Source organism: Pseudomonas putida (assembly GCF_002906855.1).
Lineage (GTDB): Bacteria > Pseudomonadota > Gammaproteobacteria > Pseudomonadales > Pseudomonadaceae > Aquipseudomonas > Aquipseudomonas putida_N.
The window spans coordinates 1,187,793-1,415,816 of sequence record NZ_MINI01000038.1 but is presented as its reverse complement, the minus strand read 5'-3'; the positions used below and the strand labels follow the sequence as shown (position 1 = coordinate 1,415,816).

The window sequence follows — 228,024 nt, the reverse complement described above, 5'->3', positions numbered from 1 at the left end:
TCTGCACGTCGCGCACTTCATGCGCGCCGCGCCGCACCTCCAGCAGCGGGTTGTAGGCCGCCGACTTCGCATCCGTGGGGTTGAACAGCAGGCAATGCGAGAAGCGCGAGCGCCAGCCTGCGGTGATCTGCCAGTTCTCGCCCTTGATGTCGTGGATGACGGCGGACGCGGGCCAAGAAAGCAGCGTCGGCACCACCAGGCCGACGCCCTTGCCCGAGCGCGTGGGTGCGAACGTCAGGACATGCTCTGGCCCCTCATGGCGCAGGTACTGGCGGTCGTGCTGGCCGAGGAACACGCCCTCTGGCTGCGTGAGGCCCGCCTTGCGAATGTCATGCGCGTTCGCCCAGCGGGCCGATCCGTAGGTCGTGACAAGGCGTGCCTGCCGCGAGCGCCAGACCGACATGGCAATGGCGACGGCCACGGCGACCATGCCACTGCTGCCAGCGATGGCTCCGCCGGTGTCGAAGATTTCCGGGGTATAGGCGCCGTAAGAAAACCACCACTCAAACAGCTTCCACGGGTGATAGATCGGCGTGCCAAGAAGATCGAACCAGGGCGAGCCAAGGCGTACTTGATAGCCAAGGGCTGCTGCTGTCCATTGTGTGGCACCCCACACTCCGGCGATCACGATGCCGAATACCACGGCGATCTGACCGAACAGCACGTTCGTCCCTTGCATGACCTGGCCTCCGATTTCTCCTGCGCCGATTCCTCATGGAAAAAGCGGCACAAGGACGTGCCGGAGGCGTCAGGATCGGTGCCGCGTCAGTGCCGGTCAAAGACCGTTTTAAGCAGAAAGATCGAGCAAAAAGAAAGAATTAGCGCGGTGGCGAGCCAACGAAAAACGTCGCAAGCGCAGGCGCGTTGCGGCGTGTCGGTCAGGAAATCCAATATTCGTGGCGAAGCGGCCACGATCAAAACTTAGGCGGCTCCTTCGGCGGTGTGTAGGGCGTTTCCCCGTCGCCATAGAACCGCTTGCGCGTGGCCTCGGCCACCCGGTTGCACAACACGTCGCCCAGCTTGGGGCGGTCGGTCTTGCACTGCTGGCGCAGTTCCTTGAGCCGTTCGGGGTTGGCCGCCAGCTCTTCCACTGTCGGGATGTTGGCTGCGGAACCGGCGGACTTCTGTGGCCCATCGGACTGGCCGCAGGCAGTCAACACGGCAACCAGCAAGAATGGGATGATCTTCTTCATGGCGTCAGTTCCTCCGGGTGATCGGGATTACGGCCTCGTATGGGCCTGGGGGTTTCCGGCTGTTCGATGGCCTGTGCGCGCTCAATAAACCGCGCCAACTCGTCGGACGGATCTCCGTCCAGCCGCAACAGATAGGTCGTGAGGGGCGACACGCGCGAAGCTAGCGGCCGGGCCACTACACCCGGCTCACGGCTGGCGGCAATGTGTGCACTGCCTGCTAGGCCGAGCGCAAAACCGGCCGAGACTAGGGCCATCATCAGGTCGGTGGACGAAACCCTCTCTGCAATCAGTGGCTCCACATCCGCACGGCGCAACACCCGTTCAACTTGCTTGGCATGGCCCTCACATGCCTGTGGATCGCACAGAACCAGTGGATAGCGAAGCAACTCATCCAAGGGGATGCGCTTGTGGGCCAGAAGCGGATGCCGAGCTGGCACGGCCACCATCAGCGCATCGCTCCATGCGGGCGTGGCGACGATACCGTCGCCCACTTCGTCGGATTGAGCAAACCCTACGTCATACAGATCGCTATGCAGCCCCTTGATCTGTTGCGATAGGGGCACCTCGAAGAACCGGATTTCGACCTCGGGTTCTTCCTGGCGGCAAAGTACGAGCAACGCAGAAAGGCGCGACGGCGTGATGCCGTCGGACAATGCCACGCGCAACTGGCCATGAAAACCGTTTGCTGCCGCTTTCACGCTATCGCGTGCCTGCTCCAAGGCGGAGAGCACGCGGCGCACGTGCTCCAGAAACAGCTCGCCCGCACGGGTCAGCCGAGTGCTGCGCGTGGTGCGGGCAAACAGCATCACGCCCAGTTCTTCTTCCAGTTCCTTGATGGCCCGTGACAGTGGAGACTGCTCGATGTGCAGCCGCTCGGCAGCGCGGGCGAAATGGAGTTCCTCAGCAACCGCAATGAAGCAGCGCAAGTGACGAAGTTCCATAGTCTTGTCCTTCCATGATCCATGTTGATTCGGGGGACGAGATGCACGCCTGCTGTAGCACCAGTCGAGCTGAGGCCAAATATTGAATAAACAATTATACATGTGTTCATATATTAGTCAAAGAAGCCTGCACCGTGCCGTGGTGATGTTCGATTGTGAGGAGATGAATGGTGCAAGCTGCACGAGGGCCAATGGGCATCGTGGAGGCCGCTTGCCAAAATAGTGCGAGCCCCACCGGGGCTCGCGAGATGCGGAAGGTGCTATGCCTTCAGGGGGAAAGCCCGAATCAGGCTGGGTTGATTTCCAGCGCGCCGCGGTTGATCTGGTCGCGCTCCATCGACTCGAACAAGGCACCGAAGTTACCTTCGCCGAAGCCCTCGCGGTAGTTGCCCTTGCGCTCGATGAACTCGAAGAACACCGGGCCGAGCAGCGGCTCGGAGAAGATCGGCCTCACGCTCACGGCCTACCTGAACGTGCGTCTCGAAAAGCACTCCGACTCGCACAAGCGCAATCCCATGGACGTGTTCCGCGCGTCGGTCCAGAAATGGCCGGAGGTCGTGGAATGCCATGCGCTGACCGGCGACATGGACTATCTGCTGCGGGTGGTCGTCAGGAACATGGCTCACTACTCTCGCTTCGTGCTCGACACGCTGCTCAAGCACCCCAGCGTGCAGGACTGCAAGACAAGCTTCGTGCTGGATCGGGTAAAGAGCACCACGGCCTTGCCCTATGAGCATTCGGCCGATTGGTGTAGCGGGGATGCAAATAGCGCTTGACCTTCCAACCGTGGCAAGGACCAGACTTCAAACACCCCAACCCGAAAGGAGTTTTCCATGCAATTCCATCTCGAAGACATGACCTGCGGCGGCTGCGCCCGCACCGTTACGAAAACGATCCAAACGATCGACCCCAACGCCAAGATCGTCACGGACCCGCCGACCCGCCGTGTCGAGGTCCAGACCTCGGCCTCGCAAGAGCAGATCGCCGCGGCCCTGAGCGAAGCTGGCTTCCCGCCGCGCGCGCAGTAACACCGCGTCGTGGCCGGCCTGCACACAGGACGGCCGATGCGAGCACGTGCGCTGCGCCGTACCTGGCGCGGCGCTCAGTGCATCCCAAGGTAGGCGACCTTGGCCCACATCCACAGGGCCATCGCCACCATCATCAGGTTCTCGGTCAGGGACACGAAGCCCAGCGGCACGTTGCTGTCCCCGCCCACACAGGCGCACTTGAGTTCCCGGCGATCGACATAGACCGCCTTGAAAACCGACACGGCCCCGACGGTCCCGATGAACAGCGCCAACGGAATCGACACCCACATCCCCACGCCCGCGACCATCAGGACGCCTGCGATGGCCTCCGCGAACGGGTAGAAATAGGCATACCGAACCCAGCGCTTGGCCAGCAGGTCGTAGTTGAGGAACATCGTCGCGAAGCCGTCCACGTCCTTGAGCTTCTGCAGCGCCAGGAGACACATGGCAAAGGCCACGAACCACTCTGCCGCCTGAATGCTCCAGAGCTGGCCGAAGGCCGCCCAGCTCGCCGCCAGCGCCATCGCGGCCGCCATGGCGAACAGCGCGATCACAGGGGTGTAGGTCACGGCGTTCTTGTCCTTCACGGACATGCCGAAGAATTTGCGCAGGTCGTCGTAGCCGCCCACGCGCCGCCCGTTTATGAAGACCTGGGGCGTGGTCTCGACGCCATGCTCCTTCTTGAACGCATCCGTCTGCTCGCGGCTCGCCAAGTGTTTGTCCTCGACCTCGTAGCCCTTGCGGTTGAGCAGATCGAGCGACTTCAGCCCGTAGGGGCAGGTATGGCCGGGCATGACCATCCGGTAGAGCGTGGCTTGTTTGGGCGCAGACATGCTGGACTTCTCCTGTGGGACTTTTCATGGGCCGGCCGCAGCGCCGACTATCACGGATTGAAGGACTTTGACGACATTTCCAGCCTAACCGGCGGTGGTGCAAGGGGGTGTAGGCATCTGGCTCCCGGGGCGGTCGTCAGGCTGCAACGCCGTCAGTCCTCCGTCTGCCAGAGCAACCCCGCCGCAGGCCGGCGCGCCCGCGGCGGCACGCTGGGTCCTAGTGGTTCTCCTTGGCATGGTTGATCGTGTACTTCGGGATCTCGACGGTCAGGTCCTCGTTCGCCACGATGGCCTGGCAGCTCAGGCGCGATTGCGCCTCTAGCCCCCAGGCCCGGTCAAGCAGGTCGTCCTCGCACTCCTCGACCTCGTTGAGGGAATCGAATCCCTTGCGCACGATGCAGTGGCAGGTCGTGCAGGCACAGCTCATGTCGCAGGCATGTTCGATCTCGATGCCGTTGTCTAGCAGCGCCTCGCAGATCGAGGTGCCGACCGGCACGTTCAGCTCGGCGCCCTCGGGCGCCAGTTCAGGATGGGGCAAGACGGTGATCTTGGGCATGGTCTCTCCCGGCTGCTCAGTGCGCACGCGGCTTCTTTGCCGCTGCGTTGCCACTTGCACGCCGTGGCACGGCGCCGGTGCGCGCTTCGGGCTCGTCGTCGCTGGTATCGAGTTGCAGCGTGTGCAGGATCGGGCAGTCGGGCCGTTCGTCGCCGGCGCAGCACCGGATCAGCGCCTTGAGCGTCTCGGCCATCTCCAACATGCTCGCGATGCGCCGGTCCAGCTCGGAGATGTGCTGCTGCGCCAGGCGCTTGACGTCGGCACTCCGGCGCGACTTGTCGTTCCACAGTCCCAGCAGGTCCGTGATCTCGGCCACCGAGAAGCCGAGGTCGCGCGCACGCCGGATGAAGTGCAGCCGGTGTACGTCGTCCTGGCTATAGGCGCGGTAGCCCGAATCGTTCCGGTCGGCCGGGGGAATCAAGCCGATCTGCTCGTAGTAGCGGATCATCTTGGCCGAGACCTTCGAGGCCTTGGATGCTTCACCGATGTTCATGGTGTTCCTCCTTTCTCAATGAGCGGTATCCGCCGCCAGCGGCGGCTGGAAGCGGCGCAGGCGCAGCGCGTTGCCGAGCACGAACACGCTGGACAGCGCCATCGCTCCGGCCGCGAAGATCGGCGACAGCAGCACACCGTATGCGGGGTATAGGACGCCAGCGGCCACCGGGATCAGGGCCGTGTTGTAGCCAAACGCCCAGAACAGGTTCTGGCGGATGTTGCCGATGGTGGCCTTGGACAGCGCGATGGCGTTGGGCACACCCTGCAGGTTGCCGGACATCAGCACCACGTCGGCCGACTCCACCGCCACGTCGGTGCCGGTGCCGATCGCCAGGCCCACGTCGGCCTCGGCCAGCGCCGGCGCATCGTTGATGCCGTCACCCACGTAGGCGATCTGGCCGTGGGTGGCCTTTAAGCGGCGCACGGCTTCGACCTTGCCCTCGGGCAGCACTTCGGCCACCACCTCGTCGATGCCCAGTTGCTTGGCGATGGCCTGCGCGGTACGCGCGTTGTCGCCAGTGATCATCGCCACCTTCAGGCCGAGCTGGTGCAGCGCGGCAATGGCCGCGGGCGTGCTGGACTTGATCGGATCGGCCACCGCGATGATGGCGGCCAGTCGGCCGTCGATCGCGGCGTACAGCGGCGACTTGCCCTCATTGCCCAGGCGCTCGGCCGTGCGAGCGAAGCCGCTCACGTCCAACCCCAGCTCACGCATGAAGCGATCGGCACCGACCTCGACACGCGCGCCGTCCACGGTGGCGCGCACGCCCATGCCCGTGACCGAATCGAAGTCTGTCATCGTCGGCAGCGCGATGCCACCTTCCACGGCCGACTCGACGATGGCGCGTGCGATCGGATGCTCCGAGCGCGATTCGACAGAGGCGACCTTCGCCAGCACCTGGTTGCGGTCAAAGCCGTCGGCAATCTCCAGGTCGGTCAGGACCGGGCGGCCCTCGGTCAGCGTGCCGGTCTTGTCCACGGCCACCACCTTGGCGTCCTTGAGCAGTTGCAGGGCTTCACCCTTGCGGAACAGTACGCCCATCTCGGCGCCCCGGCCCGTGCCGACCATGATGGAGGTCGGCGTCGCCAGACCCATGGCGCACGGGCAGGCAATGATCAGCACCGCCACGGCATTGACCAGCGCGAAGGACAGCGCGGGCGACGGGCCGAACACCAGCCAGACCAGGAAGGTCAGCACGGCGGCCAGCATGACGGCGGGCACGAACCACAGTGTCACCTTGTCCACCACGGCCTGGATCGGCAGCTTGGAACCTTGCGCCTGCTCGACCATGCGGATGATCTGCGCCAGCATGGTCTGACCGCCCACGGCGGTGGCACGCAGCGTCAGCGCACCCTTCTGGTTGACGGTGCCGCCGACCACGGTGCTGCCTTCCGCCTTTTCGACGGGAATCGGCTCGCCGGTGATCATCGACTCGTCCACGAAGCTGCGGCCCTCGGTCACTTCACCATCGACCGGCACGCGCTCGCCGGGGCGCACTTCCACGATGTCGCCCTGCGCCACGTCGTTGATCGGGATGTCCACGATGCGGCCGTCGCGCAGCACGTGCGCCTCCTTGGCCTGCAGGCCGACCAGGCGCTTGATGGCCTCGGAGGTGCGGCCCTTGGCCCGTGCCTCAAGAAAGCGGCCCAGCAGGATCAGCGCCACGATGACGGCGGCCGCCTCGTAGTACACGTTCACCGTGCCGGCCGGCAGCAGACTGGGCGCGAATGTGGCGACCATCGAATAGCCGAAGGCTGCGGCCGTGCCGACCGCGACCAGCGAGTTCATGTCGGGACCCAGGCGGAACAGCGCCGGGAAGCCCTTCTCGTAGAAGCGCCAGCCCGGAATGGCGAGCACCAGCAGGGTCAGCACGAACTGCAGATACCAACTCTGCTGGATGCCGATGGTGGAAGCCACCCACTCATGCATGCCGGGAATCATGTGCGAGCCCATTTCGAGCACGAACACAGGCAGCGCCAGCACGGCGGCCAGGGTCAGGTCGCGCTTGAGTTCGGCGCGCTCGGCGTCCTTCTTCTCGGCGGCTTCCTCGTCGGCCTGCGCGCCGGTATCCACCGGGTTGGCCTCGTAGCCGACCTTCTCGATGGCCGCGATCAGGTCCGCCACGGCGGCCACGCCGCGCACGGTGGCACGCTCGGTCGCGAGGTTGACCGTGGCCTCGGTGACGCCGGGCACGGCCTTGAGTGCCTTCTCGACGCGGCCCACGCAGGAGGCGCAGGTCATGCCCTCGACCGCCAGTTCGACGGTGCCAGCCGGCACGTCGTAGCCGACCTTCTCGACCGCCTGGATCAACGCGATGCGATCGACAGGACTGGCCAGGCGGATGTCCGCCCGCTCGGTGGCGAGATTGACGGACACGCTGTCCACGCCCGGCACCTTGGCCAGGGCGGCCTCGACTCGGCCGACGCAGCTCGCGCAGGTCATGCCCTCGATGGGTAGGCTGATCGCTGCTGCGGTGGCACGAGCATCACTCGTTATTGGCATGCTCATGGTTGTTTCCCATAGTTGATATTCGACATGGGGGAGCTTAGGGTTTACCATCGTGGGAAGGTCAAGCGCTTTTTTCGGGTACTGTCAGGTTTCAGAAATGGCCCGGCGCACGGGGGAAACGAGGGGCCTTGGTCGCCAGGCTCGCCCTGGTCCCGGGCTGTGCGCGCGCTCAAGCGGTCGCAGCCTCGTTGATCCTGAAGGGCACGAACAGCCGTTCGAGGGTAGGAATTTTTGAGAGATGACTCCACGCAAACCAGCCAGTGCCCCACCGAAGGGCCCAAGCACCGATCTGGCCTCCCTGTCACAGAATGACGTGACCATCCTGGCCGAGACTTTCCGGCTCCTGGGCGATCCGTCGCGGCTCAAGGTCATGCTGTGCTGCATGAAGGGGTCCACGTCGGTAAGCGACATCGCGGAAGCCGTCGAACTCTCGCAGTCGTTGGTCAGCCATCACCTTCGACTGTTGCGTGGAGCCCGTCTGGTCAAGGGCGCGCGCCAGTCCAAGCAGATCTTCTATGAGGTAGCGGACAAGCACGTGAGCCAGGTGCTGCTGGACATGGCCATCCACATCGTTGAGGACAACAGCGACGACTAGCCTTGGTGCGAAACAGCCCTTACCGCGTCCCGTGAGGCCTATCCTTTCGGCCAGATCCGGTGCAAGTCATCCACGACCAGCACGTGATGGTGCCCGCCTTGGTTCGCGTGCTGACGCAAGTGGGGGTGATCCGCCGACAGGTTCGGATGGTCATGGGCCAAGTCCGACGGGTCGCTGGCCGGCCACAGCCGAAGCGCCAGCGCCACGCCAGCTAGGCCGATCAAGGACATGACGACGAACGTCGATTGCAGCCCCATGGCCGCGCCGAAGCGTCCGGCCAGCGGGTAGCAGATGAGCCAGCAGGCGTGCGACAGCGCGAAGTGGGCCGCGAAGATCGCTGGACGGTCCTCGGCGTGGGCCGAGCGGCGCAGAAGACGGCCGGATGGCGTCTGCGCCACGCTGTAGCCAAAGCCGATCACCAGCCACAGCGGCAGCAACAGCGCATAGCTCGGCAGCAGTGCGCCGATCGCCGTGCCCACGACGAGGACAGCGGCGCCGGTGAGCATCGCGGGTCGGTCGGCTACTTTCTCCAGTAGGGACGGCAAGACGAAGGCGGCCACCATCGAGCCGCCTCCGAACGCCGCCAGTGCCCACGCCACCTCGACTTCGCCCAGGCCGAAACGCGCCTTCACGAGCACCACCGTGTTCACGATCACCATCGCGCCGGCCGCCGAGACGGCCAGGCTGATCGCCAGCAGGCCCCGCAGGCGAGGCGTGGCGAGGTAGATGCGCGTGCCGCGCGTCGTTCGCTCCCAGATGCCGCGGCGCGGGCCGGGGACGGACGTGGGCAACCGCACGCTGACCACGAGAGCGGCTGAAACGAGGAAACCGAGCACCGTTCCCGCGAACAGGTTGTGAAAGCTGATGACGGTCAGCAGCGCGGCGGCCAGCATCGGGGAAATCAGGCTTTCCAGGTCGTAGGCCAGCCGGGACAGCGACAGCGCCTTCGTGTAGTCCTCTTCGTCGGGAAGGATGTCCGGGATGGTGGCCTGGAAGGTCGGCGTGAAGCCGGCGGATGCCGCCTGCAGAACGAAGATCAGCAGGTAGATCTGCCAGACCTCGGTGACGAAGGGCAGGCACAGCGCGACGGCCGCTCGCACGAGGTCCAGCGCCACGAGCAGCGAGCGCCGCGGGAGCCGGTCGGCGAAGGCCTGCGCGACCGGCGCGACCCCCGCGTAGGCCAGCATCTTGATGGCCAGCGCCGTCCCGAGCACCGCGCCTGCATCCGCGCCGGCCAGCTCGTAGGCCAGCAGGCCGAGCGCCACCGTCATCAGGCCGGTGCCGACGAGCGCGATCACCTGGGCGGTGAACAGGTGGCGGTAGGTGCGGTTATTCAGGACGGAGAGCATCGGACGGCCTCAGAGCAGTTTGGTCAGCGCCTTCATTTCGGTCAGAACGGAGTCCTCGTCATGGGACAGGCAGTGGTCGATGTGGTCGTGGATCAGGACGCGCTTGGCCGCCGTCACCGCGCTTTCCACCGCCGCGAGCTGGCGGGCGATGTCGAGGCAGGTTTCTCCCCCTTCGATCATCCCGATGACGTGCCGCAGATGCCCCTCGGCGCGCTTGAGCCGCTTCACCAGGTCGGGATGGGTGGTGTGCTTATGCATGTCTTCCATGCTGAAATCATATCCCCCCAGGGGGGATACTGCCACTGGATGTTAGATCAACGGCTGCTTGCCAGGCGGGGGGAATGGTCGCCGAGCCAGGCTAAGGCAATTGCCCGGAGCGGCATCCCGGCCGTGGTGAGACGCGAACACAAATGTGTACAACAATTCACATGAAAACATGTTCATGTGTTATATTTTGAGCCACAGTCAAAGACCCAGTTTCCCGAGGCCCCATGTCCCAATCCCACGCACATGACCATGGTCACGATCACGACCATGATCATGACCACACCCCGACCGTGACCAGCGCCAACGAGCGCAAGGTCCTGCTGTCCTTTTTCCTGATCTTCGGCTTCATGGTCGTGGAGGCCGTCGGAGGCGTGCTGTCGGGCTCGCTGGCCTTGCTGGCCGACGCGGGCCACATGCTGACCGACGCCGCGGCGCTCGCACTGGCCTACGCAGCATTCCGGTTCGGCCGCCGCGCGGCCGACAGCAAGCGCACCTTCGGCTACCTGCGCTTCGAGGTCATCGCCGGTTTCCTGAACGCCGTGACCCTGTTCGCGATCGTCGCTTGGATCGCCTACGAGGCGTGGGAGCGGCTGCAGGCGCCGCCCGTGATCCTGGCCGGCCCGATGATGATCGTCGCCGTGCTCGGCCTGCTGGTGAACGTGCTCGTGCTGTGGATCATGACCCGCGGAGAGACCGATCACGTCAACGTGAAGGGGGCCATCCTGCACGTGATGGGCGACCTGCTCGGCTCGGTCGGCGCCATCGTCGCTGCGATCGTCATCTACCTCACGGGCTGGACGCCGATCGATCCCATCCTGTCGGTCCTGGTCGCGGCGCTGATCCTGCGCAGCGCATGGAAGCTGCTCGCCAAGTCGATCCACATCCTGCTGGAAGGCGCGCCGGAGGATGCTTCGCCGGAGAAGGTGGAGCAAGGCCTGATGGGCGCCGTGCCGGGCCTGGCGGCCGTCAGCCACGTTCACGTGTGGCAGCTCACCTCCGGGCGCACGATGGCCACGCTGCACGTTCGCCCCAACGTGGACGAGGAAGCACGCGCCGTGGTCAAGCGCGTCGAAGCGGTGCTTCGAGAGCAATTCAGCATCGAACACGCCACGGTCGGGATCGACTGGAACTCGGGCACCGACGAGAACGTCTGCAGCTTGCAGCCCACGTCGGAGCGTCAGGACCACAGCGGCCACGATCACAGCGGTCATGACCACAGCGGGCACGACCACAGCGGCCATGATCATGGCAATCACAAGCATGGCGGCGGGCACAGCCACGGCCATGACCACGACCATTCCGCTCCTGGTCACAGGCATTGAGGCCGCGCGAGCCGGCTCGCACTCCACTTGAGGATTTGCATCCATGACGTCCCGCAAAACCACCAGCGCCGACACCGCGCAATGCTCGACCACCAGCCACGACGCGGCGACCGATGCCCTCGCAATGTCGCAAAGTGACGTCGCTGTTCTGGCCGAGACCTTCCGCCTGCTGGGCGACCAATCGCGATTGAAGATCCTGCTGCAGTGCATGCATGGCTCGGTCGCCGTGGGGGACATCGCCGAAGCGCTCGACCTGTCGCAGTCTCTGGTCAGCCATCACCTGCGGCTGCTGCGCGGTGCGCGCCTCGTGCGCGGCGAACGCCAAGCCAAGCACATCTTCTACAGCATCGCGGACCAGCACGTCAGCCAGGTGCTGCAGGACATGGCGGTCCACATTTCCGAGGACAAAGCCGACGACTGACCAGGCCCAAGCACCCAGGCGAATGGCAGGTTGCGAGGCGCCGGTACCCACGCCGCCGGTTAGCCTCAAGGACGTCCTCGATGCGGCCTGGGCGCAACACCCTGAATCGCGGGCCCTGCCTGGGCGCCGGGATGCCGCGCAGGCACAGCAATGGGCGGCGGCAGCTTGGACGCCTGAGCCTCCCGCGCTCGCAATCACCCACAAGACCGACCGGTTCAACCGCACAACGGCACTCGTGAGCTGGATGTCGGAGTGGCCACAGCGACGACGCGGGGTTTTCCCACCACCTTGTCCATGCAGCCTGCCCGCTAGGGCAACCCAAAGGGCTTGACCTTGCCTTCGTTGTAACGCCTAGCCTCCACACAAATTTCTGCAGAGCGCTTCGGAAGGGCCGGAGTCCTGCATCCAAGAAAGGGGCACTTCCATGCGTAAAAAAATCAGAATCGTTGTGGTGGCAGGCGTCATCGCAGCCGTCGGGGGCATAGCGATTGCCGCCCGCGACGCCAAGGACGAGGGCAAGGCCGCGGCGCCCCCGGCGGGCGCGCCGATGGCGCCGCAGGTGCCCGTGGCCGAGGTCATCACCCGCACGGTCGCGCCATCGGCCGAGTACACCGGCTTCCTGGCCGCGCCCAAGACCGTCGAGCTGCGCTCGCGGGTCGGCGGCGCCGTCGATGCTGTGAGCGTCCCCGAGGGCAGCCTGGTGCGCAAGGGACAACTGCTGTTCCAGATCGACCCCCGACCGTTCCAGGTCACGCTCGACACGGCTGCGGCGCAACTGCAACAGGCCGAGGTGCTGGCCAGTCAGGCCCAGGCCGACTTCGACCGCGCCGAGCGCCTGGTGGCGACCGGCGCTGTCGCGCGCAAGACCTACGACGATGCCGTCTCCGCGCGCAGTGCGCGCCAGGCCCAGGTGCAAGCGGCCAAGGCCGCCGTCGCTGCGGCGCGGCTGGATCTGTCCTACGCCCGCGTCACGGCGCCCATCGCCGGGCGCGTTGACCGCGTGCTCGTGACCGAGGGCAACCTGGTCAGCGGCGGTGTCGCCGGCGCGGCCACGCTGCTGACCACGATCGTGTCCATCGACCCGCTGCACGTGTACTTCGACATCGACGAAGCCACGTACCTCAACGTCGTGAGCCGCTCGCGGCCCGCTGCGGGCGCCGGCGGCAAGGCCTCGCTGCCCGTGCAGGTCGGGCTGACCACGGACAAGGGTTTCCCGCACAGGGGCGCGCTCGACTTCGTGGGCAACACCATTGACCGAAGCACCGGCACGATCCGCGCGCGCGCCGTTGTGCCCAACCCGGATGGGCGCATGGCACCCGGCATGTTCGCCCGGGCCAAGCTGTCCACCGGCGCGGCGCGCGAGGCCGTCCTGATCGACGATCAGGCCGTGGGCACCGACCAAGGGCGCAACTACGTGCTGGTCGTGGGCGAGAACAACCAGGCCCAGTACCGGCCCATCGAACTGGGGCCGGTGGTGGACGGGCTGCGCGTCATCAACGGCAGCCTGCAGGCCGGTGAGAAGATCATCATCAAGGGCCTCGTGCGCCCCGGCATGGCGGTCACGCCGCGCATGGTGCCCATGCAGCCGCCCGCGGCACCGGCCGCCGGCGCGGACCCCGCCAAGGCTGACGGCGCGGCCGGCTCGGCGGAGGCCCGCAAATGAATTTCCCCCGCTTCTTCATCAACCGGCCCATCTTCGCCATCGTCCTGTCGGTGCTGATGCTGATCGCGGGCGCGATCAGCTACTTCCAGCTGCCGCTGAGCGAATACCCGCAGGTCACGCCTCCCACGGTGCAGGTCACCGCTAGCTATCCCGGTGCCAACCCGCAAGTGATCGCCGATACCGTGGCATCACCGCTGGAGCAGGCGATCAACGGCGTAGAAGGCATGATGTACATGCAGTCTCAGATGTCCACCGACGGGAAAATGGTGCTCACCGTCTCCTTCGAGCAGCATATCAACGCCGACATTGCGCAGATCCAGGTGCAAAACCGGGTCTCGCGGGCGTTGCCGCGCCTACCGCCTGAAGTTCAGCGCATCGGTGTTGTCACCGAGAAAACGTCGCCGGACGTTCTCATGGTGGTGCATTTGCTTTCGCCTGGAGGTCGATATGATCCGCTGTACGTCTCCAACTACGCCACACTTCATGTGAAGGATGAGCTGGCTCGTACGCCAGGCGTCGGCGATGTCCTAGTCTGGGGCGCCGGGGAGTATTCGATGCGGGTCTGGCTCGAACCCGCCAAGGTCGCTGCTCGTGGGCTGATCGCGAGCGACGTGGTTGCCGCCATCCGCGAGCAGAACATACAGGTTGCCGCTGGTTCGGTTGGTCAGCAGCCGGATGCCTCGGCGGCGTTCCAGGTCACGGTCAACACTCTGGGCCGACTGTCGAGCGAGGAGCAATTCGGCGAGATCGTCGTGAAGACGGGCGCCGACGGCCAGGTAACTCGCCTGCGGGATGTCGCCCGCATCTCGATGGGGGCCGATTCCTACTCTTTGCGCAGCCTGCTCAATGGCGAGCCGGCGGTGGGGATACAGATCATCCAGAGCCCGGGCGCGAACGCGCTGGATGTGTCTAGCGCGGTGCGCGCGGCAATGGACCGACTTCAAGCTAAGTTCCCCGACGGCATTGAGTATAGGATCGCCTACGACCCCACGGTCTTCGTGCGCGCCTCGCTCCAGTCCGTCGCCGTCACGCTGCTGGAGGCCATCTTCCTGGTGGTGATCGTGGTGGTGCTGTTCCTGCAATCCTGGCGCGCGTCGATCATCCCGCTGATCGCCGTGCCGGTCTCGCTGGTCGGCACGTTCGCGGTGATGCACATGTTCGGTTTCTCGCTGAACACACTGTCGCTGTTCGGACTGGTGCTGTCCATCGGCATCGTGGTGGATGACGCCATCGTGGTGGTGGAGAACGTGGAGCGCCACATAGCGCTGGGCGAATCACCCAAGGACGCGGCGCGCAAGGCGATGGATGAAGTGACTGGCCCGATCCTGGCCATCACCTCGGTGCTGGCAGCGGTCTTCATCCCCTCGGCGTTCCTGTCGGGGCTGCAGGGCGAGTTCTATCGCCAGTTCGCGCTAACCATCGCGTTCTCGACCATCCTGTCGGCGATCAACTCGCTTACGCTGTCGCCAGCGCTGGCCGCCATCCTGCTCAAGCCGCACCACGGCGCGGCCAAGCCCGATCGCGTCACGCGCATCATCGACGGCGTGTTCGGCGGCTTCTTCCGCCGCTTCAACCGCTTCTTCGACCGCGCCTCGAATTCCTACGTCGGGGGCGTGCGCCGCGCGGTGCGCGGCAGCGCCATCGTGCTGCTGCTCTACGTCGGCTTCCTGGGCCTGACCTGGCTGGGCTTCCACAAGGTGCCTGCGGGCTTCGTGCCCGCCCAGGACAAGTACTACCTCGTGGGCATCGCCCAGCTTCCGACCGGCGCCTCGCTGGATCGCACCGAGGCGGTCGTCAAGGAGATGACCAAGATCGCACTGGCTGAGCCGGGCGTCGAGAGCGTGGTGGCCTTCCCGGGCCTGTCGGTCAATGGACCGGTGAACCAGCCGAACACCGCGCTGATGTTCGCCATGCTCAAGCCCTTCGATGAGCGCAAGGACCCGTCGCTGTCGGCCTTCGCCATCCAGGGCAAGCTCATGGGCAAGTTCAGCCAGATCCCGGACGGCTTCGTCGGCATCTTCCCGCCGCCGCCGGTGCCGGGCCTGGGTTCTATGGGCGGCTTTAAGCTGCAGATCGAGGACCGGGCGGGCCTGGGTCCCGAGGCGCTTGCACAAGCACAGGGCCAGATCATGGGCAAGGCCATGCAGGCGCCCGAGCTGGCGAACATGCTCGCCAGCTTCCAGACCAATGCGCCGCAGTTGCAGGTGGACATCGACCGGGTGAAGGCCAAGTCGCAGGGCGTGTCGCTGACCGAGGTGTTCGACACCCTGCAGGTCAACCTTGGCTCGCTCTACGTCAACGACTTCAACCGCTTCGGTCGCACCTACCGGGTAATGGCCCAAGCCGATGCGCAGTTCCGCATGCAGGCTGAGGACATAGGCATGCTCAAGGTGCGCAATGCAGCGGGCGACATGATCCCGCTGAGCGCGTTCGCGACCATCGAGCGCAGTTCCGGCCCCGACCGGGTGATGCATTACAACGGCTTCCCCTCGGCGGACATCAGCGGCGGGCCAGCGCCGGGCTACTCATCCGGCCAGGCCACCGCCGCGATTGAGAAGATCGTGAGCGAATCGCTGCCTGACGGTATGACCTACGAATGGACGGACCTGACTTTCCAGGAAAAGCGAGTTGGCAATACTGCTATCTATATCTTCGCGCTGGCGGTGCTGCTCGCCTTCCTGTTCCTGGCGGCCCAGTACAACAGTTGGTCGCTGCCGTTCGCTGTGCTGCTGATTGCACCCATGGCGCTGCTCTCGGCGATCGCCGGCGTCTGGCTCTCTGGGGGGGACAACAACATCTTCACGCAGATCGGTTTCGTGGTGCTGATCGGCCTGGCCGCCAAGAACGCGATCCTGATCGTGGAGTTCGCCCGCGCGAAGGAAAGCGAAGGGGCCGATCCGCTGGCAGCCGTGCTCGAAGCCGCGCGCTTGCGGCTGCGCCCGATCCTGATGACGTCGTTCGCCTTCATCGCTGGCGTGGTGCCGCTGGTGCTGGCCAGCGGTGCGGGCGCCGAGATGCGCCACGCCATGGGCATCGCGGTGTTCGCCGGCATGCTGGGCGTGACGGTATTCGGCCTGGTGCTGACGCCGGTGTTCTACGTCGTGGTGCGCAAGCTGGCGCTGCGCCGCGAAGCGCGCCATGCCCGTGTCGGCATGACCGACCAGCACGCATGACGGCCAGGAGGACATACGACATGAAAACATCTTTCGCATTCACACGACCCGCCAGGACGCTGGCGCCGCTCGCCCTCGCGGCGGCGTTGACTGGCTGCTCCATGGCACCGAAGTATGACCGGCCCGCAGCGCCGATCGACACGGCTTATCCCTTGGGCGCGGCCTATGTGGAACCGGCGGCCGCGACGCCCGACGACGCGATCACGGCCGAGATCGGCTGGCGGGACTTCTTCCGCGACCCGCTGCTGCAGCAGTTGATCGGCATTTCACTGGAGAACAACCGCGACATGCGCAAGGCCGCGCTCAACGTGGAGGCGGCTCAGGCGCTGTACCGTATCCAGCGTGCCGAGATGCTGCCGAACCTGGGCGTTTCCGCCCGCGGCGCGTCAGAGCGCGTACCGGCCGACCTCAGCACCACGGGGCAAAGCGACGTGCTCCGGCGCTACGACGTGGCCGGGGTGACGGCCGCCTGGGAACTGGACCTGTGGGGCCGCATCCGCAGCCTCAGCGACCGGGCGCTGGCGTCCTACCTGGCCCTCGACGAGACCCGCATCGCCACGCAGATGAGCCTGGTGTCCGAGGTGGCCAGCGCCTACCTCACGCTGCGTGCCGACCAGGAACTGCTGCGCCTGACGAGCGACACCCTCGCCACGCAGAAGCGCTCCTACGGGCTGACCACCCAACTGGTGGAAGCGGGCAACTCCACGCAGCTCGACCTGCGCCGCGCAGAGATCGCGTTGCGCACCGCCGAGGCCAACCATGCCGCCTACACACGGCAGGCGGCCAAGGACCGCAACGCGCTGGTGCTGCTGTTGGGCCAGCCGCTGACGCCGGAGCTGTCCCGGCAGCTTGACGAGGCCATGGCGCTGCCGGACGACATCGTGCCGACCGGCCTGCCGAGCGGCCTGCCGTCCGAACTGCTCGCGCGCCGGCCGGACATCCGCGCCGCCGAGCAGATGCTGATCGGCGCCAACGCCAACATCGGCGCGGCGCGGGCCGCGTTCTTCCCGACGATCAGCCTTACGGGCTCGGCGGGCACGGCCAGCGCTTCGCTGGACGGCCTGTTCGATTCGGGCTCGCGGGCCTGGAGCTTCCTGCCGCAGATCACGCTGCCCATCTTCCGCGGCGGCGCGCTGCGCGCCAACCTGGACGTGGCGCACGTACAGAAGCGCATCGAGATCGCCAACTACGAGAAGTCCATCCAGGCGGCCTTCGCCGAGGTGGCCGACGGCCTGGCGGGCAAGCGCACGCTCGATGAGCAGATCCGCGCGGAGCAGCTCCTGGTGGCGGCCAGCCAGAAGGCCTACGAGCTGGCCGAGCAGCGCTTCCAGGAGGGCGTGGACGACAACCTCACTGTACTCGACGCGCAGCGCACGCATTACGGCACGCAGCAGACCCTGGTGCGCACGCGCCTGACGCGGCTGAACAACCTCATCCATCTGTACAAGGCGCTGGGCGGCGGCTGGACTGAGCACACGGTGCAATCGGGCGCCACGGCGCAGCAGTCCGCCCGGTCGCCGGGATGAGGGCCGGCGCGCAGCGGTGGCGTCCCCCATCGCTGCGCGCGGAGAGCTGGATGAGGATTGGTGAACTCGCGCGCTTGACCGGCACGCCCCCTGAGAACATCAGGTTCTACGAACGGGAGGGCCTGCTGCCCGCTCCCGAGCGGTCCCGCAACAACTACCGGCGCTATGGCCCGGCCCATGTCGAGCGGCTTTACCTGATTCGCAACTACCGCGCGTCGGGCATCGGCCTGGATGACATGCGCAACTTGCTGGGCTGGACGCATCGCGAGTCCCCGGAACCCGAGCTGCTGACGCAGGCTGTCCGGGACCATCTCGCCTATGTCGAGGAACGCATGGCGCAACTGACCCGGGTGAAAGAGCACCTGCTCGCATTGGAACGGCAGGCTGTTCCTTCTGCCGCTCGGGAGATTTGCGAGGAGCGACCAGGTTGCGGCGGTTCATGAGCATCGCATGGCCGAATCATGGTCGGATAACTGAACATATATTCATGCGTGTAATATTTCCGGCCAGACAAACGAACAAGAAAGACCGCCCATGACCGACCAGAGCATCACGCGCCGAAACATCGGCGTTCTCACCGCCGCGCAGGCGCTCGGTGGCGCCAGCGCGCCCATCGTGATGTCGCTGGGCGGGCTGGTCGGCCAGCAGCTTGCCAAGGACTCGGCCTGGATCACCTTGCCCGTGAGCCTGTTCGGCCTGGGTCTTGCCATCGGCACCTTGCCTGCGGCGTTCATCATGCGGCGCCATGGCCGCCGCAACGGATACGTGGTCGGGGTCGGCTTCGGCGTGGCCTCGGGCCTGATCGCCGCGCTGGGCATCATGCTGGCCTCGTTCTGGATCTTCTGCGCCGGCACCTTCCTGGCGGGCTTCTACGGCGCGTATGTGCAGAGCTACCGCTTCGCAGCCGCCGACACCGCCGAGGACGCGCTCAAGGCCAAGGCGATTTCCTGGGTAATGGTGGGGGGTCTCGCGGGTGCCATCATCGGGCCGCAGTTGGTGATCTTCACGCGCGACGCGGTAGCGGGCACGCCCTACGTCGGCAGCTTCCTCAGCCAGGCGCTGCTGCCGCTGATCGCCCTGCCGATCTTGCTGATGCTGCGCACGCCGCGCCAGACCCCGGCCGAAGCCGCCGCCGACAGCGGCCGCACGGTGCTGCAGCTCCTGGCGATGCCGCGCTACGCGCTGGCCGTGGCCGCGGGCGTGGTGTCCTATGGGGTGATGGCGTTCGTGATGACCGCCGCGCCGGTGGCGATGGTCAACCACGGGCATTCGGTGGACAACGCCGCCCTGGGCATCCAGTGGCACCTGCTGGCGATGTTCGGGCCGAGCTTCTTCACTGGGCGGCTGATGGTGCGCTACGGCAAGGAGCGCGTGACCGCCGTGGGCATGGTGCTGCTCGCCGCCTCCGGGGTGGTGGCCCTGGGCGGGCTCGGCCTGTCCCACTTCTGGGGCTCGCTGGCGCTGCTGGGCATCGGCTGGAACTTCAGCTTCATCGGCGCGACGGCGGTGGTCACCGATTGCCACACCCCGGCCGAGCGCAGCAAGGCGCAGGGCATGAACGATTTCTTCGTCTTCGCCGCCACGGCGGCCGTGTCGTTCCTCGCGGGATCGATCCTGCACAGCTCGGGCTGGCAGGCGGTCAACTGGATGATCTTCCCGGCCCTGGCGCTGATCTTGGTGCCGCTGCTGTGGCAGACCGCGCGAAAGCCGGTGCGGCTAGGTCCGGGCTGATCGGGCCGATGCGGGAGGTGTTCCATCTAGCGGTCGCCTCAGGCGCTACATCACCTGCTTCCACCGCTGCAGCTTCGACAGCGCGTTGTCGTAGGCGGCGGAAGTGAAGGACTGGATCTTGCGCCGAGGGTCTTCATCGGCATCAACGGCGAAATGAGGGGCTTGACCTTCCAACAATGGGAAGCCCTACAGTGACTCCATCAATCTCATTCAAGGAGTTTTTCATGAGAGTCAACAAGTTCAGCCTGTTGTTCATTGCGGGCGCCGTCGTGGTCGCCATCGGCCTGATGGCCGTTCAGAAGAAGGTGGTCCCGTCGGGTGAAGTGATGCAGGCCAATGCGAGCGGAGATCACCAAGGGCACGCGATGCCCTCCAGCGCCTCGGCCAATGACAGCCCTTCCACGACCGCGTATCGCGCCGTGAACGACCAGATGCACGCGGGGATGGGAGCGCAGTTCACTGGCAACGCCGACGTCGATTTCATGCGCGGCATGATCCCGCACCACCAGGGCGCGATCGACATGGCCAAGGTGGCGTTGCAGTACGGCAAGGACCCGGAGGTCCGCAAGTTGGCTGAGGAGGTTATCTCTGCGCAGGAAGGCGAGATCGCCATGATGAATAAGTGGCTTGGAGAACGCGGCCAACAGGCGGCGACCGGCAGCTCGGGCGACGCCTCGACGACCGCCTACCGTGCCGGCAATGACCGCATGCACGCCGACATGATGATTGACTTCAGCGGCGATGCCGATGTGGACTTTATGCGCGGCATGATCCCGCATCACCAGGGCGCGATCGACATGGCCAAGGTGGCGTTGCAGTACGGCAAGGACCCGGAGGTCCGCGAGTTGGCTCAGGAGGTTATCTCTGCGCAGGAAGGAGAGATCGCCATGATGAAGAGCTGGCTTGCCGCTCGGGGAAAGTGAAGGCACGACCATGAACCAAGCCAGCACCCCGCGCATCATCATCTATAGCACTCCAGCCTGCCCGGACTGTCGGGTGCTGAAGGAGTGGCTGTCCCAGCAGAGCATCGTGTTTGAAGAACGCGACCTGACCGACCCGAAGATTTCTGCGGAAGCCAAGTCACGAACCGGCGTGCGCGTGGCTCCGATCACGCTCATCGGTAATGAGGTCTTCTATGGCACCTTTGCGAGCCAGAAGCCGGGGCTGATGAAGGCGCTCGGCCGTTCGACAAGTAGATGAAGGGTCTCAAGAAATACTTGGCCCGCGCTGCCGTCCAAGCTCCCAAGATACGCCGCCACCGCGCACCACGGCGGCGATATGCTGCCCCAGCCGCTGCTCGATCACCGGCCGCCACGGCACCAAGCTGAATCCCATGCCGTCGTCCAGCATCGCGTAGCGCCCGCTGGCGAGCATGACGCTGCGCCGGTAGATGCCAGCCACGCGCTGCCCGTCGGCCACCGGGCGATGCTCCAGGCCGGTTTCAGCGGCAATGCCCTTCGCGGCCTGTGCCAGTTCCCGGTTGCGCAGTGTGCCCAGCAGGTTGCGCGCCAGGATCACGCGCTGCCCGCGCCGCTCGGCCAGCCCCTGTTCGGCCAGGAAGTCGGCGCGCTGTTGCATGGCCTGTTTGGCCTCGCCACCAAAGCCCAGGTCGCCCAGGCCCGAGCCGCCGCCGATCAACTGCTGGTCGAGCCACGTGGCCCCGATCACGCGGGCCTGCCGCTCGATGGGCAAGTGCGATTTCAGCTCCACGGCCACGCCGCCCAGGCGCTGCGCGTCGTACTGGCGGCCACGCTCGGCCAGGTCGTCCGGCACCTTCCATAGCCCTTCGGCAACGCGCTCCACAATGCCGGCCCGACGCAGGGCCTCCAGCCGGCGGATGTGGGCGGCGACGACTTCTTGCGGGTCGCGTCCGGCCTTGGCCCGGCCCTGCCCGATCGCCAGGTGATGGTCAGTGCGGTACAGGCCATCGCTCGCCAGCGCGGCGATGTTCTTGTCGGCTGCGCGCACGTCGGCCGAGCCTTTCACCTCCACCACGGCGCCGCTCGGGTAGTTCGCCAGCTCGTCGCGGGCGTTGAGCGCGACGTAATGGGCCTTGCCGTCCACCCCGTCGATGACCAGATAGCCCCGGTCGCGCAGCTCGTCGGCCAGCCCCTTCGCGGCCACACGGCCGAGGATGGTTCGGCCATCGTCCCCCGGCTCGAACACGGCCAGCTCGCGCGGCTCGCCGCGCATGGCCCGCTGCACGGTGCGGATGATGTCGCCGCGCTCGCCCAGCGCGCGCAATGTCTTTTCCGCATCGGCATGGATGGCCCAGGTGCCGGGCTGCGTCTCGTCGGCCAGGCCCAGGCGCTGCAAGTGTTGCAGGCGGCCGATTAGCATCAGGCGTTGGCGCTGCAAGCGGGGGGCGTTGAACCTTTCGACGCGCACCAGGCCATCGCCGCCGGCCTCGCCTATCTCACGCTTGAGGGTGCGATCCAGGCTCGTCCACCGCTCTTGCTCCACCTCACGCTGCAAGGTCTGCTGGATCTCCAGTTCGGTGCGCGGCCCCAGCCATTCGGTCGCCAGCTCGGCGGCGCGATAGCGGAAGCCATCGGCGATGTAGTCGCCCGCGATGATGAGGTCTTTGCCGGTGTCGTCGCGCCCGCGCACGACGATGTGCGTGTGCGGGTTGTCGGTGTTCCAGTGGTTCACGGCCACCCAATCGAGGCCCGTACCCAGGTCGGCCTCCATGCGGCCCATGAGGTGCCGCGTGTAGGTGCGCAGGTCTTCCAGCTCCGCGCCATCCTCGGGCGAGAGGATGAAGCGGAAATGGTGCCGGTCGTCGGCGCAGCGTTCCTTGAAGGCGTCGAGATCGGCCACGTCTGTCTGCGGCCCGTAGGCTTGGCCCGGCTCGCCGTCGCGGCCCACGCCGTCGCGCTCGATGTAGCGCAGGTGCTTGGCGAGCGACTGCGGGCTGGCCCGCTGGTGGTTCACCAGCAGCGTCTTGATGGTCGCGCGCCGCGACATAGGCGTCAGCTTCGCCCCGGCGAAGCGTGCTGCCGTGTGGCCGCGCCCCAGGCGCGAGCCGGGCCGCTGGCCGGTGCCACTCGCCGATGCCGGACGGCGCACCGTGGACTTGCCGCTGCTGGCTTTGCCCGCCTGTTTGAGCACCTTGGAAACGAAGCTCTGCCCCTGGCCCTTGCCCCGGTTCTTCGGGGCGCTGGGGCGCACGCGGAAATCGTCGTCGCGGCGGTCGGTCATGGCTGCGCTCCCTGCAAGCTCTGGCGTGTCCTGTCGTGCGAAGCACGCGGACATGCCTGCATTGGCGCGACCTTCGCGCCGAACGCGGCACGGCGGCAAAGCCGCTCCGTGCCGCGCCACCCCCATGTGCAGACTGGCTTTCGACGCGGCCCGGTGCCGCGTCCTTTTGTCTTGCCTTCCGCCTTTGCCCCTCGCTCCCGCTCCGGGCATCGGCGGCCCGGTGGCTCTGCTGCACCCGCAGCCAGCCCACCGGCGAACGCGCAGATGGACAAGCCTGGGGCCGCAGGCCAAGCGCGTTCGAGGCAAGACGCCTGCACATCGGACGGCTGCGCCGGAGACAGCGCGAAGTGCGATGCGAATGCATCCGCACTGCACGCGCGACGACACGGTAGCAACAGCCGGAACGACACGCCTGATGACACGATGAGAGGCACGGCAACGTGCAGCGAATCGGCGGCCATCATGGGCGTGTCTCCAGCCACACTGGATGCGCAACGCCGATCACGGCGGATGCGCTGACCGGGCCGAAATACCGGCTGTCGAATGATGCGGGATTGGTCACGCTCAACAGGAACAGTTCACCCGCCTCAAGGCGACGGCAAAGCTGCCAGGATGGCAACGGCCGGCCCAGCCGGTCGGCGGGCAGCGCAGCCGCCATCGGCACGCCGTCGATGCGTACCTGACCGGCGACGATGCAGACGTGTTGCGGCGCGACCGCGCCCACACGTTTGAGCAGCGGAATGTGTGCCGGCAGGTAGCCGCGCTGCGCAGCGAGCGCGGCTACCTCTGGCGGCAATGTGGTCAGGACGACGCTGCCCACGGACAAGGGACGTGACAGCGAGTCGGCGCCGTGGCGCTGCGGCTCGACGCGATACCAACCGACCGGAACGCTGTCGGACGGGTTGTAGATCAGACGCGGCAGCGGCTGCACGAATGCCGCCCAGGTCAGCGCAGCGAGGCCGACGGCGGCGAAGCCCGCCAGCACGAGGTGAGCGCGCAGGCGCGAGCGAGGAAGCGGCGCTGCTTTGGGTGTGTGTGCGGTGGTGGGATGGGTCGTCATGGCAGCGCCCTCCCGGCCAGCCAGGCGGCGTGCCGCTCGGCGGTGTATTCGGGCAGCGGCAAATGCACGGCGAGCCGGTTGGCGAGCATGCGCCAGTACGCGGGCGACACGTCGATGGCAGCGATACCCAGCGCCTCGATGCCGTCGATGCGTTCCAGCACGGCGCGCACATTGGCGTCACCTTCGGCATGCAGCAGCAGGCACGCGCCTGGCTGCACGCCTGGGATGCGCTGCACGGCATCAAGCGGTGTAGCAGCCTGCATCACCATGAGTTGCCAGCGGATCGTGCCGTAGTCGTTGGCCTGCCAACGAACGCGGCAGAACATTGCACCCGGCATAAACATGGCACAGCGCCGCCAGCGATCGAGCTGGAGCGTGCGGGCTGGTTCGCCGAAGCGCAGGTAGAGCTTGAAACGCGGTTCAATGTAGGCGAGCGATACGCGCGTCAACGGCGCGCTGGCGGGTTGGCTGGAAGGTGATGTGTGCGCAGCCGTGGCCGCGATGGCGGCAGGTGCGGCAGCAGACAATGCGGATGTGGTCATGGCGTGTTCTCCATGCGGTGTTCTGGAAACTCGCGCTCCAGCAAACCGCGCAGCAAGTCGGCCACGGTCACGCCTTGCGTGAAGGCCGACACCTTGATGCGCGCCCGCATGGCGGGCGTGATGTCCAGGGTCAGGCGAGCGGTGTAGAGGTCGCCCTTGTTGAGCGCATCCGCGTCGCCTTGGCGAATCCAAGCCTCGGCGTGCGGATTGGCGGGCGGACGCGCGCCTATGCCGACCCGCTTGGCCGGGCGTTTGCCGTTGGGTGGGTTGCTGTTGTCGCTCATGACGGCCACCGCAGCAGTTCATCGACCAGCGCGGTGATTTCCTGCGCTGCCGCACTATCGGGGGCCGTCTCCCGCGCCAATCGCCCCGCAGCCACGCTGTCGGCAAAGACGATGCGCTGGCGCACCTCGCTGCGCAGCGCTGGCAACGGCTGTTCGGCCAAGGCTTGCCGTGCTTCGCGCCCGATCACCGTGGTGCTGACGCGCCGGTTGATGACAAAGGCCGCGCGTAGCGCAGGCCGGAACACCTGAGCCTCACGAATCAGCGCCACCATCTCTGCGCTGGCCCACAGGTCGTAGGGGCTGGGTTGTACCGGGATCAGCACCCGTTCGGCCGCCAGCAGCGCAGAACGCGCCAAGGCGGCGATCCTGGGTGGCCCGTCGATGATGACGTGATCGGCTCGCCTGGCGAGTTCTGGGACTTCCTGGTGCAGTGTTTCGCGCGCCAGGCCCACGGCGCTGAACAGCCGAGGCAAGCCCTGCTGGCTTCTGCGCTGTGTCCAGTCCAGTGATGACCCCTGCGGGTCGGCATCCAGCAGGACGACGTGCAGGCCGCGCAAGGCCAGTTCCCCTGCGATGTGCGTGGCGAGCGTGGTCTTGCCGACGCCGCCTTTCTGGTTGAGCAAGGCGACGATCATGGCGCGCCCCTCCAGCTTGGAAGAGCAGACTGTTTTTGCCGTGCCGAACGGGGTGGTTTTTGGAGTTTTTGCTGGTTGGTTTTTCGGCCTGCGGCAGTTGTCCACCGCAATGCTGTTTCTCTATCAATAGTTAGAGAATTTAAGTTAGTAATGTTAGAGGGATCGCAAACCCGCGCCGTTACTGGCTTTCCGGCGTTTTCGTACTCCTGATAGCACGATAGGCGTACTCCTGATAGCACGACACCTCTTACTCCTGATAGCACGACCCCATCCACAGCTTGTCCCGCTGTTATCCCCGTGCCGTCTGCGGCACGGGCCGGAAGGTCAGCAATTCCATGTCGTCCTCGGGAATCCGTACGATGCCCAGCTCGTACCCCGGCAGCGATTGCCGGGCAACCAGCGCCCGCAGGTCGTAGGCGAAATCCGAGAACCGCGTGCTGCTGCCCGACTTGCGGTGCAGATGCCGGAAGTCGAACTGCCAGCCGTATTCCTGCCGGCCGCCATGTTTGCGCACCAAGCGGTACAGCCAGCGCTCGATGCCACCCGTGAGGCGGAAGTACGTCGGGTCGATGGTCAGCACCAGGGCGGCGTCCAGCACGCCCGCATAGAACCAGTCCGGCAGGATCAGCTCGATGCCCAGCGGTGTGCCGTTGGCATCGGCCAGCTCCTTCCACTCGTTGATCCACGAAAATCGGTGCAAGCGCCTTCCCGTGGTTTCGCGGATGGACGTTGCCACCGTGGTCGATTGCAGTCGGTCGAGCGCGGCCTTGAGGCGCTGGTAGTCGCGCAGCGATTTGCCGCGCCCGATGAAGCGCAGGATCTCGTAGGGCGTAGCCTGCATCCGCCGGGACGGCTGGATGCCAGCGTCCTTGGCTTCGACGATCTGGCTGGCGGCCCAGATCAGGATGTCGGCATCCCAGATGGTGGCGATGCCATGCTCCTGCGTGCCTTCCACGCGGATAGTGATATTGCCGCTGCGAAAGTCGATCGGCGCGGTGCGCCGCGATTTCGCTAGCGAGAAAAACGGATAGGCCATCAAGTCCTGGGCATCGCGCGGTGCCATGTCCTCGCCCGGCAGGGCGCGGAACAGGTCGAGCTGTTCGCGCTGCTGCAAGGCGTGCCCTGATGGGTGGGACATGGCGATGGCCACCCACGCGCCGCCGGTCAGCGACCATCACGGTAGTCGCCCGCGTGCCGTTCGGCATATTCCGGGTCGGAAGTCGCCTCGTAGCTGCGTGCATCGGCCCAGGCATCGAGGTCGGACACTGCGTACATGACGCGGCGACCGAACTTGCGAAACTTCGGGCCACCACCGATGACGCGCTGTTTCTCCAGCGTGCGCGGTGACAGGCGCAAGTAATCGGCAGCTTCATCGTTGGTGAGATAGCGCTGGGGTTGTGCGGGTGTGGCAACGGGAGCGGCGGCAGGCCGCAAGGGAGCGGGTCGCATGGGATGTACCTCCATCAAGCCCGGCCACACAGCGCAGCCGGATAGAGGCAGTCTCAAGAAACTTGGGGCTCTTGCTCAGGGACGTTCTGCTGCGGATGCGAAACGTCCCCCCTCATGCGAAGTGACAGCCGGAAGCTGTGCCAGACGGCGATAACCGCCGCGCATCAGCCCATCGCCCCGGCGCACCAGCCGCCGCACGCGGGCGCGCAAAGCACTGTCTGCGTGCCAGTCGGCGGCAACGGCTTCCACACCAAACAGCCCTTCGGCCACCTCCCGCAAGGACGCACCCGCCAGGGTCGCGTCCAGCGCCTGCAGCGTGTGCAGTTCCAGCAATGCGGACAGCGGCGGGCGTGGCCGGACGGTCGCCGCAGGTGCGGCACCGGCGGCTACAGCGATCTTGTTCAATTCGCTCGCCAGGGCTGCATAGCGTTCGCAGGGCGCGGTGCAGGCCCGGATGGCATAGGCGTACGCCATGCCATCGGCCAAGCCTGGGGCGAGCACGAAGCGCAGGCAGCAGCCGGGCCAGCGTGCCACCAGCACCAGGCGCTTGCCGTCATGGATCAGGTGTTTGTGGCCCGGTAGCTTCCAGAACTCAAAGCACAGGGCGTCGGGTGGAGGATCGGCATCCGGGTAGAGCTGCACCACGGCATCGTGATCGGGGAACCAGGCCGGGTGCGCGTCCCGCGCATCCAGGGCGGGATCTTCCAGCAGGCGCAGCCCCCAATGCCCGGCAACATCCGGTTGGCGACGAAAGCGCAGCCAGTCGCGCTGGTAGTCCGGGTGACGGCGCAGGTACTCCCAGGCCAGCGCCGGGCTATCCAGGTGCAGAACGTAGAGATAGGCCGCCGTGGCATACCACGGCTCGGCACTGCGATCAGCCATGAGGTAACCTCCCTGTGCTGGGGGTGCGTCGCCACGGCGAAACGGCGTGCTACGAGGCCATCGTCAAAACGTCATGGGTGAAGCGTAAACTGGCAGTGTCAAGACCGATGAACTCCGATGCGTTGCTGAAATCGTCCGAGTGCGACGGCGGCAACGCACTCCAATGGCATGCCGCGTCGGTCAGCTTGCCGCAGCCCGCGCCAGGCATCATGACCGTTTCGATCTGGCACGCACCGCTTCGGTGCAACACTGCCGATTCAGACCGAACGGGTCACAGACCAGACCGAAATAGACACAGTGCGCCTCGCTTTGCGGTGGCGCTCAATCGGTGATCGAGCCGTTGTCTTCGGCCAGTCGCAGGTATTCCGACAGCCGCCGCACCGGCTGGAAGTATCGATCCCGCATCACGGGCTGCTGGCGCGGCCCGACGATGGCGGCCAAGTCGGACAGCTTCACCGTTCCCAGTGCAGGCATGCCAACCCCCAAGTCGATCAGGCCGTGGGCGGTATCGCCATCGGCGGGGTCGAGCGAAGCCAGCAGCCAAGTGGCATGCGCATCTGGCGTGAACAGGCGCACCACAGGCAGCGGGTCAGTGTCCTGCCCGGCTGCGCGGGCCTGGCCGTTGGACAGCAGGCGCGTGCGCTCGTCCGCGGTGATGAGCAATGTCATGGCTGTACGTCCACGGACTTGCGGAACAGCAGGGGCGGTTTCACGCCTTCCAACGAAAGCACCAATGCGCAACCCCACGTATCCGCAGAGACGTAGAGGCACGAAGGCACATGCACGGAAGTCAGGAAAGACACGGATCAGGCTCTCCGCTTTTGAAGAAAGCCGCCAATGCGGATTTCAGTAAAGGCACAAAAATAGGTGAGATTGGATGAATGAGTTAAATATAACGTGGTTTTAATTGTGCTGCGAATCGACGCTTCTGTCTATGCAGAAGCGAACCGTCCAGCGCGGCCGACCGGCCGGCTCAACCACCTTCGACGCCGAGCTGGCCCAGGCCTTCGGCGCGGCGGTGCGTGCGCTGCGCACGGAACGCGGCATCGCCCAGGAAACGCTGGCCAACCTGGCCGGCGTCGAGCGTTCCCATATGGGCAAAGTCGAACGCGGCGAGCACCAACCCACGCTATCGCTCATCTTCAAGATCGCAGGCGCGCTCGGATGCAGCACGACAGTGCTGATGGCCGAGGCCGAAGACCGACTCGGCCAACCTGGCACCATCTTGACCAAGACCGAAGATCAATGACACTGCTCCACAACGACCCCATTACCCAGCTTGCGTTTTCCGTATATGAGAACAAAGGCGTCTTCGCTGTTCTACTGGGGTCGGGCCTGTCTCGCTCCGCAGAAATTCCTACAGGTTGGGAAATCACGCTGGACTTGGTGCGACGCGTAGCTGAGGCTCAAGGCACCCCAACGCAATCAGACTGGGCGAAGTGGTATCGCGAAAAGACAAGCCAGGAACCGAACTATTCCGTACTGTTGGAAGAAATCGCTAGTTCGCCGGACGAGCGCAGAGCGATCCTGCATCGCTACATCGAGCCGGATGAACAGGATCGCGAGGAAGGTCGGAAGACGCCAACCAAAGCGCACCACGCCATTGCGCAGTTGGTTCGAGCCGGGTATGTGCGGGTCATTGTCACCACCAATTTCGACCGGCTCATGGAGAACGCCCTCCGGGAACAAGGGATTGAACCAACGGTTGTTGCTTCTGAGGATGCGCTCGCTGGTGCCGAACCTTTGACCCACAGCCGCTGCTATTTGCTCAAACTGCACGGTGACTACAAGGATGCCCGTATCCTGAATACCGATCAGGAACTGAGTGCCTACCCCGATGGCTACAACCGATTGTTGGATCGCATCTTTGATGAGCATGGTTTGATCATCTGCGGCTGGTCAGGCGAGTGGGATCATGCCTTGCGTGAAGCCTTCCTTCGCGCCCCAAACAGGCGTTATCCGGTCTATTGGGCCGCACGCGGAACACTGGGATCGGGCGCACAAGAATTGGCGACACACAGAGCAGCAAGGGCCATTCCAATCAATGGTGCTGATGAGTTTTTCCAAAGTCTTCAGCAGCGAGTAGAAACCCTTGAACAGAGCCAGCGTCAGAACCCTCTGAGCGTAGAGTTGCTGGTCAACAGTGCCAAACGCTATCTAGCCAAGCCTGAGCATCGCATTCAGTTGGATGAGCTTTTCGCCCAGGAGACTGATCGACTGCTCGATCAATTGGATAGTGAGATATTTTCTGTGCAGGGGCAATGGAGTCACGAAGATTTTCGTACAAGAGTTCAGCAGTATGAGTCCGTAACCGAGCCGCTGGCCCGCATGGCCGGCGTCCTTGGGAGATGGGGCGACGGCAAGGACTTTGATGTGGTGATGGATGTGCTTCGCAGCATGTACCACCACGCTGGAAAGATCGGCAGCGGTCTGACTTACCTGCTGCATCTTCGTTCCTATCCCGCCGTTTTGATCTTCACGGCCTATGGGGTCGGGCTGACCAAAGCTGCGCGATGGGACACGCTACTCAAGCTGTTCTTATGCGTACTCGCCTCGGAAAATCGCGAACCACAACGAGTTGTCTCGACACTGTTCCTCTGGTCGTGGGCAGGCGGTGAGCAACAGATCTGGCAGCAAATCGAAGGCTTAGATCGACACAAGACGCCATTGAGCGATCACCTTTTGGAAGTGATGACCCACTGGCGAAAGAGCTTCACAGGGGCTGATGCAAATTTCGAACTGTTGTTCGAGCGCTTCGAATTGATGGGATCTCTGGCCGCCTTCCATGAGAATGATGAGGCACAGCTGGAGAAAACCATCGAGGCATCAGCGGCACGCAATGATGTGCTTGCATGGATGCCAGTTGGTCGATCCGGTTGGCATAACGCCGTCGCACGGAAACTGCTTCAAGAGCTTGAGGATGAATCTCAAGTTGCTGAGCTTTTGAAGGCAGGCTTCGCTAAGGGGAGCCGCCGTTTCCTTCAACTCTTCGTCGAGAATTTCAAGCTGTACACCAGACGCATGAACTGGTAACGCATTCGTAGTGCTGAAGCGCCCCGCCATAATGAGCGAGGCGCTGCAGTTTTTACGCCGCCTTGGGCTTGCTGCGCGACCAGATCAGGTCGTGTGCGCCGTCCTCGCCTTCGATCAGGCGGGCATAGACCGTTGCAGGGAACGATGGGTCGTCAAGGGTCACGGACACATAAGGGCGTCCGGCCTCACTGGTTTTTTTCCACGCTGCGCCGATGTCGTGGCCAGCCGCTTGCAGGCGGTAGCCGGGTGCGCTCTCGTTGTCACCCTTGTCGTTAGGAACCAGCTTGACCTTGACGTTGAGCGTCAGGGTGCGAAGCGTGCCGGTGAAGCCATCTTTCTCTGCGGTGAAGGTGCCGATGTTTGCCATGATGAATTTCCTTTCGGTTGAACAGGGTTCGCGCCCATCGCGTCCTGTTGTGATCCGATCGGTGGGGGACGGGCTGGCTGCACCGCTTGCGGGCGCAACGTAGTGGAGCGCCTGGAAGCGAAAAGAATTTGTCCCGCGAGGAATGCGCGCAGCGCAGGGGAAATTGTTTTCGCTGGAAGGTTGCAGCCATAGAAGCCCGGCCACCGCCAGGATTCACAAACAGACAGGACGCCTTGGGACGACCCACTCCGAAAGGAACATGGCCGACTCGGCTTCCCGCGTGACGGCTTCACCGGCTTGCGCCCTGGCACGGGCAAGGACAACGCCCAACGACAAGGTGAAAGCGTCCCTGACGTAGCAGGCGGCCTCTTGCTTGAGGCGTGGCGTGGAAGCTCCATTGCAAGGCCGGGTGGCGTGTCGGTGAACCGTCCTTCGTGACGTACAGGCGACGAACCGCCAGCGTCGAGGACGGCACGCTTTCGTGCAACCTGCGGCAGCAAGCCGGGGCGTAGGCCCACAAGCTCCGCCCCTTGCGGCGGGGCGCGGCCTTCACCGCAAGCGCAGCGCGCAGCGCCGCAGGCGCGAAGGCGAGAGGGATTGACGCCGAATGGCCGTGACGGCGAAGACGGCACGGGGCACAGCCCGAAAGCCCGGCGGCGCAGTGCGCCGACACGCCGTGCATTCCCCAATGTTGCCAGCGGCGCCATGCTCTACTTATGACTCGGATACCCACACCATGAACCACTTCATCGTCATTTCCGGCTGCTCAGGCGGCGGTAAATCAACACTGCTCACCGAACTCCAGCAACGCGGATATGCCGTGGTGGAAGAGCCGGGACGGCGCATCGTGCAGGAACAAACGCATACGGGCGGACGAGCCTTGCCGTGGCTCGACATGGCGGCCTTCTTGCGCCGAGCCATCGACCTGGCGCGGGAAGACCATGCCAATGCTGCACACGACAATTCGCAATGGGTGTTCTTCGACCGTGGCGTGATCGACTCTGTAGCAGCATTGCAGGCGCTGACCGGCGAGCCTGTGCTGGACAAACTTGGCCAGCAGTATCGCTACCATTCCCATGTTTTCCTGGCACCGCCGTGGCCGGACATTTATGTGCAGGACGCGGAGCGCCGCCATGACATGGCTGCCGCGCTGCTGGAATTCGAGCGGCTCCAGCGCACCTATCCGGCGCTGGGCTATACCGTCTCGCTGTTGCCCAAGGTCGGCGTAGCGCAGCGCGCCGACTTTGTACTGGAAGCCCTGGCAGGTCGCTGACCTGCCACGTGACCGCTGGGCCTTTCAACCGGGCGCGGCCACTGCCGCGACCGGATTTTTGACCACCGGCCCCAAGGCGGAACGGCTTGGGGCCGGTGCTGACCGGACAGCGAAACGCCTTGGCCGAAACCAAGGCGCTTGCTTCATCAGATGGGAAGGTCACGCGGCCAGTGGCTCGGCCTGCGGCTGCTCATTCGCCACGACAGCGGCTTCCTCCGGTGCTTCGGCTTCCTCGTCTGTCTTCACGTCCTGCGCGTCCTGCTGCGGGGCTTCGGTGCGGAAGATGGCGGGCATCCAGCCGGTGCCATCGGCCAGCCGTTCGGCTTCGCTGGCAATGTCGCCTTTCTTCAACTTCGCCAGCCGGGTGACGTGCTCCGGTGCGAACTCGTCCACGGATTCCAGAATCGCGGCCTTCGGCACATGCTGGAAATAGCCGTCTGCGGTCGGCTGCCACCATGCCGACATGTCCAGCCCCACTGCCTGCGCCAGTTCGGCACCCGGCTGGTGCTGCGTGGCGCGGGGCGTCACCACATCGACCGTGGATGCCACGCATACGGCCAGCAGGCGCACCAGTTCATCCTGCGGCTTCGCCAGCAGTGCGGCGAACAGTTCGGCGCTGTCCTCCGGCAAGGCTTCACCCGCTACCTGTTGCAGTTCGCGCAGTGCCACGGCGGCGGGCGATTCCGGCCAATCCGGGGCCATGCCTTCCAGCCGATCTTGCTGGGTCAGCTTCACGCCCAGCGGCAGGTCGTGGCTGTAGTGGCTGCCGTGCAGTACGGTCTGCACCATGCCATGCACCAGCGAGGCCAGCGCCACCTGCGGATGCCGGGCCACTTCGATTTGCAGCGCGGCGGTACGGTGGGCACTCAAGCGTTGCGCCAGCCGGTCGGACATGGCGGCGGGCTTGGGGGCGTCGTCGGTTTCCTCGCCGGTGTCGTCGTTCCCGGCTTCGCCCTCGCTGCCGAAACCTTGCCGCAGCCGTTCAAGCGTGCGCAGTGCCTTGGCCTCGGCTTCGCGCAGCAGGCCACGATGAATCACGGCCTCGCCGTTGCGGTCGATGGTGACGATGGTACCGGCGGCAGCTTTGACGGCTTCCCCGTAGTCCTGCAAGCCATCTTCCAGCGCCTGCAACTGTTCGCCCAGGTGTTCGCCTTCCTCCTGCAAAGCGTCGGCCTTTTCTTCATCGTCGGCGTCCAGGGCGGCATCCACGGCCTCGGCCAGCGCCTGCATCTTGGTTTGCAGCTTCTCGATGCGTTGGGCTTCGCGTTTGTTCGGGCTGCGGCGCTGTCTCGGGGCGCGCTGGAAGGCTTGCAGGTCGGCATGGGTCGTGCCGGGGGTGGCATCCACCCATGCCCAGCCTTCGGCCTTCACCTCGGCGGCAAGGCTGGCCAGCTTGTCCTGCGCCAGCCGTTCCAGCAGCGTGGCATCGGTCAGATACACGCCGCTATCGGCTTCCGCGAACAGATCGCGGCGGGTGCCACCGCCTGCGGCCTCGTAAGCATCCAGCCCAACGAAGCGCACCAGCGGATGCCGGTGGGCATCAATCTCGCGCTCGGTCAGGCGGTCGCGCAGGTTGTGCGGGCTGCGCTGCCATGTGGGCGCATCGTAGAACGCAGCTTCCTGCGCGGCGTGGTCGTCGGTGATGGCAAGGGCCATCAACTGGTCAAGGCTCACGGCTTCGGCCCGGTAGTCGGCCAGCAGGCGCGGCGACACGTTGGCGAGTTTCAGGCGACGTTGCACCACCAGCGGCGTGACGCTGAAATCTGCGGCAATGTCCTCGATGGGGCGGCCTTCGGCCACCAGCGCGGCAAATGCCTCGAACTGGTCGGCGGGGTGCATGGCTTCGCGCTGCACGTTCTCGGTCAGGCTGGCGGTGCGGGCGGTGCCATCGGCCACCAGCAGGCAAGGCACCTCCCATTCCTTGCTGATGCGGCGCTTCTTCGCCAGCAGCTTGAGGGCGGCAAGGCGACGGCCTCCGGCCACGACTTCGTAACGCTCGCCGTCAGCGGTCGCGGTCACGATCAGGTTTTGCAGCAGGCCGACACGCTGGATGCTGGCGGCGAGTTCGGGAATCGACATGCGCGGGGTCTTGCGCACGTTGCGGCCCGTAGGGCGCGATACCAACCGCGACAGCGGCACAAGAATCAGATTCTTGCTCGGGTCGGCGGCTTCCAGCAGCACGGCAGGCGCGGCGCTGGCCGTGGCGTGGATGGCTTGGGCTTCGGTGTGGTTGATGGCGTTCATGGTGAAAACTCCTTGCGATGATGAAATGCAACAGCGAATGACGCGACAAGGGTTGCTGCCTGCCCCTGCCGCGCAGGGAAATCAGGCTTTCAACTGGCGCAGGCCATCGGCCAGCAGCCACAGGGCGCGATTGAGACGAATATCGGAATCAATGCCCTGCACCGGGCGGGTCTGCTGACGGCGTCCGTTGGCGCTACGCCCATGCAAACCGCCTTTGGTCAGGTTCTCTTGGGTGCGGTTGAACACGCTCCACAAGTCCGGGCGGCGGTCGTCGAACCTGCGCGGCATCAGGATTTGCGATTCGGTGATGGGTGCGGGCTTGTCCGGGTCGTCGTACTTGAGCGACAGCGCGGCGCGGGCGAATACATCGGCCTCGCCTTCGTCCAGCGTGATGGCCTGCATGGATTCGCGGGATTCCAGCGCACGGTCAAACCCGTGCAGTACCTGATAGGCACCTTCGATCACTTGTCCGGCCACGTCGCCCTTATGCGGCACGCGCACATCGGCCACGGTGCCGCCGCAAACAAGGCCATTGCTGCAAACGAAACGGAACATGCCGGCCAGCATCTGGTAGCTGCTGGTGCCATCGTGCGAGTTCAGCAGGATGATTTCGTTGGCCTCGCCTCGGGCGCTGATCTGGCTGGCATGGCGCAGCCGGATCATGTGCTTGGTGTAGTCGCGCCGATCTTCGTGGCGGGTGCGGGTCTGCGTCACCATGAAGGGCTGAAATCCTTCCTTGCGCAGTTCGGTCAGCACCGTAGCGGTGGGGATATAGGCGTACCGCTGGGAGCGGCTTTCGTGGGGCGCTTCCGCAAAGATGGACGGGGCCACGCGGTGAATCTGGTCATCGGACAGCGGGGAATCGCTGCGCAGTACCGGGGAACGGGAAGCGAAACGGGATGCAAGCATGGTCTTTCTCCTGACGAAAAGGGTTTGCTGTTCAAACCGCACACCGGATTCCTAGATTCGGAGCCCAGCCTTTCGGCTGTTCGGTGCGGTTGGCACGAGGAACCCGGTTGGCCCTGTTGCCACCGTCTTTCCTGAGTTCATCGCCCGCGACGGTCAGGAGCCCACGGACGTGGGCCGTCAAGGAGAAAAGCGTCAGGTAGGTGCGGCCCGCAGGCGCAGCCGAGGACACGGCCTGACGCGCCTTGATGGCACGCGGCCACGGGCTACAGTCGCGAGCAAGGTGATGGGGTCAGGAGAGACGGCTGGACATGGCAACGGCCGCCGTGATGTGCAAACCGCACGCAAGCGAAGCGCGCAGGCCCGAAGCTGCAAGCCGGGCCGTAGGCGTCAGGGATGTGCAAGGCTGGCGAATGCCAGTCCCGTCAGGGATGAGCGAACAGCGAACCTGGAGCAGCGCGGTCCGCGAAGCGGAGACGCAAGGCTCTTCTTGGCTTATTATCTATTTGTAAGCACCTACAACCGAATCACTTTTTCCAAGTTCAGGAATCTCAAATATAAAAAGGATAGAGCTTTGTCTGATGTCAACTACGAAAAGCAAGCTCAGGACTATTACAGCAAGGCTCCCATCATTATTTTGGGTAGTGGAGCCTCGGCTGCCCATGGAATGTCTGGTATGTGGGGGCTTGCGCAGCATTTGATAAAGAATACTGACGTTTCAGGGCTCTCTGATGCTGAGATGGAGTCTTGGGGGATGTTCTGTAAGACACTGACAGAAGGCGTGGATTTAGAGGCAGCTCTCCACCGAGTAGCAGTATCTGAAGTGCTGACGTGCAGAATCATCAATTCCACTTGGTCACTTATAAATCATGAAGACTGCGGCATCTTCAAGAGTGGCTTGCAAAATAGCTCGATGTTCCCGTTGAGCCGCCTGCTTGAACATATGTTCAAAACAAGCCTAAAAAAAATAAATATCATCACTACAAATTATGATCGTTTGGCAGAGTACGCGTGCGAGCAAAGCAGGATTCATCACTACACTGGTTTCACACACGGTTTTTTCCGTCAACTGGCCACGCCCGATGAACTGACCTGCTCGCGCAGAGTGAATATTTGGAAAGTACATGGCTCTCTAGACTGGTTCCAGTCACCACTAGAGGACACTGTCGCAATTTCGGGCTCACAAGAAATACCTGAAAACTACAGCCCACAGATTGTCACGCCTGGCACGCAAAAGTATCAGAAGACGCATCTTGAGCCATTTCGCTCAATCATAAATAATGCAGACGTAGCCATTAACGAGGCCGGATCATATTTGTGCATCGGATATGGATTCAATGATGAACATATTCAGCCAAAACTTATGGCCAAATGTCAGCGGCATGGCGCACCAGTCACCATCATTACATACGCGCTTTCCGAGTCAGCTAAAAGACTTATCCTTGGCGGCAAAGCACAAAATTATTTAGCCATAGAGCGAGGAGAAACGGACAATCAGTCTATTGTCTACTCCTCCCTGAGCAGCTCTGCAATTACAGTAGAGAAAAACATCTGGAGCCTTGAGGGCTACTTATCACTCATCATGTAGAGAGGACATATGCCAATATTCAACTTTAGAGATGAAGAAGCACTCGGGAAAGTTGCCTCGGTTGACACCACGAATGTCATTGTGGACGTCGAGAATGTGTCTCATCTGAAGAGGCTTCAGGTTAATCATCTCGCTGTACTTCAGAGTAGCAGGCCAGGACAGCACCTGATTGGTCTTATTACGCAAGTGACAAGAAAGCGCGGCATTGAGAATCTTTCTGATGACGGAATCGTAGACCAGAATTCAGAGTTGAATTTGTGCCGCATTGCATTAATTGGAACCATGCTGGATCGCGATGGCTCCAAGGATAATGTTTTCCGCCGAACACTTGAAAGTGTTCCTGAAATAGATGCAAACTGCTTTGCTCTCGAAGGCGAGAACCTCACTGGATTTATGCGCACTCTCTCCAGTGTTTCAGCCGACGGCAATGCATTGACGCTCGGAAAATACACTCTGGATGACAATGCAGTAGCCTACCTTAATGGAAATAAATTCTTCCAGCGCCATGCCTTTATTGGAGGGAGCACAGGGTCTGGGAAGTCTTGGACAACTGCCAAAATTATTGAGCAGATGTCAGGACTTTCTACAGCGAACGCCATTGTCTTCGACCTCCACGGAGAATATGTGCCATTGACGGGGCCTGGCATTCAGCATTTCAAGGTTGCTGGGCCTGCAGATGTTGAGGCCCAACGCACTATTTCTGATGGTGTGCTTTACCTGCCTTATTGGCTACTTTCTTATGAGGCGCTAGTTTCCATGTTTGTGGATCGCAGCGACCAAAATGCCCCTAACCAAGCCATGATTATGGCTCGGGAGATTAATCAGGCAAAGAGAAAGTACCTTGAAGAAAACAATCAACAAGACTTGCTTAAGCATTTTACTGTAGACAGTCCAGTGCCGTTTGATCTTGACTTCCTGATGTCGAGATTGAATGAAATAAACATTGAAATGGTTCCGGGTTCGCGCGGAGACAAGCAAGGCGATTTCTTCGGAAAGCTCGCGCGAATGATTTCTAGGCTTGAAAACAAAATTTCCGATCGCCGACTAGGATTTATGTTCAATGGCGGTGGAGATGTTCTCGATTTCACTTGGCTTGAGAAATTTGCCAGTGCTGCTCTTGGAAGCACAGGGGAGAACGGAAAAGCAGGCATCAAGATCATTAACTTCGCCGAGGTTCCATCGGATGTTTTGCCTCTAATTGTCTCCCTTGTTGCACGAGTTACGTTCTCAGTGCAGCAGTGGACACCGTCAGAGCTCCGCCACCCCATTGCGCTTCTTTGTGATGAAGCTCACCTGTATATGCCTCAACGAAATATGGCAGATTCCGCCGACGACATTTCTTTGGATATATTCGAGCGCATCGCCAAAGAGGGGCGAAAATATGGCGTCAGTCTGGTTGTAATCAGTCAACGTCCATCCGAAGTAAACAAAACGCTGCTTAGTCAGTGCAGCAACTTTGTATCTATGCGCCTGACTAATGCCGAAGATCAAGGTGTTATCAAACGCCTGCTTCCCGACAGCCTTGGCGGATTCAGTGACATCCTTCCCACACTCGATACTGGCGAGGCGTTGGTTGTTGGGGATGCCAGCTTGTTGCCAAGTCGCATCAGAATCGACGAACCACAGAATAAGCCAAATAGCGGGACAGTGAATTTTTGGGATGAATGGCAGAATCCAGTCAAAGATAACCGGCTAGTGATTGCTGTCGATAACTGGCGAAAGCAGAATATTCAATAGCCTAAATTTGCCACATTGCATAGATGAAAACCTCAAGTGGTGGCCACTTATTTGGCAAGAAACCAGGAAGTTTCAATTCGGCTTAGCCGTTAATAAACCGGAGGGGGAATGATTAATCTTGCGAAGTGGTGCGTTGAATCTGAGGAGACATTTGCGAAGCACAAGTTACGCCGAATGGCCGTTAACGCAGCGACGCAGACGCAAGCGGTCAACGCAATCGCGAAGGCTATACCTGACTACTACACAGATCCGCAGCGCGTTGCGTCTTTGCTGAAGAAGCTAGGTAAACCGGCTGCTGCTGCCCATGTCGAGCAGAAGCTCCCGACGAAGATTTCCATTCGCTCTGGCGATCTCGGCGAAATTCTTTGCAACGCTTACGTTCTCGAAGCTACGTCTTTCAGCCTCGGCATCAAGCGCCTGCGCTGGAAGGATCATCGCAACATGTCGATGCGCGGCGAAGACGTGCTTGCCTTTGAGCTGGGGCCGAAGAACAACCGCTTGAAAATCCTCAAGGCTGAAGTGAAAAGCCGGGCCGCAATGAGCACCGCCGTTATCGGTGACGCCAGAGTAGCTCTTTCCGCAAATAGCGAACTTCCATCACCGCATGCACTCGCCTTCGTCGCTGATCGTTCGCACCAGACCGGCGACACAATCCTCGGCGATGCTCTGGACAAGGCTCAACTAGAGGACGGTATCCGACCGTCGCAGGTGTCTCACATGCTCTTCACGTTCTCGGGCAACAACCCGGTAAAGCTACTGAAAACGAATCTCCAAGCCTATTCGGGTTCAGTGCCGCAGCACTATGTGGGCCTTCATGTCCAAGGGCACCAGGACTTCATCAAGGCGGTCTTTGCGGCAGTGAGCAAATAATGGCCGCGACACTTGAAGAACTCAGGACGAGCATCGATGCAGCCACAGTGCCAGGATTCCGTGCCCGTCTGCTTGCACGGGGGCTGGCACGCGGGATGATCTGGCGCGAGGGCGTGCTGCCTGAGGAGGCGCCGAACTTCGGTCTAGAGTTGTCGGATGACCTGTTGTCCTACGGCTACTCACTGCTGCTGCATGGCCTCCGCTACACCGACTTAGGAGGTGATGCTGCGACAGCGCGCAAGGCATTCGAGGTGTCTGCTGAGGCGCTTGAAGCTGTGGTCGAACGGGGAGCGGCCTATGCCGAGCGTGACTTTCACCGCCTTGTCGCCGCAGCCGCCTACCACCTAGGTCGATTCTCGGCTCGGGCCTACTCGCTACTATTCAAAGGACTCGCCAAGACAAATCTTTCAACGATGGAGAAGGCGCTGGCCAAGCTCATGCTCCGTGACCTTGATGGCTTGGCTGAGGATATTGGTGCATGGTTCGCCGCTGGTCGAGGAAGTGAAGAGGCACTTGTCGCCGCGCTGAGCCAGTCGAACGTGCAAGACAACGGCGTGGGTGCAATAGAGGAAGAAGCACATGACGGGAGAATCGACGTTGTGCTCATTGCCCTCGAAGACAACTTCATGGCTGCACTGGCGACCGCGACGCTAGCGCTGGAGCGCGGCGATGAAGCGTTGCTGTCACGAGCACGCGAGCGGCTACAGAACGGCATCGAGGTTGCCGCTGACCTCGAACTCGTACCTGCGTGGTGGATTCATCGCCTGACTATCCACCTGCTGGGCGACCTCTGGGACACCAGCTTCCACAAGGTATTACCGCTGGGAGGACTCCCTGGTAGCGATGTCGGCGATTGGGCACGATTGCGCAAGCTCTTTATCGCTTCTCTCTATCGCAGAAGCAAAGCCGAGATAGAACTCTGGCCATCGCAACTTCAAGCAGCGCGGCGCGTGCTCGATACAGGCGTGAACCTAGTGCTATCGCTGCCGACCAGTGCCGGCAAGACGCGCATCGCTGAACTGTGCATACTGGCTAGCCTCGCACGCGGCAAGCGAATCGTCTTCGTCACTCCACTTCGGGCGCTATCGGCACAGACCGAGGCCGGGCTACGGCGCACGTTCGCCCCACTGGGCAAGACCGTTTCGAGCTTGTACGGCAGCATCGGCGTCAGTGGAGCCGACGTCGATGCGTTGCGCTCAACGGACATCGTAGTCGCCACACCCGAGAAGCTTGACTTCGCACTGCGCAGTGATTCAACACTGCTAGACGACGTAGGCCTCGTGGTGCTCGACGAAGGGCACATGATTGGTCTAGGCGAGCGGGAAGTACGCTATGAGGCTCAGATTCAGCGCTTGCTGCGACGTTCCGACGCGGCCGAGCGACGCATCGTGTGCCTATCGGCAATACTACCTGATGGGAACCAGTTGGAAGACTTCGCGGCTTGGTTGACATGCGACCAAGCTGACGGACTAATTAAGGACGACTGGCGCCCAACACGGCTACGCTTCGGCGAGGTTGAATGGAAGGGCCAGCATGCCCAGCTCAGCGTGAGTGTGGGTGACGAGAAGCCCTTCATCCCGAAGTTCATAGTCGCGAAGAAGCCAAGTCGCGGTCGTGCCAGAAAGCTGTTCCCATCCGACCAAGCGGAGTTGTGCATCGCGACAGCATGGCGACTAGTGGAGGAAGGCCAGACTGTCCTCGTGTTCTGTCCGATGCGTCGATCAGTGCTGCCGTTGGCCGCGACCATCATTGAGATGCACAAACGTGGACACATTGATTCGGTGCTTGAGCAACCTGTGTCTGCGCTTACTACGGCACTGGCGGTCGGCGCGGAGTGGTTCGGCCACGATCATGACCTTCTTGCATGCCTGAGGCTTGGCGTTGCGGTACATCATGGCGCGCTACCCACACCGTACCGCAAAGAGATCGAGCGATTGCTACGTGAGGGTGTACTACGGGTAACAGTATCGTCACCGACGCTGGCCCAAGGGCTCAACCTCGCTGCGACTTCACTCATCTTCCGCGGAGTGAGGCGAGGCCGGGATCTCCTCGACATTTCAGAGTTCCGTAACGTAGTCGGCAGAGCTGGCCGAGCCTATATTGACGTCGAAGGACTTGTGCTATATCCGATGTTCGATAGACACAGGCAACGGCGAACCGATTGGCAGGATTTGATCGCGAATCAGGGCGGTCGAGAAATGGAAAGCGGCTTACTCCGGCTGATAGTGGCTTTACTTTCCCGCATGGCGAAGCAAATAGGCACGAGCGATATGGGAAAACTTCTCGAATACGTCGCCGGACAGGCCGTGTGGGAATTCTCAGCAATTGCGTCGGAAACGGCTGAAGAGGCGACTGAAGAACGACAACGATGGGATCGGCATTTGGCGAGCCTGGATACCGCGATCTTTAGCTTGCTTGGCGAATCCGTTGTGTCCTATATGGAGGTGGGAGCCAAACTTGATGAGATGCTAGTAGCCTCACTTTTCCAGCGGCGCCTTGTCCGCTACAGTGAAGACGTTCGCAAGCTGTTACCTGCGGGTCTTCATTCTCGGGCCAAGTACATCTGGAACAACACCACTACTACGCAGCGACGTGGTTACTTCCTGGCTGGTGTTGGATTCACCGCAGGCCAAGCTCTTGATGAGCATGCATCGGAGTTGGAGCACCTGCTTCTCGCGGCCAACGTGAACGTCGATCTCAACGACGAAGACGAGGCAATAACGGCGATCACGGCTTTCGCCAAAATCGTATTCGACATCGCACCTTTCAAACCAGAAAGATTGGTCGCTAACTGGCAGTCCCTGCTCAGGCGATGGCTCCTTGGACAGTCAGTGGTTGATGCCTCGTCCAAGGACAACGACGAGGACATCCAGTTCATCGAACAGGCGTTCGTCTACAACCTACCCTGGGCAATGGAAGCGGTCCGAGTTCGGGCCGAGGCACATGAGGATATATCCTCTGACGAGGTGAAATTATCGGAGTACCCGCGAGCGAACGCAGTTGCCGCAGTTGAGACGGGTACTCTATCAGTTGCGGCTGCTACGCTGATCAAAGCTGGCTTTGGCTCGCGTCTTGGTGCGATTCAAGCTATCACGTCCACCGGGGCGAGTTTTGATTCAATGCGCGGTCTGATGGCTTGGCTTGCGTCGGAGGATGTAGTAAATCTTTCTGCTGCTTTGGATTGGCCGACACCGGAATCGCACGCACTATGGGCTGCGTTCAACGGCCCCGATGGGGTCGAGACCACGCAAACCTGGGATGCGACTGAGTACAGGAGCAACATTAAGTGGCACGGCGTTCCAATGCCGCCTGGTACCCCCTTGCGTATTGGCGGTGGGCCTGGGCGGGAGTGCAGCGTATTCACAGCCGATTTCCAAGAGATTGGTATGCTCAGATGGACACCCAGTAGCAAGGGCTTGATTGTTGCAACAGCGACTGCAAACGCTGCGAAGTTCGATCTTGAATACCTCGGCCCTGGCAAAGTGACAAGAAAATGAGTCCAGCCGCAACACCATTACCTTTGTCATCACCATGCGTGGTCAATAACTTCGGGAACTGGAGATAGAATTTTCGGTGCCTGGATTGCGCTGTGCGATCTGCAACTGCACCCGCGGCATTGCCGGTTGCAGCCGCGCCATCAATACACCCCTCGGTGGCAAGGCGATTAGGTACTCGGCAATATGGATGCTCGACCTGTCCAGTTCCAGCGATTCGATCTGCTCGCGCTTCTTGCTGGTGTAAAGGCTGATCCCCTGCGGCGAGGCTTCTTCCATTTCTCGGATTATGGAGGCATCCAAGTCGCTTTCCTACCAGCTATCCCGCAGCGCCACGAAGTCGATGATGCAAGGGGCACTCATCACTGAATCGCCCCTTTTGTCATAACAAGCCATCCTCAGCAAACGACACCGTGCTTACTCCGGCGACTATGACATGATCCAGCGTGCGCACCTCCATCAGCCCCAGCGCCTCCTTGAGTCGCTGCGTGAGCACCTTGTCGGCACTGCTCGGCTCGGGATTCCCGCTCGGGTGATTGTGCGAGAGGATGACCGCTGCCGCATTGAGCCGCAGCGCCTCCTTGACCACCTCGCGCGGATACACCGATGCACTGTCGATGGTGCCGTGGAACATCTCCCGGTACTCGATCAGCCGGTGGCGCGTATCCAGAAACAGCACCGCAAAGACTTCATGCTCAAAGCCTGCCAGCTTGTTGCGCAGGTATTCCTTGACCAGCGCCGGGGAAGTGAACTCAGCACCACGCTGCATCTTCTGCTCGATGGCCTGGCGTGCCGCTTCAAGAATTTGATCCACCGATGCCGGCGAGTAGCGCCCCTGGGCGTCACGCACCAGCAAAGCGTCATCGAACAAGGAAAAAGACAGTTGCGACATGACCGTGCTCCGGTTGCTCGGGCGGAATTGCCCGGAACCGTGGCCAGCACGGCGCAGCGCAAGCAGTCAGGGATCGAAGACGGCCGATAGGCCGCAAGCGTGCGAGCACGCGCAGTCATTGACGGCGAGAACGCCGTGATACGGTGAAGGGAACAGCAAGACCGCCTACACCCCACTCAGCCACACACCCGCCGTTGGCAAGTGCGCAGCATGCGCAGGCTCGGATCAACGATCCAGGCCGGAGGCGTCAGGGATCAGCGCCGAATGGCTGTGATTCGGCACGAAGCACAGGGCGCAGCCCGCGAGCCCGACGGCGGTACGCCGGGACACACGACTATGGCTTGTCGTCCTTGGGGGACAGCGCGCCGCGAGATTCGAGCAGACGCCGCGTGTTCTCAAGTTCTTTTTGCAGCAATTCGGCATCCGGCAACACCGTCCGGTAGTTCGCCGCCATCACCTTGGTCGGCAAGCCATCCAGCGCATACCGCGCCAAAGCATGGCCCTTGTCGGCACACAGGATCAGACCCACCGGCGGGTTCTCATCCGGGTAGGCCCAATGCTCCTTGGCATAGTTGCAGTACATATGCATCTGCCCCACATCGGCATGCGTCAGGCTGCCCAGCTTCAGGTCGATGATGACCAGGCAGCGCAGCTTCCGATGAAAGAACAGCAGATCGACCCGATACCAGGTCTGGTCGATACGCAAGCGCCGCTGCCGCCCGACAAAGGTAAAGCCTTCCCCCAGTTCCAGCAGGAAGTCCTCAAGACGCTGGATCAAGGCCGCTTCCAGATCGGATTCCGAATATTCGTCCTTGAGGTCGAGGAACTCCAGCACATACGGGTCTTTAATGGCGTCATTGGGCGTGACGGCATCCTCGGGTTTGGCCACCGACCCCTTGACCAGCATCGCCGCCTTGTCTTTGGACAAGGCCGTGCGCTCGTAGAACTGGCTTCCAATCTGTCGGTCGAGCTGACGCACGCTCCAGCCGCCTCGCAGCGCCTCGGCCTCGTAGAACTGGCGGGCATGGCCATCCTTGACCGACAACAGCCGGACATAGGCCGACCAGGGCAAGGTGAAAACCTGGGCCAGTTCGGAGAGGTCGAATTTCCGAGACACCGTCTCGGAATTCTCGATGGGCAGCCCTTCACCAGATTTCCGAGACAGTGTCTCGGAAATTGCCTCAAGGGGGTAAGCGGCGAAGAAGCGCCGCATGTTCTCCAGGTTGTCCGGGCTGAACCCGCGCCCGAATCGCGCCGTCAGATCGGCGGACAACCTCGCCATCAACTGCTCGCCGTAAACGGCCCGCCGTCTGCCTTTTTGCTCGGCTTCGACGATCCGGCGGCCAATCTCCCAATAGCTGGCCGTCATCAGCGCATTGACACTGCGCGCCGCTGCCTGGCGCGCCGCATCCAGCAGTTCCACGATGCCGCCGTGGATGCCGGCATAGCCAGCCGGTAAGGCGGCGCTTTTCCCCGCCGCTGTAGGCATCTTCCTTTTCATGCCGTTGCCTCCATAGAGCGGGATGCCCCGGTGATTGCCAGCCGCCTATTCGCCACCAGTTCGGCCGCATCCCGCACCGGCTTGTCCTCGGTATGAACATAGTGCATAAACATCGCCACGGTCTTGTGACCTGTGAGCTTCATGCCCACCTTGGTCGGCACGCCCGAGTTGGCAATGTCAGTCGTTGCCCGGTGGCGGATGCCATGCGTGCCAACGTGCGGCACACCAGCGGCCTTGAGCACGCGCGTCCAGCCGCCGTAGTGTTCACCGTGGGTCATGTGCCGAGTCGGATCGTTGGGCGACGGCAGGACGTAGGGGCAGCCGTCCCGGCGCGGTGCTGTGGACAGCAACCGATAGGCTTCCTCGCTCATGGGCTTGGAAATGCCGCCGGTCTTGCTGTCAGGCCAGACGACGCGGCGGTTTTCCAGATCAATCCAATCCCATTCGAGCGGGCAGATTTCAGAGCGGCGGGCGGCGAACTCGAATTGCAGGCGAATCGCCAGCGGGATGACGTAGTTCTCCAGTCCCTCGGCTTCCAGATGCTCCAGGTGACGGAAGATTCGCACCAGCTCGTCATCCACGATGAGCCGAGTTTCCTTGCCGGGCGGGTACATCGGGACGTGACGGCACGGATTCGTGCCGTCTGGGCGCAGCCCCCACACTTCGGCCAGGTTGAACATCTTGCGCAGCACGCCGAAGGTGCGATTCGCCTCGGCCTGCTTGTAGGCCAGCTTCTTCATCAGCGCCGCCACGTCGGGGCGCTTCACGTCCTGCACCTTCATCCTGCCCATGATCGGGATGATGCAGCGGTCAATGACGCCTTGGTAGCCGCGCTGCGTGCTGGGCTTGTTGCGCTGCTTTGAGTAGTCCTCCATGAAGGTGTGGCAAAACTCCTTCATGGTCGGTGCCTTGCGGGCGGCATTCTTGGCTGCACTGGGGTCGCCACCCTTGCGCACCTCGGCCAGCCACTCCTGCGCCATCGTGCGCGCTTGATCGACCGTCAGTTCTCCGTACTGGCCCAAGGCGGGCTTGCGGCGCTCGCCGGCATTCGTGCGGTACTGGAGCATGAACACCTTGCGGCCCACCGGGGTGATCTTGCACAGGAAGCCAGGCACTACGGTATCCCGTAGTTCGACGGCCTTGTCTTGGGGTTGTGCCGCATCGACTGCGGACTTGGTGAGCTTGATCTTCGCCATGATGACTCCTCGGAAAGCCCGGTTTCCAAGAGCCGCATGGGAGCCACGCGAGGGGAAGCCGGGTCAAGTTTCGGAAAGCACCGGCATATGTTGAACTCGCCTAAGTGATTGATAAACCTGCTGTATCTAGCCTTGGCGTAGTCCAGCGAAATGCCGAGCTAGAGTCATCGTGAAACAAAAAAACCGGCCACATGGGCCGGTTTTTTTGTGCGCGTGGCAATTACAGCTTGCCAGCGTTCTCGCTCAGGTAAGCAGCAACGCCTTCTGGCGAAGCGGTCATGCCCTGGTCGCCTTTCTTCCAGTTGGCAGGGCAGACTTCGCCGTGCTCTTCGTGGAATTGCAGGGCGTCAACCAGACGCAGCAGTTCGTCCATGTTACGGCCCAGTGGCAGGTCGTTGACGATCTGCGAACGAACTACACCGTTGGTGTCGATCAGGAAGGCGCCACGGAAGGCTACGCCGCCTTCGGACTCGACGTCGTAGGCCTTGCAGATTTCGTGGGTGATGTCGGCCGCCAGGGTGTACTTGACCTGGCCAATACCGCCGGCGTTGACCGGGGTGTTACGCCATGCGTTGTGGGTGAAGTGCGAGTCGATCGAAACGCCGATCACTTCAACGTTGCGCGCCTGGAAGTCAGGGATGCGGTTGTCCAGGGCGATCAGCTCGGACGGGCAGACGAAGGTAAAGTCCAGTGGGTAGAAGAACACCAGGCCGTACTTGCCCTTGATGGCCGAGGCCAGGTTGAAGCTGTCGACGATTTCGCCATTGCCCAGGACGGCTGGGACGGTGAAGTCGGGGGCTTGTTTGCCAACGAGTACGCTCATTGTAATCTCCTGATGAGGGTGAAGAACCGTTTGCCGGGCCAAGGCAGGCTTGCCCGACATCCAACAAAGGCTGACCATCATACACGGCTTGTGGTGACAGGCCGAATGCAACCGTCGGTCGCTCAAGCACGGGCCTTTCAGAAAGTCCTTTGACAAGCATTCTCATTAACATTAAGCTCCAACCCATCGACTCAACCCGCGATGGTCAGCCCTTATGTATGTGTGTCTTTGTGTCGGCGTTACCGACGGACAGATCCGCGATGCGATCTATGAAGGATGCTGCAGTTACAAGGAAGTCCGAGCTGCGACCAATGTCGCCAGCCAGTGTGGCAAATGTGCCTGCCTGGCCAAGCAGGTGGTCCGCGAAACCCTCACCGAATTGCAGGTGAGCCAGCACGCCGCCCTGCCCTATCCGGTGGAATTTACTGCTGCCTGATATTACAGAATTCGATGAACCGGACCTCGTGTCCGGTTTTTTTATGCCTGAATATCAATAAGTTAGCGTACCAACGCGGTTCACAAACATTCTTATTCCTATTAATTTTCACTTATTATTCAAACACTTAGGTTTGACACCCCACAGTTACAGGCTCAAACTTCCCTGCATTGGCACACTTCTACAGGGCAGGAACCCGACATGAAAGGCGACGTAAGCGTCATCCAGCATCTCAACAAGATCCTCGGAAACGAGCTGGTCGCGATCAACCAGTACTTCCTGCACGCGCGCATGTACGAAGATTGGGGCCTGAACAAGCTCGGCAAGCACGAGTACAAAGAATCCATCGACGAGATGAAGCACGCTGACAAGCTGATCAAGCGTATTCTCTTCCTCGAAGGCATTCCCAACGTTCAGGACCTGGGCAAGCTGCTGATTGGCGAGCACACCAAAGAGATGCTCGAGTGCGACCTGAAGATCGAACAGAAAGGCCTGGTCGACCTCAAAGCCGCCATCGCCCACTGCGAAACCGCCGGCGACTTCGGCTCGCGTGACATGCTCGAAGACATCCTCGAGTCCGAGGAAGAGCACATCGACTGGCTGGAGACCCAGCTGGGCCTGATCGACAAGATCGGCATCGAGAATTACCTGCAGTCGCAGATGGGCGAAGAATAAGATTCTCGCCCCATGAAAAAACCCGCCTTGAGCGGGTTTTTTCATGGCTGCCTGATAATCAGGCTTCGGAAGCCTTGGCCTTGGCGGCGGCGTCCTTGATCAGGGTCTGCAGCTCACCCTTCTCGAACATTTCCAGCATGATGTCGCTACCGCCAACCAGCTCGCCGGCTACCCACAGTTGCGGGAAGGTCGGCCAGTTGGCGTATTTTGGCAGGTTGGCGCGGATTTCCGGGTTCTGCAGGATGTCGACGTAGGCGAACTTCTCGCCGCAACCCATCACAGCTTGCGATGCCTTGGCCGAGAACCCGCACTGCGGGGCATTCGGCGAGCCTTTCATGTAAAGCAGAATGGTGTTGTTGGCAATCTGCTCTTTGATCGTATCGATGATATCCATGTAGCACCTCAGCTGAACTTTCCGACGCGGTCGTCGGCACGGTGACGCATTGTATCGGAAAGCCGAGCAGCATGCTCGGCCTTACCGTTGCTCATGCGGCCTCGACCTGCACAGGCACGCCATTGAGCGCAGCATTACCGGAAACCGCGTCGCGCAGGCGCTCATCCGTAAGGTCGTTGGCACTGACACCCGCCTGCGCCTGGGCAACCTGCAGCTGCACACCCTCGCGACCATGGCCGAAGCCATGGGGTAGGCTGACCACCCCAGGCATCATGTCTTCACAGGCCAGCACCTCGACCTCCAGCATGCCGGTACGCGAGCGGATACGCACCCGCTGCCCATCCTGCAACTGCCGTTGCTGCAGGTCCTGCGGGTGCATCAGCAGTTGGTGGCGCGGCTTGCCTTTGACCAGGCGATGGAAGTTGTGCATCCACGAATTGTTACTGCGCACGTGACGGCGACCGATCAGCAGCAACTCCCCCGGCACAGGAGGTTCCTGCAGGGCCAACCGCTGCAGGTCATCCAGCAGCACCTGCGGCGCCGCCTCGACGGTTTTGCTGGCGGTTGCCAGACGAGTCGCCAGGTTGGCACGCAGCGGCCCCAGGTCGAGTCCGTGAGGGTGCTCGTCCAGCGCCTGCAGCGAGAGCTTCCAGGCGCTGGCTTCGCCATAGCGCCCCTTGCGCAGAGCCAGGTCGATCATCTGTGCTGGCGGCCAGGTCGGTTTCAGTTCCAGCTCGGCACGCTTGGCGAGCGCCTGCGCGAGGCCGACGAAAATCTCCCAGTCGTGCAGGGCGCCCTCGGGCTTGGCCAGGATGGCACGATTGAAACGGGTCACATTGCGTACGGCCAGCAGGTTGAAAGTGCTGTCGTAATGGTCGTTCTCCAGCGCCGAAGTCGAAGGCAGGATCAGGTCGGCGTGGCGGGTGGTTTCATTGATATAGAGGTCGATGCTGAGCATGAACTCCAGCCCGTCCAGGGCCGCATCCAGCTGCCGACCATTGGGCGTGGACAGCACCGGATTGCCGGCAACCGTCACCAGGGCGCGCACCTGGCCCTCTCCCGGGGTCAGCATCTCCTCGGCCAGGGCCGCCACCGGCAGTTCGCCAGCGTACTCCGGCAAGCCCGAAACCCGGCTCTGCCAGGCATTGAAATGGCCACCTGACGTGGTCGCCACCAGATCGACCGCAGGCTCGGTACACAGCGCCCCACCCTCTCGATCAAGGTTGCCGGTCACCAGGTTGATCAGTTGCACCAGCCAGTGACACAGCGTGCCGAACGTCTGGGTCGAAACGCCCATGCGCCCATAGCAGACTGCCTTGTCTGCAGCAGCGAAATCCCGCGCCAGCTGGCGTATCTGGGTGGCGGCAACGCCGCAGTGTGCACTCATCGCCTCTGCGCTGAACGGCAGGATCGCTTCGCGAATGTGCTGCAGGCCGCTGACCGGCAAATGCGAACCTCGCGCGAGGTGTTCATCGAACAGGGTGTTGAGCAGGCCACACAACAACGCTGCATCGCCACCGGGCCGGATGAACAGATGGCCGTCGGCCATGGCGGCGGTTTCGCTGCGCCGGGGATCGACCACCACCAGGCGCCCTCCTCGCCCGCGCAGGGCTTTCAAGCGCTTTTCCACGTCGGGTACGGTCATGATGCTGCCATTGGAGGCCAGCGGATTGCCGCCGAGGATGAGCATGAAGTCGGTGTGGTCGATATCCGGAATCGGCAACAGCAGGCCGTGGCCGTACATCAAGTGGCTGGTCAGGTGCTGCGGCAACTGGTCGACCGAGGTGGCGGAGAAGCGGTTTCGGGTCTTGAGCAGGCCGAGGAAGTAATTGCTGTGGGTCATCAGCCCATAGTTGTGGACGCTGGGGTTGCCTTGATAGACCGCCACGGCATTGCGCCCGTAGGCCTGCTGAACTGCCCACAGCTTTTCGGCAGCCAAGGCAAAAGCCTCGTCCCAGCCGATCGGTTGCCACTCGCGCCCTACCCGACGGTGGGGCTGGCGCAGGCGGTCCGGGTCGTTCTGGATGTCCTGCAGGGCCACCGCCTTGGGGCAAATATGACCCCGACTGAAAGGGTCATCAGGGTCGCCCTTGATCGAGCTGATCAGCGCCCGCCCGTCGTCTTCGTGGCTGACTTCTATGTTCAAGCCGCAGATCGCTTCGCACAGGTGACAGGCACGGTGATGCAGGGTCTTGGTCATGGCTGCCTCTGCCTCGTTGTCGTAAGGAGTCGTCGAGCAATGACTATGCGCCGCAGCCCTAGCGGCTGCCAGCGCGCTTCGCGCCGTGAATCCCGCGACATCAGGCGCACGATTCGCGACAGCCATTTGCCAAATTGCCAGCAAGCCGTGTACAACCTTCTGTAGCAAATAAAAAACAGCACGGGCGCAAGGGATACGACACCCTTTGCAACATCTTAAGAACGAGCTGCTGTTTCCCCTCTTGGTTTCAGGCGACATTTAATTATAGTATTGCGCCTTCCCCCATTTCGTCCGCCCCGTGCGGCTTACGCCGCAGGTCACTCCCGTTGTCAAAAAAAACCATACGGTCGACCTGCATACCGTTGCAGATAAGGTAGTCAATCATGAGCGCTAGGCACTTTCTCTCCCTGCTGGATTTCACCACCGACGAATTGCTCGGTGTGATCCGCCGAGGCATCGAGCTGAAGGACCTGCGCAAGCGCGGCGTGCTGTTCGAGCCCCTGAAGAACCGCGTGCTGGGCATGATCTTCGAGAAGTCCTCGACCCGTACCCGTGTGTCGTTCGAAGCCGGCATGATCCAGCTCGGTGGCCAGGCAATCTTCCTCTCGCCTCGGGACACCCAGCTGGGCCGCGGCGAGCCGATCGGTGACAGCGCCATCGTGCTGTCGAGCATGCTCGACGTAGTGATGATCCGTACCCACGCCCATAGCACCCTGACCGAATTTGCCGCCAAATCCCGCGTGCCGGTGATCAACGCCCTGTCCGACGAATCGCACCCTTGCCAGTTGCTGGCAGACATGCAGACCTTCCTCGAGCACCGCGGCTCGATCCAGGGCAAGACCGTGGCCTGGATCGGCGACGGCTTCAACATGTGCAACTCGTACATCGAAGCGGCCAAGCAGTTCGACTTCCAACTGCGCATCGCCTGCCCGGAAGGCTATGAGCCCGATCCACGCTTCATGGCTCTGGGTGGCGATCACGTGCAGATCATCCGCGATCCGCAGGAAGCTGTGCGTGGCGCACACCTGGTGACCACGGATGTCTGGACTTCCATGGGTCAGGAAGAGGAAACTGCACGGCGCCTTGCGCATTTCGCGCCTTACCAGGTCACCCGCGCACTGCTCGACCTGGCGGCACCCGACGCCCTGTTCATGCACTGCCTGCCCGCCCACCGGGGCGAGGAAATCAGCCATGACCTGCTCGACGACCCTCGTTCGGTCGCTTGGGACCAGGCTGAAAACCGCTTGCATGCACAGAAGGCCCTTCTCGAATTCCTTGTTGAACCGGCTTACCACCACGCATGAGTCAACCCCTACTGCTCAACCTGCGCAACCTCGCCTGCGGCTACGGCGAGCAGCGCATCGTCCAGAACCTCAACCTGCACCTGAACGCAGGCGACATCGGTTGCCTGCTGGGCTCATCGGGTTGCGGCAAGACCACCACCCTGCGCGCCATCGCCGGTTTCGAGCCAGTGCACGAAGGTGAAATCCAGCTGGCCGGCGAGGTCATCTCCCGCGCCGGCTTCACCCTGGCCCCGGAGAAGCGCCGGATCGGCATGGTGTTTCAGGACTACGCCCTGTTCCCGCACCTGACCGTGGCGCAGAACATCGCCTTCGGCATCGCCAAGCACCCTAACCAGGCGCAGGTGATCGAAGAGATGCTCGAACTGGTCAAGCTTGGCGGCCTCGGTGGGCGCTACCCGCACGAGCTGTCGGGTGGCCAGCAACAGCGTGTCGCCCTGGCGCGCGCGCTGGCACCTGAGCCACAACTGCTGCTGCTCGACGAACCGTTCTCCAACCTCGACGTGGAACTGCGCCGGCGCCTCAGCCACGAAGTGCGCGACATCCTCAAGAGCCGCGGTACCAGTGCGATCCTGGTGACCCATGACCAGGAAGAGGCGTTTGCCGTCAGCGATCACGTCGGTGTGTTCAAGGAAGGCCGGCTGGAGCAGTGGGATACGCCCTATAACCTGTATCACGAACCGCAGACGCCGTTCGTGGCCAGTTTCGTCGGCCAGGGTTACTTCATCCGCGGCCAGATGAGCAGCCATGAGGCGGTCAATACCGAGTTGGGCGAGCTGCGTGGCAACCGTGCCTACACCATGGCGCCAGGCAGCTCGGTGGATGTGCTGTTGCGCCCCGATGACATCGTGTCAGCCCCGGGCAGCGCGCTGCAGGCGAACATCGTCGGCAAGAGCTTCCTCGGTGCATCGACGCTGTACCGTTTGCAGTTGCCCACTGGCAGCCAGCTCGAAGCGATCTTCCCGAGCCATATCGACCACCAGCTGGGTGAGGAGGTGGGGATTGCGGTGAAGGCCGACCACCTGGTGCTGTTCCCGGTGCCCGGCAGTGTCGCGACGCAGTCGGCGCGCCAGGAGAACGGGGTTCGCCGCTACAGCTCGGCGACCTGATTCAAGATTTTGGGGCTGCTTTGCAGCCCCGGCAATCTCAACCTCTACCAATCCCGGCAAATTTGCCCTGGGTATGCTCGGCCAGCACCGTCGCCGCCAACTCGACCTCCAGCCCCCGCCGTCCAGCGCTGACATGGATGGTTGCAAAATTCTGCGCAGAATCATCAATGAAGGTGCGCAGGCGCTTCTTCTGCCCCAAAGGGCTGATCCCACCCACCAGATAGCCCGTCGCCCGCTGAGCCGCTGCCGGGTCGGCCATTTCGCACTTCTTCACGCCTGCCGCATGGGCCAGCGCCTTGAGGTCCAGCGTCCCTACTACCGGCACCACCGCCACCAGCAACTCGCCCTTCTCGCTGCTCGCCAGCAAGGTCTTGAACACCTGCTGTGGCTCGAGGCCGAGTTTTTCCGCTGCCTCAAGCCCATATGACGCCGACTTGGGGTCATGTTCATAACTATGCACGCGATGTTCAGCGCGGGCTCTTTTCAACAGGTCGAGTGCGGGGGTCATGCAGTGCTCCGGTCTGGGACAGGTCGCGGCTACTTTAGGGCAATTCCTCCATCCCAGCCAGCCAATGGCTGACGCAGCCCTCTACGACGGGCATCAGCCTTTGAAACAGGCGACCAAAACGTGACTACCCGTTCACTTTCGACCTTTGACATCAGCGTTTCTTGTCTATATTTTTTCGTTTCTGAATAAATGGTGCCCTTTTTAGGTGCGCTTCTTAACACCCGCCTGGGGTCAATGGGGATAGACACCAGGCTTTGCTGTCGAGCGCTTCGCGCCTCACAACAAAAACAACGAGGTCATACATGACGACTGCTCTACGCGAACCCACACTGTCCAGCCAATGCCTGGCCGAGTTTCTCGGCACCGCCTTGCTGATTTTCTTCGGCACCGGTTGCGTTGCCGCGCTAAAGGTCGCTGGCGCCAGCTTCGGCCTCTGGGAAATCAGCATCATCTGGGGTGTCGGCGTCAGCATGGCGATCTACCTCACCGCTGGCATTTCCGGCGCGCACCTGAACCCGGCCGTGAGCATCGCGCTCACCCTGTTCGCCGGCTTCGACAAGCGCAAGCTGCCGTTCTATGCACTCGCCCAGGTCTGCGGTGCATTTTGTGGCGCCGCACTCGTTTACACGCTCTACAGCAACCTGTTCTTCGATTTCGAACAGGCCCACGCCATGCTGCGTGGCAGCACCGAAAGCCTGGAACTGGCCTCGGTATTCTCGACGTATCCGCACCCGTCGCTGTCCACTGGCCAGGCGTTCCTGGTCGAAGTGGTGATCACCGCGATCCTGATGGCCGTGATCATGGCCCTGACCGATGACAACAACGGCCTGCCGCGCGGCGCCATGGCCCCGCTGCTGATTGGCCTGTTGATCGCCGTGATTGGCAGTGCCATGGGCCCGCTGACCGGTTTTGCGATGAACCCGGCCCGCGATTTCGGCCCCAAATTGATGACCTTCCTGGCTGGCTGGGGCGAAATCGCCTTCACTGGCGGTCGGGATATTCCGTATTTCCTGGTTCCGATGTTCGCACCGATCCTCGGCGCTTGCCTGGGGGCTGCGACCTATCGCGGCCTGATCGGCCGCAACCTGCCGACGGCGCAAAACACAAGCGCCGAGAAAACCGACAATCGCCAGGGCGATACCCAAGCCAGCTGATGCTGACGCCCTGAACTCCTCTTTATGCAAGGCCTACGACCATGACAGACACCCAGGATAAGAACTACATCATCGCCCTGGACCAGGGCACCACCAGCTCGCGGGCGATCATCTTCGACCGCGATGCCAATGTGGTCGGCACCTCGCAGCGCGAGTTCGCCCAACACTACCCGCAAGCTGGCTGGGTCGAGCATGACCCGATGGAGATCTTCGCCACCCAGAGCGCGACCATGGTCGAGGCCCTGGCCCAGGCCGGTATCAGCCATGCCCAGGTTGCCGCACTGGGCATCACCAACCAGCGTGAAACCACCGTGGTGTGGGACAAGGAAACCGGCCGCCCGGTGTACAACGCCATCGTCTGGCAGTGCCGCCGCAGCACCGAGATCTGTGCCCAGCTCAAGCGTGATGGCCATGAAGACTACATCCGCGAAGCCACCGGCCTGGTCACCGACCCGTACTTCTCCGGCACCAAGCTGAAGTGGATCCTCGACAATGTCGAAGGTGCCCGCGAACGCGCCGAGCGCGGCGAGCTGCTGTTCGGCACCATCGATACCTGGCTGATCTGGAAGTTCTCCGGCGGCAAGGTGCATGTCACCGACTACACCAACGCCTCGCGCACGCTTATGTTCAACATCCACAGCCTGCAGTGGGACGACAAACTGCTGGAAATCCTCGGCATCCCGCGGCAGATGCTGCCTGAAGTGCGCTCGTCATCGGAAGTGTACGGCCATACCAAGAGCGGCATCGCCATCGCCGGTATCGCCGGCGACCAGCAGTCGGCGCTGTTCGGCCAGATGTGCGTGGAACCGGGCCAGGCCAAGAATACCTATGGCACCGGCTGCTTCCTGCTGATGAATACCGGCGACAAGGCAGTGAACTCCTCCCACGGCCTGCTCACCACCATTGCCTGCGGCCCGCGCGGCGAGGTGGCCTATGCCCTGGAAGGCGCGGTCTTCAACGGTGGCTCCACCGTGCAGTGGCTGCGTGACGAGCTGAAAATCGTCAACGATGCGCTGGATACGGAGTACTTCGCCAGCAAGGTCAAGGACAGCAACGGCGTGTACCTGGTGCCCGCCTTCACCGGCCTGGGGGCACCGTACTGGGACCCATATGCCCGTGGCGCGCTGTTCGGCCTGACCCGTGGCGTGAAGGTCGATCACATCATTCGCGCCGCGCTGGAATCGATCGCCTACCAGACCCGCGACGTGCTCGACGCCATGCAGCAGGACTGCGGCGAACGTCTGTCGGAGCTGCGCGTTGACGGCGGTGCGGTGGCCAACAACTTCCTCATGCAGTTCCAGGCCGACATCCTCGGCACCTGCGTTGAGCGCCCGAAAATGCGCGAGACCACCGCCCTCGGCGCCGCATACCTGGCAGGCCTGGCCTGTGGCTTCTGGAGCGGCCTGGAAGAGCTGCGCGACAAGGCAATCATCGAGCGCGAGTTCAGCCCACAGCTGGATGAGGCGCAAAAAGAGAAGCTCTATGCCGGCTGGAAGAAGGCCGTCGACCGCACCCGTGACTGGGAAGATCACGAGGCGTAACACACAAGGGGGCCGCGATGCGGCCCCCATCGTCTACTGGCCGTAGTGCCCATCCTACGGCATCATTGCAGAATTTGTCCGGCAGCCCCAAAGGACCGCCCATGAATCTGCCCCCACGCCAACAACAAATCCTCGAACTGGTGCGCGACCGCGGCTACGTCAGTATCGAAGAAATGGCGCAGCTGTTCGTCGTCACGCCACAAACCATCCGCCGCGACATCAACCAACTCGCCGAGCTCAATCTGCTGCGCCGCTACCACGGCGGTGCTGCCTATGACTCGAGCATCGAGAACACCGCCTACGCCATGCGCGCCGACCAGATGCGCGACGAGAAGCAGCGTATTGCCGAAGCCATTGCGCGGCAGATTCCCGACCATGCGTCGCTGTTCATCAACATCGGTACCACTACCGAATCGATAGCCCGGGCACTGCTCAACCACAATCACCTCAAAGTCATCACCAACAACCTTCACGTGGCCGCAATCCTCGCGGCCAAGGACGATTTCGAAGTGCTGGTAGCCGGTGGCACGGTACGCCGCGATGGCGGCGTGGTTGGCCAGGCCAGCGTCGACTTCATCAACCAGTTCAAGGTCGATTTCGCCCTGGTCGGCATCAGCGGCATCGATGAAGACGGCAGCCTGCTCGATTTCGATTATCAGGAAGTACGGGTTTCCCAGGCGATCATCGCCAATGCGCGCCAGGTGGTGCTTGCCGCCGACTCCAGCAAGTTCGGGCGCAACGCCATGGTACGCCTCGGCTCAATCAGCCTGGTCGATTGCCTGGTGACCGACCAGGCACCTACCCCTGCCCTCACCCAACTGCTGAACCAGTACAAGATCCGCCTCGAGGTGGTCTGACCCCGCGACGGGCCTTCAACAGGCCCGTGATTTTCGTAAATGTTCACTTTATTGTCATCTGATCAGTTTTTTCTATAAAGACTGACTGGCGACCGGCTTTCTGTTGCGCTAGTATTTTCGAAAACGAACATTAATGTTCATATTCGATGTGAACAGCCCCAGGAGGCCTTGCCCGTGTCCCAGCCCGTTTCGTCCCAGTCCCCAGTCGCCGACTGCTACGACCTCGCCGTGATCGGCGGTGGCATCAATGGTGTGGGCATCGCTGCAGACGCCGCCGGCCGTGGCCTCAAGGTATTCCTCTGTGAGAAGGACGACTTGGCCCGGCACACCTCGTCGGCCAGCAGCAAATTGATCCACGGTGGCCTGCGCTACCTGGAGCACTACGAATTCCGCCTGGTGCGTGAGGCGCTGGCCGAGCGTGAAGTGCTGCTGGCCAAGGCCCCGCACATCGTCAAGCCAATGCGCTTCGTGCTGCCTCACCGCCCGCACCTGCGTCCGACCTGGATGATCCGTGCCGGCCTGTTTCTTTACGATCACCTGGGCAAACGCAAGCGCCTGGGGGCCTCGCGCAGCCTGCGCTTCGGCCCGGGCTACCCGCTCAAGCCGGCGATCACCCGCGGTTTCGAATACGCTGACTGCGCGGTGGACGACGCCCGTCTGGTGGTGCTGAACGCCATGGCGGCACGTGAACACGGCGCGCACATCCGCACCCGTACCCGCTGCCTGCGCGCCGAGCGCGTAGATGGCCTGTGGCAAGTGGAGTTGCAGCACGCCGATGGCAGCCTGCAGAGCATTCGTGCCCGCGCCTTGGTCAATGCCGCCGGCCCATGGGTCGCCAGCTTCATCAAGGACGACCTCAAGCTTGATGCTCCTTACGGCATTCGCCTGATCCAGGGCAGCCATATCATCGTGCCGCGCCTGTACGAAGGCGAACACGCCTACATCTTGCAAAACGAAGACCAGCGCATCGTCTTCTGCATCCCGTATCTGGACCGCTTCACGCTGATCGGCACCACCGACCGCGAGTACAGCGGCGACCCGGCCATGGTGACGATCACCGAACAGGAAACCGACTATCTGCTGAAAGTCGTCAATGCCCACTTCAATCACCAGATCAGCCGCAGCGATATCCTTCATACTTACTCTGGCGTTCGCCCACTGTGCAACGACGAGTCGGACAACCCCTCGGCGGTCACCCGCGATTACACCTTGGCGCTGTCTGCCGGTGAAGGCCAGGCGCCATTGCTCTCGGTATTCGGTGGCAAGCTGACCACCTACCGCAAGCTGGCGGAATCGGCCATGGGCGAACTCAAGCCCTTCTTCACCCAGATGCGCGGAAGCTGGACCGCTGACGCTGCGTTGCCCGGGGGCGAGAACATGACCACAGCCCAGGCCCTGAGCGATGCCATTCTGGCGCGGTGCGGATGGTTGCCCGTGGATATTGCCAAACGCTGGGCGGTTACCTACGGCAGCCGCGTCTGGCGCTTGCTCGATGGCGTGCATGGCCCCGAAGATCTGGGCCAGCCGATTGGCGGCGGCTTGTTCGGTCGCGAAGTCGAATACCTGTGCAATGAAGAATGGGCGTGCGACGCCGAAGACATCCTGTGGCGCCGCACCAAGCTGGGGTTGTTCACCAGCGATAGCGAACAGCAGGTGCTGAGGGACTACCTCAAGCAGCGTGAGCACGATCAGGCTCGCACCCAGGCTGCCTGAACACTCAGACAGGCATCAAGTGTTCATGAGAGGCGTAGCGTGACCGTGCCCACGCCTCCGTGGTAAGGCTGCGCATCAGTGTCGATTCCTCCTGTGCAAGCTGGTGCATCAAGGTCCTCGCTTGCACATCATAATCGCTTTCCTGGCCGGCCCTGGCCTGCTCTTCCAGCACCTCGAGACGCTCGTGGTAGCTCGCCGCCAGCGCCTCGAAACGCTGCGCAAAGGTTTCGCGAAGGTAGCTCTGCCAAAATGGGCGCTCTGCCAAGGCATCCAGCATGGCGACGGCGGTATCGGCGCGCAACACCTCCAGTTCGGCACGACTGAGGTCGGCCAACGAAACCTGTGCGAACGAGGCAAAATGCATTGCATCGGGCACCACTGGCAAGTCGAGCGCGCCCGCCAAACGTGATCGGTAGTACAGTCGCACCTCGATTTCATCGACCCTGCGCAGGCCTTCGCGGAGCATGCGCCGCACGTGTGCGTTGGCGATGTCATCCAGCAGGTCCAGACGGTGCAATTGCCGCCCCAGGCGTAGCAAGCGGTTTTCCCTCAGCGCCACCGGCACCCCCTCGATGCCCTCGAAAGCAAGCATGCCCACCTCCATCTGATTGAGCATCAACAGCAGACGGTCTTCGCAGCTTCGCGGCCCGTCGGCTTCACGGAACAGCTGTTCACGGAGCGCTTCATTGTGCTCGCAAGCATCGAGAATGCGCCATATGCGATGCCTGAAGTAGGCGGGATGGGTCGCAAAATCCTCGGTGTCGACAAAGTCGGCGAGGAAGCGGAACAGACCAGCAGAGCCTGGCTCCTCCACCAGGCGATTCCAGCTTTGCTCGCGTTGGGCGCGCAGCAGGGGATCATCGGAGGCCACCCACGTCTGTCGAATGCCATCATCCAGTGCCTCATGGGTATAGGATGCACTACCCCGCCCCCCTGCCTCGGCAACGCCACGGGCTTCATCCAGGAACTGGGCGCTGCCTTCGCTCAACGGATTCTCGTGCAGGTTCAAGCGCTGCAGGCGCAGGCGCAAGCCACGCACTTCCCTGTGCAACTGGCTTATCCGGTTATCTCGAAGATCAATATGAGCCCGCAAGGCCACGTTCTGGTGAATCTGGCCGATGTCCACCTGCCCGGTCGACCGCAGACGGATGTCACGCACATGGGGCAGGACAGAGAGGTCTGGCATGCCATTGAGCGGGTTGTAACTGAGAATCAGCGTATCAAGACGCGTCAGTCGAGCCAAACGGCGGCTGCCCGAGTCATCCAGCTCGATCTGGTTGTTCCCCAGATTGACGCGCCGAAGTTGTCCCATGCCTTCGATCCCCTCAGGAATACCACTGAGACGGTTGCCACTGAGATCCAGGTCGACAACGTTGGGGAACAGCGCGAGAAACTGCGGATCGATAGCCTGTAGCCGCATGTTGCGCAGCGTCAGCCGGCGCACATGGGCGTAGTCGATACCCGCTGGCAAGCTTGGCAGCTGCCCCACCTGCTCGCCATCGATACACAACTCGTACTGCTCGTTATCATCCACCAGTTTGCGCCGCCAGCTACGCCGCAGTGTGTCGGCAACACGGCGACGGCGAATGGCATCGATCGGCGACTGCCAGTCGGCCTGCCATTGCCGCAGCCCCTCACGCAACGCCGAGAGCTGTCGTTGCAGCAGCAGATAATGGTTCCACAGGTTTTCACCACGCTGGCTCACGCTGTCGAGATAAGCATCAAGCTGCAACTCGCTAAGCGTCGGGAATATCTGATGAATGCCTTGCCTGATTGCTTGCCGGCTGCTTTCACCACCGCCACTTAGCGGATAGCCCAGCCGACCATCGGCAAAACGCCTGGGTGGCCGCACATGGGCACCGATCGGCTTCAGGCCGATCAGCGTTGCAGCGCGCTCACGATCCTGAACGACCGTCTCGAGCAACAGGGTGCGCAGCTGCCTGGACTGCAGCGTTGGCCCACCCAGTCTGGCTTTTTGATCTTGATCCAGGCATTGCAGGACCACGCTGAGCAGGGGCTGATCGGCACGGGCCAGATCACCTGCCACTGCATCAGTCAGCAAGTAGCCCTGTTCAGACCTGACGATGGTGTGCACCTGGCCAGTTGCCTTGCCTTCGCTTGAATACAACAGGCGCCCCAGTCGATGACCGACTCGCAACTCAATGCCCGAATTCGCTGGCCACGGTGCCTTGCGCTCGATCAAAGCCATGATCAACTGCTCAGTATCAGCGTTGGTCAGGCCAGGCAAACGGATGCCCAGTGCGGCTTGATCGAGCCGACTGTCCCGCAGGTACCATCTGGCTCGCTCGGCCATTGCCAATGGCACGCGATCAGTGCTCCGCAGCATGTGCAGCTGGGAAGAATTGCTGTGCTCGATGATCTCCTGAGCGCCGCGAGGAGACAGGCCCGTGAAAGCCCGTATGAGCTTCTCTTGGTCATCGGTAGCTGTGGGACGCAATGCCTGCAACGCCTCTTCGAAGGCCGCACCGCGTAGTGACGGTGATGCTTCATGGAGCCGGATGCGCTCCTGCATGTCGAGCAATCGCGCAGGAGGCGGGGCATGTTCGAGGTGCAAGCGGCGAAGTTGATCTTGATGGTAACCGGTGACATCCAGCAGCTTGTCGGCATCACTCGATAGCAAACCTGCAAGATCGCCGCTTTCCCATTGCTCGAGAAACGCCAGGGCACGGCCCTCGGCGGGAGGGTAGAAAGGGTTTCTGACCAGCCTCAAACTGTCTTCTGCCACTACCTTGGGTGCCAACGCATCTACCAACGAAACCCGCTTCAGCACGTGTAAGGCCCCCGCCGTGGTACCCGCAAGTACCAGGCCCTGTGCAACGGAGAAAAGATGATCCAGCGCTCCCTGGCGGTCACCGAGTCGCCAGTCCTGATAGCCCTCATAGACTTCATCCAGCAGTTGCGCCGCGCTGACCACCAGCATCAGCTCACCCAACCCCGGTACCACGAAAGCAGCCAGCCCAACCAGGTCCATGCCTGCAGCGATCATTTCCCGCAAGCGCCTGTGCCTGCTCAGGCGGTCCTCGACATCCGTCGGCACCGCGAGATGGGCGGCATCACCAAAGAGTTTGGCGACCAGCAAAACTTGCACATGCGTAAACACACTGCCATCGATTGGCAAATGGCGCCCGTCCAGCTGCACGACCTCGCCAGGCTTGCGTGCCGCCAACAACGCTGATAGCGACGTGTATAAGGCAACGCTATCCTGTGCCTTGATAAACCGGCGGAAAAAGGTGCGAAATTGCCGCTTGAGCAAGCGCTGCGCCAGGTCACTGTAAAGTGCATCCCATGAGTCGTAAAAGCGCAGGCTCTTTTCCGGATCTCCGGGTATCCAGAGCATGATCTCGTCGGTGTCCTCATCGGCATTCGGGCGCCACTCCAAGGTGATGACCCCGACCACGCATTTGCCCAACAGATACAGTTGGCGAGGTAACCATCTCCCTTCAGCCGCTATCGGTCGAAGCGGTTCTTCGACAAGCGCCTGAAGCCGCTGCACATCATGCCCATCCAGCAGGCCTTTGAGCCTGCCTTCGTACACCGAAGCGCGCAGGCGAGTTTTCACGCCATCGGCAAACATCCTTGCCACGGCCTCACCAGCGTGCTGCTCAGGCTGACCACGGCCCGACCGAGGTTGCAATACCGCCTTGAGAAGCGCCTGGTATCTGCCGCCAATGTCCAGCGTTCGGCACAGACGAACATATTGCTCGAATGTCATGGCCAACAGCTCGCCCTTCTGGCCAACCAGATGCGCCTTGCGTAACAGCCACGGCTCGGCTTCGTGCGCTTCGAAGTTATGCAGTGCGGCGGACAGCAGGGTTTGCCGCGTGGAGTACGAGATTTTGGGCTGGTACAGTTTTTCCGCGGCCGAAGGCAGCGGAAACTCTTCCGTGACGACCACGTGGGCGAATTGCGGGTCAACATGACCAAGCCCCTCTGCAAACAGTGCATCGCTCAAAAGAGGAATGGCGAAGGCCACGATGTCCGGAATATGACCGAGCAATCGCTTCAGGGAATCTGCTGCGTCCTGCTGGGAACGCAACGCTTGATGGTACGCGGCAAGGTCGTCCGACTTGGCGTTGGTGACCCACTCGGGAAGCTGTCTTGCGATCAGATGATCGACGGAAGTTGACGGGATGCTGTTGGCAGATGCCATGGCTGTGTCTCCTGTTCTGAAAGACGACAGCACAAGACATTCGTCCGGCTCAGCGGTGGTAAATAGGTCAATGTCCAGACCCACTCATTCGGATAACCGAACACCACCAGAAACTTCATTCGGAAAGCCGAAGAATTATCTGCAATAAAAAATGTTCAGAAAAGATTAATCCCCAGCATTTTCACGGCGTTATGATCGAGAGCAGAGCTTGGCACGACTCATGCTCTACACTTGGTAGCCGAATGCACTCGCTTGTTGCTGTATTCGTTGAACGAAGAGTCCGCCAACGGCTCCATAAAAAAAACAAACACGTCGAGGAAAATTTGATGCGTATCGTTCGTCATCTGTTGGGCGCAACCATCGCCGCCGCGATCATCGCTTCGCCAGCCATGGCTGAAGAGCTGACCGGTACCCTGAAGAAGATCAAGGACTCGGGCACCATCACCCTGGGCCACCGCGACTCTTCCATTCCATTTTCCTACCTGGCTGGCGGTCAAACGCCCGTGGGTTACTCCCATGACATCCAACTGGCCGTGGTCGATGCCCTGAAGAAGCAACTGGGTACCGACATCAAGGTCAAGTACAACCTGGTCACCTCCCAGACCCGCATCCCGCTGGTGCAGAACGGCACCGTGGACCTGGAGTGCGGCTCCACCACCAACAACGTCGAGCGCCAGCAGCAAGTCGGCTTCTCGGTCGGTATCTTCGAAGTCGGTACCCGCTTGCTGACCAAGGTGAAGGACGGTCAGCCTTCCTACAAGGACTTCCCGGACCTGGCCGGCAAGAATGTGGTGACCACCGCTGGTACCACCTCCGAGCGCATCCTCAAGGCGATGAACGCCGACAAGCAAATGAAGATGAACGTGATTTCCGCCAAGGACCACGGTGAAGCCTTCAACATGCTCGAAAGCGGCCGCGCCGTGGCTTTCATGATGGACGACGCCCTGCTCGCCGGTGAAATGGCCAAGGCACGCAATCCTAAGGACTGGGTCATTACCGGTACTCCACAGTCGTACGAAATCTACGGCTGCATGGTGCGCAAGGATGACCCGGCCTTCAAGAAAGCGGTCGATGACGCCATCGTTGCCTATTTCGAGTCGGGCGCAGTCAACAAGAGCTACGACAAGTGGTTCACCCAGCCGATCCCGCCAAAGGGCCTCAACCTGAACTTCAAGATGAGCGACGAGCTGAAGAAACTGATCGCCGAGCCGACCGACAAGGCCGCGGACGAGAAGAAGTCCTGATCCTCAGCCAATAGTGGCCTGGTGCGCATCCGCGCACGATTGAACCCACAGGCCACGCTTTAGTGTCTACCCTTTCATCCGAGGGCGTTTATCGCCCTTGGATGCTCGAAGGTGCCCGTGAAACAACCGTCTGAGGGGAAATCCCGATGAATTACAACTGGGACTGGGGCGTGTTCTTCAAGTCCACCGGCGTGGGCAGCGAGACCTATCTGGACTGGTACATCACCGGTCTGGGCTGGACCATCGCCATCGCCATCACCGCCTGGATCATCGCATTGCTGCTGGGGTCGCTCCTCGGCGTCATGCGCACCGTGCCGAACCGTCTGGTATCGGGCATCGCCACCGCCTACGTGGAGCTGTTCCGCAACGTGCCGCTGCTGGTGCAGCTGTTCATCTGGTACTTCCTCGTGCCGGACCTGCTGCCCGAAGGCCTGCAGGAATGGTTCAAGCAAGACCTCAACCCGACCACCTCGGCACTGATCAGCGTGGTGATCTGCCTGGGCCTGTTCACCGCCGCCCGCGTCTGCGAACAAGTGCGCACCGGCATCCAGGCGCTGCCTCGTGGCCAAGAAGCCGCTGCCCGCGCCATGGGCTTCAGCCTGCCGCAGATCTACAACAACGTGCTGCTGCCGCAGGCCTACCGGATCATCATTCCGCCGCTCACCTCGGAATTCCTGAACGTGTTCAAGAACTCCTCGGTGGCCTCGCTGATCGGCCTGATGGAGCTGCTGGCGCAGACCAAGCAGACCGCTGAGTTCTCGGCCAACCTGTTCGAGGCCTTCACCCTGGCCACGCTGATCTACTTCACCCTGAACATGGGCCTGATGTTGCTGATGCGCATGGTCGAGAAGAAAGTCGCCGTGCCTGGCCTGATCTCCGTAGGGGGCAAGTAGATGGACATGGATTTCAGCGAAATCATCCCCGCCTTGCCTGCCCTGTGGGACGGCATGGTCATGACCCTGCAACTGATGGTCATGGGCGTGGTCGGCGGTATCGTGCTCGGCACTATCCTGGCATTGATGCGCCTGTCGTCGAGCAAACTGTTGTCGCGTGTGGCCGGCGCCTACGTCAATTACTTCCGCTCGATCCCCCTGCTGCTGGTGATCACCTGGTTCTACCTGGCGGTGCCGTTCGTGCTGCGCTGGATCACCGGCGAGGACACCCCGGTGGGCGCCTTCACCTCGTGCGTGGTGGCGTTCATGATGTTCGAGGCCGCCTACTTCTGCGAAATCGTCCGCGCCGGTGTGCAGTCGATCTCCAAGGGCCAGATGGGCGCTGCCCAGGCCCTGGGCATGACCTACGGCCAGACCATGCGCCTGATCATTCTGCCCCAGGCCTTCCGCAAGATGACCCCGCTGCTGCTGCAGCAGAGCATCATCCTGTTCCAGGACACCTCGCTGGTGTACACCGTGGGCCTGGTGGACTTCCTCAACTCGGCACGCTCCAACGGCGACATCATCGGGCGCTCCCATGAGTTCCTGATCTTCGCCGGGGTCGTGTACTTCGTCATCAGCTTCTCCGCTTCGTGGCTGGTCAAGCGCCTGCAAAAAAGGATCACCGTATGATTTCCATCAAGAACGTCAACAAGTGGTACGGCGACTTCCAGGTGCTGACCGACTGCACCACCGAAGTGAAGAAGGGTGAAGTGGTGGTGGTCTGCGGCCCGTCAGGCTCGGGCAAGTCCACACTGATCAAATGCGTCAACGCACTGGAGCCGTTCCAGAAAGGCGACATCGTGGTCGATGGCACCTCGATCGCCGACCCCAAGACCAACCTGCCCAAGCTGCGTTCGCGGGTGGGCATGGTGTTCCAGCACTTCGAGCTGTTCCCGCACCTGAGCATCACCGAGAACCTGACCATCGCCCAGCGCAAGGTGCTCGGCCGCAGTGAAGCGGAAGCGACCAAGAAGGGCCTGGCCCTGCTCGACCGCGTCGGCCTCAGTGCCCATGCCAAAAAGCACCCCGGCCAGCTTTCAGGCGGCCAGCAGCAACGCGTGGCGATTGCCCGCGCGCTGTCGATGGACCCGATCGTCATGCTGTTCGACGAACCGACCTCGGCGCTGGACCCGGAGATGGTCAACGAAGTACTGGACGTGATGGTCGAGCTGGCCCACGAAGGCATGACCATGATGTGCGTGACCCACGAAATGGGCTTCGCCCGCAAAGTGGCCAACCGCGTGATCTTCATGGACAAGGGCAACATCATCGAGGACTGCCAGAAGGAAGACTTCTTCGGCAACCCGAGCGCCCGCCACGAACGCACCCAGCACTTCCTCAGCAAGATCCTGCAACACTGATTCGGCAAGAACGGCACCGCTGCCCGGGGTCACCCGGCAGCGGATGCTGGCCGTGACAAGGCCACTGTGATGAAATGCGACCCTTCGCTTCTTCTCCCTGCCAAGCCCGCCGTGAAATCCCGCCTGATTCGCCAATTGCTGCTGCCGCCCCTGATCATCCTGCTGATGGTTGGGCTGGGCATGGCCGGCTTCCTGATCAGCGAGAGCAACGGCATCCGCACCTTGAGCGAGAGCGGCGAGCGCGCGCTGGAGCTGCATGCGCGCACGGTCGAGAGCGAAATCAGCAAGTACACCTACCTGCCGAGCCTGCTGGAGCTGGAGGACAGCGTCTCGCAGCTGCTCACAGACCCTGATGGCGCCAACCGGCAGGCCGTCAACGAATACCTCGAAGGCCTGAACCGCCGCAGCCGCAGCCGGGCGATCTTTGTCCTCGACACCAACGGCCGGGTGCAGGCCAGCAGCAACTGGCGCGATGCCGACTCGTTCCTGGGTGAAGACCTGTCGTTCCGGGCCTATTTCCAGAGCGCCGTGCGCGGTGAACCGGGCCGTTTCTACGGGATCGGCAGCACCACGGGCGAGGCTGGCTACTACCTCGCCCACGGCCTGGAAGAACACGGCAAGATCATCGGCGTGGCGGTGATCAAGGTGCGCCTGGATACCCTCGAAGAGCGCTGGCAGCGCGCCCGTCTGGAAGCCTTCGTCAGCGATGAGAACGGCATCATCATTCTCTCCAGCGACCCGGCCCGGCGCCTGAAATCGGTGCGCCCGCTGACTCCGCAGATCAAGGAGCGCCTGGCGCGCAGCCTGCAATATTACTGGTGGCCACTGAACGAGCTGCAACCCCTGGCCCGCGAAACCCTGGCCGATGGCGTGGAGAAACTGACCTTCCCGGCCAACGCCGAAACCGCCCAGGGCAAGCCCCACGAAGTGAGCTACCTGGCGCAGACCCGGCGCCTGGCCGACACACCCTGGCACTTCACCCTCCTCACCCCGCTGCAGGACCTGCGCCGCGAATCCATGGTGCAGGGCATCCTGGTCGGCGTGGCCTTCGCCCTGCTGACCATCCTCGGCATCGCCTGGAACGAGCGGCGCAAGGTGATTGCCACGCGCCTGGCCGCCCGCGAGGCCCTGGAAGAAGCCAACAGCCAGCTGGAACGGCGCATCGCCGACCGCACCGCCGACCTGCGCGCCAGCAACGAACGCCTCAAGGGCCAGATCCGTGAACGTCGGCATGCCGAACAGACCCTGCGCCAAGCCCAGGACGAACTGGTCCAGGCCGGCAAGCTGGCGGCGATCGGGCAGATGTCCACCAGCATCGCCCACGAGCTCAACCAGCCGCTGGCGGCGCTGCGGACCCTGTCCGGCAACACCGTGCGCTTCCTCGAACGGGGTGCACTGGAAACCGCCAGCACCAACCTGCGCACCATGAACGACCTGATCGACCGCATGGGCCGCATCACGGCCAGCCTGCGCTCGTTCGCCCGGCGTGGTGACGACAGCGGCCAGGCGTCGCTGGCCAAGGCCGTGGACGCCTCCTTGCAGGTGCTGAACAACCGCATCACAGGTTGTCACCTGCAGCTGCACAGCCAGTTCGACGACCAGCAATTAGGCATCGACCAGACCCGCCTGGAGCAGATCCTGGTCAACCTGATCGGCAACGCCCTGGACGCCATGGCCACCCAGCCACTGCCCGAGCTCTGGCTCGAAGGCGAGCTGCAAGGCGACAAATACCGCCTGCGGGTGCGCGACAACGGCCACGGCATCGATGCCGAAACCCGCAAGCACCTGTTTGAACCCTTCTTCACCACCAAGCCGGGCGAACATGGCCTGGGCCTGGGGCTGACCCTGTCGGCGAGCCTTGCCGCCGCCGCCAAGGGCAGCCTGAACGTCGAGCACCCCGCCACCGGCGGCACTGCCTTCGTCCTCGCCCTGCCCCTGGTCACGCCCCCCAGCGAATCGGCAGAGCAACCATGAACCAAGCGCCACTTACCGTCCTGATCGTCGAAGACGACCCGCATGTGCTGCTCGGCTGCCAGCAGGCGCTGGCCCTGGAAGACATCGCCTGTGAAGGGGTCGGCAGTGCCGAACAGGCCCTGGAGCGCATCGGCGATGATTTTGCCGGCATCGTCGTCAGCGATATCCGCCTGCCCGGCATCGATGGCCTGGAACTGCTCAATCGCCTCAAGGCCCGCGACCGTAGCCTGCCGGTGGTGCTGATCACCGGCCACGGCGATATCGACATGGCAGTCGGTGCCATGCGCAACGGTGCCTACGATTTCATGGAGAAACCGTTCTCGCCCGAACGCCTGGTCGATGTGGTGCGCCGTGCGCTGGAGCAGCGCGGGTTGTCACGCGAGGTGGTGGCACTGCGACGGCAGCTGGCCGAACAGAGCAGCCTGGAGGGGCGTATCATCGGCCGCTCGCCGGCCATGGAGCATCTGCGCGAACTGATCGCCAACGTCGCCGATACCTCGGCCAATGTGCTGATCGAAGGTGAAACCGGTACCGGCAAGGAGCTGGTCGCCCGCTGCCTGCACGATTTCAGCCGGCGCCAAGGCCAGCCGTTCGTGGCGCTGAACTGTGGTGGCCTGCCGGAAAACCTGTTCGAGAGCGAGATCTTCGGCCACGAAGCCAACGCGTTCACTGGTGCTGGCAAGCGGCGCATCGGCAAGATCGAACACGCCAATGGCGGCACGCTGTTCCTCGACGAGGTCGAGAGCATGCCGATCAACCTGCAGATCAAGCTGTTGCGCGTGCTGCAGGAACGCACCCTGGAGCGCCTGGGCTCAAACCAGAGCATTGCGGTGGATTGCCGGGTGATTGCGGCCACCAAATCCGACCTCGACGCGCTGGGCCAGAGCGGGCAGTTCCGCAGCGATCTCTATTACCGCCTCAACGTGGTGACCCTTGAGTTGCCACCGTTGCGTGAGCGACGCGAGGACATCCTGCAACTGTTCGAACACTTCCTGCAGCAATCGGCGCTGCGCTTCGACCGCGAAACGCCGACGCTGGACAGCCAGACCCTGTCACGGCTGATGGCCCATGACTGGCCGGGTAACGTGCGCGAGCTGCGCAACGTGGCCGAGCGTTATGCCCTTGGACTGCCGGCGTTCAAGAAGGGGCCAAGCGGTGGCGCCAGCCAGGGGCTGGGGTTTGCCGAGGCAGTGGAAGCCTTTGAACGCAACTTGCTCAGCGATGCCTTGCAGCGTACCGGCGGTAACCTCAGCCAAGCCAGCCAGGAGCTGGGCATGGCCAAGACCACCCTGTTTGACAAGGTCAAGAAATACGGGCTCGGCTGACAGAACGGCGTCGCCTGCTTCGCGGGCAAGCTCGCAACGCAGGCGATGCCGATTCAGAGGCCGGCGATATGGGTGACATCCTGCCGGTGCGATTGCAGGTAAGGTAGCACCGCCGCCAGCAACGGTGCCTTGAATCGCTCCTGGAAGCGGTGCGCCAGCCCCGGAATCAATCGAAGCTGGCTCCCCTGGATATGCGCTGCCAAGTGCACGCCATGCATCACCGGCAATAGCGGATCGGCGGTGCCATGCACCACCAGTGTCGGCACCCGCAACCCATTCAGCAACTGCACCCGGCTCGGCTCGGCCAGAATCGCCATGATCTGGCGCTTCGCACCCTCCGGGTTGTACGCCCGGTCGTACGCCACCGCCGCCTGCTGCAGCAGCACCGCCCGATCGTCATGCACCTGCGGGCTGCCCAACGCAGCCAGCAGGTCAGCCTGCTGCTCGATGGCCACCTCACGACTCGGCGCACTGCGCCGCGCCAGCAACTGCACCAGGGCCGGATCCGGCGCTGGCAGCCCTGCCGCCCCAGAACTGGACATCACCAGGGTCAGGCTACGCACCCGCTCGGGCGCCATGGCGGCCAGGTGCTGGGCGATCATCCCGCCCATGCTCACGCCCAGCACATGGAACTGGCGAATGCCCAGCACATCCATCAGTTGCAGGCCATCGTCGGCCATGTCAGTCAGGGTATAAGGCGCGGAAACCGGCAGGCCCAGCTTGTAGCGCAACAGCTCGAGCGTGAGATTGGCCGAAGGTGGCAGCTGGTTCCAGCGCGACAGGCCGACATCGCGATTGTCATAGCGAATGACCCGGAAGCCCTGGCGGCACAACGCCTCGACCACGTCGTCCGGCCAATGGATCAGTTGCCCGCCCAGGCCCATGACCAGCAACAAGGCTGGATCGCGAGGCGCGCCGACGCTCTGATAGACCAGGCTCAGCTCACCGATTTCGGCACGTTGTACCGGCACATGGGCGTCGCAACGGGTGTCGGCGAAGCTCGCCGAAGCGTTGAACACGAGAAAGAAAAAAAGCAGAAAAGCTCTCATGAAAGAAACACCAGAATGCAGATCCCCAGTAGAGCGCGAGTCTGATGAATTTAATTCGGGCGCGCTGCCACAGTTCAGTGACAGTTTGATGAACCCTGCCGAGCGGTGCGGCCCAGTGTCCAGTCGACAGCCCGGGGCAACATGAGCGAAACTCAACTCATTCCCCTGTTTTCTCAAATTTTTACTCGGAGTCAGCCGTGCTGGAGATCCGCCACCTGAAAACCCTTCATGCCCTGCGCGAGGCCGATAGCCTGGTGGAGGCCGCCGAACGCCTGCACCTGACCCAATCGGCACTGTCGCACCAGTTCAAGGAGCTTGAAGAGCGACTGGGCCTGCCACTGTTCGTGCGCAAGACCAAGCCGATCCGCTTCACTAGCGCCGGCCTGCGCCTGCTGCAACTGGCCGATGCCACCCTGCCGCTGCTGCGCGGCGCCGAGCGCGACATCGCCCGGCTGGCAGGCGGCACTGCCGGGCGCCTGCACATGGCGATCGAATGCCACAGCTGCTTCCAGTGGCTGATGCCGACCATCGACCAGTTCCGCGATGCCTGGCCGGAAGTGGAACTGGATCTGGCCTCGGGCTTTGCCTTTGCCCCATTGCCGGCACTGGCCCGGGGCGACCTCGATCTGGTGGTCACCTCTGACCCGCTGGACCTCGCCGGCATCACTTACGTGCCATTGTTCACCTACGAAGCGATGCTCGCCGTGGCCAACCAGCACCCACTGGCCAGCAAGCCATATATCGTGCCCCAGGACCTGCTCGACCAGACCCTGATCACCTACCCGGTGGAGCGCGACCGCCTGGACATCTTCACCCGCTTCCTGGAGCCGGCCGATATCGAGCCGGCTGCCGTGCGCACGTCCGAGCTGACGGTGATGATGATGCAACTGGTGGCCAGCGGCCGTGGTGTGTGTGGCATGCCGCACTGGGCGCTGCACGAGTACAGCGCGCGGGGCTATGTGAAGGGCAAACGCCTGGGCGAGAAAGGCCTGTTCGCCACGCTGTACGCGGCGGTGCGCACCGACATGCTCGATGCGCCTTACATGCGCGACTTCCTGCTGACCGCCAAGGACACCTCGTTCGCCACCCTCGACGGGGTCAGCGCGGTACGCTGACGGCCTGGCGGTACAAAGGCAGGATCAGGTCGCGGGTCAGCGGCGCCAACTCAGGCGTTGCTGCCTGATCGGCGGCCAGCCACAGCACTTCTTCGATTTCCGCCGCCGGGGCTACCGCTTCGGCACTGTCGACGCGGAACAGTTCGGCTTGCACCTCGAAACCCGGTTCGTTGGCGGCCGGTGCGCTGAACTGGCCCATATGTACAGCCTGGTCCGGGTCAATGTGCAGCCCAAGCTCTTCGTGCAGTTCACGCACCAGCGCCTGAACGGGTGACTCACCCGCATCGATCTTGCCACCCGGTTGCATGAACGCCTGGGTGCCACGCTTGCGCACCAGCAGGGTGCGGCCTTGCGGGTCGATCAACAGGGCGGCGGCGATACGGATGATGTTGGCCATGGGTGGGCTCGCTGAAAAAGGCGACAGTGTACAGAAGATCGACGACGAACGGCCCCTTGCCAAGCCGCCCTTCAGCCGCCATAACCAACAGATGAACCTGCCAGCCCACCAGCACCCGGTGCTCGAGCTGTTCCACCCGGCCGTCAGCACCTGGTTCCGCCGCCACTTCGCCACGGTCACCGATGCCCAGGCTCGTGCCTGGCCACTGATCCATGCTGGCCAGTCGATGCTGCTCGCCGCGCCGACCGGCTCGGGCAAGACCTTGAGCGCCTTTCTGGCCGTGCTTGACGAACTGTTTCGCGAAGGCCTGGAGCATGACGGCGAGCTGCCGGCGCACACCCAGGTCGTCTACGTCTCGCCGCTCAAGGCGCTGTCCAACGACATCCGCCTGAACCTGCAGGCCCCGCTTGAAGGCATCAGCCAGGCCCTTGAACAACAAAGCTTGAAAGCACCACGCATCACCGCCGCCGTGCGTACCGGCGACACCCCGCAAAAAGAGCGGGCGGCCATGCGCAAGCTGGCACCGCATATCCTGGTGACCACACCCGAGTCGCTGTACGTGCTGATGGGCTCGGCCTCCGGCCGTGAAGGCCTGGCCAGCGTGCACACGGTGATCGTCGATGAAATCCACGCCCTGGCCGGCAACAAGCGCGGTGCCCACCTGGCGCTGACGTTGGAGCGTTTGCAGGCTTTGTGTGGGCGCCCACTGCGACGCATCGGCCTGTCCGCCACTCAGCGTCCGGTAGAGCGTGTGGCGCAGTTCCTGGTTGGCGACCAACGCCCTTGCGCGATCGTCGATGTCGGCCACGCGCGCCAGCGCGACCTCGCCATCGAAGTGCCGCCGGTGCCGCTCGGCGCCGTCATGGCCACGGATGTCTGGGGCCTGGTCTATGACCGTCTGGCTGCCCTCGCCCGTGAACATCGCACCACGCTGGTGTTCGTCAATACCCGGCGCCTGGCCGAACGCATCACCCGCCACCTCAGCGACCGCCTGGGCAAGGAAGCGGTGGCCGCGCACCATGGCAGCCTGGCCAAGGAGCTGCGCCTGGACGCCGAGCAGCGCCTGAAGAACGGCCAGTTGCAGGTGCTGGTGGCCACCGCCTCGCTGGAGCTGGGTATCGACATCGGCGATGTTGATCTGGTCTGCCAGATCGAATCACCGGGCTCGATCGCGGCATTCCTGCAGCGGGTCGGCCGCTCTGGGCACCAGGTCGAGGGCATTCCCAAGGGCCGGCTGTTTCCGACTTCCCGCGATGACCTGATCGAATGCGTGGCCCTGCTCGACAGCGTGCGCCATGGCGAACTCGATGAATTGCATGTCCCTAAGGCGCCGCTGGACGTGCTCGCCCAGCAGATCGTCGCCGAGGCCAGCAACCAGCCCTGGCAGGAACAGGCGCTGTTCGACTGCCTGCGCCAAGCCACGCCTTATACCGCCCTTGATCCCGCGCATTACCAGGCCCTGCTGCGCATGCTCGCCGAAGGCTACAACGGCCGCCTGGGCATCCGCAGCGCCTACCTGCACCGTGATGCGGTCAGCGGCACCTTGCGCGGGCGCCGGGGTAGCCAGCTGACCGCGCTGACCAGTGGCGGCACCATTCCCGATAATGCCGACTATGCGGTACTGCTTGAGCCACAGGCGCTGAACATCGGCAGCGTCAACGAAGACTTTGCGGTTGAAAGCATCGCCGGGGACATCTTCCAGCTGGGCAATGCCTCCTATCGCATCCTGCGGGTCGAACCCGGACGAGTGCGCGTCGAGGATGCCCAGGGCCTGCCGCCGACCATTCCGTTCTGGCTCGGCGAAGCGCCGGGGCGCAGCGATGAACTGTCCGCCGCGGTCGCTCGCCTGCAGGCCCGCCTGGATGATCGTTTGGCGCAGAACGAAGAGGTATTGCAGTGGCTGCAGGACACCTTCGAACTGGACGAAGCCAGCGCCAGCCAGTTACTCGACTACCTGGGCCGCACCCGCGAGGTGCTCGGTGCCCTGCCCTCCCAACAAACCTTGGTGATGGAGCGCTTCTTCGACGAGTCTGGCGGTACCCAGTTGATCATCCACTCGCCCTACGGCAGCCGTATCAACCGTGCATGGGGGCTGGCCCTGCGCAAACGCTTCTGCCGCTCCTTCAATTTCGAGTTGCAGGCTGCGGCCAGCGAAGACGCCATCGTGCTGTCGCTGTCTACCAGCCACAGCTTCGAGCTGGATGAAGTATGGCGCTACCTCAACAGCCGCAACGCCGAGCAGATCCTCATCCAGGCCCTGCTCGACGCGCCACTGTTCGGCGTGCGCTGGCGCTGGAACGCCGGCGTGGCCATGGCCCTGCCGCGCTTCGTCGGCGGCCGCAAGGTGGCACCGCAAATCCAGCGCATGAAGAGCGAAGACCTGATTGGCGCGGTGTTCCCCGACCAGATCGCCTGCCTGGAGAACATCGTCGGCGAACGGCAGATCCCCGATCACCCGCTGGTCGAACAGACCCTCGACGACTGCCTGCACGAGGCCATGGACAGCGAAGGCTGGCTGGCATTGTTGCGGCGCATGGAAAGCGGCCAGGTGCGCTTGCTGTGTCGCGACCTGCCCGCGCCTTCGCCGCTGGCCTCGGCCATTCTCAACGCACGGCCCTATGCTTTCCTCGATGACGCCCCGCTGGAGGAACGACGCACCCAGGCGGTGCTCAACCGGCGCTGGAATGAAGTGCATGACGGCGATGACCTCGGTGCGCTGGACGCCGATGCGATCGCCGCCGTGCAGGCCGAGGCCTGGCCGCAGCCGGGCAATGCTGACGAAATGCACGAGGCGCTGATGACCCTGGGCGCCATCAGCCATGAGGAAGTCCATGCCAACCCCAGCTGGGACCTGCTACTGCGCCAGCTGGCCAAGGCCGGACGCGCCATGCGCCTGATCGATGAAAAACTCTGGCTGGCACGCGAACGCCTGAACCTGCTGCAGACGCTGTATCCGGCGTCGCGCCTGGAGCCTGCGCTGGACATACTGCCCGGCTTCGACCAGGCCATCGATCCGGACAGCGCTCTGAGTGAGCTGCTACGCGCCCGCCTGAGCGGCTACGGCCCGCTGAGCGTGGCGCAGATTGCCGCACCACTGGGCAAGCCCGCTGTTCAGGTCGAACAGGCGCTGGGCCGCCTGGAAGCCGAAGGCTACGTGTTGCGCGGCCATTTCAGCCCAGGGGCGCGGGACCTGCAATGGTGTGAGCGCCACCTGCTGGCGCGCATCCATCGCTACACGGTGAAACGTCTGCGCCGGGAGATCGAGCCGGTCAGCCTGCAGGACTTCATGCGTTTTCTGTTCGACTGGCAGCACCTGGCGCCTGATCAGCGCCTGCGTGGGCCTCAGGCGGTGGCCGAAGTGCTGGGGCAGCTGCAGGGTTTCCCCAGTGCTGCCGGCGCCTGGGAAGCGGAGCTGCTGCCGGCGCGGATCAAGGACTACAGCCCGCACTGGCTGGACGATGCCTGCCGCAGCGGGCAGTTTGCCTGGAGCCGGCTGGCCGCGACCGTGGCGAGCAATACCTTGTCGAGTACGCCGCTGGTGCTGTTGCCACGCGAGCACATGGGCCTATGGCGTAGCCTCGCCCCCGAGCCTGCCCGCGAAGCACTTGGCGGGCGAGCACAACGGGTGCTTGAAGCGCTGCAGGCCCACGGGGCGTTGTTCTTCGATGAACTGACCAGCGATGCCCACCTGCTGCCCAGCGAGCTGGAAGCCGCGTTGCAGGAACTGGTAGGGGCCGGCCTGGTGGGCGCCGACAGTTTCACCGGCCTGCGCAGCCTGATTACCCCTGCCGCCAAGCGCAGCTCCCGCAACCGCCGGCGCGGCCACCCGCCGCTGTCGAGCAGCATGGCCCATGCCGGACGCTGGGCGTTGCTGCGTCGGGGCAGTGGCACTGTTGACGAGAACCAGCGCGTGGAACACATCGCCCGCGCGCTGCTACGGCGCTATGGAGTGATCTGCTGGCGGCTGCTGGAACGGGAGAGCGATGTACTGCCGCCCTGGCGCGAGCTGCTACGTTGCTATCACCGGTTGGAAGCACGTGGCGAGATTCGTGGTGGGCGTTTCATTGCCGGGCTGGCGGGTGAGCAGTTCGCATTGCCGGAGGCGGTCGGGTTGCTACGGCAGGTACGCCGGCGGGCGCCAGATGGTGGGCTGGTGGTGGTCAGCGCCAGTGATCCGCTGAACTTGATAGGGTCGTTGCTGCCCGGTGCGAAAGTGCCTGCTGCGGGTGATAACCGGTTGCTGTATCGCGATGGCGTGCCCGTAGCGGTGCGGGTGGCGGGGCGGTATAGCTATCTGGTGGAGGGGGCGGCGCAGGAGCAAGCGAGCTGGAAGGAGAAATTGATGCGTACGCCGACAGGCGCTTAAACCTTATCGTCGAACACCTCTGGGCGAGAATGATTTTCGCTTCCCCGATTTTGATTTGCACTGCCACACAAGTTGGCTATGGTCGGGGTTTGCCCCAGGCCCTGAGCCTGACCGCGCCATCGCAAGGATCCCGTATGAGCCTGTCACTTCTCAGCCGCTATGCCTTCTTCACCGCCTGTGTATTGTTCACCCTGGCGAGCCTGCCGTTCCTCCACCACGAGTGGCTGTGGCCGTTCACCCTGGTCACCGGGGTGCTAAGCCTGATCGGGGTGTTCGACCTGCTGCAGCAACGCCACGCGGTGCGCCGCAACTATCCGATTCTTGGCAACATCCGCTACCTGGTCGAGGGCATCCGCCCGGAAATCCGCCAATACCTGCTGGAGGCCGACAGCGACGCACTGCCCTTCTCCCGCGCCCAGCGCTCGCTGGTATACGCCCGGGCCAAGAACGAAGCCTCGGACAAACCCTTCGGCACCCTGATCGATGTCTATGAGTCGGGCTTCGAGTTCATCGGCCACTCCATGCGCCCGGCACCACTGACCGACCCGGCAAGCTTCCGGGTCATCGTCGGCGGGCCGCAGTGCAGCCAGCCGTATTCGGCGTCGATCTTCAACATCTCGGCCATGAGCTTCGGCTCGCTCAGCGCCAACGCCATCCGCGCCCTGAACAAGGGCGCCAAGCTGGGCAACTTCCACCACGACACCGGCGAAGGCAGCATCAGCCCCTATCACCGCGAAAACGGTGGCGACCTGGTCTGGGAGCTGGGCAGCGGCTACTTCGGCTGCCGCACCGCCGACGGCCGCTTCGACCCCGAACGCTTCGCCGCCCAGGCCCGCACCCCACAGGTGCGGATGATCGAGATCAAGATGAGCCAGGGCGCCAAGCCCGGCCACGGCGGCATCCTGCCCAAGCACAAGGTGACCCAGGAAATTGCCGAAACCCGTGGAGTGCTGATGGGCGAGGACTGCATCTCGCCATCGCGCCACAGCGCCTTCTCCACCCCGATCGAGATGATGCACTTCATCGCCCAGCTGCGTGAGTTGTCTGGCGGTAAACCGGTGGGTTTCAAGTTCTGCCTGGGCCACCCGTGGGAGTTCATGGGCATCGCCAAGGCCATGCTGGAAACTGGCATCCTGCCCGACTTCATCGTGGTCGATGGCAAGGAAGGCGGTACCGGCGCCGCGCCGGTGGAGTTCACCGATCACATCGGCGTGCCGCTGCGTGAAGGCCTGCTGTTCGTGCACAACACCTTGGTTGGGCTTAACCTGCGCGACAAGATCAAGCTCGGCGCCAGCGGCAAGATCGTCAGCGCCTTCGACATCGCCAGCGTGCTGGCCATCGGTGCCGATTGGGCCAACTCGGCGCGCGGGTTCATGTTCGCCATCGGCTGCATCCAGTCGCAGAGCTGCCACACCAACAAGTGCCCGACCGGCGTAGCCACGCAAGACCCGCTACGCCAGCGCGCCCTGGTGGTACCGGACAAGGCCCAACGGGTGCTGAACTTCCACCACAATACCCTGCGTGCACTGGCTGAAATGCTGGCCGCAGCAGGTCTTGAGCACCCGGCGCAGCTGGAGGCCAAGCACCTGGTGCGGCGCGTGTCGGCCACCGAGATCAAGCTGTTCTCGCAGATGCATGTGTTCCTCAAGCCGGGCGAGTTGCTCACCGGTGAGGTCAATGGGCAGTTCTATTCGCGCATGTGGCAGATGGCCCGGGCCGACAGCTTCGAGCCGCAAGCAGCCTGAACAGCTCAGTCGCTGCTTGCCGATTGATCGGGCATTGCGAACAGCAGTGCCCGTGAATCACCTTTGCTGATCGCAGCCAGGCTCCTCCAGTGTCGCAGCATCATGCGTTCTACCTCCGTCACTGGGCCACTGGTCACCCACCAGACTCTTTTGTACCGGTGCTCCAGTGTTCGTGGGTCGTAGACTACCCGTTGCGCAACGCGAGGATACAAGGCAGTGGCAGGGTCGACGTAATCGGCCTTGTAAACCAGCGGTGCAGCCCCCGTCTTGTTGTAGTAATCGATAGTCAACGACCAGTTTCTGTCATCGGCGAGCAGCGCATCACCTTGCTGCCAATGCGCGCCGACCTGAGCCATGACGTAATCGAGCCGGTTGTCGACCCATTCGCTGCCACCACGCAGGTTGAATTGCCGGCTGTACAGATTTGCCAGGCCTGTCACTTCGAGCACCATGCAAAGGACCAGTAGCGGGACACGCCAATTCTGGCGCATCCCGGTCAAGGCGATTGCCAGCAGGATAGGCAGGCCCAAAAATGCGAAAAGCAGGTAACGCGCCACGAACATGGGTTTCACACAGGAAATCAACCCGAGCACCAAGATCGGGATGAAGCAATAGATAACGAGTAGCGATCTGGGCCTGTGAGGCACCTGGTCCAAGTACCCCAGGAACGCACCTGCGGTTATCAGCAACAAGCAAAAGAGCACTGCCGCCAGCTTGGCACCCGGTACCTGCAAGCCCAGTGCGAAGGCTTGCCAGACGCTTGTCGGCAGTGTCATGAGTGTCATTTCGGCAACCCAGGCGAGGAGCCCGGAATCGCTGGCCTGCTCGATCAGCGTCGGCAGCCATGGCAGAAAGGCGAGCGCAATCGCCAGGTTGCAGATCCACCATCGCCCTGAGCGAATGAGCGACTTGCCGTTCTGTCCTTTGGCCAGCAGCACATGAAGCCAGATAGCCGCTGCACACAGCACGGCAAAGTAATGCGTGTACAACCCGGCGATCATCAACAAGGCATACGCCAGCAGGTACCGGTCGCGCTGTTGTCGCCCCCAAAGCAATATCACATAGAGCGCCGAGAGCATGAGCAACCCGAGTAGCGAGTACATTCGGGCTTCCTGGCTGTAATAGACCGCGATGGGCAAAATAGCCAACAGCACACCTGCTATTACGGCACTGCGCCAGCCATCAAGCCAGCGAGCAATCAGCATCCCCATGCAGACACTGGCAACCCCTGTCACGACACTGAAACTGCGGACGGCCGCAACACCATCACCAAAACAGTTCATCCACACATGCAACAGCAGGTAATACAGAGGTGGATGGACATCCCGCGTAGTGAACAGGACGGTCTGTGCGGGTGCCATTCGGGCCAGCCAAACGCTGAAGGCCTCGTCATACCAGACGACCTGCAGTTCGATCTGATGCAGCCGAACTACCAGCGCAAGCAGCAGAATGCTGGCAACTATCAACGCCAAGGTAATCGGTTCACGCCTGCTTGCGCGGTGGTTCATCATTTTTCCTTGAAGATCTCACGGTCCTTTCGCGCTGTGCGCAGCCCGGCAATGCCCTTCACTACATACCTTGGCCGATGCTTGGACTCCATGTAGATACGCCCGATGTACTCTCCCAGCACGCCGATGCCGATCAGTTGTACACCGCCAAGGAACAGTATGGCTGTCATCAGCGAGGGATATCCCGGTACCGGGTTGCCAAACAGCCATTTGTCGATGACTTGGTAGGCCGCGTAAAACAGCGCGAGCAATGCGATGGCGCCGCCCACGTAGGTCCAGAGCCGCAATGGCAAGGTACTGAACGAGGTGATCCCATCCAGGGCCAGATTCCACAGTTTCCAGCCGTTGAAGCGGCTCTTGCCTGCCATGCGCGAAGCGCGCTCGTACTCGACCACTGCCGTCTTGAAGCCAGGCCACGACAGCATGCCTTTCATGAACAGTTGCTGCTCGGGCATCGACTTGATCACCTCGACGACCTTGCGATCGAGCAGGCGGAAATCACCGACGTTTTCCTCGATGCGAATCTGCGAAATGCAGTTCAGCAGGCAGTAGAACCCTGCGGCCGTAAATCGCTTCAAGTAACTGTCGCATGAACGGTCACGGCGTTTGGCGAGCACGACATCGAAGCCTGCCCGCCATTGCTCAATCAGCATGGGAATCACTTCGACCGGATCTTGCAGGTCGACATCGATGGGAATGACGGCATCGCCACTGGCCTGTTCCAGCCCGGCGAACAGCGCGGCCTCCTTGCCGAAGTTGCGAGAAAGATCGATGAGGGCAACATCAGGGTCACCGGCGATCAGTTGGCGGATCTGTTTTTCGGTGCCATCCAGGCTACCGTCATTGATGAAAATCAGCTCGACCTGGTCAACCTGGTTGGCAAGCGCCTGGCGCACCGCGTCATAGAATGGCCTGATCGCCTGTTCCTCATTGAATACCGGCACAATCAACGAGATATCCATCTACGCTTTTCCGTGAAGACCCATCGCGAAAACACAAAGCCCAGCGGCAGGCTGATCAGGCAGAACAGCCCGACGGTCAAGGGTGGTGGCCAGCTTCGGCTGTCAGCGAGGTGACCCAGTGACGCACTGAGGCTGCCCATCCCCGCCACGAACACGCAGTAGCGCATGAGCGATACAGGCACCCTGAACGTGAACCAGGCATTGGCGATGTACGAAAAGGACAGCGCCACGATGAACGCCACCAGGTTGCTGAACACCTGATCATTGCCCGCCGCCTGCAGTGCGGCAAACACCGCCACGTGAATAGCGGTGTTGAAGATGCCCACGATCAGATACTTGAAAAATGACGGCATTCTGCGGTGCATGGGTGTTCGAGCCTTCCCTGTCTGGCCTCTGCACCAAATTAGGTGAATTACAGCAACGAGACTACTGACAGAAATACCAGTTGACGGTGATTACGAGGCGACCATCAATCAACTTGGCAGAGGCGAAGGAACCGCCTGGGGTAGCAGACGATCATCTAGTTCATGCAACGCACGCGGCCCATTCCCACAGTTTTGATTGGCAGCATCCTATAGCGAGGCAAAACTCGCCTGCCAATACTGGTGCACGTTCTCCAGGAGCCGGCACCATGACTTTAATACAACGACTCGCCAATCATCCTTATCTGCCCACGCCTTGCCAGTTACAAGCGGCCGGTAGCCTCATCGCCATGCTCGGCGTCGCCCTGCCGATGTTTATGATCGGCCTGCTCAAGTTCACCACGTTGGAGGTTCAGGCGCTGGTGCCATTGATTAGCAATACGCCCTGGCTGGCATGGCTCTACGTCCTGTTCGGTGAGGCGGGAGCTTCCTACTTTCTGGGCGTGGTCGAAATACTCAGTGCAATGCTCATACTCAGCTCTAGGTTGTCCACTCTGGCGGCGATAGCAGGGGGTGCGCTGTGCACGCTGACATTCGCAATAACACTGTCGATCCTGTTCACCGTGCCGATCTGGGAAGCAGACTCCGGCGGCTTTCCATGGCTCAACCAGAGCGGCAGCTTCCTGATCAAGGACCTGGCATTACTGGGCATTAGCCTGACCATCCTGGGCCAAGGCCTGACCCGACTGACAATGGCAAGCAACGACCACCCCAGGCGCTGAAAGCAAAGCCCTGGCTTCACGCCGGGGCTTTGCCTGGTCAGGCGACAGAGCTTACTGGCGCTTGCTCCTGGCGCGGTGCCAGGCGGAACGCGTAGTACAGCACCGTCAGCAGCACCAGGAACGCCGGGCCGATATACAGCGCCACGCGGGTATCCTCGAAGTACGCCATCAGGCCCACCACCAGCACCAGGAAGGCCAGGGCCAGGTAGGAGCTCAGCGGCCACAGCCACATGCGGTACTTCAGCGCCTTCTGCTCGGCGGTCGAGAGGCCGGCGCGGAACTTGATCTGCGCCAGCAGGATCATCACCCAGGTCCAGATCGCACCGAAAGTGGCGATCGAGGTTACCCAGACGAACACCTTTTCCGGCACCAGGTAGTTGGCTAGCACGCCCAGCAGCAGCGCACCGATCGACAGCAGCAGCGCATTGCGCGGCACGCCGCTTTTCGAGGTGCGGGCAAAGGCGGCCGGGGCCTGGCCGTTCTGTGCCAGGCTGTAGAGCATGCGCCCGGTGCTGAAGATGCCGCCGTTGCACGACGACAGCGCAGCGGTAATCACCACGAAGTTGATGATACCGGCCGCGGTCTTGATCCCCAGGCGCTCGAAGGTCATCACGAACGGGCTGCCCTGGCTGCCGATGCCATCCCACGGGTAGATCGACAGGATCACGAACAAGGCGCCGACGTAGAACAGCAGGATGCGCCAGAACACCGAGCCAATCGCCTGGGGGATGGTTTTCTGCGGGTTGCGTGCTTCGCCGGCGGTGAGGCCGATCATTTCCACGCCCAGGTAGGCGAACATCACCATCTGCAGCGACATCAGCACGCCCGTCACGCCGTTGGGCATGAAGCCGCCGTTGCTCCACAGGTTGGAGATGCCCACGGCGACGCCGTCATTGCCGAAACCGAACGCGATCACGCCAATGCCACCGAGTACCATGGCAATGATGGTGACGATCTTGATCAGAGCGAACCAGAACTCGAACTCACCGAACGCCTTGACCGCAATCAGGTTGACTGCGCCCATGCTGCCCAGCGCCATCAAGGCCCAGATCCAGCGTGGCACGTCAGGGAACCAGATACCCATGTAGATGGCCACCGCAGTGATTTCCGCTACGCAGGTCACCAGCCACAGGAACCAGTAGTTCCAGCCGGTGAGAAAACCCGCCAGCGGGCCAAGGTAGTCCTGGGCATAGCGGCTGAAGGAGCCGGCGACCGGGTTGTGCACGGCCATCTCGCCGAGGGCACGCATGATCACCAGGATCGCCAGGCCACCAATGATGTAGGAAAGCATGATCGCGGGGCCGGCCATTTCGATGGCTTTGGCCGATCCGAGGAAAAGACCGACGCCGATACAGGCGCCCAGCGCCATCAGACGGATGTGCCGTTCGCCCAGCTCACGCTTGAGCGGGCCCCCCTCAGTGGGCTCGGCAGGGGCAGGATGGTTGCCGACTGGCATAGCAATACAACCTCATTTTGTTATTGGATTTGACCTTCGTGCAGCGCCGGCCATGCCGATAGGCGTGGCGTTGGCTTGCCAGGCTGGCCTTGTGGGCCGGCCCGTGTGCCGGGCTAGAGCGGCCGGCAGGGCGAAGGGGCCGAGCAGTATAGGAAGTCCGTTATAGGGGTTTTCGCTGTAAAAACAGGGAAATTCAGCGAGTTTTTCGGGGACTGCTGCGCCAGCCCCGGCTCCACTGCCACCCTAACAACAACGCTGCGGGAATAAACCCACACCAAAGCCGCATAGCCCTACGCCACTTTTCTCGACTTCCTACAAATTTTTCACCTGTTCCTGCCAACGTCTAAGCTTCAGACAAGCAAGACGAAAATACCTGGCCGGATAGAAGACTATGGGCGCACTGTGGCAATCGGAACCAACCAGAACGGAAGCATCTGAAGCACCTCCGGCCAAGACGCCACAACCGCAGCCCCCACGTCAGCGCAGGCTCTGGTGGCGGCTGATTTTCCTGATTCTGCTGGTGGCACTGGTGGCCATCGGTTTCGCCGCCTACGACGAGTTCCGCACCTCCAACCTGCAATCGCGCGAATTCAGCAAGCTGGCCACCACCCTCACCTATTCGCTCCAGCCTGGGCCGAGCGATGCGATCGTCTACCCGGGCGACGGGCCATTCGACAAGCGCCTGGGCTACAGCGGGCTGGGCGAATTCCTGCCTCGCCTGCTGAAACGCGATTACTTGATCAGCGAACAAGTGCGGTTCTCCCCGGCCCTGATGCGCTATGTCGATCACGGCCTGTTCGCCCCCTACATCGAAAAGATCCAGGCCGGCCTGTCGATCACCGACTGCCGCGGCGAGACGCTGTACCAGTACAACTACCCACAGCACCTGTACCCGGATTTCGCCTCCATCCCACCGGTGATGGTCAACAGCCTGCTGTTCATCGAAAACCGCGACCTGCTCGATACCACAGACGTAAAGAACAACCCTGCCGTGGACTGGCCTCGCTTTGCCAAGGCCGCATACAGCCAGGTGGCCAAGTACCTGGCCCTGCCCGGCCAGTCGGCGGGCGGAAGCACCCTCGCCACCCAGCTGGAGAAGTACCGCCATTCGCCGGATGGCCTGACCGTCAATGGCGCCGAGAAGATCCGCCAGATGATCTCGGCCAGCGTGCGCGCCTACCAGGGTGGCCCCGACACCAGCGAAGCGCGCCACCGGATCGTGCGTGACTACCTCAACAGCGTACCGCTGTCGGCCGTGCCCGGGCATGGCGAGGTGCATGGCATGGCCGAGGGCCTGCGGGTGTGGTACGGCGCCGATTTCGATCAGGTCAACCAGGCGCTGACCTCCACCGCCACCGACCCGGACAGCATGGCCGCACGCGGCCTGGCCCTGCGCCAGGTGCTGTCGCTGATGATCGCCCAGCGTCGCCCTTCGCATTACCTTTCCAAGGGCCGCGTCGAACTGGCCGAGCTCACCGACTCACACATTCGTGTGCTGGCGGCCGCCAAGATTATCGATCAACCGTTGGCCGATGCGGCGCTGGCCAGCAAGGCGGTCTACCGCGACTGGGTCGCCCAGCCGACCATCGTGCCGATCATCACCAACAAAGGCATCAGCCTGGCCCGCAATCGCCTGGCAGCCATGCTCAACCGCCCCCTGTATGATCTCGACCGCCTCGATGTGTCAGCCACCAGCACCCTGCAAGCCGACCTGCAGCTGCAGGTCAGCCAGTACCTGAAAAACCTTGCCGACCCCGAATTCGCCGCGCAGATCGGCCTTATCGGCGAACGCCTGCTCACCTCCAAGACCACTGACCAGGTGAGCTACAGCTTCACCTTGTTCGAGCGCACCGCCGATGGTTCGCGGGTCCGTGTGCAGACCGACAGCACCAACCAGCCTTTCGATATCAACGAAGGCAGCAAGCTGGAACTTGGCTCGACCGCCAAGCTGCGAGTGCTCACGACTTACCTGGAGATCATCGCCGAACTGCACGACAAGTACGCCGGCAAACCTGCCGCCGAGTTGAAGAAAGTCGAAGTTGCCGAGCTCGACCGCATCACCCAGTGGTCGCTGGAATGGCTGGCACAGAACAGCAAGAACCAGAGCCTGGATGCCATGCTCGATGCGGCGCTGGAGCGTAAATACTCGGCCAACACCGGTGAAGCCTTCTTCACCGGCGGCGGCATGCACGTGTTCAACAACTTCCGCAAGGAAGACAACAACCGCAACCCGACCCTCAAGGATGCCCTGCGCGAATCGATCAACTTGCCGTTCATCCGCCTGATGCGCGACCTGGTGCGTTACGTCACCTACCAGCAGCCGTTCAACCGCGTGCCGCTGCTCAAGGACGACTCGGACCCGCGACGCCAGGAATACCTGGCCCGCTTCGCCGACAAGGAAGGCACCAGCTACCTGATGCGCTTCTGGAAGAAATACCAGCGCAAGACCTCGCAGCAACGCCTGGACACCTTCCTGGACAGCATGCGCGCCACCCCGCAACGCCTGGCGGCGGTGCACCGCTACCTGTTCCCAGAAGCCGGCCAGGAAACCTTCAATGCCTTCGTCCGTGCCCACAGCAAGGATGACAAGATTGCCTTGGGCAAACTCACCGACGGCAAGCTGGCGGAGATGTACGAAGCGTACGGCCCCGGCAAGTACGACCTGCCCGACCAGGGCTACATCGCCAAGGTCCACCCGCTGGACCTGTGGCTGCTGGGCTACCTGTTGAAGCACCCGAGCTCCACGCTCACCGAAATGGTCAACGCCAGCCATTTCGAGCGCCAGGAAGTCTACAGCTGGCTGTTCAAGAGCCGCCACCAGGGGGCGCGTGACAGCCGCATCCGCACCATGGTCGAGATCGAAGCGTTCCTCGATATCCACCAACGCTGGAAACGCGTGGGCTACCCGTTCGACCATCTGGTGCCGTCGTTGGCCACCGCCATCGGCAGTTCCGGCGATCGCCCGGCCGCGCTGTCGGAACTGGTCGGCATCATCCAGAACGACGGCGTGCGCCTGCCGACGCTGCGTATCGACACCCTGCATTTCGCCGCCAATACCCCCTACGAGACCAAGCTGGTCAGTGACCCGGACCGTGGCGTGCGAATCCTGCCGGTAGAAGTGGCGCGGGCGCTGAAAGGGGCCATGTCGCAGGTGGTCGATGCCGGTACCGCGCGGCGCATCTCCGGCAGCTTCAAGCTCAAGGATGGCACGCCGCTGGTGATGGGTGGCAAGACCGGTACCGGCGACAACCGTATCGAAAGCTTCGGCGCTGGTGGCCGGCTGATTGGCTCACGCTCGCTCAACCGTACCGCCACCTTCGTGTTCTTCCTCGGTGAAAACCACTTCGGCACCCTGACCGCCTTCGTCCCTGGACGCTCGGCGGAAGCCTTCAAGTTTACCTCGGCGCTGCCGGTGCAGGTGCTCAAGGGCATGGCGCCGATCCTGATGCCGTACTTGCAGCCAGGTAACCCGAACGAGTGCAAACCACCGCAGGTTGCCATGCATGGCGACGATTCATCTAAAACGTAGATGATAATCATCGGCATTTAGAGGCTTGTGTTTAGATATATCTTGAGTAATATCTTGCGATATATCGAAACACAGGGAGCCTCTAAATGCGTGACCATTACGCACATGACCCTTTTGAACGCCGCCCCGCCCGAGGCGAGCGTGGCCCGCGGGTTTTCGCCCCGGGTGACCTCAAACTGCTGATGCTGTCGATGCTGGCCGAGCAACCGGGCCACGGCTATGACCTGATCCGCCAGATCGAGAACCTGTTCGATGGCAGCTACACGCCGAGCCCCGGCGTGATCTACCCCACCCTCAATTTCCTCGAAGAAGCCGAGTTGATCAGCGGCCAGGTGCACGGCAGCAAACGCCTGTACGCCATCACCGCTGCCGGCCGTAACGCGCTGGCCGATCAGGCCGTCGCCCTGGATGGCGTGCGCATGCGCATCGAAGTCAGCAAGCGCGCCCTGCGTGGCCACGACCGCCCGCCGGAAATCCACGAAGCGGTCGGCAACCTGCGCCATGCCCTGCACATGCACAGTGGCCGCTGGACGCCGGAAGAAATCGATCGGGTGCGCAACCTGCTCAACGACACTGCCAAGGCCATCGCCTCCGGGCCGGCCGATCCAGTCAGGGAGAACCCCCATGAGTGACACCATTCACCGCGTCAACCACGAAATCCGCCAACGTCGCCTGCAGGTGCTGCGAGTCACCGACCTCACCCCGCGCATGCGCCGCATCACCCTCGGTGGCGCCGAGCTGCAGGGCTTCACCAGCCTGGGCAGTGACGACCACATCAAACTGCTATTCGCTGAAACGGCCGAGCAGCAGCAGGCCATCGACGCCCGCAACCTGGGCCGTGACGGCGGCGCCCGGCCGACCATGCGCGAATACACGCCGCGCCGTATCGACCTGGTGGCCCACGAACTGGACATCGATTTCGTGCTGCACGGCGACGGCCCAGCTTCGACCTGGGCGGCCCAGGCGAAACCTGGGCAGACGCTGAACATCGCCGGGCCACGGGCTTCGATGGTAGTGCCGGATATCTTCGACAGCTACCTGCTGGTGGGTGACGAGACGGCAATTCCGGCGATTGGCCGACGACTGGAGGAACTGCCGGCGGGGCGTCGGGTGCTGGCGGTGATCCAGATCGAGGATGAGCAGGAGCGGCAGCCGTTGCCGAGCGCAGCGCAGGTCGAAGTCATCTGGGTCAAGCGGGATAAGGACCTGCTGGCGTTGCTCAAGGATCTGGCGTTGCCGGAAGGTAAGCTGTACAGCTGGGTGGCGCTCGAGAAGTCACTGACTCGGCTGGCCAAGGCATTGTTGCTGGACAAAGGCGTGGCAGAAGATGCCTTGAAGGCCGCCGCTTACTGGCGTGCCGACGGGACTGCGGACGACGAGTGATCTGCTCTCTGCTGCACCGGCCCTTTCGCGGGACAAGTCGGACCGCCGCACCTACAACGTTACGCGATCCCCTGTAGGAGCGGGCGTGACCCGCCAGAGGGCCGGTACAGGCTAATCAATGCCATGCTTTCCCCGCCACCGGTCCAGCCCTAGCACCACCAGGCCAATCCCCCAGAACCCCGCCAAAACCCCGAGGGCATTTAGCATTACTTGCCCATACCCCAGGCTCGCCACATCGATGAACGGGTAGGCATACGCGCCGATCTCACTCCCCCGCCACAGCGCATAGGCGAAATACACCGCCGGGTACAGCGCCCACACCATCAAATGCCAGAGCCGCAGGCTGCCCTTGGGCACCTCGAACCACCAGTACAAAGCGAACAGCAGCGGCATCACATCATGCAGCAGTTCATCCGCCAGCCACTGCCAACCTTCGGGCTGCCACAGGTGTCGCAGCAGCAAGCTGTAAGCCAACGCCACCAGCACGATGCTGGCCGCCACCGCAGAACTCACCGATGGCGACAGAAACCAGCGCCCGGCCGCTGACTCTCGGCCAAAAGCCGCGTAGCTGAGCACTGTCGCCACCAGGGTATTGGTCAGCACCGTGAAGTAACCGAACACATTGATCAGCCCGCCAATCAGGCTGGCCTGTTCCTGCCAGCGCGCCAGCAGCACCAGGTAGACCTGCACCGTGAGGCCGAACCAGCCAAGCAACGCCATCGACGTCAGCCAGGGGCGCCGTGGCATGTCAGGCCTGGCGCTGCAGCTTCACGTACAACTGCTCGACCTTCTCCCGCGCCCACGGCGTCTTGCGCAGGAAGGTCAGGCTCGACTTGATGCTCGGGTTGCTCTTGAAGCAGCGCACATCAACGCGTTCGGCCAGGCCCTGCCATTGGTAGTGCGCCACCAGTTCGGTGAGGATCTGTTCGAGGGTCTTGCCGTGCAACGCGTTGTGTTGGGCCGTGCTCATGCCAGTGCTCCGTAGGAAAGATGCGCACCTTACACGAGTGTAGTGGCGGGTGGGATGCGTGTTGTCTGCGGAAAAACCACTGGCCAGGGGCAAAACCTCTGTGCTGAAATAGTGATGTTATATTGTAACAACACAAAAGCATCTGCCAAGGAACGCCTCTTCCCCATGCTGTACATCCCGCTCCGCCTCTGCCCCCTCGCTGTCGCCCTGTGGCTCGCCTCATCACCCAGCCAAGCCGTGGAACTGGAACCCCAGGTCATCACCGCCAACCCACTGGGCAACCGTCAACTGGCTGCCCCCAGCACCGTGCTTGAAGGTGACGACCTGCTGCAACAGCAACACGGCAGCCTCGGTGAAACCCTGAACAAGCAACCCGGTGTAGCCTCCACCTGGTTCGGCCCTGGCGCCAGCCGCCCGGTGATTCGCGGCCTGGATGGCGACCGCATTCGCATCCTGCGCAATGGCGTGGGTGCCCTGGATGCCTCGTCGCTGTCCTATGACCACGCAGTGCCGCTGGACCCGGTCACGGTCGAGCGCGTGGAAATCGTCCGCGGTCCGGCTGCCCTGCTATATGGCGGCAATGCCATCGGCGGCGTGATCAACACCTTCGACAACCGCATTCCTGACTCGCCGATCGAGGGCATCCACGGCGCTGGCGAACTGCGCTACGGCGGCGCCGACACCACCCGCAGCAGTGCCGGCAAACTGGAAGCCGGTGACGGCACTTTCGCCTTGCACCTGGACGCCAATAGCCGTCAATTCAATGACCTGCGTATTCCCGGCTACGCGCAGAGCGCCAAGGTCCGTGACCCCGACGCGCCAGGCAGTCGCCACCGCCTGGAAAACAGCGACGGCCGCCAGGACGGTGGCGCGATCGGCGGTTCCTACAACTGGGAGCATGGCTATGCCGGCTTGTCCTACAGCCGCTACGACAGCAACTACGGCTCGGTGGCCGAGTCCGGCGTGCGCCTGGACATGAAGCAGGACCACTACGCCTTTGCCTCGGAACTGCGTGACCTGGAGGGCCCGTTCAGCTCGGTCAAGGTCGATGCCGGCTACACCGACTACGAGCACAGCGAGATCGAAGAAGGTGAGGTGCACACCACCTTCAAGAACAAGGGCTACGAAGCCCGCATCGAAGCCCGTCATCAGCCGCTCGGGCCGCTTGAAGGCGTGATTGGCGCACAGGTCAGCCGCAACGAGTTCTCGGCACTGGGCGAGGAAGCCTTCGTCCCGCACACCGACACCGACAGCCTGGCGCTGTTCATGCTCGAGCAGTGGCAAACCACCGAGCGCCTGAACCTGAGCCTTGGCGCACGCCTGGAACACACCCGCGTCGACCCCGATGCCAAGGGCAACGAGAACTTCGTCGAGACCGACAGCGCCAGCAGCTTCAACGCCTTCAGCCTGTCCTCGGGCGCTGTGTACCAGCTCGACCCGACCTGGTCTCTGGCGGCCAACCTCGGCTACACCGAGCGCGCCCCGACGTTCTACGAGCTCTATGCCAATGGTGCCCATGTGGCCACCGGCGCGTATGAAGTTGGTGATGCCAGCCTGAACAAGGAAAAGGCAATTTCCGCCGACCTGGCCCTGCGCTTCGACAATGGCACCCACAAGGGCAGCGTCGGGGTGTTCTACAGCCACTTGCGCAACTATATCGGCCTGATCGGCACGGGTAACCTGCGTGAAGGCCATGATCACGACCATGGCGAGGATGATCACGACCACGACCACGATCATGACGATGGCGGCTTCCCCGAGTACCAATACCAGGGCGTGCGTGCGCGCTTCTACGGCATCGAGGCACAAGACCGCTGGAAGCTGCTCGAGAACCGCTATGGCAGCTTCGCGCTGGAGCTGTCCGGCGACTACACCCGGGCCAAGAACCTCGACAGCGGCGAGCCACTGCCGCGGATTGCCCCGCTGCGGCTGAACAGCGGGCTCGTATGGGAACTGGACCGCTGGCAGGCACGGGTCGATGTGCAGCATGCCGCATCGCAGCACCGCAAGCCTGAGAACGAGACCAGCAGCGATGGCTACACCACGCTCGGGGCCAGCGTCGGCTACCGTTTCGGCATCGGCCAGAGCCAGTGGCTGGCCTTTGTGCGCGGCGAGAACCTGACCGACCAGACCGTGCGCTATGCGAGTTCGATCCTGCGGGATATCGCGCCAGCGCCGGGGCGCAGTGTGGAAGTTGGACTGCGGACCACCTTCTAAAGCGCATGGGGCTGCTCGGCAGCCCCCTTTCTGCGCTGACTGTTACCGGATCAGCAACAATCAACTGCGACATTTTGTCTTTTTTTCTTACAACTTCCCCTATATCCTCCCCGCCGCAAGCTGAATCGCTTCATCCAGCACTCCCAATTGCCACTTCCATCGAAGAGTCCGCTCCTCGGTGCACTTGCCGTTTGCTCAACAATCAAAAGATAGCGCTATCTCATGCTCCAACTGCCCAAGACCCGCTACACCGGCTTTGCCCTCATTGCCCTCACCACCAGCCTGCCGAACGCGGCCAGCGCCAGCGAACCCTTCGCCAAGGACTCTCCATGGATGTTCGGCGACTGGGGTGGCACCCGCACCGAGCTGCTGCAGAAAGGCTACGACTTCACCCTCGGCTACACCGGCGAGATGGGCAGCAACCTGCACGGCGGCTACGACCACGACCGCACGGCACGCTACAGCGACCAGTTCACCTTCGGCAGCCACCTGGACCTGGAGAAGATCCTCGGCTGGAACGACACCGAGTTCCAGCTGACCGTCACCGAGCGTCACGGCGACAACATCAGCAACGACCGCATCAACGACCCGCGGGTCGGCGGCTTCACTTCGGCCCAGGAAGTCTGGGGCCGTGGCGAAACCTGGCGGCTCACGCAAATGTGGATCAAGCAGAAGTACTTCGACGGCGCCCTGGACGTGAAAGTCGGCCGTTTCGGCGAAGGCGAGGATTTCAACAGCTTCCCCTGCGACTTCCAGAACCTGGCCTTCTGCGGCTCGCAGGTGGGCAACTGGGTCGGCGGCATCTGGTACAACTGGCCGGTCAGCCAGTGGGCCATGCGCGTTCGCTACAACCTCAGCCCTGAACTGTACGCCCAAGTTGGCGTGTATGAGCAAAACCCGTCCAACCTCGAATCGGGCAACGGCTTCAAGCTCAGCGGCAGCGGCACCCAGGGTGCGGTCATGCCGGTCGAACTGGTATGGAGCCCAAGCTTGAACGGCCTGAAAGGGGAATATCGCGCCGGCTACTACTACAGTAATGCCAAGGCACAGGATGTTCTCAAGGACAGCAACGGCCAGCCGGCCGCCCTCAGTGGCGCCGCTTACCGCAGCAGTTCGAGCAAGCACGGCATGTGGCTCGGGGCCCAGCAGCAGGTCACCTCGCTGGCGTCCGACCAGTCGCGCGGCCTGAGTCTGTTCGCCAACGCCACGGTGCACGACAAGAAGACCAATGTCATCGATAACTATGTTCAAGCTGGACTGGTATACAAAGGCCCCTTCGACGCCCGCGCCAAGGACGACATCGGCTTCGCCGTCGCCCGCGTGCACGCCAACCCGGCCTACCGCAAGAATGCCCGCCTGGCCAATCAGGTGGCGGGCCTCGACGACTACGACAACCCGGGCTACCTGCCGGTGCAAGACACCGAGTACAGCGCCGAACTCTATTACGGCATTCACCTGGCCGACTGGCTCACGGTGCGCCCGAACCTGCAGTACATCCGCCATCCGGGCGGGGTGTCGCAGGTCGACAGCGCGCTGATCGGCGGCCTGAAAATCCAAAGCACTTTCTGACCACTTTCACACTGACCACCTTCATTAAAGGGAGAACCTACGATGAGCACTGACGGTGCCAACCAAGGAACCCGCTGGCTGCCACGCCTGATGGGCGTGCTGCTGTTGCTGATGGGCCTGGCCCTGCTGGCCGGCGGCATCAAGCTGAGCCAGCTGGGCGGATCGCTGTACTACCTGATCGCCGGTATCGGCTTTGCCCTGTCGGGCGCCCTGCTGCTGGCCAAGCGCCGCATCGCCCTGGGCCTGTATGGCCTGGTACTGCTGGGCAGCACGGTATGGGCCATGCTCGAAGTGGGCCTGGACTGGTGGCAACTGGTGCCGCGCCTGGCCATTTGGTTCGCCATCGGCGTGGTGCTGCTGCTGCCGTGGGCCCGGCGCCCGCTGACCGGCCCTGCCGCCAAGGCCAACACCGCGCTGCTGAGCGTTGCCGTGCTGGCTTCCGGCGCCTGCGCCCTGGGCAGCCAGTTCACTCACCCGGGTGAAGTGTTCGGCGAACTGGGCCGCGACAACAGCGAAATGGGCAGCGCCGCACCGGCCATGCCGGATGGCGACTGGCAGGCCTATGGCCGCACCGAGCACGGCGACCGCTATTCGCCGCTGCGCCAGATCACCCCGCAGAACGCCTACCGCCTGGAAGAAGCCTGGCGGATCCGCACCGGCGACCTGCCGACCGACAACGACCCGGTCGAGCTGACCAACGAAAACACCCCGCTGAAGGCCAACGGCATGCTCTATGCCTGCACGGCCCACAGCAAGGTGCTGGCCCTGGACCCGGACACCGGTGCCGAGATCTGGCGCTACGACCCGCAGATCAAGACCCCCGTCGGCACCTTCAAGGGCTTCGCCCACATGACGTGCCGTGGCGTCTCGTACTATGACGAGAACAGCTACGTCAGCCGCGACGGCAGCCCGGCTCCAAAGGTGTCCGACGCAGGCCAGGCCGTGGCCCAGGCCTGCCCACGCCGCCTCTACCTGCCGACCGCCGACGCCCGCCTGATCGCCATCAACGCCGACAACGGCAAGGTCTGCGAAGGCTTCGCCAACCAGGGCGCGATCGACCTGACCACGGGCATCGGCCCGTTCACTGCCGGTGGCTACTACTCCACCTCGCCGGTGGCGATCACCCGCAGCCTGGTGATCATCGGCGGCCATGTGACCGACAACGAGTCGACCAACGAACCGTCCGGCGTGATTCGCGCCTACGACGTGCACGACGGCCACCTGGTGTGGAACTGGGACAGCAACAACCCGGACGACACCAAACCGCTGGCCCCAGGCAAGATGTACAGCCGCAACTCGGCCAACATGTGGTCGCTGGCCAGCGTCGACGAAGACCTGGGGATGGTCTACCTGCCGCTTGGCAACCAGACCCCTGACCAGTGGGGCGCCGACCGCACCCCAGGCGCCGAGAAGTACAGCGCCGGCGTGGTCGCCCTGGACCTGGCCACCGGCAAGGCCCGCTGGAACTACCAGTTCACCCACCACGACCTGTGGGACATGGACGTCGGCAGCCAGCCGACCCTGGTGCACCTGAAGACCAAGGACGACGTGAAGCCGGCGATCATCGTGCCGACCAAGCAGGGCAGCCTGTACGTGCTCGACCGCCGCGACGGCACGCCGATCGTGCCGATCCGCGAGGTCCCGGTCCCGCAGGGCGCGGTCAAGGGTGACTACACCGCACCGACCCAGGCCCGCTCCGACCTCAACCTGCTTGGCCCAGAGCTGACCGAACAGGCCATGTGGGGCGCCACGCCGTTCGACCAGATGCTGTGCCGCATCCAATTCCGCGAGCTGCGCTACGAAGGCCAGTACACCCCGCCGTCCGAACAGGGCAGCCTGATCTACCCAGGCAACGTCGGCGTGTTCAACTGGGGCAGCGTGTCGGTCGACCCGGTGCGCCAACTGCTGTTCACCTCACCCAACTACATGGCCTTCGTGTCGAAGATGGTGCCACGTGAGCAGGTGGCCGCAGGCAGCAAGCGCGAAAGCGAGACCAGCGGTGTACAGCCGAACACTGGCGCGCCGTATGCGGTGATCATGCACCCGTTCATGTCGCCGATCGGCATCCCGTGCCAGGCACCCGCCTGGGGTTATGTGGCGGCCATCGACCTGTTCACCAACAAGGTGGTGTGGAAGCGCAAGAACGGCACTACCCGTGACAGCACCCCGGTGCCGATCGGCATGCCGGTGGGCGTACCGAGCATGGGCGGTTCGATCGTCACCGCCGGTGGCGTCGGCTTCCTCAGCGGTACCCTCGACCAGTACCTGCGCGCCTATGACGTGAACAACGGCAAGGAACTGTGGAAAGCCCGCCTGCCAGCGGGTGGCCAGGCCACGCCGATGACCTATACCGGCAAGGACGGCAAGCAGTACGTGCTGATCGTTGCCGGCGGCCATGGCTCACAAGGTCTACGTGATCCCGATCCACAATCGCCCGTTCTTCCCCGCGCAAGTGCTGCCGGTGATCGTCAACGAAGAACCCTGGGCCGAAACCCTCGACCTGGTAGCCAAGACCGAGCACCACTCGCTGGCACTGTTCTTCATGGACACCCCGCCGGAAGACCACCGCCATTTCGACACCTCGGCCCTGCCGGAGTACGGCACCCTGGTCAAGGTGCACCACGCCAGCCGCGAGAACGGCAAATTGCAGTTCGTCGCCCAGGGTCTGACCCGGGTGCGCATCCGCACCTGGCTCAAGCACCATCGCCCGCCGTACCTGGTCGAGGTCGAATATCCGCGCCAGCCGGCCGAGCCGACCGACGAGGTCAAGGCCTACGGCATGGCGCTGATCAATGCGATCAAGGAACTGCTGCCGCTCAACCCGCTGTACAGCGAAGAACTGAAGAATTACCTCAACCGCTTCAGCCCCAACGACCCGTCGCCACTCACCGACTTCGCCGCCGCGCTCACCTCCGCCACCGGCAACCAGCTGCAGGAAGTGCTCGACTGCGTGCCCATGCTCAAGCGCATGGAAAAGGTCCTGCCGATGCTGCGCAAGGAGGTCGAGGTCGCGCGCCTGCAAAACGAGATTTCCGCCGAGGTCAACCGGCAGATCGGCGAGCACCAGCGTGAGTTCTTCCTCAAGGAGCAGCTCAAGGTCATCCAGCAGGAGCTGGGCCTGACCAAGGACGACCGCAGCGCCGACCTCGAACAGTTCGAGCAGCGCCTTGCCGGCAAGACACTGCCCGAGCAGGCCCAAAAGCGCATCGACGAAGAAATGGGCAAGCTGGCCATCCTCGAGACCGGTTCGCCCGAATACGCCGTCACCCGCAATTACCTGGAATGGGCCACCGCCCTGCCCTGGGGCGTGTACGGCAAGGACAAGCTCGACCTCAAGCATGCGCGCAAGGTGCTCGACCAACACCACGCCGGCCTGGATGACATCAAGGAGCGCATCCTCGAATTCCTCGCCGTCGGCGCCTGGAAGGGCGAGATCAGCGGCTCGATCGTGCTGCTGGTGGGCCCGCCCGGGGTGGGCAAGACCAGCATCGGCAAGTCCATCGCCGAATCCCTCGGCCGGCCGTTCTACCGCTTCAGCGTCGGTGGCATGCGCGACGAGGCCGAGATCAAGGGCCACCGCCGCACCTACATCGGCGCCCAGCCGGGCAAGCTGGTGCAGGCGCTGAAGGAAGTCGAGGTGATGAACCCGGTGATCATGCTCGACGAGATCGACAAGATGGGCCAGAGCTACCAGGGCGACCCGGCCTCGGCGCTGCTGGAAACCCTCGACCCGGAGCAGAACGTCGATTTCCTCGACCACTATCTGGACCTGCGCCTGGACCTGTCCAAGGTGCTGTTCGTGTGCACGGCCAACACCCTGGACTCGATCCCCGGGCCGCTGCTCGACCGCATGGAGGTGATCCGCCTGTCCGGCTACATCACCGAAGAGAAGCTGGCCATCGCCAAGCGCCACCTGTGGCCCAAGCAGCTGGAAAAGGCCGGCGTGGCCAAGGCCAGCCTGAGCATCAGCGATAGCGCCCTGCGCACGGTGATCGAGGGCTACGCCCGTGAAGCCGGGGTGCGCCAGCTGGAAAAACAGCTGGGCAAGCTGGTGCGCAAGGCCGTGGTCAAGCTGCTGGAAGACCCGGACGCCAAGCTCAAGATCGGCAACAAGGACTTGGAGGCCGCCCTGGGCATGCCGGTGTTCCGCAGCGAGCAGGTGCTATCTGGCAAAGGCGTGATTACCGGCCTTGCCTGGACCAGCATGGGCGGTGCGACCCTGCCGATCGAGGCGACGCGCATCCACACCCTGAACCGCGGCTTCAAGCTCACCGGCAAGCTGGGTGATGTGATGAAGGAATCCGCTGAAATCGCCTACAGCTATGTCAGCTCCAACCTCAAGCAGTTTGGTGGTGACCCCGGTTTCTTCAACGAAGCGTTCATTCACCTGCATGTACCCGAAGGCGCCACGCCCAAGGACGGCCCAAGCGCCGGTATCACCATGGCCAGCGCGCTGCTGTCGCTGGCCCGCGACCAGGCGCCGAAAAAAGGCGTGGCCATGACTGGCGAGCTCACCCTCACCGGCCAGGTACTGCCGATTGGCGGCGTGCGCGAGAAAGTGATCGCGGCGCGGCGGCAGAAGATCTTCGAGCTGATCCTGCCGGAGCCGAACCGCGGGGACTTCGAAGAACTGCCGGACTACCTGCGTGAAGGCCTGACCGTACATTTCGCAAAGCGCTTCTCCGACGTGGCCAAAGTCCTGTTCTGACCTGCACCGGCCTCTTCGCGGGTGAACCCGCGAAGAGGCCAGCACTGACAACACAAAACCCCACCAGCATCGGGTATCCTCAGGCCATCGCCAGCCTCCGGAGCCACCATGACCGCATCTCGTCTGCTCGTTCCCCTGAGCCTCGCCCTGCTCGCTGCCTGCGCCCAGCAGCCAAAACAAACCGTCGAACTGGACGCCGAAAGCGAATGCCCCAAGCGCCTGCAGGTCGGCCAGAGCCTCACCCTGACCCTGCCCAGCAACCCCACCACCGGCTACCGCTGGCTGGTACAGAACCCTGCATCCAACGTGCTGCAAAGCCTGGGCCCTGAGGTCTACAGTGCCCCCGAGGACGCCGGTATCGTCGGCAGCTCGGGCATCTCGACCTGGCGCTACCAGGCCCGCACTGCCGGTGAAGGCCACCTGGTGCTGGTCTACCAGCAACCCTGGGCTCCGGAAGTGCGCCCGGTACAGACCTTCGATTGCGCCATCCGGGTCAACTAAACGCAGAGCGCTGGTCAGCCAACCATGCATCCACGCCGCGGTTTGGCTAGAATGCCGGCCCTGCCTATCGTCAGCCGCCTGGATTCACCGTGAGCAAACAACCCGACCGCCTTTTCGCCCAACCTCTGGAGCAAGTCCCCGACTTCGTGTTCAACGAAGACGTGGTGCGCGTGTTCCCGGACATGATCAAGCGCTCGGTGCCCGGTTATCCGACCATCGTCGAAAACCTCGGCGTGCTGGCGGCGCGCTTCGCCCAGCCGAACACGGCGCTGTACGACTTGGGCGCTTCCCTGGGTGCCGTCACCCAGGCGCTGCGCCGCCATGTGCGCAGCGACGGCTGCCGGGTGATCGCGGTGGACAACTCCGCCGCCATGGTCGAGCGTTGCCGCCAGTACCTGACCGCCCAGGATTCGATGTTCCAGGAACTGCTGCCGGTCGACGTGCTGGAAGCCGACATCCTCACCCTGCCCTTCGAACCGGCCTCGGTGGTGGCGATGAACTTCACCCTGCAGTTCATCGCCCCTGAACGACGTCTGGCGCTGCTCGGCCAGATCCGCCAGGCACTGCTGCCCGGCGGCGCGCTGATCCTCTCGGAGAAACTGCGTTTCGCCGATGACGAGGAGCAGTCGCTGCTCAACGAACTGCACCTGGACTTCAAGCGGGCCAATGGCTACAGCGAACTGGAAATCGCCCAGAAACGCAGCGCCATCGAGAACGTGATGAAGCCCGACACCCTGCAAGCCCATAAGGAACGCCTGCATGCGGCCGGTTTCACCAAGGTGGTGCCGTGGTTCCAATGCCTCAACTTTACCTCGCTGATAGCCCTGCCATGATCGATCTGTCCCCCCTCGTCCGCCGCCTGGCGGGCACGCCCCTGGCTTCCTGGTCCCAGGGCCTGCAAGCACAACTGGAAGCCAAGCTGGAAAAAGGCCACGGCGACCTCGACCGCTGGCGCGGTGCGCTCGACGCGTTGCCAGCCCTGCAGCCCAGCGAAATCGACCTGGTCGACGGCCTGCGCCTGGATTGCGCGTGCGATGACGCCACCCGCGCGCAAATGCGCCAGGCGCTGATGGGCCTGTCGCCCTGGCGCAAGGGGCCGTTCGACCTGTTCGGCGTGCATGTCGATACCGAATGGCGCTCGGACTGGAAGTGGTCGCGGGTCGGCCCGCACCTCGACCTCAAGGGCAAGCGCGTGCTCGATGTCGGCTGCGGCAACGGTTACTACCAGTGGCGCATGCTCGGTGCCGGTGCCGACATGGTCATCGGCGTCGACCCCAACTGGCTGTTCTTCTGCCAGTTCCAGGCTGTGCAGCAATACCTGCCCGACCTGCCCGCCTGGCACCTGCCGTTCGCCTTGGAAGAGCTGCCGGCCAACCTCGAAGGCTTCGACACCGTGTTCTCCATGGGCGTGTTCTACCACCGCCGCTCGCCCATCGAACACCTGCTGGCGCTCAAGGACTGCCTGGTCAAAGGCGGCGAACTGGTGCTGGAAACCCTGGTGATCGAGGGCGACGAAAACCAGGTGCTGGTGCCCGAAGACCGTTACGCGCAGATGCGCAACGTCTGGTACCTGCCGTCGGTACCGGCCCTGGAGCGCTGGTTGCGCCGCGCCGGTTTCACCGATGTGCGCTGCGTCGACGTGAGCGTCACCAGCGTCGAGGAACAGCGCAGCACCGAATGGATGCGCTATCAGTCGCTGGGCGACTTCCTCGACCCGAACGACCACAGCAAGACCATCGAAGGCTTGCCCGCCCCGCGCCGCGCCACCCTGCTGGCGCGCAAATAAAAAAGGCGTCCATGTGGACGCCCGAATCACACCTGTGCCGGGGAGCAGTGCCGGCACAGCTGCTGTTGCCTTAGTCCTTGGCCACCTCGCGGGCCTTCTCCTGCGCCTTGCGTTCGCGCTCGGCGACAGCCTGTTGCTTGTCGCCGTGCAGGCGCTCCTGATCCTGGCGGAATGCTTGCCAGAACTGCTGGGAACGTTCGGCGCCGCCTTCGGCGTAGACACTGGCGCTGCCCAGGGCGAGGGTCGCCAGCAGCAGGTATTTGCTCAGGTTCATCGTGCTTGCCTCGTTGATAACCGATCAGACAGGGCAATCGTATCCATCGGCAGCTAACGCCAAGGTGAGGCGGGCATTACAGTCTTGCAATGTGGCCTTGGCAGACAGCCAGATAACGCCAGGATTACAAATCCGTTATCTAAGCCGACAGGCCATTCGCATGCCGTAACATCCTGCCGCTTGACCCTGAAGCCCCTACAGGCTTGAGAATCCTGCTCCTTCCAGCCTACCGAGCCCGCCCATGCGCCTACTGATTATCGAGGACGAACCGCGTACCGCCGACTACCTGCAACAAGGCCTGCGCGAGAACGGCTACGTGGTCGACTGCGCCCACACCGGCATCGATGGCTTGCACCTGGCGCGCCAGCAGCCTTACGACCTGATCATCCTCGACGTCAACCTGCCCGAACTGGACGGCTGGGCGGTGCTGCAGCGCCTGCGCGCCGAGTCGGCCACGCGGATCATGATGCTGACCGCCCATGGTCGCCTGTCAGACCGGGTCAAAGGCCTGGACCTGGGCGCTGACGACTACCTGCTCAAACCATTCGAATTCCCCGAGTTGCTGGCCCGTATTCGCAGCCTGCTGCGCCGCAACGACCAGCAACTGCAACCGAGCACCCTGCGCGTCGCCGACCTGGAGCTGGACCCCAGCCGCCACCGCGCCTACCGTGCCGGCAAGCGCATCGACCTGACCGCCAAGGAATTCGCCCTGCTCCACCTGCTGATGCGCCAGAGCGGCGAGGTGCTGTCGCGCACGCAGATCATCTCGCTGGTGTGGGACATGAATTTCGATTGCGACACCAATGTCGTCGAAGTCTCGATCCGCCGCCTGCGGGCAAAGATCGACGATCCGTTTGACGACAAGCTGATCCATACCCTGCGCGGCGTCGGTTATGTCCTCGAGGCCCGCGTTTGAAGCAGGCCAGCCTGTCGCTGCGCCTGGGCCTGAGCATGACCCTGATGGGCGCCGCCCTGGTCTTGCTGCTCGCCTGCCTGGCGGTGTTCGCCCTCGACCACGAACTGGACAGCCGTGCCCGCAAGGACCTGGCGCGCAAGATGTTGCAGGTGGAGCACAACTTGCGGGTCGACTTGCGCAGTGAGGACCTGGGCAACCGCGCCCATCCATTGCTCGACCTGGTGATGGGCCACGACAACCTCAGCCTGAGCGTACTGGCCCTTGAGGGCCGCCATCCGCACCTGCTCAGTCTCGGCCCTGCGCTGGAGTCCCGGGTTGGCGAATTGCCTACCGATGCACGGCTGAACTACCACGAATGGCGCGACAGCAGCGGCAACCAGATCCTCACCGTGACCCGGCAGATGCGCCTGCGTGACGATACCCCGGTGCGGGTGATGATGTCGCTCAACCGCGCCGACGACCATGCCCTGCTTCAGGCCTATCTGCACTCCACCCTGCTGGCCCTGCCCGTGCTGTTGCTGCTGATCGGCGCGGGCGCCTGGTGGCTGATGCAACGCGGCCTGAAGCCACTGCGCCACTTCCGCCGCATCGCTGGGCAGGTTTCCACCCAGGACCTGCAACACCGCCTGCCCGCCACCGGGTTACCACTGGAGCTGGCAGAGCTGGCGCGCAGTATCAATGTGATGCTCGACCGCCTGGATCAGGGTGTGCGCCAGCTGTCGCAGTTCTCCGACGACCTGGCCCATGAACTGCGTACCCCGCTGGGCAACCTGATGGGCAAGGCCCAGGTCACCCTGGCCCGCGAGCGTGATAGCGCGAACTACCGGGAAGTGCTGGAAGACAGCGTCGAGGAGCTGACCCGGCTCAATCGCATCATCAACGACATGCTGTTCCTTGCCCAGGTCAGCCAACCACAGGCGCAGGTGGCGCTCAAGCCACTGGCATTGGCGGAGGAAGCTGCGCAGGTAAGCGAGTTGTTTGCCTTCAGTGCCGAGCTGAAGGGTATCGAGCTGCGCTTGCAGGGCTGGGGGACGGCGCTGGCGGACCGCTTGATGTTCCAGCGGGCGCTGTCGAACCTGTTGAGCAATGCCATACGGCATTGCCCTCAGGGGCAGGCAGTGAAGCTGGGCATCGAGCGTCAGGGCAGCGAAGTGCTGATGTGGGTGGAGAATCAGGGGCCGGGGATTGCCGAAGAACATTGGCCGCAACTGTTCGAGCGCTTTTACCGGGTAGGGTCAGGGCGTTCGCGGCTGGAGGGTGGGACGGGGTTGGGGTTGGCGATCGTGGAGTCGATCATGCAGTTGCATGGGGGGCGGGTCGAGGTCAGCAGTAACCTTTCAGGGCCGACCCGGTTTACCTTGGTGTTTCAGGCTGAATGAAGGTTGCCTGTACCGGCCCTTTCGCGGGGCAAGCCCCCTCCTACAGAGGTACGCAATCCCCTGTAGGAGCGGGCTTGCCCCGCGAAAGGGCCGGTACAGGTACCACTAGGTCATCGCGAAGCCGCGACGATCAGCGCCTTCATCTCGGCCACGGCAGCCTTGAAGCCGACGAACAGCGCATGCGCCACCAGCGCATGGCCGATGTTCAGTTCATTGATGCCCTTGATCGCCGCAACCGCCTCGACGTTGTGGTAATGCAGACCATGCCCGGCATTGACGATCAGCCCCTGGCCCACGCCAAACGCCACGCCATCGACGATGCGTTGCAGCTCCTCGGCCACTTCGGTCGGTGTTTCGGCATCGGCATAACGCCCGGTGTGCAGCTCGACGGCTGGGGCGCCGACACGGCGCGAAGCCTCGATCTGCCGCTCGTCGGCATCGATGAACAGCGACACTTCAGCACCGGTTCGCGACAGGCGTTCGACCGCCGCCTTGATCCGCGCCTCCTGGCCGGCCACGTCCAGGCCACCCTCGGTGGTCAGCTCCTGGCGGGTCTCGGGGACCAGGCAGATATGCGCCGGGCGGATCTTTTCGGCAAAGGCCATCATCTCTTCGGTGATGCCCATTTCGAAGTTCATGCGCGTCTGCAGAACGTCCTTGAGCACCAGCACGTCGCGCTCCTGGATATGCCGGCGGTCTTCACGCAGGTGCACGGTAATACCGTCGGCGCCCGCTTCCTCGGCATCCAGCGCAGCCTTGACCGGGTCCGGGTAGCGGGTGCCGCGGGCCTGGCGCAGGGTCGCCACGTGGTCGATGTTGACGCCAAGAAGCATGCGGTTGCTGTGAGTCACGAAAGGCTCTCCTGAAGTTTGAGCCACACAGCATACGACGTGCTCAGCGCTTGCGAAACAGTTCCCGGCTGACCAGCGGTCTTGGCCCCAGGTGTACTGCCAGTGCCTGGCGCATCAGGCGCTTGGCCGCCAGCAAGGCGCCGGGGGCATCCCAGTCGGCCAGGGCCAGGGCCAGCAGCTCGGTGCCGTTGAACAGACCAGGTTGGGCCAGGTACACGCGTTCGAGGCCGGCATCGACCCGCAGGCGGTACAGTCCGTCCGCTTCGATCGGGTCGTCGTTGACGTCGTGGCTGAGTGAAAAGGTGTAGCCCAGGTCCTCAAGCAGCCGCCACTCGAAGGAGCGCAAAAGGGGTTCCAAAGGTCTTCCCGCGACCAAGGCCTGCAGGGTCAGGGCGTAGTGCTCGAACAGTTCGGGCTGCGGCGCCTCGGCGGGGAGCAGGCGCATCAGCAGTTCGTTGAGGTATAGGCCGCTGAACAGCGCGTCGCCATGCAGCCATGCTGCAATACCCACACTGTCCAGGCGCCTGACGTTCTTCAGCTCACCTTTACCGAACAACTCCACTTCCAGCGGAACGAACGGCCGCACCAGGCTGCCACCCTTGCCGCGCGCACGCCGCAGCACCGCACGCAGGCGGCCCTGCGGGGTGAAGAAGTCCACCAGAGCACTGGTTTCCTTGTAGGCGCGGCTGTGCAGGACGTAGGCCGGCTGGCCGACTGGCTGTTCCATAAGATAACTCAGTCGCAGGCAGGGCCCGCTCCTAGAAGAGGGCCCGGCAAGGCTTACAGGTCGCCGTAGCCCAGCGAACGCAGGGCGCGTTCGTCGTCTGACCAGCCGCCCTTGACCTTGACCCAGAGGTTGAGCATGACTTTGGAGTCGAACAGCACTTCCATGTCCTTGCGTGCTTCAGAGCCAATGCGTTTGATGCGCTCGCCCTTGTCACCGATGATGATCTTCTTCTGGCCATCACGCTCGACCAGGATCAGTGCATGGATGTGCAGCACGTGGCCCTGCTGCTTGAACTCTTCGATTTCCACGGTGATCTGGTACGGCAGCTCGGCACCCAGCTGGCGCATGATCTTCTCGCGCACCAGTTCGGCGGCGAGGAAACGGCTGCTGCGGTCGGTGATCTGGTCTTCCGGGAAGAAGTGGTCGTTTTCCGGCAGGTGCTTGGCGATCTGGGCTTCCAGCGCTTCCAGGTTGTGGCCCTGCTGCGCGGAAATCGGCATCACTTCAGCGTTCGGCAGTTGCTCCTGCAGCCATTGCAGGTGCGGGATCAACTCGGCCTTCTCTTCCATGCGGTCGGTCTTGTTGACCGCAATGATCAGTGGGCCGGTCACGTACTGCACACGCTCCAGCACCAGTTGGTCCTCGTCGGTCCACTTGGTACGGTCGACGACGAAGATCACCACGTCGACGTCCTTCAGGGCCGCCGAGGCGTTGCGGTTCATGTAGCGGTTCAAGGCCTTGTCGTTGGCCTTGTGCATGCCCGGGGTGTCAACGTAGATCGCCTGCACGTCACCCTCGGTCTTGATACCGAGCATGTTGTGGCGGGTGGTTTGCGGCTTGCGCGAGGTGATCGCCAGCTTCTGGCCGAGGATGTGATTGAGCAAGGTCGACTTGCCCACGTTCGGGCGGCCGACGATGGCCACGTAACCGCAGCGGGTCGGATTGTTATCAGTCATTACCATTCTCCACGCCCAAGGCGATCAATGCAGCAGCGGCGGCGACCTGCTCGGCGATACGCCGGCTTACACCTTGGCCACGGCTCTTGTTGTTCAGCAGCACCACTTCGCATTCGACGAAGAAGGTACGGCAGTGCGGTTCGCCCTGGATGTCGACCACTTCGTAACGCGGCAGCTCACAGCTGCGCGATTGCAGGAACTCCTGCAGGCGGGTTTTCGGGTCCTTGTTGGTGTCGACCAGGGTCAGGCCTTCGAACTCGTCGGTCAGCCAGGCGAGGACACGCTCACGCGCGGTCTGCATGTCCGCGTCCAGGTAGATGGCGCCGATCAGCGCCTCGAGGGCGTCGGCCAGGATCGACTCACGGCGGAAGCCACCGCTCTTGAGCTCACCCGAGCCCAGGCGCAGGTAGTCGCCCAGGTCGAAACCACGGGCCAGGCGGGCCAGGGTCTCGCCCTTTACCAGGCGGGCGCGCAGACGCGACAGCTGGCCTTCGCGGGCCTGTGGGAAGCGCTCGAACAGCGCCTCGCCGGCGACGAAGTTGAGAATGGCGTCACCGAGGAACTCCAGGCGCTCGTTGTTGCGCCCGGCATAGCTGCGGTGGGTCAAGGCCAGCAGCATCTGCTCCTGGTCCTTGAAGGTGTAGCCGAGCTTGCGCTCGAGACGGGCAAGGGAAGCAGTCATGCAGCCACCCGTTGGTTGTTCAACGCGTTGTTCAAATCAACATCCTGAAAGACTGTTTGGCTGTGGTCCGTCGCGGCGAGCGGCGAATCTCTCGTTCCCTGAGAACACAGCCTATGTCAGAAATGCATTCGGCGCTGTCTGCAAGACAGCGCCGAAGGGTATCAATGGATCAGGCCGACCCGCGACAGGTTGGGCAAGTGGCTGAGCTTGGGCTCAGGCCAGCTCATCCAGACCGCGAAGGCCTTGCCGACGATGTTCCGGTCCGGAACCATGCCGTGCAGCTCTTTAGGGATTTTCGGGTCATCCCAGTAGCGGCTGTCGTTGGAGTTGTCGCGGTTGTCGCCCATCATGAAGTAATGGCCGGCCGGTACGGTCCATTGCTGGTCCGGTGGCATGCGATAGCGGGTCATCTCCTTGCGGATCAGGTGTTCGGCTTCGCCGAGTTTCTCCTTGTACAACTCGGCGCTGCCCAGGGTACCGGGTTCGGCGCCGACCAACTGCTCGGCAATCGGCTGGCCGTTGACGAACAGCCGCTTGTCGTTGGTGTAGCTGATCTTGTCGCCCGGCAGGCCGACCACACGCTTGATGTAGTTGACGTTCGGGTCGCTCGGGTAGCGGAACACCATCACATCGCCGCGTTGCGGGTCACCCACCTCGATGACCTTCTTGTCGATCACCGGCAGGCGGATGCCATAGGAGAACTTGTTCACCAGGATGAAATCGCCCACTTCCAGGGTCGGTTTCATCGACCCTGAAGGGATCTGGAACGGTTCGACCAGGAACGAGCGCAGCACCAGCACGATGAACAGCACCGGGAAGAACGACTTGCCGTACTCAACCAGCAGCGGCTCTTTGTTCAGGCGCTCGACCACCGCCATTTCTGGTTGGGTGACGCTGCCCTGGTAGTTGGCGATCGCTGCCCGCCGGCGCGGGGCCAGGAACAGCAGATCGATCAAGCCCAGCAGACCGCAGACGAAGACGGCGATGACTAGCAACAGCGGGAAATTTAGCGACATAGGACCTAGCTATCCAACCTGAGCACGGCGAGGAAGGCTTCCTGTGGAATCTCCACGTTACCCACCTGTTTCATGCGTTTTTTACCGGCCTTCTGCTTCTCCAGCAGTTTCTTCTTACGGCTGACGTCACCACCGTAGCACTTGGCCAGCACGTTCTTTCTGAGCGCCTTGACGGTCGTCCGCGCGATGATCTGGCCACCAATGGCAGCCTGGATCGCCACGTCGAACATCTGCCGAGGGATCAGCTCCTTCATCTTCTCGGTCAACGCACGGCCTTTGTAGGCCGCGTTGTCGCGGTGCACGATCAATGCCAGGGCATCGACCTTGTCGCCGTTGATCAGTACATCCAGCTTGACCAGGTTGGCCGACTGGTAGCGATCGAAATGATAGTCCAGCGAAGCATAGCCGCGGCTGGTCGACTTCAGGCGGTCGAAGAAGTCCAGTACCACTTCGTTCATCGGCATGTCATAGCGCACCTGCACCTGGCTGCCGAGGAACTGCATGTCGCGCTGCACACCACGCTTCTCGATGCACAGGGTGATGACGTTGCCCAAGTGCTCCTGCGGTACCAGAATGGTCGCGGTGACGATCGGCTCGCGGAAGTCGAGCACCGAGGATACATCTGGCAGCTTGGACGGGTTGTCGACGATGATGGTTTCGCCGGTTTTCAGTTCCAGCTCGTAGATCACGCTTGGCGCGGTGGTGATCAGGTCCAGGTCGTATTCGCGCTCCAGGCGCTCCTGGATGATCTCCATGTGCAGCATGCCGAGGAAGCCACAACGGAAGCCGAAGCCCAGAGCATCGGAGCTTTCCGGCATGTACTGCAGCGACGAATCGTTCAGGGTGAGCTTCTGCAGGGCGTCGCGGAAGTCCTCGAAGTCATCGGAGCTGACCGGGAACAGACCGGCGTAGACCTGTGGCTGAATCTTCTTGAAACCGGCCAGCACTTCGACTTCTGGCGTAGAGGACAGCGTCAGGGTGTCACCGACCGGCGCACCGTGAATGTCCTTGATGCTGGCAATGATGAAGCCTACTTCACCGGCCTTCAGGTCGGCAGTCTGGGTATGCTTCGGGGTGAAGACACCGACGCTGTCGACCAGGTGCACCTTGCCGGTGGACTTGACCAGGATCTTGTCGCCTTTCTTGACGCGGCCGTGGCGCACACGCACCAGCGAGACCACGCCCAGGTAGTTGTCGAACCAGGAGTCGATGATCAGCGCCTGCAGTGGCGCCTCGATATCGCCTTCCGGCGCGGGGATGGTCTGCACCAGGCGCTCGAGCACCTCGTCCACGCCCATGCCGCTCTTGGCGCTGCAGGCCACGGCGTCGGTGGCGTCGATACCGATGATCTTCTCGATCTCGTCCTTCACGCGGTCCGGATCGGCCTGGGGCAGGTCCATCTTGTTCAGGACCGGCATGACTTCCAGGCCCTGCTCGATGGCGGTGTAGCAGTTGGCCACGGACTGGGCTTCGACGCCCTGGCCGGCGTCCACCACCAGCAGCGCACCTTCACAGGCCGCCAGCGAACGCGAAACTTCGTAGGTGAAGTCGACGTGACCAGGGGTGTCAATGAAGTTCAGCTGGTAGACCTTGCCGTCTTGCGCCTTGTAGTTGAGCGTGACGCTGTGGGCCTTGATGGTGATACCGCGTTCGCGCTCCAGGTCCATGGAGTCCAGTACCTGGGCTTCCATTTCGCGCGCCGACAGGCCACCGCACATTTGAATGAAACGGTCGGCCAGCGTCGACTTGCCATGGTCGATGTGGGCGATGATGGAGAAATTGCGGATATGACTCAAATCACTCACGGGTCAACACTCGGAAAAGGCTGCGAGCCGGACGCCCGCCGAAAAATAGCCGGGAATTGTACCTTAAGCTGCTGGGTTATGGGAGATTCCTCTATCGGACTGTACACAGCATTCGTCCCCGCAATTGTGAACTTTCATGAAAAAGGGCAGCCGAAGCTGCCCTTTCCTACCCCTGAGCCCGCTTATTCGGCGAGTTTGAAGGTGATGAAGCTGGCACGTCCCTGGCGCAGTACGCGCATCGACACCGAACGGTTCTTCGGCAGGTCCTTGGCGATTTCAGTGAACTGCTTGGCCGAGGCGACCGCCTGATTGTTCAGGTGGCTGATCACGTCGCCCGGGCGCAGCCCAATCATCGCGGCCGGGCCGTCCTGGACTTCCTTGATGACCACGCCACCCTTGAGTTCCAGGGTCTTCTTCTGTTCGGCGGTCAGGTCCGATACCGACACGCCCAGGCGGTTGCTGTTGCGCTCGGCGCCGCCTTCAGGGCCAGAACCGGCACCGATGTCGGCATCGTCATCCGGCATCGGGCCTACGGCGACGTCCAGGGTCTGGCGCTTGCCGTTGCGGATGATTTCGAGCTTGGCTTTCTCGCCGTCCTTCAGGCTGCCGACCAGGTGCGGCAGGTCGGCCGACATGACGATCGGCTGGCCGTTCATGCTCAGGATCACGTCACCTACCTGCAGGCCGCCCTTGGCTGCCGGGCCGTTTTCCAGTACTTGCGCCACCAGGGCACCGGCCGGTTTGTCGAGGCCGAACGATTCAGCCAGGTCCTTGTTGACCTCCTGAATCACCACGCCCAGCCAGCCGCGGCTGACCTTGCCGTCTTTCTTCAGCTGATTGGACACGTCGAGGGCGACGTCGATCGGGATGGCGAAGGAAAGGCCCATGAAGCCGCCGGAGCGGGTGAAAATTTGCGAGTTGATACCTACCACTTCGCCTTTCATGTTGAACAGCGGGCCACCGGAGTTGCCCGGGTTGATGGCCACATCGGTCTGGATGAAAGGCACATAGGTATCGTTGGGCAGCGTCCGCCCCTTGGCACTTACGATACCTTTGGTCACCGAGTGGTCGAAGCCGAACGGCGAACCGATGGCCAGCACCCATTCGCCAACCTTGAGCTTCTCGGAATCACCCAGCTTGACGGTCGGCAGGTTCTTGCCCTCGACCTTGAGCAGGGCCACGTCGGTGCGCGGGTCGGTGCCGATCAGCTTGGCTTGCAGCTCGCTGCGGTCCGACAGGCGGACGATGATCTCGTCGGCATCGGCAACCACGTGGTTGTTGGTCAGAACATAGCCATCGCTGGAAATGATGAAGCCAGAACCCAGCGACATGGCCTCGCGTTGACGGTCGCCGCGCGGCGAACGCGGCTGCTGCGGCATGTTGCGTTCGAAAAATTCGCGGAACATCGGCGGCAGGCCTTCGAGGTCCGGCATCTGCCCGGAGGCGACGCGGTCCGGCAGCTTCTGCTTGGTGCTGATATTGACCACGGCCGGCGAGGCTTGCTCGACCAGGGTGGTGAAGTCCGGCAGGGCTTCATCGGCCTGGGCGCTGAGCACCTGGCCAAGCATCAGCACGGCGGCGAACATCGTTAGGTAGGATTTCAAGCGTGGTATTGACATACGGCTCCCGTCACAACGAGCGGTAGTTGAAATAGCCCTGCCCAAAGCAGGAAAGGCCAGACTTCCAGAAGCCTGACCTATAGAAAATTTGCCGAAGGATTGCAAATGACAATGCTTTAATTTCATTTCAGCCGCGGGTCCGTTCGCCTGTGCATTGCCCTTGATTCGGCCCGCAAAAGCGCGCCGTCACTGGCGTGCCTGGGCATCCTGAGGACGCATCGACAGCGCGATACGTTCTGCCGTACCCAGCGGAATTTCGCCAACCACGGTGACCTGCACCTTGCCTTTGGGTGTATTCAGCCGGCGTGAAACGGCCGAGGTCGGGCCAAGCTGGGTGCGCACATCGGCACCGGCATCATCCTTCACGGGTTCGAGGAACACCGAGAATCGGGCCAGGCCATCGTCATACATCAGGCTGCTGATCGAGCTGTTGCGCTCAGGGTCGCGGCGCACCGTACTGTTGATCAACTCGAACCCCGGCGGCAGCCAGTCCGAACGCCAACCGGCAACCGCTTCGCTGGTGCTACTGGCCACCCGCTCGACCGGCTTGCACGCAGCACTGGCTTGCAGGTCTTTGTCAGTAGGCTGGCCGTCGGTGTCCAGGCGGGTCATCTGGAAGCGCTCGAGCAGTTGCCCCTTGTCATTGAGCATCAATGAGCGCAGCGGCAGGCCGGTTCGTCGGTCCAGGTGGAGCTCGAATGCGTAGCGGTGCTGATCGCGAGGTGTCAGCGTGACAATCACGGCATCGCGGTCAGCGACCCGTGACTTGCCTGCCACGCTCAGGTCATACCAGCTCATCAACTTGAGGGGATCGAGCGAACGCTGTGCAGAATCGGGAAGGTTACTTACACCGCTCGCCAAGGCACCACTGACGCACTGCACCTTGCCATTCACGCGCACGATTTCCTGGGCGGTGCCATCGAGCTGCAGAAGCCGCTCGCTGACCTTGCCGTCCTGAACGCGATGCCAGATATCGTGGGAAGAAAAGCTGCCGTTACGTTCGTAGACGAAGGAGCCCTGGTAACTCTGCTTCTGCTCGGCCTGTGCCAGCTTGTTCAACCATTCACTCGCCTCGGGCGATGAATTGGCTGCCAACGCTGGCACCGTCATGCAGCTGCCTATCAGCAGCGACAGGAGAGGTAGCGCGCGCATGATCCTCCTTACTTAGCGGTTTTCCAGGCTGGCGGCGCGGGCATACGGCAGGGCGGTTTCAGTGCCCTTGAGCGCGGATTCCTGCGCGTGCTGGCGCAGATAGCCTGGCAGACGCTGATCCCAGCCGGCCTGGTTCTGCAGCACGCCGTTGGCCATAGGCCCGGTCGGTTGCTCACTGCTTTCACTATAGCCTGCCAAAACCGCAGGGCCCTGACTTTGTGGCATGGTCAGGCCTTGCTGTGCAGGCTGCTGGGCAGCCAGCTCGGCGCCGGTGATCTCGTCCTGGTTGTACATGCGTACGCCAGCCAGCACCGCTACAGTGACCGAGGCAGCCACGGCCAAGCGGCCAATGCTGCGCCACGGGCCCTGCTTGACCTTGGCCGGCACGGCTTCATCGGCCAACGCGGCGGAGACCGCCGAAGCGATATCCAGCTTGGGCAGCAGCAGTTCCTTGTGCATAGCTGCGCGGGCTACCTGGTAACGCGACCAGGTGGCACGGGTTTCGGCATCGTCGACGGCGTTCAACACGCGACGCAATTCCAGTTCGTCCGCTTCGTTATCCATCACCGCGGACAGCGATTCCTGCAAAGCTTCACGACTCATGGCGGTTCCTCTCTCGGCTGTCGCCGCTGTCTCAGGTTTCCTGCAACAACGGCTGCAGGGCTTTATCTATGGCCTCCCGAGCGCGGAAGATTCGAGAGCGCACGGTACCCACCGGACATTGCATGACACTGGCAATGTCTTCGTAACTCAACCCGTCGAACTCACGCAGCGTCAGTGCCGTGCGCAGGTCTTCGGGCAGTTGCTGGATGGTGCGATGGACAGTGCCTTCGATTTCATCCCGCAACAACGAGCGCTCTGGGGACTCGAGATCCTTGAGACCATGATCGCCGTCGTAAAACTCCGCATCCTCGGAGCTCACATCGCTGTCTGGTGGCCGTCTTCCACGGGACACCAGGTAGTTCTTCGCCGTGTTGATGGCGATGCGGTACAGCCAGGTATAAAACGCACTGTCACCGCGGAAATTGCCAAGCGCACGGTAGGCCTTGATAAAGGCTTCCTGCGCCACATCCTGGGCCTCGTGGGTGTCGTGAACAAACCGCACGATCAACCCTAGAATCTTGTGCTGATACTTCAGCACCAACAGATCGAACGCTCGCCTGTCGCCGCGCTGCACGCGCTCGACAAGCTGCTGATCCTCTTCCTGGGTTAGCATGAACACTCCTCAGTGAACTCGAAGGAGCGTTGCCACAGCCTTTGTTCAGGCTTGCAACCATAGACTCGGGCTTTGCGCAAAAGTTCTCCCCTCCAAGCAAGTTTCCTGCGGCCCTTGGTCGGCTCGCACGGAAGACGCTGCGCGGTCACGGCCCGCTACGTCGATAATCAGGTTTCGAATACGCAGGTGTCAGCCCGAATAGAGCTGCCGCCCTGCGTCGCCGCGGCAAATTGTGGCGTGCGGACAGCCTTCATAGGATTTCCGGCCGTATCGGAAAGTTCCCGCAAAGATTGACGCAACGTCCTAACTAGCATGGAAATTGGCTGCCGCAGGCTGCTATAAAGGCAGCCCGGCCAGCATTCACGATAGTTTCACATTGCCATCTGCACGTGACTATTGTGCCGCGCCCTTTCCAAAGATTACTAGTGTCCCGACATGAGCCAACAATTCCAACATGATGTCCTGGTGATCGGCAGCGGCGCAGCCGGTCTCAGCCTGGCACTTAACCTTCCCGGCCATTTGCGCATTGCCGTGCTGAGCAAGGGCGACCTGGCCAACGGCTCGACCTTCTGGGCCCAAGGCGGGGTCGCCGCCGTACTCGACGACACCGACACCGTGCAGTCGCATGTCGAGGACACCCTCAATGCCGGCGGTGGCCTGTGCGACGAAGACGCTGTGCGCTTTACCGTCGAGCACAGCCGCGAAGCCATCGAATGGCTGATCGAGCAAGGTGTGCCCTTTACCCGCGATGAGCACTACAGCGTCGATGATGGGGGTTTCGAGTTCCACCTGACCCGCGAAGGCGGCCACAGCCACCGACGCATCATCCACGCCGCCGACGCCACTGGCGCGGCGATTTTCACCACCCTGCTCGAACAAGCGCGCAAGCGCCCGAACATCGAATTGCTGGAGCAGCGCGTGGCGGTCGACCTGATCACCGAACGCCGCCTGGGCCTGGCGGGTGACCGCTGCCTGGGTGCCTACGTGCTGAACCGCAACAGCGGCGAAGTCGACACCTTCGGCGCGCGCTTCACCGTGCTGGCCACGGGGGGCGCAGCCAAGGTCTACCTCTATACCAGCAACCCCGACGGAGCCTGCGGCGATGGCATCGCCATGGCCTGGCGCGCCGGCTGCCGGGTGGCAAACCTGGAATTCAACCAGTTCCACCCGACCTGCCTGTATCACCCTCAGGCCAAGAGCTTCCTGGTCACCGAGGCCTTGCGTGGCGAAGGCGCGCTGTTGCGGCTGCCTAACGGTGAGCGTTTCATGCCGCGCTTCGACCCGCGCGAAGAACTGGCCCCGCGCGATATCGTCGCCCGCGCCATCGACCACGAGATGAAGCGACTGGGGGTCGACTGCGTCTACCTGGACATCACTCACAAGCCGGCCGACTTCATCAAGAGCCACTTCCCGACTGTCTATGAACGCTGCCTGGCCTTCGGCATCGACATCACCCGCCAGCCGATTCCGGTGGTTCCGGCCGCCCATTACACCTGTGGCGGGGTCATGGTCGATGATCGTGGCCACACCGATGTGCCCGGCCTGTACGCCATCGGCGAAACCAGCTTCACCGGCCTGCACGGCGCCAACCGCATGGCCAGCAACTCGTTGCTGGAGTGCTTCGTCTATGGCCGTGCCGCAGCGGCGGACATCCAGGCACATCTGGACCAGATCGCCATGCCCAGGGCCCTGCCCTGCTGGGACGCCAGCCAGGTCACCGATTCGGATGAAGACGTGATCATCGCCCACAACTGGGACGAGTTGCGCCGCTTCATGTGGGACTACGTGGGGATCGTGCGCACCAGCAAACGCTTGCAGCGCGCCGAGCATCGCGTGCGCCTGCTGCTCGACGAGATCGACGAGTTCTACAGCAACTACCGAGTAAGTAGGGACCTGATCGAACTGAGGAACCTTGCTCAGGTAGCGGAGCTGATGATTAGGTCAGCCATGCAACGCAAGGAATCTCGGGGTCTCCACTACACGCTGGACTATCCAGGGCTGCTTTCAGAAGCGAAGGATACGATCCTTACACCGACCGAATGAGGCACGTTAGGAAGCCTCAGCGTAGCACGGTAAGGCCCCGGTTTGTTACAGCTTTGGCGCATCTTTGTCCCATCGCTGGGGTCCTTATCGCCTGCCCGCGAGGGTCCTTAACGCGCCCACGGGCACCCATGCGAGGGCCTACGGGGGAGCCTGCGCGGGAAGTCTTGTAATGGTGACCTTTCAGATTTTTCTGTCAGATTCTCAAGGGGGCCTATGCGACCACAACCAGAACCCCAGTTGAACGGCCAGACAGACCCAGTAGAGGGCCTGTAGGTGGTCCATGGGGTTCTCCTTGAAGGGTTAGAGTGACTTGTGAAAGCGAACGTCTGTGAGTTCGTGTTGCAGGGCTACCTCAAGGAGGCGCTCATAGGTATGCGGCCAACTCCCTTGAGATTGGTCATTAGAAGCGCCTGATTGAAGCAAGGCATAGCATAGCGCCGCATGTGGTGTCAGAGACTGGACAGGCACCTTAGTGACTACCCGTTTGCCCTTGTAGGTGTAGCACAGTGTGACACTCATCGCGGGACCTTTTTGTGGGCAACTTAGCTATTGAGCATAGCCCGTCACGCTTCGTTTGAGGAAGTATCAATCAACGACCTCAGCGGGCCTTGAGACGCCTTGCAGCGGCCTTGATGTCCCTCATTGCGATTCGATAGTTGTCCTTCTCTCGTTCGAGCAGGTGAACCACAGCAGCCTGTATCGACACACGTTCAAACCCTGAGCCTTCCAGTTCAAGCCAGCGCTTGACGATCATGTTGGACAGCTTGAAGGAATACCGGGAGAGCAGCGTAAAGGTCAGCTCTTTGTCGAGGATGGTCAGCGGTAATAACTTGCTTTGACTGGACTGGTAGCTGGCCTCGACCCATTGAGGTGCCCCCAGATTTGGGGTCTCCCTTTCCAGCTCGTTGAGCATCTTTCGGATGTCTCTGAGTACATGGTCATGGCGCTTACCGGTGATCTCAGCGATCTCCAAGGACGACATACCGGGTAAGCCGTTGAGAGTCGTTGAGGATACCGCTCCGGCCTTGGAGATGTTCTCGAAGATGGTCGCTGTATTGGTGGTCATGGTCATAGTCTGTTTTCCTCTTGTTTGCTCCCTCAAGTTCGCTCCCACCGGCAGCCGAAAGACCCGACCAAGGGTTCTGCCGGTGGCATGAAGGAACAAACAGAAAGACTTTCGGTTAGATAGATGCCCAGCGACGGGCGATGATGCGGATAGGTGAAGCTGTGCCCCTGCCGGTCCCTCTTTAGGTCCGGCCTTACGGGGCTATCAGGGTTTCCCTTAGATCAGCTCAGGGTTTCCCTTCGATCAGCTCAGGGCAATGCGAGTGACCAGCGGGAACGGCACTTGAACGGTCTGAAGACGATCCTCGGTCAGAGCTACCTTGACCATGCCATTGGCGATGATGTCCACCACAGCCACGATCTCAAGGTCCCAGCCTTGGGCGTTTGGGTTGCGAGTCGCTTCAATCTTCCAGATGCTACCGTCTTGGCGCTCACGGTAGCTCAGCGAGGTGAAAAGCTTGGGCAACATGAAGACGCCGTGGTCGGTCCCAGTGTACGGCTGTACGCCCGCGCCAATGAGGTCCTCGATAGAGTCCTGACCAGCACGTTGAGCAGCACGCTCAAGAACAGCCACCAGTGACACGGGCAGCAGGATCACGAAGTCGCTCAGCGAGGTCCCTACAGTCTGGTTAACGTGGGTCGTGAGGATGTCGATGAGGTCCTCAGCGATCTCAGCAGGCTTACCCGTTGGTTTGGCCTCAGAGACGCTCTCAGTGCTTGGGGCAGTCGCCAAGATGGCAGCGACCTTACCGGCTGCGCTGTGCTCAATGTCACGAAGCATCTTGTCAGCGGTTTGCTCCATAGACTGGACGGTGAAGCCTGCCATCAGGTTGTGGTCAAAGATCGTAGCTCGGTGGCTGATGACCAATGCCTTGTCGGTCGCCTCGGTGAAGATCACAGAACCGGCCAGGACCTCGCCCTTCTCGACGGTCTGGTTATCCCAGTTCTTACGAGGGTCGAAGGTGACAGAGCGGTCGGCCATGGTGATGATTTGTTGCCCAGTGGCCTCAGAGCCAGCCGGACGGAACTCGCAAGGGGTTGCCTCCATGGCAGCCTCTCGCCACTCATCGCCGTTCAAGTAGTCCTCAGCGGCTTCCACAAGGGCCTCCACATAGACGGATACATCGGTGGCCGCTTGGGTCTCTGGGCGAACATCAGCAGTGTTGAATCGAATCGACCCAGTGTGCTCATCGGTGATGGCGGTGGTGTAGGTCGAAGGTTTGGTGTACTGGAATGGCTTAGTCATGGTTGTTTCTCCTGAATAGATGAATGAAGTGGTTGTGTGTCGAGGTGCTGTTACCAGCCAGCGCTATTGGCACGGGAGGCAGCACGGATACGGGCACCATGCTCACGAATGGCAGCGGCTCGGGCTTCCTTATCGGCCTTCGCTTGGGCGATCTCACGAGGTGTGTACTCACGGCAGCGCTCTTGATGCCAACGGGCCTCAGCCTCTCTCTGAGCCTTCTCTTGGGCCTTCTGGTATTGGTCTTGGCGGTACTCTCGGGCAACTACGGGAATCGCTTGGAGCGACAGACCGGCCTCATCGAACGCCTTAACGATCTCGAATTGCTGGCCCTTAACGGTCCCGCATTGGGCGACCAGCATGGGCAACATGATGTTCTCGACGTACTCACGGTTCAGGGTCTGGCCCGACACGGTGACTTCGTTCTTCAGGACTTTCGTGATAGTGATTTTCATGGTTTGGGTTCTCCTATTGGGGACCCTTTGATTCGTCCTTGCGCCATAGACGCGCACGACCAGACGGCCAAGGAGAAAGCCTTCGCGGGCATCTTCAAGGACGATCAAAAGGTTCTGGGTTTCAAGTGGTGTTGATGACGCTGATTCAGGACATGGCAAGCCTGAAGGGCATCGAAGGGCGCAGCGTTAGCTCGCTACTGGATCAACCGTGGCGACGGCTGTTGTGCAGGGTCGAGGAAATTATTTTGTTGTTGGTCTTCCTGTCTTACCCATAGTGAGGGTTTTTAACGACAGTCTTGACGGACGCCTTTAAGTTGTGAGTGAGATTCCTTCAGAGCCGCTTAATGGAATCCTCAAGTGAGTCGAGGCGATGGCTTGAAGACACAACCCTTGTTCAAGTAGTTGGTTCAAACGGTCGAGAGTCTTTTGGGGACACTTAGCGAGGACCCGTTGGGCCACACCGTCCATATCGAAGGTGACCTGTCCAGCCTTGTAGGTCCTGAAGTTGGAGCGATGGTCACTAAGGGCACGACGCAACTCGATGAGCTGGGTTCGAGCTGGTCGAGGGAATACAGTAGACAAGACTGACATATCTTGTTCGGTGAGGCGTGAGTTAGCTGGGCAGACAATGCTGGTCATGTTGGAAGGTCTCCTTTGAGGTGTTCTTAAAGATGCCCTTTGAGATGAGGGGAGTTGTAATTAACAACCCCTCTCCCTCTGGGTCTGGTCGATGCTTTGACCTGAAGATGGTCGTTGAGATTTTCTTTATATTATCCGGCGTTAAGTCGCTAAGCCCCGGAATAGAGCCTCTGCGCCTACCTCAGCCACAATCTCAGCCTTGATGTCTGGGTGTCTCTCGACATACGAAGCGATCCCATGGGCAGCGTGTCGAGCAGCCTTGGCGATTCGCTGGGCGGTCCTCAAGGAATACTCATTGGTCTTGCAGGCGTCCGCTGTGATCTCCGAAAGGAACAACGCACCGATGACCGCTCGGGCCTTGACGTTGATCTTTCCGTTGGTGACTCCTGCACTGGTGATGATTGACCCGGTAATGATGTCGTCTACCCATGGCAGCGGATCGGGAATCGCAAGGAGGTACATATAGGCTGCGACAGGGTTGGCGAAGGTGGCCTTTGGGCGTCCACGTCCTCGCTTAGGCTCATCGCTTGGGGTCTCTTGGGGTTGCCCTTGGGGGTCGCTGGAAAGGCCCTTGGCGGCTTTCTGGTGGTCCTCAGAGAGCGACTCATCGGCACGACGCTCAGCGGCCCATGCCTGATACTGGGCTTCGAGGTTTGCGGGTCGTACCATGTCCTTGCGGCGGATGACCTCGCCAGTGATTGGGTCAATGTGAAGGATGGTGCCGGTTTCGTGATCGACGTGGCGGTGCAGTGGTCCGGGTTGGGTGAGCAGGGTCATGGAAGTGGTCCTCAGATGGCCGCTGCGAACGTGCAGCCATAGTGAGGGTATTTGGCGACACCAGCCATCAAGTCCAGTAAACAAGGGCCTTAACGATCTCCTTCAGTTCCACCAGTTCCCCACGGAGCAGCTTCAGCTCATCCATGATGCCCACGGCAATCGGGTTGCTCGACTCAGCAGCGTTGTACGAGCCGGTCTTGCGGATGGTCGGGAGGACTTCCTCAGTGACCCACTTACGGAACGGTTCGGTTTGAGGTAACCGGCCAGCAAACACACCTTTCTGACCCCACCGCCAAAGGCGATGGTGTCCACCTATTTAAGTGGACACCACTTCTAGCCTTTTAAGAGGGTCTTTCAGATGTGCTGATGCGGCTGCCGACGCAGCGCGCCAGTGAGATCGCCGAGTTGTTGCCGCATAACTGGCTGCCGTTACGCAACCTGTAATGCCCGTTCGCTTACGGTTTGAGGTGCTCGTGACCTGAGCAGCATTGCGTACACTTCGGACTCAATGAACATGACCGTGTTGCAGCGCAGGCAGCGGCCCAAGTGGTCCTCTGGGCGGCTAATGGGTGAATCCCCCATCAGTGCCTCAAGCATCCTCCCGTGCCCAGACCCGTGCTTAGTCTTCCGGTGGTCCCGTACTGCGACAGATGGGTCTTTCAGACCAGCAGCTCTGGCAACCTGAGTCGCCACGAACAGCAGGTCATGCTCAGGGTGACCCACGAGAACATCCAGCTCGATGCCCATGAAATTACGCTTTTCAAAGCAGGTCCACCGCAAGCGGCAGACCCTTCATGCCATTAGAGAAAGGCAGTCTTCAGTGCCTCAGCCATACGCCCCACCTCAACCGCACTGCCCGCCCCATACAGGTCATAACTGATCGACCCCGAAGCGTGCCCCAAGATGGACTCAGCGGTGCCAACAGGAATCTCAGCGGCCTTCAAGGCACCAGCCAGAGAGTGCCGTAGCGAGTGGAAGGTTTGCGTCCGATCAGCCTTCACACCCAAGACATCACGGATAAGCCCATTGAGCAACTCAGAGAATCGCCCAGCGCCCAAAGCGAACAGGCGAGAGTCCGCCCTTTGGACAAACTCAAGGAAAGCCTTCAGGTCGAACCCATAGGCGCCATCGGTCAACGGGATGACCCTCAAAGCATTCTTGGTCTTGGCTGTCTTGCCATCGTTCCTATTGATGTCGATAACCCAGACATCCCCGACCTGCTTAACATCGGCCTTCGTTAACTGCCTGAGTTCCTCGATACGGGTCCCAGCGATGACCCCAAGGGACAATGCCCAACGCAGCCATGCGTCCACCGGCAGGGTCTTAGCGTGCGCCATGAGGGCCTTGACCTGATCCTGAGAGAACGCCTCACGGGAGCTATCAGCTCCTTTCGTTGGCTTCAGACCCTTGTCGAAGCTCTTATCGAGGTAACCGTTATGCACAGCCCAGTCCATGACAGTTGATAGCCGGGTCAGTAGCTTCTTCACCGTCGATGGCTTGCGGTCCTCAAGGAGTTTGTCCCGAAGGTTCTTCATGTCCTCCCGCGTATGGGCCTTCAAGTCCAAGTCACCGAGGATCGTAGCGATAGCCTCACAGGACGATCTCACGTCCCGCATGGTGCTGGCCTGAATGCTGTCTTTGCGTTCCTCCATGTACAGCGCAGACAGAGCCTTGAAGGTCAGCCGCTCAGATGAACTTACAGATAGGGACGGAGACAGGGCCACTGACGTGCTACAATGCTCATCCTTGAGACCCTTTACGATCTCCACCAGATTCCCAGACCTGCCCTTCATGCGCTCCTGAGACGCCTCAATGATCTCCAGTGCCTTACTCACAGCCCGTTGCTGATTGACGCTCAGGGGCAGCTTTGCGCTTGCCTCACGGAGGGCCTGATGGTGCTCATCGTTAATCATCTCGTAGGCAACCAGTGAGCTATCGCCATGGGCCATCGTCAGGCTGTACTCAGCGATGTCCAACAGACGCTCTCTCAGCTCATCCCATGACGCCTCTGGGTTGTCCAGATGGTAGGCCTTGAGGGTCGAGAGGATGTCTTGCGAGATGGTCATAGCGGTGGCCTTGTCGGTGGTCCTGAGTGACAGCGTGAAGAAGCCCTTAGCGGTGCCTTGAGGGCGAAGGCGAAGGTAATAGCGACCAGACCGGCGATAGTGGTATGGCTTGGCGAGGGCAGTTTGTAACAGGTTTGTCCCAGTTTGGGAGGGCTGGTTGATGGTCATCGGCTGAAACCCCTGTATCCATTGGGTTTAGCCTCATCACGTCGAGTTCTACAGCAACTACAAGGTCAGCCGCGACCTGATCGAACTGCGCAACCTCGCACAGGTGGCTGAGCTGATGATTCGCTCGGCGATGCAGCGCAAGGAAAGCCGCGGGCTGCACTACACCCTGGATTACCCTGGAATGCTGCCAGAGGCCAAGGACACCATCCTCAGCCCGCTCTGAAACAGCTGTCGAACCTGCGACGGCTGAACTTCAACCTCACCCGCAAACGCCGGTGCTGTTCAGCCCCCACGGCATCCCGAGGCACGCACTGGCTCTCGCCGAGCCAGTGCCCTGCCCTGACGAACCGCAACACCACCAGCCCCGGCACCGCCACGCTGTCCCGACACAGGCGCACCGGTTGCCAGCCGAGCGCCCGGCTGAACACGCGCCAACCCGACGCGTCACGACGCAAACCGGTGACGGCATGGGGATCAGTCAGCAGAATACGGCGGGGAATCGCCCAGAGAGCGTGGGCAATACAAGCGGCAAGAACACAAAGACCAAGCCACCAGGGCAGCGCGCTCAGTAACAAGACCAGTAACGCCAGCACCTGGCAACCCAGGTAGGCCGCCAGCAACAGGCGCGAGCCCTGCCAGCGGCACTCGAAACACTCATTTGGGCTGGACACGATCCAGAATGATGCGGACCATACGCTGCAGCTCCGGGTCTTCGGACTCGGTACGCTCCATGAACCAGCCGAACATGTCCTGATCTTCACAGCTCAACAGGCGGACATAAAGTTCGCGGTCGGCTTCGCTCAGGGTCGGATAGACCTCCTGGGTGAATGGCACCAGCAGTACGTCCAGTTCCAGCATGCCGCGGCGGCTGTGCCAGAAAAGCCGGTTGAGTTCAGTTTGTTCGACCATGGGGCCCTCCTCGAATGGTCGCGCAGTATACCGCGCAGTGAACGAAGCGACACAGGGCGTTGGTCTAGTCACCTACCTATTTTGTTACTGGCGTTCTATGATGGCCGCCAGTCTTTAGCCACCGCGATGACCCATGGCCGATTCCGCTTTCTTCAGCCCCCTGTCCCACGAGGGCATCCTCGCCGTCCGCGGCTCCGACGCCGGCAAGTTCCTGCAGGGCCAGCTGACCTGCAACATCAACTACCTCAGCCTCGAGCATGCCAGCCTCGGCGCCCGCTGCATGGTCAAGGGGCGCATGCAGTCGAGCTTCCGCATACTGCCCGAGGGCAATGGCTACCTGCTGGCCATGGCCAGCGAGCTGCTGGAGCCGCAACTGGCCGACCTGAAGAAGTACGCCGTGTTTTCCAAGGCCACGCTCACTGACGAGAGCGCAGCCTGGGCGCGCTACGGCCTGCAAGCTGGCGGCACCGCGCTGCAGGCACTGGGGCTGGACCTTCCGGCTGCGGCGGGTAGTACCGTTCGCCATGATGGCCTGATTGCCATTGCCGTCTCCACCGACCGCGCCGAACTCTGGGTACCGGCAGAGCGAGCCGACAGCATTCGCCAACAGCTGGCAGCCGCGTTGCCGGAAGGCCGCCTCAACGACTGGCTGCTGGGGCAAGTGCGTGCCGGCATCGGCCAGGTCATGGGCCCCACCCGCGAGCTGTTCATCCCGCAGATGATCAACCTGCAGGCCGTCGGCGGCGTGAGCTTCAAGAAAGGCTGCTACACCGGCCAGGAAATCGTCGCGCGCATGCAGTACCTGGGCAAGCTCAAGCGCCGCCAGTACCGGCTGGCACTCGAGCAGCAGGAAAATCCGGCTCCGGGTACGGAAATCTTCTCACCGACCCATGGTTCGTCAGTTGGCGAAGTGGTGTTGGCTGCCAGCACCGGCCAGGGCTGCGAGCTGCTTGCAGTGCTCAGCGCCGAGTCGGTGGAGGACGACAACCTGCACCTGAACAGCCTCGAAGGCCCTCGCCTGCAGGTGCTGAGCCTGCCGTACGAGCTGGACCGCGATCAGGAAATCCAGCGCTGAACAGTGCACCACCCTTGCCGTTGAGACGTTCATGAACAAGCTGGCCGAGATGGTTCAAGCGCAGTTGCTCGCTGCCATCGACAACGATGACCTGGTCCTGCCAACCCTGCCCGAGGTAGCCCTGAGCATTCGCGAGGCCGCCGAAGACAGCGAGATCAGCGTTGCCGCCCTGAGCAAGGTGATCGGCCGTGACGCCGCCCTGTCGGCGCGCCTGATCAAGGTGGTCAACAGCCCGTTGCTGCGCGCAGCGGTCGAAGTCACCGACCTGCACACGGCCATCACGCGATTGGGCATCAACTACAGCTGCAACCTGGCGATCGGCCTGGTGATCGAACAGATCTTCCATGCCCGCTCGTCTGCAGTTGAGCAAAAATTGCGGGACATCTGGTCGAACAGTCTTGAAGTTGCGGGGATCAGCTATGAAATTTGCCGCCGCTTTACGCAACTGAAACCCGACCAGGCAACCCTAGGTGGGCTGGTCAACCAGATCGGCGCACTGCCGGTGCTGATCTACGCCGAAGAACACAACGAACTGCTTTCCGACCCGGTCTGCCTGCACTATGTGATCGAGCAGATCCAGCCAGTGTTGGGGGACAAGATTCTTTCTTCATGGGGGTTTCCCGAGCAGTTGGTCAACCTGCCGAGCCAGGTGCAGGACCTGGACCGGCGCACCGACAAGGTCGACTACATCGATGTAGTGCAGATCGCCAAGTGCCTGAGCCAACGCGCGCGCAGCCGGCCTTTGGCGGCGTTGCCGGCTTATCGGCACCTTGGGTTGCCATTTGGTACCGAACTGGAGATTGCCGAGTTGCTGGAAGCGCGGAGCATGTTGCGCTGACAGGTGCTGCCTGCACTGGCCTCTTCGCGGGACAACCTCGCTCCTACAGGTACATCACAGGCCCCGCGAAGGGGCCAGTACAGGCAGAAGATCAGTCGGCGATGAAACTCACCCGCACTTTCAACCCGCCCTTCTCGCCATCATGCAGGCTGATCTGCGCCAGGTGCGCCCTGCAGATCTCACCCACAATGGCCAACCCCAGCCCACTGCCCTGCACGCCCCTGCGATAGAAGCGCTCGAATACCCGCTCGCGCTCATCTTCAGGAATCCCCGGCCCATCATCCTCGACCTCCAGCACCGCCGGCGCCAGCACCCGCAGGATCACATTGCCACCCGCCGGGGTATGCGCCAGCGCGTTGTCCACCAGGTTGCTGAGCAGCTCGTTGAGCAGCGTCGGCTCCCCCTTCAACCACACCGGCGCCTCGGCCTCCAGCGCCAAGGCCACGCCGCGGTTGTAGGCCAGTGGCGCCATGGCCATGCCCAGTTCACGGGCCAGCTGGCTCAGGTCCAGGCGCTGGGCACCGCCTTCGGCAATCGCCCGGGCACCGTTCTCGACCCTGGCCAGCGACAGCAACTGATTGGCCAGATGGGTCAGGCGATCAGTCCCCTGCGCTGCCGACTCCAAGGTCTGCCGCCATTCTTCGGGCTGCTGCGAACGCAACCCTAGCTCGACCCGTGCCTTCAGCGCCGCCAGTGGCGTGCGCAGTTCGTGGGCCGCCTCCGCAATGAACTGCGCCTGGCGTTCGAACTGCCCGCGCAAACGCTCGGTGAAGTGGTTCAAGGCACGCACCAATGGGCCCAGTTCACGCTGCACCTGCACTACCGGAAGCGCCCGCAGGTCATCCGGCTGACGCTCTTCCACCGCCGTGCGCAAGCGCTCCAGGGGGCGCAGCGCCGCGCTGACCGCAAACCACACCATCACCAGCGCAGCCAGGGCCAGCATGCCCAAACGCAGCAGGGTGTCGGCCATCAACCCACGGGCCATGCGCACCCGAGCCTCTTCGGTCTCGGCCACGCGAATTTCCGCCATACCGTTCATGTTCGGCTCGCTCACTGCCTTCAGCAAGCTGACCACACGCACGTCCTGGCCGAGGTAGTTGGCGTCGTAGAAGCGCGCCAGTGCCGGATAGTCGTCGGTACGCGGCGTGCCGGGCGGCGGTGGCGGCAGGTTCTCGTAACCGGAAATCAGCTGCTGATTGATGTCCAAAACCTGGTAGTAGATACGCCCGGCGCTGTCGTAGGCGAAGGTGTCCAGTGCCACATAGGGCACATCGGCGCTGAGGCTGCCATCACGTTGGGACAGCCCGGCGGCGATGGTCCGCGCCGAAGCCAGCAAGGTGCGGTCGTAGGCGGTATCGGCCGCTTCGCGACCGTTCCAGTAGGCACTCAGGCCACTGGCCAGCATCAGCACCACCAGCAGCAACGCCAGGTTACCCAGCAGCCGCCCGCGCAAGCTGCCATTGTCACGCATCGCGGTGCTCAAGCAGGTAACCCAGCCCGCGGAAGGTGACAATAGCAACCGAGTGGCCATCGAGCTTCTTGCGCAGGCGGTGGATGTAGATTTCGATGGCGTCGGGGCTGGCCTCTTCGTCCAGGCCGAACACCTGGGCGGCCAGCTGTTCCTTGCTCATCACGCGACCTGGGCGGGCAATCAATGCTTCAAGCACACTCTGCTCACGCGAGGTCAGGGTCAGGTTTTCCTCGCTCAGGCTGAAACGCCGGGTGTCCAGGTCGTAGACCAGTGGCCCGCAACGCTGCTGGCGCTCACCACCGAGCACGCTGCGCCTGAGCAAGGCCTTTACCCGCGCTTCCAGCTCGGTCAGTTCGAAGGGCTTGGCAAGGTAATCGTCAGCACCGAGGTTCAGGCCATGCACGCGATCCTTCACATCGCTGCGTGCAGTGAGCATGAGTACCGGCAGGGTCTTGCCGCGACCGCGCAGGCGCGCCAGCACCTCGAAGCCGTCCATCCGCGGCAGGCCCACGTCGAGTACGGCAACGGCGTATTCCTCGCTGGCCAGGGCCAGGTCGGCAGCCACGCCATCATGCAATACATCCACGGTCAGGCCTTGACTTTTCAGGGCCTGGGCCACGCTTTCGGCCAGTTGCAGATGGTCTTCGACCAGCAGCACACGCATCGGATTCTCCCTGCTCGGGTGGGGCGGTGGCGCGGAGTGTACCGCCGTCGCCAAGCCTGTGAAGACCCTTGTAGCAAACCTTTCACACTGAAAGGTTAGCGAAAGGTTCATTGCCTAGCATCGCATCACGGTCGCTCCACGCGCCGAAAAAAGCACCAGCAAGGTGCAACGAACAAGAATAAAAAAACGGAGTCATCCCGATGCTGTCATCGCAGCCTAAGGCGTTCGCGCCTAGCCGTTCCCTGTCCGCACGCCCTTCTGCCATCGCCAGTGCCCTTGCACTTGCCGGTGTCGCCCCGCTGAGCCAGGCCGCCTTCTTCGAAGACAGCACGGCAACCTTCGAAACCCGCAACATGTACTTCAACCGCGACTTCCGCGACGGCACCAGCGCGCAACAATCCAAGCGCGACGAGTGGGCCCAGGGCTTCATGCTCAACTTCGAGTCCGGCTATACCGATGGCACCGTGGGCTTCGGCCTGGATGCGCTGGGCATGATGGGCATCAAGCTCGACTCCAGCCCCGACCGCACCGACACCGGCCTGCTGCCGACCCACGATGACGGCAAGGCTGCCGACGAGTACTCCAAGCTCGGCCTGACCGGCAAGGTCAAAGTGTCGAAGACCGAACTGAAGATCGGCACTCTGATCCCTGAACTGCCGACCTTGCAGCCCAACGACGGCCGCATCCTGCCGCAAACCTTCGAGGGCGGCCTGCTGACCTCGCAGGAGATCAAGGGCCTGACCTTCACCGGCGGGCGCCTGGACAAGGCCAAGGACCGCAACGACACCAACTGGGAAGACCTGGCCCTCAACAACAAGAACGGCCGCTTCGGTGGCACCTTCAGCGCCGACAACCTCGACCTGGCCGGCCTGGACTACAAGTTCACCGATCGCATCACCGGCAGCTACCACTTCGCCCAGCTCGACGACATCTACCGTCAGCACTTCATCGGCATGCTCGCCACCCAGCCGTGGGGCCCGGGCACCTTCGGCGCCGACGTGCGCCTGGCGATCAGCGACGATGCCGGCGCGGCCAAGGCCGGGCGCATCGACAACACCACCTTCAACACGATGCTCAGCTACAGCCTGGGCGGGCACAAGGTCAGCGCCGCCTGGCAGCAGCTTTCCGGCGACAGCGCCTTCCCCTACATCGATGGTGCCGATCCGTACCTGGTCAACTTCGTCCAGATCAACGACTTCGCAGGTAGAGACGAGCGCTCGTGGCAAGCGCGCTACGACTACAACTTCGCCGCCCTCGGCGTCCCCGGCCTGACCTTCATGACCCGCTACATCAACGGCGACAACGTCAGCCGCGCTGCCGGTGGCGAGGGCAAGGAGTGGGAACGCAACACCGAACTGAAGTACGTGGTACAAAGCGGCCCGTTGAAGAACGTCGCCGTGCGCCTGCGCAACGCCACCTTCCGCTCCAACTTCGCCCGCGATGCGGACGAAGTACGGCTGCTGGTGAGCTACAGCGTAGCCCTGTGGTAACCCATAACAAAAACGCTCACGGAGACATTCGATGACCTTTTCACTGCGCCGCCTCGTCCTCGCCACCGGCTGCCTGCTGCTGGCCGGCAATGCCCTCGCCACCGAACCGAAACGCCCTGAATGCATCGCCCCGGCCTCGCCCGGTGGTGGTTTCGACCTGACCTGCAAACTGGTGCAGAGCGCCCTGGTGCAGGAGAAGATCCTCAGCAAGCCGATGCGCGTGACCTACATGCCCGGTGGTGTCGGCGCAGTGGCCTACAACGCCGTGGTCGCACAGCGCCCGGCCGACGCCGGCACCCTGGTGGCCTGGTCCAGCGGTTCGCTGCTGAACCTGGCCCAAGGCAAGTTCGGCCGCTTCGACGAGAACGCAGTGAAATGGCTGGCAGCAGTTGGCACCAGCTACGGTGCCATTGCCGTGAAGAGTGATTCGCCCTACAAGACCCTCGATGACCTGGTCGCGGCACTGAAGAAAGACCCGAGCAAGGTGGTGATCGGCTCCGGCGGCACCGTCGGCAGCCAGGACTGGATGCAGACCGCGCTGATCGCCAAGGCCGCCGGCATCAACCCGCGCGACTTGCGCTACGTAGCCCTGGAAGGCGGCGGCGAGATCGCCACCGCGCTGCTGGGCGGGCACATCCAGGTCGGCTCCACCGACATCTCCGACTCCATGCCGCATATCCAGAGCGGCAACATGCGCATCCTCGCAGTGTTCTCGGAAAACCGCCTGGACGAGCCAGAGATGAAGGACATCCCCACTGCCAAGGAACAGGGCTACGACATCGTTTGGCCGGTGGTGCGCGGCTTCTACCTCGGGCCGAAGGTGAGCGACGAAGAGTACGCCTGGTGGAAAGAATCGTTCGACAAGATGCTGGCCTCGGAAGACTTCGCCAAGTTGCGTGACCAGCGCGAGCTGTTCCCGTTCGCCATGACCGGCGCGGAGCTGGACAGCTATGTGAAGAAGCAGGTGACTGAGTACAAGGTACTGGCCAAGGAATTCGGCCTGATCCAGTAAGCCTCTCAGGCCCCTTCACCGATTCCTGTAGGAGCGGGCTTGCCCCGCGAAGAAGCCGGCGCGGTGCATGGCACCGGCTCCGCCGGTGTTCGCGGGGCAAGCCCGCTCCTACAGGGCCCGCGATTCAATGAGGATTCTCCTATGATCCTGCAACGCATCTTCGCCCTGGCCCTGCTGGCGGTGTGTGCAGTCCTGGCCGTGATGGCCTGGCCCTACCAGGCCGCGTTTTCCTACGAACCCGTCGGCCCGCGTGCCTACCCGCTGCTGATGCTCGGGCTGATGAGCCTTGCCCTGCTGTACCTGGCGATCCGCCCCACGCCCATCGTGCGCAAGGACGATGAGCCTGAACTGGACCGCGAAACCCTGATCAAGATCACCGCCTGCGTCGGCCTGCTGATCATCTTCGCCGCCACCTTCGAAGCCCTGGGTTTCATCCTCAGCGCCATCCTGGTCGGCATCCCCATGGCCCTTCTGTATGGCGGCCGCTGGTTGCACAGCACCCTCGTGGTGGTGGGCATGAGCGTGTTTCTCTACTGGCTGTTCGACCGCGTCATGGACGTACCCCTGCCCCTCGGCCTGCTGAGCGTACTGGAGAACTGACACATGGATACCTTGAGCTACCTGGGCCAGGGCTTCGGCGTCGCCCTGTCCCCTTACAACCTGGTCACCGCCCTGTCGGGCACGCTGATCGGCACCGTGGTCGGCCTGCTGCCTGGCCTGGGGCCGATCAACGGCGTGGCCCTGCTGATCCCGATCGCCTTCGCCCTTGGCCTGCCACCAGAGTCGGCGCTGATCCTGCTGGCCGCGGTCTACCTGGGTTGCGAATACGGCGGCCGGATCAGCTCGATCCTGCTGAACATCCCGGGCGAAGCCTCGACCGTGATGACCACCCTTGACGGTTACCCGATGGCGCGCCAGGGCCTGGCCGGTGTGGCCTTGTCGCTGTCGGCCTGGAGCTCGTTCATCGGCGCCCTCATCGCCACCTGCGGCATGGTGCTGTTCGCCCCGCTGCTGGCGAAATGGGCGATTGCCTTCGGCCCGGCGGAATACTTCGTGCTGATGGTGTTCGCCATCGTCGCCCTCGGCGGCATGGCCGGCGACAAGCCACTGAAGACCTTCATTGCTGCACTGATCGGCCTGTTCCTGTCGGCAGTCGGTATCGATGCCAACAGCGGCGTATACCGCTTCACTGGCGACAGTGTGCACCTGGCCGACGGTATCCAGTTCGTGGTACTGGTGCTGGGCCTGTTCTCCGTCAGCGAAATCCTGCTGTTGCTGGAGAAGACACACCATGGCCACGAAGCAGTCAAGGCCACCGGGCGCATGCTGTTCAATCTCAAGGAAGCCGCCTCGGTGTTCGTGGTCAACATCCGCTGCGGCCTGCTGGGCTTCATCATGGGCGTGCTGCCGGGCGCCGGCGCCACGCTGGCGAGTGCCGTGGCCTACATGACGGAGAAGCGCCTGGCCGGTGAAAATGGCAAGTTCGGCAAAGGTGACGCCCGTGGCCTGGCTGCCCCGGAAACCGCCATCGGTGCTTCCTGCTGCGGCGCCCTGGTGCCGATGCTGACCCTCGGCGTCCCAGGTTCGGGCACCACGGCGGTGATGATCGGCGCGCTGACCCTGTACAACATCACCCCGGGCCCATTGCTGTTCGAACAGCAGCCGGACATCGTCTGGGGCCTGATCGCCTCGCTGTTCATCGCCAACATCATGCTGGTGATCCTGAATATCCCGATGATCCGCATCTTCACCCGCATCCTCGCCGTGCCGAACTGGGCGCTGGTGCCGGTGATCGCGATCATCACGGCGATCGGCGTGTACGCCGTGCATGCCACTACCTTCGACCTGTTCCTGATGGTCGGCATCGGCATCATGGGCTACATCCTGCGCAAGCTGGACTTCCCGCTGTCGCCGATCCTGCTCGGCTTCATCCTCGGCGGCCTGATGGAGCAGAACCTGCGCCGGGCCCTGTCGATTTCCAACGGTGAGCTGGGCATCCTCTGGTCGAGCCCGATCAGCCTGTCGGTATGGGTCCTGACCCTCTGCATGCTGACCCTGCCGCTGCTGCGCATCTGGCGCAAGCGCAGCCTGCAGCGCCGGGCCATGGCTGATGCCTGATCGGTCACTGCCGCTGTTTGTCGCAACCGGGCTGGTCGGCCTTGCTGGCGGTTTTGCCGCCAGCAAGGTCGGCTGGCCTTTGCCGTGGATGGTCGGCTCCTTGCTGGCGATCATCCTGGTGCGCTGCCTGACGCCCTGGCAGCTGTCGGAAATCCCCAATGGCCGCAAGTGCGGCCAGTGCATCATCGGCATCGGCATCGGCCTGCACTTCACCCCAGCGGTGATCGAACAGGTCGCCAGCCATTTCGCACTGATTTTCTTCGGTGCGCTGTTCACCACGCTTTCCAGCGTGATCAGCGTGTGGCTGCTGCGGCGTAGCGGTGAAGATCGCGCCACGGCGTTCTTCGCCAGCATGCCCGGTGGCTCGGGGGAGATGGTCAACCTGGGCGCACGCAATGGCGCGGTGCTCAGCCAGGTGGCGGCGGCGCAGAGCCTGCGCGTGCTGGCCGTGGTGCTGTGCGTGCCGGCGCTGTTCAAACTCCTGCTTGGTGACGGCGTGCCGCTTAATCACGCCGGCAGTGTCAGCTGGGGCTGGTTGGCGCTAATCGTGCCGTTGGGCGTGGCGGTGGGGTTTGCCTGGCAGCGTCTGCGCCAACCCAACCCGTGGCTGTTCGGGCCGTTGCTGGTCGCCGCCTCGATGAGCTTGGCGGGCAACCTGCAGATCGCCTTGCCCAACGGTGCCAGCCAGATCGGTCAGTGGCTCATCGGCAGCGGCCTGGCCTGCCACTTCAACCGCGCGTTCTTCCGCCGCGCGCCGTCCTTCCTTGGGCGCACGCTGCTGGCCACGGCACTGTGCATGGCGATTGCCGGCAGCGCGGCGTGGGGGTTGAGCGTGATGACCGAGCTGGACCTGCGTTCGCTGACCCTGGGGATGATGCCGGGTGGAATCGCCGAGATGAGCCTGACGGCCGAAACCCTGCAGTTGTCGGTGCCGCTGGTGACGGCGCTGCAGGTGGTGCGGTTGATCCTGGTGCTGTTTCTGGCGGAGCCGTTGTTCAGGTATTGGGTCAAAGCTCTGAACTAGGGGCTGCCGTGCAGCCCCTGCCCGCCTTCAGAGTGGCGGCAGCGCCCAGTTGATGGGCGCCATGCCACGTTGTTCGAGGAAGCTGTTGGTGCGACTGAAGTGCCCGCAGCCAAGGAACCCTCGATACGCCGAAAGTGGCGACGGGTGCACCGACTTGAGCACCAGGTGCTTGGTGCCATCGATCAGCTTCTGCTTGCTCTGGGCATGTGCCCCCCACAGCAGGAACACCACATTCGGGCACTGCTCGCTGACCACCTGGATGATCCGGTCGGTAAAGAACTCCCAACCCTTCTTCGCATGCGAAGCGGCATTGGCCCGTTCGACAGTCATGGTCGTGTTGAGCAGCAGCACGCCCTGTTCGGCCCAGCTCTGCAGGTAACCGTGGCTGGCAATCGGGATGTTCAGGTCGCGCTGCAGCTCTTTATAGATGTTGACCAGCGACGGCGGCGCCGGCACGCCCGGCTGCACCGAGAAGCACAGGCCATGTGCCTGGCCCGGTCCGTGATACGGGTCCTGGCCGAGGATCACCACCTTGACCTGCTCCAGCGGCGTGGAATTGAGCGCATTGAAGATCAGCGGCCCCGGCGGGTAGATCTCCTTGCCTGCCGCGTGCTCCTGGCGCAGGAACTCACGCAGCTGGTGCATGTAGGGCTGGTCGAACTCGGCGCGCAGTGCAGCCTTCCAGCTGGGTTCGAGTTTGATGCGATCGTCTTCAGTCATGGGGCCATCCGTAAACAATGGCGCGACACTAGGTAAGCCACTTGCCCTTGTCAATCGATCCGACCGACGACCGGCATGATCGGCGATGCGGGCCATACTTGGGGGATACTTTCGCGAGGTAGTCCATGGCCATTCATTGCGAGGTACTCACCGGCGCCGATGGCGCCCGAATCGGCATCGCCACGCTCGATGCCCCCAAGGCGCTCAATGCCCTCAACCTGCCGATGATCGAAGTGCTGGGCGAACAGCTGCATAGCTGGGCCAGCGACCCTGGCGTCGTCTGCGTGCTGTTGCGCGGTAACGGTGCCAAGGCCTTTTGCGCCGGCGGCGATGTACGAGCGCTGGCCCAGGCCTGCCTTGCCCACCCCGGCAGCATACCGCCGCTGGCCGCCACCTTCTTTGCCGCCGAATACCGCCTCGACTACCTCTTGCATACCTACCCGAAGCCCCTGCTGTGCTGGGGCCACGGGCATGTGCTGGGCGGCGGCATGGGGTTGCTGCAGGGCGCCGGTGTACGCATCGTCACCCCAAGCAGCCGGCTGGCCATGCCGGAAATCAGCATTGGCCTGTATCCGGACGTAGGCGCCAGCTGGTTTCTCGCCCGCCTGCCCGGCAAGCTTGGCTTGTTCCTAGGGCTGACCGGGGCACCGATCAATGCCCGTGATGCCCTCGACCTGGACCTGGCTGATCGTTTCTTTGGGGAAGAACAGCAAGAGGCATTGGTCGAAGAGCTGCTGCAACTGAACTGGCAGGAGCAGACCGGCCTGCAGTTGAACAGCTTGCTCAAGGCCGAACAGCATCGCGCCTGGGCCGAGCTGCCTGCGGCGCAGTGGCTGCCGCGGCGCCAGGTGATCGACGAACTGCTGGATGTGGCCGACCCTGCTGCGGCCTGGCGCGCACTGGAAAGTCTCAAGCATCACCCTGATCCGTTGCTGGCCGAAGCGGGACAACGCCTGCATGAAGGCTGCCCACTGACGGCACACCTGGTCTGGGAACAGATCCAGCGTGCCCGACACCTGTCACTGGCCCAGGTGTTCCAGATGGAGTACAGCATGAGCCTCAATTGTTGCCGGCATCCGGAATTCAGTGAAGGCGTGCGAGCGCGCCTGCTGGACAAGGACAACCAGCCGCACTGGCACTGGCCGGATGTGGCGCAGGTGCCAGCGGCGGTGGTCGAGGCGCACTTTACCAAGGTGTGGGAAGGGCGGCACCCGCTGGCCGACCTGGGGGCATGACAGCCTTAACGCTGCCAGTTGTGGTCGCCTCCACGCCCACGTTCCGACTGGCCGTCATTGTCCCTACGGTTATTGGAATGCCAGCGATCATGCTGGTAACGCTGGCTGCCATCGCGATAGTCATTGCGGTCGCGATCGCGTCCATAGTCATTGCGCTGGCGATTGCCATAATCGTATCGCGGGTTGCCATGCCACTGGTTCATCCCCGGCTGCGGATTGGGCCGGTAATAAGGTGCCGGAGCCGGCCGGTAGTAACGGGGTGCAGGCTGGTAGTAGTAACGCGTCTGCGGCGTTACATAGTAGCGGTCATAGCGGTAGTACCCCGGCGTTACGTAGCGATCGGTGGTGTAGTAATCCGATCGGTAATAGTCACCGCCCCCGTAGTAGGGCGCGCAGGCGGACGTCATCAGACCCAGCAGGGCGATCAGCAGAATTCGATAGGACATGGCGGCCTCCTGGACCGCAGAGGTGCTCGAACAGCGGCGCTGGCGAGCGTCGACGCAAATGCGTTCATCGACAATGAATCAGACAACGGCGCCAAGGTGCAGTGCCATTTCAGCAACAAATTGATACAGGTCGAAATAACCTTTAAAAACATGCAGTCATTTGCCTGTCATCTCACTAGAATGAGCGCCTCGGCACACATCACGGGAAGATCATGCCTTCACGCTCCGCCCTGTTCTCACAGCGCTCGCTGATTCTTGCCCTGCTGCTGCTGCTGACCTGCGGCTTCCTCGCCACATCGCTGATCAGCTATTTCGCCTCGCGCAGCGCGATCCGCGACGGCATCGTCAATACCGAGCTGCCTCTGACCTCCGATACCGTCTATTCGGAAATCCAGAAAGACCTGATCCGCCCGGTGCTGATCGCCTCGATGATGGCCCAGGACACCTTCCTGCGCGACTGGGTACTGGCGGGTGAACAGGACACCCAGCGCATCACTCGCTTTCTCGGCGAGGTCATGGGCAAGCAGGACACCTTCACCTCGTTCTTCGTCTCTGACCGCACCCTCACCTACTACCAGGCCAAGGGCGTGCTCAAGCACGTGGTACCGAACACTTGGCGCGATGCCTGGTACTTCCGCCTGCGCGAGATGAAAACGCCGTATGAGATCAACGTCGACCTGGACATGGCCAACCAGGACAACCTGACGGTGTTCATCAACTACCCGGTGCTGGACTATCAGCAGCGCTTCATCGGCGCCACCGGTGTGGGCCTGAGCGTGGACGCGGTGATCAAGCTGATCGACAAGTATCAGCGCCGCTATCAGCGCTCGGTGTTCTTCACCGACGCCAAGGGCAAGCTCATCCTGACCGGCTCGGAGGGCGGCCCGCATGGGCTGAAAGTGGGGCAACCCTTGTCCGATAATACCGACCTGAGCGATTTGCTGGCGCAGCGCCCGACGCCCACCGAGGGCAGCCACGAATACAAGGACAGCAGAGGTCACAGCCACTTCCTCAATGTGCGGCAGCTGCCCGAACTGGGTTGGTACCTGCTGGTCGACAAACGCGAGACCGGCGCTCTGGACCCGATTCGCCACTCGCTGTACCTGAACCTGGTGATCTGCGCGATGATCACTCTGGTGGTACTGTCGCTGCTCAATGGCATGCTCAGGCGCCATCAGGCCAGCACCGAGGCGCTGGCGACCCTCGACAGCCTGACCGGCCTGCCCAACCGACGCAGCTTCGACCTGCTGGCCGCCCAGGCCCTGCAGGAAGCCCAGCGCGATTGCGCGCCGCTGGTCGCCTTGCTGATCGACCTCGATCACTTCAAGGTGCTCAACGATACCCATGGCCACCTGGCAGGCGACGAAGTGCTGCGCCAGTTCGCCAACGTGCTGCAGGGCAGCCTGCGTCAGTCGGATATACTCTGCCGCTGGGGCGGTGAGGAATTCATCGTCCTGTTGCGCGAGGCCGAGGGCCAGCAGGCCATCGAGGTGGCCCAGAAGATCCGCCGTCGTACCGAGCAACTGACCTTCAGCTACGAAGATCAACCCTTGCGCCTGACCACCAGTATCGGCCTCAGCGCCTTGCAGCCGGGCGACACCCTGCACGCCCTGCTGACCCGCGCCGACCGTGCGCTTTATCGTGCCAAGCAGGCCGGCCGCAACCGCGTCTGCAGTGAAACACTTGGAACCGAACATGAATGACAGCCAGCACTGCCCTGCCTGTGGCGCCCTCAACCAGTGCAGCCTGGCCGACGCACGCAGTGCCACCCAGGCCTGCTGGTGCTACGGCGTGACCATCGACCCGGCCGTGCTCCAGGCCCTGCCTGCCGAACTGCGCGACAAGGCCTGTCTATGCCCACGCTGCGCCGCCGTGGAAGACCAACTTGTGGGAACGGGCTCGCCCGCGAACAAGCCGGCACCGCTCTAAAGTGAAAAACCGCTAAACTGCGCCCACATTTCACTTTACCCGCTGCCATGCGCCTCGACCGTTTCCTCGCCAACCTGCCCTGCTACAACCGCCAGCAAGTGCGCCTGCTGCTGGTGCAGGGCCGTGTGCGCCTGGATCACGAAGTGGTCACCGACCCCAAGGCGGACGTCCGGGAATTCAGCCGCGTGGAAGTGGACGATCAACTGCTGCAGGCCGGCCGCCCCGCGCGCTACCTGATGCTGCACAAACCCGCTGGCTGCGTCAGCGCCACGCAAGACCCGCAGCACCGCACCGTGCTCGACCTGCTGCCCAGCGAATTGCGCGACGACCTGCACATTGCCGGGCGCCTGGACTTCAACACCACTGGCCTGATGATCCTGACCAACGATGGCCAGTGGTCGCGGCGCCTGACCCAGCCGGCCACCAAGCTGCCCAAGCATTACCTGGTGGAAACCGAAGACGAGATCGGCGCGCACTATGTCGCCAAGTTCAGCGAAGGGTTCTATTTCGCCTTCGAAGACCTGACCACCCTGCCCGCCCAACTCGACATCCTTGGCCCGCGTCAGGCACGGCTGGCAATCGTCGAAGGGCGCTACCACCAGGTCAAGCGCATGTTCGGCCATTTCGACAACAAGGTGGTCGGCCTGCATCGCGAAAGCATGGGTACGATCCGCCTCGATCCAGGCCTGCAACCTGGCGAATTCAGGGCGCTTACGGTGGAAGAAATCACCTCGGTCTGAATGCCGTAATACAGGCATACGACCGCTGAGCGGCCCGAGTCACAAATTTGCGCAAACGGCACTTGCGGGATCCCCGCCCCACTGCTTGACTCTCAACTCGTCAGTCCGCGAGTGACCAATCAGTCACGCCTGCAGTTCATGACACCTTTTGCCGGCCACCCAAGGCCCAGATGCCTTGGGGCACGGCAGATTGCCCGCCACAACAAAATCGTCGACGCGTGTGCCAAGGATCGACACAGGGCCCCCCGTTTTATTCAGGCGAATGCCTACCTGTCATAAAGAACGTGCACCCTAGGTGACGCGATTACCCTTTTTGCGCCAGGAGTCGATGACATGAGGCCAGAAATCGCTGTACTTGATATCCAAGGTCAGTATCGGGTTTACACGGAGTTCTATCGCGCGGATACGGCCGAGAAGACGATCATACTGATCAATGGGTCGCTGGCCACCACGGCCTCGTTCGCCCAGACAGTGCGTAACCTGCACCCGCAATTCAACGTTGTGCTGTACGACCAGCCATATGCCGGCAAGTCCAAGCCGCACAACCGCCAGGAACGGCTGATCAGCAAGGAAGACGAGGCGCAGATCCTTCTTGAACTGATCGAGCGCTTCCAGTGCGACCACGTCATGTCCTTCTCCTGGGGCGGTGCCTGCACCCTGCTGGCGCTGGCGCACCAGCCGCGGCTGGTGAAGAAGGCGGTGGTCAGTTCGTTCTCGCCGATCATCAATGAGCCGATGCGCGACTACCTGGAGCGTGGCTGCCGGTACCTGTCTGCCTGCGATCGCTACCAGGTCGGCAACCTGGTCAACGACACCATCGGCAAGTACCTGCCATCGCTGTTCAAGCGCTTCAACTACCGGCATGTCAGCGGCCTGGACAGCCACGAGTACGCGCAGATGCACTTCCACATCAACGAAGTGCTGCAACGTGACCTGCAACGGGCATTGAACGGCGCGCGCAACATCGACATCCCGGTGCTGTTCATCAACGGCGACCGCGATGAATACACCACCGTCGAAGATGCACGCGAGTTCGGCAAACATGTAGGCAACAGCCAGTTCAGCGTGATCCGCGACGCTGGCCATTTCCTCGACATGGAAAACAAGTCAGCCTCTGAAAACACCCGCAACGTCATGCTGGGTTTCCTCAAGCCGACCGTGCGCGAGTCCCGTCAACGCGCTAACCCATACATCCAGGGGCAACATGCATTGGCCATCTGAGCGCATCGGCGTCCCGGACCCCGTACCCGCAGGTCATGGGGCGCCGACAAGCTTTTTTATAACTTGGGCTTCTAATTCGGGGAGGGTTCTGGTAAAAAGTCCAGCGCAGACGCGGGTATAGTTTAGTGGCAAAACGAAAGCTTCCCAAGCTTTAGTTGAGGGTTCGATTCCCTCTACCCGCTCCACACATTGCATACCCCGCATGGCGTTCCAGCAACGTCATCGCTGTCAAAAGGAGCCCGAGGCTCCTTTTTTCGTTTCTGCCCTTTCATTGATATGGCCCAAGGCCGCGTTCGACACCTTCCGCTTCAATTCGCTTGCAAGCGAAACGGCTTGGGGCGCATATGCTTCATGGATCCGTGAAACATTTCGAAAGGACGACGCATGTTTCTCTCCCGCTGGCTCCCCGGCCTTGCCAACCTGATGCACTACCGCCGTGAATGGTTCCATGCCGACCTGCAGGCCGGGCTTTCGGTGGCCGCTATCCAGATCCCCATCGCCATCGCCTACGCCCAGATCGTCGGCCTGCCGCCGCAATACGGCCTGTACGCATGCGTGCTGCCGATGATGGTCTATGCCCTGATCGGCAGCTCACGGCAATTGATGGTCGGCCCCGACGCCGCCACCTGCGCCATGATCGCTGGCGCCGTGGCGCCACTGGCCATGGGCGACCCACAGCGCATCGCCGAACTGTCGGTGATCGTCACCGTGCTGGTAGGGCTGATGCTGATTGTCGCCGGCTTGGCACGCGCCGGATTCATCGCCAGCTTCTTCTCGCGCCCGATCCTGATCGGTTACCTCAACGGTATCGGCTTGAGCCTGATTGCCGGGCAACTGTCGAAGGTAGTGGGGTTCAAGATCGAGGGAGACGGTTTCATCCTCAGCGTGGTGAATTTCTTCCAGCGCCTGAACGAGATCCACTGGATGACCCTGGCTATCGGCCTGGCCGGGCTGGCACTGTTGATCTTGCTACCGCGCCGCTACCCTCGCCTGCCGGCGGCCCTGGTGACCGTGGCAATCTTTACCCTGCTGGTCGGCCTGCTCGGCCTGGATCGTTTCGGCGTCGCCATCCTCGGCCCGGTGCCGTCCGGCATCCCCGAGCTCGCTTGGCCCCACAGCAACCTGGACGAAACCAAGAGCCTGCTGCGCGATGCCTTGGGTATCGCCACCGTGAGCTTCTGCAGCGCCATGCTTACCGCGCGCAGCTTCGCCGCGCGGCACGGCTATGCGATCAACGCCAACCATGAGTTCGTCGCCCTTGGCGTGAGCAACCTGGCCGCCGGCATTTCCCAGGGGTTTGCCATCAGCGGCGCCGACTCGCGCACGGCAGTCAATGACATGGTAGGCGGCAAGAGCCAGCTGGTCGGCATCGTCGCGGCACTGGTGATCGCCCTGATTCTGCTGTTCTTCACCGCACCGATGGCCTGGATCCCTCAGGCGGTATTAGGCGCCGTGCTGCTGATGGCTGGCTGGGGATTGATCGACATCAAGTCGCTGGGCAGCATCAGGCGCCTGAGTCGCTTCGAGTTCTGGCTGTGCCTGCTGACCACGGTCGGCGTGCTCGGCCTGGGCGTCCTGCCGGGCATCGTCTTTGCCGTGACCCTGGCGATCCTGCGCCTGCTCTACACCATCTACCAACCCACCGACGCCGTGCTCGGCTGGCTGCCGGGCACCGAAGGCCAGGTCGACATCCGCAAGAACAAGGACGCTCGCACCGTGCCGGGCCTGGTGGTGTACCGCTTCGACGACGCGATCCTGTTCTTCAATGCCGACTACTTCAAGATGCGCCTGCTCGAAGCCGTGCAAAGCCAGGCCCAGCCCCAGGCGGTGCTGTTCGATGCGGAAGCGGTGAGCAGCATCGACGTCAGCGGCATCGCCGCCCTGCGCGAGGTGCGTGACACCCTGACGGCGCAGGGCATCCACTTCGCCATCGCCCGTGCCCGCGGCACCTTCCTGCGCATGCTGGTGCGCTCGGGAATGGCGCGTGAGATGGAAGAAAAGTTGCTGTTTGGCTCGGTAAGGGCGGGAATTCGGGCTTATCGGGTTTGGCGAAACAAGAATCGCAAGGCGCCAGTAATTAAATAGAGAATCGGACTACATCTGAGTCGGAAGTGGACGACCTGCTAGCCACTGCACCATCCACTAGCCTCGTCCTCCCACGCAGAATAAGCGCTGGGATTTCTTCCTTCTCGTAGCGTCGGGCAACCATCGACTACGCCAATGGCGCACATCCTGCTACGCTCTTCATTGAAACGCCCGTGTTCACCAAACGAGTGAAAACGCTGCTTGGAGACGACACCTACCGGCTCCTTCAAGTCAAACTGATGAGCACTCCCGATGCGAGTGGCTTGATCGAAGGATAGATGCGCTGCAGGTCCGGAGCATCCGTAAATCCACGGGTTTGTCCCAAGTGCGTTTCGCCGAGATGATCGATGTTCAGGTCGCCACGCTAAGGAACTGGGAGCAAGGGCGCAGGGAACCTACCGGACCGGCCAAGGCTTTGCTACGTTCCATACGCAACGACCCTGACCATGTCCTCAGGGCACTTGCTTATTGATTCAGTATCCCAAACGCTTCAACAGAACCGACTCACTTTCTGCCGGGCGCTGATAGGCGCGCAAAAGCTCCCCCGCCCGATTGGTGAAGATTCCGTCGACACCGGCTTTCATGGCTTTGTCGAAATCGACCCGGTCATCGAGCGTGTAGACGTGGACCAACAGCCCGCGCTGGTGATTGGCCTGGTTCATCCACGGCTGGATCAGGTCGCTGTAACTCTGCTCGCCCAGATGAGTGCGCGTGGCTGACGGGCCGGTACCGATTGCGCCCTCCTGCTTTGCATGGTCGAGCCAGCGCAAGTACTCCGCCTTGTCCTTGGGCTGTTGGCGCGCATAGAAAGCGGCCTTGTCCTGCTCGCCTGACTGGGAGAAATCCTGCCCGGATGCCGATGCAATGCCATTGTTGCCCACCCACAGCAAGAGGATCTTCGGCACCTGCGGCATCGCTTCGTGCAGCAACTTGAGGCTGTTGCGGTCGAAAGTCTGCAACACTACCCGCCCCGGCCGATCAAGCCAGCCACGGGCTTCGAGGCGTGTCTTCAGGTCTTTCTCGATGCCGGGGAACTGGTTGGGCACCTTGGTTTCGATATACAGCCCGGGGTGGCGGTCGGGGTTGCCTTCGGCGATGTCGATGACTTCGTCCAGGGTCAGGATCGACAACTTTTCGAACGATGGACGGGCACGCTTCGGGTAGGCCTGATTGAACCAGCTGCCAGCATCCAGCGATTTCAGCTCAGCCAAGGTGAAGGCACTGACCGGGCTTTTCGCGCGCTCGGGAAATCGCTCGGCGACGTTGCTGGTGCGCGACAGCTCATCATCGTGGACCACCACCAGCACGCCATCGCGGGTGCGTTGCAGGTCGAGTTCCAGGTAATCGGCGCCCAGCTCGCGGGCAAGCAGGTAGGCAGGCGTGGTGGATTCGGGGGTATCGTAGGAAGCGCCGCGATGGGCGATCACCGCCGGGTAAGGAATGCCTTGGGCAGCGGCCAAGGTCTTGCCATCAGTGGCTGAGGCCAAGGCAGCCGAGAACAGTGTACTCAGGGCCAGGGTGCGGAGCAGCGGATTGCGCATGGAGAAGTCCTCTTTCGTCCTGCGTTGCAGGCAGCACAAGGCTGTAATCTAAACACCAACCCTCGCACACCTTGCATGACATGCTAAAGTCCCCGCCGTTTCCCGCACCACCGAACGGACCGCACATGCCAGCTCTCGACGCCCGCCTCGCCTCTTGGCCAGACCTCAACCAGCGCCACCCGTGCACAGCCCTGCTGCTGGGCAACGGCGCCAGTCGCGCGCTGTGGAAACCGTTCGGCTATTTCTCGCTGTACGAGGAAGCTCAGCGCGCCGGGCGCAAGAAAGGCCTGGCGATCAGCGACCAGGCCCTGTTCAAGTCGCTGGGCACCGAACTGTTCGAGCCGGTACTGAGCACCCTCAACCACACCGTGCGCGCCAACGCCGCCCTGGCCATCAATTCCACCGCGCCGCTGAACCGCTACTACTCGATCAAGGAAGGCCTGATCCACGCCATCCGCACCCTGCACCTGCCCTGGCCTCTGGTGCCCGCCGCCACCCTGGCGTCGATCAACCATGCCTTGCGCGAATACCGCAGCGTCTATACCAGCAACTACGACCTGATCCTGCCCTGGGCCATGCAGCACAACCCGCAGGGCTTCGCCACGCTATTCGACGATCAAGGGTTCTTCGACGTACGCCGCACCCGCAGCGAAGGCACCCGCGTACTGCACCTGCATGGCGGCCTGCACCTGCTCAAGCTGCCCGATGGCAGCACCCGCCAGCGCAGCGCCGACAGCGCCGAATTGCTGGACGGCTTTGCCGTGAACATTCCCGGTGAAGTGCCGCTGTTCGTCAACGAAGAACGCAGCGACGAGAAAATGCGCGCCATCCGCAACTCGGACTACCTCGCCTGGGGGTTGGGGCAACTGGCACAGGAAAGCCAGGGACTGTGCCTGTTCGGGCAGCATCTGGATGGCACTGACCAGCACTTGGTCGAAGCCATTCGCCAAGCGCGGCCCAAACACTTGTCGATTGCCATCCGGCCGTTGAGCGAGGCATCGGTGATCAACCAGAAGCAGCACTTTGTCGAACGGTTCGGGGATATAGTCGGGATGGCGTTGCAATTCTTCGATGCCAGTACGCACCCGTTGGGGTTGGAGGGGTTGGCAATCGAGGTGGCGTCAGCGCGTCGCTAATTGCCGCGCTCAACTTAGCTTGCAAAGGCTGGTTTCGCACTTAACCGAAAACGCGCGCATGTGCACGGGAAACATTGACAGACATAGCTACCCGAGCCAGATCCACAATGTCCTGACCGATCGCGTAACTTCCCCGCGCCTGCAACCAGATCAGCACATCCGCAAGATGCCACAACGATGTACTGCCTTCATGAACAGGTGTAGGGAAACTGTACATATGCGAAAGCATCAACTTGCGCATGTTTTGCCGTGACACACCGATGATTTCCGCTACGTCGGTAAGCCCTACCAAGTCGGGTGTCGCTTCGATCAGGCGGGCACCGGGCACTGCTTTACGTACATCACTCAGCGCACTTTCAATGGCTTCCACGGCAGAGGGCGCCTCGCGCACAAAAGCCAATGCCAAGCGGCCTGGCTGCCCAACTCCAACCATTGCATCATCACAGCCTGCCTCGGCCAAACGCTCCAGCATCGCATTGATGTTTTCGTCTTCGATCAGTTGATACTTCAGGGTGAACTCGTATTCCACTGCTACCTCTTCTTACCAGCTTTGGCCATGCTGCTGGTGCAGTTGTCCACGACGCGCCTTAGCTGACGGCGAAATTGCCAGGTTTTTTTGGCGTGCTCCATGTCAAATGACAACCATCGAGATTGACGAACAATCACGCCACAGAACCCATGAGGATCAAAACGGCCGTTAAGTGTTCTTGGGAATTCTCCTACGTGAATACAGGAGCAGTTCTCCAGTGCACTTCATCTTGCTGTAATCAGATCAGCTTATCGGCCCGCAACAACGTCTCCAGGCAATGCTCCTGCACCCCATAAAACGCCTTGAGCTGCCCGATCTTCTCCTGCAATGCCGCGTTATCCCCCACCTGCCGGCGCTTCACCGCAAGAATCATCTTGTTCTTGTTGGTGTGTTCCAGGGAGATGAACTCGAACACTTTTGTCTCGTAACCGCAGGCTTCCAGATACAGCGCACGCAGGCTGTCGGTAAGCATCTCGGCCTGCTGCCCCAGGTGCAGCCCGTATTGCAGCATGGGCTGCAGCAGCCCCGGGCTGTGCAATTGCGGGCGGATCTGTTTATGGCAGCACGGCGAGCACATGATGATGGCGGCGTTGCAGCGGATGCCGGTGTGGATGGCGTAGTCGGTGGCGATGTCGCAGGCGTGCAGGGCAATCATCACCTCGATGGCCTCGGGCACCACGCTGCGCACGTCGCCGCACTGGAATTCCAGGCCCGAGTGTTCCAGGCGCTGCGCAGCGCCATTGCACAAATCGACCATGTCCTGGCGCAGCTCCACCCCGGTCACCTGCGCCTCGCGGGCCAGGGTGTTGCGCAGATAGTCATGCATGGCGAAGGTCAGGTAGCCCTTGCCCGAGCCGAAGTCGGCTACCCGCAGCGTCTGCTCGGCCGGTACCGGGGCATTGGCCAGGGCGTGGTCGAAGACTTCGATGAACTTGTTGATCTGCTTCCACTTGCGCGACATCGACGGGATCAGCGCGCCTTGGGCATCGGTCACGCCCAGGTCGCGCAGGAATGGCCGCGAAAGCTCCAGGTAGCGCTTCTTCTCACGGTCATGACCGGTGTTGGCAAGCGCCTCGCGTGGCGCCTGCGCGCCGTGGCGCTGGAGCATCGGCTTGCCCTTCTTGCTGAAGGTCAGCTGCACTTCGCCGTCGGCGTCGAACAGGTGGGCATTGCGGAAGCTCCCCGGCAGCAGCTCGGCGACCAGCGCCTGGGCCTGGTCCAGCGGCAGGTTGCGGGTGATGTCGCGGGTCTGATGGCGGTAGACCAGCGACAGCTGGGCCTGCCCTTTCACCAGCAGTGGCTTGGCGATGATGCGCTGCAGGGTCTGGTCGGCCCCGACATGGCGCGCCAGCACCAGCTTGACCAGGGTGTTGCCGTTCAGGGCGGCACTCAGCAGGTCAAGGAACTGGGCGCGCGCATCCGGCGCGGAAGAAGCGGAAGTACTGGCGGACATGGAAAGCGGGTGCCTCGGATAACAGGGGGCGCGTTGCGCAATGCCGCGCATTCTACACCCTGAGCCAACCAGTTCAGTCGAGAATCACCAGACGGTTGGGCAGTTCGTTGCGCGCATGGGTGCGTGGCACGTGTTCGCACAGCAACTCACCGCACGCCTCGATGCACTCGACAAAGCCCTGCAAGGTCCGCCCCTGGCGAACCTGTTCGGCGAGACGCGCAACCAACACGGCGCGGGCCTGGGCATCGAGATGATGATCGATGCCTTGGTCGACGAGGATTTCCACATGTCGCTCGGTCTCGGCGACGAAGATCAGCACCCCTGTGGCACCTTCCGTGCCCTGCAGGTTCTGTTCGCGAAACTGCTGGCGCGCCAGGCTCGAAGCGCGCCAGCGGCGCAGGGCAGCAGGAATCAGCATGGCTGCCAGGCGCGGGCTGCGCAGCAGCAGGCACAGGCCAATGAACAGCAGCATGTTGGCGACCAGCAGCCCTCGTATCCCGGGCCAGCCCAGCAACCACTGCAGCAGGCCAGGCACGGCCAGCGCCAGCACGGCGGCCCAGAACAGTGGCAGGTAGGCATAGTCATCGGCGCGGCGCGCCAGCACGGTCACCAGTTGCGCATCAGTGCGCCGCTCGACCCGGGCGATGGCCTCGGCCACCAGGCGGCGTTCGTATTCGTTGAGGGGGGTCATGCCTTCGCTCTCTTCAGCGTTCTTATAGTTGTTGTCCCGGCATTCGGGGCTTCGTCCGCGGCTGACATATTCAGGCATAATCCGCCGCTGGAAGCATTACCCGCGAATCGTACAACAATAGTCGCCTGAAAACTTCGGCCGCGCACGTATCACCGTGGATACGGCAAAGGCCTCGACAATGGGATTGATGATGAAACTGTCTTTGCTGGGCTTGGCCATGGGCCTGGCCAGCCAGGCGGCCCTTGCCGCCCCTACCGCCCCGCCCCTGCAGGACAAGCAGGCGTTCATCGATCATCTGATCAGCCAGATGACCGAGGCCGAAAAGATCGGCCAGCTGCGCCTGATCAGCATCGGCCCGGAAATGCCTCGCGAGAAGATCCGCGAAGAAATCGCCGCCGGTCGCATTGGTGGCACGTTCAACTCGCGCACCGCCCCCGAGAACCGGCCGATGCAGGACGCCGCCATGCGCAGCCGCCTGAAGATCCCGATGTTCTTTGCCTACGACACCATCCACGGCGAGCGCACCATCTTCCCGATCGGCCTGGGCCTGGCCGCCAGCTGGGACATGGACGCCATCGCCAAGGTCGGTCGCACCTCGGCCATCGAAGCGTCGGCCGACGCTCTGGACATGACCTTCGCGCCCATGGTCGACATCGCCCGCGACCCACGTTGGGGCCGCACCAGTGAAGGCTTCGGCGAAGACACCTACCTGACCTCGAAGATCGGCCAGGTGATGGTCCGCTCGTTCCAGGGCAGCAGCCCGGCCAATCCCGACAGCATCATGGCCATCGTCAAGCACTTCGCCCTGTATGGCGCGGTGGAAGGCGGGCGCGACTACAACACGGTCGATATGAGCCTGCCGAAAATGTACAACGACTACCTGCCGCCCTACCGCGCCGCGCTCGACGCCGGTGCCGGCGGGGTGATGGTGGCGCTCAACTCGATCAACGGCGTGCCGGCCACCTCCAACACCTGGCTGATGAACGACCTGTTGCGCAAAGAATGGGGCTTCAAGGGCGTGACCATCAGCGACCATGGTGCCATCCAGGAGCTGATCCGCCACGGTGTCGCCCGCGATGGCCGCGAAGCCGCCAAGCTGGCGATCAAGGCCGGCATCGACATGAGCATGAACGACACCCTGTACGGCGAAGAGCTGCCCGGGCTGCTGAAGTCCGGCGAAGTGACCCAGCACGAGCTGAACCAGGCCGTACGCGAGGTGCTCGGCGCCAAGTACGACATGGGCCTGTTCAAGGACCCGTACGTGCGCATCGGCAAGGCCGAAACCGACCTGAAAGACTACTACGCCGAAAACCGCCTGCACCGCGACGCCGCCCGTGACGTGGCGCGTCGCAGCCTCGTGCTGCTGGAAAACCGCAACCAGACCCTGCCACTGAAAAAGGCCGGCACCATCGCCCTGGTCGGCCCGCTGGCCGATGCCCCGATCGACATGATGGGCAGCTGGGCCGCCGACGGTAAGCCGATGCACTCGGTCACCGTGCGCGAAGGCCTGCGCCGTGCAGTCGAGGGCAAGGCCAAGCTGGTGTACGCCAAGGGCTCCAACGTCACCGGCGACAAGGCGATCCTCGACTACCTGAACTTCCTCAACTTCGACGCCCCGGAAATTGTCGATGACCCGCGCCCTGCGGCCGTGCTGATCGATGAAGCGGTCAAGGCCGCCAAGCAGTCCGATGTGGTGGTGGCCGTAGTCGGTGAGTCCCGTGGCATGTCCCACGAGTCGTCTAGCCGCACCACCCTGGAAATCCCGGCCAGCCAGCGCGAGCTGATCAAGGCCCTGAAGGCCACTGGCAAGCCGTTGGTCCTGGTATTGATGAACGGCCGCCCGCTGTCGATCAGTTGGGAGCGTGACCAGGCCGATGCGATGCTCGAAACCTGGTTCTCCGGTACCGAAGGCGGCAACGCCATCGCCGATGTGCTGTTCGGCGACTACAACCCGTCGGGCAAGCTGGCCATCACCTTCCCGCGTTCGGTCGGGCAGATCCCGATGTACTACAACCACACCCGCATCGGTCGGCCGTTCACCCCAGGCAAGCCGGGCAACTACACCTCGCAGTACTTCGAAGAGCCCAACGGCCCGCTGTACCCGTTCGGTTATGGCCTGAGCTACAGCAGCTTCGAGCTGTCGGGCCTGACCCTGTCGAACAAGGACCTCAAGCGCGGCGACACCCTGGAGGCCAAAGTGACGGTGAAAAACACCGGCAAGCTTGACGGCGAGACGGTGGTGCAGCTGTACCTGCAGGATGTTTCGGCGTCGATGAGCCGACCGGTCAAGGAACTGAAGAGCTTCCAGAAACTGATGCTCAAGGCCGGGGAGTCGCGGACCTTGACCTTCCGCATCAGCGAGGATGATCTGAAGTTCTACAATGGCCAGTTGCAACGGGTGGCCGAGCCTGGCGAGTTCAATGTCCAGGTCGGGCTGGATTCCGAGGCAGTGCAACAAAAGAGCTTCGAACTGTTGTAACTGATTCGTCGCCTGCACCGGCCTCTGTGCGAGCGGGTTTACCCGCGAAGAGGCCGGTCCTGATATCCCATCACCCGGATCCGCCCCATGCCCTTTTCCTTTCGCGCCCTGCGTCTGGGGCTGATCACTCTGCTGATCGTACTCGGCACCGCCCTCAGTGCCGGCTGGGCCATGCACCAGGCCAAGCGACAAGCCATGCAGGACGACGCCCGCCGCGCCAGCCAGCAGTTGGTACTGTACGCCAACGCCCTGCACACCCTGATCGATCGCTACCGTGCCCTGCCCGCTGTGCTGGCGCTGGACCCGGAACTGATCGAAGCCCTGCGCGGTCCGGTCAGCGAACAGATGCAGCACACGCTCAACCTCAAACTCGAGCGCATCAACGGCGCCGCCAACTCCTCGACCCTGGAGCTGCTCGACCGCACCGGGCTGGCCGTGGCTGCCAGCAACTGGCGCCTGCCGACCACCTACGTGGGTTCCAACTATGGTTTTCGCCCCTACTTCAAGCAGACCCGCAGCCAGGGCAGTGGCCGCTTCTACGCAGTGGGCGTGACCAGCGGCGTGCCGGGCTATTTCCTCGCCAGTGCCGTCAGCGATGAACAGGGGCGCTTCCTCGGCGCCATGGTGGTCAAGCTGGAGTTCCCTGAACTCGAACGCGAATGGCGCCAAGGCAACGACATCCTGCTGGTCAGTGACGCCCGCGGCATCACCTTCATCGCCAACCAGGAAGGCTGGCGCTACCGCGAACTCAAGCCACTCAGCGGCGCCGACCGCGCCGAACTGGCCGAAACCCGCCAGTACGACAAACAGCCGCTGGTGCCGCTTCAGCACCAGATACTGACCCGCTTCGCCAGCAACAGTCACCTGAGCCGCGTGCAGGGCCCAGATGGCGCCGTCGAATACCTCTGGGAAAGCCTGCCGCTGGAGGGCGAGGACTGGACCTTGCACCTGCTGCGCAAACCCCAGGTCGAAGCCGCTGGCCGCAACGCTGCACTGGGCGCCGCCGCCGTGTGGCTGAGCCTGGTATTCGCCGCACTGTTCGTCAGCCAGCGCCTGCGCCTGGCCCGCCTGCGCCAGCGCAGCCGCGAAGAGCTCAAGCGCCAGGTCGAGGAACGCACCCGCGAGCTGCACACCGCCCAGGAAGGCCTGGTGCAGTCGGCCAAGCTGGCCGCGCTGGGACAGATGTCGGCGGCCATGGCCCACGAGATCAACCAGCCGCTGACTACCCAGCGCATGCAACTGGAGACCCTGCGGCTGCTGCTCGACCACGGCCGCTACGACGATGCGCGCAAGGCCCTCGAGCCGCTGGAGCAGATGCTCGCGCGCATGGCCGCACTGACCAGCCACCTGAAGACCTTCGCCCGCAACAGCCCGGTCGGCCTGCGCGAACGCCTCGACCTAGCCACCGTGGTCGACCAGGCCCTGCACCTGCTGGACACCCGCATTCGCAGCGAGGAAGTCGAAGTGGCCCTGTACCTGGCCCGCCCGGCCTGGGTCCGGGGCGATGCGATCCGCCTTGAGCAGGTATTGATCAACCTGCTGCGCAACGCCCTCGACGCCATGGCCGACAAACGCTACAAGCGCCTGGAGGTACGCATCGAACCGGACCACGCGCAGTGGCGCCTGAGCGTGCTGGACTCCGGCGGCGGCATTGCCGATGCGGACCTGGCCAAGGTCTTCGACCCCTTCTTCACCACCAAGCCGGTGGGCGAAGGCCTGGGCCTGGGCCTGGCGATTTCCTATGGCATCATCGTCGAAGCCGGCGGCCAGCTGCACGCCGAGAACCTGCCGGGCGGCGCCCGCTTGAACCTGACCCTGCCCCGTGACCTGGAGCCTGTATGTTGAATTCAGTGATCGTCGTCGATGATGAGGCCAGCATCCGCACTGCGGTCGAGCAATGGCTGAGCCTGTCGGGCTTCAGCGTGCAACTGTTCGCTCGCGCCGAAGACTGCCTGGCCCAGCTGCCCGCGCACTTTGCCGGGGTGATCATCAGCGACGTACGCATGCCGGGCATGGGTGGCCTGCAACTGCTCGAACGCCTGCAGGCGGATGACCCGGACCTGCCGGTGATCCTGCTGACCGGCCATGGCGATGTGCCGATGGCGGTCGAGGCCATGCGCAACGGCGCCTACGACTTCCTCGAAAAGCCCTTCACCCCGCAGCACTTGCTGGGCAGCCTGCGCCGCGCCCTGGAGAAACGCCAGCTGGTCCTGGAGAACCGCCGTCTGCATGAACAGGCTGACCTCAAGTCGCGCCTGGAAACGACCCTGCTCGGCATGTCGCAAGGTTTGCAGCAGCTACGCCGACAGGTGCTGGACCTGGCCAACCTGCCAGTGAACGTGCTGATCCGCGGCGAAACCGGCAGCGGCAAGGAGCGCGTGGCGCGCTGCCTGCACGACTTTGGCCCGCGTGCCGACAGGCCGTTCGTCGCGCTCAACTGTGCGGCCATCCCTGAAGCACTGTTCGAAGCCGAACTGTTCGGCCACGAAAGCGGTGCCTTCACTGGCGCCCAGGGCAAACGCATCGGCAAGTTGGAATACGCCAACGGCGGTACGGTGTTCCTCGACGAGATCGAGAGCATGCCACTGGCCCAGCAGGCCAAGCTGCTGCGGGTGATCCAGGAGCAGAAGCTGGAGCGACTGGGGGCCAACCAGAGCATCAGCGTCGACCTGCGCATCATTGCCGCCACCAAGCCCAATTTGCTCGAAGAGGCTCGCGCCGGGCGCTTTCGCGAGGATTTGGCCTATCGCCTGAACGTGGCGGAACTGTGCCTGGCGCCGCTGCGTGAACGGCGTGAGGATATCCCGCTGCTGTTCGAGCATTTCGCCCGTGCGGCCGCGACCAAGCTGGGGCGCACGGCGCCAGCATTGAGCGGTGCGCAACTGGCGCAGCTGCTGTCCCATGACTGGCCGGGCAATGTGCGTGAGCTCGCCAATGCGGCGGAGCGGCATGCACTGGGGTTGGGCTCGCCGAACATCGAGGTAGCGCCTGCCGGGCAGTCGTTGGCTGAGCAGATGGAAGCGTTCGAGGCCCAGTGCCTGCGCGCTGCTTTGCGCCAGCATGCGGGGGAGATCAAGGCGGTGATGGAGGCCTTGCAGCTGCCTCGGCGCACGCTGAACGAAAAGATGCAGCGCCATGGTTTGGTCCGCGAGGCATTCGTCGAGCGGGAATAGGCGAAAATCCGCTTATCGACGGACCTTGATAGGCGAAAATCCGCTTATTCCTGCGAGATTTCGGGGCTGCTGTGCAGCTTTTCTCGGGCACGCCCGCCCCCCAGAGAACTGCGCCGCGCCAGGTAACTCGCGGTTCCCGTGACGCTGCAACGCCCCCATTTGGATCGTTACGCACCCATTTGGCACACCTTCTGCAATTGCCCTGGCAAGCTGCGCTTCGGCGCGCTCCACAAAAACAACGAGAAGGTATCCCTGATGGATAACGCCACCTCCCTGCCAGCCGGGGCGGCCGTCACGCCCGCCGCTGAAAAAACCACCGCCAGCCGCCTCAAGTCGATCTTCAGCGGTTCCATCGGCAACATGGTCGAATGGTACGACTGGTACGTCTACGCCGCATTCTCGCTGTACTTCGCCAAGGCCTTCTTCCCTGCCGGCGACTCCACCGCACAACTGCTCAACACCGCCGCGATCTTCGCCGTGGGCTTCCTGATGCGCCCGATCGGTGGCTGGCTGATGGGTCTGTACGCCGACCGCAAGGGCCGCAAGGCCGCGCTGATGGCTTCGGTGCTGCTGATGTGCGCCGGCTCCCTGGTGATCGCTCTGACCCCAGGCTATGAAACCATCGGCGTTGCCGCGCCGGTCCTGCTGGTCATCGCACGCCTGATGCAGGGCCTGTCGGTGGGCGGCGAATACGGCACCTCGGCCACCTACCTCAGCGAAATGGCCAGCAAGGACCGCCGTGGCTTCTTCTCCAGCTTCCAGTACGTGACGCTGATTTCCGGCCAGCTCATCGCCCTTGCAGTACTAATCATCCTGCAGCAGACCCTGACCACCGAGCAGCTTTACGCCTGGGGCTGGCGTGTGCCCTTCGTGATCGGTGCGCTGTGCGCAGTGGTTGCCCTGTACCTGCGCCGCGGCATGGAAGAAACCGCCTCTTTCACCAAGAAGGAAAAGGCCAAGGAAAGCCTGATGCGCACCCTCATGCGCCACCCTAAGGAGCTGATGACCGTGGTCGGCCTGACCATGGGCGGCACCCTGGCCTTCTACACCTACACCACCTACATGCAGAAGTACCTGGTCAACACCGTGGGCATGAGCATCAGCGATTCGACCACCATCTCGGCGGCCACGCTGTTCCTGTTCATGTGCCTGCAGCCGGTCATCGGAGGCCTGTCCGACAAGATCGGCCGTCGCCCGATCCTGATCGCCTTCGGCGTGCTCGGCACCCTGTTCACCGTACCGATCCTCAGCACCCTGCACACCATCCAGAGCTGGTGGGGTGCGTTCTTCCTGATCATGGCGGCGCTGATCATCGTCAGCGGCTACACCTCGATCAACGCAGTGGTGAAGGCCGAGCTGTTCCCTACCGAAATCCGCGCCCTGGGCGTCGGCCTGCCGTACGCGCTGACCGTGTCGATCTTCGGCGGCACCGCCGAGTACGTGGCCCTGTGGTTCAAGAGCGTCGGCATGGAAAGCGGCTTCTACTGGTACGTCACGGCGTGCATCGCCTGCTCGCTGCTGGTGTATGCGACCATGAAGGACACCAAGCAGCATTCGCGGATTACTACTGACTGATTGTGACAACCGCATAGAAAAAGGGCGCCCCATCAAGGGCGCCCTTTCTTGCTTCAGGACATCTCCAGCACCTGACGCGGCTCACGGCGCTGGTACCAGTTCGCCATAAGCACCATCACCAGCAGCACGCCACCCAGCACAGCGGAAGAACCGATGGTGCCGAAGTCCAGGCCGCCTTTCTCGTGCGGTTTGGTCAGGAAGTCACCCAGCGTTGCACCGAACGGACGGGTCAGCACGAACGCCACCCAGAACAGCACCACACCCGGGATGCGCGTCCAGTAACGGGCGAGCACTACCACGGCGATGGCGCTGCCGATCAGCAGTGCACCACCGGCAAAACCCAGCCCAGAGTCGTCCGCCAGATAGTCGCCCAGCGCTGTGCCCAGGGTGTTGGAGAACAGGATGGCGACCCAGTAGAAGATTTCACCGGTGCGATTCTTGATGCGGGTGACGTCAAGCGGGTTGCCGCTCAGGCGCCAGACCAGGAAGGTCAGCAGCAAGATACCGATCAGGATTGCCGAACCTGCGGCATAGCCCAGGCCCAGGGTGCGGTCCATGAAGTCGGACATAGTGGTCCCGGCCGTGCTGGTGGATAGGATTACCAGCCAATACAGCATCGGGTGATAGCGGCGCGAAAACAGCTGGCCGAACAGGGTCACCAGGAACACGCTGATCAGCACCATCGAGCTGACGGCATAGCCAACGTTGAGGGTCATCGACAGCAGATCACCGGCTGTTTCGCCAAGGGTGGTGGCGCAGATCTTCATGACCCAGAAGGCCAGGGTGATTTGCGGAAGTTTGTTCATTGTTTGCCGCTCCGGAATTGAGTGCGGCGATGGTGCTGAGCAGAGCCTGAAAAATCGGTTGGCGATATATGAAAAAAGCGTCATACGCAGTTACAAATTAAGATTTTTCGTTCTTAACCACCTATTAATCCTGCTCCTCCAATCTGCAATGGCTGGTGAAGCATTGCGCTCGCCTTGGGTTTGAAGCACCTCACGAAGAAGCATCGGCACCCGCTGGAAGACACAGCGCTCGACCATATTTATCTATTAATTCGATTTTTAGAGACTATTTTTTGCGCTTTTTAATCAAATTAATCGGAGTAGCATTAAACCCATAGAAACAAACAACCTCTCGCACCCAAAGGAGCAATGACCATGAAAAGCAAACTGATCCTCACCCTGGCCCTCTCGGTCTTCGCTGCTGGCGCATTCGCCGAAGATGGTTTCGACCGCACCAACGCCCACACTTTCGCCGCCGCCCAGACTCAATCGGCCAGCTACGCCGAAGACGGCTTCGACCACACCGGTGCACAACGCTTCGCTGAGGATGGTTTCGATCACACCGGCGCTCAGCGCTTCGCCGAAGATGGCTTCGACCACACCAACGCCCAACGCTTCGCCGAAGACGGCTACGACCACACCAACGCCCACCGCCTCAGCTGATCCCTGTTGCGCGCTACCAGCCCGGCCTCGCGCCGGGCTTGATCATTTTCAGGCGGACTAAGGCTTGGCACACTAAGCACCTCGTTTCCAGGATGCTGACAGATGTACTACTACGAACCCGCCAAAGGCCACGGCCTGCCCCACGACCCGTTCAACGCCATCGTCGGCCCGCGCCCCATCGGCTGGATCTCCTCGCAGAACCAGGACGGCCAGCTGAACCTTGCGCCGTACAGCTTCTTCAACGCCTTCAACTACATTCCACCAATCATCGGTTTCTGCAGCGTCGGGCGCAAAGACAGCCTGAACAACATCGAGCAGACCGGCGAATTCGTCTGGAACCTGGCGAGCCGGCCACTGGCCGAGCAGATGAACCAGAGCTGCGCGGCCGTCGCCGCGGATGTCAACGAATTCGAGCTGAGCGGCCTGACTGCGGTGCCATCGAATATCGTCAAGGTGCCACGCGTAGGCGAAACGCCGGTGGCCTTCGAGTGCAAGGTGAGCCAGATCGTCCAGCTCAAACGCGCCGATCAGGAACTGGTGCCCAGCTGGCTGATTCTGGGAGAGGTGGTGGCGGTGCACATTGCCGAGCACCTGCTGAAGAACGGTATCTACGATACCGCTGCCGCCGAGCCGATCCTGCGTGGTGGTGGCCCGGCGGATTACTTCGAGTTGGGCAACCTGTTCAAAATGGCTCGCCCAAAGGCCTGATCACCAGATCAGTTCGCCTTCCTCGCCCACGCCCTGCAGGCGTGCAAGCTCGGCGCAGGCGGCTTCGTCAGCCGCCACGGCGCTTTTGAACACTTGCTCGTCGAGGACCTTGTGGAAACGCGGCGCGCCGCCCATGCCCATGGCCTTGACCGCGATGGCGGCGTTATAGCCACCGCCTTCCACCGGGACCATCGCCGAAACCGCTTCGAAATGCGGGAATTCTCTACGTGCCATGTTGCCATCCGCCTGTTAATCGAGGGGCGGCATTCTAACCGTGTTTCAATCGAAGGTATGCAAGTCGAGACTGCTGACGACTTGCGCCTGAACCAGCTCGCCGAACACATTGAGGGTGGGCGAGGCGAAGTAACCGCTCATCGCCTGTTGATCCTGCCAACTGCCGCTGAGCAGCCACAGGTCGGCGTCGGCCTGGGAGCGCTGCACGGTGAAGCTCAGGCAGCCCGGGGTGCGCAAGGACGGCTCCAGCAGGTCGCGCAGGCGCGCGCCGAGTTCTGCGGAGCGACCGCTGCTGGCACGGATGAAAGCCAGATGGGTGACCGGTTGTCGTAGGGTCATTGCACGATCTCCTTGAAGCAGGCGGGCCGATAAACCAGGCTGCCAAGGTTAGGGGCTGGCGCGCGCGACGCGTTAGGCCATTACTGCTCGCCGATTGCCTGATCCTGCAGCGCGACAGGATCAGGCAATCGACGTGCAGCTTTCGACTAGCGCCTGTCATTGCCCAAACCTATGCTGCGTCGGTCAGCAGAGGAAAGCCATCATGACCACCGCCCCGTCCATCGACCCGACCCTGGAAGTGCAACGCCAGGAACTGGCCGCGTTGATCCGCAAGCACGCCGGCGAGCCCCATGGCCCCGTCTCGGCCATCGACGACCTGTATCTGGTGCGCTATACCGAGAACGTCCGTTCGGTGCCGACCTTGGCTCAACCGGCGCTGTGCATCCTGGCGCAGGGCAGCAAAAGCCTGTTCCTCGGCGACGAACAATACGCCTACGACCCGTTGCATTACATGGTGGTATCGGTGACCTTGCCGCTGAGCGGTGTCAAGCTGGACGCCAGCCCGGAGAACCCAAGCCTGGGTATCCGCATGGACCTCGACCCAGCCGAAATAAGCCAGCTGATCGCCGAGAGCGGGCCGATGCTGGTGCCCAACCTGCCCTCCGGCCGTGGCCTGTATGTAGAACGCACCGACCCGCAACTGCTCGACGCGCTGTTGCGGCTGGTCCGCTTGCTGGATTCACCGCGCGACATCGGCATGCTGGCGCCGCTGATTCGTCGCGAGATTCTCTACCGCCTGCTGCGTGGGCCGCAGGGTTATCGTCTGTACGAAATCGCCTTGGCCAACAGTCAGACCCACCGGGTGTGCCAGGCCATCACCTGGCTCAACCAGAACTATCAGCAGCCGCTGCGCATCGAGGACCTGGCCCGCGAGGTCAACCTCAGCACCTCGACCTTGCATCACCGCTTCAAAGCCGTGACCTCCATGAGCCCGCTGCAATACCAGAAGCAACTGCGCCTGCAGGAGGCGCGGCGGCTGATGCTCAACGACGGCCTGGAAGCGGCGGTGGCGGGCTATCGGGTGGGGTACGAAAGCCCGTCGCAGTTCAGCCGCGAGTACAGCCGGCTGTATGGCGCACCGCCGATCCGAGATGTGGCGCGGTTGCGGGCCAGTGCGGGCTGAACTAGCCCGCTACTGCCGCCTGCCACTGGTTCTGGTCGACCTGGATCAAGGTCGGCCCCTTGCGCTCCACCGCCCGTCCCAGCGCAGCCTGCAGTTGCTCGACATCGGCAACATGCTCCGCGTCGGCGCCCAACGCCCGCGCCACGCCGATGAAGTCCGGGGTATGAATGTCCACGCCGACCGGCTCGATCGCCCGGTTGACCATGTACTTCTTGATCTCCTCGTAACCCTGGTTATTCCACAGCAGCACGATCATCGGCACCTGCGCCTCTACCGCGCTGGCCAGTTCCGGCAGGGTGAACTGCATGCCGCCATCGCCAATCAGGCAGACCGCTGGCGCACGCTCGGCCGCTTGCTCGGCGCTGCCCAACCAGGCGCCCATCGCCGCTGGCAATGCATAGCCCAAAGTACCGTAGCCGGTCGAAGCATTGAACCAGCGGCGCGGCTGATCCATGTCCAGGGTCAGGTTGCCGGTGTAAACCGGCTGGGTCGAGTCACCGACCAGAATGGCGTTGGGCAGGCTTTGCAGAATGCTGTTCAGCAGGCGTGTCTGGCTCAGCGTCGGCTGGTCCCAGCCCGTTGCCAACGCGTCGCGCAGGCGCTGCGCGCGAGCAACGCCCCAGCCCTCGGCACGCACCGGTGCGGGTAGCTGACGCAAGGCCTCGAGCAGGGATTGCGCGGCCAGCTCGGCATCCGCCACCAGCGCCAGCTCCGGCAGGTAGTTGCGCACGGTCTGGTCCGGGTCGATGTCGATGCGCAGCAGGCTGCCGGGAATCTTGAAACCGCCCTTGAAGGTCACGTCATAGTCGGTCTCGGCCAGTTCGGTGCCGATCGCCAGCACCACATCGGCCTCTTCCACCAGCTCACGGGTGACGACCAGCGATTGGGTCGAACCGATCTGCAGCGGGTGGCTGGCTGGCAGCAGGCCTTTGGCATTGATGGTCAGTGCCACCGGCGCCTGCAAGTGCTCAGCCAGCAGCGCCAGCGGTGCACCCGCAGCCAGTGCGCCACCACCGGCCAGGATCAGCGGTCGGCGAGCATTGGCCAGGCGCTCGGCCATGGCAGCTACGGCCTGGGGCGAGGCACCTGCGCGGGCACTGCGTACAGGGCGGCCAGGCAGCAGATGGTCGGCGGGCTCGACCAGCACGTCCAGCGGGATCTCGATATGCACCGGGCGCGGGCGGGCGCCATCGAACACGGCAAAGGCGCGACCCAGCACCTGCGGCAGGTCATCGGCGCTCATCAGCGTCTGCGAGAACGCCGCCACGCCCGACACCAGCGCTGCCTGGTTGGGCAGCTCGTGCAGCTTGCCGCGGCCGCCGCCCAGCTGATCGCGCGACTGCACGCTAGAAATCACCAGCATCGGGATCGAATCGGCATAGGCCTGGCCCATGGCGGTGGTGATGTTGGTCATCCCGGGGCCGGTGATGATGAAGCACACGCCTGGCTTGCCACGGGTACGCGCATAGCCGTCAGCCATGAACCCGGCGCCCTGCTCGTGGCGCGGGGTGATGTGGCGGATCGACGAGCCCGCCAGGCCACGGTAGAGCTCCACGGTATGTACGCCGGGAATGCCGAAGACATGGTCCACGCCATAGCCTTCAAGGAGTTTGACCAATACTTCGCCGCAGGTTGCCATGGGGTTTCACCTAAGATCTTGTTGGGGAGAATCTTGTTGCAATCTGCGCCCATTGGACCCAAGGCATGGCTACCGCCACAATGCAAAAAAACACATACTAGCCATGTCCTGTAATCATGGCTCAGCGCAATGAAACGGCTACCGCCCCTGCCCGCCCTGCACACCTTTCTGGTCACCGCGCAGTACTGCAATTTCACCCGTGCCGCACAGCAGCTGCACATCACCCAAGGCGCCGTCAGCAGGCAGATTGCCGGGCTCGAGGAGCACCTGGGCTACGCCTTGTTCCAGCGCCAGGCTCGCGGCCTGAGCCTGACCCGCGAGGGCCAAGACTGGCTGCCTCGGGTCCAGCAGATCTTCGGCCTTATCGAACAAGGCGTGCGCGAGGTCGGCGGGCGCAGCGCCACCTTGCAGCTCAAGGCTCCGACCTGCGTGATGCGTTGGCTGCTGCCGCGGCTGATGGAGTGGCAGGCGCTGCGACCCGACGTGCCGGTCGAGTTGACCACCACGGTGCAGCACGGGGTGGACTTTCGCCGTGAGGGGTTCGATGCCGCCGTAGTCTATGGCGCTGCGCCGAACCATGGCCTGCTGGTGCGCAAGCTGTTCGACGAGCAACTGACACCGGTGTGTGCGCCTTCGCTGTTGAACGGGGCAGTCGCTCTGCAGCAGATCCAGGATCTGGCCCGGCACATGCTGCTGCATCCCTCTCGGGATGAACATGACTGGCGGCTGTGGCTGCAGGCAGCAGGCGTGGTGCTGGAAGCACAGGGGCCGAAGCAGCATTTCGAAACGTTGGACATGGCGATGGCCATGGCATCGCAGGGAACCGGGGTGGCGATTGGCGACTGGGCGCTGATCGGTGATGACTTGCGCGGGGGGCGGCTGTGCATGCCGTTTACGCTGAAGGTACAGACCGGTAAAGGTTATTACCTGGTGAGCCAGGCGAAGAGCCTTCCGCCAGGCCTGGGCGAGCTCATGGACTGGCTGGAAAGCCAGGCCAGTCCATGAGCGCAGACGCCTCAGTAACCGACAGTGAAGCGCTGGCGCGAGTGCGCCGGTTTCTCCAGCTCATCGAGCATGGCAATGGCAAAGTCGGCAAAGGTGATCGTGCTTTTGCCATCTGCACCGATCAGAAGATGGTCCTTGCCCAGTTTGTAGTGCCCGCTGCGCTCGCCTTCGACGAACTCCGCCGATGGCGAGAGGAAGGTCCAGTCCAGTGTCGGCTCCTGGCGCAGCACATCGAGAAAACGCACCCCGGCACTGGCCTCGGCCTTGTAGGCCTCCGGGAAGTCCGGGCTGTCGATCACCCGGTGCCCGGAAGGCAGCAGCAGGCTGCCTGCACCGCCCACCACCAGCAGGCGCTTGACCCCGGCGCGCTTGACCGGCTCGATGATTGCGTGGGGCTCGAGGGTCGAGAAATGCGCTGCACTGAGCACCGCGTCGACACCTGCGACCGCCTGCTGCAGGGCTGCACTGTCCTTGGCATCCAATGCCTGGGTGGTTACACCGTCGCGCCCCTGCAACTGCGATGGGTCACGGGCGATGGCCACCACGCTGTGGCCGCGACGCAGGGCTTCTTCCAGCAATTGGCTGCCGGCACGGCCGGTGGCCCCAATGATTGCGATCTTGCTCATCGAAAATGCTCCTGTCAGTTGAACGGAATTACCACTTCATTTCGCCCTTGGCGACCTTCGCGCCGAGCTCCAGCGAACTCTCATCAGCAAGCGCGGGGTAGCGCTGTTTCATCGCCTCAATCAACGCGCCGCTATCCTTCGCCCTCGCCGTTTCGGCATCGAACGCACGGATGTAACCCGCCGTGAAGCGCACGGCGTCGAGTGAGTGGTCGCTCTGGCCCAGGTAATGGCCAGGCACCACCGTACGCGGGGCCAAGGCCTCGATCTTCGCCAGGGTGGCAAGCCAGTCGGCGTGGGACTTGGCCGTCTGGGTGTCGGCCATCCACACGTGGATGTTCTGCGCAACCACGACACCACCGACCACTGCCCTGATCGACGGAATCCAGACGAAACTGCGATCCGGTTGCGGGCCATCCAGGCCGACAACCTCCAGCGACTGCCCTTCCAGCATCAGGCTGTGGCCGTGCAACACCTTCGGTAGCACCAGCCGTGCCGGTTTGTCCGTGCCCATCTGTGGTCCCCAGTACGCCAGCTTGGCGTCCATGGTCTGGCGGATATGGGCCAGCGTGGCTGCCGAGGCGAATACCTTGGCGTCGGGGAAGGCCTGGGTCACGGTGTCCAGGCCGAAGTAGTAATCCGGGTCGCCGTGGCTGATGTAGATGGTGGTCAGGCGCTTGCCGCTGGCCTGCAGGCGCTGCACCAGTTGCTCGGCCTGGGCCTTGCCGAACTGCGCATCGACCAGGATGGCCTCTTTCTCGCCACTGACGATCACCGAGCTGACCGGGAAAATGGCCTGATGCCCTGGGTTGTATACCTCGAGCTGCAACGGCTCGGCGGCCAGTGCCGGGCCGGCCAGGGTGATGCAGGCCAGCAGCAGGCTACGCAAGGGAGTGAAGAGCGACATGGTGATTCCTGCGAGATGAACGATGGGCAACAGCTTAGTTGCCTGATCCATGACAAAAAATGCGATGCTCAGACATAGTTTGTTTCTGAAATCGGGCAAATCATGGACCGTCTCAACGCCATGCGCGTTTTCGTCACCGTCGTCGACCTGGGCAGCCAGTCGGCAGCGGCAGACCACCTGCAGCTGTCGCGCCCCGTGGTGTCGCGCTACCTCGCCGAGCTGGAGGAGTGGGTCGGCGCACGGCTGATGCAGCGCACCACGCGCAAGCTCAGCCTGACTGCCGCCGGCCAGGAAATCCTGCCCCGCTGCCGGCAGTTGCTGGACCTGGCCGGCGACCTGCAGGCCGCCGTGCAACAACCGCAAGATGCGCCTAAAGGTGCCCTGCGCATCAGCGTCAGTACGTCGTTTGGCCAGGCGCAGCTGGCCGATGCGGTCGCCGAGTATGTGCGGCGCTACCCAGGCGTGAAGGTTGAACTGCAGATGCTCGATCGCACGGTCAACCTGGTGGACGAGCGTATCGACCTGGCAATCCGCACCAGCAACGATCTGGACCCGAACCTGATTGCCAGGCGCTTGACCGTGTGCCGCTCGGTGATCTGTGCAACGCCCGCCTACCTGCGCGAGCACGGCACGCCGCAGCGGGTCGAGGAACTGAGCCTGCACAACTGCCTGACCCATGCCTATTTCGGCCACAGCCTGTGGTATTTCGAGGTGGGCGGCCAACAGATCGCCGTGCCGGTGCAAGGCAACATCAGCGCCAACGAGGTCATGACACTGCAGAACGCAACACTGGCAGGTGCCGGCATCGCCATGCTGCCAACCTACCAGGCGGCTACGGCCCTGCGCAGCGGCGCCCTGGTGCGGCTGCTGCCGGAAGCGCGGCCACGGGAGCTGAACCTGAACGCGGTCTACACCTCGCGCAAGCATATGCCGGCGACCTTGCGCAGCATGCTGGATTTTCTGGTGCAGCGGTTCAAGGACGAACCGGAGTGGGACCGGGATTTGTATTGACTATGCTTAGAGTGTCACCTGTGCAGTAACAGGAGGTGAGCACCATGGGCATCAAGTCCAGAAGAGTCGCCCTGGTCATGGCCCTGACCGCGGTCGCGGCGCTGTATGGCTCGGCCTGCTGGCGCGCCGAACTGCTACGCAACCAGCCCAGTGCGGCCAACCGTTGCGAGCAGGAACACTGCGTGCCCCACACCGCAACCTTGAGTGCCGTCCGTTAGTTGATTGGCGCCACGCCAATCACTCCTCGACGCTCATGTACTCCTTGGCCCAGCGAATGTAATCCTCGGGCTGGGTGTAGGTGTGCGAGAGCTCGGTGGCGCTGAGGTTCTCGGACTTGTTCTGCTGGCCGCGCTGCAGGCGCAGGCAGTCATAGGTGGCCTTGATCGCGGCGAAGTAGGCGGCATGGCCATCGACCACGATACGCACGCCCAGGCGAGCGAGGCGCTCGTCGTCACGCAGGTTGGGGTTGGCGTAGGTCACCAGCATCAGCGGCACGGTCAGGTGCTCGGCAATCTTTTCCAGCTGCTCGAAATCCTTCACCCCGACCATGCAGATACCGTCGGCACCGGCCTTCTGGTAGCTCTGGGTGCGGACGATGATTTCTTCGGTGGTGAGCACGCCGGCATTGGTCCGGGCGATGATCGACAGCGACGAGTCGACACGCGCTTCCAGGGCCGCACGGATCTTGCCCACGCCCTCCTCGACCGAAATCAGGTCAGTGGACTTGCGCCCGAATTGGGCAGGCAACAGGGTGTCTTCGATGGTCAGCGCAGCGACACCGGCGCGCTCCAGTTCGATGACAGTGCGCATGACGTTGAGCGCATTGCCATAACCGTGGTCCGCATCGGCGAGCACCGGCAGTTGCGCCACGCGGCCAATGCGGGTGGCCTGCTCGACGAATTCGCTCAAGGTGATCAGGGCGAAGTCCGGTGCGGCCAGCACCTGCAACGAAGCCACCGAACCGCCGAGGATGCCGACTTCAAATCCCAGGTCGGCAGCGATGCGTGCCGACATCGGATCGAACACGGAGGCGGTGTGATAGCAGGAGCCTGAAGCGAGCAGCTCGCGGAAGGCAAAACGCAGATCTTGATGGGAAGCCTTGGGCATGATCACTCCGCTTATATATGTAGAAATTGAACGGTTGCTACCGACCCCTGAATCGGGTCTACCTGACCTGTTCCAACCGTCGCCATCTGGGCGGTCATGCTCGACATGCAGGCAGAGGAATAAAAGGTGTGGGAGACAGCGGCGTACAAACCCTGCGGCATAATGTTGCACCAGGCTGGTGCAGGCCGCGGCTTACAGCCCCTGTGGCATACCAACGATATCACGCGGCCATGCAGCTCCGGATGAATGCGCCAATGCCGATCTTGCATAGGCGATGCAGATAGTACATAGGAAGCTACCTAACTCGGGTTACACTCCCGCTATTCGCGTCGCCCTTCCAGACAAGGTACCTCCGTGACTGCCGCCCTGCCCCCGACCGTGCTGCGCAACGTGTTGACCGCCCTGATGCTGGCGATCTTCCTCGGTGCCCTCGACCAGACCATCGTCGCCGTCTCCCTGCCGGCCATCTCGGCCCAGTTCAACGATGTCGGCCTGCTGGCCTGGGTGATATCCGGCTACATGGTGGCGATGACCGTGGCCGTGCCGATCTACGGCAAGCTCGGCGACCTGTATGGCCGGCGACGCATGATCCTCACCGGTATCAGCCTGTTCACCCTGGCCTCGATCGCCTGCGCCCTGGCCCAGGACATGCAGCAACTGGTCATGGCGCGCGTACTGCAAGGCATTGGTGCCGGCGGCATGGTGTCGGTGAGCCAGGCGATCATCGGCGATTTCGTGCCACCGCGTGAACGCGGCCGTTACCAGGGCTACTTCAGCAGCATGTACGCCGTGGCGAGCGTGGCCGGGCCAGTGCTCGGCGGCTGGCTGACCGAGTACCTGTCCTGGCGCTGGGTGTTCTGGATCAACCTGCCGCTGGGCCTGGTCGCGCTGTGGGCGATCCGTCGCGCCCTGGCCGGCATGCCGGTGCAGCACCGTCAGGCCCGGGTCGATTACCTCGGCGCGGTGCTGATGATCCTCGGCCTGGGCAGTCTGCTGCTGGGCATCACGCTGGTCGGCCAAGGCCAGCCGTGGAGCGCACCCGCGGTGCTGACCCTGTTCGCCTGCGCCTTGCTTGGCCTGAGCCTGTTCATTGGCCATGAGCGGCGCTGCCAGGAACCACTGCTGCCCATGGGCCTGTTCGGCAACCGGGTGGCCGTGCTGTGCTGGGGTGTGATCTTCTTCGCCAGCTTCCAGTCGATTTCGCTGACCATGCTGATACCGCTGCGCTACCAGGGCATTACTGGTGCTGGTGCCGACAGCGCCGCGCTGCACCTGCTGCCGCTGGTCATGGGCCTGCCCTTGGGCGCCTACACCGGTGGCCGCATGACCAGCCGCACCGGGCGCTTCAAACCACAGATTCTGGCGGGCGCCGTACTGATGCCCGTGGCGATCTTCGCCATGGCCATCACCCCACCGCAGTCTGGCCTGCTCAGTGCCGTGTTCATGCTGCTGACCGGCATCGCCTGTGGCCTGCAGTTCCCGACCTCGCTGGTGGGCACGCAGAGCGCGGTAGAAAGCAAGGATATTGGTGTGGCCACCAGTACTACCAACCTGTTCCGCTCACTCGGCGGGGCCATGGGTGTGGCGTGCATGTCCAGCCTGTTGCTGGCGCTGCTGCAACAAGGTGGTTTCGAATTGCTGGGCAACCCGCTGCTGGGGAGCCTGAAGGCAGGTGAGGCGGATCCACACACGCAGATGAAATTGCTGGAAACGTTCCGCCAGTTGTTGCTGGACAGCGCGGGCACTGCCTTACTGGGACTGCTGGCGGCCTTGGCGCTGCCGGACCGGCAATTGCGCGGCCGTTAAGGCCTGCATTAATACTCACTTAATACATGAGGGAAACACTCCCTCACAATCCTTAACAAAGTGTCATTTGCGTAGCGCGGGGCTCAAGCGCAGCATATCCAGCCCTGTGTCGACCCATTTTTCCGCGTCGCGCAGTAGATCGAAGCTGTCCGGTAGCAGCAACCAGCGCCCGATCAGGCCATCGATATAGGCGAACAAGGCGACGGAAGCGCGCCCGACATCCAGCTCCGCCGGCAACTGACCACGGCGAACGGCATTGGCAAGTGCCAGGTCAATGCCCACATGGCAGTCCAGCACCGCACCTTGGCGCTGCTGGCGAATTTCACACATGTCATCGGTGAACTCGCACTTGTGATGCAGGATTTCATTGATACGCCGGGTACGGGCGTCCAGCACCAGCTCGTTGAGCACCTGCAGCAACAGCTTGCGCATGCAGCCGAGCGGGTCCAGTTCGTCTTCGCTTTCACTGGCCCGCGCCAGGTGGTCATGGGTTTCATGCAGGCTGTCGAGCAGCGCCTGCACCAGCTCCGCCTTGTTGTTGAAGTGCCAGTAGATCGCCCCCCGGGTCACGCCCGCCAGCTCGGCGATGTCGGCCAGTGTGGTTCGCGCAACCCCGCGCTTATAGAAGGCCTTTTCCGCTGCCTCAATGATCTGGGCACGGGTCTCCTGGGCTTCTTCTTTGGTTCGACGGACCATGGCAGTGCAACCTCATCTGGACCCGCTGCGCTGTGCAGGCGGGAAAACCGCCGGGTTCACCTCTGCAGGGTGCCTCCCGGATGGGCTAATCAAGGGCTGCGGTAGTCACCAAGTACTACCCAGCGGTATTTACAAACAACCGTGAATGTAAGTATATTCGTTAGTAAGCTACTTATCCACCGGATAGTTTTTTCTGACAAGACTCTTCCATTACTCTTGAGCATCTCCCTGCTCTTGCGACCCGAGGATCCTCATGCAATTCAAGCCAGCCGTTACCGCTCTGGTTTCCGCCGTCGCCCTGGCAACCCTGCTAAGTGGCTGTAAGAAAGAAGAAGCCGCGCCCGCAGCGCAGGCTCCTCTGGTCGGCGTCGTCACCTTGCAACCGCAGTCCTTCACCCTGACTTCGGAATTGCCGGGGCGCACCAGCGCCTTCCGCGTCGCCGAAGTGCGCCCGCAGGTCAATGGCATCATCCTCAAGCGCCTGTTCAAGGAAGGCAGCGAGGTCAAGGAAGGCCAGCAGCTGTATCAGATCGACCCTGCCGTGTACGAGGCCACCTTGGCCAACGCCCAGGCGAACCTGCAATCCACCAAGTCGCTGGCCGAGCGCTACAAGCAGCTGGTCAACGAGCAGGCGGTATCGAAACAGGAATACGACGATGCCAGTGCCAAACGATTGCAAGCCGAAGCTTCGCTGAAAAGCGCGCAGATCGACCTGCGTTACACCAAGGTGCTGGCGCCGATCAGCGGCCGCATCGGGCGCTCTTCGGTCACCGAAGGTGCGCTGGTGAGCAACGGCCAGAGCAACGCCATGGCCACCATCCAGCAGCTCGACCCGATCTACGTCGACGTCACCCAGTCCACCGCCGAGCTGCTCAAGCTGCGCCGTGACCTGGAAAGCGGCCAGCTGCAGAAGGCCGGCGAAAACGCCGCCTCGGTGCAGCTGGTGCTGGAAGACGGCAGCCTGTTCAAACAGGAAGGCCGCCTGGAGTTCTCCGAAGTCGCGGTCGACGAGACCACCGGCTCGGTGACCCTGCGTGCGCTCTTCCCCAACCCTGATCACACCCTGCTGCCTGGCATGTTCGTGCATGCGCGGCTCAAGGCCGGGGTCAACGCCAACGCCATCCTGGCCCCGCAACAGGGCGTGACCCGCGACCTCAAGGGCGCGCCGACCGCACTGGTGGTCAACCAGGAGAACAAGGTCGAACTGCGCCAGCTCAAGGCCAGCCGTACCCTGGGCAGCGACTGGCTGATCGAGGACGGCTTGAACCCGGGCGACCGCCTGATCACCGAAGGCCTGCAGTACGTACGCCCTGGCGTCGAGGTCAAGGTCAGCGATGCCACCAACGTCAAGAAGCCCGGCAGCCCTGATCAGGCCAACGCGGCCAAAGCAGACGCCAAAGCGGAGTAAACCATGTCGAAGTTCTTTATCGATCGCCCGATCTTCGCCTGGGTGATCGCCTTGGTGATCATGCTGGTCGGCGCCTTGTCGATCCTGAAACTGCCGATCAACCAGTACCCGAGCATCGCGCCGCCGGCCATCGCCATCGCCGTGACCTACCCGGGCGCCTCGGCGCAGACCGTGCAGGACACCGTGGTGCAGGTCATCGAGCAGCAGCTCAACGGTATCGACAACCTGCGTTATGTGTCGTCGGAAAGTAACTCCGACGGCAGCATGACCATTACCGCCACCTTCGAGCAGGGTACCAACCCTGACACCGCCCAGGTCCAGGTGCAGAACAAGCTGAACCTGGCCACCCCACTGCTGCCGCAAGAAGTGCAGCAGCAAGGTATCCGTGTCACCAAGGCAGTGAAGAACTTCCTGCTGGTGATCGGCCTGGTGTCTGAAGACGGCAGCATGACCAAGGACGACTTGGCCAACTATATCGTCTCCAACATGCAGGACCCGATTTCGCGGACTGCCGGTGTAGGTGACTTCCAGGTGTTCGGTGCGCAGTACGCCATGCGTATCTGGCTCGATCCGGCCAAGCTGAACAAGTTCCAGCTGACCCCGGTCGACGTCAAGACCGCGGTTGCCGCGCAGAACGTGCAGGTGTCTTCCGGCCAGCTCGGCGGCCTGCCCGCCATGCCGGGTACCCAGCTGAACGCCACCATCATCGGCAAGACCCGCCTGCAGACCGCCGAGCAGTTCGAGAAGATCCTGCTCAAGGTCAACACCGACGGTTCGCAGGTGCGTCTGGGCGATGTTGCCCAGGTCGGCCTGGGCGGCGAAAACTACGCGGTCAGCGCGCAGTTCAACGGCAAGCCGGCTTCCGGCCTGGCCGTAAAACTGGCCACCGGCGCCAACGCCCTGGACACCGCCAAGGCCCTGCGCAAGACCATTTCCGACCTGGAACCGTTCTTCCCGCCTGGGGTGAAAGCGGTATTCCCGTATGACACCACCCCGGTGGTCACCGAATCGATCAGCGGCGTGATCCACACCCTGATCGAAGCCGTGGTCCTGGTGTTCCTGGTGATGTACCTGTTCCTGCAGAACTTCCGCGCCACCATCATCACTACCATGACCGTCCCGGTGGTGTTGCTGGGTACCTTCGGCATCCTTGCCGCTGCGGGCTTCAGCATCAACACCCTGACCATGTTCGCCATGGTCCTGGCCATCGGCTTGCTGGTGGACGACGCCATCGTCGTGGTGGAGAACGTCGAGCGGGTGATGTCCGAAGAGGGCCTACCACCCAAGGAGGCGACCAAGCGCTCCATGGGCCAGATCCAGGGCGCCCTGGTGGGTATCGCCCTGGTGCTGTCGGCGGTACTGCTGCCCATGGCGTTCTTCGGCGGCTCCACTGGTGTGATCTACCGGCAGTTCTCCATCACCATCGTTTCGGCCATGGGCCTGTCGGTGCTGGTGGCGCTGATCTTCACCCCGGCACTCTGCGCAACCATGCTCAAGCCGCTGAAAAAAGGCGAGCACCACACCGCCAAAGGTGGCTTCTTCGGCTGGTTCAACCGCAACTTCGACCGCAGCGTAAACGGTTACGAGCGTAGCGTTGGCGCGATCCTGCGCAACAAGGTGCCGTTCCTGCTGGCCTATGCGCTGATCGTGGTTGGCATGATCTGGCTGTTCGCCCGCATCCCTACCGCGTTCCTGCCTGAAGAAGACCAGGGCGTATTGTTCGCCCAGGTGCAAACCCCGGCCGGCTCCAGTGCCGAGCGTACCCAGGTAGTGGTCGACCAGATGCGTGAGTATCTGCTCAAGGAAGAATCTGACACCGTAGCGTCGGTGTTCACCGTCAACGGCTTCAACTTCGCCGGCCGTGGCCAGAGCTCCGGTATGGCGTTCATCATGCTCAAGCCATGGGACGAGCGTTCGGCCGAGAACAGCGTGTTCAACCTCGCCCAGCGCGCACAGCAACACTTCTTCACCTTCCGCGATGCGATGGTGTTCGCCTTCGCCCCGCCTGCGGTACTGGAGCTGGGTAACGCCACCGGCTTCGACGTGTTCCTGCAGGACCGCGGCGGTGTCGGCCATGCCAAGCTGATGGAAGCGCGCAACCAGTTCCTGGCCAAGGCCGCGCAAAGCAAGATCCTCAGCGCCGTGCGCCCGAACGGCCTGAACGATGAACCGCAGTACCAGCTGACCATCGATGACGAACGTGCCAGCGCCCTGGGCGTGACCATTGCCGACATCAACAACACCCTGTCGATTGCCTTGGGTGCCAGCTATGTCAACGACTTCATCGACCGTGGCCGGGTCAAGAAGGTGTACATCCAGGGTGAACCCAACTCGCGGATGAGCCCGGAAGACCTGCAGAAGTGGTACGTGCGCAACGGCGCCGGCGAGATGGTACCGTTCTCCTCCTTCGCCAAGGGCGAATGGACCTACGGTTCGCCGAAGCTGTCGCGTTACAACGGCGTCGAAGCGATGGAAATCCTCGGTGCCCCGGCGCCTGGCTACAGTACCGGCGAAGCCATGGCCGAAGTCGAGCGCATTGCTGGTGAATTGCCAGCCGGTGTCGGCTTCTCCTGGACTGGCATGTCCTACGAGGAAAAACTCTCCGGCTCGCAGATGCCGGCACTGTTCGCCCTCTCGGTCCTGTTCGTGTTCCTCTGCCTGGCAGCACTGTACGAAAGCTGGTCGATCCCGATCGCCGTCGTACTGGTAGTACCGCTGGGTATTATCGGTGCACTGATCGCCACCAGCCTGCGCGGGCTGTCCAACGACGTGTACTTCCTGGTCGGTCTGTTGACCACCATCGGTCTGGCGGCGAAGAACGCGATCCTGATCGTCGAATTCGCCAAGGAACTGCACGAGCAAGGCCGCAGCCTGTACGACGCGGCCATCGAAGCCTGCCGCATGCGTCTGCGCCCGATCATCATGACCTCGCTGGCGTTCATCCTCGGCGTGGTACCGTTGACCATCGCCAGCGGCGCTGGCGCCGGCAGCCAGCATGCCATCGGCACCGGCGTGATCGGCGGCATGATCAGTGCGACCGTGCTGGCAATCTTCTGGGTACCGCTATTCTTCGTCGCAGTGTCGTCGCTGTTCGGCAGCAAAGAGCCGGAAAAGGACGTCACCCCTGAAACTCCACGTTATGAGGCTGGGCAATGACCAAGTCTTTGTTGTCCCTGGCGGTAACCGCTTTCATTCTCGGCGGTTGCTCGCTGATCCCTGACTATCAGACCCCGGAATCGCCGGTGGCTGCGCAGTGGCCGCAAGGCCCTGCGTACTCGCCGACCCAGTCGGCCGACGTGGCCGCCGCCGAACAGGGCTGGCGCCAGTTCTTCCATGACCCGGCACTGCAGCAGCTGATCCAGACCTCGCTGGTGAACAACCGTGACCTGCGTGTGGCAGCGTTGAATATCGACGCCTACCGCGCCCAGTACCGTATCCAGCGTGCCGACCTGTTCCCGGCGGTCTCGGCCACTGGCAGCGGCAGCCGCCAGCGCGTGCCGGCGAACATGTCGACCACCGGTGAGTCCAGCATCAACAGCCAGTACTCGGCCACCCTGGGCGTCAGCGCCTATGAGCTGGACCTGTTCGGCCGCGTCCGCAGCCTGACCGAGCAGGCCCTGGAAACCTACCTGTCCAGTGAGCAGGCGCGCCGTTCCACGCAGATCGCCCTGGTGGCCAGCGTGGCCAACGCCTACTACACCTGGCAAGCCGACCAGGCGCTGTTCAAGCTGACCGAAGAGACGCTCAAGACCTACGAGGAAAGCTACAACCTGACCCGTCGCAGCAACGAAGTCGGTGTGGCTTCGGCGCTGGACGTCAGCCAGTCGCGCACCGCCGTGGAAGGCGCTCGGGTCAAGTACTCGCAGTACCAGCGCCTGGTCGCCCAGGACGTCAACAGCCTGACCGTGCTGCTGGGTACCGGCATTCCGGCCGACCTGGCCAAGCCGCTGGAGCTCAATGCCGACCAGCTGGCCGAAGTGCCGGCCGGCCTGCCGTCCGACATCCTCCAGCGTCGCCCGGACATCCAGGAAGCCGAACACCTGCTCAAGGCCGCCAATGCCAACATCGGTGCAGCCCGTGCAGCGTTCTTCCCAAGCATCAGCCTGACCGCCAACGCCGGCAGCCTGAGCCCCGACATGGGCCACCTGTTCGCGGGCGGCCAGGGCACCTGGCTGTTCCAGCCGCAGATCAACCTGCCGATCTTCAACGCTGGCAGCCTGAAGGCCAGCCTGGACTATTCGAAGATCCAGAAGGACATCAACGTCGCCAAGTACGAAAAGACCATCCAGACCGCCTTCCAGGAAGTCTCCGATGGCCTGGCAGCGCGCAAGACCTTCGAAGAGCAGCTGCAGGCTCAACGCGACCTGGTGCAGGCGAACCAGGACTACTACCGCTTGGCCGAACGCCGCTACCGCATCGGGATCGACAGCAACCTGACCTTCCTCGATGCACAGCGCAACCTGTACTCGTCGCAACAGTCGCTGATCACCGACCGCCTCTCGCAGCTGACCAGCGAGGTCAACCTGTACAAGGCGCTTGGCGGTGGCTGGTACGAGCAGTCTGGCCAGGCCAACCAGCAAGCTTCGGTGGACGCACCGAAAGGCTGATCGACCGGCAACAGCCTCAAGCCCAGCCTCGCGCTGGGCTTTTTTTTGTTGGGCAAAATTAACCAGGTGGAACATAGCGTTCGATTATCGCCCAATACCGTTTGCGGCGAATTGCCTCACCCCCGCCCAGCCCCGCACCATCCCCACGCAACGCTTCGCAAGTTCATCAAAAGACCCTCGCCAGCAGGCCGCATCCTGCAGCGCAGGTTCGCCCATAAAAACAAGAGATTTACGACAGATGAGCACTTCGCAACCCGCACGCCAGCTGCTGCCCGGCCTGTTGGCCATTTCCTGCGCCCTGCCTGTATACGCCGCCGACAATGGCGGGTTCATGGAGGACGCCAAGGCCAGCCTCAACCTGCGCAACTTCTACATCAACCGCAACTTCGTCGACCCAGCCTACCCGCAGGGCAAGGGCGAAGAATGGACCCAGAGCTTCATCCTCGATGCCCGCTCCGGCTTCACCCAAGGCACTGTCGGCTTCGGCATCGACGTATTGGGCCTGTATTCGATCAAGCTCGATGGCGGCAAAGGCACCGCCAACACCCAGCTGCTGCCAGTGCATGACGACGGCCGCCCCGCCGACGACTTCGGCCGCCTGGGCGTGGCATTGAAAGCCAAGCTGTCCGAGACCGAGCTTAAAGTCGGTGAGTGGATGCCGGTATTGCCGATTCTGCGCTCGGACGACGGCCGCTCGCTGCCGCAGACCTTCCGTGGCGGCCAGGTCACTTCGAAAGAAATCGAGGGCCTGACCCTGTATGCCGGCCAGTTCCGCGGCAACAGCCCGCGCAACGACGCCAGCATGGAAGACATGTCGCTCAACGGCCGCGCGGCCTTCACATCCGACCGCTTCAACTTCGGCGGCGGTGAATACACCTTCAACGACAAGCGCACCATGATCGGCCTGTGGGACGCCCAGCTCAAAGACATCTACCGCCAGCAGTACCTCAACCTGGTGCACAGCCAGCCGTTGGGCGAATGGACCCTGGGTGCCAACCTGGGCTACTTCTGGGGCAAGGAAGATGGCGCAGAACGCGCCGGCCAGCTGGACAACAAGACCGCCTCGGCGATGTTGTCGGCGCGCTACAAGGGCAACACCTTCTACGTCGGCCTGCAGAAGGTCAGCGGTGACAATGCCTGGCTGCGGGTCAACGGCACCAGTGGCGGCACCCTGGCCAACGACAGCTACAACTCAAGCTTCGACAATGCCAAGGAACGCTCCTGGCAGGTACGCCACGACTTCAACTTCGTCAGCGTCGGCATTCCCGGCCTGACCCTGATGAACCGCTACATCAAGGGCGACAATGTCACCGCCGGTGGCGTGACCGACGGCAAGGAATGGGCGCGGGAAAGCGAGCTGGCCTATGTGATCCAGTCCGGCACCTTCAAGGACCTGTCGCTGAAGTGGCGCAACTCCACCATGCGCCGGGACTTCAGCACCAACTCGTTCGATGAGAACCGGTTGATCGTGAGCTATCCGCTGAACCTGCTTTGATTCAACTGGCCTCTTCGCGGGACAAGCCCGCTCCTACAGGTCCTGCACAGGTTTCGATATCTGTACCTTGCCTGTAGGAGCGGGCTTGCCCCGCGAAGAAGCCGGATGCCTCAATCAATAACCAAAAGAAATATATAGATCGATAAACCTTCTTTGACGACATAAGCAGAAACCGCTTAAATCGAGCCCTGTTCCACCGCAGAGCCTCGACATGGACCTTCGCCAACTGCGCTACTTCATCGCCCTCACCGAATACCGCAGTTTCGTCCGCGCCGCGCAAGCCATGGGTATCACCCAACCCGCCTTCAGCCGAGCCATCCAAGGCCTCGAACACACCTTCGGCTGCCCCCTGGTCGACCGCGCCAGCAAGGCCCTGCCCCCTACCCCCGAGGGCCTGGTGGTGCTGCAGCATGCCCGCCGCCTGGTGCAAGGCGCCAATCAGCTGAGCAACGAAGTGCTGCAAATGACCAAGCTCGACGCTGGCGAGCTGCATTTCGGCAGCGGCCCGGCCCTGGCCGTGCGCCTGGTCCCGCAAGCACTGCAGCATTTCATTGCCAGCTACCCCGGCATCCGCACGGCGCTGGTAGTGGACAATGCCGAGCGCCTGGGCCAGGCACTGCGCCGCGAGCAGATCGAGTTCTTCGTCGATGACATCCGCCCCTTCGAAGCCGACCCCAATTTCCACACCGCACCGCTCACGCCGCGCCCCGGGCTGTTCTTCTGCCGCCCCGGCCACCCGCTGCTGGCCAAGGACAGCCTGTCGACCAACGACCTGTTCGCCTACCCCTTGGCCAGTGCCCTGCTTGCACCCGGCGTGCGCAAGCGCCTGGCCAACCTGAGCGGGCGCAGCGACTTCATCCCGCACTTGCAGACCGAGCATCTGGCGGTATTGCGCAGCGTGGTGCTGGCCAGCGATGCCGTGGGCACCGCCAGCGAAGAAGCCGTGGCCGACGACCTCGCCAGCGGGCGCCTGGTGCGCCTGCACTGGCGCAACCTGCCACCGGCCCTGGAGGTGCTGAGTGTGAGATGTGGGGTGGTCAGCCGCAGCGGCTACCGCTTGTCACCGGCAGCACGGGCAATGATCGAGACCCTGGTGGGGTTGGATGCACCAATGCGCGCTGCTGCCATTCGCTGAACTGATGATGGTGGTGACTGCGGGCTATTCTCAGCTATATCGAGACATCGGCCACCCAGGGAGGAACAACAATGAAAAACCTCGTCGAACACCTGAGCCAATACGCCAACTACCATCGCGACCCACGCAACATCGCCACCCACTTCGTCGGCATTCCGCTGATTGTCGTCGCCGTCACGGTACTGCTGTCGCGCCCCGGCTGGGACCTGGCCGGCATCTGGCTATCCCCTGCCCTGCTCGCCGCAGCAGCTGCCGTGCGGTTCTACCTGCGCCTGGACCTGCGTTTCGGCCTGGTCATGGGCCTGCTGCTTGGCCTGTCCCTGTGGATCGGCCAGGCGCTGGCCACGCAATCCACCGGCCTGTGGCTCAGCGCCGGCCTAGGTGCGTTCGTGGTGGGCTGGATCATCCAGTTCGTCGGGCATCATTACGAAGGCCGCAAGCCGGCGTTCGTCGACGATATCAGCGGGCTGATCATCGGCCCGCTGTTCGTGGTGGCTGAAGCGGCATTCATGTTGGGCCTGTGCCCGGCACTGAAACAGGCCGTGGAAGCCAATGCCGGGCCAGTGGCCATACGCGGGGTTTAACCCCGCGACTCTACGCCCAGCTCATCCCACACCGACTCGGCCAGGTGGAAGGTGGCATTGGCTGCCGGGATGCCGCAATAGATCGCGCTCTGCATCAGCACTTCCTTGATCTCGTCACGGGTCACGCCGTTGTTGGCTGCGGCGCGCAGGTGCAGCTTGAGCTCGTCGTTACGGTTCATGCCGATCAACATGGCGATGGTGATCAGGCTGCGGGTGTGACGCGGCAGGCCTGGGCGGGTCCAGATGTCGCCCCAGGCGTGCCGGGTGATCATTTCCTGGAATTCGCCGTTGAAGTCGTTGAGCTTCTCCAGGCTGCGATCCACATGGGCATCACCCAGCACTGCGCGACGAACCTGCATGCCAGCGTCGTAACGTTGTTTCTCGTCCATGGCCAATTCCTCAGCGAGCCAGCAGGAAGTCGAGCACGCGGCGGCTGAATGCCTCACCAATCTCGACGTTGGACAGGTGCGCCGCCGGGAACTCGGCGTAGGTGGCACCGATGATACCGGCCTGCATGAAGCGGCCATGCTCCGGCGTGGTGACCACGTCTTCGGTGCCGGCGACGATCAACGTCGCCACCTGGATGCGGCCCAGTTGCTCACGGAAATCGGCATCACGCACGGCCGCGCAGTTGGCGGCATACCCTTGCGGGCTGGTTTGCGCCAGCATCTGGCAGATACGCTGGGCCTCTTTCGGCTGCTGCTCGGCAAACTTCGGGGTGAACCAGCGGGCGATGGAGGCATCGCGCAGGTCGACCATGGCTTGCTGGCCGCCCTTGAGCACGGTGTCGATACGGGTGTTCCACACCTCGTCGTTGGCGATCTTGGCTGCCGTGTTGCACAGAGTCAGGCTGTGCAGGCGCGCGCCTGCATGAATACCCAACCACTGGCCGATCAGGCCGCCCATGGACAGGCCGACGAAGTGCGCGTGCTGAATGTCCAGCGCGTCGAGCAGCGCCAGTACATCCTGGCCCAGCTGCTCGATGCTGTAGGGGCCATCAGTGACCAGTGAAGCGCCATGGCCACGGGTGTCGTAGCGCAACACGCGCAAGTGTTCGCTCCACAGCGGGATCTGGCTGTCCCACATGCCAAGGTCGGTACCCAGCGAGTTGGACAGGACCAGCACCGGAGCGTCGGCCGGGCCGTCGAGTTGGTAGTTCAGTACGCCATCGGCCAGTTGCAAGTGCGCCACAGCGGTCTCCTTCAGGCAGTCAAACGTTGATGTTCAGCCACGGCGCGCGCCACCCAGACGCGGGCCTGGCCAAGGTAATGAGCAGGGTCGAGCAGGCGGTCGAGTTCTTCCGCGCTCAGCTCGGCATTGACCTGCGGCTCGTCACCCAGCACGGCGCGCAAATGGCGCTGTTCGGCCACGGCCCGCTGGCAGCATTGCTCCAGCAAGTGGTGGGCACGGTCACGGCCCAGGCGCTGGGCGAGCACGATGCTGACCGCCTCGGCCAGCACCAGGCCTTGTGTCAGGTCGAGGTTGCGGCGCATGCGTTCGGCATCCACTTCCATGCCCTCGGCGATCACCTGGGCCTGGCGCAGGGCGCCGGAGACCAGGCAGCAGATGTCCGGCAAGGTTTCCCATTCGGCATGCCACAGGCCAAGGCTGCGCTCGTGCTCCTGGGGCATGGCGGCGAACAGCGTCGAAAGCAGGCCCGGCACGCGGGTCGCAGCGCCGATCAGCACCGCAGCACCGACCGGATTGCGCTTGTGCGGCATGGTCGAGGAACCGCCCTTACCCGGCGCGGAAGGCTCGAACACCTCACCGGCCTCGGTCTGCATCAGCAGGCTGACATCACGGCCGAACTTGCCCAGGCTGCCGGCAACCAGGCCCAACACCGACGCGAATTCCACCAGGCGATCACGCTGGGTGTGCCAAGGCTGCTCGGGCAAGGTCAGCTTGAGTTGTTCGGCCAGCGCTTCCGCCACCGGCATGGCTTTGCTGCCCAGGGCCGCCAGGCTCCCGGAAGCACCACCGAACTGCAGCACCAGCAGTCGCGGGCGCAGTTCCTGCAGGCGCTGACGATGGCGGGTCAAGGCACCAAGCACACCTGCCAGCTTCATGCCCAAGGTCACTGGCGTGGCATGTTGCAGCCAGGTGCGGCCAACCAGTGGCGTGTCGGCATGTTGCAAGGCCTGGCGCGCCAAGGTCTCGGCCAGCTTGCCGAGGTCCGCTTCGATCAGCGCCAGTGCGTCGCGCAACTGCAACACCAGCCCGGTATCCATCGCATCCTGGCTGGTGGCGCCCAGGTGCACGTAACGCTCGGCTTCGGGCACACCACTGGCGATCACCTTGCCCAGCGCCTTGACCAGCGGGATCGCCGAGTTGCCGGCGGTGGCGATGGCATCGGCCAGCGCCCGCACGTCATAGCGCTCGGCCTGGCAGGCCGCCTCGATGGCCGCCACGGCACTGTGCGGCACCAGGCCGGCAGCGGCCTCGGCACGGGCCAGTGCGGCCTCGAAGTCGAGCATGCCCTGCAGGCGGCCACGGTCGGAGAACACGTCGCGCATGGCCGGCGCGGTGAAGTAGGCGTCGAACAGTTGGTTGCTCATGCAACGTCCTTAATCATCGTGGTGCAGGTATTGCGCCTGCTTCGGCAGGCGCAGGCTGAACAGGAAGGCAATCGCCATCATGGCCGTCACGTACCAGTAGAAGGTGTTCTCCATGCCCATGGTCTTCAGCCCCAGGGCCACATACTCAGCCGAACCACCAAACGCTGCGTTGGCCACTGCGTAAGCCAGGCCCACGCCCAGCGCACGGACCTGCGGCGGGAACATCTCGGCTTTCACCAGGCCACTGATCGAGGTGTAGAAACTGACGATGCACAGGGCCAGGGTGATCAGTACGAAAGCCATGAACGGGCTGCTCACGGTCTTCAGCGCCATCAGCAGCGGTACGGTAAAGATCGTGCCCAACGCACCAAACAGCAGCATCGAGTTACGCCGGCCGATGCGGTCGGAGAGCATGCCGAAGAACGGCTGCATCACCATGTACAGGAACAGCGCGCCGGTCATCACGAAACTGGCGGTCTTCGCAGGCATGCCTGCCGTGTTGACCAGGTACTTCTGCATGTAGGTGGTGAAGGTGTAGAAGATCAGCGAGCCACCGGCGGTGTAGCCCAGCACGGTAATGAACGCTGCGGTGTGGTTGCGGAACAGCCCCTTGATGGTGCCGGCTTCCTTGTCCTTGCGGGTTTCGGCGCTGCTGGTTTCGTGCAGCGAGCGGCGCAGCATCAGCGAGATCAGCGCGGCAATGGCACCGACCACGAACGGAATTCGCCAGCCCCAGGCACGCAGCTCTTCCTCGGTCAGCAGTTGTTGCATGATCACCACCACTAGCACCGCCAGCAACTGGCCGCCGATCAGGGTCACGTACTGGAACGACGCGAAGAAACCGCGCTGACCGCGCAGGGCCACTTCACTCATGTAGGTCGCGGTGGTGCCATACTCGCCCCCCACCGACAGGCCCTGGATCAGCCGCGCGAGCAGCAGCAACGCCGGTGCCCAGGCACCGATGCTCGAATAGGTCGGCAGGCAGGCGATCATCAGCGAGCCGAAGCACATCATCAGCACCGAGATCATCAGGGAATTCTTGCGGCCATGGCGGTCGGCCAGGCGACCGAAGATCCAGCCACCGATCGGGCGCATCAGGAAGCCCGCAGCAAATACGCCGGCTGTGTTGAGCAGCTGCACGGTTGGGTCGTCGGAGGGGAAGAAGGACGCGGCGAAGTAGATCGCGCTGAAGGCATAGACGTAGAAGTCGAACCATTCCACCAGGTTGCCCGAAGAGGCACCGACGATAGCGAAGATGCGTTTGCTGCGCTCTTCACCGGTGTAATAGGTTGAGGTCATGGCGTGTTCACTCCTGGAGGGTCACAGGTAAGTCTAGACATACCTAGTAACACACTCGTTCCGCTTGCGGGCTGGCAATTGGCCTTGTGCCGTAGGTGCCGGCCTCTTCGCGGGACAAGCCCGCTCCTACAGGGGCAGCGTGGTTCCCTTGTAGGAGCGGGCTTGTCCCGCGAAGAGGCCGGTACAGGTCAAACCCGCTCGATAGCCAAAGCCAGGCCTTGGCCGACGCCCACACACATGGTCGCCAAGCCCTTGCGCCCACCGCTCTTCTCCAGCTGGTGAAGCGCAGTCAGCACCAGGCGCGCGCCGCTCATGCCCAGCGGGTGGCCCAGGGCAATCGCGCCGCCGTTGGGGTTCACCTGCGGCGCATCGTCGGCCACACCCAACTCACGCAGCACCGCCAGGCCTTGGCTGGCAAAGGCTTCGTTGAGCTCGATCACATCGAAATCGGTTACTGCCACACCCAGACGCTCGGTCAACTTGCGCACCGCTGGCACCGGGCCGATGCCCATGACACGCGGGGCAACACCGGCGCTGGCCATGCCCAGTACGCGGGCACGTGGGGTCAGGCCGTGTTTCTTCACTGCCTCGGCCGAGGCCAGGATCAGTGCCGCAGCGCCATCGTTGACGCCCGAGGCGTTGCCCGCGGTGACGGTCTTGTCCGGGCCGTTGACCGGCTTGAGCTTGGTCAGCGCTTCGAGAGTGGTCTCAGGACGCAGGTGTTCGTCACGCTCAACGATGGTTTCGCCTTTCTTGTGAGCGATACGCACGGGCACGATCTCTTCAGCGAAGAAACCGGCAGCCTGGGCCGCAGCAGCCTTCTGCTGGCTGCGCAGGGCAAAGACGTCCTGGTCAGCGCGGGACACCTGGTAGTCGTCAGCCACGTTGTCGGCGGTTTCCGGCATGGCGTCGACACCGTACTGGCTCTTCATCAACGGGTTGATGAAACGCCAGCCGATGGTGGTGTCTTCCAGCTTCATGTTGCGCGAGTAACCGCTTTCGGCCTTGCCCATGACGAACGGCGCACGCGACATCGACTCGACGCCGCCGGCAATCACAAACTCCATTTCACCGCTGGCAATGGCGCGGAAAGCAGTACCGATGGCATCCATGCCCGAAGCGCACAGGCGGTTCAGGGTCACGCCCGGGACGCTCTCTGGCAGGCCAGCCAGCAGCAGAGCCATGCGCGCGACGTTGCGGTTGTCTTCACCGGCCTGGTTGGCGCAGCCGAAGAACACTTCGTCGAGCTGGTCCCACTGTACCGACGGGTTGCGTTCGATCAGCGCCTTAAGTGGAACGGCTGCCAGGTCGTCGGCACGCACGCCGGCCAAGGCGCCGCCGAAGCGGCCGATCGGGGTGCGGATGGCGTCACAGATAAATACTTCACGCATCAGGCTTCTCCTGCCAGGGGTGCTACGTTGAGCCCAGATTAAGGAGACTGAGGGGTCGCTTACAATTCGATAATCGACTAAACGTGCGGTTATCGAACAAAATGTTACCCTGCTATCCATCTCCGATGACGGGGCCGCCGTGCGGCCCCGCCTGATCAGGTCGCGTCGGCGTGGCTCACCAGCCCCTTGACGACCACGCCCACCGTCGCCAGCGCCGCCGGCACCAGCAAGGCGGTCAGAACCTGCTCGAAGTTCCAGCCCAGGCCCAGCAGCGTGGCTCCGCTCCAGGCCCCGAGGATTGCGCCGAAGCGGCCGATGCCCAGCATCCACGATACGCCTGTGGCGCGACCTTGGGTCGGGTAGAAGCGTGCAGCCAGCGATGGCATGGCCGACTGCGCACCGTTGACACACATGCCGGCCACCAGCACCAGGGTGGCGAGCACGGTGATGTTGCCCAGGCTCTGGCCCACGGCGTAGGCAAACACCCCGGCCAGCAGGTAGAAGATGCCAATGACCTTGTGCGGGTTGAAACGGTCCATGGCCCAGCCTACCCCCACGGCGCTGAGCACACCGCCGAACTGGAACAGCGCACCGATGAACGCGGCCTGTTCCATGCTGGCGCCGCTGTCGCGCATCAATGTCGGCAGCCAGCTGGTCAGCAGGTAGACGATCACCAGGCCCATGAAGTAGGTCAGCCACAGCAGCACCGTGCCCAGGCCGTAGGTACCCGAGAAGATCACCGCAAACACATTGCGCGCAGCCACGGCCTTCTGCTCCGGTACGCTGAAGCTGGCCGCCTGTGCCACCACCGCCGGCGCGATCGGTGACAAGGTCTTGCGCACCTTGTCGTTACCGCGGTTGCGCACCACCAGGAAGCGCGCTGATTCCGGCAACCAGATCATCAGCACTACGGCCAGCAGCAACGGCAGCACGCCACCGATCACCAGCAGGCTGTGCCAGCCATAGGCCGGGATCATCTTCGCGGAGATGAATCCACCACCGGCCATGCCCAGGTTGAAGCCGCAGAACATACTGGTCACCAGCAGCGACTTGAGGCGTTCCGGGGTATATTCGGACAGCAGCGTGGTGGCATTGGGCATCCCCGCCCCCAGCCCCAGGCCCGTCAGGAAGCGCAGCACCAGCAGTTGGTCAACGTTGCCGGCATAGGCCGAGGCCAGGCTGAAACCACCGAACACCAGCACCGCACCGACCAGCACGCCCTTGCGCCCGAAACGATCGGCCAGCGGCCCGGAGCCCAGGGCACCGAACACCATGCCGATCAACGCGGCACTCATCACCGGACCGAGGCTGGCACGGTCGATGCCCCACTCCTGCGACAAGGCAGGCGCGATAAAGCCCATGGCCGCAGTATCGAGGCCATCGAGGAAAACGATCAGGAAGCAGAGGATCACCACGCGCCACTGATAGCGCGACAGCGGTTGTTCATTGATGAACGACTGGACGTCGAGATTATTCCCGACAGAGTGAGGTTGGTTCATTGTTGTTATCCAGAAAGGGGGCACGGTCGGCCACTGCACTTGGGTCAAGAGCACAGGGCTTGAATATCGAATAAGTGCGGCCTGAATCAGCCTGGATACAACGGTACTGCGAACGGGTGCGGCCGCGGCAGTCGAGTGACAGTGGTCATGGGATGCGCCTCTTGTGTTTTTCTTGTATCGGTCGGCATAGCCGACCGTTGCGAGAGACATTAATCAGCGATGGCGGGTGGCGCAATTCACCCGGAGCGACACTGTGCGTTTATCGAACAGGAAACAGTGTCGCCAACACCGTCAACCGAACAACTGGTGACAAAGGTCGCGGCTGGCCGCCAGCAGAATCGGCAGAAAGCGCTGCTCAAGCTCGCTGCGCGTCACCCGCCCGACATGGGTGCTCACGTTCAGCGCCGCCAGCACCTGCCCGGACGCATCATAGATAGGCACGGCGATCGAGCGCAGTCCCTGTTCCAGTTCCTGATCGACCACGCACCAGCCCTGCTCCCGCACCTGCTGGATGCAGGCGAACAACGACTCGGGGTCGTTCAGGGTTCGGCTGGTGCGCGCCTTGAGGTCGGCGCGGTCGAGATATTCGCGCAGGCTGGTGTCGTCCATCGCCGCCAGCAGGATGCGGCCCATGGACGTGCAATAGGCCGGCAACCGCCCACCAACCGAAAGGTCGACCGAAATCAGCCGCTCCACCGTGGCCGAACGGGCTATATAAAGGATGTCGTCGCCTTCGAGGGTGGCCATGTTGGCAGCCTCGTGCAACTGGTCGCTGATGCGGTCCAGATAGGGCTGGGCCGACACCGCCAGCGGCGTCGACGACAGGTAGGCATGGCCCAGGGTCAGCACCTTCGGCAACAGCGAATAGGTGCGCCCGTCAGTGGTGGCGTAACCGAGCTTGATCAGCGTGTGCAGGCAACGGCGCACGGCAGCCCTGGGGATTTCGGTGCGATGGCTGATCTGAGCGATGGTCAGGTGGCGCTTGCGCTCCTGGAAGGCCTGGATCACCGCCAGGCCACGCGCCAGGGAGGTCATGAAGTCAGGGTCACCGGTAAATGCCTGAATACGCTTGGCCGGCGAGGCCACGATCGGCGGTGCCAGTGCGGGTGCGCTCGGGCGTATCGCCTCCGGGTTGGCAGATTCGTTGGCCGTGGTTTCGTCGTTCATCGCTCACCTCAAAAAATCGCTGGCTCGTGCGATTATCGAACGAACGGCCGATAATCGCAATTGACCGCCGACAAATTTACTTATACCTTTCTCCTGCCACATGTGGCTTCTTTGGAGAGACTGGTCAGGTACCCACCGTAGAAGTCCCCAGGCAACGGCCTCGCCTCGTGCGGGGCCGTTTTATTTCCGCCTTGGGGTAAAAAGGCAGTGAACTCTTCCCGGAGCTGTTTGCTCAAAGTTTGTACAGGCCGCTGTGGCCTTGAAACTTTGCACGCTATTACATAAATATCCCTGTTTGACGATTTACCGATTGCTATAATCGATTCCGCTGGCCCGGATCGACACTCCGGCAATGGAATACTGGCCCGGCTTTCATCCGCCAACCAGCACGTCGTGCATGGGCAACTTGCACCTGCACGCAACATCAGCCACTTCTACTCATTCAGGTATTACTGTGACGAAAGATGAACTGCGCGCGGAACTCGAGCGCCAGGCAGAACGTTACAAGGAAGTTTACGGTGGTGAAGTCACTACCTATGCGGCGCAACCGGAACCGGAACGCAAGCCTTGGCGCAAACGCGCCACCGTTCAGGACCAGGCCTTCAGCCAGGAACTGGAAAAAATGGAAAAGGAACTGCGCAACGAGCAGCCCTGAGCTGCCTGTTGCACTGTCATCACGTCGCGGGCCAGGCGCCCTCGATGCGGCCGATCTTTACCGAATGGCCGAGGATGAAATGGAATTACACAAATTTCATACAACCGTTTGAAGTGTCACCGCACCAAGATTTTTCCGGAAATTTAACGAATTTTTCGCGATTTCTTGATTATTAACGGAACTTTTTCCGCCAGATCACGTAACCTGCCGGGCTAAGAGGGTGCTCACATAGCTGCCATCGGTCAGCTGTGGGTGCATCGATTGCCAAGGTTTTCTGGCATAATCCCGCCCCCCTATGACCGCCAGACAACCTTCATGATCGATTTATTCAGCGGACTGGATGCCTGGGTATTGGTGAGCCTGCTGCTCGCCCTGACCTTCGTGCTCGCATTCGAGTTCATCAATGGCTTTCATGACACCGCAAACGCGGTAGCCACCGTCATCTATACCAAAGCCATGCCACCACACCTGGCCGTGTTCTTCTCCGGGGTGTTCAACTTCCTCGGCGTTCTGCTCGGTGGTGTCGGGGTGGCCTACGCCATCGTGCACCTGCTGCCGGTCGAACTGCTGATCAATGTGAATACCGGGCATGGCCTGGCCATGGTCTTCTCGTTGCTGGCCGCGGCCATCACCTGGAACCTCGGCACCTGGTACTTCGGCATTCCCGCTTCCAGCTCGCACACCCTGATCGGCTCGATCCTCGGCGTGGGCCTGGCCAACGCTTTGATCAACGACATCCCGCTGGGCGATGGCGTCAACTGGCAGAAGGCGATCGACATCGCCATGTCGCTGGTGGTCTCGCCAATTGCCGGCTTCGCTGTCGCCGCACTGGTGCTGGTCGGCCTGAAATGGTGGCGCCCGCTGTCGAAGATGCACAAGACCCCGGACCAGCGCCGCAAGCTCGACGACAAAAAGCACCCACCGTTCTGGAACCGTCTGGTCCTGGTGATCTCGGCCATGGGCGTGAGCTTCGTACACGGCTCCAACGATGGCCAGAAAGGTATCGGCCTGATCATGCTGGTGCTGATCGGTATCGTCCCGGCCAAGTTTGTCCTCGACCTGAACAGCACCACCTACCAGATCGAGCGCACCCGCGACGCCACCCTGCACATGAGCCAGTTCTACCAGCGCAACGCCGCCACCCTGGGCGAGTTCCTGGCACTGGGCAAGGCCAAGTCGACCGACCTGCCGGAGCAGTTCAGCTGCAACCCGCAGCAGACCGAACCGACCATCGCCGCCCTGCAATCCTCGCTGCAAGGCGTGACCGATTACCACGCGCTGGATGCCGAGAAGCGTGTCGAAGTGCGCCGCTACCTGCTGTGCCTGGACGACACCGCGAAGAAGGTCGGCAAGCTGCCTGGCCTGGACGCCCGTGAAAAGGCCGACCTCGAGAAGCTGCGCAAGGACCTGACCGCTACCACCGAATACGCCCCGTTCTGGGTGATCGTGGCCGTCGCCCTGGCCCTGGGCCTGGGCACCATGGTTGGCTGGAAGCGTGTGGTACTGACCGTCGGCGAGAAGATCGGCAAGCAGGGCATGACCTATGCCCAAGGCATGTCGGCACAGATCACCGCGGCCTGCGCCATCGGCATGGCCAACGTGTTCGCCCTGCCGGTATCGACCACCCACGTGCTGTCGTCCGGCGTTGCCGGCACCATGGTCGCCAACAAGAGCGGCCTTCAAGGCGGCACCGTGAAGACCATCCTGCTGGCCTGGGTACTGACCCTGCCGGCCTCGATGGGCCTGGCGGCCGGCCTGTTCTGGCTGGCGTCCAAGGCACTGGCCTGAGCGATCCCGCTGCACTGAAAAAGGCGCCCCAGGGCGCCTTTTTCGTGGGTGCTTACCTTTTCTTGCCACCCAGCAACGACCCCATCAACCCACGCACCAGCTGCCGCCCCAACTGATTGGCCGCCTGGCGCACTGCCGACTTGATCGCCTGTCCCGCTGCACTCTGCAGAAACTCGCCTGCCTTGTCGGTGAAACTCTCTTCGTCCGCCTTTGGCACTGGCGTCGGCTCCACTGGCTCTCCTTTGCGCTGGGTCAGCATTTCATACGCCGACTCCCGGTCGATCGCCTTGTCATACCGCCCCAGTAAAGGCGAAGTCGCTATCAACGCACTGCGCTCAGCCGTACTCAGCGGCCCGATCCGCGATTGCGGTGGTGCGATCAGCACCCGCTGGACCATCGCCGGCGTGCCCTTGTCTTCCAGGGTGCCGACCAATGCCTCGCCGATCCCCAGCTCGGTCAGCACCGCCAGGCTGTCAAATGCCGGGTTCGGGCGGAAGCCATCCGCCACGGCCCTGAGCGACTTTTGCTCTTTGGCGGTGAACGCGCGCAGGCCGTGCTGGATACGCAAGCCCAATTGGGCCAATACGCTATCTGGCAGATCGCCCGGCGACTGGGTGACGAAATACACGCCAACCCCCTTGGAACGGATCAGCCGTACCACCTGCTCAAGGCGGTCCTGCAGTGCTTTGGGCGTGCCGTTGAACAACAGATGCGCCTCATCGAAGAACAGCGCCAGTACCGGCTTGTCGGCATCACCGCGCTCCGGCAGCTGCTCGAACAGCTCGGCCAGCAGCCACAGCAGGAATGTTGCGTACACCTTCGGTGCCTCATGCACCAGCCGGCTGGCGTCCAGCAGGTGGATACGCCCACGGCCATCGGCATCTGGCTGCAACAGGTCCTCCAGCTGCAGCGCTGGTTCGCCAAACAACGCCTCGGCGCCCTGCTGCTCCAGGGTTGCCAGCCGGCGCAGCAAGGCCTGGGTCGAGCCAGTGGTCATCAACGCACTGTCTTCACCCAGCAGCTGCGGGTTGTCCTTCAGGTGCGCCAACAAGGCCTTGAGGTCTTTTAGATCAAGCAGCAGCAAGCCTTCTCGATCCGCCACCTTGTACGCCGCATACAGCGCGGCCTGCTGGCTGTCGGTCAACTCCAGCAGGTTGCCGAGCAGCAACGGGCCCATTTCGCTGAGCGTGGTACGCAAAGGGTGGCCGGACTGGCCCGCCACATCCCAGAGCGTTACCGGATAGGCTTTTGGAGTGTGTCCCAGCCAAGGCATGCCAGCGATCCGCTCGGCCACCTTGCCTTGTGGCGCACCTGCCGCACCCAGGCCGCACAGGTCGCCTTTGACATCTGCCGCGAACACCGCCACCCCAGCATCGCTGAACACTTCCGCCAGGTGCTGCAGGGTCACGGTCTTGCCGGTGCCGGTAGCCCCGGCGACCAAGCCGTGGCGATTGGCGAGGCGCATGGCTTGCTGAACGGGTTGCCCACCCGGGTCTGCGCCTACAACTATGGTCGATGTTTCTGACATCTCTTTAATCCCCCGCTCAAGCTTTAGCTTAATTCGGCCGATACCTTTGGGTGATATTCGCCTTAATAGACAGGAGCAACCGAAAAAGGACTTTTCGGGATGTTGCACTGTTTGCAGCGACACCGTGCGAACGCCCGATAAAAACCTTAGCGGAACCGATTACGCCATGAACAAAAACCTGCGTTTCAGCCACAAGATCCTTCTGGCTGCGTCATTGATCGTGATACTCGCCTTCAGCCTGTTCACCCTTTACAACGATTACCTCCAGCGTAATGCGATCCGCGAGAATCTGGACAATTATCTGGCTGAAATGGGCGAATCCACTTCGACCAACATCCGCAACCTGTTCGATGGCCGTATCAAGCTGGTGGAAAACCTGGCGCAGAACATTGCCCAGCAACCGGCCAACGCCGAAACACTGATGGGCCAGAATGCCCTGATCTCGAGTTTCCTCACCGTCTACCTGGGCAAGGTCGATGGTGGTTTCAGCGTGCGTCCGGACTCCAAGATGCCTGATGGCTACGACCCGCGTACCCGCCCCTGGTACAAGGACGGCATGAACGCCCAGGGTGCGATTCTCACCGAGCCCTACATCGACCTGACCACCAACAAAATGGTCATCGGCATCCTCAGCAAGGTTTCCGCCAGTGTTGGCGTGGTCGGTGGCGACCTGGCCCTCGATGGCCTGGTGCAGATCATCAACTCGCTGAACTTTGGCGGCATGGGTTATGCCTTCCTGGTCAACGACCAGGGCAAGATCCTGGTCCACCCGGACAAAGAACTGGTCATGAAGTCGCTGTCGGATCTGTTCCCGCAGCAAACGCCGAAACTGTCCGGCGAACTGACCGAAGTCGACGCCAACGGCCAGGCTCGCCTGCTGACCTTCACCCCGATCAAGGGCCTGCCCTCGGCCAACTGGTACATCGGCCTGTCGGTGGACAAGGACAAGGCCTTTGCCATGCTCAGCACCTTCCGCACCTCGGCGGTGATCGCCACCCTGGTGGCGGTGGTGATCATCATCGGCCTGCTCGGCCTGCTGATCCGCGTGCTGATGCAGCCGCTGCACACCATGACCCGCGCCATGGAAGACATCGCCGAAGGTGAAGGCGACCTGACCAAGCGCCTGAGCATCCACAACCACGACGAGTTCGGCATTCTCGGCAAGGCCTTCAACCGCTTCGTCGAACGTATCCACGGCTCGATCCGCGAAGTGTCGTCGGCGACCGAGCAGGTCAACGAAGTGGCCCTGCGCGTGATCAGCGCCTCGAATTCGTCGATGGCCAATTCCGACGAGCAATCCAACCGCACCAACAGTGTCGCTGCGGCCATCAACGAGCTCGGCGCCGCCGCCCAGGAAATCGCCGGCAATGCCGCCCAGGCTTCGCAGCACGCCAGCTCCGCGCGCCTGCTGGCCGAGGAAGGCCAACAGGTGGTGGAGCGCAACATCGCCGCGATGAACCGCCTGTCCGACCTGATTGTCACCTCGAGCGCGCACATCGAGACGCTCAACAGCAAGACCGTGAACATCGGCCAGATCCTCGAAGTGATCACCAGCATTTCCCAGCAGACCAACCTGCTGGCGCTCAATGCCGCGATCGAAGCGGCCCGCGCCGGCGAGGCCGGGCGTGGTTTTGCCGTGGTCGCCGACGAGGTCCGCAACCTGGCGCATCGCACCCAGGAGTCGGCGCAGCAGGTGCAGACCATGATCGAAGAGCTGCAGGTAGGAGCCCGCGAGTCGGTCGACACCATGGGCCAGAGCCAGCGCCACAGCCAGGACAGCATGCAGATCGCCAACCAGGCCGGCGAACGCCTGGACAGCGTGACCGTGCGCATCGGCGAGATCGACGGCATGAACCAGTCGGTGGCCACCGCCACCGAAGAGCAGACCGCCGTGGTCGACTCGATCAACATGGACATCAACGAGATCAACATGCTCAACCAGGAAGGTGTCGAGAACCTGCAGGCTACCTTGCGCGCCTGCTCGGACTTGGAGCAGCAGGCCACCCGCCTCAAGCACCTGGTCGGCAGCTTCCGCATCTGACCGTCAGACCGCGTCGCCTGCTTCGCGCCTGAAGCCGCTTCTACAGGATTGTGGAAATCCCTGTGGGAGCAGCTTCAGCCGCGCAGAATCCAGCACTGCCCTCCCACCCAACCCGATCGAACAAACTATCCTTCAGAAAGGTCAACCTTTAGGCGCGTCATCGCCAGATGACACACCCGAAGACGATCCCGGAGGGATGCTGATCGTGCACATCGCCGACATCACCATGTTCTACGCCCCGGCCAGCGGCGGCGTGCGGACTTACCTCGACGCCAAACACCATCGCCTCGACGCGCTTCCAGGCGTGCGCCACAGCCTCCTGATCCCCGGCCCCAGCGCCAGCCATGCCGATGGCATCTACCAGGTCCCCGCACCGCCCCTGCCGTTCGGCAAAGGCTACCGTTTCCCGGTGCGCCTGGCACCGTGGTGCAACGTGCTGCGCCGCCTCAAGCCCGACCTGATCGAAGTCGGCGACCCCTATCTCACGGCCTGGGCGGCGCTGGAAGCCCGGCGCAAGCTCGACGTGCCGGTGATCGGCTTCTACCACTCCGACCTGCCGCTGCTGGTGAGCAATCGCATGGGCAACTGGTTCACGCCCAATGTCGAGGCCTATGTCAGCAAGTTGTATGGCAATTTCGACCGGGTACTGGCGCCCAGCCTGGTGATGGCCGACAAGCTGCGCCGCCTGGGTGTACGTGACGTGCATGTGCAGCGCCTGGGTGTCGACCTGCAGACCTTCCATCCTGACCATCGCGACCCGCATCTGCGCGCCCAGCTGGGCATTGCCGATACCAGCCGCCTGCTTATCTATGCCGGGCGCGGTTCACGGGAAAAGAACTTGCCGGTGCTGCTCGAATGCATGAAACACCTCGGGCAGCCCTATCACCTGTTGCTGGTTGGTTCCAACATGCCAGCCAGCGTGCCCGAGAACGTCAGCGTCATCGACCAGTTCCGCCCGCCGCAGGAAGTCGCCCGCCTGATGGCCAGCGCCGACCTGCTGGTGCACGCCGGCGATCAGGAAACCTTCGGCCTGGTCATCCTCGAAGCCATGGCCAGCGCCACCCCAGTGGTCGCGGTACGCGCCGGGGCCTTCGGCGAGATCGTCAACGAACATTGCGGGCGCCTGTGCCGGGCAAACGATGGCCAGGCCATGGCCCTGGCCGTACGCGAAGCGTTCGAAGCAGGAGTGCGCAAGCTCGGCGCCCAGGCCCGCCTGCATGTGGAGCAGCACTATTCGTGGGACAACGTGGTGGCTGGCCTGCTGCTGCACTACCAGGCCGTACTCGGCCACCGACCCCAGGTACGCGCCCATGGCTGAGCCCGCAGGGGTCTCGGGCAGCCTGATGCTGGTGCTGCACGATATCGCGCCCGAAACCTGGCCTGACTACCAGCCGTTCGTGCAGGCCGTGGACGAAATGGGCAATGTGCCGATGACCTGGCTGGTGGTGCCAGACTTTCATCACCGCAACCCGCTGACCCGCTCACCAACCTTCTGCCGCCTGCTCGAGCGACGCCTGACCCGGGGTGACGAACTGGCGTTGCACGGCTTCTACCATGCCGACGACGGACCCACGCCGCGCAGCCTCGGCGAATACTTCATGCGGCGTATCTACACCCACGAAGGCGAGTTCTATGCCCTTGACCAGGCGCAAGCCCTGCAGCGCCTGGAACAAGGCCTGGCCCTGTTCGCCGGGCAAGGCTGGCCGGTGGCCGGTTTCGTCGCTCCGGGGTGGTTGATGAGCCAAGGCACCCGGCAGGCCCTGAGCCAACTGCCGCTGCGCTACACCAGCACGCCCCAGCACCTGTATCGCTTGCCGGACTTCACCGCATTCGAGGCGCCGGGGCTGGTATGGAGCGCACGCAGCGCGTGGCGCCGGGGGCTGTCGAGGGTGGTCTGCGACTGGCAGTGCCGGCACTGGCGCACAGCTGAAACCCTGCGTCTTGGCTTGCACCCGGTAGACATGCGTCACCGCTCGGCGCGCAACTACTGGTTGCGCACCCTCGACAACCTGCTACTGCAAGGCCGTGAGCCGCTGACCAAGTCGGCCTGGCTGGAGCGCCAGGTGATCGCATGAACCGCTTCGGCTGGCTGGCCCTGACACTGGCTGGCGCCTTGCTGGTGCCGGCGCTGCTCGGCGGCAACGAACTGCTGCCCAGGCTGGCGACATTCGACACCAGGCTGTTGCTGAGCCTGCTCGGCATGATTCTGCTGTGCTGGGTGATCAATACCATGCGCCTGCGCCTGCTGCTCGGCGAGCAGGCGACACAGCTTGGCCGTGTGCGCAGCCTCGGCGTGGTGATGGCCACCGAGTTCGCGATCTGTACCACGCCTGGCGGCAGCGGCGGCCCGATCACCCTCATGGCCCTGCTCGCCCGTGACCGCATCGGCCCGGCCCGCAGTGGTGCGGTATTTGCCATGGATCAGTTGAACGACCTGCTGTTCTTCTTCTGCGCGATGCTGGCGATTGCCGGTTATGCCCTATTCCACAGCCTGGGGCGCAGCCAACAAAGCATGTTGTTGGGCAGCGCTTTGCTGCTGTGCGCTGCCCTGACCATGATCGTGGTACTGCTGCGTTATCGCCGGGCTGTGATGCGCTTCAACGGGCGACTGCTGCAACGCCTGGGCATGCCCGGCAAGCGCAAACGCCGCTGGGCCCGCAAGGTGCTGCATTTCATCGACGCCCTGGCAGAGACCTGGCAGCTGCCCAAACGCACCCTGGCGTTGGTGTTCACCCTCACCTGCATGCACTGGAGCCTGCGCTACAGCGTGTTGTACCTGGTCCTGCAGGGCCTGGGGGTGGAGCTGTCGTGGATCCCGAGCTTCCTGGTGCAGATGCTGTCACTCAGCGCCGGGCAATTCAGCCTGCTGCCAGGTGGCGCCGGTGCCGCCGAGCTTACTTCGGCCAGCCTGCTGACGCCGCTGGTGGGCAGTTCGACAGCCGCAGCGGCGATCGTCATCTGGCGGGCGATCACTTACTACTTTTATCTGCTGGCGGGCGGGCCGGTGTTTGTCTGCTTGCTGGCGCGTCCGTTGCTGGAGCGCTGGCGGGGTCAGGCGGGTTGAGTTGGCGCCACAATTCGGCGGCATCGGGGAAGTCGGTGCCGTCGTCATCGCTCAGGGCTTCTGGGTCGTAGCGGGCCAGGCAGCCTTCGCCGAGGGTGGGGGGAATTGAGGCTGTGGGTTTGTTGCGCGAGATTGCCATCATGGTCTCCGCAAAAGCATTGGGGCCGCAATGCAGCCCCCGCAGCGGTATCAGTCGAATACCACGGTCTTGTTGCCGTGCACCAGCACGCGGTCTTCCAGGTGATAGCGCAGGCCGCGGGCCAGCACCATCTTCTCGACGTCACGGCCGAAGCGGACCATGTCTTCGATGCTGTCGGCGTGGCTCACACGCACCACGTCCTGCTCGATGATCGGGCCGGCATCCAGCTCTTCGGTCACGTAGTGGCAGGTCGCACCGATCAGCTTCACGCCACGCAGGGCGGCCTGGTGATACGGCTTGGCGCCAACGAACGACGGCAGGAAGCTGTGGTGGATGTTGATGACCTTTTCGGCATAGTCCTGGCACAGTTGCGGCGGCAGGATCTGCATGTAACGCGCCAGCACCACCACGTCAGCCGCATGCTCCTGGACCAGGCGCGACACTTCGGCAAAGGCCGGGGCCTTGTCCTTGGGGTCGACCGGCACGTGGAAGAACGGAATGCCGTGCCATTCGACCATGCTGCGCAGGTCGTTGTGGTTGGAAATCACACACGGGATATCGCAATCCAGTTCATCGGTGTGCCAGCGGTGCAGCAGGTCGGCCAGGCAGTGCGATTCGCGGCTGGCCATCAGCACCACGCGCTTCTTCTGTGCCGAGTCGGTGATACGCCAGGTCATGGAGAACTCTTCGGCTATCGGCGCGAAGGCCTCGCGGAACGCCTCGATACCGAATGGCAGCGATTCGGCGCGGATTTCATGGCGCATGAAGAACCAACCGCTCTGCTCATCGGAGTGGTGGCTGGCTTCGTTGATCCAGCCATTGTACAAGGCCAGGAAATTACTGACTTTCGCCACGATGCCAACACGGTCGGGGCAGGCGATCACCAGACGATAGGTGCGCATGAATTAAGACTCCAGAACTTCGCAAAGGCGCTCATTCTAGCGGCCCGACCAAAAAAACGCAGTAATCATTGCGCCCGCCGCCAGCGCCATGCCCGGCAAGGCAGGGCGAAAAGCGCGCTACTACAGCCTGATGACAATCACGACCAACTGCAGGGCCATATGTAAATTTTTCTTAATCTTGAGATATTTTGTCACAGGGCTACTAACAGTTAAGTGCCGAATAATATGTTTACTTGAGAGTATCGCCTGTCTATTATTGCCTCACACATTTCTGAACACGCATTAAAGGAACACTCCATGTCCCTGATCAACGAGTACCGCGCTACCGAAGAAGCCATCAAGGAACTTCAGGCCCGCCTGGCCAACCTGTCGCAGGATGACAAGCTGAAGAAAGAACTGGAGTTCGAAGGCAAACTGCGCACCCTGATGGGCGAGTACTCCAAGTCGCTGCGAGACGTCATCGCCCTGCTCGACCCAGAGTCGAAACTGAGCAAAGCCCCACGCGGTGCAGCGAAACCAGTTGCTACCAAGCGTGCGCGTAAGGTCAAGCAATACAAGAACCCGCACAACGGTGAAGTGATCGAAACCAAAGGCGGCAACCACAAGACCCTGAAAGAATGGAAAGCCAAATGGGGTGGTGACGTGGTTGAAAGCTGGGCGACCCTGCTGGACTGATTGGCCACAGCAACGCTTTGTATATACAAACAAGAACGCCGGCATGATGCCGGCGTTTTTGCTCATTCAAAGGCTGATTGCAAACTGCTCTCGCAAGTTGCTGGCATGCACTTGCCAGGCGTCCAGCACTCGCCGCCCGGCCTCGTCGGCGTTGGCCCAGGCGCTCAGCCTGGCCTGCTCGAAATCACCCAGCGTGTTCGGTGCGCCCCAATGCGGGTCGCTCAAGCGCTGCTGGCAGAAACCATACCAGCGCTGGCGCTCTTCATTGTTCAACGTCTCGGGGAAGTTACGGGCGCGGTAGCGGAACAATAACTCCGGCAGGCGCGCATCATCGAACATCCAGTGGCCATGCCCTAATTGCGCAGGGTCCAGCGTGCGAACTTGCTCGCACAGGCGGCGGTCACGGTCACCGATGAATCCGTCATACAACTGCTGTTCCGGGTCTTCAACCGCAGCAAAGTCCTCCTTGCCGTAGATAGGCTCAAGCTTGTCCTGCCATTCAGCCTGTTGATTAGCCAACTGTTCAGCGCGTGATTGCATCAGTGCCAGATCGATGCCCAATCGCTGCTGATCGGCAGGGCGCAATACCGAAAGCGGAGCGACTACCGGGCAGCGATTGATCTGCACCAACTTGAGCGGAACCGGTAATTGTCCTTCAGTTAATTCCTCATGCCGCGTGTACAAACGCTCGCGCAGTACCTCGGCACTTTCCCTTATTAACGGTAGGGTTTCCTGATGCAGGTCGCACACAATCAGCGCATTGCGATTACGCGGGTGCCAGGCCAATGGCAGGACCACCCCCAGATAATTACGCGCAGCAGAAAAGCGCCCGGATATATGTACCAGAGGCTGCAATAGACGGATCTGCTCCATCACTTTGTGCTTGCTGCGCAACTGGAACAGCCACTCGTACAACTTGGGTTGTTGCTGCCTTATCAGGCGGGCCAGGGCAATCGTGGCCCGTACGTCGGAAAGCGCTTCATGGGCATGCCCGTGGTCGATGCCATTGGCTTGGCTGAGCAATTCCAGACGCAGGCTGGTACGCCCGTCCTGTTGCGGCCAGACGATGCCCTCCGGACGCAGGGCGTAGGCAGTGCGCACCACGTCGATCAGGTCCCAGCGGCTGTTGCCGCCCTGCCACTCGCGGGCATAAGGGTCGAAGAAGTTGCGGTACAAGCTGTAGCGGGTCACTTCATCGTCGAAGCGCAGGGTGTTGTAGCCGGCGGCGCATGTGCCAGGGCGCGCCAGCTGTGCGTGGACCCGGGTCATGAACTCGGCTTCGCACAGGCCCTGATTGGCGAGCTGCTCGGGGGTGATGCCAGTGACCAGGCAGGCGGCCGGGTGCGGCAGAATATCGTCCGAAGGGCGGCAATAGAGGTTGATCGGCTCTTCGATCTCGTTGAGCTCAAGGTCGGTGCGCACACCAGCGACCTGCAACGGCCGGTCGCAGCGTGGGTTGATGCCAGTGGTTTCGTAGTCGTGCCAGAAGATGCTGGAAGTCACGGGGTCGTCCTGTTTCGAGGTCGACCCGATTTTAGCGGAGACAGGCTCAGGCGGAAGCGTTGGCGGGGCGGAAACTGAAATAGTCGCGCAGCGAGCGGACGAATTCATCGTATTCGCGCGGTGCCTGCAGCAGCATGAAACCGGAGTCGTAGTGGCCCGGGGTCTGGTCCTCGCGGCACCACAGGCAACTGGCGGTCAGGTTGATGAACTGAAATCCGCCACCGGCCAGCGGAATGCGCAATTGCAACTCGAAGTCCGGCCCGACCAGCACAGGCAGCGAGCTGATCAGCATGATCCCGTCTTCGGAGGCATTGCCCAGCTGACCGATCGGCTGATCGGTAAAGCGGTTATAGACCTTCAGCACACAAGGCAACTGATGGCGTTGAATATGGCGCTGGATGAACATGATCGCGAGTGCAGTCCCGTACCTGATGCCAGGAATGCAAGGTACTGGCGGTTGTTGTAACAGCTGAGTTACAGATTAGCGCAGCGCGCCAATCAAATCCCGTGAAATTAATGACACCTTGGTGTTAACGCCAAGTAGGGGTATTGACCGGGTTGGCCACCGCCGCCTCTGCACCACGGTAGTGCCCGAGCTTCTGCAGGGTCTCCAGGCGCGCCTTGGCCCGGTAGGCGTATTCATTGCCCGGATACTGCTGGATCAGGTACTCGTAGGTCTGCGCCGCATCGACATAAAGCATGTCACGCTCCAGACACTGGCCACGCAGCAGCGACACTTCCGGGTGGACGAACGGCCGCGCACGGCTGGTGCGGTCGACCTGCGACAACTCCAGCATGACTTTCGAGCAATCGCCCCGGTCATAGGCGCGGTAGGCGTTGTTCAGGTGGTGGTCCATGGACCAGCGGGTGCAGCCGACGGTGCTGGCCGCCAGGGCGATTATGATCAGGGCGCGCATGGGGTATCTCCTTTGATGCCTGTTTATCGGCCATTGCCGGCGAATCTTCACAGCCATTTGCAAGGATACTCCCGCCCGTTCAAATGCCACCCTGCGTTGGTCGCAGGTAGTGCAACGGAACAATGACTACAGCGCAATTGAGGAGTAGCCTTTCGCTGCGCTTCACTATAGGAGTCTGTGCATGAGCATCCGCCGTACCAAAATCGTCGCCACCCTTGGCCCCGCCAGCAACTCGCCGGAAGTGATCGAACAGCTGATCCTCGCCGGCCTGGACGTGGCACGCCTGAACTTCTCCCACGGCACTCCGGACGAGCACAAGGCGCGCGCCCGCCTGATCCGTGACATCGCCGCCAAGAACGGCCGCCATGTCGCACTGCTGGGCGACCTGCAGGGTCCGAAGATCCGCATCGCCAAGTTCGCCAACAAGCGCATCGAATTGAAGATCGGTGACAAGTTCACCTTCTCTACCGCCCACCCGCTGACCGAAGGCAACCAGGACATCGTCGGTATCGACTATCCCGACCTGGTCAAGGACTGCGGCGTTGGTGACGAACTGCTGCTCGACGACGGCCGTGTGGTCATGCGCGTCGAGACTGCCACCGCAGACGCCCTGCACTGCGTGGTGATCATCGGTGGCCCGCTGTCGGACCACAAAGGCATCAACCGCAAAGGTGGCGGCCTGACCGCGCCGGCCTTGACCGAAAAAGACAAGGCCGACATCAAGCTCGCCGCGGAAATGGACCTGGACTACCTGGCCGTCTCCTTCCCGCGTGACGCCAGCGACATGGAATACGCCCGCAAGCTGCGTGACGAAGCCGGCGGCAGCGCCTGGCTGGTGGCCAAGATCGAGCGCGCCGAGGCCGTTGCCGATGACGAAACCCTCGACAAGCTGATCCTCGCTTCTGATGCCGTGATGGTTGCCCGTGGCGACCTGGGCGTGGAAATCGGCGACGCCGAGCTGATCGCCATCCAGAAGAAGATCATCCAGCACGCCCGCCGCAACAACAAGGCGGTGATCGTCGCGACCCAGATGATGGAGTCGATGATCCAGAACCCGATGCCGACCCGTGCCGAAGTGTCCGACGTGGCCAACGCCGTGCTGGACAACACCGACGCGGTGATGCTGTCGGCCGAGAGCGCTGCCGGCTCTTACCCGATCGAAGCCGTACAGGCCATGGCCCGCATCTGCTCCGGTGCCGAAAAGCACCCGACCAGCCAGAGGTCCAGCCACCGCCTGCACACCACCTTCGAGCGTTGCGACGAAAGCATCGCCCTGGCGGCCATGTACACCGCCAACCACTTCCCGGGCGTGAAGGCGATCATCGCCCTGACCGAAAGTGGCTACACCCCGCTGATCATGTCGCGCCTGCGTTCGCACGTGCCGATCTTCGCACTCTCGCCGCACCGCGCCACCCAGGCCCGCGCCAACATGTTCCGCGGCGTCTACCCGATCGCCTTCGACCCGGCCTCGCTGCCGGCCGACAAGGTCAGCCAGGCAGCCGTCGACGAGCTGCTCAAGCGCGGCCTGGTGGAGCAAGGTGACTGGGTAATCCTGACCAAGGGTGACAGCTACCACACCATCGGTGGCACCAACGGCATGAAGATCCTGCACGTCGGTGATCCGCTGGTCGGCTGATGCCTTCCGGGGGCCGCTTTGCGGCCCATTCGCGGGGCAAGTCGGATCGCCGCACCGCTGCTCCTACAGGTACAGCGCAGGCCTTGAAGCTTGCACAGTCCCTGTAGGAGCGGCGGTGCGGCGATCCGACTTGCCCCGCGAAGAGGCCGGACCTGCCTCAGGCATGTTCGACAAACACATCAGCAAACACCTGCCCCCGCGGCACCCCGGCAATGAACAGCCGCCGGGCAAACCGCTCGACACTCCCCGGCGCCCCGCACACCAGCGCCACCGTCTGCCGCGATGACGGCCGCAACCCCGCCAGCGCTTCCTCCATCTGCTCCGCCAGCACCAGCTCGACCTTCACACCCTGCAATTGCATCAACAGCTCAGCCTGATAGTGCCCAGCGCAGTCCCGCGCCACATGCACCACTCGAATCTCCCCTTGATGCCCCTGGCGCAGCGCTTCGCGCAAGATGCCCCACAACGGCGCAAGGCCCGTGCCCGCTGCCAGCAACCAGAGCGGACGCGCCTGCCAGTCCGGGTCGTAGTGCAACGCCCCGCCCCTGAACTCACCCAGGCGCAACTCATCACCCGCCTTCAGCCCACGGGCCTTGTCGCAAAAGGCACCAGCTCGTTGGCAATCGATATGAAATTCGAGGAAATCATCTTCCCCCGGCAGGCTGGCCAGAGAGTAAGGCCGAGCAACAGCGCCCAACCACAACACCACATGCTGCCCCGCCTGATAACGCAACGCCCGTTGCGGTCGCAGCCGTAAGCGCAGCACATCGCCAAACCAGTCCACCGCGCAGACCTGCGCCGGCACGCCATCCTGTTGCGGGTCGAACACCGCCACGTGCAGGTCCTCGACCACCCGGCACTGGCAAGCCAGGCGCCAGCCCAAGGCATGCCTGTCCAGCGCCAGGGCCTCGGGCAGGGCGTCCACCGGCTGCCCTTGCAGGCAATGCACCAGGCAGGCATGGCAACTGCCGGCGCGGCAGCTGTAGGGCACGTTGAGCCCGGCCTCGTTCAAGGCATCTAGTAGGTTGCTGCCGGTCGGCACCGTCCAGCGACGCGCGCCCACGCAAAGTTCGGGCATGGTATGTCTGTCTCCATCGATCACCGGGTCACTGTATGCCAAGCGCGCATTGGCAGCAAAAAGGATGCCTGGCACCTGCCGACCATGGTCCAGACCACGCGCAGGTGTTTCGCGCGGTGAGGCGCGCTATACTGCCGCGCCCTTTTGCGTCGGCCAGCCTGCCGGCGCGCCTTGCAAGGCGCTTCGACACGCTGGTCGGCACCGTCGAGCGTCTTTTTGAATGTTCCCGTCTTTAAGAGGAGCGCGCTGCATGACCGTGATCAAGCAAGACGACCTGATTCAGAGCGTCGCCGACGCCCTGCAATTCATCTCGTACTACCACCCCGTCGATTTCATCCAGGCGATGCACGAGGCCTACCTGCGCGAAGAGTCGCCTGCGGCACGCGACTCCATCGCCCAGATCCTGATCAACTCGCGCATGTGCGCCACCGGCCATCGCCCGATCTGCCAGGACACCGGTATCGTCACCGTGTTCGTGCGCGTGGGCATGGACGTGCGCTGGGACGGCGCCACCCTGAGCGTCGACGACATGATCAACGAAGGTGTGCGTCGCGCCTACAACCTGCCTGAAAACGTCCTGCGCGCCTCGATCCTGGCCGACCCGGCCGGTGCCCGCAAGAATACCAAGGACAACACCCCGGCCGTCATCCACTACTCCATCGTCCCTGGCGACAAGGTCGAGGTCGACGTTGCAGCCAAAGGCGGCGGCTCGGAGAACAAGTCGAAGATGGCCATGCTCAACCCGTCCGACTCGATCGTCGACTGGGTGCTCAAGACCGTCCCGACCATGGGCGCTGGCTGGTGCCCGCCTGGCATGCTCGGCATCGGCATCGGCGGTACCGCCGAGAAGGCCGCGGTGATGGCCAAGGAAGTGTTGATGGAGTCCATCGACATCCACGAACTGAAAGCCCGCGGCCCGCAGAACCGCCTGGAAGAAATCCGCCTGGAGCTGTTCGAGAAGGTCAACCAGCTGGGCATCGGCGCCCAGGGCCTGGGCGGCCTGACCACCGTGCTCGACGTCAAGATCATGGACTACCCGACCCACGCAGCTTCGCTGCCGGTCTGCATGATCCCCAACTGCGCCGCCACCCGCCACGCCCACTTCGTGCTCGACGGCTCCGGCCCTGCCGAGCTGGAAGCGCCGTCGCTGGACGCCTACCCGGAAATCGTCTGGGAAGCAGGCCCAAGCGCCCGCCGCGTCAACCTCGACGACATTACCCCTGAGGAAGTCGCCAGCTGGAAACCGGGCGAGACCATCCTGCTCAATGGCAAGATGCTCACCGGCCGCGACGCCGCGCACAAGCGCATGGTCGAGATGCTCAACCGCGGTGAAGAACTGCCGGTGGACCTGAAAGGTCGCTTCATCTACTACGTCGGCCCGGTCGACCCGGTCGGTGACGAAGTGGTAGGCCCAGCCGGCCCGACCACTGCCACCCGCATGGACAAGTTCACCCGCCAGATCCTCGAGCAGACCGGCCTGCTGGGCATGATCGGCAAGTCCGAGCGCGGCCCTACCGCGATCGAAGCGATCAAGGACAACAAGGCCGTGTACCTGATGGCCGTGGGTGGCGCTGCCTACCTGGTGGCCCAGGCCATCCGCAAATCGAAGGTCCTGGCCTTCGCCGAGCTGGGCATGGAAGCGATCTACGAGTTCGAGGTCAAGGACATGCCGGTGACCGTCGCTGTCGACAGCAACGGTGAGTCGGTGCACATCACTGGCCCTGCCCTGTGGCAGAGCAAGATTGCTCAGAGCCTGGCAGTCGAAGTGAAGTAATCCCGATGTAACGGTGGCGCCTGCTTCACGGGCGCCGCCGCTCTCACAGAAGTCTCTCGAACTGCTCCGGCCAGTCCCTGCGGGTAAACACCTGCCCTTCCCGCCTCACCCGCCGCACTTCCTGAAGATCCACCTGGCACACCAGCCACTGGCTGCTCTGCGGGCTCAACGCCCCACTCAACGCAACCACCCCGTCCCCCGGCATCCCATGATCCGGCGGAACGAACAGCCCAGCCCGGCCGATGTTCTCATCCAGTGCCGGCGACCAGGGCGCCAGCCCCACCGTCGGGCTCTGCAACACGGCTATCTGGTTTTCCAGCGCCCGTGCCTGTGCACCAATGCGCACCCGGTGGTAACCCGCCTCGGTGTCGGTACAGCTCGGCGCCAGAATCAGGTCGGCACCACCCTCGGCCAGGCGCCGCGCCAGCATCGGGAACTCGTTGTCATAACAGATCAGGATGCCCAGGCGCCCAAGATCGGTATCGAACACCTGCAGCCCCTCACCGGCAACAATGCCCCACTGCTCCCGCTCGAAGCGGGTCATCATCAGTTTGTCCTGATAGCCAAGCACACCCTTGGGGCCAAACAGCCAGGCACGGTTGCGGTACTGCCCATCAAGGTCGAGCACCGGCAGGCTGCCCGGTTGCAGGTAGATACCCCAGCGCCGGGCAATCCCTTCGCACAGCACCAGCCACGGCTCGATCAGCGGCTGGATGCCGGCGATCGAAGCCTTGAGGTCACCACGCTGCTCGGCCGGCAACTGGCCGCTAAGCACCAGCCCGGCGTATTCCGGCAACAGCAGCAACTGGGCGCCCGCCTCTGCTGCCTCGGCGCACAAGGCCTGCAGATGGTCGGCATAGGCATCCCAGGTTTCATGCAGTTCGATGGCGTACTGGCAGGCCGCGAGGCGGATCAAATCGGCAGCTCCTTGGTCCAGAACGACATGATCTTTTCCGAGCTTTCCTGCTCGTCCAGGTCGCGCCAAGCGTAGCGGGTGCGCAGGGAGGGGTCATGCAGGAAGCCGCGATTGCGCCAGAACCCGTGCAGCGGCTTGTAGTCCGCAGGCCGGCGCGGGTGCACACCGGGGCGCTCGACGGCACAGAATGCGCAGAAGTCGAATTCGGCCAGTTTGTGGGCATAGGACTCGCGCTCGATGAAGAAACGCACGCCCAAGCCACGGCCACGGTACTCCGGCAGTACCAGCGACTCACCGAAGTAGTAGACGTTGGCCGGGTCGCGCCCCTGAGTCAGGAACGGCTGCTGGAACTGCGGGGCCACATCCACCAGCGGCAGGCCGGTGGAGGCACCCACCACCTGGCCATCGTCCAGGGCCAGCACCACCAGGCTGCGCCCGGAACGGGTGTAGCTGGCCAGGTATTCGGCCTCGTACTCCGGGGTGCCGTCGTAGAGGTAGGGGAACTCGCGGAACACGGTCAGGCGCAGGCGAGCGAGGTCATCGATGTAAGGCGCGATAGCGGCGCCGTGCAACAGGCGTATTTCCATGCTTGGCGGTCGTTTTGTCGATGTGGATGACGCGCTCGGCTAAGCCGGGCTTGAGGGGAAACCCTATCATCCGAGCCAACGCACAGCCTTTTCCCTACACGACAGGTACTGTTCCATGACCGCTACCGAACTGGTAAATGCTTACTACGCCGCCTTCAATGCCGGCGACATGCCGGCCTTCCTGGCACTGCTCAGCGAAGACGTGATCCACGACATCAACCAGGGCGAGCGGCAGATGGGCAAAGCCAGATTCGCCGCGTTCATGGACAAGATGAACCGCTGCTACCGCGAGCGCCTGGCCGACATCGTGGTAATGCAGAACGCCGACGGCAGCCGGGCGGCGGCAGAATTCACCGTGCATGGCAAATATCTGGCCGACGACGAAGGGTTGCCGGCAGCCAAAGGCCAGACCTACGTGCTGCCGGCGGGGGCCTTCTTCTACATTCACTGCGGCAAGATTGCCCGGGTGACCAACTACTACAACCTCAACGACTGGGTCGAGCAGGTTGAGTAAACCTGTTTCGGCCTGTTCGCGGGTGAACCCGCGAACAGGCCCGGTCAGGCGATACGGGTCCCCAGCACCTTGAGGAAAGCCGCCAGCCACGCCGGGTGCGCCGGCCAGGCGGGTGCGGTCACCAGGTTGCCATCGACATGCGCTTGGTCCACCGCAATATCGATGAACGTGCCTCCGGCTAGGCGCACTTCCGGCGCACAAGCCGGATACGCACTGCACTCGCGCCCTTCCAGTACACCCGCTGCCGCCAGTAACTGCGCGCCATGGCACACCGCCGCAATCGGCTTGCCGGCCAGGTCGAACGCCCGCACCAGTTCCAGCACCTTCTCATCCAGACGCAGGTACTCCGGCGCGCGGCCACCGGGAATCAGCAACGCGTCGTAACCCTCGGCCCGCACCCGCACAAAATCGTAGTTCAGGGCAAAATTGTGCCCAGGCTTTTCGCTGTAGGTCTGCTCGCCTTCGAAATCATGAATCGCCGTGCGCACAGTCTGCCCCGCGACCTTCTCCGGGCATACCGCATGCACCGTGTGCCCGACCATGCTCAGCGCCTGGAACGGCACCATGGCCTCGTAATCTTCGACATAGTCGCCAACCAGCATGAGAATCTTCTTCGCCGTCATCGCACCCACTCCTTCGATTGCCAAGGGACAGTCACTGCACGATAGCCGTTCTCAGTCGCGCCGGTCGAGCAGGTTGACCACCAACCGGTCCAGCCATCCCCACACGCGCTGCTTCACCCGACGCCACAGCGGCCGCGCATGCCAATGTTCGAGATCGACCACTTCGCTCAAGGCAAAGTCACGCTCGAAGCTGGCCTGCACGGCAGCCGTCAACGGCGGGTCGAGGGCCTCGATGTTGGCCTCCAGGTTAAAGCGCAGGTTCCAGTGATCGAAGTTGCACGAACCGACACTGACCCAGTCGTCGATCAGCACCATCTTCAAGTGCAGGAAGCACGGCTGGTACTCGTAGATGCGCACCCCGGCACGCAGCAATCGGGGGTAATAGCGGTGCCCGGCATAGCGTACCGAAGGGTGGTCGGTGCGTGGCCCGGTCAACAGCAATCGCACGTCGACGCCTTTGCTGGCGGCACGGCGTAACGACCGGCGCACGCTCCAGGTCGGCAGGAAGTATGGCGTGGCCAGCCACACCCGCTGTTTGCCACTGTTGATCGCCCGTACCAGCGAATGCAGGATGTCCTGGTGCTGACGGGCGTCGGCATAGGCCACCCGGCCCATACCCTGGCCTTGCACCGGCACCTTGGGCAGGCGCGGCAGGCCAAAGCCCTCGGCCGGGCGCCAGGCGGTGCGGCGGTTGTTGGCTTGCCACTGGCGGTCGAACAGCAACTGCCAGTCGTTCACCACTGGCCCTTGCATCTGCACCATCACTTCGTGCCAGGCGCTGGTCGCCTCACCTGGCGTCCAGAACTCGTCGGTGACGCCCGTGCCACCCACCACCGCCCAGCGTTCGTCCACCAGCAACAGCTTGCGATGGTCGCGGTACAGGTTGCGAAAACCACGCTTCCAGCGCAGGCGGTTGTACCAGCGCAAGTACACCCCGGCCTCCTGCAGGCGCTGGCGCAACGCCGCGGTAAAGGCCAATGAGCCATAGTCATCGAACAGGCAACGCACCCGCACGCCGCGGCGTGCCACCTGCTCCAGTGCCTCTACCACCGCCTCGGCACACGCACCGGCCTCTACCAGGTACAGTTCGAGGTCGACCTGGAGCTCAGCGCGCAGGATCGCCTGGAGCATGCGCGGAAAGAACTCGGGGCCGTCGATCAGCAGTTCGAACTCATTGCCACCCCGCCAGGGGAAGACCGGCCCCGGCATGTCAGCGGGCGTTGAAGATCAGTACCGCATTGACCGGTACCGACGGATTGATGGATTTCAGCTTGGCGAACTTGCGTAGGCTTTCCAGCCCTGGCAACAGGCCAAAATCCGAAGCCCGTAGCACCAGCGGTTCGAGGGTCACCACCTGGAAGCGCCGCTCATCCAGGCGGGTGGCCAGCAGCAGCGCGTTGTAACTGTGCGATTGGCCATGCAGGGTGACGGTCAGCGGCAGGCGCAGTTCAATTTGCGCACCATCGGCCAGGTCGTTGATCGGTCGCAAGTCGATCTGCGCCTTCACGCTCGCCTCGGCAAAGCGCTCCACCTCGAACAGGTTGTCGCGCATCTGCTCGTCACGCAGCGGGATGCCGCTGCTCACCGAGTCCATCTCGATGCTCAACGCAGCCGCGCCCTTGCGGTCGACGCTGCCATGCAACACCAGAAAACGATGCACCTCGGTGGTATCGCCGTTCTTGCCGGTGACGAAAGAAAGGCGTGAAGACTCGCCATCGAGGTGCCAGTTGGCATGGGCAGGCAGGCACAAAGCCAGCAGCAAGGCAGGTAGAAAACGGGGCAGCTTGAACATGACTGGTCTCGTGAAACTTGACCGCCAACCTTACCCGCCCGCCCTCATGGCAGCAAGCGGCAGCCGGCCAGCGCACCCTGCCAGGCCGCCTGGTTGCGCTGGCCGAGGCCCTCTGCGCTGACCCGCCGTTGCGGGCCGTCTTCCTCCAGCCGGCTCAGGGGCAACCATTGCTTCACATAGCCCCGGCAATAGGCCTCGTCGAAGCCCATGACGAAGCGGCACGAACAGTACTCCTTGGCCGAATAGGCCGACAGGATGCCGGGGAAGTCCGCCAGCGCCTGGCGCTCCAGCCAGGCCCAGCCGAGCAAGGCGACGATCACCAGCAACAGCACGCGCTTCATGCGCCCTCCTTGGCCAGCGCCGCCAGCACCCGCTTGAGCAGTTCGTTGTGGCGGTAGCTGCCATCGCGGTCATCGGCATAGCGCACGATCAGCAGTTTCTGCGACGGCACGATATACAGCGCCTGGCCCCAGTGGCCGAGCGCGGCGTAGGTATCGGCCGGGGCGTCGGGCCACGGTTTCGGGCTACCTGGCAATGGCAGGTTGAGCCACCAGTGACCGCCCGGGTTGGCTTCGCCGGGCATCGCGACGGCCTGGCTAAAGGGTGTGCGGTTGAAGGCAACCCAGCTCGGCGGCAGCAGCTGGCGACCTTGCCAGCGGCCATCGCGTTGCATCAGCAAGCCGATGCGCGCCAAGTCGCGGGCACTGAGGTAGAGGTAGGAAGAGCCAACGAACGTACCTGCACCGTCACGCTCCCAAACTGCGCTGTCGATACCCAGCGGGGTGAACAGTGCCTGCCAGGGATAGTCGGCATAGGTGCCGGCATCGAGCATGCCGCGCAAGGCGGCTGCCAACACGTTGCTGTCGCCGCTGGAGTAGAGAAAGCGCTGGCCGGGCTTTTCGGCGCCGGCGCGGGCTGCGGTATAGGCCGCCATGTCGTCGCGCCCACGGGTATAGAGCATGGCCACGACGGAGGACTTCAACGGTGCGTACTCGTAGTCTTCCTGCCAGTCCAGGCCGCTGGCCCAGTGCAGCAGGTCGGCCAGGTGCACGTCAGGATGAGCCTGCATCGGCGGGTAAAAACGTGCAACCGGGTCCTGCAGCTGGAAACGGCCCTCACCCTGGGCGACGCCTAGCACTGTGGCCAGTACGCTCTTGCTGACCGACCAGGTCAGGTGGGCGGTATTGGCGGTGGTGGGGGCGCTGTAACGTTCGTGGAGGATGCGACCGTCACGGATGATCAGCAGGGCGTGGGTGCGGTTGCCGCTGCGTTCGTCGGCGTTGCGCTCCGGGAAGGCGTAGGCGTCGACGGCCTGCCAGTCGAGGGCGGTGTTGTCGATTGGCCAGTCCGGTTCGGGCCAGACTTCGGCCCAGGCCGGGCACACAGCTAATGCCAGGATCAGAAGCAGTGCTTTCATCGTCATCGCCTGCGGGGGCTGCTTCGCAGCCCCGGGATCTAAAAGATCACGCAGTTTCTCAGGCCTTCATGACAACCCTGCTGCCAACCAGGCCTTGGCCAGGCGCTTTTCCCGCGCCGCAGTGGCCAATGCCAATACGCCCTGATCCCGCTGCCACAGTTGCGCCCATTGCTCCGGCCCCGCCAGCAGCGCCTTGTCGATCGCCCCGCGCAGCTCCTGAAACTGCGAGAACAATCCCCCCAGCAATAGATGGCAGCCAACACTGTCGGCACACTGCCGGCTGCCCTCGGCACATCCCGCCAACAAACCCAGCAGACGCAGGCGCAGCTCCTGCGGCCAGCCGCACTCCTGCCCCACCCCATACAGCCAGGCCGTCAGCGCCGCGAGCACGTACAAGTCCTCCAGCGAGCGGAAAGGTTTGACGTATGCATCCCAACCATCGCCAGCCAGCAGCTCACAGGCCGCATCGTGCAGATGCAATCGACCGTGCCCTACCTCGGGCATCAGCGGCAGGGTCGGTAATGCTTCCAGCGTCACCCCAGCCTCCCCCGGGTAAACCACTGCCAGGCTCAGCCGGGGTGGTTCACCCAGCGTTTCGCTGCGGGCAGCCACCAGCAGCCACTCGGCATCCAGGCCGGCGGTGACGAAATCCTTGTTGCCGTTCAGGCGCAAACCGACCAGCCGGGTATGCATGTCCGCCGGGCGCACACTGCGCCGCTCGGTGGCGCACAGCGCCCCTAGGCTGGCGGGCGCACTGGGCCAGAGCACGCGCAAGGCGGCTTGGTAACCGATGAGGAACGCCAGGCCCGGCGTGGCCATGGCCCGCCCGCCCAGCACCGCCAGTTCGAACGGGGCAACCGCGCCAAGGCGCTCGAACTGCGCGGCATAGGTCTCGCCCAAGGTGCCAGCCAAGGGCTGGCGGAGAGGGTCATTGAGTCGTTGCAACCAGGCCATCGGACGCTCCTTCAAGGGGGCTGTTCTGGGGTGTCATGCAAGCATCACCAAAGAGTCACAGGGGTGACACCGCGCCTACCTAGGCTGACTTTGCACAACAAAGCCGACCGGCCGCAACCCTTCATGGCTGGCTTATGGAGACTCGTAATGACTCGGATCGCTCACTCTGGCGACAACAGCACTGAACGCCGTCTGCAAGCCGAACGCCTGGTCGGCGCTGCGGCCCTGCAGGAAGCCCAGGCCCTGCGCTACAAGGTGTTCAGCGCAGAATTCAAGGCCAAGCTCAAAGGCGCCGAACTGGGCCTGGACATGGATGACTACGACGTACATTGCCGCCACATCGGCGTGCGCGACCTGAGCACCGGCGAGCTGGTAGCCACCACCCGCCTGCTCGACCACCAGGCCGCGAGCAGCCTGGGGCGTTTCTACAGCGAAGAAGAATTCAGCCTGCACGGCCTGCTGCAACTGCAGGGCCCGATCCTCGAACTGGGCCGTACCTGCGTCGCCGCCGAATACCGCAATGGCGGCACCATCGCAGTGCTCTGGGGCGAACTGGCCGAAGTGCTCAACGAGGGCCGCTACAGCTACCTGATGGGTTGCGCCAGCATCCCCATGCAGGACGGCGGCGTGCAGGCCCACGCCGTCATGCAGCGCCTGCGCGAGCGCTACCTGTGCACCGAGCACCTGCGTGCCGAGCCGAAGAACCCATTGCCCAGCCTGGCCCTGCCGAACAACGTCATCGCCGAAATGCCGCCGCTGCTCAAGGCTTACATGCGTCTGGGCGCGAAGATCTGCGGCGAGCCGTGCTGGGACGAGGACTTCCAGGTGGCGGACGTGTTCATCCTGCTCAAGCGCGACGACCTTTGCCCGCGCTATGCCCGCCACTTCAAGGCAGCGGTCTGATGCCTGGCCTGCGGGTGCTCGCCCGCCTCGCTCGGCTGCTGCTGGTACTGTCGTTCGGCATGCTCATGGCCGGCGTCATCGCCGTGGGCGAACGCCTGGGGATCAAGGCGTCCATCGAACTTCGCCAGCGCTGGTCCTGCTGGTTCATGAAGCGACTGGTCGGCGCCCTGCCGTTCGAGGTGCGAGTGATCGGTGAACTGCCACAACGGCCGATGCTGTGGGTCAGCAATCACGTGTCCTGGACCGACATTCCCCTGCTCGGCATGCTGCTGCCGTTGTCGTTCCTGTCCAAGGCCGAGGTCCGCCACTGGCCGGTGGCCGGCTGGCTGGCAGAGAAGGCCGGCACGCTGTTCATTCGCCGCGGTGGGGGTGACGGCCAGCGCCTGCGCGAACAGATCAGCGACCAGCTGGGGCACGACCGGCCGCTGCTGATCTTCCCCGAAGGCACCACCACCGATGGTCGCCAGTTGCGTACCTTCCACGGTCGCCTGCTGGCCGGGGCCATCGACCAGGGCGTGGCAGTGCAGCCGGTGGCCATTCAGTACCTGCGCAATGGCGAGCCGGACTCGATTGCACCGTTCATTGGCGACGATGACCTGATTTCGCACTTGATGCGTTTGTTTGCCGAGCCTCGGGGTGAGGTGCATATTCACATGTTGAAGCCGATTGGCAGCGTCGAGAAGGAACGTGCGGCGCTGGCGTTTCAGGCGCAACAGGCGATTCACATGGCGTTGTTCGGGGTTGAGGAAGTGGCGGTGGTACCTCGGCGTCAAGCGCGCGCTGCTTGAGCCTGACGTTGGAGATGTGTGGTCTTTGAGATCGAGCGCCGCGCGGGCGGCGCTCGTTCTCACGGTCGTTGCAGCTCCCCCGCCGTACGCCCCGCCGCCGCAAACGCCTGCAGCTGCGGATAGAACTCGCGAAAATCCGCCATCAACGGTTGATACAACCGCTCCAGCTCATCCATCACCCCGGCCATCCCTTCGGGCCGCGATAAACGCCGGGCGATGCCGTTGAACACCTGCTCCAGCGTGGCGAAATCGCCATACGCCCCCAGCCAGTCATCCGCCGCCATGAACGGCGCAATCCGCGCCAACCGCCCTGGCAGCTCGGGCTCGGCCAGCAGCACCCGGTAAAAGTCCCCGGTGAACTGCGCCAGCGGCTGCTCGACGTAATCCCCCCAGTGCCGCGCCAGGCAATGGTCGAAAAACACGTCCAGGACGATCCCGGCAAAACGCCGCCGCTCCCGCGGAAAACGCGCCAGCGCTGCCAGCACCAAGGGATGCTGGTCGGTGTAGCTGTCGATATGCCGGTGCAGCCGGATCGCCGCCTCCAGCGCAGGCGGGAAGCGCCCCTCCAGCGAGCCTTTGACGAAATCGCCATACAGGCTGCCGAGCAGTTGCTGTGGCGCCGGGCCGCCCAGGTGCAGGTGTGCGAGGTAATTCATGGAGGCATTCTAGCACCCCCTTCGCGTACATCGTTATAACGCGATATAGCGATTCATGCTCAGCTCAGAACCTCTTCATATTTGTGTATCGCGAAATGCCGATGTATGTTTCGCCCTATCGCGATATACCGCTACAGCACGAGCCTCAACCCATGCCACTCGATCTCGACGAAATCATAAAAGCGCTGGCCCATCCGGTCAGGCGAGAAATCCTCAGCTGGCTGAAAGACCCGGCAACGCAGTTTCCTGACCAGTACCACAGCACCGAGAACGGTGTCTGTGCAGGGCAGATAGACCAGCGCTGCGGGCTGTCGCAGTCGACCGTCTCTGCCCACCTGGCCACCTTGCAGCGGGCCGGTCTGATCAGCAGCCAGAAGGTCGGCCAGTGGCACTTCTTCAAACGCAACGAAGCCACCATCGAGGCGTTCCTCGAACAACTGCGCCAAGCGCTTTGACAAGGCAGGTAACCGTTATGACCACGCTTTTCGATCCGATCCAACTGGGCGACTTGCAACTGCCCAACCGCATCATCATGGCCCCGCTGACTCGCTGCCGCGCCGATGAGGGCCGCGTGCCCAATGCGCTGATGGCCGAATACTACGTGCAGCGCGCCAGTGCCGGCCTGATTCTCAGCGAGGCGACATCAGTCAGCGCGATGGGCGTCGGCTACCCCGACACCCCCGGCATCTGGAACGACCAGCAGGTACGTGGCTGGCACAACATCACCCAGGCCGTGCACGGCGCTGGCGGGCGCATTTTCCTGCAGCTGTGGCACGTTGGCCGAATCTCCCACCCCAGCTACCTCAATGGTGAGCTGCCGGTGGCCCCCAGCGCGATCCAGGCCAAAGGCCACGTCAGCCTGGTGCGCCCGCTGAGCGACTACCCGACCCCACGCGCACTGGAAACCGAAGAGATCGCCGACATCGTCGAGGCCTACCGCAGCGGTGCCGAGAACGCCAAGGCCGCTGGCTTCGATGGTGTGGAGATTCACGGCGCCAACGGCTACCTGCTCGACCAGTTCCTGCAGAGCAGCACCAACCAGCGTACCGACCGCTACGGCGGCTCGCTGGAAAACCGCGCACGGCTGCTGCTGGAGGTGACCGATGCGGCCATCGAAGTCTGGGGGGCCGGCCGCGTCGGCGTGCACCTGGCGCCACGGGCCGATGCCCATGATATGGGCGATGCCGACCGCGCCGAGACCTTCACCTACGTGGCACGCGAGCTGGGTAAACGTGGCGTTGCCTTTATCTGCTCGCGGGAGAAAGAAGCCGACGACAGCATCGGCCCGCTGATCAAAGCGGCATTTGGCGGGCCTTACATCGTCAACGAGCGCTTCGACAAGGCCAGTGCCAATGCTGCATTGGCGGCGGGCAAGGCCGATGCAGTGGCATTTGGTGTGCCGTTTATCGCCAACCCTGATCTGCCGGCGCGGCTGGCGGCAGATGCGCCGTTGAATGACGCACATCCAGAGACTTTCTACGGCAAAGGGCCAGTCGGGTACATCGACTACCCGCGCCTGTAATTGAGATCGCCGGGGCCGCTTTGCGGCCCTTTCTCAAGGCCGGGAATTGATCTGCTGCTGCAGGTTCTGGATCTGGCTCTGCAGGGTATTGAGGTTGCGCGTGGTCTGCCCACGGAACGCATCGAACTCCTGCACCGTCGCCCCGCCCGACGAGGCTGAACGGTTTTCCATCTGGGTCTTGAGCACCAGCACATCCTGCTCCAGGCTGTCGATGGCGGCTTTCTGATTGCCCTGCTTCTTCAGTGCAGCCACCTCATCGTTTAGGTTCTTGAACTGGCCATCAAGCTTGCCGCCATCCACCTGCCCCGACTTCAGGGCGGCCAACTCAGCGTTCACCGCCTTCAACTGTGCCTGCAGCTGGGTCTGCAGTTCGGTCACCGCCTTCTGCTGCTCACGGGTATCCGCCAGCACCTGCTCCAGGCGCTTGCCCAGGTCGCCGGCCTGCCCCGCCACACCTTGTTGCTGCTTGCCCTGCTCGGCCAGGCTGGCCTGCAACTGACGGATCTGCAGCTTCAGTGCTTCACTGCCGGTGCTGCTCGTTGACTCGCTGGCATCGACCTTGCCGCTGATCGCCTGCAAACGCCCGGCCGCTTCTTCGCTGATACGCGCAAAGCTTTCCTGGGTAGCCACCAGTTGCTGCTCCATCAGCGAGATCTGCTGGAAGCTCCACCAGCCCAGCCCGGCCAACGCAATGAACGACGCCCCCAGCAATGCCCACAGCGGCCCAGTGCTGGCCGGCCTGGCGGCCTTCTGGCGGCTGCGCGAGACGTGTGCGGGCAACAGCTCGTCGTCATCGGGGGTACCCGCCCGCAAGGTAGGCACATCATCGAAATCGTCGTTGGCATCGTTACGCATAGGTGGCTTCAACCGCGGTGGTAGCAAAGAGACATGAGTATAAACCGCTTGCGCGGCGCACTGATGACCATCATCTGCGGATCTGGTTCACTGCCCCAGCGGCTGATGCTTCCACCAGGCGCAGAATTCATCCAGCGCGTTCCACAGGCTGACCTTGGGCTGGTAATCCAGGTATTGGCGGGCGCGGCTGATATCCAGGGTGAAATCACGGCTCATCACCTGCATGCCCAGGCGCGACAAGGTCGGCTGCGGGCGCCCGGGCCAGAGCATGCATGCGGCTTCGTTAAGCGCCGCGATGCTGTAGGCCAGGCCATAGGAGCGATAGCGGGTTACCTGCGGCAAATGCATCTGGCGCATCACGTAGTTGACCACGTCCCACAGCGGCAGCGGCTGGCCGTTGCTGATGTTGTAGGCCTGGCCCAGTGCGCGGTCTTCGGCGAACAAGGCGCTCAGCAATGCCTCGTTGAGGTTGTGCACGCTGGTGAAATCGACCTTGTTCAGGCCGTTGCCGATAATCGCCAAACGGCCCTTGCGCTGCATCTGCATCAAGCGCGGGAAGATGCTCGCATCGCCGGCCCCGGTGACGAAGCGTGGGCGCAGCGCCAGCACCTCCAGGCCGAACTCCTGGGCGCCGAACACTTTCTGTTCAGCAATATGTTTGGTTTGCGCATAGTGATCATGAAAGCGGCGCGGCACCTGATCTTCTCGGATACCCAGGCGCGAACGGCCGTTGAAGTAGATCGACGGCGACGACAGGTGCACCAGGCGCCGCACATGCTCCTTGAGGCAGCCTTCGACGACGTTTTCCGTGACCACCACATTGCCCTGGTGGAAGTCCTGGTAGCGCCCCCAATTACCCACCGCGCCCGCGCAATGCACCACGGCCTCGACCCCCTGGCACAGGCGACGGGCCAGCTCAGGGTCGCCCAGGTCGCCAGGGATGAACTGTGCGCCGCGCTTGACCAAGTGCTCCACGCCCTCGGCACGCCGGCCGCTGACCCGTACAGCCAGGCCCTGCTCCAGGGCAAAGCGCGCAAAACGCCCGCCAATGAAGCCGCTCGCGCCGGTGACCAGAATTTGCATGTATGACTCCGCCTTGATTTCAGATGCAACAGACGCCAGCCGCCGCTACAAGGGCACCAGCCAGTGCCGTGCCGTGTGCCGCAGGTGTTCGGTCAGTTGCGCGAGCAGGTGCCCGCCGTTGCGCCAATGATGCCAGTACAGCGGCACATCGATGGGGGTATCGCTGCAAATTTCCACCAACTGGCCATTGGCCAACTGTTCACGGGCCTGCAACTCGGGCACCAGGCCCCATCCCAGTCCGGCCTCGGTCATGCGCAGAAAGCCTTCGGACGACGGGCACAGGTGGTGCAGGAAACCGTCCTGAATTCCCAGTGAAGCCAGGTAACGGTGCTGCAGGAAATCGTCCGGCCCGTAGACGATGGCCGGCGTGCGGGCCAGGCGCTGCGCCTCGAAACCCTGAGGGAAATAGCGTGCCATGAACCCAGGGCTGGCCAATGCCCTATAGCGCATGGCTCCCAGCGGCAGGCTGCGTGCGCCAGCCACCGGCCGCTCGCTGCCACACAGGCAGGCTGCCACTTCACCCGCACGCATGCGCTTGAGACCGACCTCTTGGTCTTCAACCACCAAGTCGGTGAGCAGCTGATGCTCGGCGCAGAATGTGCCCACCGCACCAGCCCACCAGGTCGCCAGGCTGTCGGCGTTCAGGGCGATGCGCAGACGCTCGGGCATGCCCTCCTCGTCCAATGCTGGCACCTGACGCTGCAAATCACGTTCGAGCAGCCGTACCTGTTGCACATGGTTGAGCAATTGCCGGCCGACCTCGGTCGGGCTCGGCGGTGCAGCACGCACCAGCACGGGTTGCCCGACCCGCGCTTCGAGCAGCTTGATGCGCTGCGAAATGGCCGACTGTGACAGCCCCAGAACCTGCGCGGCACGTTCGAAACCGCCTTGCTCGATCACCGCCGCAAGGGCAGCCAGCAGCTTGTAGTCGAACATCAATTTTCCTAATGACGGATCAGCTCTATTTGTTTTTCTTATACAGCGACACTCGCCACAATATCCAGCATCTTGTTTGGAGTATTCGCCATGTGGCAGAGCTATCTCAACGGCATGCTGGTGGCCTTTGGCCTGATCATGGCCATCGGTGCACAAAACGCCTTCGTCCTCGCCCAGAGCCTGCGCCGCGAGCACCACTTACCAGTGGCCGCGCTGTGCATCGTCTGTGACGCCATCCTGGTGGCAGCCGGGGTGTTTGGCCTGGCCACGGTGCTGGCGCACAACCCGACATTGCTTGCCATCGCCCGCTGGGGCGGCGCAGTGTTCCTCATCTGGTACGGCGCCAAGGCCCTGCGCAGCGCCTTTTCCAAGCAGAGCCTGCAGCACCAGGAAGGCCAGGGCATGCGCTCGCGCCGGGCGGTATTGCTGAGCGCGCTGGCGGTTACCCTGCTCAACCCTCACGTGTACCTCGACACCGTGCTGCTGATCGGCTCGCTCGGTGCCCAACAGACTGTGCCTGGCGCCTATGTGGCGGGGGCAGCCAGCGCCTCGCTGCTGTGGTTCTCGACCCTGGCGATCGGCGCCGCGTGGCTGGCACCGTGGCTGGCGCGCCCGGCAACCTGGCGGATGCTCGACCTGATGGTGGCGGTGATGATGTTCGCCGTGGCGGCGCAACTGATCTTTGATTGAGGGCCGCCGGTCGGCGGCTGCCAACCGCTCTGGAACCTCTATTCCCTATCTTTGTTGCGTGGTTATGAGCCGGGCCCGGTGCTATGATCCAGCCCTTGCGTCGCAAAGAGTACAAACTCGCCGACGTACATCGGGCCGCCCGTGATCGGCCTTGCGCAAACCGCAAACAGACCTGAATCAGGAGATCCACCATGGCTTTTGAATTGCCGCCGCTGCCGTACGCCCACGATGCCCTGCAGCCGCACATCTCCAAGGAAACCCTGGAGTTTCACCACGACAAGCACCACAACACCTATGTCGTGAACCTGAACAACCTGGTCCCAGGCACCGAATTCGAAGGCAAGACCCTGGAAGAGATCGTCAAGAGCTCTTCGGGCGGCATCTTCAACAACGCCGCTCAAGTCTGGAACCACACCTTCTACTGGAACTGCCTGGCACCTAACGCCGGTGGCCAGCCGACCGGCGCCCTGGCTGATGCCATCAACGCCGCTTTCGGTTCCTTCGACAAGTTCAAGGAAGAGTTCTCCAAGACTTCGATCGGCACCTTCGGTTCCGGCTGGGGCTGGCTGGTGAAGAAAGCTGACGGTTCCCTGGCCCTGGCCAGCACCATCGGCGCCGGCTGCCCGCTGACCAGCGGCGACACCCCGCTGCTGACCTGCGACGTCTGGGAACACGCCTACTACATCGACTACCGCAACCTGCGTCCTAAGTACGTCGAGGCGTTCTGGAACCTGGTCAACTGGAAATTCGTTGCCGAGCAGTTCGAAGGCAAGACCTTCAAGGCCTGATTCATTCAGCCTTGAACAAAAAACCCGGCCATGTGCCGGGTTTTTTATGCCTGACAGTTTTCCCGCAGGGTCTTGCTCAGCGCGTATAGCACGCTAACATCAACCGTCTGGAAGTTTGACACCGCGCACTCAAGTTGCAGGGTCGGGCAACCGATACACTACCCAAGGTCGGCCGATAGTGTATTGCCAACGTTAGTGGCAAAATGATGTCATGCGCATGGATTAAGGAAACCCCATTGAAGCTGGAATTGCGGAACAGCTTGTCGGTCAAGTTGCTCAGGGTCGTGCTCCTGTCGGCGCTGGCGGTCGGCGTTGTCCTGAGTTGCGCGCAGATCGTCTACGACACCTCCAAGACCCGCCAGGCCGTCAACAACGACGCCCAACGCATTCTCGACATGTTCCGCGACCCCTCTACCCAGGCGGTGTACAGCCTCGACCGGGAAATGGGCATGCAGGTGATGGAAGGCCTGTTCCAGGACGAGTCGGTGCGCATGGCCTCGATCGGCCACCCCAACGAAACCATGCTTGCGGAAAAGTCCCGCCCGCTGCAGGACATGTCGATGCGCTGGCTGACCGACCTGATCCTCGGCCAGGAACGCACCTATACCACCCAGCTGGTCGGCCGTGGTCCATACAGCGAATACTACGGCGACCTGAGCATCACCCTCGATACTTCGTCCTATGGCGAAGACTTCCTGATCAATGCGGTAATCATCTTCATTTCCGGCGTGCTGCGCGCCCTGGCCATGGGCCTGGTGCTGTACCTGGTCTACCACTGGCTGCTGACCAAGCCGCTGTCGAAGATCATCGAGCACCTTACCCAGATCAACCCCGACCGCCCCAGCCAGCACCAGATCCCGCTGCTCAAGGGCCACGAGAAGAACGAACTGGGCATCTGGGTCAACACCGCCAACCAGCTGCTGGCCTCGATCGAGCGCAATACCCACCTGCGCCACGAAGCCGAGAACAGCCTGCAGCGCATGGCCCAGTACGATTTCCTCACCGGCCTGCCCAACCGCCAGCAATTGCAGGAGCAGCTCGACAAGATCCTCGCCGACGCCGGCCGCCTGCAGCATCGCGTGGCCGTGCTTTGCGTGGGCCTGGACGACTTCAAGGGCATCAACGAGCAGTTCAGCTACCAGACCGGCGACCAGCTGCTGCTGGCCCTGGCCGACCGCCTGCGCGCCCACAGCGGGCGCCTGGGTGCGCTGGCGCGGCTGGGTGGCGACCAGTTCGCCCTGGTCCAGGCCAATATCGAGCAGCCTTACGAGGCGGCGGAGCTGGCCCAGAGCATCCTCGACGACCTGGAACTGCCATTCGGCCTCGATCTCCAGCAGATCCGCCTGCGCGCCACCATCGGCATAACCCTGTTCCCCGAGGACGGTGACAGCACCGAGAAGCTGCTGCAGAAGGCCGAACAGACCATGACGCTGGCCAAGGCCCGCTCGCGCAACCGCTACCAGTTCTACATCGCCAGCGTCGACAGCGAAATGCGCCGCCGCCGCGAGCTGGAAAAGGACCTGCGCGAAGCCCTGCCGCGCAACCAGCTGTACCTGGTCTATCAACCGCAGATCAGCTACCGCGACCATCGTGTGGTCGGGGTCGAGGCCTTGCTACGCTGGCAGCACCCGGAACTGGGCATGGTCCCGCCCGACCAGTTCATCCCGCTGGCCGAACAGAACGGCAGCATCATCAGCATCGGCGAATGGGTACTCGACCAGGCCTGCCGACAGTTGCGCGAATGGCACGACCTGGGCTTCAGCGAGCTGCGCATGGCGGTCAACCTGTCCACCGTGCAACTGCACCACAACGAGCTGCCACGGGTGGTCAACAACCTGCTGCAGGCCTACCGTCTGCCTCCGCGCAGCCTGGAGCTGGAGGTGACCGAGACCGGTCTGATGGAGGACATCAGCACCGCCGCCCAGCACCTGCTGAGCCTGCGCCGCTCGGGGGCGATGATCGCCATCGACGACTTCGGCACCGGCTACTCGTCGCTCAGCTACCTGAAATCGCTGCCGCTGGACAAGATCAAGATCGACAAGAGCTTCGTCCAGGACCTGCTCGACGACGATGACGACGCCACCATCGTTCGCGCCATCATCCAGCTGGGCAAGAGCCTGGGGATGCAGGTGATCGCCGAAGGCGTGGAAACCGTCGAGCAGGAAGCCTACATCATCGCCCAGGGTTGCCATGAAGGTCAGGGCTACCACTACAGCAAGCCGTTGTCGGCCCGCGAACTGACCAACTTCCTCAAACAAGCCCAGCGCAATCAGGTCTCCGCGCTGTAACGCTTGCCCCGATTATCGGCCGTGACGCGCATTTGCATGAATTGCGCGCCAACCCCTTTACAGCAAATGCAAATCTTTCGCATGATGTTGTCGTTTCGCGTGCCACGGCGCACGGCCTAACCCCTTGGTCCAACCACACGACGCAGGAAAACCAATAATGATTCGTATGCCTCTGGCCTCCGCCAGTCTGCTGGCCATCGCCATCGCTCTCGCCGGTTGCGGCGAAGGCAAGGATGACAAGGCCGCCGCTCCGCAAGCTCAGGCACCTGCTGCTGCCAGCACCGCTGCTGCGGCGCCCGGGGCTGTCGACGAAGCAACCGGCAAAGCCGTGGTCAAGCATTACACCGAAATGGTCTACGCCGTGTACAGCGATGCACTGAGCACCGCCAAGAACTTGCAGACCGCCATAGACGCGTTCCTCGCCAAGCCCAACGACGAAACCCTGAAAGCCGCCAAAGAGGCCTGGGTCGCCGCGCGCGTTCCGTACCTGCAGAGCGAGGCGTTCCGCTTCGGCAACACCATCATCGACGACTGGGAAGGCCAAGTGAACTCCTGGCCGCTGGACGAAGGCCTGATCGACTACGTCGACAAGAGCTACGAGCACGCCCTGGGCAACCCGGCAGCCAGCGCCAACATCATCGCCAACACCGAGATCCAGGTGGGCGAAGAGAAGGTCGACGTCAAGGACATCACCCCTGAGAAGCTGGCCAGCCTGAACGAACTGGCAGGTTCCGAAGCCAACGTCGCCACCGGCTACCACGCCATCGAATTCCTGCTCTGGGGCCAGGACCTCAACGGCACCGGCCCAGGCGCGGGCAACCGCCCGGCTTCCGACTACCTGGAAGGCAAGGGGGCGACCGGCGGCCACAACGACCGTCGCCGTGCCTACCTGAAGGCGGTCACCGAGCTGCTGGTCAAGGACCTCGAAGAGATGGTCGGCAACTGGGCACCGAACGTCGCCGACAACTACCGTGCCACGCTGGAAGCCGAGCCGGCAGCCGATGGCCTGCGCAAGATGCTGTTCGGCATGGGCAGCCTGTCGCTGGGCGAACTGGCCGGTGAGCGCATGAAGGTCTCGCTGGAAGCCAACTCGCCGGAAGACGAGCAGGACTGCTTCAGCGACAACACCCACTACTCGCACTTCTACGACGCCAAGGGCATTCGCAACGTCTATCTGGGCGAGTACACCCGTGTCGACGGCACCAAGCTGACCGGCCCGAGCCTGTCGTCGCTGGTGGCCAAGGCCGACCCGGCTGCCGACGCCACCCTCAAGGCTGACCTCGAAGCTACCGAAGCGAAGATCCAGGTGATGGTCGACCACGCCCTCAAGGGCGAGCACTACGACCAGCTGATCGCCGCCGACAACGCTGCCGGCAACCAGATCGTGCGCGACGCCATCGCCTCGCTGGTCAAGCAGACCGGCTCGATCGAGCAGGCTGCTGGCAAGCTGGGGATTGCCAACCTGAACCCGGACACAGCCGACCACGAGTTCTGATCGGCTGTGCTGGCTCACAATGAGGCGGCCTGCGGGTCGCCTTTTTTCTGTGCCCCGTGAAAGGGCCAATGAAGCCCATGAAAATGCTGAGATTTCACATCCTTTTCACCCGGGTAATTGCAAATTGCTCTTATTCAAACATCGCCGGCCTGCTAAGCTTGCACGCCGGTTTTTCGTCCACGCCCAGGATTTTGCATGTCCTCGTCGCTGTCCCGACTCTCCCCTCTGCTGCTGGCCATCGCCCTTGCCGCCTGTGACGACGCCCCGCGTTTCACCCAGGCCGAGCCCGGCGAAGCGCTGTCTGGCGGTCAGGCAACGGTCCAGCGCGACGACCGCAAGGCATTCTCCCTGCCTTCGGCCAACCTCTCGGCCGAGCGGCGCCTGGACTTCGCCGTGGGCAACAGCTTCTTCCGCAACCCTTGGGTGATCGCCCCGTCCACCACCACCGCGCGTGACGGCCTGGGCCCGTTGTTCAACACCACGGCCTGCCAGAACTGCCACGTGCGCGACGGCCGCGGGCACCCGCCGGAGCCGGGCGACAGCAATGCCGTAGGCATGCTGGTGCGCCTGTCGATCCCCGATCAGCCTTACTTGGCCAAGGAGATCGAGCGCCTGGGCGTGGTCCCCGAACCCGTCTACGGCACCCAGTTGCAGGACATGGCCATACCCGGCGTAGCGCCAGAAGGCAAGGTAAGGGTGAACTACTCCACGCAGACCGTCACCTTCAAGGACGGCTACCCGGTCGAACTGCGCCGTCCGGCCCTGCAGATCACCCAGCTCGGCTATGGCCCCATGCACCCCGACACGCGCTTCTCTGCCCGCGTCGCCCCACCGATGATCGGCCTGGGCCTGCTCGAAGCCATCCCCGAGGCCGACATCCTGGCCAACGAAGACCCGGACGACCGCAACCACGACGGTATCCGCGGCCGCGCCAACCGGGTCTGGGACGACACCCAGGGCAAGACCGTGATCGGCCGCTTCGGCTGGAAGGCTGGGCAGCCCAACGTCAACCAGCAGAACGTGCACGCCTTCAACGGTGACATGGGCCTGACCAGCACCTTGCAGCCGAAGGACGACTGCACCCCGGCCCAGGTCGACTGCCTGGCCGCGCCCAATGGCAACGGCGAAGGCGACGAAAAGGAAGTCAGCGACAACATCCTGCGCCTGGTCACCTTCTACACCCGCAACCTCGGCGTGCCTGCCCGTCGTGACGTCGGCGCACCGCAAGTGCTGGCCGGCAAGAACCTGTTCTTCCAGGCCGGCTGCCAGGCCTGCCACATCCCGCAGTTCACCACCGCTGCCAACACCGCCCAAGCGGAGCTGGCCAACCAGGTGATCCGCCCCTACAGCGACCTGCTGCTGCACGACATGGGCCCAGGTCTGGCCGACGAACGCACCGAATTCGCGGCCAACGGCCAAGACTGGCGTACCCCGCCACTGTGGGGCATCGGCCTGACCGAAACCGTCAGTGGCCACACCCAGTACCTGCATGACGGCCGCGCCCGCAACCTGCTCGAAGCCGTGCTCTGGCACGGCGGCGAAGCCCAGTCGGCGCGCGACCATGTCTTGACCTTCAATGCCGAGCAGCGCGCCGCGTTGCTGGCTTTCCTGAACTCACTTTAAAACGCGCAAGGAGCCGGGCATGTTCCGACCCAAACTGTTGTTCACCAGCCTCGCCGCACTCGCCCTGGGTGCCTGCTCGCCGCAAGACCCGCAGGCGGTGACTTCCGCCGCCATCGCCAAGCAGGTGATCCTGCCGACCTACAGCCGCTGGGTCGAAGCCGACCGCCAGCTGGCTGCCAGCGCCCTGGCCTACTGTGAAGGCAAGGAAAGCCTGGACACCGCGCGCGCCGACTTCCTCAATGCGCAAAAAGCCTGGGCCGAACTGCAACCGCTGCTGGTCGGCCCGCTGGCCGAAGGCAACCGCGCCTGGCAGGTACAGTTCTGGCCAGACAAGAAGAACCTGGTCGGCCGCCAGGTCGAGCAACTGGTCAACGGCGACAAGCCGGTCGATGCCGCCGCCCTGGGCAAGGCCAGCGTCGTGGTACGCGGTCTGTCGGCGTACGAGTACATCCTCTTCGACAGCAAGCCGGACATCGCCACTGCCGAGCAGAAAGCCCGCTACTGCCCGCTGCTGGTCGCCATCGCCGATCACCAGAAAGTCCTGGCCGAGGACATCCTCAAGACCTGGAACAGCACCGACGGCATGCTGTCGCAGATGACCAAGTTCCCCAACCAGCGCTACGCCGACTCCCACGAGGCGATCGCCGACCTGCTGCGCTCCCAGGTCACCGCCCTGGACACCCTGAAGAAGAAGCTGGGGGCACCGATGGGCCGCCAGAGCAAGGGCATCCCGCAGCCGCTGCAGGCCGAAGCCTGGCGCAGCCACTCTTCGCTGAAGAGCCTGGAAGCCACCCTCAAGGCCGCCCAGGCAGTGTGGGTCGGGGTCGACAACCAGGGCCTGCGCAGCCTGCTGCCCAGCGATCAGAAAGCCCTGGCGCAGAAGATCGACGACGCCTACGCTACGGCGCTCAAACTGCTGGCCGACAATCAGAAGCCCCTCGGCGAACTGCTGGCCGACGACGCCGGGCAGCAGACCCTCAACCAGATCTACGATGCCCTCAACGCCGTCCACCGCCTGCACGAAGGCGACCTGGCCAAGGCGCTGAACATCCAGCTGGGCTTCAATGCCAACGACGGTGACTGATCATGCTGCGACGCCAGGCCCTCAAACTCGGTAGCGTATTGCTCAGCGCCCTGACCCTGGGCGGTTGGAGCCTGCTGCGCAACAAAGGCAGCGAACCCTTGCTGCTGTCGGCGCGGGACGATGGCGACGGCAAGCATTATGCGGTCGGGTTCCGCCTGGACGGCACCCAGGTGTTCAGTACCCAGGTTGCCCAGCGTTGCCATGCCATCATCAACCACCCCGAGCTGCCGATCGCCCTGTTCGTCGCCCGTCGCCCCGGTACCGAAAGCTACCTGGTCGACCTGCGCGACGGGCGCCTGCTGCAGACTGTCACCTCGCAACCGAACCGGCACTTCTATGGCCATGCGGTGATCCACCAGGGTGGCGAATGGCTGTATGCCACCGAGAACGACACCACTGACCCAGGCCGTGGCGTGCTCGGCGTGTACCGCTTCGTGGGTGAGCGTCTGGTGCATACGGGCGAGATCCCGACCCACGGCATCGGCCCCCATGAAGTGGCCTGGCTGCCGGACGGCGAAACCCTGGTCGTGGCCAACGGTGGCATCCGCACCGAGGCCGAGAGCCGGGTCGAGATGAACCTCAATGCCATGGAGCCGAGCCTGGTGCTGATGCAGCGCGACGGCACCATGCTGAGCAAGGAGACCCTGGCCCAGCAGATGAACAGCGTGCGGCACCTGGCAGTGGGCGACGATGGCACCATCGCCGCCTGCCAGCAGTTCATGGGCGCTGCCGACGAGACCGCCGAGCTGCTGGCGATCAAGCGCCCGGGGGAGCCATTCAAGGCCTTCCCGGTACCTGAGCGCCAGCTGCAATCGATGGCCCAGTACACCGCCAGCGTCGCCATCCACAGCGACCTTCGCCTGGTGGCCGTGACTGCGCCGCGGGCCAACCGCCTGTTCGTCTGGGACCTGGACAGCGGTGCGGTGAAGCTCGATGCGCCGATGCCCGATTGCGCCGGGGTCGGCGCGGTCAAGGATGGTTTCGTTGTCACCTCCGGGCAGGGCCGTTGCCGCTTCTACGATTGCCGCAAGGCCGAACTGATCGGGCAACCGATGGACCTGCCTTCCGGGTTCTGGGATAACCACCTGCACCTGGCTTGACGGACCTTTCGCGGGGCAAGCCCGCTCCTGCAGGGCCCCACAATCCGTGGGTTCGCAATGTACCTGTAGGAGCGGGCTTGCCCCGCGAAGAGGCCGGTACAGGCAATCCCCTCTCCTTCTGCAATACTTCCATCATCCGCACGTGGGCAGGATCGCCCGTTGTCGTGTCAAAACGAATAACAACCACGCATCCAAGGAACCGGACCTATGCTACGCCGCCGCATGCTCATCATGTTGGCCGTCGTTCTGCTGATCGTGCTGGCCCTGGGGGGCTACAAGGGCTTCTCGATCTACCGGCAGATCCAGATGTTCTCGGCGCCCAGGCCGCCCATCACCGTTGCAGCCGCACCGGCCGAACAGCGCCAGTGGCAGGAACGCCTGCCTGCCGTAGGCAGCCTCAAGGCCCTGCAAGGCGTCGAGCTGAGTCTGGAAGTGGAAGGCATCGTCAAAGCCTTGTACTTCGACTCCGGGCAGAAGGTCAAAGCCGGGCAACCGCTGCTGCAGCTCAACGACGACCAGGAAACCGCCCTGCTCGGCACCGCCCAGGCCGACCTGGGGCTGGCCAAGGTCGACTTCGGCCGCGGCAGCCAGCTGGTCGGCGATGCCGCCATTTCCCGCGGCGAGTTCGATCGCCTGTCCTCCCAGTACCGGCGCAATCAGGCGGTGGTCGAACAGCTCAAGGCGCAAAAGATCAAGAAAAGCATCAACGCGCCGTTCAATGGCACCATCGGCATCCGCCAGGTGGACATTGGCCAGTACCTGGCCGCCGGCACGGTGATCGCCACCCTGCAGGACCTGTCCAGCCTGTATGTCGACTTCAACGTCCCGGAACAGGCGCTGCCGCACCTGAGCCTGGGCCAGCAGGTGCTGGTGCAGGTGGCGGCCTACCCCGGCCAGACCTTCCCGGCCAGCCTCAGCGCGATCAACCCCAAGGTCGATGAGAACACGCGCAACCTGCTGGTGCGCGCAACCCTGGCCAACCCGGACGACAAGCTGCTGCCCGGCATGTTCGCCAACCTGCTGATCCTGCTGCCCGATCCACAGCCCCAGGTAGTGGTGCCGGAAAGTGCCATCACCTACACCCTGTACGGCAACTCGGTGTACGTCGCCACGCCGAAGAAAGACAAGGACGGCAACCCGGAAAACGACGACAAGGGCCAGCCACAGCTCAGCGCCGAACAGCGTACCGTGCAGACCGGCGAACGCCGCGATGGCGTGGTGGTGGTCAGCAAGGGCCTCAAGGCCGGCGAGCAGGTGGTCACCGCCGGGCAGCTCAAGCTGACCCCGGGCGCGACCATCCGCATTGGCCAGGACAGCGCGCTCAAGCCCGAACAGGGCGCCCCGCGCACCGACTGAGCAGGAGGCAGGCATGGCGTTCACCGACCCGTTCATCCGCCGCCCGGTGCTGGCCAGCGTGGTCAGCCTGCTGATCCTGCTGCTCGGCTTCCAGGCCTGGAACAAGCTGCAGATCCGCCAGTACCCGAAAATGGAAAACGCCCTGATCACTGTGACCACCGCCTACCCCGGGGCCAACGCCGAAACCATCCAGGGCTACATCACCCAGCCGCTGCAACAGAGCCTGGCCAGCGCCGAAGGCATCGACTACATGACCTCGGTCAGCCGGCAGAACTTTTCGGTGATCTCCATCTACGCGCGCATCGGCGCCGACAGCGACCGCCTGTTCACCGAACTGCTGGCCAAGGCCAACGAGGTGCGCAACCAGCTCCCGCAGGATTCTGAAGACCCGGTCCTGAGCAAGGAAGCCGCCGACGCATCGGCGCTGATGTACATCAGTTTCTACAGCAAGGAGATGAGCAACCCGCAGATCACCGACTACCTGTCGCGGGTGATCCAGCCCAAGCTGGCCACCCTGCCGGGCATGGCCGAAGCGGAAATCCTGGGCAATCAGGTGTTCGCCATGCGCATCTGGATCGACCCGGTGAAGCTGGCCGGCTTCGGCCTTGCCGCCACCGACGTGACCAATGCCGTACGCCGCTACAACTTCCTCTCCGCCGCCGGCGAGGTAAAGGGCGAGTACGTGGTCACCAGCATCAACGCCAGCACCGAGCTGAAATCGGCCGAAGCCTTCGCCGCGCTACCGCTCAAGGTGTCCGGTGACAGCAGGGTGCTGTTGGGTGACGTGGCACGGGTGGAGATGGGCGCGGAAAATTACGACACGGTCAGTTCGTTCGATGGCACGCCGTCGGTCTATATCGGCATCAAGGCCACCCCGGCGGCCAACCCGCTGGACGTGATCAAGGAAGTGCGGCGCATCATGCCGGAGCTGGAAAGCCAGCTGCCGTCGGCGCTGAAGGTATCGATCGCCTACGACGCCACGTTGTTCATCCAGGCGTCCATCGACGAAGTGATCAAGACCCTGGGCGAAGCGGTGCTGATCGTCATCGTGGTGGTGTTCCTGTTCCTCGGCGCGCTGCGCTCGGTGCTGATCCCGGTGGTGACCATCCCACTGTCGATGATCGGCGTGCTGTTCTTCATGCAGATGATGGGCTACTCGCTGAACCTGCTGACACTGCTGGCGATGGTGCTGGCCATCGGCCTGGTGGTGGACGATGCCATTGTGGTGGTGGAGAACATCCACCGGCACATGGAGGAAGGCAAGTCTCCCTTCGATTCCGCCCTGGAAGGCGCGCGGGAAATCGCCATGCCGGTGGTGTCGATGACGATCACCCTGGCGGCGGTGTACGCGCCCATCGGCTTCCTTACCGGGCTCACCGGTGCGCTGTTCAAGGAGTTCGCCCTGACCCTGGCTGGCGCGGTAGTGATCTCTGGCATCGTCGCCCTGACCCTGTCGCCGATGATGTGCGCCCTGCTTCTGCGCCAGGAGCAGAACCCCAGCGGCCTGGCCCATCGGCTCGACGTGCTGTTCGAAGGCCTCAAGGTACGTTACCAGCGCCTGCTGCATGCCACCCTCGACAGTCGCCCGGTGGTGCTGGTGTTCGCCGTGATCATCCTGTGTCTGATCCCGCTGCTGCTGAAGTTCACCCAGAACGAGCTGGCGCCCAACGAGGACCAGGGTGTGATCTTCATGATGAGCAGCTCGCCGCAGCCGGCCAACCTCGACTACCTGAACGCCTACACCGACCAGTTCACGCCGCTGTTCAAGAGCTTCCCCGAGTACTACTCGTCGTTCCAGATCAACGGCTTCAACGGCGTACAGAGCGGCATCGGTGGCTTCCTGCTCAAGCCCTGGAACGAACGCCAGCGCACGCAGATGGAACTGCTGCCGCTGGTGCAGGCCAAGCTGGAGCAGATCGGCGGGCTGCAGATCTTCGGTTTCAACCTGCCATCGCTGCCAGGCACCGGTGAGGGCCTGCCGTTCCAGTTCGTGATCAACACTGCCGGCGATTACCCTGCCCTGCTGGAAGTCGCCCAGCGGGTCAAGCAACGGGCGCAGGAATCGGGCAAGTTCGCCTTCCTCGACATCGACCTGGCCTTCGACAAGCCTGAAGTGGTGGTTGATATCGACCGGGCCAAGGCGGCGCAGATGGGCGTGTCCATGGATACGCTCGGCGGCACCCTGGCCACCCTGCTGGGCGAGGCGGAAATCAACCGTTTCACCCTCGAAGGCCGCAGCTACAAGGTAATTGCCCAGGTCGAGCGGCCCTATCGGGACAACGCCGGCTGGCTGAACAACTACTACGTGAAGAACGAGCAAGGGCAGTTGCTGCCCTTGTCGACACTGATCACCCTCAGTGACCGCGCCCGCCCGCGCCAGCTCAACCAGTTCCAGCAGCTTAACTCGGCGATCATCCAGGGAGTGCCGATGGTCAGCATCGGCGAGGCGCTGCAGACGGTGCGCGACATCGCCCGGGAAGAGGCACCGGAGGGCTTTGCCTTTGACTATGCCGGGACGGCCAGGCAGTACGTGCAGGAAGGCAGCGCACTGTGGGTGACCTTCGGCCTGGCACTGGCGATCATCTTCCTGGTGCTGGCTGCGCAGTTCGAGAGCTTCCGCGACCCGTTGGTGATCCTGGTGACCGTACCCTTGTCGATCTGTGGTGCGCTGCTACCGCTGTTCCTGGGCATATCCAGCATGAACATCTACACCCAGGTGGGGCTGGTGACGCTGATCGGGCTGATCAGCAAGCACGGCATCCTGATCGTCGAGTTCGCCAACCAGTTGCGTGAGGAAAAGGGCTTGAGCGTTCGCCAGGCCATCGAGGAAGCGGCCGCCATTCGCCTGCGGCCAGTGCTGATGACCACGGCGGCGATGGTGTTCGGCATGGTGCCGCTGATCCTGGCCACCGGGGCCGGCGCGGTGAGCCGGTTCGATATCGGCACGGTGATTGCCACCGGGATGTCTATCGGAACCTTGTTTACCCTGTTTGTGCTGCCGTGTATCTACACCTTGCTGGCACACAAGTCTGAAGCCAAGCAGCCGATTACCGCATGACCGCTCCTACAAAAAAACAAAGGCC

Annotated in this window: 201 protein-coding genes, 1 tRNA gene and 6 pseudogenes (1 of these 208 cut by a window edge); 110 read left to right on the top strand and 98 right to left on the bottom strand. The window is 62.8% G+C overall.

Translation table 11 applies throughout. The annotated features are described in order from the left end of the window. Positions 1–679 carry the 5' portion of a conjugal transfer protein TraG gene (locus BGP85_RS19185; RefSeq protein WP_019396555.1) on the bottom strand. Its footprint begins 1,325 nt before the window's first position, so the window shows 679 of its 2,004 coding nt (coding positions 1–679); it begins with the start codon at positions 677–679; its stop codon lies beyond the left edge, outside the window. Here BGP85_RS19185 and BGP85_RS28740 point away from each other — a divergent pair. Beyond that, positions 674–925 (top strand): hypothetical protein, encoded by a 252-nt coding sequence (locus tag BGP85_RS28740; protein WP_124014400.1) that lies wholly within the window; start codon positions 674–676, stop codon positions 923–925. The genes BGP85_RS19185 and BGP85_RS28740 overlap by 6 nt on opposite strands. On the opposite strand, the gene BGP85_RS19180 is transcribed toward BGP85_RS28740, so the two are convergent. The 3 genes and pseudogenes from BGP85_RS19180 to BGP85_RS19170 all read right to left on the bottom strand — a co-directional run. Beyond that, positions 915–1,193: an EexN family lipoprotein gene (locus BGP85_RS19180; protein WP_008786748.1), complete on the bottom strand. Its 279-nt coding sequence runs from the start codon at positions 1,191–1,193 to the stop codon at positions 915–917. The genes BGP85_RS28740 and BGP85_RS19180 overlap by 11 nt on opposite strands. Further along, a complete protein-coding gene (locus tag BGP85_RS19175; protein ID WP_008786747.1) occupies positions 1,190–2,134 on the bottom strand; it encodes a LysR family transcriptional regulator in 945 nt (314 codons plus the stop codon). The genes BGP85_RS19180 and BGP85_RS19175 overlap by 4 nt, the downstream gene beginning before the upstream one ends. 286 nt (positions 2,135–2,420) lie before the next feature. Then, a pseudogene (locus BGP85_RS19170) lies at positions 2,421–2,579 on the bottom strand (4-hydroxyphenylpyruvate dioxygenase); the annotation flags it as partial. Between BGP85_RS19170 and BGP85_RS19165 the strand changes: the two are divergent. Further along, positions 2,536–2,910, top strand: coding sequence for an Lrp/AsnC family transcriptional regulator (locus BGP85_RS19165; protein WP_008786746.1), 375 nt, complete (start codon positions 2,536–2,538; stop codon positions 2,908–2,910). The pseudogene BGP85_RS19170 and the gene BGP85_RS19165 sit on opposite strands and share 44 nt — an antisense overlap. A 57-nt stretch (positions 2,911–2,967) precedes the next feature. Further along, complete coding sequence (locus BGP85_RS19160; RefSeq protein ID WP_003821167.1) at positions 2,968–3,162, top strand: heavy-metal-associated domain-containing protein; 195 nt, start codon at positions 2,968–2,970, stop codon at positions 3,160–3,162. A gap of 74 nt (positions 3,163–3,236) precedes the next feature. Here the strand turns inward: BGP85_RS19160 and BGP85_RS19155 are convergent, their stop codons facing one another. From BGP85_RS19155 to BGP85_RS19140, 4 genes are all read right to left on the bottom strand, one after another. After that, entirely contained in the window at positions 3,237–3,995 is a 759-nt protein-coding gene (locus BGP85_RS19155) for a MauE/DoxX family redox-associated membrane protein (protein WP_008786745.1), read from the bottom strand. A gap of 217 nt (positions 3,996–4,212) precedes the next feature. Further along, positions 4,213–4,551 carry an ISC system 2Fe-2S type ferredoxin gene (gene fdx, locus BGP85_RS19150; protein WP_008786744.1) on the bottom strand — a complete coding sequence of 113 codons (339 nt, stop codon included), beginning with the start codon at positions 4,549–4,551 and terminating at the stop codon, positions 4,213–4,215. A 16-nt stretch (positions 4,552–4,567) separates the two neighbouring features. Then, positions 4,568–5,044: a Cu(I)-responsive transcriptional regulator gene (gene cueR / locus BGP85_RS19145; RefSeq protein ID WP_103449408.1), complete on the bottom strand. Its 477-nt coding sequence runs from the start codon at positions 5,042–5,044 to the stop codon at positions 4,568–4,570. 15 nt (positions 5,045–5,059) lie between these two features. Continuing rightward, positions 5,060–7,555: a heavy metal translocating P-type ATPase gene (locus BGP85_RS19140; RefSeq protein WP_008786742.1), complete on the bottom strand. Its 2,496-nt coding sequence runs from the start codon at positions 7,553–7,555 to the stop codon at positions 5,060–5,062. 238 nt (positions 7,556–7,793) lie between these two features. On the opposite strand from BGP85_RS19140, the gene BGP85_RS19135 reads away from it, so the two are divergent. Beyond that, on the top strand, positions 7,794–8,150 hold the full coding sequence (locus tag BGP85_RS19135; RefSeq protein WP_008786741.1) for an ArsR/SmtB family transcription factor: 357 nt from the start codon (positions 7,794–7,796) through the stop codon (positions 8,148–8,150). 38 nt (positions 8,151–8,188) lie between these two features. Here the strand turns inward: BGP85_RS19135 and BGP85_RS19130 are convergent, their stop codons facing one another. Together BGP85_RS19130 and BGP85_RS19125 are read right to left on the bottom strand one after the other, a co-directional pair. Then, the gene (locus BGP85_RS19130) at positions 8,189–9,499 is read right to left on the bottom strand and encodes an MFS transporter (RefSeq protein WP_008786740.1); all 1,311 of its coding nucleotides are present in this window, start codon (positions 9,497–9,499) and stop codon (positions 8,189–8,191) included. A 9-nt stretch (positions 9,500–9,508) separates the two neighbouring features. Continuing rightward, entirely contained in the window at positions 9,509–9,766 is a 258-nt protein-coding gene (locus tag BGP85_RS19125; protein ID WP_019396551.1) for a metal-sensing transcriptional repressor, read from the bottom strand. A gap of 224 nt (positions 9,767–9,990) precedes the next feature. On the opposite strand from BGP85_RS19125, the gene BGP85_RS19120 reads away from it, so the two are divergent. The 9 genes from BGP85_RS19120 to BGP85_RS19080 all read left to right on the top strand — a co-directional run bounded on the left by BGP85_RS19120 (position 9,991) and on the right by BGP85_RS19080 (position 20,802). Then, the gene (locus BGP85_RS19120) at positions 9,991–11,088 is read left to right on the top strand and encodes a cation diffusion facilitator family transporter (protein ID WP_008786738.1); all 1,098 of its coding nucleotides are present in this window, start codon (positions 9,991–9,993) and stop codon (positions 11,086–11,088) included. 43 nt (positions 11,089–11,131) lie between these two features. Further along, on the top strand, positions 11,132–11,509 hold the full coding sequence (locus BGP85_RS19115) for an ArsR/SmtB family transcription factor (protein ID WP_008786737.1): 378 nt from the start codon (positions 11,132–11,134) through the stop codon (positions 11,507–11,509). Positions 11,510–11,933: 424 nt separating this feature from the next. After that, complete coding sequence (locus BGP85_RS19110) at positions 11,934–13,172, top strand: efflux RND transporter periplasmic adaptor subunit (RefSeq protein ID WP_008786736.1); 1,239 nt, start codon at positions 11,934–11,936, stop codon at positions 13,170–13,172. Beyond that, positions 13,169–16,345, top strand: a complete 3,177-nt coding sequence (locus BGP85_RS19105) for an efflux RND transporter permease subunit (protein WP_008786735.1) — start codon at positions 13,169–13,171, stop codon at positions 16,343–16,345. The genes BGP85_RS19110 and BGP85_RS19105 overlap by 4 nt, the downstream gene beginning before the upstream one ends. A gap of 20 nt (positions 16,346–16,365) precedes the next feature. Beyond that, on the top strand, positions 16,366–17,871 hold the full coding sequence (locus BGP85_RS19100; RefSeq protein ID WP_008786734.1) for an efflux transporter outer membrane subunit: 1,506 nt from the start codon (positions 16,366–16,368) through the stop codon (positions 17,869–17,871). A gap of 50 nt (positions 17,872–17,921) precedes the next feature. Next, positions 17,922–18,314 (top strand): MerR family transcriptional regulator, encoded by a 393-nt coding sequence (locus BGP85_RS19095; protein WP_019396549.1) that lies wholly within the window; start codon positions 17,922–17,924, stop codon positions 18,312–18,314. A 91-nt stretch (positions 18,315–18,405) separates the two neighbouring features. Further along, positions 18,406–19,602, top strand: coding sequence for an MFS transporter (locus BGP85_RS19090; protein ID WP_008786732.1), 1,197 nt, complete (start codon positions 18,406–18,408; stop codon positions 19,600–19,602). Positions 19,603–19,826: 224 nt separating this feature from the next. After that, entirely contained in the window at positions 19,827–20,525 is a 699-nt protein-coding gene (gene copM / locus BGP85_RS19085) for a CopM family metallochaperone (protein WP_008786731.1), read from the top strand. Positions 20,526–20,535: 10 nt separating this feature from the next. Further along, positions 20,536–20,802, top strand: a complete 267-nt coding sequence (locus tag BGP85_RS19080) for a glutaredoxin family protein (RefSeq protein ID WP_008786730.1) — start codon at positions 20,536–20,538, stop codon at positions 20,800–20,802. A gap of 6 nt (positions 20,803–20,808) precedes the next feature. On the opposite strand, the gene BGP85_RS19075 is transcribed toward BGP85_RS19080, so the two are convergent. The 5 genes from BGP85_RS19075 to parA form a co-directional block, all read right to left on the bottom strand. Further along, complete coding sequence (locus BGP85_RS19075; protein WP_019396546.1) at positions 20,809–22,803, bottom strand: relaxase/mobilization nuclease domain-containing protein; 1,995 nt, start codon at positions 22,801–22,803, stop codon at positions 20,809–20,811. A gap of 460 nt (positions 22,804–23,263) precedes the next feature. Beyond that, a complete protein-coding gene (locus BGP85_RS19065) occupies positions 23,264–23,863 on the bottom strand; it encodes a S26 family signal peptidase (protein ID WP_058169294.1) in 600 nt (199 codons plus the stop codon). Further along, complete coding sequence (locus BGP85_RS19060; protein WP_058169293.1) at positions 23,860–24,405, bottom strand: DUF2840 domain-containing protein; 546 nt, start codon at positions 24,403–24,405, stop codon at positions 23,860–23,862. The genes BGP85_RS19065 and BGP85_RS19060 overlap by 4 nt, the downstream gene beginning before the upstream one ends. Next, complete coding sequence (locus tag BGP85_RS19055) at positions 24,402–24,689, bottom strand: hypothetical protein (RefSeq protein ID WP_058169302.1); 288 nt, start codon at positions 24,687–24,689, stop codon at positions 24,402–24,404. The genes BGP85_RS19060 and BGP85_RS19055 overlap by 4 nt, the downstream gene beginning before the upstream one ends. After that, positions 24,686–25,324 (bottom strand): ParA family partition ATPase, encoded by a 639-nt coding sequence (gene parA / locus BGP85_RS19050; RefSeq protein WP_058169292.1) that lies wholly within the window; start codon positions 25,322–25,324, stop codon positions 24,686–24,688. The genes BGP85_RS19055 and parA overlap by 4 nt, the downstream gene beginning before the upstream one ends. Between parA and BGP85_RS29330 the strand changes: the two genes are divergently transcribed. After that, on the top strand, positions 25,323–25,454 hold the full coding sequence (locus tag BGP85_RS29330) for a hypothetical protein (RefSeq protein WP_255302662.1): 132 nt from the start codon (positions 25,323–25,325) through the stop codon (positions 25,452–25,454). The genes parA and BGP85_RS29330 overlap by 2 nt on opposite strands. A 159-nt stretch (positions 25,455–25,613) precedes the next feature. Here BGP85_RS29330 and BGP85_RS19040 read toward each other — a convergent pair whose 3' ends face one another. From BGP85_RS19040 to BGP85_RS19025, 4 genes are all read right to left on the bottom strand, one after another. Further along, positions 25,614–26,462, bottom strand: a complete 849-nt coding sequence (locus tag BGP85_RS19040; protein WP_197628665.1) for a replication initiator protein A — start codon at positions 26,460–26,462, stop codon at positions 25,614–25,616. A 26-nt stretch (positions 26,463–26,488) separates the two neighbouring features. Further along, a complete protein-coding gene (locus tag BGP85_RS19035; RefSeq protein WP_425535491.1) occupies positions 26,489–26,758 on the bottom strand; it encodes a helix-turn-helix transcriptional regulator in 270 nt (89 codons plus the stop codon). Between the two features lie 90 nt (positions 26,759–26,848). Continuing rightward, positions 26,849–27,655, bottom strand: a complete 807-nt coding sequence (locus tag BGP85_RS19030) for a DUF2285 domain-containing protein (RefSeq protein WP_063305736.1) — start codon at positions 27,653–27,655, stop codon at positions 26,849–26,851. Positions 27,656–27,976: 321 nt separating this feature from the next. Then, entirely contained in the window at positions 27,977–28,324 is a 348-nt protein-coding gene (locus BGP85_RS19025) for a DUF2958 domain-containing protein (RefSeq protein ID WP_058169286.1), read from the bottom strand. A gap of 265 nt (positions 28,325–28,589) precedes the next feature. On the opposite strand from BGP85_RS19025, the gene BGP85_RS19020 reads away from it, so the two are divergent. Together BGP85_RS19020 and BGP85_RS19015 are read left to right on the top strand one after the other, a co-directional pair. Next, a complete protein-coding gene (locus BGP85_RS19020) occupies positions 28,590–28,904 on the top strand; it encodes a helix-turn-helix domain-containing protein (RefSeq protein WP_058169285.1) in 315 nt (104 codons plus the stop codon). Further along, on the top strand, positions 28,901–30,688 hold the full coding sequence (locus BGP85_RS19015) for an SIR2 family protein (protein WP_058169284.1): 1,788 nt from the start codon (positions 28,901–28,903) through the stop codon (positions 30,686–30,688). The genes BGP85_RS19020 and BGP85_RS19015 overlap by 4 nt, the downstream gene beginning before the upstream one ends. A gap of 52 nt (positions 30,689–30,740) precedes the next feature. Here BGP85_RS19015 and BGP85_RS19010 read toward each other — a convergent pair whose 3' ends face one another. Beyond that, on the bottom strand, positions 30,741–31,055 hold the full coding sequence (locus BGP85_RS19010; RefSeq protein WP_058169282.1) for a DUF736 domain-containing protein: 315 nt from the start codon (positions 31,053–31,055) through the stop codon (positions 30,741–30,743). Between the two features lie 736 nt (positions 31,056–31,791). Here BGP85_RS19010 and BGP85_RS19000 point away from each other — a divergent pair. Further along, positions 31,792–32,328 carry an AAA family ATPase gene (locus BGP85_RS19000; protein ID WP_058169280.1) on the top strand — a complete coding sequence of 179 codons (537 nt, stop codon included), beginning with the start codon at positions 31,792–31,794 and terminating at the stop codon, positions 32,326–32,328. Between the two features lie 159 nt (positions 32,329–32,487). Here the strand turns inward: BGP85_RS19000 and BGP85_RS18995 are convergent, their stop codons facing one another. Both BGP85_RS18995 and BGP85_RS18990 read right to left on the bottom strand, forming a co-directional pair. Then, a complete protein-coding gene (locus tag BGP85_RS18995) occupies positions 32,488–34,572 on the bottom strand; it encodes a ParB/RepB/Spo0J family partition protein (RefSeq protein ID WP_058169278.1) in 2,085 nt (694 codons plus the stop codon). A gap of 81 nt (positions 34,573–34,653) precedes the next feature. Continuing rightward, positions 34,654–35,481 (bottom strand): DUF932 domain-containing protein, encoded by an 828-nt coding sequence (locus BGP85_RS18990; protein ID WP_058169277.1) that lies wholly within the window; start codon positions 35,479–35,481, stop codon positions 34,654–34,656. 169 nt (positions 35,482–35,650) lie between these two features. Between BGP85_RS18990 and BGP85_RS18985 the strand changes: the two genes are divergently transcribed. From BGP85_RS18985 to BGP85_RS18970, 4 genes are all read left to right on the top strand, one after another. Further along, complete coding sequence (locus tag BGP85_RS18985; RefSeq protein ID WP_197628657.1) at positions 35,651–37,066, top strand: SIR2 family protein; 1,416 nt, start codon at positions 35,651–35,653, stop codon at positions 37,064–37,066. Positions 37,067–37,075: 9 nt separating this feature from the next. Continuing rightward, the gene (locus tag BGP85_RS18980; protein WP_071540785.1) at positions 37,076–38,803 is read left to right on the top strand and encodes an ATP-binding protein; all 1,728 of its coding nucleotides are present in this window, start codon (positions 37,076–37,078) and stop codon (positions 38,801–38,803) included. Positions 38,804–38,911: 108 nt separating this feature from the next. Beyond that, complete coding sequence (locus BGP85_RS18975) at positions 38,912–39,673, top strand: Hachiman antiphage defense system protein HamA (RefSeq protein WP_058169271.1); 762 nt, start codon at positions 38,912–38,914, stop codon at positions 39,671–39,673. A 95-nt stretch (positions 39,674–39,768) separates the two neighbouring features. Further along, a complete protein-coding gene (locus BGP85_RS18970) occupies positions 39,769–43,170 on the top strand; it encodes a DEAD/DEAH box helicase (RefSeq protein ID WP_197628659.1) in 3,402 nt (1,133 codons plus the stop codon). 42 nt (positions 43,171–43,212) lie between these two features. On the opposite strand, the gene BGP85_RS18965 is transcribed toward BGP85_RS18970, so the two are convergent. The 5 genes from BGP85_RS18965 to BGP85_RS18945 all read right to left on the bottom strand — a co-directional run bounded on the left by BGP85_RS18965 (position 43,213) and on the right by BGP85_RS18945 (position 47,579). Then, the gene (locus tag BGP85_RS18965; RefSeq protein WP_058169268.1) at positions 43,213–43,470 is read right to left on the bottom strand and encodes a hypothetical protein; all 258 of its coding nucleotides are present in this window, start codon (positions 43,468–43,470) and stop codon (positions 43,213–43,215) included. 79 nt (positions 43,471–43,549) lie between these two features. Next, positions 43,550–44,059, bottom strand: coding sequence for a RadC family protein (gene radC, locus BGP85_RS18960; RefSeq protein ID WP_058169267.1), 510 nt, complete (start codon positions 44,057–44,059; stop codon positions 43,550–43,552). Positions 44,060–44,393: 334 nt separating this feature from the next. Next, entirely contained in the window at positions 44,394–45,560 is a 1,167-nt protein-coding gene (locus BGP85_RS18955) for a PDDEXK nuclease domain-containing protein (RefSeq protein WP_058169265.1), read from the bottom strand. Then, positions 45,557–46,756: a tyrosine-type recombinase/integrase gene (locus BGP85_RS18950; protein ID WP_058169264.1), complete on the bottom strand. Its 1,200-nt coding sequence runs from the start codon at positions 46,754–46,756 to the stop codon at positions 45,557–45,559. Before BGP85_RS18950 ends, BGP85_RS18955 begins: the two co-directional genes overlap by 4 nt. 220 nt (positions 46,757–46,976) lie before the next feature. Then, positions 46,977–47,579, bottom strand: coding sequence for a peroxiredoxin (locus tag BGP85_RS18945; RefSeq protein ID WP_027918971.1), 603 nt, complete (start codon positions 47,577–47,579; stop codon positions 46,977–46,979). A 214-nt stretch (positions 47,580–47,793) separates the two neighbouring features. Between BGP85_RS18945 and BGP85_RS18940 the strand changes: the two genes are divergently transcribed. Together BGP85_RS18940 and bfr are read left to right on the top strand one after the other, a co-directional pair. Further along, positions 47,794–48,015, top strand: a complete 222-nt coding sequence (locus BGP85_RS18940; RefSeq protein WP_027918972.1) for a bacterioferritin-associated ferredoxin — start codon at positions 47,794–47,796, stop codon at positions 48,013–48,015. A gap of 201 nt (positions 48,016–48,216) precedes the next feature. Beyond that, positions 48,217–48,690, top strand: coding sequence for a bacterioferritin (gene bfr / locus BGP85_RS18935; protein WP_003258014.1), 474 nt, complete (start codon positions 48,217–48,219; stop codon positions 48,688–48,690). 58 nt (positions 48,691–48,748) lie between these two features. On the opposite strand, the gene grxD is transcribed toward bfr, so the two are convergent. Then, positions 48,749–49,084, bottom strand: a complete 336-nt coding sequence (gene grxD / locus BGP85_RS18930) for a Grx4 family monothiol glutaredoxin (RefSeq protein ID WP_103449407.1) — start codon at positions 49,082–49,084, stop codon at positions 48,749–48,751. Positions 49,085–49,175: 91 nt separating this feature from the next. After that, on the bottom strand, positions 49,176–51,284 hold the full coding sequence (locus tag BGP85_RS18925) for a molybdopterin-dependent oxidoreductase (RefSeq protein WP_103449406.1): 2,109 nt from the start codon (positions 51,282–51,284) through the stop codon (positions 49,176–49,178). A 383-nt stretch (positions 51,285–51,667) separates the two neighbouring features. On the opposite strand from BGP85_RS18925, the gene argF reads away from it, so the two are divergent. Together argF and BGP85_RS18915 are read left to right on the top strand one after the other, a co-directional pair. Then, positions 51,668–52,588: an ornithine carbamoyltransferase gene (argF, locus tag BGP85_RS18920; RefSeq protein WP_060512706.1), complete on the top strand. Its 921-nt coding sequence runs from the start codon at positions 51,668–51,670 to the stop codon at positions 52,586–52,588. Then, positions 52,585–53,694: an ABC transporter ATP-binding protein gene (locus tag BGP85_RS18915; protein WP_103449405.1), complete on the top strand. Its 1,110-nt coding sequence runs from the start codon at positions 52,585–52,587 to the stop codon at positions 53,692–53,694. The genes argF and BGP85_RS18915 overlap by 4 nt, the downstream gene beginning before the upstream one ends. A gap of 37 nt (positions 53,695–53,731) precedes the next feature. Here BGP85_RS18915 and ybaK read toward each other — a convergent pair whose 3' ends face one another. Next, positions 53,732–54,202 (bottom strand): Cys-tRNA(Pro) deacylase, encoded by a 471-nt coding sequence (gene ybaK / locus BGP85_RS18910; protein ID WP_103449404.1) that lies wholly within the window; start codon positions 54,200–54,202, stop codon positions 53,732–53,734. A 302-nt stretch (positions 54,203–54,504) separates the two neighbouring features. Between ybaK and BGP85_RS18905 the strand changes: the two genes are divergently transcribed. From BGP85_RS18905 to glpD, 4 genes are all read left to right on the top strand, one after another. Continuing rightward, entirely contained in the window at positions 54,505–55,356 is an 852-nt protein-coding gene (locus BGP85_RS18905; RefSeq protein ID WP_103449403.1) for an MIP/aquaporin family protein, read from the top strand. A gap of 41 nt (positions 55,357–55,397) precedes the next feature. Then, entirely contained in the window at positions 55,398–56,897 is a 1,500-nt protein-coding gene (gene glpK, locus BGP85_RS18900) for a glycerol kinase GlpK (protein WP_103449402.1), read from the top strand. Between the two features lie 101 nt (positions 56,898–56,998). Beyond that, positions 56,999–57,754, top strand: a complete 756-nt coding sequence (glpR, locus tag BGP85_RS18895) for a DNA-binding transcriptional repressor GlpR (protein ID WP_103449401.1) — start codon at positions 56,999–57,001, stop codon at positions 57,752–57,754. Positions 57,755–57,928: 174 nt separating this feature from the next. After that, complete coding sequence (gene glpD, locus BGP85_RS18890; RefSeq protein WP_103449400.1) at positions 57,929–59,467, top strand: glycerol-3-phosphate dehydrogenase; 1,539 nt, start codon at positions 57,929–57,931, stop codon at positions 59,465–59,467. A gap of 4 nt (positions 59,468–59,471) precedes the next feature. Here glpD and BGP85_RS18885 read toward each other — a convergent pair whose 3' ends face one another. Beyond that, complete coding sequence (locus BGP85_RS18885) at positions 59,472–63,638, bottom strand: NEL-type E3 ubiquitin ligase domain-containing protein (RefSeq protein ID WP_103449399.1); 4,167 nt, start codon at positions 63,636–63,638, stop codon at positions 59,472–59,474. A gap of 326 nt (positions 63,639–63,964) precedes the next feature. Between BGP85_RS18885 and BGP85_RS18880 the strand changes: the two genes are divergently transcribed. The 6 genes from BGP85_RS18880 to BGP85_RS18855 all read left to right on the top strand — a co-directional run bounded on the left by BGP85_RS18880 (position 63,965) and on the right by BGP85_RS18855 (position 70,477). Next, entirely contained in the window at positions 63,965–64,882 is a 918-nt protein-coding gene (locus BGP85_RS18880; RefSeq protein ID WP_103449398.1) for a glutamate/aspartate ABC transporter substrate-binding protein, read from the top strand. A gap of 146 nt (positions 64,883–65,028) precedes the next feature. Then, the gene (locus BGP85_RS18875) at positions 65,029–65,775 is read left to right on the top strand and encodes an amino acid ABC transporter permease (RefSeq protein WP_103449397.1); all 747 of its coding nucleotides are present in this window, start codon (positions 65,029–65,031) and stop codon (positions 65,773–65,775) included. Continuing rightward, positions 65,776–66,447: an amino acid ABC transporter permease gene (locus BGP85_RS18870; RefSeq protein ID WP_103449396.1), complete on the top strand. Its 672-nt coding sequence runs from the start codon at positions 65,776–65,778 to the stop codon at positions 66,445–66,447. It abuts the gene before it with no gap. Further along, a complete protein-coding gene (locus BGP85_RS18865) occupies positions 66,444–67,178 on the top strand; it encodes an amino acid ABC transporter ATP-binding protein (RefSeq protein ID WP_103449395.1) in 735 nt (244 codons plus the stop codon). The genes BGP85_RS18870 and BGP85_RS18865 overlap by 4 nt, the downstream gene beginning before the upstream one ends. Positions 67,179–67,247: 69 nt before the next feature. After that, positions 67,248–69,152: a sensor histidine kinase gene (locus BGP85_RS18860; RefSeq protein WP_103449394.1), complete on the top strand. Its 1,905-nt coding sequence runs from the start codon at positions 67,248–67,250 to the stop codon at positions 69,150–69,152. Beyond that, a complete protein-coding gene (locus BGP85_RS18855) occupies positions 69,149–70,477 on the top strand; it encodes a sigma-54-dependent transcriptional regulator (protein ID WP_103449393.1) in 1,329 nt (442 codons plus the stop codon). The genes BGP85_RS18860 and BGP85_RS18855 overlap by 4 nt, the downstream gene beginning before the upstream one ends. Before the next feature lie 53 nt (positions 70,478–70,530). On the opposite strand, the gene BGP85_RS18850 is transcribed toward BGP85_RS18855, so the two are convergent. Beyond that, a complete protein-coding gene (locus BGP85_RS18850) occupies positions 70,531–71,526 on the bottom strand; it encodes an alpha/beta fold hydrolase (RefSeq protein ID WP_103449392.1) in 996 nt (331 codons plus the stop codon). A 197-nt stretch (positions 71,527–71,723) separates the two neighbouring features. Here BGP85_RS18850 and metR point away from each other — a divergent pair, with 197 nt between their 5' ends. Next, positions 71,724–72,641: a transcriptional regulator MetR gene (gene metR, locus BGP85_RS18845; RefSeq protein WP_103449391.1), complete on the top strand. Its 918-nt coding sequence runs from the start codon at positions 71,724–71,726 to the stop codon at positions 72,639–72,641. On the opposite strand, the gene BGP85_RS18840 is transcribed toward metR, so the two are convergent. Beyond that, positions 72,625–73,038, bottom strand: coding sequence for an NUDIX hydrolase (locus tag BGP85_RS18840; protein WP_103449390.1), 414 nt, complete (start codon positions 73,036–73,038; stop codon positions 72,625–72,627). The two genes, metR and BGP85_RS18840, sit on opposite strands and share 17 nt — an antisense overlap. A 91-nt stretch (positions 73,039–73,129) precedes the next feature. On the opposite strand from BGP85_RS18840, the gene BGP85_RS18835 reads away from it, so the two are divergent. Continuing rightward, a complete protein-coding gene (locus BGP85_RS18835) occupies positions 73,130–77,404 on the top strand; it encodes a DEAD/DEAH box helicase (RefSeq protein WP_103449885.1) in 4,275 nt (1,424 codons plus the stop codon). Positions 77,405–77,538: 134 nt separating this feature from the next. After that, complete coding sequence (locus BGP85_RS18830; RefSeq protein ID WP_103449389.1) at positions 77,539–79,149, top strand: FMN-binding glutamate synthase family protein; 1,611 nt, start codon at positions 77,539–77,541, stop codon at positions 79,147–79,149. 5 nt (positions 79,150–79,154) lie between these two features. On the opposite strand, the gene BGP85_RS18825 is transcribed toward BGP85_RS18830, so the two are convergent. From BGP85_RS18825 to BGP85_RS18815, 3 genes are read right to left on the bottom strand one after another with little or no spacing between them, the layout of a single operon-like run. Continuing rightward, positions 79,155–80,657: a glycosyltransferase family 39 protein gene (locus tag BGP85_RS18825; RefSeq protein WP_181004541.1), complete on the bottom strand. Its 1,503-nt coding sequence runs from the start codon at positions 80,655–80,657 to the stop codon at positions 79,155–79,157. Next, complete coding sequence (locus BGP85_RS18820; protein ID WP_103449387.1) at positions 80,657–81,619, bottom strand: glycosyltransferase family 2 protein; 963 nt, start codon at positions 81,617–81,619, stop codon at positions 80,657–80,659. Before BGP85_RS18820 ends, BGP85_RS18825 begins: the two co-directional genes overlap by 1 nt. Further along, a complete protein-coding gene (locus tag BGP85_RS18815) occupies positions 81,604–81,984 on the bottom strand; it encodes a GtrA family protein (RefSeq protein ID WP_103449386.1) in 381 nt (126 codons plus the stop codon). Before BGP85_RS18815 ends, BGP85_RS18820 begins: the two co-directional genes overlap by 16 nt. Positions 81,985–82,250: 266 nt before the next feature. Here BGP85_RS18815 and BGP85_RS18810 point away from each other — a divergent pair, with 266 nt between their 5' ends. After that, positions 82,251–82,763 (top strand): DUF417 family protein, encoded by a 513-nt coding sequence (locus BGP85_RS18810; RefSeq protein WP_103449385.1) that lies wholly within the window; start codon positions 82,251–82,253, stop codon positions 82,761–82,763. 37 nt (positions 82,764–82,800) lie between these two features. Here BGP85_RS18810 and BGP85_RS18805 read toward each other — a convergent pair whose 3' ends face one another. Next, positions 82,801–84,219 carry an amino acid permease gene (locus BGP85_RS18805; RefSeq protein ID WP_103449384.1) on the bottom strand — a complete coding sequence of 473 codons (1,419 nt, stop codon included), beginning with the start codon at positions 84,217–84,219 and terminating at the stop codon, positions 82,801–82,803. Positions 84,220–84,610: 391 nt separating this feature from the next. On the opposite strand from BGP85_RS18805, the gene BGP85_RS18800 reads away from it, so the two are divergent. The 3 genes from BGP85_RS18800 (at position 84,611) to BGP85_RS18790 (ending at position 89,131) form a co-directional block, all read left to right on the top strand. Beyond that, the gene (locus BGP85_RS18800; protein ID WP_103449383.1) at positions 84,611–87,748 is read left to right on the top strand and encodes a transglycosylase domain-containing protein; all 3,138 of its coding nucleotides are present in this window, start codon (positions 84,611–84,613) and stop codon (positions 87,746–87,748) included. Positions 87,749–87,834: 86 nt separating this feature from the next. Next, positions 87,835–88,380: a PadR family transcriptional regulator gene (locus tag BGP85_RS18795; protein ID WP_103449382.1), complete on the top strand. Its 546-nt coding sequence runs from the start codon at positions 87,835–87,837 to the stop codon at positions 88,378–88,380. After that, positions 88,373–89,131: a siderophore-interacting protein gene (locus BGP85_RS18790; RefSeq protein ID WP_103449381.1), complete on the top strand. Its 759-nt coding sequence runs from the start codon at positions 88,373–88,375 to the stop codon at positions 89,129–89,131. The genes BGP85_RS18795 and BGP85_RS18790 overlap by 8 nt, the downstream gene beginning before the upstream one ends. A gap of 111 nt (positions 89,132–89,242) precedes the next feature. On the opposite strand, the gene BGP85_RS18785 is transcribed toward BGP85_RS18790, so the two are convergent. Together BGP85_RS18785 and BGP85_RS18780 are read right to left on the bottom strand one after the other, a co-directional pair. Continuing rightward, positions 89,243–89,878 carry a Pr6Pr family membrane protein gene (locus BGP85_RS18785; protein WP_103449380.1) on the bottom strand — a complete coding sequence of 212 codons (636 nt, stop codon included), beginning with the start codon at positions 89,876–89,878 and terminating at the stop codon, positions 89,243–89,245. 1 nt (position 89,879) lies between these two features. Beyond that, positions 89,880–90,101: a VF530 family protein gene (locus tag BGP85_RS18780; RefSeq protein ID WP_023378991.1), complete on the bottom strand. Its 222-nt coding sequence runs from the start codon at positions 90,099–90,101 to the stop codon at positions 89,880–89,882. A gap of 165 nt (positions 90,102–90,266) precedes the next feature. Here BGP85_RS18780 and BGP85_RS18775 point away from each other — a divergent pair, with 165 nt between their 5' ends. The 7 genes and pseudogenes from BGP85_RS18775 (at position 90,267) to cmoB (ending at position 100,882) form a co-directional block, all read left to right on the top strand. Beyond that, on the top strand, positions 90,267–92,318 hold the full coding sequence (locus BGP85_RS18775; protein ID WP_103449379.1) for a TonB-dependent receptor: 2,052 nt from the start codon (positions 90,267–90,269) through the stop codon (positions 92,316–92,318). A 222-nt stretch (positions 92,319–92,540) separates the two neighbouring features. Next, the gene (locus tag BGP85_RS18770; RefSeq protein ID WP_103449378.1) at positions 92,541–93,887 is read left to right on the top strand and encodes a carbohydrate porin; all 1,347 of its coding nucleotides are present in this window, start codon (positions 92,541–92,543) and stop codon (positions 93,885–93,887) included. Between the two features lie 42 nt (positions 93,888–93,929). Beyond that, positions 93,930–96,311: pseudogene (locus tag BGP85_RS18765) on the top strand (glucose/quinate/shikimate family membrane-bound PQQ-dependent dehydrogenase); the annotation flags it as partial. Continuing rightward, positions 96,295–98,595, top strand: a pseudogene (gene lon, locus BGP85_RS18760) (endopeptidase La); the annotation flags it as partial. The pseudogenes BGP85_RS18765 and lon, both read left to right, overlap by 17 nt. A 108-nt stretch (positions 98,596–98,703) precedes the next feature. Next, entirely contained in the window at positions 98,704–99,096 is a 393-nt protein-coding gene (locus tag BGP85_RS18755) for a protease inhibitor I42 family protein (RefSeq protein ID WP_103449375.1), read from the top strand. A gap of 89 nt (positions 99,097–99,185) precedes the next feature. After that, entirely contained in the window at positions 99,186–99,929 is a 744-nt protein-coding gene (cmoA, locus tag BGP85_RS18750) for a carboxy-S-adenosyl-L-methionine synthase CmoA (protein WP_103449374.1), read from the top strand. Next, on the top strand, positions 99,926–100,882 hold the full coding sequence (gene cmoB, locus BGP85_RS18745) for a tRNA 5-methoxyuridine(34)/uridine 5-oxyacetic acid(34) synthase CmoB (RefSeq protein ID WP_103449373.1): 957 nt from the start codon (positions 99,926–99,928) through the stop codon (positions 100,880–100,882). Before cmoA ends, cmoB begins: the two co-directional genes overlap by 4 nt. A 70-nt stretch (positions 100,883–100,952) precedes the next feature. Here cmoB and BGP85_RS18740 read toward each other — a convergent pair whose 3' ends face one another. Beyond that, on the bottom strand, positions 100,953–101,156 hold the full coding sequence (locus tag BGP85_RS18740; protein ID WP_103449372.1) for a hypothetical protein: 204 nt from the start codon (positions 101,154–101,156) through the stop codon (positions 100,953–100,955). Positions 101,157–101,397: 241 nt separating this feature from the next. Between BGP85_RS18740 and BGP85_RS18735 the strand changes: the two genes are divergently transcribed. Both BGP85_RS18735 and BGP85_RS18730 read left to right on the top strand, forming a co-directional pair. After that, on the top strand, positions 101,398–102,072 hold the full coding sequence (locus tag BGP85_RS18735) for a heavy metal response regulator transcription factor (RefSeq protein WP_103449371.1): 675 nt from the start codon (positions 101,398–101,400) through the stop codon (positions 102,070–102,072). Continuing rightward, complete coding sequence (locus BGP85_RS18730) at positions 102,069–103,451, top strand: heavy metal sensor histidine kinase (protein ID WP_103466505.1); 1,383 nt, start codon at positions 102,069–102,071, stop codon at positions 103,449–103,451. Before BGP85_RS18735 ends, BGP85_RS18730 begins: the two co-directional genes overlap by 4 nt. Before the next feature lie 110 nt (positions 103,452–103,561). Here BGP85_RS18730 and pdxJ read toward each other — a convergent pair whose 3' ends face one another. The 10 genes from pdxJ to rpoE form a co-directional block, all read right to left on the bottom strand. Further along, positions 103,562–104,284 (bottom strand): pyridoxine 5'-phosphate synthase, encoded by a 723-nt coding sequence (gene pdxJ / locus BGP85_RS18725; protein ID WP_374755331.1) that lies wholly within the window; start codon positions 104,282–104,284, stop codon positions 103,562–103,564. A 61-nt stretch (positions 104,285–104,345) separates the two neighbouring features. Then, positions 104,346–105,029, bottom strand: a complete 684-nt coding sequence (recO, locus tag BGP85_RS18720) for a DNA repair protein RecO (protein ID WP_103449370.1) — start codon at positions 105,027–105,029, stop codon at positions 104,346–104,348. Between the two features lie 53 nt (positions 105,030–105,082). Continuing rightward, positions 105,083–105,985 (bottom strand): GTPase Era, encoded by a 903-nt coding sequence (gene era, locus BGP85_RS18715; RefSeq protein ID WP_016498176.1) that lies wholly within the window; start codon positions 105,983–105,985, stop codon positions 105,083–105,085. Next, positions 105,978–106,667, bottom strand: a complete 690-nt coding sequence (gene rnc / locus BGP85_RS18710) for a ribonuclease III (RefSeq protein WP_060508426.1) — start codon at positions 106,665–106,667, stop codon at positions 105,978–105,980. Before rnc ends, era begins: the two co-directional genes overlap by 8 nt. A 161-nt stretch (positions 106,668–106,828) precedes the next feature. Then, positions 106,829–107,683, bottom strand: a complete 855-nt coding sequence (gene lepB / locus BGP85_RS18705) for a signal peptidase I (RefSeq protein WP_103449369.1) — start codon at positions 107,681–107,683, stop codon at positions 106,829–106,831. Between the two features lie 5 nt (positions 107,684–107,688). Continuing rightward, positions 107,689–109,488, bottom strand: a complete 1,800-nt coding sequence (gene lepA, locus BGP85_RS18700) for a translation elongation factor 4 (RefSeq protein WP_060508428.1) — start codon at positions 109,486–109,488, stop codon at positions 107,689–107,691. A gap of 182 nt (positions 109,489–109,670) precedes the next feature. Continuing rightward, complete coding sequence (locus BGP85_RS18695; RefSeq protein WP_103449368.1) at positions 109,671–111,107, bottom strand: DegQ family serine endoprotease; 1,437 nt, start codon at positions 111,105–111,107, stop codon at positions 109,671–109,673. A 186-nt stretch (positions 111,108–111,293) separates the two neighbouring features. Next, positions 111,294–112,259 (bottom strand): MucB/RseB C-terminal domain-containing protein, encoded by a 966-nt coding sequence (locus tag BGP85_RS18690; RefSeq protein ID WP_103449367.1) that lies wholly within the window; start codon positions 112,257–112,259, stop codon positions 111,294–111,296. A 12-nt stretch (positions 112,260–112,271) separates the two neighbouring features. After that, positions 112,272–112,862: a sigma-E factor negative regulatory protein gene (locus BGP85_RS18685; RefSeq protein ID WP_103449366.1), complete on the bottom strand. Its 591-nt coding sequence runs from the start codon at positions 112,860–112,862 to the stop codon at positions 112,272–112,274. Between the two features lie 31 nt (positions 112,863–112,893). Continuing rightward, positions 112,894–113,475 carry an RNA polymerase sigma factor RpoE gene (rpoE, locus tag BGP85_RS18680; RefSeq protein ID WP_003252049.1) on the bottom strand — a complete coding sequence of 194 codons (582 nt, stop codon included), beginning with the start codon at positions 113,473–113,475 and terminating at the stop codon, positions 112,894–112,896. 435 nt (positions 113,476–113,910) lie between these two features. Between rpoE and nadB the strand changes: the two genes are divergently transcribed. Further along, positions 113,911–115,518 (top strand): L-aspartate oxidase, encoded by a 1,608-nt coding sequence (gene nadB, locus BGP85_RS18675; protein WP_103449365.1) that lies wholly within the window; start codon positions 113,911–113,913, stop codon positions 115,516–115,518. Between the two features lie 598 nt (positions 115,519–116,116). Here the strand turns inward: nadB and BGP85_RS18670 are convergent. The 5 genes from BGP85_RS18670 to BGP85_RS18640 all read right to left on the bottom strand — a co-directional run bounded on the left by BGP85_RS18670 (position 116,117) and on the right by BGP85_RS18640 (position 121,931). After that, a complete protein-coding gene (locus BGP85_RS18670) occupies positions 116,117–116,590 on the bottom strand; it encodes a Rha family transcriptional regulator (RefSeq protein ID WP_054903677.1) in 474 nt (157 codons plus the stop codon). 237 nt (positions 116,591–116,827) lie between these two features. Continuing rightward, complete coding sequence (locus tag BGP85_RS18665; RefSeq protein WP_061202907.1) at positions 116,828–117,829, bottom strand: hypothetical protein; 1,002 nt, start codon at positions 117,827–117,829, stop codon at positions 116,828–116,830. A 50-nt stretch (positions 117,830–117,879) separates the two neighbouring features. Beyond that, positions 117,880–118,281: a hypothetical protein gene (locus BGP85_RS18660; RefSeq protein ID WP_054904073.1), complete on the bottom strand. Its 402-nt coding sequence runs from the start codon at positions 118,279–118,281 to the stop codon at positions 117,880–117,882. A 780-nt stretch (positions 118,282–119,061) separates the two neighbouring features. Continuing rightward, positions 119,062–119,697 carry a hypothetical protein gene (locus BGP85_RS18655; protein ID WP_070096172.1) on the bottom strand — a complete coding sequence of 212 codons (636 nt, stop codon included), beginning with the start codon at positions 119,695–119,697 and terminating at the stop codon, positions 119,062–119,064. Positions 119,698–120,497: 800 nt separating this feature from the next. Further along, positions 120,498–121,931 (bottom strand): tyrosine-type recombinase/integrase, encoded by a 1,434-nt coding sequence (locus BGP85_RS18640; protein ID WP_070096170.1) that lies wholly within the window; start codon positions 121,929–121,931, stop codon positions 120,498–120,500. A gap of 43 nt (positions 121,932–121,974) precedes the next feature. Between BGP85_RS18640 and BGP85_RS18635 the strand changes: the two are divergent. Beyond that, positions 121,975–122,154 (top strand): annotated as a pseudogene (locus BGP85_RS18635) (L-aspartate oxidase); the annotation flags it as partial. On the opposite strand, the gene BGP85_RS18630 reads toward BGP85_RS18635, so the two are convergent. Next, positions 122,141–122,602 (bottom strand): protein YgfX, encoded by a 462-nt coding sequence (locus BGP85_RS18630; protein WP_103449362.1) that lies wholly within the window; start codon positions 122,600–122,602, stop codon positions 122,141–122,143. The pseudogene BGP85_RS18635 and the gene BGP85_RS18630 sit on opposite strands and share 14 nt — an antisense overlap. Continuing rightward, the gene (locus BGP85_RS18625) at positions 122,586–122,840 is read right to left on the bottom strand and encodes an FAD assembly factor SdhE (RefSeq protein WP_008094993.1); all 255 of its coding nucleotides are present in this window, start codon (positions 122,838–122,840) and stop codon (positions 122,586–122,588) included. Before BGP85_RS18625 ends, BGP85_RS18630 begins: the two co-directional genes overlap by 17 nt. Before the next feature lie 133 nt (positions 122,841–122,973). Between BGP85_RS18625 and ygfZ the strand changes: the two genes are divergently transcribed. Together ygfZ and BGP85_RS18615 are read left to right on the top strand one after the other, a co-directional pair. Continuing rightward, on the top strand, positions 122,974–123,915 hold the full coding sequence (ygfZ, locus tag BGP85_RS18620; RefSeq protein ID WP_103449361.1) for a CAF17-like 4Fe-4S cluster assembly/insertion protein YgfZ: 942 nt from the start codon (positions 122,974–122,976) through the stop codon (positions 123,913–123,915). Between the two features lie 31 nt (positions 123,916–123,946). After that, positions 123,947–124,753, top strand: a complete 807-nt coding sequence (locus tag BGP85_RS18615; RefSeq protein WP_103449360.1) for an HDOD domain-containing protein — start codon at positions 123,947–123,949, stop codon at positions 124,751–124,753. 91 nt (positions 124,754–124,844) lie between these two features. On the opposite strand, the gene BGP85_RS18610 is transcribed toward BGP85_RS18615, so the two are convergent. Both BGP85_RS18610 and BGP85_RS18605 read right to left on the bottom strand, forming a co-directional pair. Next, positions 124,845–126,224 carry a sensor histidine kinase gene (locus BGP85_RS18610; protein ID WP_103449359.1) on the bottom strand — a complete coding sequence of 460 codons (1,380 nt, stop codon included), beginning with the start codon at positions 126,222–126,224 and terminating at the stop codon, positions 124,845–124,847. After that, complete coding sequence (locus BGP85_RS18605) at positions 126,217–126,888, bottom strand: response regulator (protein ID WP_103449358.1); 672 nt, start codon at positions 126,886–126,888, stop codon at positions 126,217–126,219. Before BGP85_RS18605 ends, BGP85_RS18610 begins: the two co-directional genes overlap by 8 nt. A gap of 200 nt (positions 126,889–127,088) precedes the next feature. Here BGP85_RS18605 and BGP85_RS18600 point away from each other — a divergent pair, with 200 nt between their 5' ends. The 5 genes from BGP85_RS18600 (at position 127,089) to BGP85_RS18580 (ending at position 132,532) form a co-directional block, all read left to right on the top strand. Further along, positions 127,089–128,378, top strand: a complete 1,290-nt coding sequence (locus tag BGP85_RS18600; RefSeq protein ID WP_103449357.1) for an OprD family porin — start codon at positions 127,089–127,091, stop codon at positions 128,376–128,378. 31 nt (positions 128,379–128,409) lie between these two features. Continuing rightward, positions 128,410–129,390, top strand: coding sequence for a Bug family tripartite tricarboxylate transporter substrate binding protein (locus tag BGP85_RS18595; protein WP_103449356.1), 981 nt, complete (start codon positions 128,410–128,412; stop codon positions 129,388–129,390). A 141-nt stretch (positions 129,391–129,531) separates the two neighbouring features. Next, positions 129,532–129,990, top strand: coding sequence for a tripartite tricarboxylate transporter TctB family protein (locus tag BGP85_RS18590; RefSeq protein ID WP_103449355.1), 459 nt, complete (start codon positions 129,532–129,534; stop codon positions 129,988–129,990). Positions 129,991–129,993: 3 nt separating this feature from the next. After that, entirely contained in the window at positions 129,994–131,508 is a 1,515-nt protein-coding gene (locus BGP85_RS18585) for a tripartite tricarboxylate transporter permease (RefSeq protein WP_103449354.1), read from the top strand. Next, entirely contained in the window at positions 131,501–132,532 is a 1,032-nt protein-coding gene (locus BGP85_RS18580; protein WP_103449353.1) for an AbrB family transcriptional regulator, read from the top strand. Before BGP85_RS18585 ends, BGP85_RS18580 begins: the two co-directional genes overlap by 8 nt. Before the next feature lie 27 nt (positions 132,533–132,559). Here BGP85_RS18580 and ung read toward each other — a convergent pair whose 3' ends face one another. After that, on the bottom strand, positions 132,560–133,252 hold the full coding sequence (ung, locus tag BGP85_RS18575) for a uracil-DNA glycosylase (protein ID WP_103449352.1): 693 nt from the start codon (positions 133,250–133,252) through the stop codon (positions 132,560–132,562). 125 nt (positions 133,253–133,377) lie between these two features. On the opposite strand from ung, the gene BGP85_RS18570 reads away from it, so the two are divergent. Further along, positions 133,378–134,487 carry an enoyl-CoA hydratase/isomerase family protein gene (locus tag BGP85_RS18570; protein WP_103449351.1) on the top strand — a complete coding sequence of 370 codons (1,110 nt, stop codon included), beginning with the start codon at positions 133,378–133,380 and terminating at the stop codon, positions 134,485–134,487. Between the two features lie 5 nt (positions 134,488–134,492). Here the strand turns inward: BGP85_RS18570 and BGP85_RS18565 are convergent, their stop codons facing one another. Beyond that, a complete protein-coding gene (locus BGP85_RS18565; protein ID WP_103449350.1) occupies positions 134,493–134,933 on the bottom strand; it encodes a hypothetical protein in 441 nt (146 codons plus the stop codon). 212 nt (positions 134,934–135,145) lie between these two features. Between BGP85_RS18565 and BGP85_RS18560 the strand changes: the two genes are divergently transcribed. From BGP85_RS18560 to BGP85_RS18530, 7 genes and pseudogenes are all read left to right on the top strand, one after another. After that, a complete protein-coding gene (locus BGP85_RS18560; RefSeq protein WP_103449349.1) occupies positions 135,146–136,636 on the top strand; it encodes a sensor domain-containing diguanylate cyclase in 1,491 nt (496 codons plus the stop codon). After that, entirely contained in the window at positions 136,629–136,862 is a 234-nt protein-coding gene (locus BGP85_RS18555; protein WP_103449348.1) for a cysteine-rich CWC family protein, read from the top strand. The genes BGP85_RS18560 and BGP85_RS18555 overlap by 8 nt, the downstream gene beginning before the upstream one ends. Before the next feature lie 47 nt (positions 136,863–136,909). Continuing rightward, positions 136,910–137,602 (top strand): pseudouridine synthase, encoded by a 693-nt coding sequence (locus tag BGP85_RS18550; protein WP_103449347.1) that lies wholly within the window; start codon positions 136,910–136,912, stop codon positions 137,600–137,602. 333 nt (positions 137,603–137,935) lie between these two features. Then, positions 137,936–138,823 (top strand): alpha/beta fold hydrolase, encoded by an 888-nt coding sequence (locus tag BGP85_RS18545; RefSeq protein WP_103449346.1) that lies wholly within the window; start codon positions 137,936–137,938, stop codon positions 138,821–138,823. Between the two features lie 111 nt (positions 138,824–138,934). After that, positions 138,935–139,008, top strand: a tRNA-Gly gene (locus BGP85_RS18540). Positions 139,009–139,207: 199 nt separating this feature from the next. Continuing rightward, complete coding sequence (locus tag BGP85_RS18535; protein ID WP_103449345.1) at positions 139,208–140,908, top strand: SulP family inorganic anion transporter; 1,701 nt, start codon at positions 139,208–139,210, stop codon at positions 140,906–140,908. Between the two features lie 274 nt (positions 140,909–141,182). Next, a pseudogene (locus tag BGP85_RS18530) lies at positions 141,183–141,380 on the top strand (helix-turn-helix domain-containing protein); the annotation flags it as partial. 1 nt (position 141,381) lies between these two features. On the opposite strand, the gene BGP85_RS18525 reads toward BGP85_RS18530, so the two are convergent. Beyond that, complete coding sequence (locus tag BGP85_RS18525) at positions 141,382–142,449, bottom strand: glycerophosphodiester phosphodiesterase (RefSeq protein ID WP_103449343.1); 1,068 nt, start codon at positions 142,447–142,449, stop codon at positions 141,382–141,384. 125 nt (positions 142,450–142,574) lie between these two features. On the opposite strand from BGP85_RS18525, the gene BGP85_RS18520 reads away from it, so the two are divergent. Continuing rightward, positions 142,575–143,585, top strand: a complete 1,011-nt coding sequence (locus tag BGP85_RS18520; RefSeq protein WP_103449342.1) for a DUF4917 family protein — start codon at positions 142,575–142,577, stop codon at positions 143,583–143,585. Positions 143,586–143,625: 40 nt separating this feature from the next. On the opposite strand, the gene BGP85_RS18515 is transcribed toward BGP85_RS18520, so the two are convergent. The 3 genes from BGP85_RS18515 to BGP85_RS18505 all read right to left on the bottom strand — a co-directional run bounded on the left by BGP85_RS18515 (position 143,626) and on the right by BGP85_RS18505 (position 146,258). Beyond that, positions 143,626–144,114, bottom strand: coding sequence for a helix-turn-helix transcriptional regulator (locus tag BGP85_RS18515; protein WP_103449341.1), 489 nt, complete (start codon positions 144,112–144,114; stop codon positions 143,626–143,628). A 238-nt stretch (positions 144,115–144,352) separates the two neighbouring features. After that, positions 144,353–145,567 (bottom strand): class I SAM-dependent methyltransferase, encoded by a 1,215-nt coding sequence (locus BGP85_RS18510; protein WP_103449340.1) that lies wholly within the window; start codon positions 145,565–145,567, stop codon positions 144,353–144,355. A gap of 73 nt (positions 145,568–145,640) precedes the next feature. Beyond that, the gene (locus BGP85_RS18505) at positions 145,641–146,258 is read right to left on the bottom strand and encodes a TPM domain-containing protein (protein WP_103449339.1); all 618 of its coding nucleotides are present in this window, start codon (positions 146,256–146,258) and stop codon (positions 145,641–145,643) included. A 187-nt stretch (positions 146,259–146,445) separates the two neighbouring features. Between BGP85_RS18505 and bglX the strand changes: the two genes are divergently transcribed. From bglX to BGP85_RS18485, 4 genes are all read left to right on the top strand, one after another. Beyond that, positions 146,446–148,737: a beta-glucosidase BglX gene (gene bglX, locus BGP85_RS18500; protein WP_103449883.1), complete on the top strand. Its 2,292-nt coding sequence runs from the start codon at positions 146,446–146,448 to the stop codon at positions 148,735–148,737. Between the two features lie 87 nt (positions 148,738–148,824). Then, positions 148,825–150,582, top strand: coding sequence for an ATP-binding protein (locus BGP85_RS18495; protein ID WP_103449338.1), 1,758 nt, complete (start codon positions 148,825–148,827; stop codon positions 150,580–150,582). Then, entirely contained in the window at positions 150,576–151,910 is a 1,335-nt protein-coding gene (locus tag BGP85_RS18490) for a sigma-54-dependent transcriptional regulator (RefSeq protein ID WP_103449337.1), read from the top strand. The genes BGP85_RS18495 and BGP85_RS18490 overlap by 7 nt, the downstream gene beginning before the upstream one ends. Before the next feature lie 255 nt (positions 151,911–152,165). Further along, on the top strand, positions 152,166–153,485 hold the full coding sequence (locus tag BGP85_RS18485; protein ID WP_103449882.1) for an MFS transporter: 1,320 nt from the start codon (positions 152,166–152,168) through the stop codon (positions 153,483–153,485). Positions 153,486–153,538: 53 nt separating this feature from the next. Here the strand turns inward: BGP85_RS18485 and BGP85_RS18480 are convergent, their stop codons facing one another. Next, a complete protein-coding gene (locus BGP85_RS18480; protein ID WP_103449336.1) occupies positions 153,539–154,291 on the bottom strand; it encodes a COG4705 family protein in 753 nt (250 codons plus the stop codon). Positions 154,292–154,645: 354 nt separating this feature from the next. Here BGP85_RS18480 and BGP85_RS18475 point away from each other — a divergent pair, with 354 nt between their 5' ends. Further along, positions 154,646–154,933 (top strand): hypothetical protein, encoded by a 288-nt coding sequence (locus BGP85_RS18475; protein WP_103449335.1) that lies wholly within the window; start codon positions 154,646–154,648, stop codon positions 154,931–154,933. A gap of 102 nt (positions 154,934–155,035) precedes the next feature. Next, positions 155,036–155,641, top strand: a complete 606-nt coding sequence (locus BGP85_RS18470) for a flavin reductase family protein (protein ID WP_103449334.1) — start codon at positions 155,036–155,038, stop codon at positions 155,639–155,641. Here BGP85_RS18470 and BGP85_RS18465 read toward each other — a convergent pair whose 3' ends face one another. Beyond that, the gene (locus BGP85_RS18465) at positions 155,642–155,875 is read right to left on the bottom strand and encodes a hypothetical protein (RefSeq protein WP_103449333.1); all 234 of its coding nucleotides are present in this window, start codon (positions 155,873–155,875) and stop codon (positions 155,642–155,644) included. 45 nt (positions 155,876–155,920) lie between these two features. Next, positions 155,921–156,214 (bottom strand): putative quinol monooxygenase, encoded by a 294-nt coding sequence (locus tag BGP85_RS18460; protein WP_103449332.1) that lies wholly within the window; start codon positions 156,212–156,214, stop codon positions 155,921–155,923. Positions 156,215–156,416: 202 nt separating this feature from the next. On the opposite strand from BGP85_RS18460, the gene BGP85_RS18455 reads away from it, so the two are divergent. Then, complete coding sequence (locus BGP85_RS18455; RefSeq protein ID WP_103449331.1) at positions 156,417–157,337, top strand: AraC family transcriptional regulator; 921 nt, start codon at positions 156,417–156,419, stop codon at positions 157,335–157,337. Position 157,338: 1 nt separating this feature from the next. Here BGP85_RS18455 and BGP85_RS18450 read toward each other — a convergent pair whose 3' ends face one another. Continuing rightward, positions 157,339–158,976: a 5-guanidino-2-oxopentanoate decarboxylase gene (locus tag BGP85_RS18450; protein ID WP_103449330.1), complete on the bottom strand. Its 1,638-nt coding sequence runs from the start codon at positions 158,974–158,976 to the stop codon at positions 157,339–157,341. A 129-nt stretch (positions 158,977–159,105) separates the two neighbouring features. Here BGP85_RS18450 and BGP85_RS18445 point away from each other — a divergent pair, with 129 nt between their 5' ends. Continuing rightward, positions 159,106–159,981 (top strand): LysR substrate-binding domain-containing protein, encoded by an 876-nt coding sequence (locus tag BGP85_RS18445; protein ID WP_103449329.1) that lies wholly within the window; start codon positions 159,106–159,108, stop codon positions 159,979–159,981. Between the two features lie 11 nt (positions 159,982–159,992). Here the strand turns inward: BGP85_RS18445 and BGP85_RS18440 are convergent, their stop codons facing one another. Further along, complete coding sequence (locus BGP85_RS18440) at positions 159,993–160,607, bottom strand: NAD(P)-dependent oxidoreductase (RefSeq protein WP_103449328.1); 615 nt, start codon at positions 160,605–160,607, stop codon at positions 159,993–159,995. Between the two features lie 28 nt (positions 160,608–160,635). Beyond that, positions 160,636–161,511: an MBL fold metallo-hydrolase gene (locus BGP85_RS18435; RefSeq protein WP_103449327.1), complete on the bottom strand. Its 876-nt coding sequence runs from the start codon at positions 161,509–161,511 to the stop codon at positions 160,636–160,638. Positions 161,512–161,613: 102 nt separating this feature from the next. On the opposite strand from BGP85_RS18435, the gene BGP85_RS18430 reads away from it, so the two are divergent. Both BGP85_RS18430 and BGP85_RS28935 read left to right on the top strand, forming a co-directional pair. Continuing rightward, on the top strand, positions 161,614–162,522 hold the full coding sequence (locus BGP85_RS18430) for a LysR family transcriptional regulator (protein WP_103449326.1): 909 nt from the start codon (positions 161,614–161,616) through the stop codon (positions 162,520–162,522). Between the two features lie 44 nt (positions 162,523–162,566). After that, a complete protein-coding gene (locus BGP85_RS28935; RefSeq protein ID WP_181004540.1) occupies positions 162,567–162,740 on the top strand; it encodes a hypothetical protein in 174 nt (57 codons plus the stop codon). A gap of 19 nt (positions 162,741–162,759) precedes the next feature. On the opposite strand, the gene BGP85_RS18425 is transcribed toward BGP85_RS28935, so the two are convergent. Next, positions 162,760–163,629: an isocitrate lyase/PEP mutase family protein gene (locus BGP85_RS18425; protein WP_103449325.1), complete on the bottom strand. Its 870-nt coding sequence runs from the start codon at positions 163,627–163,629 to the stop codon at positions 162,760–162,762. A gap of 354 nt (positions 163,630–163,983) precedes the next feature. Here BGP85_RS18425 and BGP85_RS18420 point away from each other — a divergent pair, with 354 nt between their 5' ends. After that, positions 163,984–165,435, top strand: a complete 1,452-nt coding sequence (locus BGP85_RS18420) for an MDR family MFS transporter (RefSeq protein ID WP_103449324.1) — start codon at positions 163,984–163,986, stop codon at positions 165,433–165,435. Positions 165,436–165,498: 63 nt separating this feature from the next. Here BGP85_RS18420 and ttgR read toward each other — a convergent pair whose 3' ends face one another. After that, a complete protein-coding gene (gene ttgR, locus BGP85_RS18415; protein ID WP_103449323.1) occupies positions 165,499–166,131 on the bottom strand; it encodes an efflux transport transcriptional regulator TtgR in 633 nt (210 codons plus the stop codon). A 253-nt stretch (positions 166,132–166,384) separates the two neighbouring features. On the opposite strand from ttgR, the gene ttgA reads away from it, so the two are divergent. From ttgA to BGP85_RS18385, 6 genes are all read left to right on the top strand, one after another. After that, complete coding sequence (gene ttgA / locus BGP85_RS18410; protein WP_103449322.1) at positions 166,385–167,539, top strand: toluene efflux RND transporter periplasmic adaptor subunit TtgA; 1,155 nt, start codon at positions 166,385–166,387, stop codon at positions 167,537–167,539. 3 nt (positions 167,540–167,542) lie between these two features. Next, positions 167,543–170,695 carry a multidrug efflux RND transporter permease subunit TtgB gene (gene ttgB / locus BGP85_RS18405; RefSeq protein WP_103449321.1) on the top strand — a complete coding sequence of 1,051 codons (3,153 nt, stop codon included), beginning with the start codon at positions 167,543–167,545 and terminating at the stop codon, positions 170,693–170,695. Beyond that, positions 170,692–172,146, top strand: coding sequence for an AdeC/AdeK/OprM family multidrug efflux complex outer membrane factor (locus tag BGP85_RS18400; RefSeq protein WP_103449320.1), 1,455 nt, complete (start codon positions 170,692–170,694; stop codon positions 172,144–172,146). The genes ttgB and BGP85_RS18400 overlap by 4 nt, the downstream gene beginning before the upstream one ends. 238 nt (positions 172,147–172,384) lie before the next feature. Beyond that, positions 172,385–173,641: an OprD family porin gene (locus BGP85_RS18395; protein WP_103449319.1), complete on the top strand. Its 1,257-nt coding sequence runs from the start codon at positions 172,385–172,387 to the stop codon at positions 173,639–173,641. A 211-nt stretch (positions 173,642–173,852) separates the two neighbouring features. Continuing rightward, the gene (locus tag BGP85_RS18390; protein ID WP_103449318.1) at positions 173,853–174,776 is read left to right on the top strand and encodes a LysR family transcriptional regulator; all 924 of its coding nucleotides are present in this window, start codon (positions 173,853–173,855) and stop codon (positions 174,774–174,776) included. Positions 174,777–174,847: 71 nt separating this feature from the next. Continuing rightward, a complete protein-coding gene (locus BGP85_RS18385; RefSeq protein ID WP_103449317.1) occupies positions 174,848–175,360 on the top strand; it encodes an Mpo1 family 2-hydroxy fatty acid dioxygenase in 513 nt (170 codons plus the stop codon). Here BGP85_RS18385 and pcaC read toward each other — a convergent pair. The 7 genes from pcaC to pcaR all read right to left on the bottom strand — a co-directional run bounded on the left by pcaC (position 175,357) and on the right by pcaR (position 183,271). Next, complete coding sequence (pcaC, locus tag BGP85_RS18380) at positions 175,357–175,749, bottom strand: 4-carboxymuconolactone decarboxylase (RefSeq protein ID WP_028635111.1); 393 nt, start codon at positions 175,747–175,749, stop codon at positions 175,357–175,359. The two genes, BGP85_RS18385 and pcaC, sit on opposite strands and share 4 nt — an antisense overlap. A 10-nt stretch (positions 175,750–175,759) precedes the next feature. Beyond that, positions 175,760–176,551, bottom strand: coding sequence for a 3-oxoadipate enol-lactonase (gene pcaD, locus BGP85_RS18375; RefSeq protein WP_103449316.1), 792 nt, complete (start codon positions 176,549–176,551; stop codon positions 175,760–175,762). 11 nt (positions 176,552–176,562) lie between these two features. Continuing rightward, on the bottom strand, positions 176,563–177,915 hold the full coding sequence (locus BGP85_RS18370; RefSeq protein ID WP_103449315.1) for a 3-carboxy-cis,cis-muconate cycloisomerase: 1,353 nt from the start codon (positions 177,913–177,915) through the stop codon (positions 176,563–176,565). A 9-nt stretch (positions 177,916–177,924) separates the two neighbouring features. After that, the gene (locus tag BGP85_RS18365) at positions 177,925–179,214 is read right to left on the bottom strand and encodes an MFS family transporter (protein ID WP_103449314.1); all 1,290 of its coding nucleotides are present in this window, start codon (positions 179,212–179,214) and stop codon (positions 177,925–177,927) included. A 188-nt stretch (positions 179,215–179,402) separates the two neighbouring features. Beyond that, positions 179,403–180,608, bottom strand: a complete 1,206-nt coding sequence (gene pcaF, locus BGP85_RS18360; protein ID WP_181004564.1) for a 3-oxoadipyl-CoA thiolase — start codon at positions 180,606–180,608, stop codon at positions 179,403–179,405. A 152-nt stretch (positions 180,609–180,760) separates the two neighbouring features. After that, on the bottom strand, positions 180,761–182,104 hold the full coding sequence (locus tag BGP85_RS18355; RefSeq protein ID WP_103449312.1) for an MFS transporter: 1,344 nt from the start codon (positions 182,102–182,104) through the stop codon (positions 180,761–180,763). Between the two features lie 291 nt (positions 182,105–182,395). Beyond that, positions 182,396–183,271: a pca regulon transcriptional regulator PcaR gene (gene pcaR / locus BGP85_RS18350; protein ID WP_181004539.1), complete on the bottom strand. Its 876-nt coding sequence runs from the start codon at positions 183,269–183,271 to the stop codon at positions 182,396–182,398. Positions 183,272–183,725: 454 nt separating this feature from the next. Here pcaR and BGP85_RS18345 point away from each other — a divergent pair, with 454 nt between their 5' ends. Continuing rightward, a complete protein-coding gene (locus BGP85_RS18345; protein ID WP_103449311.1) occupies positions 183,726–183,926 on the top strand; it encodes a hypothetical protein in 201 nt (66 codons plus the stop codon). 315 nt (positions 183,927–184,241) lie between these two features. Then, a complete protein-coding gene (locus BGP85_RS18340) occupies positions 184,242–185,714 on the top strand; it encodes an inorganic phosphate transporter (protein ID WP_079226693.1) in 1,473 nt (490 codons plus the stop codon). A gap of 52 nt (positions 185,715–185,766) precedes the next feature. Here BGP85_RS18340 and BGP85_RS18335 read toward each other — a convergent pair whose 3' ends face one another. Beyond that, positions 185,767–187,242 (bottom strand): helicase HerA-like domain-containing protein, encoded by a 1,476-nt coding sequence (locus BGP85_RS18335; RefSeq protein WP_103449310.1) that lies wholly within the window; start codon positions 187,240–187,242, stop codon positions 185,767–185,769. Between BGP85_RS18335 and BGP85_RS29635 the strand changes: the two are divergent. The 5 genes and pseudogenes from BGP85_RS29635 to BGP85_RS18315 form a co-directional block, all read left to right on the top strand. Further along, a pseudogene (locus tag BGP85_RS29635) lies at positions 187,223–188,425 on the top strand (HAMP domain-containing protein); the annotation flags it as partial. The gene BGP85_RS18335 and the pseudogene BGP85_RS29635 overlap by 20 nt on opposite strands. Before the next feature lie 93 nt (positions 188,426–188,518). Beyond that, positions 188,519–189,283: a methyl-accepting chemotaxis protein gene (locus BGP85_RS29630; protein ID WP_371856889.1), complete on the top strand. Its 765-nt coding sequence runs from the start codon at positions 188,519–188,521 to the stop codon at positions 189,281–189,283. Between the two features lie 196 nt (positions 189,284–189,479). After that, positions 189,480–190,601, top strand: a complete 1,122-nt coding sequence (locus BGP85_RS18325) for a glycosyltransferase family 4 protein (RefSeq protein WP_103466503.1) — start codon at positions 189,480–189,482, stop codon at positions 190,599–190,601. Then, positions 190,594–191,358: a DUF2334 domain-containing protein gene (locus tag BGP85_RS18320; RefSeq protein ID WP_103449307.1), complete on the top strand. Its 765-nt coding sequence runs from the start codon at positions 190,594–190,596 to the stop codon at positions 191,356–191,358. Before BGP85_RS18325 ends, BGP85_RS18320 begins: the two co-directional genes overlap by 8 nt. Further along, a complete protein-coding gene (locus BGP85_RS18315) occupies positions 191,355–192,347 on the top strand; it encodes a lysylphosphatidylglycerol synthase transmembrane domain-containing protein (RefSeq protein ID WP_103449306.1) in 993 nt (330 codons plus the stop codon). The genes BGP85_RS18320 and BGP85_RS18315 overlap by 4 nt, the downstream gene beginning before the upstream one ends. A 189-nt stretch (positions 192,348–192,536) precedes the next feature. Here BGP85_RS18315 and purU read toward each other — a convergent pair whose 3' ends face one another. Further along, positions 192,537–193,388, bottom strand: a complete 852-nt coding sequence (gene purU, locus BGP85_RS18305) for a formyltetrahydrofolate deformylase (protein WP_060508491.1) — start codon at positions 193,386–193,388, stop codon at positions 192,537–192,539. A gap of 297 nt (positions 193,389–193,685) precedes the next feature. On the opposite strand from purU, the gene mvaT reads away from it, so the two are divergent. Next, positions 193,686–194,063 (top strand): histone-like nucleoid-structuring protein MvaT, encoded by a 378-nt coding sequence (gene mvaT / locus BGP85_RS18300; protein ID WP_027917937.1) that lies wholly within the window; start codon positions 193,686–193,688, stop codon positions 194,061–194,063. A gap of 66 nt (positions 194,064–194,129) precedes the next feature. On the opposite strand, the gene sbcB is transcribed toward mvaT, so the two are convergent. The 3 genes from sbcB to BGP85_RS18285 form a co-directional block, all read right to left on the bottom strand. After that, positions 194,130–195,566, bottom strand: a complete 1,437-nt coding sequence (sbcB, locus tag BGP85_RS18295) for an exodeoxyribonuclease I (RefSeq protein ID WP_103449304.1) — start codon at positions 195,564–195,566, stop codon at positions 194,130–194,132. A 46-nt stretch (positions 195,567–195,612) separates the two neighbouring features. Further along, entirely contained in the window at positions 195,613–195,972 is a 360-nt protein-coding gene (locus BGP85_RS18290; RefSeq protein ID WP_103449303.1) for a PilZ domain-containing protein, read from the bottom strand. A 124-nt stretch (positions 195,973–196,096) separates the two neighbouring features. Beyond that, positions 196,097–196,483, bottom strand: a complete 387-nt coding sequence (locus BGP85_RS18285) for a tetratricopeptide repeat protein (RefSeq protein ID WP_103449302.1) — start codon at positions 196,481–196,483, stop codon at positions 196,097–196,099. 181 nt (positions 196,484–196,664) lie between these two features. On the opposite strand from BGP85_RS18285, the gene pyk reads away from it, so the two are divergent. Further along, complete coding sequence (gene pyk / locus BGP85_RS18280; RefSeq protein ID WP_103449301.1) at positions 196,665–198,119, top strand: pyruvate kinase; 1,455 nt, start codon at positions 196,665–196,667, stop codon at positions 198,117–198,119. A gap of 157 nt (positions 198,120–198,276) precedes the next feature. On the opposite strand, the gene BGP85_RS18275 is transcribed toward pyk, so the two are convergent. Further along, positions 198,277–199,197 (bottom strand): iron-sulfur-binding ferredoxin reductase, encoded by a 921-nt coding sequence (locus BGP85_RS18275; protein WP_103449300.1) that lies wholly within the window; start codon positions 199,195–199,197, stop codon positions 198,277–198,279. A 250-nt stretch (positions 199,198–199,447) separates the two neighbouring features. Between BGP85_RS18275 and BGP85_RS18270 the strand changes: the two genes are divergently transcribed. After that, positions 199,448–200,971, top strand: coding sequence for a fumarate hydratase (locus tag BGP85_RS18270; RefSeq protein WP_012274004.1), 1,524 nt, complete (start codon positions 199,448–199,450; stop codon positions 200,969–200,971). A 43-nt stretch (positions 200,972–201,014) separates the two neighbouring features. Here BGP85_RS18270 and BGP85_RS18265 read toward each other — a convergent pair whose 3' ends face one another. Continuing rightward, positions 201,015–201,887, bottom strand: a complete 873-nt coding sequence (locus BGP85_RS18265; RefSeq protein WP_103449299.1) for a carbon-nitrogen hydrolase family protein — start codon at positions 201,885–201,887, stop codon at positions 201,015–201,017. After that, complete coding sequence (locus BGP85_RS18260) at positions 201,884–202,474, bottom strand: GNAT family N-acetyltransferase (RefSeq protein ID WP_103449298.1); 591 nt, start codon at positions 202,472–202,474, stop codon at positions 201,884–201,886. The genes BGP85_RS18265 and BGP85_RS18260 overlap by 4 nt, the downstream gene beginning before the upstream one ends. A gap of 115 nt (positions 202,475–202,589) precedes the next feature. Between BGP85_RS18260 and BGP85_RS18255 the strand changes: the two genes are divergently transcribed. Beyond that, positions 202,590–202,988, top strand: coding sequence for a nuclear transport factor 2 family protein (locus tag BGP85_RS18255; RefSeq protein WP_103449297.1), 399 nt, complete (start codon positions 202,590–202,592; stop codon positions 202,986–202,988). A gap of 44 nt (positions 202,989–203,032) precedes the next feature. Here BGP85_RS18255 and BGP85_RS18250 read toward each other — a convergent pair whose 3' ends face one another. From BGP85_RS18250 to BGP85_RS18225, 6 genes are all read right to left on the bottom strand, one after another. Continuing rightward, positions 203,033–203,611 carry a DJ-1/PfpI family protein gene (locus BGP85_RS18250; RefSeq protein ID WP_103449296.1) on the bottom strand — a complete coding sequence of 193 codons (579 nt, stop codon included), beginning with the start codon at positions 203,609–203,611 and terminating at the stop codon, positions 203,033–203,035. 51 nt (positions 203,612–203,662) lie between these two features. Continuing rightward, positions 203,663–204,820, bottom strand: a complete 1,158-nt coding sequence (locus BGP85_RS18245; RefSeq protein WP_103449295.1) for a phospholipase D-like domain-containing protein — start codon at positions 204,818–204,820, stop codon at positions 203,663–203,665. Between the two features lies 1 nt (position 204,821). Next, positions 204,822–205,403 carry a YceI family protein gene (locus BGP85_RS18240; RefSeq protein WP_103449294.1) on the bottom strand — a complete coding sequence of 194 codons (582 nt, stop codon included), beginning with the start codon at positions 205,401–205,403 and terminating at the stop codon, positions 204,822–204,824. A gap of 44 nt (positions 205,404–205,447) precedes the next feature. Beyond that, positions 205,448–205,744 (bottom strand): amidase, encoded by a 297-nt coding sequence (locus tag BGP85_RS18235; RefSeq protein WP_103449293.1) that lies wholly within the window; start codon positions 205,742–205,744, stop codon positions 205,448–205,450. Further along, the gene (locus BGP85_RS18230) at positions 205,741–206,820 is read right to left on the bottom strand and encodes a serine hydrolase domain-containing protein (RefSeq protein ID WP_103449292.1); all 1,080 of its coding nucleotides are present in this window, start codon (positions 206,818–206,820) and stop codon (positions 205,741–205,743) included. Before BGP85_RS18230 ends, BGP85_RS18235 begins: the two co-directional genes overlap by 4 nt. A gap of 66 nt (positions 206,821–206,886) precedes the next feature. Continuing rightward, positions 206,887–207,774, bottom strand: coding sequence for an acyl-CoA dehydrogenase (locus tag BGP85_RS18225; protein ID WP_103449291.1), 888 nt, complete (start codon positions 207,772–207,774; stop codon positions 206,887–206,889). 147 nt (positions 207,775–207,921) lie between these two features. On the opposite strand from BGP85_RS18225, the gene olsB reads away from it, so the two are divergent. Continuing rightward, positions 207,922–208,677 carry an L-ornithine N(alpha)-acyltransferase gene (olsB, locus tag BGP85_RS18220; protein WP_103449290.1) on the top strand — a complete coding sequence of 252 codons (756 nt, stop codon included), beginning with the start codon at positions 207,922–207,924 and terminating at the stop codon, positions 208,675–208,677. Further along, the gene (locus BGP85_RS18215; protein ID WP_103449289.1) at positions 208,677–209,465 is read left to right on the top strand and encodes a lysophospholipid acyltransferase family protein; all 789 of its coding nucleotides are present in this window, start codon (positions 208,677–208,679) and stop codon (positions 209,463–209,465) included. The genes olsB and BGP85_RS18215 overlap by 1 nt, the downstream gene beginning before the upstream one ends. 59 nt (positions 209,466–209,524) lie before the next feature. On the opposite strand, the gene BGP85_RS18210 is transcribed toward BGP85_RS18215, so the two are convergent. Next, positions 209,525–210,121 carry an acyl carrier protein phosphodiesterase gene (locus tag BGP85_RS18210; protein ID WP_103449288.1) on the bottom strand — a complete coding sequence of 199 codons (597 nt, stop codon included), beginning with the start codon at positions 210,119–210,121 and terminating at the stop codon, positions 209,525–209,527. Between the two features lie 152 nt (positions 210,122–210,273). Here BGP85_RS18210 and BGP85_RS18205 point away from each other — a divergent pair, with 152 nt between their 5' ends. Beyond that, positions 210,274–210,576 carry an ArsR/SmtB family transcription factor gene (locus BGP85_RS18205; protein WP_054885082.1) on the top strand — a complete coding sequence of 101 codons (303 nt, stop codon included), beginning with the start codon at positions 210,274–210,276 and terminating at the stop codon, positions 210,574–210,576. Between the two features lie 17 nt (positions 210,577–210,593). Further along, positions 210,594–211,643 carry an alkene reductase gene (locus tag BGP85_RS18200; RefSeq protein ID WP_103449287.1) on the top strand — a complete coding sequence of 350 codons (1,050 nt, stop codon included), beginning with the start codon at positions 210,594–210,596 and terminating at the stop codon, positions 211,641–211,643. A gap of 33 nt (positions 211,644–211,676) precedes the next feature. On the opposite strand, the gene BGP85_RS18195 is transcribed toward BGP85_RS18200, so the two are convergent. From BGP85_RS18195 to BGP85_RS18185, 3 genes are all read right to left on the bottom strand, one after another. Then, the gene (locus BGP85_RS18195; RefSeq protein WP_103449286.1) at positions 211,677–212,498 is read right to left on the bottom strand and encodes an ATPase; all 822 of its coding nucleotides are present in this window, start codon (positions 212,496–212,498) and stop codon (positions 211,677–211,679) included. A gap of 87 nt (positions 212,499–212,585) precedes the next feature. Further along, entirely contained in the window at positions 212,586–213,581 is a 996-nt protein-coding gene (locus BGP85_RS18190) for an NAD-dependent epimerase/dehydratase family protein (RefSeq protein WP_103449285.1), read from the bottom strand. 45 nt (positions 213,582–213,626) lie between these two features. Then, positions 213,627–214,517, bottom strand: coding sequence for a LysR family transcriptional regulator ArgP (locus BGP85_RS18185; protein WP_103449284.1), 891 nt, complete (start codon positions 214,515–214,517; stop codon positions 213,627–213,629). 90 nt (positions 214,518–214,607) lie between these two features. On the opposite strand from BGP85_RS18185, the gene BGP85_RS18180 reads away from it, so the two are divergent. The 9 genes from BGP85_RS18180 (at position 214,608) to BGP85_RS18140 (ending at position 227,999) form a co-directional block, all read left to right on the top strand. Further along, a complete protein-coding gene (locus tag BGP85_RS18180) occupies positions 214,608–215,207 on the top strand; it encodes a LysE/ArgO family amino acid transporter (RefSeq protein ID WP_103449283.1) in 600 nt (199 codons plus the stop codon). Positions 215,208–215,398: 191 nt separating this feature from the next. Continuing rightward, positions 215,399–215,995 (top strand): superoxide dismutase, encoded by a 597-nt coding sequence (locus tag BGP85_RS18175; protein WP_103449282.1) that lies wholly within the window; start codon positions 215,399–215,401, stop codon positions 215,993–215,995. A 236-nt stretch (positions 215,996–216,231) separates the two neighbouring features. Further along, positions 216,232–218,283: a putative bifunctional diguanylate cyclase/phosphodiesterase gene (locus BGP85_RS18170; protein WP_181004538.1), complete on the top strand. Its 2,052-nt coding sequence runs from the start codon at positions 216,232–216,234 to the stop codon at positions 218,281–218,283. Between the two features lie 157 nt (positions 218,284–218,440). Beyond that, a complete protein-coding gene (locus BGP85_RS18165) occupies positions 218,441–219,778 on the top strand; it encodes an imelysin family protein (protein ID WP_103449278.1) in 1,338 nt (445 codons plus the stop codon). 195 nt (positions 219,779–219,973) lie between these two features. Next, positions 219,974–221,401, top strand: coding sequence for a di-heme oxidoreductase family protein (locus tag BGP85_RS18160; RefSeq protein ID WP_103449277.1), 1,428 nt, complete (start codon positions 219,974–219,976; stop codon positions 221,399–221,401). A 19-nt stretch (positions 221,402–221,420) separates the two neighbouring features. Beyond that, positions 221,421–222,485, top strand: coding sequence for an imelysin family protein (locus BGP85_RS18155; protein WP_103449275.1), 1,065 nt, complete (start codon positions 221,421–221,423; stop codon positions 222,483–222,485). Between the two features lie 2 nt (positions 222,486–222,487). Continuing rightward, entirely contained in the window at positions 222,488–223,585 is a 1,098-nt protein-coding gene (locus tag BGP85_RS18150) for a DUF1513 domain-containing protein (protein ID WP_103449273.1), read from the top strand. A 207-nt stretch (positions 223,586–223,792) separates the two neighbouring features. Beyond that, positions 223,793–224,941, top strand: coding sequence for an efflux RND transporter periplasmic adaptor subunit (locus BGP85_RS18145; protein WP_103449272.1), 1,149 nt, complete (start codon positions 223,793–223,795; stop codon positions 224,939–224,941). A 13-nt stretch (positions 224,942–224,954) separates the two neighbouring features. Continuing rightward, positions 224,955–227,999, top strand: coding sequence for a multidrug efflux RND transporter permease subunit (locus BGP85_RS18140; RefSeq protein ID WP_103449270.1), 3,045 nt, complete (start codon positions 224,955–224,957; stop codon positions 227,997–227,999). The last annotated feature ends 25 nt before the right edge of the window (positions 228,000–228,024 follow it).

What these genes read in the sequence shown, in the direction of transcription:
- BGP85_RS18535 (WP_103449345.1), top strand. Translation starts at nt 139,208, where the DNA reads ATGTTTCTCTCCCGCTGGCTCCCCGGCCTTGCCAACCTGATGCACTAC.
- BGP85_RS18255 (WP_103449297.1), top strand. Translation starts at nt 202,590, where the DNA reads ATGACCGCTACCGAACTGGTAAATGCTTACTACGCCGCCTTCAATGCC.
- BGP85_RS19015 (WP_058169284.1), top strand. Translation starts at nt 28,901, where the DNA reads ATGACACTGCTCCACAACGACCCCATTACCCAGCTTGCGTTTTCCGTA.
- BGP85_RS18995 (WP_058169278.1), bottom strand. Translation starts at nt 34,572, where the DNA reads ATGAACGCCATCAACCACACCGAAGCCCAAGCCATCCACGCCACGGCC.
- BGP85_RS19115 (WP_008786737.1), top strand. Translation starts at nt 11,132, where the DNA reads ATGACGTCCCGCAAAACCACCAGCGCCGACACCGCGCAATGCTCGACC.
- lepB (WP_103449369.1), bottom strand. Translation starts at nt 107,683, where the DNA reads ATGTCGCTAAATTTCCCGCTGTTGCTAGTCATCGCCGTCTTCGTCTGC.
- BGP85_RS18460 (WP_103449332.1), bottom strand. Translation starts at nt 156,214, where the DNA reads ATGACCCTACGACAACCGGTCACCCATCTGGCTTTCATCCGTGCCAGC.
- BGP85_RS19140 (WP_008786742.1), bottom strand. Translation starts at nt 7,555, where the DNA reads ATGAGCATGCCAATAACGAGTGATGCTCGTGCCACCGCAGCAGCGATC.
- BGP85_RS19025 (WP_058169286.1), bottom strand. Translation starts at nt 28,324, where the DNA reads ATGACATTGCTCATCACCGCGGACGAGCGCACGCGCCTGCTGTCCAAC.
- BGP85_RS18290 (WP_103449303.1), bottom strand. Translation starts at nt 195,972, where the DNA reads ATGTTCATCCAGCGCCATATTCAACGCCATCAGTTGCCTTGTGTGCTG.
- BGP85_RS18755 (WP_103449375.1), top strand. Translation starts at nt 98,704, where the DNA reads ATGACCGCATCTCGTCTGCTCGTTCCCCTGAGCCTCGCCCTGCTCGCT.
- BGP85_RS19080 (WP_008786730.1), top strand. Translation starts at nt 20,536, where the DNA reads ATGAACCAAGCCAGCACCCCGCGCATCATCATCTATAGCACTCCAGCC.
- BGP85_RS19175 (WP_008786747.1), bottom strand. Translation starts at nt 2,134, where the DNA reads ATGGAACTTCGTCACTTGCGCTGCTTCATTGCGGTTGCTGAGGAACTC.
- BGP85_RS18210 (WP_103449288.1), bottom strand. Translation starts at nt 210,121, where the DNA reads ATGAATTACCTCGCACACCTGCACCTGGGCGGCCCGGCGCCACAGCAA.
- BGP85_RS18870 (WP_103449396.1), top strand. Translation starts at nt 65,776, where the DNA reads ATGGACATGGATTTCAGCGAAATCATCCCCGCCTTGCCTGCCCTGTGG.
- BGP85_RS18510 (WP_103449340.1), bottom strand. Translation starts at nt 145,567, where the DNA reads ATGTCCGCCAGTACTTCCGCTTCTTCCGCGCCGGATGCGCGCGCCCAG.
- BGP85_RS18550 (WP_103449347.1), top strand. Translation starts at nt 136,910, where the DNA reads ATGCGCCTCGACCGTTTCCTCGCCAACCTGCCCTGCTACAACCGCCAG.
- BGP85_RS18560 (WP_103449349.1), top strand. Translation starts at nt 135,146, where the DNA reads ATGCCTTCACGCTCCGCCCTGTTCTCACAGCGCTCGCTGATTCTTGCC.
- glpR (WP_103449401.1), top strand. Translation starts at nt 56,999, where the DNA reads ATGAATCTGCCCCCACGCCAACAACAAATCCTCGAACTGGTGCGCGAC.
- purU (WP_060508491.1), bottom strand. Translation starts at nt 193,388, where the DNA reads ATGCGCACCTATCGTCTGGTGATCGCCTGCCCCGACCGTGTTGGCATC.
- BGP85_RS19110 (WP_008786736.1), top strand. Translation starts at nt 11,934, where the DNA reads ATGCGTAAAAAAATCAGAATCGTTGTGGTGGCAGGCGTCATCGCAGCC.
- BGP85_RS19125 (WP_019396551.1), bottom strand. Translation starts at nt 9,766, where the DNA reads ATGGAAGACATGCATAAGCACACCACCCATCCCGACCTGGTGAAGCGG.
- BGP85_RS18735 (WP_103449371.1), top strand. Translation starts at nt 101,398, where the DNA reads ATGCGCCTACTGATTATCGAGGACGAACCGCGTACCGCCGACTACCTG.
- BGP85_RS18370 (WP_103449315.1), bottom strand. Translation starts at nt 177,915, where the DNA reads ATGAGCAACCAACTGTTCGACGCCTACTTCACCGCGCCGGCCATGCGC.
- BGP85_RS18835 (WP_103449885.1), top strand. Translation starts at nt 73,130, where the DNA reads ATGAACCTGCCAGCCCACCAGCACCCGGTGCTCGAGCTGTTCCACCCG.
- BGP85_RS18790 (WP_103449381.1), top strand. Translation starts at nt 88,373, where the DNA reads ATGAGTGACACCATTCACCGCGTCAACCACGAAATCCGCCAACGTCGC.
- recO (WP_103449370.1), bottom strand. Translation starts at nt 105,029, where the DNA reads ATGGAACAGCCAGTCGGCCAGCCGGCCTACGTCCTGCACAGCCGCGCC.
- BGP85_RS18585 (WP_103449354.1), top strand. Translation starts at nt 129,994, where the DNA reads ATGGATACCTTGAGCTACCTGGGCCAGGGCTTCGGCGTCGCCCTGTCC.
- BGP85_RS18770 (WP_103449378.1), top strand. Translation starts at nt 92,541, where the DNA reads ATGCTCCAACTGCCCAAGACCCGCTACACCGGCTTTGCCCTCATTGCC.
- BGP85_RS18740 (WP_103449372.1), bottom strand. Translation starts at nt 101,156, where the DNA reads ATGAACCTGAGCAAATACCTGCTGCTGGCGACCCTCGCCCTGGGCAGC.
- BGP85_RS18855 (WP_103449393.1), top strand. Translation starts at nt 69,149, where the DNA reads ATGAACCAAGCGCCACTTACCGTCCTGATCGTCGAAGACGACCCGCAT.
- BGP85_RS18570 (WP_103449351.1), top strand. Translation starts at nt 133,378, where the DNA reads ATGGCCATTCATTGCGAGGTACTCACCGGCGCCGATGGCGCCCGAATC.
- BGP85_RS18875 (WP_103449397.1), top strand. Translation starts at nt 65,029, where the DNA reads ATGAATTACAACTGGGACTGGGGCGTGTTCTTCAAGTCCACCGGCGTG.
- BGP85_RS18275 (WP_103449300.1), bottom strand. Translation starts at nt 199,197, where the DNA reads ATGCCCGAACTTTGCGTGGGCGCGCGTCGCTGGACGGTGCCGACCGGC.
- BGP85_RS18250 (WP_103449296.1), bottom strand. Translation starts at nt 203,611, where the DNA reads ATGACGGCGAAGAAGATTCTCATGCTGGTTGGCGACTATGTCGAAGAT.
- BGP85_RS19180 (WP_008786748.1), bottom strand. Translation starts at nt 1,193, where the DNA reads ATGAAGAAGATCATCCCATTCTTGCTGGTTGCCGTGTTGACTGCCTGC.
- BGP85_RS18315 (WP_103449306.1), top strand. Translation starts at nt 191,355, where the DNA reads ATGAACCGCTTCGGCTGGCTGGCCCTGACACTGGCTGGCGCCTTGCTG.
- BGP85_RS18505 (WP_103449339.1), bottom strand. Translation starts at nt 146,258, where the DNA reads ATGACCCCCCTCAACGAATACGAACGCCGCCTGGTGGCCGAGGCCATC.
- BGP85_RS29630 (WP_371856889.1), top strand. Translation starts at nt 188,519, where the DNA reads ATGGCCAATTCCGACGAGCAATCCAACCGCACCAACAGTGTCGCTGCG.
- BGP85_RS19020 (WP_058169285.1), top strand. Translation starts at nt 28,590, where the DNA reads ATGCAGAAGCGAACCGTCCAGCGCGGCCGACCGGCCGGCTCAACCACC.
- BGP85_RS18990 (WP_058169277.1), bottom strand. Translation starts at nt 35,481, where the DNA reads ATGCTTGCATCCCGTTTCGCTTCCCGTTCCCCGGTACTGCGCAGCGAT.
- BGP85_RS18810 (WP_103449385.1), top strand. Translation starts at nt 82,251, where the DNA reads ATGACTTTAATACAACGACTCGCCAATCATCCTTATCTGCCCACGCCT.
- BGP85_RS18385 (WP_103449317.1), top strand. Translation starts at nt 174,848, where the DNA reads ATGAAAAACCTCGTCGAACACCTGAGCCAATACGCCAACTACCATCGC.
- cueR (WP_103449408.1), bottom strand. Translation starts at nt 5,044, where the DNA reads ATGAACATCGGTGAAGCATCCAAGGCCTCGAAGGTCTCGGCCAAGATG.
- rpoE (WP_003252049.1), bottom strand. Translation starts at nt 113,475, where the DNA reads ATGCTAACCCAGGAAGAGGATCAGCAGCTTGTCGAGCGCGTGCAGCGC.
- BGP85_RS18915 (WP_103449405.1), top strand. Translation starts at nt 52,585, where the DNA reads ATGAGTCAACCCCTACTGCTCAACCTGCGCAACCTCGCCTGCGGCTAC.
- pcaR (WP_181004539.1), bottom strand. Translation starts at nt 183,271, where the DNA reads ATGAACGACGAAACCACGGCCAACGAATCTGCCAACCCGGAGGCGATA.
- BGP85_RS18400 (WP_103449320.1), top strand. Translation starts at nt 170,692, where the DNA reads ATGACCAAGTCTTTGTTGTCCCTGGCGGTAACCGCTTTCATTCTCGGC.
- BGP85_RS18390 (WP_103449318.1), top strand. Translation starts at nt 173,853, where the DNA reads ATGGACCTTCGCCAACTGCGCTACTTCATCGCCCTCACCGAATACCGC.
- olsB (WP_103449290.1), top strand. Translation starts at nt 207,922, where the DNA reads ATGACTCGGATCGCTCACTCTGGCGACAACAGCACTGAACGCCGTCTG.
- BGP85_RS18865 (WP_103449395.1), top strand. Translation starts at nt 66,444, where the DNA reads ATGATTTCCATCAAGAACGTCAACAAGTGGTACGGCGACTTCCAGGTG.
- BGP85_RS18830 (WP_103449389.1), top strand. Translation starts at nt 77,539, where the DNA reads ATGAGCCTGTCACTTCTCAGCCGCTATGCCTTCTTCACCGCCTGTGTA.
- BGP85_RS18145 (WP_103449272.1), top strand. Translation starts at nt 223,793, where the DNA reads ATGCTACGCCGCCGCATGCTCATCATGTTGGCCGTCGTTCTGCTGATC.
- BGP85_RS18260 (WP_103449298.1), bottom strand. Translation starts at nt 202,474, where the DNA reads ATGGAAATACGCCTGTTGCACGGCGCCGCTATCGCGCCTTACATCGAT.
- BGP85_RS18670 (WP_054903677.1), bottom strand. Translation starts at nt 116,590, where the DNA reads ATGACCATGACCACCAATACAGCGACCATCTTCGAGAACATCTCCAAG.
- BGP85_RS19155 (WP_008786745.1), bottom strand. Translation starts at nt 3,995, where the DNA reads ATGTCTGCGCCCAAACAAGCCACGCTCTACCGGATGGTCATGCCCGGC.
- BGP85_RS18940 (WP_027918972.1), top strand. Translation starts at nt 47,794, where the DNA reads ATGTATGTGTGTCTTTGTGTCGGCGTTACCGACGGACAGATCCGCGAT.
- ttgA (WP_103449322.1), top strand. Translation starts at nt 166,385, where the DNA reads ATGCAATTCAAGCCAGCCGTTACCGCTCTGGTTTCCGCCGTCGCCCTG.
- ttgB (WP_103449321.1), top strand. Translation starts at nt 167,543, where the DNA reads ATGTCGAAGTTCTTTATCGATCGCCCGATCTTCGCCTGGGTGATCGCC.
- BGP85_RS18925 (WP_103449406.1), bottom strand. Translation starts at nt 51,284, where the DNA reads ATGACCAAGACCCTGCATCACCGTGCCTGTCACCTGTGCGAAGCGATC.
- BGP85_RS18455 (WP_103449331.1), top strand. Translation starts at nt 156,417, where the DNA reads ATGACCACCGCCCCGTCCATCGACCCGACCCTGGAAGTGCAACGCCAG.
- BGP85_RS18660 (WP_054904073.1), bottom strand. Translation starts at nt 118,281, where the DNA reads ATGAAAATCACTATCACGAAAGTCCTGAAGAACGAAGTCACCGTGTCG.
- BGP85_RS19100 (WP_008786734.1), top strand. Translation starts at nt 16,366, where the DNA reads ATGAAAACATCTTTCGCATTCACACGACCCGCCAGGACGCTGGCGCCG.
- BGP85_RS19030 (WP_063305736.1), bottom strand. Translation starts at nt 27,655, where the DNA reads ATGGCTGATCGCAGTGCCGAGCCGTGGTATGCCACGGCGGCCTATCTC.
- BGP85_RS19065 (WP_058169294.1), bottom strand. Translation starts at nt 23,863, where the DNA reads ATGACGACCCATCCCACCACCGCACACACACCCAAAGCAGCGCCGCTT.
- BGP85_RS19120 (WP_008786738.1), top strand. Translation starts at nt 9,991, where the DNA reads ATGTCCCAATCCCACGCACATGACCATGGTCACGATCACGACCATGAT.
- BGP85_RS19060 (WP_058169293.1), bottom strand. Translation starts at nt 24,405, where the DNA reads ATGACCACATCCGCATTGTCTGCTGCCGCACCTGCCGCCATCGCGGCC.
- BGP85_RS19000 (WP_058169280.1), top strand. Translation starts at nt 31,792, where the DNA reads ATGAACCACTTCATCGTCATTTCCGGCTGCTCAGGCGGCGGTAAATCA.
- BGP85_RS18325 (WP_103466503.1), top strand. Translation starts at nt 189,480, where the DNA reads ATGCTGATCGTGCACATCGCCGACATCACCATGTTCTACGCCCCGGCC.
- BGP85_RS18335 (WP_103449310.1), bottom strand. Translation starts at nt 187,242, where the DNA reads ATGTCAGAAACATCGACCATAGTTGTAGGCGCAGACCCGGGTGGGCAA.
- BGP85_RS18820 (WP_103449387.1), bottom strand. Translation starts at nt 81,619, where the DNA reads ATGGATATCTCGTTGATTGTGCCGGTATTCAATGAGGAACAGGCGATC.
- BGP85_RS18950 (WP_058169264.1), bottom strand. Translation starts at nt 46,756, where the DNA reads ATGGCGAAGATCAAGCTCACCAAGTCCGCAGTCGATGCGGCACAACCC.
- BGP85_RS18880 (WP_103449398.1), top strand. Translation starts at nt 63,965, where the DNA reads ATGCGTATCGTTCGTCATCTGTTGGGCGCAACCATCGCCGCCGCGATC.
- BGP85_RS18640 (WP_070096170.1), bottom strand. Translation starts at nt 121,931, where the DNA reads ATGACCATCAACCAGCCCTCCCAAACTGGGACAAACCTGTTACAAACT.
- BGP85_RS18225 (WP_103449291.1), bottom strand. Translation starts at nt 207,774, where the DNA reads ATGGCCTGGTTGCAACGACTCAATGACCCTCTCCGCCAGCCCTTGGCT.
- radC (WP_058169267.1), bottom strand. Translation starts at nt 44,059, where the DNA reads ATGTCGCAACTGTCTTTTTCCTTGTTCGATGACGCTTTGCTGGTGCGT.
- BGP85_RS18615 (WP_103449360.1), top strand. Translation starts at nt 123,947, where the DNA reads ATGAACAAGCTGGCCGAGATGGTTCAAGCGCAGTTGCTCGCTGCCATC.
- BGP85_RS18395 (WP_103449319.1), top strand. Translation starts at nt 172,385, where the DNA reads ATGAGCACTTCGCAACCCGCACGCCAGCTGCTGCCCGGCCTGTTGGCC.
- BGP85_RS18840 (WP_103449390.1), bottom strand. Translation starts at nt 73,038, where the DNA reads ATGGCCAACATCATCCGTATCGCCGCCGCCCTGTTGATCGACCCGCAA.
- BGP85_RS18785 (WP_103449380.1), bottom strand. Translation starts at nt 89,878, where the DNA reads ATGCCACGGCGCCCCTGGCTGACGTCGATGGCGTTGCTTGGCTGGTTC.
- BGP85_RS18685 (WP_103449366.1), bottom strand. Translation starts at nt 112,862, where the DNA reads ATGAGTCGTGAAGCTTTGCAGGAATCGCTGTCCGCGGTGATGGATAAC.
- BGP85_RS18945 (WP_027918971.1), bottom strand. Translation starts at nt 47,579, where the DNA reads ATGAGCGTACTCGTTGGCAAACAAGCCCCCGACTTCACCGTCCCAGCC.
- BGP85_RS18800 (WP_103449383.1), top strand. Translation starts at nt 84,611, where the DNA reads ATGGGCGCACTGTGGCAATCGGAACCAACCAGAACGGAAGCATCTGAA.
- BGP85_RS19160 (WP_003821167.1), top strand. Translation starts at nt 2,968, where the DNA reads ATGCAATTCCATCTCGAAGACATGACCTGCGGCGGCTGCGCCCGCACC.
- pdxJ (WP_374755331.1), bottom strand. Translation starts at nt 104,284, where the DNA reads ATGCTTCTTGGCGTCAACATCGACCACGTGGCGACCCTGCGCCAGGCC.
- ybaK (WP_103449404.1), bottom strand. Translation starts at nt 54,202, where the DNA reads ATGACCCCCGCACTCGACCTGTTGAAAAGAGCCCGCGCTGAACATCGC.
- BGP85_RS18860 (WP_103449394.1), top strand. Translation starts at nt 67,248, where the DNA reads ATGAAATGCGACCCTTCGCTTCTTCTCCCTGCCAAGCCCGCCGTGAAA.
- BGP85_RS18595 (WP_103449356.1), top strand. Translation starts at nt 128,410, where the DNA reads ATGACCTTTTCACTGCGCCGCCTCGTCCTCGCCACCGGCTGCCTGCTG.
- BGP85_RS18525 (WP_103449343.1), bottom strand. Translation starts at nt 142,449, where the DNA reads ATGCGCAATCCGCTGCTCCGCACCCTGGCCCTGAGTACACTGTTCTCG.
- BGP85_RS18520 (WP_103449342.1), top strand. Translation starts at nt 142,575, where the DNA reads ATGCCAGCTCTCGACGCCCGCCTCGCCTCTTGGCCAGACCTCAACCAG.
- BGP85_RS18285 (WP_103449302.1), bottom strand. Translation starts at nt 196,483, where the DNA reads ATGCGCGCCCTGATCATAATCGCCCTGGCGGCCAGCACCGTCGGCTGC.
- BGP85_RS18160 (WP_103449277.1), top strand. Translation starts at nt 219,974, where the DNA reads ATGTCCTCGTCGCTGTCCCGACTCTCCCCTCTGCTGCTGGCCATCGCC.
- bfr (WP_003258014.1), top strand. Translation starts at nt 48,217, where the DNA reads ATGAAAGGCGACGTAAGCGTCATCCAGCATCTCAACAAGATCCTCGGA.
- BGP85_RS19130 (WP_008786740.1), bottom strand. Translation starts at nt 9,499, where the DNA reads ATGCTCTCCGTCCTGAATAACCGCACCTACCGCCACCTGTTCACCGCC.
- BGP85_RS18425 (WP_103449325.1), bottom strand. Translation starts at nt 163,629, where the DNA reads ATGCCCAAGGCTTCCCATCAAGATCTGCGTTTTGCCTTCCGCGAGCTG.
- BGP85_RS18975 (WP_058169271.1), top strand. Translation starts at nt 38,912, where the DNA reads ATGATTAATCTTGCGAAGTGGTGCGTTGAATCTGAGGAGACATTTGCG.
- BGP85_RS18205 (WP_054885082.1), top strand. Translation starts at nt 210,274, where the DNA reads ATGCCACTCGATCTCGACGAAATCATAAAAGCGCTGGCCCATCCGGTC.
- BGP85_RS18805 (WP_103449384.1), bottom strand. Translation starts at nt 84,219, where the DNA reads ATGCCAGTCGGCAACCATCCTGCCCCTGCCGAGCCCACTGAGGGGGGC.
- BGP85_RS18320 (WP_103449307.1), top strand. Translation starts at nt 190,594, where the DNA reads ATGGCTGAGCCCGCAGGGGTCTCGGGCAGCCTGATGCTGGTGCTGCAC.
- BGP85_RS18450 (WP_103449330.1), bottom strand. Translation starts at nt 158,976, where the DNA reads ATGGCAACCTGCGGCGAAGTATTGGTCAAACTCCTTGAAGGCTATGGC.
- BGP85_RS18625 (WP_008094993.1), bottom strand. Translation starts at nt 122,840, where the DNA reads ATGGTCGAACAAACTGAACTCAACCGGCTTTTCTGGCACAGCCGCCGC.
- BGP85_RS18825 (WP_181004541.1), bottom strand. Translation starts at nt 80,657, where the DNA reads ATGAACCACCGCGCAAGCAGGCGTGAACCGATTACCTTGGCGTTGATA.
- BGP85_RS18565 (WP_103449350.1), bottom strand. Translation starts at nt 134,933, where the DNA reads ATGTCCTATCGAATTCTGCTGATCGCCCTGCTGGGTCTGATGACGTCC.
- ygfZ (WP_103449361.1), top strand. Translation starts at nt 122,974, where the DNA reads ATGGCCGATTCCGCTTTCTTCAGCCCCCTGTCCCACGAGGGCATCCTC.
- BGP85_RS19165 (WP_008786746.1), top strand. Translation starts at nt 2,536, where the DNA reads ATGAACTCGAAGAACACCGGGCCGAGCAGCGGCTCGGAGAAGATCGGC.
- BGP85_RS18200 (WP_103449287.1), top strand. Translation starts at nt 210,594, where the DNA reads ATGACCACGCTTTTCGATCCGATCCAACTGGGCGACTTGCAACTGCCC.
- copM (WP_008786731.1), top strand. Translation starts at nt 19,827, where the DNA reads ATGAGAGTCAACAAGTTCAGCCTGTTGTTCATTGCGGGCGCCGTCGTG.
- BGP85_RS18445 (WP_103449329.1), top strand. Translation starts at nt 159,106, where the DNA reads ATGAAACGGCTACCGCCCCTGCCCGCCCTGCACACCTTTCTGGTCACC.
- ung (WP_103449352.1), bottom strand. Translation starts at nt 133,252, where the DNA reads ATGACTGAAGACGATCGCATCAAACTCGAACCCAGCTGGAAGGCTGCA.
- BGP85_RS18430 (WP_103449326.1), top strand. Translation starts at nt 161,614, where the DNA reads ATGGACCGTCTCAACGCCATGCGCGTTTTCGTCACCGTCGTCGACCTG.
- BGP85_RS18185 (WP_103449284.1), bottom strand. Translation starts at nt 214,517, where the DNA reads ATGTTCGACTACAAGCTGCTGGCTGCCCTTGCGGCGGTGATCGAGCAA.
- BGP85_RS18465 (WP_103449333.1), bottom strand. Translation starts at nt 155,875, where the DNA reads ATGGCACGTAGAGAATTCCCGCATTTCGAAGCGGTTTCGGCGATGGTC.
- pyk (WP_103449301.1), top strand. Translation starts at nt 196,665, where the DNA reads ATGAGCATCCGCCGTACCAAAATCGTCGCCACCCTTGGCCCCGCCAGC.
- BGP85_RS18695 (WP_103449368.1), bottom strand. Translation starts at nt 111,107, where the DNA reads ATGTCAATACCACGCTTGAAATCCTACCTAACGATGTTCGCCGCCGTG.
- BGP85_RS18545 (WP_103449346.1), top strand. Translation starts at nt 137,936, where the DNA reads ATGAGGCCAGAAATCGCTGTACTTGATATCCAAGGTCAGTATCGGGTT.
- BGP85_RS18485 (WP_103449882.1), top strand. Translation starts at nt 152,166, where the DNA reads ATGGATAACGCCACCTCCCTGCCAGCCGGGGCGGCCGTCACGCCCGCC.
- BGP85_RS18480 (WP_103449336.1), bottom strand. Translation starts at nt 154,291, where the DNA reads ATGAACAAACTTCCGCAAATCACCCTGGCCTTCTGGGTCATGAAGATC.
- BGP85_RS18150 (WP_103449273.1), top strand. Translation starts at nt 222,488, where the DNA reads ATGCTGCGACGCCAGGCCCTCAAACTCGGTAGCGTATTGCTCAGCGCC.
- BGP85_RS19010 (WP_058169282.1), bottom strand. Translation starts at nt 31,055, where the DNA reads ATGGCAAACATCGGCACCTTCACCGCAGAGAAAGATGGCTTCACCGGC.
- BGP85_RS18435 (WP_103449327.1), bottom strand. Translation starts at nt 161,511, where the DNA reads ATGTCGCTCTTCACTCCCTTGCGTAGCCTGCTGCTGGCCTGCATCACC.
- BGP85_RS18885 (WP_103449399.1), bottom strand. Translation starts at nt 63,638, where the DNA reads ATGGCATCTGCCAACAGCATCCCGTCAACTTCCGTCGATCATCTGATC.
- BGP85_RS18235 (WP_103449293.1), bottom strand. Translation starts at nt 205,744, where the DNA reads ATGAAGCGCGTGCTGTTGCTGGTGATCGTCGCCTTGCTCGGCTGGGCC.
- mvaT (WP_027917937.1), top strand. Translation starts at nt 193,686, where the DNA reads ATGTCCCTGATCAACGAGTACCGCGCTACCGAAGAAGCCATCAAGGAA.
- argF (WP_060512706.1), top strand. Translation starts at nt 51,668, where the DNA reads ATGAGCGCTAGGCACTTTCTCTCCCTGCTGGATTTCACCACCGACGAA.
- era (WP_016498176.1), bottom strand. Translation starts at nt 105,985, where the DNA reads ATGACTGATAACAATCCGACCCGCTGCGGTTACGTGGCCATCGTCGGC.
- BGP85_RS18180 (WP_103449283.1), top strand. Translation starts at nt 214,608, where the DNA reads ATGTGGCAGAGCTATCTCAACGGCATGCTGGTGGCCTTTGGCCTGATC.
- BGP85_RS18610 (WP_103449359.1), bottom strand. Translation starts at nt 126,224, where the DNA reads ATGCGTGACAATGGCAGCTTGCGCGGGCGGCTGCTGGGTAACCTGGCG.
- BGP85_RS18240 (WP_103449294.1), bottom strand. Translation starts at nt 205,403, where the DNA reads ATGTTCAAGCTGCCCCGTTTTCTACCTGCCTTGCTGCTGGCTTTGTGC.
- BGP85_RS18490 (WP_103449337.1), top strand. Translation starts at nt 150,576, where the DNA reads ATGTTGAATTCAGTGATCGTCGTCGATGATGAGGCCAGCATCCGCACT.
- glpK (WP_103449402.1), top strand. Translation starts at nt 55,398, where the DNA reads ATGACAGACACCCAGGATAAGAACTACATCATCGCCCTGGACCAGGGC.
- BGP85_RS19055 (WP_058169302.1), bottom strand. Translation starts at nt 24,689, where the DNA reads ATGAGCGACAACAGCAACCCACCCAACGGCAAACGCCCGGCCAAGCGG.
- BGP85_RS18905 (WP_103449403.1), top strand. Translation starts at nt 54,505, where the DNA reads ATGACGACTGCTCTACGCGAACCCACACTGTCCAGCCAATGCCTGGCC.
- rnc (WP_060508426.1), bottom strand. Translation starts at nt 106,667, where the DNA reads ATGACTGCTTCCCTTGCCCGTCTCGAGCGCAAGCTCGGCTACACCTTC.
- BGP85_RS18270 (WP_012274004.1), top strand. Translation starts at nt 199,448, where the DNA reads ATGACCGTGATCAAGCAAGACGACCTGATTCAGAGCGTCGCCGACGCC.
- BGP85_RS18165 (WP_103449278.1), top strand. Translation starts at nt 218,441, where the DNA reads ATGATTCGTATGCCTCTGGCCTCCGCCAGTCTGCTGGCCATCGCCATC.
- BGP85_RS18590 (WP_103449355.1), top strand. Translation starts at nt 129,532, where the DNA reads ATGATCCTGCAACGCATCTTCGCCCTGGCCCTGCTGGCGGTGTGTGCA.
- BGP85_RS18140 (WP_103449270.1), top strand. Translation starts at nt 224,955, where the DNA reads ATGGCGTTCACCGACCCGTTCATCCGCCGCCCGGTGCTGGCCAGCGTG.
- BGP85_RS18340 (WP_079226693.1), top strand. Translation starts at nt 184,242, where the DNA reads ATGATCGATTTATTCAGCGGACTGGATGCCTGGGTATTGGTGAGCCTG.
- BGP85_RS18580 (WP_103449353.1), top strand. Translation starts at nt 131,501, where the DNA reads ATGCCTGATCGGTCACTGCCGCTGTTTGTCGCAACCGGGCTGGTCGGC.
- BGP85_RS18655 (WP_070096172.1), bottom strand. Translation starts at nt 119,697, where the DNA reads ATGACCCTGCTCACCCAACCCGGACCACTGCACCGCCACGTCGATCAC.
- BGP85_RS18215 (WP_103449289.1), top strand. Translation starts at nt 208,677, where the DNA reads ATGCCTGGCCTGCGGGTGCTCGCCCGCCTCGCTCGGCTGCTGCTGGTA.
- BGP85_RS18355 (WP_103449312.1), bottom strand. Translation starts at nt 182,104, where the DNA reads ATGAACCAACCTCACTCTGTCGGGAATAATCTCGACGTCCAGTCGTTC.
- BGP85_RS19105 (WP_008786735.1), top strand. Translation starts at nt 13,169, where the DNA reads ATGAATTTCCCCCGCTTCTTCATCAACCGGCCCATCTTCGCCATCGTC.
- BGP85_RS18600 (WP_103449357.1), top strand. Translation starts at nt 127,089, where the DNA reads ATGCTGTCATCGCAGCCTAAGGCGTTCGCGCCTAGCCGTTCCCTGTCC.
- BGP85_RS18195 (WP_103449286.1), bottom strand. Translation starts at nt 212,498, where the DNA reads ATGCGTAACGATGCCAACGACGATTTCGATGATGTGCCTACCTTGCGG.
- BGP85_RS29330 (WP_255302662.1), top strand. Translation starts at nt 25,323, where the DNA reads ATGGCGCGCCCCTCCAGCTTGGAAGAGCAGACTGTTTTTGCCGTGCCG.
- BGP85_RS18365 (WP_103449314.1), bottom strand. Translation starts at nt 179,214, where the DNA reads ATGACCTCAACCTATTACACCGGTGAAGAGCGCAGCAAACGCATCTTC.
- BGP85_RS19040 (WP_197628665.1), bottom strand. Translation starts at nt 26,462, where the DNA reads ATGTCCCACCCATCAGGGCACGCCTTGCAGCAGCGCGAACAGCTCGAC.
- BGP85_RS18495 (WP_103449338.1), top strand. Translation starts at nt 148,825, where the DNA reads ATGCCCTTTTCCTTTCGCGCCCTGCGTCTGGGGCTGATCACTCTGCTG.
- BGP85_RS18175 (WP_103449282.1), top strand. Translation starts at nt 215,399, where the DNA reads ATGGCTTTTGAATTGCCGCCGCTGCCGTACGCCCACGATGCCCTGCAG.
- BGP85_RS19075 (WP_019396546.1), bottom strand. Translation starts at nt 22,803, where the DNA reads ATGACCGACCGCCGCGACGACGATTTCCGCGTGCGCCCCAGCGCCCCG.
- BGP85_RS18470 (WP_103449334.1), top strand. Translation starts at nt 155,036, where the DNA reads ATGTACTACTACGAACCCGCCAAAGGCCACGGCCTGCCCCACGACCCG.
- BGP85_RS18440 (WP_103449328.1), bottom strand. Translation starts at nt 160,607, where the DNA reads ATGAGCAAGATCGCAATCATTGGGGCCACCGGCCGTGCCGGCAGCCAA.
- BGP85_RS18690 (WP_103449367.1), bottom strand. Translation starts at nt 112,259, where the DNA reads ATGCGCGCGCTACCTCTCCTGTCGCTGCTGATAGGCAGCTGCATGACG.
- BGP85_RS18665 (WP_061202907.1), bottom strand. Translation starts at nt 117,829, where the DNA reads ATGACTAAGCCATTCCAGTACACCAAACCTTCGACCTACACCACCGCC.
- nadB (WP_103449365.1), top strand. Translation starts at nt 113,911, where the DNA reads ATGAGCCAACAATTCCAACATGATGTCCTGGTGATCGGCAGCGGCGCA.
- BGP85_RS18815 (WP_103449386.1), bottom strand. Translation starts at nt 81,984, where the DNA reads ATGCACCGCAGAATGCCGTCATTTTTCAAGTATCTGATCGTGGGCATC.
- BGP85_RS18780 (WP_023378991.1), bottom strand. Translation starts at nt 90,101, where the DNA reads ATGAGCACGGCCCAACACAACGCGTTGCACGGCAAGACCCTCGAACAG.
- grxD (WP_103449407.1), bottom strand. Translation starts at nt 49,084, where the DNA reads ATGGATATCATCGATACGATCAAAGAGCAGATTGCCAACAACACCATT.
- BGP85_RS18605 (WP_103449358.1), bottom strand. Translation starts at nt 126,888, where the DNA reads ATGCGTGTGCTGCTGGTCGAAGACCATCTGCAACTGGCCGAAAGCGTG.
- BGP85_RS18245 (WP_103449295.1), bottom strand. Translation starts at nt 204,820, where the DNA reads ATGCCGGGGCCGGTCTTCCCCTGGCGGGGTGGCAATGAGTTCGAACTG.
- BGP85_RS18190 (WP_103449285.1), bottom strand. Translation starts at nt 213,581, where the DNA reads ATGCAAATTCTGGTCACCGGCGCGAGCGGCTTCATTGGCGGGCGTTTT.
- BGP85_RS18850 (WP_103449392.1), bottom strand. Translation starts at nt 71,526, where the DNA reads ATGAGAGCTTTTCTGCTTTTTTTCTTTCTCGTGTTCAACGCTTCGGCG.
- BGP85_RS18230 (WP_103449292.1), bottom strand. Translation starts at nt 206,820, where the DNA reads ATGAAAGCACTGCTTCTGATCCTGGCATTAGCTGTGTGCCCGGCCTGG.
- BGP85_RS18955 (WP_058169265.1), bottom strand. Translation starts at nt 45,560, where the DNA reads ATGAAAAGGAAGATGCCTACAGCGGCGGGGAAAAGCGCCGCCTTACCG.
- bglX (WP_103449883.1), top strand. Translation starts at nt 146,446, where the DNA reads ATGATGAAACTGTCTTTGCTGGGCTTGGCCATGGGCCTGGCCAGCCAG.
- BGP85_RS18795 (WP_103449382.1), top strand. Translation starts at nt 87,835, where the DNA reads ATGCGTGACCATTACGCACATGACCCTTTTGAACGCCGCCCCGCCCGA.
- fdx (WP_008786744.1), bottom strand. Translation starts at nt 4,551, where the DNA reads ATGCCCAAGATCACCGTCTTGCCCCATCCTGAACTGGCGCCCGAGGGC.
- BGP85_RS18155 (WP_103449275.1), top strand. Translation starts at nt 221,421, where the DNA reads ATGTTCCGACCCAAACTGTTGTTCACCAGCCTCGCCGCACTCGCCCTG.
- BGP85_RS19095 (WP_019396549.1), top strand. Translation starts at nt 17,922, where the DNA reads ATGAGGATTGGTGAACTCGCGCGCTTGACCGGCACGCCCCCTGAGAAC.
- parA (WP_058169292.1), bottom strand. Translation starts at nt 25,324, where the DNA reads ATGATCGTCGCCTTGCTCAACCAGAAAGGCGGCGTCGGCAAGACCACG.
- BGP85_RS28935 (WP_181004540.1), top strand. Translation starts at nt 162,567, where the DNA reads ATGGGCATCAAGTCCAGAAGAGTCGCCCTGGTCATGGCCCTGACCGCG.
- ttgR (WP_103449323.1), bottom strand. Translation starts at nt 166,131, where the DNA reads ATGGTCCGTCGAACCAAAGAAGAAGCCCAGGAGACCCGTGCCCAGATC.
- BGP85_RS18970 (WP_197628659.1), top strand. Translation starts at nt 39,769, where the DNA reads ATGATCTGGCGCGAGGGCGTGCTGCCTGAGGAGGCGCCGAACTTCGGT.
- BGP85_RS19135 (WP_008786741.1), top strand. Translation starts at nt 7,794, where the DNA reads ATGACTCCACGCAAACCAGCCAGTGCCCCACCGAAGGGCCCAAGCACC.
- BGP85_RS18555 (WP_103449348.1), top strand. Translation starts at nt 136,629, where the DNA reads ATGAATGACAGCCAGCACTGCCCTGCCTGTGGCGCCCTCAACCAGTGC.
- BGP85_RS18980 (WP_071540785.1), top strand. Translation starts at nt 37,076, where the DNA reads ATGCCAATATTCAACTTTAGAGATGAAGAAGCACTCGGGAAAGTTGCC.
- BGP85_RS18475 (WP_103449335.1), top strand. Translation starts at nt 154,646, where the DNA reads ATGAAAAGCAAACTGATCCTCACCCTGGCCCTCTCGGTCTTCGCTGCT.
- BGP85_RS19090 (WP_008786732.1), top strand. Translation starts at nt 18,406, where the DNA reads ATGACCGACCAGAGCATCACGCGCCGAAACATCGGCGTTCTCACCGCC.
- cmoB (WP_103449373.1), top strand. Translation starts at nt 99,926, where the DNA reads ATGATCGATCTGTCCCCCCTCGTCCGCCGCCTGGCGGGCACGCCCCTG.
- pcaC (WP_028635111.1), bottom strand. Translation starts at nt 175,749, where the DNA reads ATGGACGAGAAACAACGTTACGACGCTGGCATGCAGGTTCGTCGCGCA.
- BGP85_RS18775 (WP_103449379.1), top strand. Translation starts at nt 90,267, where the DNA reads ATGCTGTACATCCCGCTCCGCCTCTGCCCCCTCGCTGTCGCCCTGTGG.